The sequence below is a fragment of the Lutibacter oceani genome (assembly GCF_003384935.1).
GTDB classification, from domain to species: Bacteria; Bacteroidota; Bacteroidia; order Flavobacteriales; family Flavobacteriaceae; genus Lutibacter; species Lutibacter oceani.
In genome coordinates, this window is record NZ_QTTQ01000011.1 from 230,685 (window position 1) to 461,370 (window position 230,686).

The window sequence follows — 230,686 nt, forward strand, 5'->3', positions numbered from 1 at the left end:
CATGTGGTGAATAAAATACTACAGCAATATCAGCACTATCCAAAGCACCTTCATATTCCTTTAAAAAATCGGCATTTAAACTACTATAAGTATGTAATTCTAAACAAGCCAGTACATTTCTTTCCTTATACTGTTTTTTAACAGCAATTGTGGTAGCTTCTACTTTACTTGGTGAATGTGCAAAATCTTTAAAAACAACTGTTGAAATATTTTCTGCAATTTTTTCTAAACGTTTGCTTGCACCTTTAAAACTTGAAATAGCTTCATAAAATTCATCCTCATCAATTCCCATATGCTGACAAATCCATTTTGCTCCTGCTAAATTTTGAAGGTTGTGTTCACCAAATATTTCAAGAGGCATTTCACCTAAAGATGTTTCTAATAAAGTTGTGCCATTTTCAATTTTATAATTTGGTGTTTTATATGGATATTTTTTAATAGGATTTTCAGCTTGTTCAACAACATTTTTTAAAACTGCATCTTCTTCATTATACACCATAATTCCTCCATTGGTTAATGAATTGGTGAAAATTGAAAACTGTTGAATATAATTTTCAAAAGTTGGAAAAACATTTATATGATCCCAAGCAATACCACTTAAAAGTGCAATATTTGGTTTGTATAAATGAAATTTAGGGCGTAAATCTATTGGAGAACTTAAATATTCATCACCTTCTAACACCATAAATTCATTTTCATTGGTTAAATGTACCATTGTTTCAAACCCTTCTAATTGTGCCCCAACCATATAATCAACAGTTACATGGTGATAATTCATCACATGTAAAATCATTGATGTTATGGTAGTTTTACCGTGTGATCCGCCAATTACAACACGTGTTTTATCTTTACTTTGCTCATACAAAAATTCAGGATATGAATAAATTTTAAGCCCTAATTCTTTAGCTTTCAACAATTCAGGATTATCAGCTTTTGCGTGCATTCCTAAAATAACTGCATCAATTTTATTTGTTATTTTTTCTGGAAACCAACCAAATTCTTGTGGTAATAAACCACGTTTTTCTAAACGAGATTTTGAAGGCTCAAAAATAGTATCGTCACTTCCGGTAATTTGATATCCCTTTTGATGCAATGCGATAGCTAAATTGTGCATAGCACTTCCTCCAATAGCAATAAAATGTATATTCATTTAGCATAAACTTTATAATTCCAAATGTAAATAAAATCTTAAAAAGGATAATCATAAAATTTAAATACTTTATTTTTTTAAAAAGTCCTGTTTTACAAATAAACAACCTGTTTTAACTAATAAATGGTAATTAATTCTTATATTTAACTTACAAAAAATTGTAGTTAAAAGAAATTACCTAGGCAAACTCAAATTCAATGGAAAAACTAATATTTTCATTAATACACTATTTTAATAAATTTCTGTTTTTAATAATTGCATTAGTTTATTCTGAATCCGTTTTGTCACAATGCACAAATCCAGATCCAACTGGAAACTTGTCTCAAGTATTTTGTAAAAGTGACAATAGCACTATTGAAGATTTAATGGCTATAGGTGAAACAATTGTTTGGTTTGATGCCGAATCTGGAGGCAACCAATACAATTCCTCAGCACCTCTAATTAACAATACTACATATTATGCAGACGATATTAATAATGGAAATTGCAGTCCAAATAGACTTGCAGTACAAGTATCAATTTATGGTGAGCCCCCAACAAATGTTGATGTTTTTGTAGGAAAATGTGCTATTGACAACCCAACTATTGACGATTTATCTGCAATTGGTCTAAATATAGCCTGGTATGATGCTCAAAATGATGGGAATTTATTAAATCCATCAGAACCTTTGGTAAATGGAGTTACCTATTGGGTTCAACAAACAGAATACGGATGTATTAGTAAAAGGTTACCAACTACTATAACAATTATTAATCCCCAACCTCCGACAGTTCCAGAAAATCAAACATTTTGCTCTTCTTCAAATCCGAAAATTTCCGATTTAACAGCAAATGAAACAACTATTTTATGGTACGATTATGAAACCAGCTCAGAGCCATTAAATATAGATTTACCATTAATTGATGGTGAAGATTATTGGGCTACACAAGTCTCTTTTCCTTGTGAAAGTACAAAAAGAACTAAAACTACTATTACTATAGATATTGCTCCAAATGCAGGCACAGATGTATTTTATTTTGAATGTGAAAGCAATTTAAATACAATAAATCTATTTGAATTATTAGGTGGAATGCCTGATAATTCAGGTACTTGGTCTGGACCAAGTGAATTAACTAACGGGTATTTAGGCGTTTTTGAACCTGAAAATAATATCCAAGGAATCTATACATATACAGTTTCTAGCGATTCAGGCATTTGCGCTACTAATTCGTCTATAGTTCAGGTAGAAATTTTAAATGTTCCACCACCAACTACCTCTATAATAAATCAAACTTTTTGCGAAGTTGACAATCCAACAGTTGCGGATTTAACCGTTAGCGGAAGTGAAATTATTTGGTACGATACCGAAACATCTGAAACACCCTTAAATTCGACAGATATTTTAACAAACGGAGAAGAATATTGGGCAGCTCAAACAAATGCATCGGGTTGTGTTAGTGCTTCTAGACTGATGATTTCGACAACAATTAGTGCTCCTCCACCACCAACAACATCTGAAACAAATCAAACTTTTTGTGAAACTGACAATCCAACAATTGCGGATTTAACCGTTAGCGGAAGTGAAATTATTTGGTACGATACTGAAACTTCTGAAACACCCTTAAATTCGACAGATATTTTAACAAACGGAGAAGAATATTGGGCAACTCAAACAAATGACTCGGGTTGTGTTAGCTCATCAAGGTTAATGATTTCAACAACTGTTGGTGCTCCTCCACCACCGACAACTTCTGAAATAAATCAAACTTTTTGCGAAGCTGACAATCCAACAGTTGCGGATTTAACCGTTAGCGGAAGTGAAATTATTTGGTACGATACCGAAACTTCTGAAACACCTTTAAATTCAACAGATTTATTGATAGATGGTGAGGATTATTGGGCAACTCAAACAAATGCTTCGGGTTGTGTTAGTGCTTCCAGACTGATGATTTCGACAACTGTTGGTGCTCCTCCACCACCGACAACTTCTGAAATAAATCAAACTTTTTGCGAAGCTGACAATCCAACAGTTGCAGATTTAACCGTTAGCGGAAGTGAAATTATTTGGTACAATACCGAAACTTCTGAAACACCTTTAAGTTCAACTGATTCATTGATAGATGGTGAGGATTATTGGGCAGCTCAAACAAATGCGTCGGGTTGTGTTAGTTCATCTAGACTGATGATTTCGACAACTGTTGGTGCTCCTCCACCACCGACAACTTCTGAAATAAATCAAACTTTTTGCGAAGCTGACAATCCAACAGTTGCAGATTTAACCGTTAGCGGAAGTGAAATTATTTGGTACAATACCGAAACTTCTGAAACACCTTTAAATTCAACTGATTCATTGATAGATGGTGAGGATTATTGGGCAGCTCAAACAAATGCGTCGGGTTGTGTTAGTTCATCTAGACTGATGATTTCGACAACCATTAGTGCTCCTCCACCACCGACAACTTCTGAAATAAATCAAACTTTTTGCGAAGCTGACAATCCAACAATTGAAGATATAGTAGCTACTGGCTATGGAACTATTTGGTACGATACCGAAACTTCTGAAACACCTTTAAATTCAACAGATTTATTGATAGATGGTGAGGATTATTGGAACTTAAATTTTAATCAAAATAACGATTGTGAAAGTAATTCAAAAATAAAATTAATAGCTACAATAGTTGATATTCCGCAACCTGAAATAAACAATACTAATCAAGTTTTTTGCGCTTCTAATTTTCCAAAAATTTCTGATTTACAAGCAAATGGAACTATTATTTGGTATGCAACCGAAACAGAAACCATACCTTTAAGATCCGATAATTTATTAATTGATGGATTAAATTATTGGGCGGCTCAAACCGATTCCAATGGCTGTGAAAGCTCAAGTAGAATTGCAGTTAGTGTAAAATTAACTAATGTAGAAACTCCTTTTTTAAATACTTCTGGAAATGAATTTTGCGCTGAGTTCAATCCAACAATCGCTGATTTAAATCAAAATGTTTTACCTTCAAATGGAGGTACAATTTCTTGGTTTGATTTATACCCAAATGGCAACAAATTAAGTTCTTCAGAATTTTTAATTGACGGGAACACATATTTTGCAATAGAAAGTAATAATGATAGTTGCTTAAGTGTTAATCCACTTGAAGTTACCGTTAATTTAAATATGTGTGAGCAATACGATATTGTAATTTATGATGGATTTTCACCAACTGAAAACGGGATAAATGATTCCTTCAAAATAAAAAATTTGAGAGAGCTGTACCCTGATTTTAAAGTTGAATTCTATAACCGTTGGGGTAATTTAATTTATTCTTCAACAATTTCAAAACCTGATTGGAACGGAAGATTAAATGGCAATGATGAATTGGTGCCAGCTGGTGTTTACTATTTTATTATTTACTTTAATAAAAATGGCAGAAAACCTGTTCAACGAAGATTGTATTTAAGTCGATAAAGAATGAAAAAAATAATTTTAAATAGTATTGCACTTTTAACATCCATTCTTTTGTGGTCTCAACAAGACGCACAATACACGCAATATATGTATAATATGAGTGTAATAAATCCTGCGTACACAACAGATGCAGCTGGAATTATTAATATTGGAGGATTATACAGAACACAATGGATTGGAGTTATTGGTGCTCCAAAATCTTCAAATTTGTTCTTACACACTCCTATTAACGATAAAATTGAAATTGGTTTTTCTTTAATTAATGACAACATTGGCGACATTGTAAAAGAAAATAATGTTTCCTTCGATTTTGCATACAAATTAGATTTAGAGGAGCATGGAAATTTATCATTTGGTTTAAAAACTGGTGTTACTTTTTTTGATGTTAATTTTAATGATTTTGAACTGGAATCTGGTGATGTCTTTACAGATGCTGACTTTTCAAATAACATTAATCAATCATTTTTTAATATTGGTGCAGGATTATATTTTAATACCGATCATTATTATTTAGGAATTTCAATCCCGAATATTTTAAAGTCACAACATTTAAATAGAAATAACGGAAAGTATCAAGGAACCGAATTACCGCATATTTTCTTAACCAGTGGTTACGTTTTTGAAATTAATGATTTTATTAAATTAAAACCTGCATTTATGCTAAAAGGAGTTAATGGAGCTCCTTTAACCTTAGATTTAACAGCAAATATTTTATATGATAACCGATTAGAATTTGGAATTGGCTACCGATTTAATGATGCGTTTACAGGCTTATTTAATATAAGAGCCACACCTGAATTACGAATTGGCTACGCATATGATTATACAACCTCAAATCTTGGTCCGTTTAGTTCGGGATCCCATGAATTATTTATTTTATACGATTTTGATATTTATAAATTAAATAAAGGTTTTGATATTTCTCCAAGATTCTTTTAAAAACCGATTTAAAGAATGAAAAAAGCACTAATCATACTATTTATACTATCATTTTCTACACAATTTTTGACAGCTCAAAATTTGAAAATTGCAAATCATTTATTTGAGAAAAGAGCTTATTTAGATGCTGCAGAATTATTTTTAAAGGAAGAAAATAAATCTCAAGAAATTTATGAAAAATTAGGAGATTGCTACTACTTTAATACAAAAATGAAGGAGGCTTCAAATTGGTATAAAATTTTATTTGAAAAATTTAAAGGAACTATTGATCCAACCTATTTTTTTAGATATTCACAAGCATTAAAGGGAATTGAAAATTTTAATGAAGCTGATATTTGGCTTAGAAAATACAATGAAAAAAAACAAATTTTTACGGAATCTAATTTAGAAACTTTACCATTTATTGAATCTTTAAATAATCAAAATAAAAGACCTTACATTGTTCATAATCTTATAAATGGCAATACTCCAAATTCTGATTTTGGGGTTTCCTTTTTAGGTGATAAATTAGTTTTTGCATCCACAAGAAATAACGGAAATAAATATGATTGGAATAAGCAACCTTATCTAGATTTATACCTAGCTGAAACGACTGAATTAGGTGATTTTACAAATATTTCTCTCTTTTCAAATTCAATAAATACAAAAACTCACGAATCAAATGCAATATTTACCAAAGATGGTAAAACCATGTATTTTACAAGAAATAATTTTATTGATGGAAAAAAAATAAAAGATAAAAATAAAGTAACCCACTTAAAAACTTTTAAGGCAGAATTGATTGATAATAATTGGACACATATTACTGAACTTCCTTTTAACAGCAACAATTACTCAGTTGAACACCCAGCGTTAAGTCCAGACGAAAAAGAACTTTATTTCGCCTCAGATATGCCAGGTTCGATAGGCTCTTTTGACCTATTTGTGGTTGATATTAATGAAAATGGTACTTATGGAATTCCAAAAAATTTAGGTCCTAAAATAAATACTGAACACCGAGAACAATTCCCTTTTATTAGCAGTAAAAATATTTTGTATTTCGCTTCAGATGGCTTATTTGGATTGGGTGGATTGGATATTTTTAAAAGTGATTATTCAAATAATAGCTTTTCAAAACCAAAAAATTTAGGCACTCCAATAAATAGCAATTTAGATGATTTTGCGTTTATAATTGATGAGAAAAATGAGACCGGTTACTTTTCATCAAACAGAGAAGGTGGTATTGGTGATGATGATATTTATAGGTTTACCCAATTAAAAAAATATTTTGTTCAAGGATTGGTTCAAAATAAAAATAGCCTAGAAATACTTCCAGGCGCTTTGGTAACTTTGTTTGATAACAACAATCAAATGACTGACGAAATGATTGTAGGTGATGATGCTAGTTATTCTTTTGAAATAACAATTAACTCAACTTATAAAATTAGAGGAACTAAAAGCTTATTCAGTCCATCTGATGTGACATTTTCCACAGACAATGAAGGTAATATCAATAAAAATATTTTACTAAAACTTGAATCTTATGAAGATGCTGAATATAAAATTGTTGAAGAAAATGGGAAACTTCAAATAAAAATCAACCCAATTTATTTTGATTTCGATAAATGGAATATTCGCTCTGATGCAACCGTAGAACTAGAAAAAGTTGTGGGTATTCTAAAAAAATATCCAGATATGGTTATTGAAATTGGAGCTCATACAGATTGCCGAGGAACAGAACAATATAATTTAGATTTATCATACAAGCGTGCTAAATCTGTTCGAGAATATTTAGAAAATCAAGGGATTCCTACTAATAATGTTAAATCTGTTGGATATGGCGAAACTCAACCTCTAAATAATTGTATAAAAGATGGTATTTGTAAAGAAGAAGAATACAGCATTAACAGGCGGTGCGAGTTTGTTATACTTCATTAATAATTAATATTTAAACCGCTGAAATCAGCGGTTTTTTTATACACTTTCCCTATATCAAGGGTTGCGCTTACTAAATATAAATTGCACAAATTATTTACAATTTAAATTTAGGTATAACTTTTGCTAACTTTATAGTAATAAAAAATAAAGTATGAAAAACATTACATTCACAATATTGGCACTATTCCTATTTTCAACTACTACAAAAGCTCAAATAAATCATAATAATTATGATAAGATGTGGAAAGAAGTTGAACAATTTGAAGAAAAATCGTTGCCAAAATCTGCTTTTAATTCTGTTGAAATTATTTATCAAAAAGCAAAAAAAGCAAATAATTCAGCTCAACTAATTAAATCGCTATTTTACAAATCTAAATACATTCTGTTATTAGAAGAAGACGCACAATTAGAAGTTGTTAATCTTTTTAAAATTGAAATTGAGAAAGCTAAAACCCCAGCAAAAAATGTATTAGAAAGTATACTGGCAAATTTATATTGGCAATATTTTCAACAAAACAGGTATAAATTTTATAACCGAACAAAAACCTCAATAAAAGTAGATTCTTTAGATTTTAGAACTTGGGATTTAGAAACATTGTTTGCCGAAGTTCATATTCATTTTCAAAACTCGCTACAAAATGGGTTGATTACCCAACAAACTGACTTAAATAACTATAACGATATTTTAAATCTACGACCAGATTCAAAAAAATATAGACCTACTTTATTTGATTTTTTAACTAATAATGCATTAGATTTTTATAAAACATCTGAAACCTCAATTACCAATCCAAGTTATAAATTCGAAATAGATAATGAAAACCTTTTAAGTGATTATAATAACTTTTCACAATTAGAAATTATTTCAAAAGATAGTTTATCGTTACAGCTAAATGCATTAAAAATCTATAAAAACCTACTTTCATTTCACGCTTTAAATAAAAATACTGATGCTTTAATTTCAGTAGATATTGAACGCATAAAGTTCGTTTATCAGAAGGCAACTTTCCCTGAAAAAGAAACGCTTTATTTAACCCTTCTTCAAAATTTAAAAGAGGAATTTTCAGCTTCAGAATCGTCAACTTTAATAGATTTTGAAATTGCATCTATTTTTAACAAACAAGCCAATGAATATGATGCGGAAACGAATACAGATAATCATTTTAAAAACGTAACAGCTTTAACAATTTGTGAAAATGCTATCAATAAATTCCCTGAAAGTTTAGGTGCAAAAAACTGTAGTATCTTAAAGCAACAAATTTTAAGTGCATCTTTAAATCTTACCGCAGAAAAGAATATTTCTATTCAAAAATACAGCAAGGTTTTAGTGAATTATAAGAACATTGAAACTTTGTATTTCAATATTTTTGCAATTAATGAAACTCAAAAAAATAATTTTAGTAAAATTAATAATGATTCGGAAAAAATAGAATTTATTAGAAACCTTAATTTAGTTTCAAGTTTTAATCAAGCATTAAAAACTGAAAATGATTATCAACAACATGCAACAGAAATTGCCATTCCGCCTTTAAATAATGGGACCTATTTAATTTTTACTTCAACAGATGAAACTTTAAATGCAAACAGCGTTTATGCTACTTCATTAATTCAAGTTACAGATATCGCTTTGGTTGAATCTATTTTAAATAATATTTACACCTACCAAGTTGTAGATAGAAATTCCGGAAAGCCAATTGAAAATGCAACAATTAATTTAAAAAACTATAATACAGGGAAATACAACGATCCCATTAATAAGAATTATGTAACAGATAAGAAAGGGCAATTTAAATTTACTTCAAATAGCACCTATCGAAATGTAATAATTTCAATTATAAATAACAAAGAAAAAGCCAGTTTTGGTGATTATTATTTGTACAATTATAATCGCATAGATAACCAGTCCAATAACTTAACAATTACACCTTTTTTATTTACTGACAGAAGTATATACAGACCCGGACAAGTTGTATATTTTAAAGGGATTTTAATTAAAAAAGAAGGCTTCGTATCTAAAGTTGTAAGCAATGAATATGTTAATGTTACGCTTTATAATGTTAATGCAGAGGTTGTTAGCGAAATTGAATTAAAAACCAATGAATTTGGATCTTTTAGTTCCCAATTTATTATTCCAACTACTGGGTTGAATGGAATCTATACTTTAGAAGTTGATGAAGGCTCCCAAAAAAGTAATTTGTATAATATTATTGATGATTTTAATTATTCTGAAACTCAAATTTCAGTTGAAGAATACAAACGTCCAAAGTTTGAAACAACTTTTAAACCAATAACTGAAACTTATAAAATTAACGAAAGTGTTACTGTAAATGGAAGCGCTTTGGCTTTTGCAGGTAGCAATATTACAGATGCAAAAGTTACTTATAGAGTTCATAGAAAAGTACAATATCCAAGATGGTTTTATTGGTACAAACCAAATTTTATTGTTTCAGAAGCTCAAGAAATAATTCACGGAGAAACTATTACAGACGCTCAAGGAAACTTTACTATCACATTTAAAGCATTGGCAGATAAAAATGTAGAGAAAGATAATTTACCTGTTTTTAATTATGAAGTTACCGCAGACGTTACGGATATAAATGGAGAAACCAGAAGCGCAACATCCATTGTTAAAGTTGGATACCACAGCTTAATTGCAGAAATTAATATGGATGCTAAGATTGATAAAACTAAAAAAGAAAACTTTATAAATATTGAAACCAAAAACCTCAACAATCAATTTGCTCCAGCAGAAGGAACCATAAAAATATCAAAATTACAAGCTCCAACAACTGTTTTAAGAAAACGTCCTTGGAAAGCTCCAGACTATCAATTATATACTTTTTCAGAATTCAAAAATAGGTTTCCTCACGAACCTTATATTAATGAAGATGAAATCTTAAATTGGAAAAAAGGCAAACTAGTTTTTGAAAATGATTTTAATACTTCAATCAATTCTAAAATTAAGTTGAAAAATATTAAAAAATGGCAGTCTGGAAATTATCTTGTTGAAATAGAATGTTTTGATTCGTTTGGACAAAAAGTTACTGACAAACAGATTGTTACAATTTTTAATGATAAAGACACTAAAGTTTCAGACAATCAATTATTTTCAATTTCTCATCAGAAATCAAGTTATACACCAAATGAAATTGTATTACTAAAAATTGGTTCAAGTTCTAAAGATTTAACGGTAACGGTTGATATTGAAAAAGATGGAAAACTAATTGACACCAAAATTATTCACTTAAATAACGAATTTAAACAACTTGAAATTCCGGTAACTAAAAACGATTTTGGCGGATTTGCAATTAACTATAGTTATGTAAATTACAACACTTTTGAAAGCGGAACTTTACCTATTTCAGTTCCTTATCCTGTTAAAGAATTAGAAATTGAAACGCTCACTTTTAGAGATAAATTACAGCCTGGACAAAACGAAACCTGGAGTTTTAAACTAAAAGGAACCAAAGGTGAAAAAATTGCCGCAGAGTTATTGGCAAGTATGTATGACGCTTCATTGGATCAATTTAAACCGCATAATTGGCAGTTCAATCCAATTACAAATCCAACCTATTATTCTCGAACAAATAGAAGAGCGCAACATAGTTTTGGAACTGTTTATTTTAATGTAAATAACCTTCAAAGATCTTATTATGGTCAAATACAACAAAATTTTGATGAATTGAATTGGTTTGGACTTTATTTTGGTAATAATAGAAATATGATGATTAGAGGTAAAGTTCATGGTGTTGAAGTCCTTGAGGATAATTTAATTATGGAAGAAGAATCACTGGATGAAGTTGTAACCGTTGCTTATGGAATTAAAAAAGAAAAAATTCAAAAAGAAAATCCAGAAAAAATAGATTTATCAACTGTTAAAATTAGAACAAACTTTAATGAAACTGCTTTCTTTTACCCACATTTAAAAACGGATAAAGAAGGAAATGTAAGTTTTAATTTTACAGTTCCTGAGGCACTAACACAGTGGAAATTACAATTATTAGGACATACAAAAGAATTGGCTTCAGCTACCAAAACATTAACTTCTGTTACTCAAAAAGAGTTAATGGTTTTACCAAATCCACCACGATTTTTGCGTGAAGGTGATGAACTTATTTTTTCAGGTAAAATTTCAAACTTAACTGATAAAACCTTGGAAGGAACTGCTCAATTAGTTTTAACTGATGCTATTTCTGGAAAAGAAATCAATTATTTAATTGAGAATAGTTTAACAACTCAAAATTTTAAAGTTGCTGAAAAAGGAAATACTAGTGTCAATTGGAAACTGAATATTCCAGAAGGAATTCAAGCTATACAGTATAAAATAATCGCCAAAGCAGGAGATTATTCTGATGGAGAACAAAATGTTTTGCCAGTTTTATCTAACAGAATGTTAGTTACAGAAACGTTGCCAATGTGGGTTCGAAGCAATCAAACTAAAACATTTTCTTTAAATAAATTAAAAAACCAGACTTCAAAAACGTTAAAAAATCACAAACTAACATTAGAAATCACTTCTAATCCGGCTTGGTACGCAGTACAAAGTTTGCCGTATTTAATGGAATATCCGTACGAATGTTCCGAACAAACTTTTTCTCGATATTATGCAAACACACTTGCAAGTCATATTGCAAATTCAAACCCGAGAATTAAAGAAGTTTTTGATTTATGGAAAAATAGTGATGAATTAACTTCTAATTTAGAAAAAAACGAAGAATTAAAATCCATAATAATTAGTGAAACTCCTTGGTTGAGAGATGCACAAAGCGAAACAGAACAAAAAAAGAGAATTGGGTTATTATTCGATTTAAATAAAATGAAAAATGAACAGGAAATTACCTTAAATAAGCTGAAAGAGTTACAGTTTAGCAATGGCGGTTTTCCTTGGTTTAAAGGCAGTAACTACCCAAACAGATATATTACACAACATATTGCAGCAAGTTTTGGGCATTTAAAACAACTTAATGTCAGTATGAACAATCAAGAAGAATCTCAAAAAATGATTGCAAAAGCTGTTCAATTTTTGGATGATGAACTATTGGATGATTATGGTAAACTTCTAAATGAAGCTAAAAAAATAAGAGAAAGAGCTAAAACAACATCAAAAGGAATTAAAGCTGAAAAGGATTATTTAGAGAAAAATCATTTAGGAAATACACAATTGCATTATTTATACATGCGTAGTTTTTATAAAGACATAAAAATTGGAGCAGATACTCAAAAAGCAGTGAATTATTACACCAATCAATCAGCTACTTATTGGACCGATTTCAACTTATATTCAAAAGGGATGATTGCTTTAATTCAGCATAGAAATGGAAACAAAATTAGTTCTACTGAAATATTAAAATCGTTAGAAGAAAACAGTATTACAAGTGATGAATTAGGAATGTATTGGAAAGAAAATACCGCAAGTTGGTTTTGGTTCCAAGCTCCTATTGAAACACAAGCATTGCTAATTAAAGTCTTTTCTGAAATTGAAAATGATGCAGCAACAGTAGATGAATTAAAGATTTGGTTACTTAAAAACAAGCAAACCAATAGTTGGAAAACTACCAAAGCAACCACGGAAGCTGTTTATGCTTTACTATTACAAGGAAGTGATTGGTTATCTATAAATGAGACCGTTGACATTACTGTAGGAAGTCAAAAAATTGAACCTTCAAAATTGGAGAATATGAAAATTGAAGCGGGAACAGGCTACTATAAAACATCTTGGAATGGTAATGAAATTACTTCAGAAATGGGAGATGTAACTATTTCTAAAAAAGACAATGGTATTGCCTGGGGAAGCTTATATTGGCAATATTTTGAAGATTTAGATAAAATTACATCGGCAGAAACACCTTTAAAATTGAATAAAAAATTATTCTTAAAATCGAATACTGATTCTGGAAAAGTACTAACGGAAGTAACAGAAAACTCAACTCTAAAAGTTGGTAATTTAATAACCGTTAGAATAGAATTAAAAGTAGATAGACCAATGGAATTTGTTCATATGAAAGATATGAGAGCCAGCGGATTAGAGCCTTTAAATGTATTATCTAGCTATAAATGGCAAGATGGTTTGGGTTATTATGAAAGCACTAAAGATGCCTCAACAAACTTTTTTATGGAGTATTTACAAAAAGGTATTTATGTTTTTGAATACGATTTACGTGTAAATAATGCCGGTAATTTTAGCAATGGAATTACAACCATTCAAAGTATGTATGCACCCGAATTTAGCAGTCATAGTGAAGGAGTTAGAATTAATATTGAATAAAACACAAACTTTTCAAATTCTCTATCCAAAAAACTATCTTTGCATAAAAATACATAAAAATGAATTTAAATCTTATTCCTAAAATAAAACATACCGATAGTAATAACTTCTTTTTACTAGCTGGTCCTTGCGCTATTGAAGGTGAAGAAATGGCAATGAAAATTGCTGAACATATTTTAAAAGTGACAGACAAATTAGAAATTCCATTTATTTTTAAAGGAAGTTTTAAAAAAGCTAACCGAAGTAGAATTGACAGTTTTTCCGGAATTGGAGATGAAAAAGCTTTAAAAATATTAAGAAAAGTTTCCGAAACTTTTAATGTTCCAACTGTTACGGACATACATACCAACGAAGATGCTGCAAAAGCTGCTGAATATGTTGATGTGTTACAAATCCCTGCTTTTTTAGTTCGTCAAACCGATTTAGTAGTTGCAGCAGCAACAACTGGCAAGGTAGTAAATCTTAAAAAAGGACAATTTATGAGTCCTTCAGCAATGAAACATGCAGTACAAAAAGTAAAAGATAGCGGTAATGAGAAAGCATGGATTACCGACAGAGGCACAATGTTTGGTTACCAAGATATGATTGTTGATTTTAGAGGAATACCTGAAATGCAACAATTTGCACCTGTAATTTTAGATGTAACGCATTCTTTACAGCAACCAAATCAAACTAGTGGTGTAACCGGCGGAAGACCAGATATGATTGAAACTATTGCAAGAGCTGGTATTGCTGTTGGTGTTGATGGTTTATTTTTAGAAACTCATTTTGACCCAAAAAATGCAAAAAGCGATGGCGCCAATATGTTGGATTTAAAATATTTAGAAGGCTTATTAAGTAATTTAGTTGCTATTAGAAAGACTATAAATAAATTTTAATTACCAACATTTTGGTTGTTAATTTTATTTTGTCATTCTGAACGATAGTGAAGAATCTTTTTTCATATCAGATTCTTTATTTCGCTTCGCTATATTCAGAATGAAATAACATAAAAAAGTTTTAATTAAATATAAATTACTCAATTGAATTCATAAAAAAACACCAACAATATATAAAATTTTGTTGGTGCTTTAATGTTCAACATTAATTTAATATTATCCACATTTTGTATGTCCGCAATTTTTACATTTTAAACAACCTTCCTCATAAATAAGTCCATCTGGATCTCCACATTCCGGGCATTTTTTATCAACAGCTTGTGTACCGTCTTCAACAAATTGTTTTAATGTACGTGCAATACCGTTTTTCCAAGTATTAATATTTTCATCGTACATATTTAAATTGTTAATTAAATCAACAACATAAGGAATTGGCATTCCGTGACGTAATACACCTGAAATTAGTTTGGCATAGTTCCAATATTCTTTATCAAAAGTACGCGATAATCCTTCCATTGTAACTTTGTAACCTTGTTTATCTGCAAATTGAAAATCGTAACGAGAAATTCCGTTTTCATCTTTGTTTTTTATAACCCAACCTTCTTCTAACCAGGTTGGCAATAAAAATGCATCTTCTAATTTTCCTGTAAATATTTCATAAGGTCTATTATTAATTAAACCTACAACGGCTACCCATTTATCATAATCATTTTGAAAACGTACAACTTTCGCTTCAATTCTTTTTGGTCTTTTTGGGAAAATAGTTTCAGCATAACATTCACCATCTTTCTTTGCTTTATTTTCTTCATTTGCAACTAAAATTCCACTTCTAGATCCATCTCTATATACAGTAATTCCTTTCAATCCTTTTTTCCAAGATTCAATATAAATATTACCTACTAGATCTACAGGTACATCCTTTGCTAAATTTATTGTTGAACTTATGGAGTGCGTAGTATATTTTTGCACCAAAGCCTGCATTTCAACACGTTTAACCCAATCTATTTCTGGAGCAGTTGCCCCTTTGTATGGACTTTTACTAATGTCTGTTTCACCAGTAATTTCCATCCATGTTTTTAATTTATTATGGTACACTTCAAACTCTTCAAAAGCATCACCCATATCATCTACATAAGCAACTTTTGCGTTTTCATCACCTTCATTTACTTTTCTTCTTCTTTTATATGATAGTAAGAAAACGGGTTCAATACCAGAAGATGTTTGTGCCAACATACTTAAACTACCAGTAGGTGCAACTGTACTTATTGATATGTTTCGTCTTCCATATTTCATCATTCTTTTATAAATTTCAGGAAACTCAGCCTCCATCATTTGAACAAACTCTGAAAATTTTTCAATATCCGGGTTAAATACTTCAAATTTACCTCGTGTAATTGCCATATCAATACTACTATCAAACTCACCTTTTAGTTTGGTTTTCATAATTTCATCAACAACAGCAATTGCTTCATCTGTATCAAACTTTTTCCCTAAAGCTGCCATAGCATCAGCCAATGCAGTAAAACCTAAACCAGTTCTTCTTCCTTTTTTTCCTGTTTTATATAACAATTTCCAAGTATCAATTTCAACTTGTTTAATATTATTTGGCTCTTTATCGTGCATTATTTTGTTGAAAATCTTATCAACAGCTTCTAACTCTAAATCAACCAAATCATCCATTAACCGTTGAGATTCATAAACAACTTTGTAAAATTTATCAAAATCAAATGAAGCTTTATCCGTAAAAGGATTATCAACAAAACTATACAAGTTAATTGCTATTAATCTACAACTATCACCACCTTGCATTGCTATTTCTGAACAAGGATTTGTAGAGCTATTTTTAAAACCTGGATAAATTGAAGAAGTAGAATAATAATGCTGACGATCCCAAAATATTAATCCTGGTTCAGCGGTATTATGTGCACATTTAATAATGGTATTCCATAATTCTTGCGCTTTTATTGTTTTTGTATATGTTGGCGTTTTACTATCAATTGGCCAGCGTAATTTAAAATCTTCATCCTTAACTACAGCTAACATAAATTCATCTGATAACCTTAATGAAATATTTGCTCCAGTTATTTTAGTTAAATCTTGTTTAATTGTTACAAATTCTTCAATATCTGGATGTGCAATATCCATAGTAAGCATTAATGCTCCTCTTCTACCATTTTGAGCAACTTCACGGGTAGTATTTGAAAAACGATCCATAAATGAAACAGCTCCTGTAGTTGTACCTGCAGAATTTGAAACTTGAGCTCCTCTTGGCCTTAAATTTGATAAATCAACTCCTACACCACATCTTCGTTTAAATAATTGTGCTAATTGTTGATCTGTATGAAAAATACCTCCATAAGAATCATAAACAGGTGGAACTACAACACAATTTGAAAGTGATGCAATTACATTTTTATTTCCTAAAGAAGACATTACACTTCCTTGTGGAATAATGTATTTAAAATCTTTAAATAACTCATAAATTGCATTTTCAGATAAAAATTCACGGTTTTTCCCGTATTCTGAAAGCCCTTCTATTTTCTTTTCAGATTCTAAATATTTTTTTTCAATGCGTCCAAATTCAACTGCCATTCTTTTATGCATTTGACTTGGTGAAGATTCTAAATATTCGCCTTTCTTATTCTTTACGGCATACTTATTCATCCATGTTGTTGCGGCAAGCTCATCGCCATTAAAATAGGCTAAACAACTCTCTAACACCTCGTTATAGTCGTAAATCTTTGGGAATACTAGCTCTTCTGTCATTTTCAATTTTGTTTATAGTTGATTATATATTATAAGCATTAAAATTATTGAATAAATAAAACTAATTAGTCTTTTACCTAAATTAGTTAATAACATTTTATTGTTGAAAAGTTGTTTTCTTTGTTTTTTTTAACGTACTTTGTGTTTCAAAGTACTTTTATTATGAGCGAAAAAGATTATTTACAGGATCTTACAGAAATTAAATCTATAATGAATAAATCTACACGATTTTTATCATTAAGTGGTCTGTCAGGAATTTTAGCTGGTGTGTATGCATTAGTTGGTGCTTATGTTGGTAATTTCTTAATAAATTCATATAAGAACAGTAATTCAAGTATTTCTTTATTACCAATATCATTTTTTGAACTTCTTTTAGTTGGCATAGCCTCAATTATTTTAATACTTTCTGTAGCAACAGCTTTTGTACTAACTAGAAAAAAAGCTAAAAAAAATAAAGAAAACATATGGAACACTGCCTCTAAAAGATTGTTAAAAAACTTTATGATTCCTTTAATAGTTGGAGGCTTACTTTGCATAACCTTATACCAATACAATTTAATTGGATTAATAGCGCCTTTTACATTAATATTTTATGGCTTGGCGTGTATTAATGCAAGTAAATATACTTTAGGTAACATCTATTATTTAGGATTGGCAAATGTTATAATTGGTTTAATTTCTACCCAATTTATAGGATATGGATTATTCTTTTGGGCTTTAGGTTTTGGTGTTTTTCATATTATATATGGAGTATTAATGTATACAAAGTATGAGAAATAAAACCTATGAAAGATATTCTTAAAAATATTAATAAAGCTTTTGATAATAAAATAAGACTTGGTTTAATGGCGGCACTTATGGTTAATGAATATCTTGATTTCAATTCTTTAAAAGAAATTTTAGGAGTTACAGACGGAAATTTAGCAAGTCATATAAAAGCACTTGAAAAAGTTGAATATATAAAAATTGAAAAACAATTTATTGGTAAAAAACCTAATACTCGCTATAAAATAACAAAACTTGGACAACTCGAATTTAAAAAGCACATAAGTGCTCTTGAAAAATTAATTAATAATAACTAATTTTTTTAATCATTTACTTTGTTTTTCAAAGTACTTTTAAATATAAATTATGGAAACACAAAAAAACAAAATTGGAAACTGGCTTAAAACATCAATTACTGCAAGAATGTTGATGGTAGGAATTTTAATAATTATACTTATTATTCCGCTATCCTATATACAATCACTAATTAAAGAAAGATCTTTAAGGCAAGAATCGGTTGTAAATGAAATAAATCAAAAATGGGGAAATGAAGTTGTAATATATGGCCCCATTTTAAAGATTCCTTATAAAACCTATACAAAAAAATTATTAAGTTCCAATGAAACAAAAAAAGTAACCAAAGAAACTATTGAGCACATTAATTATGCTTACTTTTTTCCAGAAGAGTTATATATTAAAAGCGAAATAAACCCTGAAGTAAAACAACGGGGAATTTATAAAACATCCGTTTATAAAAGTTCCATAAAAATAAGTGGAAGTTACCATAAACCTGATTTTACTAGTATTGAAACATCTGATAAAGATGTGCTATGGGAAAAAGCAACCATTATTATTAAAACTACTAACTTAAAAGGAATAAATAACCAGGTTGAAATTAACCTAAACAACCACAACTATAATTTTGTTCCTAAATACGAACCGCAAGATATAAATGTATATCCTAAACAATTAGGGCTTCATAAATTAGAAACTAATTATTTAAAAACAGAAGACCTTTTTTCAGAAATAAAACAAAGCTTTTCAATAAATTTAAATATTAGTGGAAGTAAACAGTTTACCATAATTCCTATTGGAAAAGAGACCGATTTAAATGTTACATCTAACTGGAAAACAGCCAATTTTATTGGAGAATTTCTTCCATTAAATTCAGATAAAATTACAGAAAATGGTTTTAATGCTACATGGAAAGTACTACATATAAATAGACCTTTTTCACAAGAATATTTTAAAATTTTACCTAATTTAAATGAATATGCTTTTGGTGTAAATTTTATGATTCCTGTTGATGAATACCAAAAAAGTGAGCGCTCAGCAAAGTATGGTTTTTTAGTAATTGCACTTACCTTTTTAGTTTTCTTTTTAATACAAAGTATTAGTAAAATTCCTATTCATCCATTTCAATATTTAATGATTGGTTTGGCTCTTACCATGTTTTACACCTTACTTATTTCGATTTCAGAACACAGTAATTTTTTAAAAGCCTATTTAATTGCAGGTATTTCGGTAATAACGTTAATAGTTTTATACTCAAAATCCATTTTAAAAACGTTTAAATTTCCTTTGTTTATAGGAGTTTCACTTATTGCTTTATACACCTTTATTTATGTTATTATACAATTAGAAAATTATGCTTTAATAGTTGGCAGTATAGGTTTATTTGCAATACTGGCAATAATAATGTATGCTTCAAGAAAAATTGATTGGAATTTATAAAAAAGAAGAACCTAAAAATAGGTTCTTCTTTTTAAAATTTCATTTTTTATTATTGCGTAAATCCAATTTATATATTTTAGAATGTTCACATTTAATTATCGTAATTTTATATTTTTTAAAGTACTTTTAATTTTAGAACTATTAATTGCAATCTATTGTAAACATCCTTTAATACGTGGCTTATTTGGTGATTATTTAGTTGTAATAATGATTTATTATTTTTTTAGAAGTTTTTTACTTTTAAAACCATTTTATACTGCTTTTATGGTTTTAATAATTTCATTTTTTATTGAAATATTACAACTTATTAATATCACACGTATTTTAAATATTCAAAATAATATTATTAAAATAGTTATGGGTACCTCATTCAGTTGGTTAGATTTAGTTGCATATTGTTTGGGAATTTTAACAGTTTTAATTTTTGAAAAATTAACTAGTTCTTAATCTCCTAACTAAATCCTCTAAACCATTTAATTTAATTTCATAAACTAAACGAAGCATATCTCCTGTTTTACCTTTTGGAAAACCTTTATTGTTATACCAAACAATATAATGCTCGGGTAAATCAATTAAAAAAGTACCTTTATGTTTGCCATAAGGCATCTTTGTATTTGCAAGCTTTTCCAATGCATGTTGTTGGTTATTTTCCATCAACATAGTTTTGTAAATAGCTAAAACGCTCTGTTAATTTTCCATTTTGTGTCATCCTTGCCCTTAAAAGAACCCCATTTTCATCATTATTAAAAAATGCTGGAATCACATTTTTTGAAAAACTTTCTCCAAATCCTTCTGAAGCATCTTTTGGTAATTCGCAAGGCAAATTGTCTACAGCCATTACAGCAATTGCATTTTTATCTTTAAAGTCAACTTCTTGTTCCGTTAAAGGATTGTATCCATAAATTGGATCTGCAATTGTTGAAGATCTAATTGTTGAAGCAACAGGCCCATCAATATCGCAACTTATATCTGCAACAACTTTAATATGAAACTCTTTTGATTTTGCATCATCTCTTGTAAAAAGGTATGGTGCACCATCTCCATAAAAATGACCTGCAATAAATAAATCTGCCACTTTGGCAAATCTTAAAAAATTGCTTTTATATTCTGTTGGGTTTATAAAAAAATCATTCTGATCCTTTAGCTGTCCATCTTTTCTAGAATTATAATCTAAAACATCAATTTGCACGTAAACTGGTTCTTCAAAAGTTTTAGTTAAAAATTCATTTATTGTCACTTTTTTCATAACCATACCTTTAAGCATTTCTTTAGCTCCATTACCCACTCTACCTTTTCCTGTTAAAAGTACTTTTATAGCTGGTAGTTTAATTTTTTGAAGTTCGTGAATTAACATTAATTGATCGTGAAGCTCTTCAGCTTTAGGTAATTTAAATAGGTTAAATTTTAATCCGTAAGTTCTAAAACCGTTATATGCCCCAACAATTCCAGCATATCTTCCAAAAGCAACCAATCGTTGTCCTTTTTCATTTACAATAACTTCGTGGTCGTATAATTCAATATTTTTAGCTAAAATAGCTTGTAATAATTTTCGATTATAAGGTTGTTTTTTAATGGTATGCGAAAAGAAAAAATACTTTTTATTTGGAATTAAATATTCAATGGGCACTTCTTTTACACCTAATAAAACATCGCAATCAGAAACATTATCTACAACTTCAATCCCTTCTATTTTATAATCTTCATTTGTAAAAAAACGATTATCAGAACTTTCAACTTTAATAGAAAGATTTTCATATTTTTTTAACAATCGCTTACATTCTTTTGGAGATAAAACTACTCTTCTGTCTGGTGGATTTTTACGTTCTTTAATGATTCCTATTTTCATTATATAATTTGGTATAAAATTTGTGTCTAAGATATTATGAATTAAAGGAACAAACAAATAATTAATCTAATGGATTTTTTATACATTTGCCTTCTTTAAAAAGATTTAGTTCTTTGATTTATTGGGGACGACTGGTTTTGACTGCAAGGTCAATTAAACTGGAAGCATGTCGAGTTATGAAATAGCACTCGTAAATCTCAATTTCAACATTTTAAACGGCGAAGATAACTACGCTTTAGCTGCTTAATCCGAATTACAGTAGGATAAGCCTCGGCACACTAGGTGTGCAAGCTAAATGCCCCCTGAAAGCCTTGGTTAGCGGCGGTCAATTTAGGGGCATCGTAAAAGTTAACATAGAAATACCATTGTTTCGTTGGTATTTTGAAACTTAAGAAGCTAAGTTTTAAGTGGGCGGTTTTCGGTCAGCTTAAAATCTAAAACCAAACGAAAACTAAGCATGTAGAAACTACTTTGGTTGCTTGTTTGGACCCGGGTTCGATTCCCGGCGTCTCCACTATTTAAATTACTTTTTTAATAATCCCACTTAACAAATGCTTCCATAGCAGCATAATCAGCGAGTCCTAATTCTTTATATTTTAACGCGGTTTTATTATTTCTATCTTCAGCACGCATCCAAAACTCTCTTATATCGTTTCCTTGAAACATAACACCATCTTTTTGAGATTGATGAAAGAATATTGCCTTCCTCTTTTTTAATACCTGATCTGGACTCATAGGAACCGCCATATCAATTTCATCAATATCCCATTCTTGCCAAGCTCCTCTGTACAACCACAACCAGCAATCCTTCATAAAAAACTTTGGTTTTAAAATTTTTAAAGCTTCAAATAACACATCTAAACAAACTCTATGTGTACCATGTGGATCAGCTAAATCTCCAGCTGCATAAATTTGATGTGGTTTAATTTCTTCAATAATTTTACACATTATTTGAATATCATCTTCTCCCATTGGGTTTTTCTTAATACTTCCCGTTTCATAAAATGGTAAATTCAAAAAATGCACATTTTCATCTAAAACACCTAAATATCGAGTTGCCGCCAAAGATTCACACTGACGAATCATCGCTTTCAATTTTCTAACATCAACACTATCAATAGCATTATCCTTTTTACACACAATATCATCAATAATTTTCTTCATTAAACCATTATCATTATTGCAGCGCATCCCTTTTGTTACTTCCGCAAATTTAAGTGCTTCATGGTCAGAAACTGCAATGTTTCCAGAGGTTTGATAAGCAATATGTACCTCATGACCCTGCTCAACTAATCTATCAAAAGTACCTCCCATAGAAATCACATCATCATCAGGATGTGGACTAAAAATTAGCACTCTTTTTTTAGCTGGATTTGCTCTTTCAGGTCTTGAAGTATCATCAGCATTAGGCTTACCTCCTGGCCAACCTGTTATTGTATGTTGCACTTTATTAAACATTTTAATGTTTAAATTATAAGACGATCCTTCTTCTGCTAATAAGCTAGACATTCCATTGTCATTATAATCTTTATCAATTAATTTTAAAATTGATTTTCCAGTCTTTTGACTCAACCAAATTATAGCTTTACTACTTAACTTTTGATCCCAAACACATGGACCAACCAACCAGGGTGTTTTAATTCTTGTTAATTCGGATGCAGCTTCAATATCCAAAATAAAAGTAGTGCTATTATGCCTCTGCAAATAAGTGGCAGGAACTTTTGATGAAATTTCGCCTTCAATTGTACTTTTAATAATTGAAGACTTGTTTTGCCCCCAAGCTAACAGAATAATTCTTTTGGCTTTTCTAACCGTTTTAATTCCCATTGTTATTGCTTTTTTGGGAACATTTTCAATTCCTAAAAAAGATGGTGCTGCATCAAACCTAGTTATAGAATCTAAAATTATACTTCTAGTTTCTGAATTAAAATGTGAACCAGGCTCATTAAAACCAATATGCCCTGTTCTACCAATACCTAACAATTGTAAATCAATACCACCTTTTTGATCTATTGCATTTTCATAATCTATACAATATTGATGTAAATCATCAACAGACACTGTTCCATCTGGTATGTTAATATTTTCAGGTAATATATCTATATGATCAAACAAATGCTGATGCATAAAGTAGTAGTAACTTTGAATATTTTCTTTAGTCATTGGGTAATATTCATCTAAATTAAAAGTCACAACATTTTTAAAGCTTAATCCTTCTTCTTTATGCATTCTCACAAGCTCTTCATAAACTTTTACGGGAGAAGAACCAGTTGCTAAACCCAAAACACATAACTTTCCTTTTGTCTTTTTACTAATAATTAAATCTGCAATTTCTCTTGCTACTTTAATTGATCCCTCTTTAGAGTTCGAAAAAATAACATTGTGCTTTTTTTCAAATCTAGTTTCTTCAAATTTTCCAGATTCTTCATAAGAAATGCTTTTTGCGTTTTGGTATAAATTAGTTTTCATTTAAAAAGTTTAGAATTACGTATGCAAAAGTACAACAAAACACTTAAAACAGCATAATATTTTGCCGTTTTATGCATTTTTATGATTTTTATCTTTTTAAAAAGATAAAATACTTCAGAAATATCAGTTAAAACAGTTCTGAATTAACAACCCTAAAAAGAAAAGTCGCATATTTCTTTCATATATAACTCATAAAAACTTAAATTTGCGCAATAGTGTAAATTAAGTTACATATTTACAAATCGCATAATATTAAAAAAAGAAGAAAATGCTTAAAGAAGAAAGACAAAACCACATACTTGATAAAATCAAATTAAACAGAAAGGTTTTATCATCTGACCTAAGCATCGAACTAAATGTTTCTGAAGATACTATCAGAAGAGATCTTAATGATTTATCATCAAAAAAACTAATTAAAAAAGTTCATGGAGGCGCACTACCAATAGATACAAAAGCTCCATCCTATGAAGAAAGAAAATTCTATAGTTTAAAAGAAAAAAACAGCATTGCTAAAAAAGCCGTTAACCTAATTAAGGATGGACAAGTTATTATAATGAGTGGTAGCACTACTAATTTACAGTTAGCAAAAATTATTCCTTCAGATGTAAATGCAACCATTTACACGTATAGCCTTCCTATTGCACTTCAATTAACAGAACACCCATCAATTGAAATAATTTTTATTGGAGGCAAACTAAATAAACCTGCTCAAGTAACTGTTGGACTTGATGTTGTTTCTTCAATTTCTCAATTAAGAGCAGACTTATGCTTTATGGGAACAGGAGGAATTAATGTATTAAATGGAATGACAGAACCCAACTGGGAAGTTTCTCATATTAAAAAATGTATGATTGAAGCTAGTAATAAGGTTATTGTATTATGCACTAACAATAAAATTAATGAAATTAAAAGGTACTCTGTTACACCATTAAATCAAATTAATACCATTATTACAGACCTTGATCCTAACAATCAAATATTTATTCCCTACAAAGAAAAAGGAGTTGAAATTCTTTAAACAACTCAAATAAAAATATTTTTATGCATTTTTATGCGTTTTTAAATGTTAAATTTTGCATTTTTTTAACAATTTATTAACGAAGTATAAAAATAAATACTACTTTTGAGTTCTAAATTATTATTTTAAATCCATTTTTATGAACAAAACAAATGAAAACCTCTCTTTTTTTAAGAGATTTCGATTTATGAGTAGTGTATTTGCACTTATGATGTTGGGGTTTACCCTTCAAGCGCAAACAACCACGTATACATTAAAAGGTAATGTAACAGATAATATTGGTGAACCCGCTCCTGGTGTTAGTGTACAAATAAAAAACACCAATATGGGGGAAATTTCTGATTTCGACGGTAATTATTTATTAACTGCTAACCTAAACGCAGGTAGCTACACACTTGTTTTTAGATCACTAGGATTAGTAACTAAAGAAATACAAATTTCTTTGGGGTCTGAATCTGAAGTAGTTAATAATGTTGTTATGAATTTAGATATTCTAGGTTTAGATGAAGTAGTTATTACTGGTGCAGGAGCATTAACAGTAAAAAAACAATTAGGTAATACTATTTCTAGCATTAAAGGTTTAGCAATTACCGAATCAGCATCTGTAGATATTACTGGAGGTCTTTCTGGAAAGTTAGCAGGTATTCAAGTAACTCAGAATTCTGGAGATCCAGCAGGTGGTATTAGTGTTCGATTAAGAAGTGCTAGTACAGTAAATGGTAGCTCTGACCCGTTATATATTATTGATGGAGTAATTGTCAACAACAACTCTACTGATATTTTAGGAACAACAAGTGTTGTTCAAAATAGATTATCAGATATTAGCCCACAAGACATTGATAGAATTGAGGTAATTAAAGGTGCTGCAGCAGCAGCCATTTACGGATCTAGAGCAAGTAATGGTGTTGTTCAAATTTTTACTAAAAAAGGGCAATCTGGAGAACCTGTAATAACAGTTTCAAGTAGTGTAAATTTTAATTCTCTAAGAAAGAAACGCGATTTTAATCAGGTTCCTTTAGATTGGGGAGCAGATGGCACTACAGTACCTGCAACAAGATATGACTACCAAGATATGGTGTTTCAAAACTCAACAGGAACAGATAACTACGTTTCTATGTCAGGTGGAAAAGAAAAAACAAATTACTTTGCTTCATTTTCATATTTACAAAATGATGGAATTCTTAAAAGTACCGATTATCAAAGGCAAGGTGGTAGAATAAGAATTAACCAAACAATTAACGATTGGGCTTCTGCTTCTTTTGGTACATATTTCTCAACAAGCAAAAGTAATGACCAACCTAATGGAGGTTATGTTGCTGGTATTTTACCAACAATACTATTTACAAATAACACAATAGATCCTAGTGCTGATGCAGATGGTAATTATCCAAATATGACTTTTTATCCTAATATTTTGGAATACATTGAAACTTTTGATTTTACTCAAGAGAACAATAGAACTATTAGTGATTTTCAGCTTAGTTTAAAACCTACTGATGGACTTAAAGTAAATTATATTCTTGGTTATGATAATTCTGAATCTATTGGTAATTCATATATACCAATTGGAACTAATACTATTGCATTAGGTAGTGCAAAAACAAATACTATAAGCACAAAACAATTAAATAGTGATTTGAATGCTTCTTTTGATAAGGATCTAAATGATAACATAAAATCTACAACAACAACTGGATTTTCTTGGCAATCAGATAAAACATTATTACGTTCTATTTCAGCAACTGGATTGGCATTAGGAGTAAAAACTACAGATGGAGCTGCCTCAATTTCTACTGACGAAAGTAGAAGTGAAAGAACATTCTGGGGAGGTTTTCTACAACAAACATTTGGTTTTAATGATAAACTTTTTGTTACTGGAGCAATCAGACTGGATGGATCTTCAGTATTTGGTAAAGATGAAAGAAATCAATTTTACCCTAAAGCAAGTATGTCTTATTTAGTTTCCGAAGAAAATTTTTGGGAAAACAGCTTTGGAAGTTCAATTAATAGCTTTAAAATAAGAGCCGCTTGGGGTCAAGCCGGAAACTTAACAGCTATTGGACCTTTTGATAGATTATCAAATTATTCAGCTATAAGTATTGATGGAACTTCAGGTTTAATTGCACCTACAAGACTTGGAAATGCCGATTTAAAACCAGAAAGACAAACCGAGTTAGAATTTGGTATTGACTTGGGGTTATTTGATAACAAACTTGGTTTAGAACTTACTTATTACAAACAAGACATTGAAGACCTTTTATTAGCAAGAACATTATCTCCTTCAACAGGTTTTGGTTCAAGAGTGGAAAACATTGGAACAATGACTAACAAAGGTTTTGAAGCATTAATTACAGCTACCCCTATTCAAACAACTGATTTTAGCTGGTCAATTACTGGTACTTACTCTTCAAACAAAAATGAAGTAAATGACATTGAGGGTGAACAATTTGGAATTGGAAACTTTGGATTTTCAGTTGCAAAGAATGGACAACCCTTAGGAGTATTTTATCAAGGATATTATGCAAGAAATGCTGACGGAAGCTTACTTTTAACAGATGGAGGGCTACCTCAAAGAGAAAAAGGTTCTTATGATGCTAACGGAAATCCTGTTCCAGAAAGAGATGCATCGGGTCAACCTACTGGATCATCCCTAAGTAAAGTAATAGGAAATCCAAATCCTGATTTTATTGCTTCTTTAACAAATGAATTTAAATACAAGAACTTTTCTTTTAGAATGCAGTTTGACGCCGTGCAAGGTGTAGATGTTTTAAGTTGGGATACACGTATGTTCTATAGATTTGGAGGCGGACCAGCAACTGCAAGTGAATTAAGTGGAGAAAGTGTTAGAGGAACTGGAGCAGCTAAGTTTGGCATTGCAGAATCTTATATTGAAGATGGATCTTATATTAAACTTAGAGAGTTATCAACTTCCTATTTATTAAAAGATCCTTTGAAAGGAATTAATAGTGTTAAATTTTCTATAACTGGACGTAATTTATTTTCAATAGATAATTTCTCAGGCTATGACCCAGAAGTAAACATGGATGGGCAAAGTAATGGAGCTAGAGGAGGTATTATGGGGCTTGTTCCAATACCTAGCGTAATTAAATTTGGTGTAGTAGCTACTTTTTAAGTATTAAAATAAAAACATAATAAAATGAAAAACATAAAAATATATACAATTATAAGTGTTTTGCTTATTAGCAGTGGTTTATTTACTGCGTGCGAAACTGACTTTGAAAATCTAAACAACCCTACTGAAGATGTTGTATTAGGTACAAAGGAAGGACTGTTTGCATTAGCAACAGGAATTAGACAGTACTATTCAGTTATAGCATTAAGACAAGTAATTGAAGCACCAGGAATTACGACAAGAGAATTAGGGGTAACCAATACCTTTTTAAATATTAATGAATTAGCTAAAGGTGGAGCTGAATTACCTGGCGAAAGTGGAGGTATAACAAATCCTTGGGTAAATCTTATGAGAGCTAAAGGAATGGCTGAATCATTAATTGATGGAGCAAATTCAGTTGAACTTTCTGGAGGTACAAGAAGTGGCCTTTTAGCATATGGTAATTTATTTAAAGCAATGTGCTTGGGTTCTCTTATTCAAATGTTTGAACAAGCCCCAATCAATAATTCTGCAGATGGAGCAGCTCAATTTAGTGACAGAACAACCGTATTAGCTAGTTGTATTAGTTTGTTAGAAGAAGCGAATGATGTATTAACTTCAACACCTATGTCAGATGAATTTAAATCTACTGTTTTATGGTCAGAAATGAACTTACAAAAAACAGTAAATGCATTTCTTTCAAGATATTACTTATTAGCAGGTAATTATACTGAGTCAATTAATGCTGCTAATGCTGTATTAAATAATAGTGACACAACAAATTCAATGTGGGTTTATGATGCAAACAACCAAAACCCTATTTGGAATAGAACAGTAAATTCTGCCGACTTAAATCCTCAAACTAATTTTGGTTTACTAGGAGCATATGTTCCTGAAGCTGGTGATGGCCGTGTCGATTTCTATTTAGGAGCTGATGCAGGTTTTGCTAATTTAGATGCAGGTGGACAAGCCCTAAGTGAAATGCTTGGATTTTTTGGCACTAGCACATCTTCAATTCCAATTTACCTTCATGGTGAAATGCTACTAAACAAAGCAGAAGCATACGCTAGACAAACTCAATTGAGTAATGCGGTTATACAGTTAAATTTGGTAAGGCAAAAAAATGATGATCCACTTAGTGTTAATGCTAACCTTCCTGCATGGACTGGAGATGAAACTAATCAAAATGATATTTTAGAAGAAATTTATAAAAATAGATGTATCGAACTATTTTTAACTGGAATGAGATTTGAAGATAGTAAAAGATTTCATCCTAATTTTGCTGTTCCTTCTGCTGCAAATACTACTAATGAAAGAAATAGGAATTTTTATCCTTATCCAACAATAGAAAGGGAAAATAACCCAAATACTCCAGCAGACCCAAGTATTTAATTGAATTTTGTTTTAATATGATAATAAACGGGGTTTCAAAGAAATTTGTCAACCTCGTTTATTCATATTAGTTAATTTTTTAAACTTAAGTACCTATAAGGTATAAGTTTATTATTTTTAGTTTTTAAAATAAAAATAATAAACTTAAAATTCCTATCTAAAATAAATTTATGAGCCCAATACTAATTTTAATTATCATTACTTCCTACTTTGGACTATTAATGCTAATCTCTCATATTACTTCAAAAAACTCAAGTGACGCTTCTTTCTATACAGGTGACAGAAAATCTCCTTGGCAAGTTGTTGCTTTTGGAATGATTGGAGCTGTAATGTCTGGAGTTACATTTGTATCTATACCTGGAATGGTTGGTACCAATTATTTTTATTATTTACAATTTGTCTTTGGAAATGTAGTGGGTTATGTTTTTATAACATATGTGCTTTTGCCAATTTACTACGATTTAAAACTAATTTCTATCTATACCTATCTTGAAACTAGGTTTGGCACTAAAACATATAAAACCGGATCGTTGTTTTTTTTAATATCACAATCATTCGGAGCTGCACTTCGTTTACTGCTTGCTGCAAAAATTTTACAATTCGCAGTATTTGATGCATTCAACATTCCATTTTATGTTACTGTAATTATAATATTAATTCTTATTTGGTTTTACACGCATAAATCTGGAATTAAAACCATTGTGTGGACAGATACGCTACAAACATTTTTTTTACTTTTAGCAGCTATTGTTTCTATATATGTTGTAAAAAGTTCTTTAAATTTAGATTTTACTGAAACCATTACTGCTGTTACCAACCATAAATATTTTAAAGTTTTTGATTGGGATTTTAATTCTGGAAGCAATTTTTATAAACAATTTATTTCAGGATTTTTAATTGCTGTTGCTATGATCGGATTGGATCAAAATATGATGCAAAAAACCCTTACTTGTAAAAATAAAAAAGAAGCTAAAAATAACATTTTAACTTTCAGTTTAATTTTAGCTGTAACTCAATTTCTTTTTTTAGGATTAGGTGTGATGCTTTATTTATATGCTGAAAAATTTGGCATTCAACTAGAAACTTTAAATGGAAAGTTTATTAATACAGATGACTTATTTCCAATGCTATCTCTTAATCATTTTGGAATTATTGCAAGTGTTAGCTTTATTTTGGGAATAACTGCTGCCTCATTTTCAAGTGTAGACTCATCATTAACGGCCTTAACTACATCATTTACACATGACTTTTTAGACATTCAACATAAAAATTCAAAAGAAAAAAAACGATTAAAAAACTTGGTATTATTAGGTTTTTCAATGGTTATTTTTACAATTATTATGTTATTTTCTGAAAGTAAAGGAAATGTAATTTCAACCATTTTTAAAGTAGCAGGCTATACTTATGGTCCTCTATTAGGACTCTATTTATTTGGCATTTTTACAAAAATAAAAATAAAAGACACAGCTGTACCATTTATTTGTGTTCTTACACCATTACTTACTTACTATTTAAACCATCTATTCTTAACAAAATTCTCTTTTGATTTAGGTTTTATGAATATATTAGTAAATGCACTTTTAACCATTGTATGTTTAATTATTGTAACCAAAAAAAATGAAAAATAAACCAACAACAGAACAAGCTTCAAATTACAATAACTTAGAAAAAATGAGTACTACAGAATTACTCAAAAATATAAATAATGAAGATAAAACAGTTCCAAATGCCATAGAAAAAGTAATTCCTTCCATAGAAAAACTAGTAAATAGTATACACACTAAAATGAAAAATGGAGGAAGATTATTTTATATTGGAGCAGGAACAAGCGGAAGATTAGGTGTTTTAGACGCTTCTGAATGCCCTCCAACATACGGTGTTTCAGATAATTGGGTAATAGGATTAATTGCAGGTGGTGATTCTGCCCTTAGAAAGGCTGTAGAAAATGCTGAAGATGATACCACGTTAGCTTGGAAAGATTTACAAAACTATCATATTTCAGATAAAGATGTATTAGTTGGCATTGCTGCCTCGGGAACAACTCCATACGTTATTGGAGGTCTTAAAAAAGCTAAAGAGAATAATATTGTTACCGGGTGCATTGTTTGTAATAAAAATAGCCCTGTTGCAGAAGTAGCAGATTTTCCTATTGAAATTGTGGTTGGTCCTGAATTTGTTACTGGAAGTACTCGAATGAAAGCCGGTACCGCACAAAAGTTAGTCTTAAATATGATTTCTACCTCAGTAATGATTAAACTTGGTAGAGTGAAGGATAATAAAATGGTTCATATGCAATTATCAAATACAAAATTAGTGAATCGTGGTATTCTTATGTTAATGGATGAACTTCATATCAATCAAGAATTAGCTACCTCACTACTTGAAGAGCACAAAAATGTTAAAAATGTATTAGACATCTATCAAAAGTAAACTTATAAAATTATGAGAAATCTTACAAAACATTGCATTGGTGTTATGAGTGGCACTTCTTTAGACGGCATTGATATTGCTTACATAAAACTTAATTTTGATACTAATTATCAATTTGAGATACTTAAAGCCACTACAATTCCTTACCAAAAAGAATGGAAAATAGCTTTAAAAAATGGTTTTCATTTAACAGGAGAAGCTTTAACAAAGCTTGATGCTAATTATGGTATTTATCTTGGCAACACTCTAAAAGAATTTATTAAAAGTAACCAAATTGAACATTTAGATTTCATAGCCTCTCACGGTCACACTATTTATCATAATCCAAAAGAAAACTACACGCTACAAATTGGAAATGGTCCATATATTAATACAATTACTGGAATAAAAACCATTTGTAATTTTAGAGTACAAGATGTTGCTTTGGGCGGTCAAGGTGCTCCCCTAGTTCCAATTGGAGATATGCTTTTATTTTCTGAATATGATTATTGCTTAAACTTAGGTGGTTTTTCAAATATCTCAATGAATGATGAGAACAAACAACGTATTGCTTTTGATATTTGCCCTGCAAATATTGTTTTAAACCATTATGTAAATTTATTAAACCTTGAATATGATGATAATGGTGAAATTGCTTCAAAAGGGAATATTGAATCGGATTTACTAAACGAATTAAATTCTTTGCCTTTTTATAACGATTCTAAACCAAAATCATTGGGTTATGAATTTATAGTAGAAACCATATTTCCAATAATTGATAAGTATAAACTTGAAATTACAGATATATTAAGAACTTTTGTTGAACATATAGCCATCCAAATTGCAAAAAAAACGGACTCAAATCCCAGAAAAAAAATGCTTATTGCTGGTGGAGGTGCCTACAATGGTTTTCTTATTGAAAGATTACAGTCTCTTACAAAAACTCAATTAATAATACCTGATGATAGTATTATTAATTATAAAGAAGCTTTAGTTTTTGCTTTATTAGGTTATTTAAAAAATGAAGGAAAAAATAACTGCCTAAAAAGCGTTACAGGAGCAAGCATAGACCATAGTAGTGGAATTATATATACTTCTTAAAAACATATTTTATGTCTACCAAAACATTAGACCTAAACAAACTAAATAATTTATTGTCAGGAGAGCTTTTTTTTGACAATTTGCATAAAAGTATTTACGCAACTGATGCATCAGTATATAGAAAAATTCCATTAGGGGTTGCATATCCAAAAAACAATAATGATATCAAAACTCTTATCAATTTTGCAACAGAAAACAACATCACTTTAATCCCTCGAGCGGCTGGAACTTCATTAGCAGGCCAATGTGTTGGAGATGGTTTGGTTGTAGATACATCAAAACATTTCACAAATATTTTAGCTTTTGATGAGCATACTAAAAAAATAACTATTCAACCTGGAGTTATTAGAGATGAATTAAACGATTTCTTAAAACCCTATGGATTATTTTTTGGTCCAAATACCTCTACAAGTAATCGTTGTATGATTGGTGGAATGGTTGGTAACAATTCATCTGGAACAACTTCCATAAAATATGGTGTTACAAGAGATAAAGTACTTGAATTAAAAACAATTTTAAGCGATGGTTCTGAAGTCGTTTTTAATGAATTAACCACCCAACAATTTAATCAAAAAAAGATTGGAAATTCTTTAGAAAGTAAAATATATAAGACTGTTTTTAATGAATTATCCAATGAAGAAACACAACAAGAAATTGTAAGTCAATTTCCTAAAAAAAATATCCACCGAAGAAATAATGGTTATCCTATTGATGAGTTATTAAACTACGAAGGTTTTGGAGGTCAAAATGAATCCATAAATTTAGCAACTTTATTAACAGGAAGCGAAGGTACTTTAGCTTTTACTACAGAAATAACTTTAAAATTAGACTCACTTCCTCCTTCTAAAAACATTATGATTGCTGCTCATTTTAACAGCATTCAAGAAAGTATGGAGGCTGTTGTAGTTGCAATGAAACATAATTTATTTACGTGTGAATTAATGGATAAAACCATTTTAGATTGCACTAAAAATAACAGAGAGCAGTTAAAAAACAGGTTTTTTGTTGAAGGCAATCCTAAAGCTATATTAATGCTTGAAATTTGCACAAATTCTAATGACGAATCTAACAAATTAGCTGATGCTTTAATAAATGATTTACAATCAAAAAAATTGGGATATGCATTTCCAAAATTAGTAAATAACAATATTGACAAAGCTGTAAACTTACGAAAAGCTGGTTTAGGTTTGTTAGGTAATATTGTTGGAGACAATAAAGCCGTGGCTTGTATTGAAGATACGGCTGTAACAGTAAAAGACCTGCCAAATTACATTGCAGAATTCACTAAAATGATGGAAGATTTCGGACAAGAAGCTGTGTATTACGCACATGCTGGTGCTGGTGAATTACATTTACGTCCAATACTTAATTTAAAAAAGAAAGAAGATGTTGCTTTATTTAGAGAAATAACTTCTAAAACAGCTAAATTAGTTAAAAAATATGGTGGTTCTTTTAGCGGAGAGCACGGCGATGGAATTGTAAGAGCTGAATTTATTCCTCAAATGATTGGAGCAAAAAATTATGAACTTTTAAAACGCATAAAACAAACTTTTGACCCAAATTCAATTTTTAACAAAGGAAAAATTATAGATCCATTTCCTATGGATGAAAGTTTGCGTTATGAAATTGACCGAGAAGAGCCACAGATTGAAACCATACAAGATTTTTCAGATAGTTTAGGAATTCTAAGAGCTACCGAAAAGTGTAACGGTTCAGGCGATTGCAGAAAACTCCCTGAAGCTGGCGGAACTATGTGCCCAAGTTACAGAGCAACCAGAAATGAAAAAGATACAACACGTGCAAGAGCAAACGCCCTACGCGAATTTTTAACAAATTCAGAAAAGCAAAATAAATTCAATCACAAAGAATTATACGATGTTTTCGATTTATGCTTAAGTTGTAAAGCATGTGCCAGTGAATGCCCTAGTAATGTTGATGTTGCTGCCTTAAAAGCAGAATTTCTATATCAATATTACAAGGAAAATGGCATTCCGTTTAGAACTCAACTATTTGCCAATAATGTAAAATGGAATAAATTAGGAAGCCTTACTCCTACTTTTACAAATTTAGTATTAAACACAAAACTCACTAAAAAATTAATGGGAATTGCCACCAAAAGAAGCATTCCTAAATTAGCCAAAAAAACTGTTTATAGTTGGTATAAAAGAAATAAAAAAAGACTGCTTAATCAGCCTGTAAAACATGGCGAATTGTTTCTATTTGTTGATGAGTTTACAAACTATTATGATGCAAACATTGGTATTGATACTATTGAATTATTGACCCAATTAGGCTACAAAATAAACATTACACAACACGAAGAAAGTGGAAGAAGTTTTATTTCAAAAGGAATTTTAGACAAAGCCAAAGAAAAGGCCGATTTTAATGTAAACTTTTTTAAGACAAAAATAACCAATACAAAGCCTCTGGTTGGAATAGAACCCTCAGCAATTTTAACATTTAGAGATGAATATTTAAGATTGGCTGATGATAAAGAAGCTGCCAAAGAAATTTCAAAAAATACTTTTACTATTGAAGAGTTTATAAAACAGGAATTTGATAAAAACAATATCACTTCTGAATGCTTTACTACCAAATCAGCAATATTAAAAATTCATGGTCATTGTCAACAAAAATCATTGAGTAGCACGGAACCTACTTTTAAGATGTTATCAATTCCAAAAAATTATAGTGTAACTATTATTAATTCAGGTTGCTGTGGTATGGCAGGTTCTTTTGGTTATGAAAAAGAGCATTATCAAATTAGTATGCAAGTTGGTGAAGATACCTTATTTCCAAAAATTAGAAATACTGAAATTGACACTATTATTGCAGCTCCTGGCACTAGTTGTAGGCATCAAATAAAGGATGGAACTACCAGAGAATCTAAACATCCCGTATCAATTTTAAGAGACGCATTGCTGTAAAATGAAGCTAATTATACGAACCTATAAATTACAATTAAAGCATCCTTTTACAATTTCAAGAGGTACTAGAACTGAAATTCCTTCAATAATAGTGGAACTTCAAGAAAATGAATTTTCAGGATTTGGAGAAGCAACCGCAAACCCATATTACAACACCTTTGTTGAGCAATTTGAAGAAGAACTTCTTGAAAAACGAGTGATTATTGAAAACATTTCAGATAAAACACCAAAAGAATACTGGGATTATTTATATCCGTATTTTAAGAATAATATGTTTTTATTATGCGCTTTAGATGAAGCTTACACGGATTTATACACACGTAAAAAAGGAATTAAATTGTATCAATATTGGGATTTAAAACCTAAAAATATTCCTCAAACAAATTTTACAATTGGAATTGACACCATAGAAAATATGGTTTCAAAAATGACAGAAACATCATGGCCAATTTATAAAATTAAGTTGGGAACAAAAGATGATATTCAAATAGTTACTGAACTAAGAAAACATTCAAATTCCATTTTTAGAATTGATGCAAATTGTGGTTGGGATGTTACTGAAACAGTCAAAAACTCTGTTGAATTAAAAAAATTAGGCGTTGAATTTATTGAACAACCGCTACCAGCAGATAACTGGAGAGGAGCAAAAGTAGTGTTCGACAATACTTTCTTACCTATAATTGCTGATGAAAGCTGTATTATTGAAAGTGATATTGAAAAATGTTACAATCATTTTCACGGAGTAAACATCAAATTAATGAAATGTGGCGGTTTAACTCCTGCTAAAAGAATGATTACAAAAGCTAAATCTTTAGGTTTAAAAACCATGGTGGGCTGTATGACAGAATCTTCTGTTGGTATTTCAGCAATTGCACATTTAACGCCACTTTTAGATTATGTAGATATGGACGGTGCTTTATTGTTAAAAAATGATGTAGCAACAGGTGTAAAATTAGTAAATGGCAACATTTTATTTTCAGAATTAAACGGAACTGGAGCACAAATAAAAGAATAAAAAAATATTAAAAAATGAAAAAAATACTAATAGCAAGCATCTTCTTATTTCTTGGAACTAGTAGCTATGCGCAACAAATTGATCCATTACTAACTTCTGATGTTGAAGATCAAGAAAAATGGGTTGAAAATATTATGAATAAGCTAAGTTTAGATGAAAAAATAGGCCAGCTTTTTATGATTCAAGCCTATTCAAATAAAGACAAAAAACATACAGCCTATGTAAAAAAAATGATTAAGAAATATCATATTGGTGGGTTGATTTTTATGCAGGGAACTCCAGAAAAACAAGCTGAATTAACAAATACATATCAAGCAACTTCTAAAATTCCTTTATTAATTGGTTTTGATGGGGAATGGGGCTTAAATATGCGTTTAAAAAATTCGTTTCGTTATCCTTGGAATATGACTTTAGGTGCTGTTCAAAATAATAAACTAATTGAGCAATTTGGAGAACGATTAGGAGAACATTGTAAAAGAATTGGAATCCATGTTAATTTTGCTCCAGTAGTTGACATTAATACAAATCCTGAAAACCCAATTATTGGTAATCGTTCATTTGGCGAAAATAAATACAATGTTACCGAAAAAGCAATTGCTTTTACAAATGGAATGCAAAGTACTGGAGTGCTTGCAAATGCGAAACATTTTCCGGGACATGGAGATACTTCTACAGATTCTCATAAAACACTTCCTTTTCTTGATTTTACTTTAGAACGATTAGATTCTATTGAATTGTTTCCTTATAAAGAATTGTTTAAAATCAATTTGGCAAGTGTTATGGTGGCGCATTTAAATGTGCCTTCATTAGAACCTAAACCTGGAGTTCCAACTTCTATTTCTTATAAAGTTATTACAGAACTTTTAAAAGAAAAAATGGGATATAATGGACTCATTTTTACAGATGCATTAAATATGAAAGGTGCTGCCAATTATGCAAAGCCCGGAGATATTGATTTGGCAGCTTTTTTAGCTGGTAACGATATGTTATTAATTCCTGAGGATGTAAAAGCTGCTGTGAAAAAATTAAAGTCAGCTCTTAAAAAAAATCTTTTTACAGAAGAAAAACTTAACCAATCTGTAATAAAGATTTTAAAAGCTAAATACTGGGTAGGCTTGAATAATTTTACACCAATAAATGAAGAAAGCATACAAGAAGATATTATTACCATTAAAGACAAATTATTATACCGCTCTTTAATGAAAGAAGCTACAACGCTTGTTCAAAATAAGGAAGCTATAGTACCAATTAAAGAATTATCAAATACTAAAATAGCCTATGTTAAATTGGGAGATTCTGATAATTTTGCCTTTACAAATACCTTAAAAAAGTATACACAAGTTGATATTATTTCTGAAGAAAATTTAACTGTATTATTGCAAAAATTAGAACCTTATTCAACTGTTATTATTGGTTATCATAAATCTAATGAAACTCCTTGGAAAAGTTTTAAAATGACTGAAGAAGAGCTTATTTGGTTAGAAGAAATTTCTAAAAACAACAACGTAATTTTAGATGTTTTTGCCAGTCCGTATGCTTTATTAAACATCCCAGATTTCAAAAATATAAATGCAATTTTAGTTTCGTATCAAAACAGTAAAGTGTCTCAGGAAATTTCGGCACAGATGATTTTTGGAGCAATAGAGATAAAAGGAAAATTGCCAGTTTCAATAAATCAAGTTTTTCCTGAAGGAACAGGAATAACTACTTCAAATTTAATGAGATTATCCTATACGATTCCTGAAGAAGTAGATATGGACAGCAAATTACTCTCTAAAATTGATTCTTTAACAACTATGGTTGTAGATTCAACAATGGCACCCGGAGGGCAAGTATTGGTTGCTCGTTACGGAAAAGTAGTTTATCATAAAAGTTTTGGATACCAAACCTATGACAAAAAACAACAAGTAAAATTAACCGACATCTACGATTTGGCTTCAGTAACAAAAATTTTAGGAGGTCTTCCAATGATTATGAAAAGTGAAGAAATGGGTTTATTTAATTTAGAAACTACTCTTGGTGAATTGTTGCCATATTTAAAAGGCTCCAATAAAGATACGATTACTATGAAAGAAGCTTTATCTCATGTAGGTAAAATAAAACCTTGGATTCCTTATTATTTAGAAACAGTTGATAGTATTTCAAAAGTACCTTTTAGCAACTTATATAGTACAACTAAAAGTGATAATTTCTCCATTAAAGTTGCTGAAAATTTATTTTTAATTAATTCTTATACCGACTCTATTTACAAGAAAATAGCTGAAGCTCCTCAAAGAAAAACTGAAGGCTATAAATATAGCGGACTTATCTTTTACCTATTTAAAAAGTATATTAAAGATACTTTCCATAAAGAAATGGATGAGCTTAACAATGAAAATTTCTATTTGCCTTTAGGTTCAAAATCATTAGGTTACAATCCATTAAAAAAAATTAGTCCAACTGAAATAGCTCCAACTGAAATTGATGATTATTACCGACATCAAACATTAAGAGGTAACGTTCATGACATGGGAGCCGCAATGATGAATGGTGTTAGCGGAAACGCAGGGTTATTTTCTAACTCTAATGATGTTGCTAAAATGATGCAAATGTATTTACAAAAAGGGTTTTATGGTGGTAAAAGATATTTTGAAAGTAAAACAATTGATAAATTTAACCAGCGGTATTATGAAAATGACAGCATAAGAAGAGGCCTTGGTTTTGATAAACCTAGCCTAGATCCAGAAATTAAAGCAAGTAGTAAATATGCTTCTGCCAATAGCTTTGGACATAGTGGTTTTACAGGAACCTTTACATGGGCTGACCCAGATAATGGCATTTTATATGTATTCTTATCAAACAGGGTATATCCAACTATGAGTAATAATAAACTTGGAGAAAAAGATATGCGATCTGAAATTCATAACCTTATTTACAAAGCTATCCAAAAAACAAATGCTTACTTTAATTAAAGCACTCATAAATTTTACAAAATTTTAACAAAAAAATTCATTCTTAAATTATTTTATTTGTATATTTGCACTTGATGAGTTGAAAGACTTATCAATCTTTTTCATAGCAATTTTCCTCACTCATTTTTGAGTGAGGTTTCTTTTTTTATAAACCTTTCCTTTTTTCTTTTACCTTTGCCAGCTAAAATATAATAAATGCTTTTAAATATTTCATATACAGAATGGGTTGGCTATATGGCTTCCGCAGTACTTATGGTTTCATTTTTAATGAAAAACATATCAACTTTAAGAATCGTAAATTCAACAGGTGCCATATTATTTATACTTTACGGTATCATGCTTAAAACTTCTTGGCCAATTATTATATCTAACGGATTTATTTTAATGGTAAACATATATTACCTTTACTTTAAACAAAGTAAAAGTTAACTTATAAAAAACAGCTTTTTTGAAACGAGTAATAGTTTCTGTAACAAATGATTTGGTAACTGATCAACGGGTTTATAAAATTTGTAACACCCTGTTGAAAATGAATTATAACCTGCTGTTAATTGGAAGAAAACTACCCAATAGTAAAGAAATAAACAGACCTTATAAAGTACACCGTTTTAATTTATTATTTAATAAGGGATTTTTATTTTATGCAGAATATAATTTGCGATTATTTTTTAAACTATTTTTTTTAAAAAAAGATATTTTACTTAGTAATGATTTAGATACATTATTACCGAATTTTATAATTAGTAAAGTTTTTAGAAAAAAATTAGTTTATGATAGCCACGAATTATTTACTGAAGTCCCCGAATTAATTGATAAGCCTTTTGTTAGAAATTTTTGGTTGAAAATTGAAAAATTTATTGTTCCTGAAATTAAAAATTGCACAACAGTTAGTAACTCAATTGCAAATTATTACAATACAAAATATAATACTGATTTTAAACTAATCAGAAATTTCCCCTATAAAACTACAACTCAAAAAACTGATAATTTTCCTTTTGAAACAAGCAATAAAAAAATTATTTTATATCAAGGAGCAATTAATAAAGGAAGAGGTTTGGAGCTTATGATTGAGACCATGCAATTTATTAATAACACTATTTTTATAATAATTGGAAAAGGAGATCTTGAACTTAAATTAAAGGAAAAAATTACGAATCTAAATGTATCTGAAAAAGTAAAATTTATTAGTGAAATTACTCCAAAAAAACTTAAAAAATTAACACCTTTGGCTAGTTTAGGAATAAGCTTGGAAGAAGATTTAGGTTTAAATTACAGATTTGCATTACCAAATAAATTGTTTGATTACATTAATGCCAAAATTCCAGTATTAGTTTCAGATTTACCAGAAATGAAACAAATAATTTTAACATACAATGTTGGAGAAATTATAAATAGTAGAGAACCAAAACAATTGGTAAATCAAATTGAAAAATTACTTAAAAAAGAAACTTCATATTTTGAAAAAAAATTAGAAATTGCTAAAAATGAACTAATTTGGGAAAATGAAGAAAATAAATTAATTGAAATATTTGAAAATTTAAATTGATTTATATTTGGTATTTATAAAACACAAATAAGTTAATTTATAAATATCTAATAAAAATAATGATGGTGTTTTACCTAATAAATTGTTCTCAAAATATTTATGAAAAACGTTATATCCTTCAGCAAAAAACCAAGTTATTTTAAGTGTTTTTAAAATTTTAAATGTTCTTAATAATTTTAAATTTTCACCCTTTAAAATCTGACTTGAATTTAAACGTAATAAATTTTCAATTCCTTCTTTTGTTTTAGCTAAAAAAATTGAATTAGTTTCTAAGCCTAAATGATAAACAGGATTATTAATCTGTGTTATTTTAAAATTTTTAATTTTCAATTCCTCAACAAAAAGCACATCTTCATATCCATATTTATTAATTTTCTCATTAAATTTTATATGGTTAAAAATTGATTTATTAATCAAAAAATTAGCACCAGATACATATTGGTAAGGTTTATAATTCCTTTTTTCAACAGAAATCTCTTCTCTTTTTTTTCCATAAACCCATCGCAACATGTTATCCTTTTCTGGTTTATTTTTACTGTAAACAATACCTCCAACAAAAACCTTATCTTCACTCTTTTGAATACATTCAATATACTTTTTTATAAAAGTTGGTTCTTTTGGTAACACATCTGCATCTAAAAACAACAACCAATTATAAGCTGATTTTTCTACAAGTAAATTTCTTATTTTACTTCTTCCTATATTTTTATCTAAATTTATTAATTGAGTGTTTTTAAACTTTTTTAGTTCATTATTTTCAAAACTAAACTTAGTTGAAGCATCATTTATACAAATAATTTCGAATTGAATGTCAGTATTTTGTAATTGTTCTAAAATAAAAGCAATAAGAGTTACAGCATTGTAATTGTATATTGGAATTAAAACTGAAATCATTATTATACTGAACTTTTCTGCTGAACAACTTCAAACAGTTCTCCTCCTTCACACTTTAATGTTTTACAAGGAAATTTTAAAATAAGTGCATAATCATGAGTTGCCATTAAAATAGTTTTACCACTGTTGTGAATTTCTTTTAAAACTTTCATAACATCAACTGAGGTTGCAGGATCTAAATTTCCGGTTGGTTCATCGGCTAAAATTAAATCTGGGTCATTTAACAAAGCCCTGGCAATGGCTATTCTTTGCTGTTCTCCACCAGATAATTGAAAAGGCATTTTAAAATCTTTAGTTTCCATTCCTACTTTTGCTAAAACTTCCATTATTTTAGTTTTCATTTTAGCTGCATCTTTCCAACCTGTTGCTTTTAAAACAAATTTTAAATTTTCAAATACATTTCTATCGTTTAACAATTTAAAATCTTGAAAAACAATTCCAAGTTTTCTTCTTAAAAAAGGAATCTCTTTTTCTTTTAATGTATTTAAATTAAAACCTACAATACTTCCAGTTCCTTTTTCAAGGGTTAAATCGCCATACAACGTTTTCATTAAGCTACTTTTTCCACTTCCAGTTTTACCAATTAAATACACAAATTCACCTTTATTAATTGTAAGATTTACATGAGATAAAACTAAATTTTCACGCTGAAAAATTTGAGCATTTTGTAGAGAAAGTATCGATTCTGACATTTAAAACTGATTTTTAACAAATCTAAATATTTAATTATACAATTTCAACATCTACACAATTAATAATTTTAAAAAAATACAATAATCGTAATTCAAATTTATTTTTAGGTATAGTTCTTGTGATAACCTTTTGATAAAAATATTAACTATCAAATGCAATTTCAAAAAAATATTGCGTTATTAGATTATAGTTTTCAACTTTCAATTTTTATTAAAAATGAATTATAAAAAAATTGTATTGCCCTTTGTAGTGTTATTTATATCCTTCACTATTTCAGCACAAAAAACAGCAATTTACACCAACCCTTTAAAAGAATACAATCACGCTGTAGCATTGTATCAAAACAAAGCATATGTTGCTGCTCAGCAAAAATTTAACCTCCTAAAAAATGATTTTGATAACTCCTCTGAATTAAAAGCAAATTGTGAGTATTATGCTGCTAATTGTGCGGTTCGTTTAGGACAACGAAATGCAGACGATTTAATGCAGCAATTTGTAGATAAGTATCCAACAAGTACAAAAAGAAATAGTGCTTTTATTGATGTTGCCGATTATTATTATAAAGTTGGTAAATATTCTTATGCTGCAAAATGGTATAAAAAGGTAAATACTACCAATTTAACTATAAAACAAGAAGAGACTTTTAATTTTAAATATGCGTATTCCTTGTTTGCAACTAAAAATTATACTGAGGCCAAAAACTATTTTTTAAATTTATTAGATTCTCAGGAATATGGAGCACAAGCAAAATATTACTATGGTTTTATTGCTTATAACCAGGATGATTATGCAACCGCAGATAAATATTTAGGCGAAGTTGAAGATGATACATCTTTCAAAAAAGATGTTTCTTATTATTTGGCTGATATGAATTTTAAATTAGGGAAATTTGAAATTGCCATTGAAAAAGGTGAACCTCTCTTGGCAAAATCGAGAGGGCTTGAACATTCTGAAATTTCCAAAATAGTAGGAGAAAGTTATTTTAATCTTCAGAAATATAAAGAAGCAATACCTCATTTAAAAAATTACAAAGGTAAACGCGGCAAATGGAATAATACCGATTTTTATTTAATTGGATACTCTTATTATAAACAAAACGACTTTGAAAATGCCATTAATAATTTCAATAAAATAATTGGTGGAAATAATGCAGTATCACAAAATGCTTATTATCACTTAGCTGAATGTTACTTAAAATTAGAGAAAAAGCAGGAAGCATTAAATGCATTTAGAAATGCATCACAAATGAAGTTTGAGCCAGAAATTCAGAAAGATGCTTGGCTTAATTATGCTAAATTGAGTTACGAAATTGGAAATCCTTATAAAAGTGTTCCTGATGTTTTACAAGAATATATGGAACTGTATCCAAATTCAACCCATAAAGAAGAAATCAACAATTTAATAATTAGTGCTTACATAACTTCCAAAGATTATAAAGGCGCGCTTGAATTTTTAAAAAATAAAAAAAGTGCAAAAGAGCGTGCTTTATTTCAAAAAGTGGCTTTTTATAGAGGTTCTGAACTTTTTTCTGAAGGAAATTACGATTTAGCAAAAGAAAATTTTGAAAGCTCTTTAAGCATTCCTTTAGACCAGACATTTACTGCAAAAGCAACTTTTTGGAAAGGTGAATCTAATTACAGGTTAAACAATTTTATTGATGCTTTGGCCGATTTTGAAAATTTTGCCACAAATTATGAAGCTCCAAAAACTTCCGAGTTTGAACATATTAATTACAATATGGCCTATGCATTATTTAAACAAAAAGAATATACACAAGCCATTTCCGAATTTAATAAATACATTAGTAAAAATACTGATGATACCGTTAGAAGAAACGATAGTTATTTAAGAATTGCTGATGGATATTTTGTAAACAGTAATTATGCAAGCGCTATAAGTTATTACAACAAAGCCATTGAAACTAATGGTATTGATGGTGATTATGCCCAGTTTCAAAAAGCAATTTGCTATGGATTAACTGGTAACGAAAATCTTAAAATTAATGAACTAAATTCATTTTTAAACAAATATTTACGATCAACTTATAGAGATGATGCATTTTATGTGTTGGGAAATTCTTACATAAAAAAAGGAGAAAATCAATTAGCTATTGAGAATTTTGACAAGCTGATTTCTACTTATAAAAGAAGTCCTTTAGTTTCAAAAGCCTTACTTAAAAAAGGTTTAATATATTACAATACAGATAAAAATGAACAAGCTTTAAAAACTTACAAAAATGTTGTAAGCAGATTTCCTAATACAGCTGAATCCAGACAAGCGGTTAAAGATGCACGTCAAATTTATGTTGATTTAGGAAGAGTTGATGAATATGCAAATTGGGTAAAAGGTGTTGATTTTGTAAATATTTCTGATGCAGATTTAGATAATGATATGTACGAATCTGCTGAAAAACAATATTTGCAAAACAATCACAATAAATCCATTTCAAGTTTTAAAAAGTACTTGCAAAATTTCCCAAGAGGCTTACATGCATTACAAGCTAATTTTTATTTAGCACAATCGTTGTTTTCAGAAAAAAAACATCAGGAAACTATTCCATATTATAATTTTGTGATAGAACAGCAACAAAATGAATTTACTGAAAGTGCACTTTCAAGATTAGCGTTAGTTTATTTAGAAAACAATAACTGGCAAAGCGCTATTCCTGTTTTAGAACGTCTAGAAAATGAAGCCGATTTACCTCAAAATATAACTTTTGCACAATCAAATTTAATGAAAGGTTATTATGAAAATAAAAATTATAGCAAAGCAGTTAACTATGCAGAAATGGTGTTGAGAAATTCTAAATTAGAAAATCGTGTAAAATCTGATGCACATATAATTATTGCGCGTTCTGCAATTAAAACCAACGATGAAGATAAAGCAAGAAGCGCATATAAGGAAGTTGAAAAAATTGCTTCTGGAGAATTAAAAGCTGAAGCTTTGTATTACGATGCATATTTTGAAAACAAAGATGGCAGCAACAGAGTTTCTAATCAAATTGTTCAAAAAATTGCTTCAGACTATTCCGCTTATAAATATTGGGCAGCAAAAGGTTTAATTTTAATGGCAAATAACTATTACGAACTAGATGATGCATACCAAGCAACCTATATTTTAGAAAGTGTAATTAAAAACTTTGCTCAATTTGATGATGTGACTGCAGAAGCTACTACAGCATTAAATAAAATAAAAACCGAAGAAGCAAAAACAAACGAATCCATAAAAAATTAAAATGATGACAAGTTTATTAAATACAACTTTCAAACTTTGTAAACTTTCAACTTTTAAACTGAAACCTATGCGAAAGCTCCTTATAACTTCAATATTAATTTTAGCAGCCTGCGTTTCTTATTCACAAGAAACTAAAACAGATACTTTAAAAACAGAGGAAATTTTGGTTGTAAAACCATACACTCCAACAATTTCAGATGCTTTTAAAGTAAAGTCCAATCCACTTACAGATACTGTTACAACAATTCAAAAAGAAAAAGTTAATTATAGTATTTTTTCAATTCCAGTTGCTTCTACCTTTACTCCTTCAAAAGGAAAAGCCAAAGGCGTTGTAAAAGAACCAAAAGAACGTTTGTTCGAAAATTACATCTCAGCTGGTTTTGGAAATTTTACAAGTCCGTTGTTTGAAGCTTATTTACATACTGGAGATGCTAGATATAGTGATTTAGGCATTTTTATAAATCACCATTCTTCTGAAGGTGGAATTAAAGATTTATTGTTGAATGATAACTTTGCAGATACCAAAATTGATGGTTATTATAAGCAATTTGACAAATATTATAATTGGCAGATAAATGCTGGTGTTCAGCGTAAATTATACAATTATTACGGTTTACCATCTGATGTTCTTTTTGATGATGCTGTAATTAACTCAATGGATGAAAAACAAATTTATAAAAACATATATGTTGGCGGAAAAGTTAGTTTTGAAGATTCGTTTTTTCAAGGTGCTACTGCTGAATTAATTAATTTTTCAGACAATTATAACAGTAATGAATTTAGGCTTACAGTGAAGCCAAAATTAGAATTTCCTATTTCAACCGAATTAATAAATGGTGAGTTTTTAATTGATCTTATTAACGGAAAATTTAAACAAAATTACAATACAACTGATGATATTAAATATAGCTTCTTAAATTTAGGTTTCAACCCAAATTTTGAAGTATTACGTGAAAATTTAACTGTTAATTTAGGTGCTAAATTGTATTATTCAAGTGATCTTGAAAATAAAACCAATACATTTTATGCATATCCAAATGTAACAGCATCACTAAAATTAGTAGATGAAGTTTTTATATTAGTTGCTGGTGCTACAGGAGATTTAGTACAAAACAACTATAGAAATTTCTCAAATGAAAACCCTTATATTTCACCAACTTTAAATATGCTGCAAACAGATAAGCAATACAAAGCATTTGTAGGTGCTAAAGGAAAGTTAGCTTCAAATATTGGCTATAATTTTATGGTTAGCCATACCAATGAAAAAAATAAACCACTTTTTGTTCAAAATCAAACTAAAACAGATGGTACTATTAACGTTGCAAATGCGTATGAAGCAGGAAATTCATTTGGTGTAATTTACGATTCTATTAAAACACTCGGTTTTTTTGGAGAACTAACTATAAATGCTTCTAAGGAATTTAATTTTGGAGGAACAATAAATTATGCAAATTATACTACTGAAACTGAATTAGAAGCTTGGAATTTACCAGACATAACAGCTACCATTTCTGCTGACTACCAAAATAAAAGTTGGTTTGCAGGAGCAAAATTATTTTATAACGGGCAAACAAAAGACTTTGTAATTCCTTATGGACAACCTTCAACTGCCGGAATTATTATAGAAAATGATTCTTATATGGATTTAAACCTAAATGGTGGTTATATTTTTTCAGACAGGTTAACAGCTTTTGCTAAAGTGAACAACGCGTTGGGTAAAAAATACCAGTCTTTTGTAAATTATCAAGTGCAAACACTACAAATTTTAGCAGGTATCACTTATAAATTTGATTTATAAAACGAGTTTATTTTTATCAACTATTTTATGTAGTTTTAGCAATCTAAAATCTACATACTCATGAGAAACATTTTTCTTGCACTTAGTTTTCTAATTGTAATTTCATCTTGTAATAAAGTAAAACCTGCAAAACAACTAGCGCAAACGGTTAACAAGGCTGATTCAATAACGATAAAAAAAATATTTAATAGTGCCTTAACTAATGGGAAAAGTTACCAATGGTTAGACGCTTTATCAAATGATATTGGAGGAAGACTTTCAGGTTCACCAGAAGCTCAAAAAGCTGTAGAATGGGGTGAAAATTTAATGACTGAATTAAATTTTAACAAGGTATGGTTACAACCAGTTATGGTACCACATTGGGTGAGAGGAGAAAAAGAAGAAGCTTTTTTTACAAGTAGTAATGAAAAATTTAATGTTCCTATTTGTGCACTAGGTGGATCTGTTGCAACTCAAAAAGATGGTGTTTTAGGTGAAGTTATTGAAGTTCAAAGTTTGGAAGAAGCGGAACAGTTAGGTGAAAAATTGAGAGGAAAAATAGTTTTTTTTAACCGTCCATTTGATGATGCATTATTACTTACTTTTAAAGCTTATGGAGGTTGTGTTGACCAAAGAGGTGGCGGTGCAAAAGTAGTTGGTAAATTTGGTGCGCTTGGAGCAATTGTACGTTCTATGACACATAGTATTGATGATTTTCCACATACTGGAGCAATGAGTTATGGTGATTTAGAAGAAAATCAAAAAATCCCAACTGCTGCAATTAGCACTAAAGCAGCAAATTTATTAAGTGAAAAATTAAAAGAAAATCCTTCTTTAAAATTTTATTTTAAACAAAGTTGTAAAACACTTCCTGATGCTCCTTCATTTAATGTAATTGGAGAAATTACTGGGAGTGAATTTCCAGATAAATATATTACCGTTGGCGGACATCTAGATTCTTGGGACTTGGGTGATGGTGCACACGATGATGGTACAGGAATTGTACAATCTATTGAAGTTTTACGCCTTTTAAAATTAAACAATATTCAGCCAAAACATACCATTCGTGTGGTATTATTTATGAACGAAGAAAACGGGTTACGCGGTGGAAAAAAATATGCTGAAGAGGCTAAAAATAATAATGAAAATCATATTGCTGCCTTAGAGTCTGATTCTGGCGGTTTCACTCCAAGAGGTTTCTCATTTGATATAAACTCTGAAAACTACGATTTATTTATGAGTTGGAAACCTTTATTAGCACCTTACGGATTACACGATTTTGATAAAGGACATAGCGGTGCAGATATTGGCCCTTTAAAAAATGAAACCATTTCTCTATTTGGTTACAGACCAGATTCTCAACGTTATTTTGATTATCACCATGCTTCAACAGATACTTTTGATAAAGTTAACAAACGAGAACTTGAATTAGGTGCAGCTTCAATGACTTCACTAGTATATTTATTAGATAATTATTTAAATTAATTTTAAAACTAAAAAATGAAAAATTTATCCATTTTAATTTTAGCTGTAATTACATTTTCTTGTGATAAAAAAGAAGAAGTAGATAGTGTTATTATTAATGCTAACGTTTATACTGTAAATACTAATTTCGAAAAAGCTGAAGCTTTTGCTATTAAAAATGGTAAAATTATTGATGTTGGAACTACTTTAGAAATTCAAGAGAAATATGCCCCAACTTTTATAAATGATGCAAAGGGAAAAACAATTGTTCCAGGTTTTATAGATGCGCATTGCCATTTTCTTGGTTTAGGTTTGCAACAACAAAAAGTAGATTTAACAGGAACAAAGAGCTTTAAAGAAGTTATCTATAAAATTTCTCAATTTCAAAATAAAAATAAAGTACCCTACATAACTGGAGGTGGTTGGGATCAAAATGATTGGGAAGTGAAAGAATTTCCAACAAAAGAAGAATTAGACAAAGTATTTCCAAAAACTCCAGTTGTAATAACAAGAATTGATGGCCATGCTTTATTAGCCAATCAAACTGCTATAGATTTGGCAGGAGTTACTGTAAATACCATAGCTGAAGGTGGCTACATTTTAAAAAAGGATGGAAAATTAACTGGTATTTTTATTGATGGGCCCATGGGTTTAATTAATGCACAAATTCCAAAACCATCTATAAATGAAATAACACAAGCTTTAAAAAATGCTGAAAAAATGTGTTTCGAATTAGGCTTAACCACAGTTGATGATGCAGGACTTTCAAAAGAAGTAATTGAATTGATTGATACCTTACAAAAAACTGGAGCGCTTAAAATGAGAATTTATGCAATGGTTTCTGTAAGTGATAAAAACATTGATTATTACACACAAAAAGGAATTATTAAAACTGATCGTTTAAATGTACGTTCATTTAAAGTATATGCTGATGGTGCTTTAGGCTCAAGAGGTGCAGCGATGAAAGAATCATATAGCGATCAACACAACCATTTTGGAGCACTGGTAACACCATTGAAAGATTTAAAACGTTATGCTGAAAAAATTGCAGCTTCAGATTATCAAATGAATACACATGCTATTGGAGATTCAGCAAATTACGTAATGTTAAAAACTTATAAAGATGTTTTAAAAGATCAAAAAGACAGGCGTTGGAGAATTGAACACGCACAAGTTATTGATAAAGAAGATTTTAATTATTTTGATAATATTTTACCTTCTGTGCAACCTACACATGCAACATCTGATATGTATTGGGCTGAGGACAGAGTTGGAGCTGAGCGCATAAAAGGAGCCTATGCTTTTAAAGATTTATTAAATAAATACGGAAAAATAGCACTAGGAACCGATTTTCCTGTCGAAAAAGTGAGTCCTTTTTTAACTTTTTATGCTGCCGTGGTTCGTAAAGATTTAAATAATTATCCTGAAAATGGTTTTCAAATGGAAAATGCATTAACCCGAGAAGAAACCTTAAAAGGAATGACTATTTGGGCTGCATATTCAAACTTTGAAGAACATGAAAAAGGAAGTATTGAAGTAGGTAAAATGGCCGATTTTATAATACTTGACAAAAACATTATGGAAGTTGAAGCTTCTGAAATACCTTCAATAAAAGTTGAGGAAACTTATATAGGTGGTGAAAAAGTGAAATAAATTAAGTATTAGATTTATATTGCTTAACAACATTAATTAGTTTCTCAGATAAGTTAAATAACCATTTAACTTGTTCTGAAACTAATTGTGTTTCTTTTAGCTTATCACCCATTTCAATAGTTATTTCTATACCTTCTTCTATCTCTTTATCTCGTTGATTAGAAAGGTTTTCAAAATATGAATCATATAATTTTTGAGCTTTATCAACTTCTGAATGTTCTAACTCTTTTATACTTGCACTATCATTCAGAATTTCAATTGCTAATTTTAAATTAGATATAATATGAGCAACAATAATTTCAAATTGAAAAGGAACGGCCACAGTTTTATTATTTCTAATAAACATTCCCAAAGAAGTTAACGACGACAAAAAGGTATTGTTTATGGTTATAATTTCATAAATATGTGTAAAATCCTTTTGTTTAGATTTTGGATCCTGGTTCATTCTTTGAAACGCTGCATTTAAATTTCCAATAGCTAAAAAAGCTTCTTTTCTAGATAATTTATAAACTGTTGGCACTTCTCCTTTTTTATGATAGTAAGCATCAATTTGTTTCAAAAAATTACAATTAGATTGTATTACTTCTATAAAATATTCTTGAATATTTTGAAATTGCCACGCTGGCCATAAAAAATAATTTGCACCAAATGCCAATGTTGCACCAATTAATGTATCAATAACTCTAAATTTAATTACCGAAAGAATATTAGGTTCTACAATTGCATACACAAAAACAACATTTAAGGTAATAAATATTGCCGCATTTCTATAATTAGATTGAATTATTGAAAAAGCTATTGGTAAAGAAATTATTGCAATAATACCATATATTAAAGTGCTTTGGGTCATTAAAATTATTAATGTAGCAATTGATGCTCCAATTAAGGTTCCAACAACTCTTTGTATTGTACGATCTTTAGTTAAGCCATAACTTGGGCGCATTATTACTATAACTGTTAATAAAATCCAATATGGATTTTGCATAGAAAAAATGTTACCAATTAAAAACCCTATAACAACAATTAGAGCTAAACGAAGTGAATGCTTGAAAATTGGCGACTTAAAACTAAAATTTTCAATTAATTTTTTAAAATCATAATCCTGTGGAGTAATAAATCTGTTAGCATCTTTAATGTCTAAAATTTTATTATTTGAAATATAGTTTCCTAAAACCCGCTCTAATCCAACAATATTTTGAACCTGCTTTTCTTGATAATTATTTAAGTTTAAAAGCATTAAAGTACCCACTCTAGATTTTGGTAAACCTACTAAAATTCTATAATAATCTATATTTCTGGTTGTTTCCTTTAATAGCTCATCAATTTTAGGATTCGGTTTTAATATTGCTTCTTTTCGTATCACTTTTGAAATGTGATCCAGTTGGTTAGCGATTTCAAAAGTCAGATTTTTAAAAACCGCTATTTTTTCTTGATGTTTGTCAAAAACTTCATCAAATTTTTTATAATTCACAGGGTTTGCAACTGCCAATTCTAAAATTTCCATTAGTTCTGAAAACACGAGTTGTTGTCTTCTTGTTCTGTTTGATAAAACTGTATTTGCACTGTTATTTAAAATAATTTCCCTTAAATTTTCGTGTTTATCATTTATTTCAGCTTGTAATTCAAACATTTTATGATATAAAGCATCACGTTTTGTTTTACAAATCAACAATTCTCCTCGCACTCTTAAAAAATCGGCTGTTTTTTCTATTACTTCAACAAATAATTCATCCGTCTGAATTTTAGGAAATAATAATGAAGCAGACATCGATAAAATTAAATACCAAAAGCCTCCTAATGCAATTAATAAAGAATGTTCCCATAAACTTATTGAAGTACTGTTATAAGCAAAACTTAACACTATTGCTAACAGTCCTGAAAATGAAATAAGCGATGCTCTAAACCCGAAAACTGAAAGGTAAGAAACTAAAAAAACAATTATACCTAATAATAAAACAAGTACCCAACCAATTTCTGAAATAGCACCAAATAAAAAGGTTAAACTAAAAGATAAAATTATCGCTGCTAATAAGCCAAAAAATTTATGTTTTAAACTTCCGGGAACATCTGTTGGTGAACAAAACAATACACCTAAAGCCACACTAAACCCTACTGAAATATCATTCAGCAAAAAATTGCCAATTAAAATAGGAGTTATCATTGCAAAAGCTAAAACAAAAGCTTTTAAAAAATTAAAACTTATTATAAATCTGCTTATTTTTTCTAACATTTATATAAATTAATGTGCAAATTTAAGTAGTATTTATTTATTCATTAAATTTAAAAAATTATACTATTGTAAAACTAACATTAATGTTTATTCACAAACACCCTTACAATCCATTTATTCCAGAAAATGCAACTAAATTAATTGTTGGTACTTTACCTCCTCCCCGATTTTTTAAAGGGAAATTAAAAAAAGGCGATGTTGATTTTTGCTATGGAAGTATTGATGGTCAATTATGGAAAATTTTAGATGAAATATTTAATTTGAATTTAAATTTTGAAACTACTCAATTTGCCATTCAACAACGAAAAGAGTTTTTAACAACTAATAAAATTGGTATTTGTGATATTGTTGAATCTTGTTACAGAACAAAAATTGACGCATCTGATTTGGGCATGGAAAATATTGTACTTAGAGATATGATGCTTTATATAAAAAAGTTCAGAAAAGTTAACACCTTACTTTTAACAGGTGGAAATAGTAAAAATGGTCCCGAATATCATTTAAGAAGGCAATTAAAAGAACAAAATATTGAATTAATTCCGGTTTCTTTAGAAACTCCAAGAATTCACCAATTTAATTTCGAAAACAGAATTATAAAAGTCGTTTCATTAACCGCACCATCTGGTGCCGCAAACAGAGCCGTTGGCAGTAATTTACAGTATAAAATACTAAAACAGCAAAACCCAAATTTTAACACATTTGATTTCAGAGTTTTACAATATAAAAAATTCTTTATTTGATTTTTTATAAATATATTTAGTTTTTAAAACATGGTTTATATTTTTTTAGCTTCATAGATTTTCACTTATATTCGCAGCTTAAATTATTAAATAATAATATGAGATCATTTTTTTCCATACTACTGTTAACACTATTTATATCGTGTAATAAAGAAAATACAAGTATTCCAGTTCAAACTGAAGAAGATATTATTCAATATATTGAAGATAATAATTTAGATGCCACTAGAAGTGATTCCGGATTGTATTATGTAATTGAAAATCAAGGAACTGGAGATAAGCCAACTAGCACTTCTAATGTTACCGTTGCTTATAAAGGTTATTTTTTAGACGGGTCAGTTTTTGATCCGGGCAGTTCTGAAGGAATTACATTTAATTTACAACAAGTTATCGCTGGATGGACAGAAGGTATCACCTATTTCAATGAAGGTGGTGAAGGAATTCTTTTGGTTCCTTCAAATTTAGGATATGGAAGTCAAAATTATTATGGTATTCCTGGCGGGTCTGTATTGGTTTTTGATATTAAATTATTAAAGGTGAATTAATTCACCTTTAATAATTTAATAGTTATCTAATTTCAGTTATAAATTTACTGATTGAATTTACACCATTTTCAGTTAAATACTTTACAAATGCAGAACCAATAATTGCTCCTTTTGCTTTTGAGGTTGCCATTTGAAATGTTGCGGCATTAGAAATTCCAAATCCAATTACTTGTGGTACTTTTAAATTCATTTCAGCAATTCTGTTAAAATAGTCTTTTTGAGCATTCCCAAAACTATTTTTCGCCCCTGTAACACCTGCTGAACTTACCATATAAATAAAACCATTCGAAATACTATCAATAAATCGAATACGCTCCTCTGAAGTTTGTGGTGTTATTAAAAACACATTTATTAACCCATATTTTTCAAAAATAGCCTTATAATTTTCATTATAATCCAGTACAGGTAAATCTGGAATAATTAACCCATCAATTCCAATTTCAGCACATTTTTTACAGAAAGCTTCTACTCCATATTGCATTATTGGATTAAAATAACCCATAATAATTAGTGGAATTGTTACTGTTTTTCTAATATCTTTTAACTGGCTGAATAAAACCTCACTAGTCATCCCATTATCCAATGCAGTTGTAGAACTTGCTTGTATTGTTGGTCCATCAGCTAAAGGATCACTAAAAGGTAATCCAATTTCAATAAAATCTACACCACTATTTTCTAAGTTTTGAATTACAGAAACTGTATCATTCAATTGAGGATAACCTGCTGTAAAATAAATGGATAATAACTTTTTATCTTCTTGTAATTTTTGATTAATTCTGTTCATTTTGTTTTATATTAAGTCACCCTGAACTTGTTTTAGGGTCACATTATATTTGTAATATATTTAATATCAATTTAAGCCTTATATAAACAAATACTTTATCAATAGATGAGATGCTGAAACAAGTTCAGCATGACGAAAACTATAACTTAAAATATTTAATATAAGTATCTAAATCTTTATCTCCTCTTCCAGATAAATTTAACACAATCACATCCTCTTTTTTAAAGTTTTTAGTCTTGAAAATCGCCAATGCGTGCGAACTTTCAATTGCAGGAATAATTCCTTCTAATTCGGATAATTCTAATCCTGCTTGCATTGCTTCATCATCAGTAATTGAAACAAATTCAGCACGCTTGCTTTCACACAAGTGTGCATGTAAAGGTCCAACACCTGGATAATCCAAACCGGCAGAAATAGAATATGGTTCAGTAATTTGACCATCTTTGGTTTGCATTAACAAGGTTTTACTACCGTGAATAACACCTTCATTTCCTAAAACACTTGTTGCAGCACTTTCTCCAGAATCTACACCTAAACCGGCAGCTTCAACAGCTATTAAACCAACTTCTTTTTCATCTAAATAATGATAAAAAGCACCAGCAGCATTACTTCCTCCACCAACACAAGCAATTACATAATCAGGATTTTCTTTTCCTTCTTTTTCCATTAATTGCCATTTTATTTCTTCTGAAATTACAGACTGAAACCTTGCAACCATATCTGGATATGGATGTGGACCTACAACCGAACCAATAATATAATGTGTGTCAACCGGATTGTTAATCCAATCTCTAATTGCTTCATTGGTAGCATCTTTCAGGGTTCTACTTCCCGATAACGCTGGTACAACTGTTGCACCCAACATTTTCATACGGGCAACATTTGGGGCCTGACGAGCAATGTCAATTTCACCCATATAAACAATACACTCCATTCCCATTAAAGCACAAACCGTAGCGGTTGCCACACCATGTTGTCCTGCTCCTGTTTCGGCGATAATACGATTTTTACCTAGCTTTTTCGCCATTAAAATTTGCCCAATTGTATTGTTTACTTTATGTGCGCCAGTATGACATAAATCTTCACGTTTTAAGTAAATTTTTGTATTGTATTTTTCAGATAACCTTTTTGCAAAATACAAAGGTGTTGGTCTGCCAACATACTCTTTTAATAAGGAATCAAACTCTTTCTTAAAAGATTCCTCTTGCATTATTTTTAAATAATTTTGACGTAATTCTTCAACGTTTGGATATAGCATTTCTGGAATATAAGCACCTCCAAATTTTCCATAATATCCATTTTCATCTACAAAATAACTCATAGTAAGTTTTGTTTAAATTCTTTAATATTTGCTATATTTTTTAACCCTGGTTCAATTTCAAAACCGCTATTTATATCAACTCCTGCAAAAGCTTTATGCGAAACATTTTTAATTTCAGCAGCATCAACTTTTGATATTCCTCCACTTAATAAAAATGGTGTTTCTCCCTTATAATTATCTAAAATCTGCCAATTGAATTTAACTCCGTTTCCACCATAATCTTTCCCTTTTGTATCAAAAAGGAAATAATTACAAGCTTTTTCATAAACTTTAGTTTTTTCAAAATTGAAATTATCATCTACCGAAAATGCTTTAAAAATCTCAAAAGGGTGATTGAGCGGAGTCGAAATCACTTCACCACTATTGTCACTTCGACTCCGCTCAGTAACCGCACTTCGACTGGGCTTAGTAAGACAATTCCTTAAATCCTTACAATATTCAGGAGTTTCACTTCCATGTAACTGAATAGCATCCAACTTGTTTTTTTCTACAATTTCAATCACCTCATCAATGTTTTCATTTACAAAAACACCTACTTTTTTTATTTTAGAAGGAATTTCAATTTTTGGAAATTTAGCTACAAAACGCTTTGATTTACCATAAAATATAAAACCTATATAATCTGGTTTCAATTTTACTAATTCCGAAATATTTTCGGTATCACGCATTCCGCAAACTTTAATTTTCATATTCTTATCCAATTTGGCTAATAAATTCTTGACAAGCAAACCCTGGATTTTCAGTTTTCATAAAATTTTCTCCAATTAAAAAACCTTGAAAACCATATTCTTTTAATCCAGTTATTACTCTTGGATCACTTAATCCGCTTTCTGAAACTTTTATACAACTATCTGGAATTTGACTTGCAAGTTCAATTGAATGCTCCAAATCAACCTTAAAAGTTTTTAAGTTTCTATTGTTAATACCAATAATTTTATTGTCTAATTCAATCTTATCTAATTCCTCTTGATTATGAACTTCATACAAAACATCCAAACCTAAATCCTCCGCTAATTTTCCGTAATTCTTCAACTCTTCTTTAGTTAAACAAGCTGCAATTAACAAAATAACATCAGCTCCAATGGCTTTTGCTTCCACAATTTGAAATCCATCAACAATAAAATCTTTTCTTAAAATTGGGGTTGTATCTTGTATTGAACGCGCTTTTATAAGATCTAAAATATTTCCTCCAAAAAACTCGGTGTCAGTTAAAATAGATTGTGCAGCAACATTCGCATCTAAATATCCATTGGTAACTTCTTCAATAGTTACTTTATTATTTATAATTCCTTTTGAAGGAGATTGGCGCTTAAATTCAGCAATAATTCCAGTTGAACCAACCGTTAATAAACTCTTTTTTAAAGATAAAGGTGTTCTTTGAAAATTTGGGCTTTTAACCAATTTTTCTAATTGAACCTCTTTTTTTAACTGTGCAATTTCTTGCTTCTTGTGTGCTATTATTTTATCTAAAATATTCATTCTCTATGCTTATGTCATTCCTGCGTAGGCAGGAATCTAATTCATATTACTTTATTTTCTTCGAATTCCTGTCTTCACAGGAATGGCACTTTATTAGTTTTTATTGATTCTAAAATCTCAATCTATCTAACAACTACTATTATCTTGCGATGCTGAAACAAGTTCAGCATGACGATTTTGACGATTTATTCCTAACTCTCTATCAACCTCTTTAAACACGCTTTTGCTTTTAAACCAAATAATGAATCTTTTGCCTCTTCATAAGCGGTCTCAAAGGATTTTTTGGAATCCAATGTTTTTAATGCAAATGCTGCATTTGCTAAAACTGTATTATTTTGAGCTTCGGTTCCTTCGCCATTCATAATTGCAATAAAAATAATTGCTGACTCTTCAACAGTAGTTCCTCCAAATATTTCCGATTGCTCTAATCTTCTCAAACCTAAACTTTCAGGAGTTATAACTTGTTCATTATCTTTTGTAAACAACTTAAATCCACTTGTTAACGAAATTTCATCATAACCATCTAAACTATGAACAATTCCATAATTTTGTGTGGTTTCCTGCAATAAATAATTGTAAACTCTTGCAACCTCTAAATTGAAAACTCCAACCATTTGATTTTGTGGTTTACTTGGATTTACTAACGGACCTAACATATTAAAAAATGTTTTCATTCCTAACTCTCTACGAGTTGGCCCAACTGCTTTCATTGCTGGATGAAATAATGGTGCGTGTAAAAAACAAATATTTGCTTTCTCAATTTGGCTTTTTAAAATAGCTTCATTATTAGTAAATTTGTAGCCTAAATACTCCAACATATTTGATGATCCACTTATTGAAGATGAACTGTAATTACCGTGTTTAGCTACTTTATTTCCGGTACCTGCAACAATAAATGATGTTAAAGTTGAAATATTAAACGTATCTTTTCCATCGCCTCCAGTACCACATAAATCTATAGTATTAAAGTCTGACAAGTCAATTTTTACAGATAACTCCAGTAACGCTTCTCTAAATCCTGCTAACTCATCAACAGAAATTGGTCGCATTAAAAACACGGTTAAAAATGAAGCAATTTGAGAATTGTTAAATTTCTCAGCCGCAATTTCAATTAAAATAGATTTTGCCTCTTCCTTAGTTAAGCGCTGTTGCTCAAATAATTTATTTAGTATGTTTTTCATAATTCAATTTGAAAAATTAAAAGTCTTTCTTTTTTAACAGATTGCCACCTTGTTTCTCTCCTCGCAATGACATAAATCTTTCTTCTTTTTATCTTTTTTCTACTCTATTAATTATTTATTTGCATCTATAAAATTACGAACCATTTTTTCTCCGGTTGGAGTTAAAATAGATTCCGGATGAAATTGCACCGCACTAATATTATATTCTTTATGTTGAATACTCATAATATCACCAAACTCATCTTCTGCAGTTATTTCTAATTCAGCAGGAAACCCTTTTTTTGAAGCAATCCAAGAATGGTAACGTGCAGCTTCAAATTCAGCAGGAAATCCGTTATAAATTACAGCATCTTTTTTAGTAATATTCATTGTTGTTGCAACTCCATGAAATACCTCATCCATATTTTCTAAACTTCCACCAAAAACTTCAGTAATTGCTTGTAAACCCAAACAAACTCCAAAAATTGGTTTTTTACCTGCATAAGTTTTAATAGTATCTTTTAAAATTCCTGCTTCATCTGGAATTCCAGGCCCTGGTGAAAGAATTATTAAATCGTACTCATTTATTGCTGATATTTCAATTTCATCGTTTCTAAATACAGCTGGATATTCTCCGGTAATATCTTCAACCATATGTACCAAATTATAGGTAAATGAGTCGTAATTGTCTAGTATTATTATTTTCATTTTTTTATTTTCTATTCTCGTCACCCTGAATTTATTTCAGGGTCTCATCATCCATATCAAGAGATTCTAAAACAAGTTCAGAATGACGGGTTCTTATTTTATATTTTTTCTGCTAAGATTAATGCCTTTTTTAAAGCAGCTAATTTGTTATTTACTTCTTGTAACTCTCCTTCTTCAGAAGATTTCATTACAATTCCTGCACCAGCCTGATAATATAACGTGTTGCTTTTACTCACAAAAGAACGAATGGCAATTGCTAAATTTACACTGTTATCTAGCCCAATAAAACCAACTGCCCCACCATAAAAACCACGTGTTTGATTTTCATAGGTGTCAATTAATTCCATGGCTTTAAACTTTGGAGCACCACTTAAAGTTCCCGCAGGAAAAGTATCTCCTACAATTTCAATTGCTTTCCCTTTTGGTTTTCCTTGTACTGTTGAAACCAAATGAATTACGTGACTAAAATACTGCACTTCTTTAAACACTTCAACGTTTACATTACTCGCGTGTTTGCTTAAATCGTTTCGCGCTAAATCAACCAACATAACGTGTTCTGCAGTTTCTTTTTGATCTTTAGATAATTTTTCTCCCAACAAAATATCTTTTGCCATATCTCCAGTTCTTCTAAAAGTACCCGCAATAGGATTAATAATTGCTTTATCTGCATCAATTTTTATTTGGGCTTCTGGTGAAGACCCCATTAATTTAAAACTTCCATAGTCGAAATAAAATAAATATGGTGAAGGATTTATAGATCGTAATGCTCTGTAAACATTAAATTCATCTCCTGAAAAAGACTGTTGAAACTGACGGGATAATACTAATTGAAAAACATCTCCACGTTTACAATGTTGTTTGGCTTTTGCCACATTATTTTTAAAATATGCATCGGTACAATTTGATGCTTCTTCTCCTTTTATCTCAAACTTGTATAATCCATAAGTACGTGCATTTATTAAGGTTTGAATTTCTTCAATTCTTGATTCTTCGCCTTCTTCTATATTTTCAATTAAAGTTAATTCATCATTAAAATGATTGATTGCAATAATAAAACGGAAAAAACTAAATTGTAAATCAGGAATTTCTGATGTTGCTTTTTTAGCTTTCAACTTTATTGTTTCAAAATATTGAATTGAATTATAGGAAATATATCCGTAAAATCCGTTGTAAGCTTTTATACTTTCATCACAATCAACATTAACTGTACTTTTATATGCTTCAAAAATTGAATAGAAATCGCTGTTAATTTCTTTAACACCTAACTCTTTCCCTTTATAACTATATGTAAATATATTAGCATCAGCCCTTAAAGTAACTATTGGCTCGGCACATATAAATGTAAAACTTTCCTCTTTACTATGATAATCTGAACTTTCTAACAACAAACTATTAGCATATTTATCTCTAATTTTAGAGTACATACCTACTGGAGTTATAGTATCTGCTAATTGTTGTTTTGAAATTGTTTTAAATTTTAATTTCTTCATATTAGTTAAATAAAAAAGGACTTATCAACGAGATAAGTCCTTTTTGTTATATATTGTTTATTAAATATAATGGATGCTTCTCGCTTATTGTATAAGAGAGTTCCACCACCAATTCATATTTAAAGTATTGTTTTTCATTATTGGCACAAATTTAGCATACATTTTTAAATGAGCAAATTATTCATTAAAAAAATATTTTATTAAATTTGATAAAAACATATTTATGAAAAATTCATATAAAATTGCACTTTTATTTACATTATCTATAACAGTTATAACAAGCGCTCAAGAGAAATTAAAAGGAAATAAAAAAGTTACTACAGAAAATAGAGCAATTTCAGAATTTACAAAGCTTGAAATTATTGATGACATTGATGTTTTTTTGGTGTATAATGAAACACAATCTGTAAGTGTTGAAACAGACTCTAATTTGCAAAATGCCGTGGTTACAGTTGTTGAGAATGGGATACTTTCTATTAAAATTGGAACTAAAATTGCTAAAAAAAAGGAACTTGCTGTTCATTTAAAAGTTAACAAACATTTAAAAGAAATTAATAGCTACAACAATGCTAAAATTAAATCTAATAATTCCTTAATTATTGATTCGTTAACAATAAACACTTTTGATAATTCTGATATTGATTTGAAATTAAATTCTAAAATTGTTAGTATTAATAGTAAAAAAAATAGTGACTTAAAACTTCAAATTTTAAGTGATAACATTTTAATTATATCAGAAGAATCTTCTGCAATTAAAGGCACTTTTGATTCTAAAGAAGCTATTTTTACATTACTTGATAAATCTACAGTAAATATAAATGGATCAACAACACATTTTGAAATTGAAACATTAGGAAATACTAGCTTTAAAGGAAAAGAATTTAAAACTAACAATGCTATTTTAAATGCTACAAATTCTTCTGAAACCTATATAAATGCAACTGAAAATATAGAGATCCGCGCAAAAAATTCAGCTGAAGTATATTTATATTCTAACCCGAAAATTACTTTGACAGAATTTTTTGATAAAGCCTCACTTAATAAAAAAGAGCTTTAGTTATAATAAACTAAGTATTTGAACAACAATTATTAGCAACACCATTGCAATAGGATATACAGTTGCATATGCAACTGATGGTGCATCTGTTTCAGTCATATTATCAATTGCCGCAAGCCCTGGTGTACTTGTCATACTTCCTGTAAGAGTTCCAAGTAAGGTTAACAAATTAATATTAAAAAAAAGTTTGGAAATTATAGTTGTAATAATCATAGGGAAAAGGGTGATAACAAATCCATATACAAATAATTCAATACCATAATTTTCAAATGTCTCAACAAGGCTAATTCCGGCGCTAGTACCTACAGCTGCTAAAAAGAATAATAATCCGAACTGACGTAACAAGTTATTTGCTGCCCCAGTCATTGTCCACATTATAGGTCCTGTTTTACCTGTTCTTCCTAAAAACAGAGCCACCAATAAAATACCTCCTGTTAACCCAAGGCTAAATGAAAAATCCCCCATATTAATACTTAGTTTACCAACTAAAATACCAATTATAATTCCTAATGCAATTGGAAAAAAGTCTGTACTTGATAGTTTACTATCATCGTCACCAAAAACACGACTTACTTGTTTCATATTTTCTTTACTACACGTAACCATTAACTTATCACCAAACTGTAATTTTGATGAAGGACTTGGTGATAAATTTATACCTGAACGACGTATACGTGTAACAGTTGCATTATAAGCACTAAGAATATCAAGTTCTCCTAAAGTTTTTTTAACAACTTCTTTATTTGTTACCAATATTGCTCTTACATCATATTTATTACTTAAAGGAATTTCTTGTTTCGTTTCTGAACCAATTAATAACTCAACTCTTTCTAAGGCTTCTTCTGTACCTACAGCTCTTACTAAATCTCCTTTTTTCAAAATTAAAGAAGGCTCGGGTGTTATAACTACTCCGTCATGCATAATTCTTGATATAACTGCCTTAGTCATAAATCGAATATTTAAATCTTCCAGACTTTTATCTATAACATTTTCATTTTCAACTATAAAGTTTCTTCTTGAAATTTCTGGATAATCAATATTTATTTCATCTTTATAATTTATCTCTTCATCTTTTATTTTAACACGAAGAATACGCGGTAAAAAACTTACAAAAAGAATAACTCCAATTACCCCAAAAGGATACCCTATACCATATCCTATTGATGCCAATGGGGATCCAGTTGTATCAATTGCCGCGGCTAAACCCGGTGTACTTGTTAATGATCCTGTTAACAATCCGATGGATAAATTTTTATCAACTCCTAAAAAATGAAAAATTATGAATGTAATAATTGCGGAACTAACAACAAGTATTGTTGCCAAAATTGTTAATTCTCTACCATGTTGTTTAAATGATTCAAAAAAACTGGGCCCAGCCTGAATACCAATTGTAAAAATAAAAAGCACTAATCCTAAGTACTGAAAATCTTTTGGTACTATGTAACCATAATGCCCAAAAACTAGTGCTACAAAAATAACAGCTGAAACATCTAAAGAAATCCCTTTTATTTTAATTCGGCCAATAATAAAACCTATTAAAATAATTAAAAACAATACAAAATAACTATTAGATAATAAATTCATAATTTAAATTTTAAAGAACAAAATTAATTAGTATTCCAGACTCATTTAACATTTATTTTTAGTAATCACGAAAACGATTGCTAAAAAATAAAGTTTTTTTAGCAAAAAGCCCAAGTAAGTACTTGGGCTTTTTTTATTTTGCAAATAAAATATTTATTCTAAAGATCCCAAATAGCGCTCGGCATCTAAAGCTGCCATACAACCAGTTCCTGCAGCAGTAACCGCCTGTCTGTATTCTTTATCTTGTACATCACCTGCAGCAAAAACACCTGGTAGGTTTGTTTTAGTAGTTTTTCCTTTTGTTTTTAAATAACCTGTTTCATCCATTTCTAAAATACCTTTAAATATTTCAGTATTTGGTTTATGCCCAATTGCAATAAAAACACCCGTTACATCAATAACTTCTTTTTCTCCGCTTATATTATTAAAAACCCGAACACCTTCAACTACAGTATCACCTAACACTTCATCTATTTCAGTATTAAATTTAACCTCTAAATTAGCCGTTTTATTAACCCTATGTTGCATTGCTTTAGAAGCTCTCATATAATCTTTTCTAACCAACAAAGTAACTTTGTTACATATATTAGACAAATAAGTTGCTTCTTCTGCGGCTGTGTCTCCAGCACCAACTACTATTACATCTTGTTTTCTATAAAAGAAACCATCACATGTTGCACAAGCCGAAACCCCACCACCAATTAAACGTTGTTCACTTTCTAATCCTAAATATTTTGCAGTTGCTCCTGTTGAAATAATTACTGCTTCTGCTTCAATTTGAGTAGTCTCATCAACAACAACTTTATGAATACCACCAACTTTATTGCTAAAATCAACTTTAGTAACCAAACCAAATCTAACTTCAGTACCAAAACGTTCTGCTTGATTTTTTAAATCTTCCATCATTGCAGTACCATCAGTTCCATTAGGGTAACCTGGAAAATTATCTACCTCAGTTGTAGTTGTTAACTGACCTCCCATTTGCATTCCAGTATACAAAACCGGTTTTAAATCTGCACGAGCTGCATAAATAGCTGCTGTATAGCCAGCTGGACCAGAACCAATTATTAAACATTTTATTCTTTCAATTTTATCAGACATAATTAATTCACTTTAATTTTAGATGAACAAATTTATAGCAATTTATTAGAAATTAACACCAATGTTTATAATTTTTAATAATGCAATTATAAACAAACAAAATAGGTATTATGAATTACATAAATTATATTTGATTGTAGTAAATTTGGTATCTAATTATAGAAAATTAATGAATACACAAAAATTAATAAATTCTTCTGAAGAGCTAAATGAAATTTTAGCTACTCAACTTGCTGTATTATTATATTTCTCTACTGCATCTTGCAGTGTAGGAGAAGCATTTGAACCCAAAGTAAAAATGCTTATAAACTCCAAGTTTCCAAAAATTAAGTTTTACAATGTAGATCTTAATTTTTCACCTAAAATTGCTGCTGAACATAGTGCCTTTGTTGAGCCAACTATATTAGTATTTTTTGATGGAAAGGAAACAATACGAAAAAGCAGAAATATTAGTATTTACGAATTAGAGGAAGCCATTAAAAGACCTTATGAACTTATTTTTGAATAATTACTTGTAATATATATTTTTAGTTTTATATTTGCAGACCGAAATTATTCGGGGTGTAGCGTAGCCCGGTTATCGCGCCACGTTTGGGACGTGGAGGCCGCAGGTTCGAATCCTGCCACCCCGACAAAAAGAAAAAACCTGATATATTATCAGGTTTTTTCTTTTCTAAATCTAAATTATCCAGTTTTTACATATAATTTAATTGATTATTTTTAATAAAAGCTTTAACTTTATACTGAGCTCGTAAAATCTGACACAGATTAATTATACCTAATCAAGAACTCTATAGTTGGTATAATGTGTTGATTTTTAATTTTCACCTCCTTTTTTTATTGAATTTTAAATGTTTTGTTATGTTTCTATTTAAAGAAATAGCAAATGATAATTATTCTCTTAGTACCGGGTTAAACTATGGATGGAAACATATTTTTACCTTGTACATAATAGTTAGTATACTTCGAATTTTATTCGCTGTTTTAGGAGGAATTGATCTTGATCCTGAAGAAGCTCAATACTGGCTATGGTCTAAATATCCCGATTGGTCTTACTATTCAAAACCCCCTTTAATTGCCTATATTAATGGTTTCACCAGCTCTATATTTGGAAGCTTTACTTGGTCCGTTAGGTTAAATGCAATAATAGTAGGTAGTGTTATTGGCCTATCAACTTATTATATTATTGATAAAATATATAATTCAAAAAAATTGGCATTTTTTATTTCAGCGGGGCTTTTACTATTACCTGCTTACCATTATATATCTATGTTTTTTACTACAGATGTTTTAGTAGCATTTTTTTGGTTACTTACCTGTTATTTTTTCTGGAAAGCTATTAAATATAACCATTTAAAATATTGGATATTATCTGGCCTTGCTATTGGAATTGGTCTAATGGCAAAATACTCGTTACTCTTTTTTATTCCATTTTCCTTTATATTTTTACTATTTAAAAGAAAAGATCTACTAAAACAAAAAGGATATTATATTTCGCTAATAATAGCCATCGTTTTTTTTAGTCCTATTTTAATTTGGAATATAAACCATGATATGGTTGGTCTGTTTCATGTATCCAATTTAGCTGGCATTGGTCGAAAATTTACTAGTTTTAATAAATCAATAACATATCTATTCGAATTTTTTGCCGGACAATTATTATTAAACCTACCTTTCTTATTTCTATTCTTTTTCTGGAAAAAATACAAACTAGGCAGCTATTTAAAAGCTGATTTTGAACAATTTATAATTTTAAAAACAATTTTCATTATTAGTATATTCACCTGTATTGCTTTTATTAAAAGAGTTCAAATAAATTGGCTTATTTTCTGTTATATTCCATTATACATTATTTTACTGAAAGCTATTTTAAAATCGGGAATTCTAAAAAATAAAATTGTAAAAACTTATATAACATTCTCCTCAGTATTACTACTACTTCTGTTATTACAACCAGTTTTTGAAACTTTCACGCCCAGTTTTTCTAAAATAATTCCTGCCAAAATAGATCCCTTTGGTAAATTGGTAGACTGGAAAGGACTTGCCAATTTTGTGCAAAAAGAAATAAATGGTAAATGTGATGAAAAGAATTATATTATTGTATCGGACAAATATCAAATAGCTTCCCAGTTAACTTTCTATACCGCAGGCCAACCTAAAACATACTGTTTGCCTTTTTCAGGAAGAAGAATGAATCAATTTGACATTTGGGGAATTCCTTACTCTGAAATTGAACAAAAACAAGTTGTTTTAATTAAAAATTCACCTCTTGAATTAGATACTGAAATTAATTCATTAATTGATCAAAACAGTTTAATATACTCAACTACATATACTATTTTGTACAAGGAAAAACTAATAAAAACTTATTATATTTATTTATTAAGTAAAATGCCTGAATTATCATCATCAAAATTAATTTCAAAGTTTTAGTCTGTATATTATATTCATAAATAGTTGAACTAAATGTTAATTTCATTAAAAAAATTAACAAGTCTAAATCCAAGAAAAAAATTAATAAAAACAGCTTTCTATTTTCTTTAAAAAAAATGAAAATTTATTTGCAAATTAATTTTAAATAAATTTAATTTGCATCCGCTAACAAGCCGATGTAGCTCAGCTGGCTAGAGCAGCTGATTTGTAATCAGCAGGTCGTGGGTTCGAGTCCCTCCATCGGCTCTAAAGCCTCTTCAATTGAAGAGGCTTTTTTATTTTCATGTTTTTTTGATTCGTCAACAACTAACAGATAAAAAATAACACAAACTAGTTTTCACAATAATAGAATTCTTAAATTTGCATTACTAAATAAACTTATATGCTAATTATTGGAATTGCAGGAGGAACTGGAAGCGGCAAAACAACTGTTGTAAATCAAATCTTAAACGAATTACCTGCTGATGAAGTTTGTGTAATATCACAAGACTCATATTATAACGAAACCCATAACCTAACTTACCAAGAACGCACAAAAATTAATTTCGATCATCCAAAAGCTATCGACTTTGATTTACTCGTTTCCCATATAAATAAATTAAGAAAAGGGGAAATTATTGAGCAACCAATCTATTCATTTGTAACACACGACAGAACAAAAGATACCATAGTAACACATCCTAGAAAAGTTGTAATTGTTGAGGGTATTTTAATTTTTAACAGTAAAGAATTACGTGATTTATTTGATATAAAAATATTTGTTCATGCCGATACTGATGAACGCTTAATTAGAAGAGTTAGACGCGATATTGAAGAACGTGGAAGAGATATAAATGAAGTTTTAAACAGGTATCAAAACACTTTAAAGCCTATGCACCAGCAATTTATAGAGCCAACTAAAAACTATGCCGATATTATTATACCAAATGACAGGTACAATACAGTAGCTGTTGATATCGTTAGAACTGTTATAAGTAATAAATTATAGTTTTATGACATTTAAGCAGTTTAGAAACAAACCAATTGTAAAAATTATTTCAAATAAATATGTTTTAATTTTACTTACATTTATTGTTTGGATGGTATTTTTTGATGAAAATTCCTGGTTAAACCACAGAGAATTTAATAAAGAAATAGATAAACTTAATAGCGAAAAAGAGTATTATAATTCTCAAATAGAAAAAGACAAAGAACTAATTCAAAAATTAGACGACACCGAAGAATTAGAAAAGTTTGCCAGAGAAGAGTATAAAATGAAAAAGGAAAACGAAGAGATTTATATCATTGAATACGATACGCTAAAGAAAAAGTAGTTCACCATACTTAAATTATTAAGTTTTGTTTTAATTTTAATACCTATGAGTAATCTTTTAACTGATGATTTTGAACCTAGTTCAGCCGCAGCCTGGAAACAAAAAATTCAGTTTGAACTTCATGGAGAAGATTACAAAACACTGCTAACTTCAACAAATGAAGGCATTACAATAAAGCCTTTTTATCATTCAGATGATTTTGAAAAATTAGAAATTCCCGTTCCAAACGAAGATTTTATATTTTGCAAACATATACTTATTACTTCTGAAGAAGCAGCAAGTAAAACTGCACTTAACAGCATAAAACAAGGAATAAAATCTTTAAAATTTATTGTTAAAAAAGAGTTCGATTTTGAAACTGTTTTTTCAAAACTTTTAAATAAAGAGGTCGATTTTCAGTTTGAATTCAGTTTTTTTTCGCCAATTTTTATTTCTGAATTAGCTGAAAAACTTAAAAATGAGACTGTTTATTTTAATATAGATATTATTGGGAACCTTGCCAAAACAGGAAATTGGTATAAATCGTTCCATGATGATTTCAAAAATTTAGAATCAATCATACAAAAATATCCCACTAATTATTGCATCGCCGTTCATGTTGATTTATATCAAAATGCTGGTGCAAATACTGTTCAGCAAGTGGCATATGCCATTTCTCATGTAAACGAATATTTATTGAAGTTTGGAGGAGAAATTGCTAATAAAATTCAATTTGATTTTGCAATTGGAAGCAATTATTTCTTTGAAATTTCAAAATTAAGAGCCTTTAGATATTTGTTTAATCTTGTTTTAAATGAATACAATACAAAAGCCGAACCTAAAGTATTTGCACAACCTAGTTTACGAAATAAAACATTATTTGGCACTGATTTAAATAACTTATTACGTTCAAAAACCGAATGTTCGAGTGCGGTTTTTGGAGGCGCAAATACCATCTCAATCGAATCTAATAATTCATTCTTTACAAACCCTATTGAGTTAAAAGAAAACGATTTAAATTCATTCATACTTTTAAAAGAAGATAGCGCTCAAAATAGCGTAACCGATTCTTATTATATAGAAAGTATTACCAAACAAATTGCCGAAAAAGCATTGGAAATTTTTAAAGAAATTGAAAAAGGCGGAGGATTTCTAAGTCAATTAAAAGAAGGTACAATTCAAAGAAAAATTAAAGAAAACGCACAAAAAGAACAACAACAATTTGATTGTGGTGAACTGGTAATAGTTGGCGCAAATAAATACATAAATGAAACGGACACTCTAAAACCCAATTTAAGTAAAAATCCTTTTAAAGAAAAAAAATCGCATAAAACGTTAATAATACCTATAATTCCAAAACGATTGACTGAAAAATTGGAGCAAAAAAAATGGAGAAATGAAACGTAAAGATTTTTCGAAACTTAAAATAACGGTTCAAAAAGAGAAAGACAGCTACTTTGAACATGAAGATTTTATTGCAGGTGTTGCACCAAATCTTAGAGGAATAAATTCAACTATGTATTTACAAACACCATTAGAAACTAAAATTTCTTCTGATTCTTTTACTAAAGAGAATATAACTCCAGAAATTGAATTATCTATTTTTTTAAATGAATCTCTAAGAGCTATTGAAAAAGGGTTTGAAGCTAAATTTACTATTGACACCATTGTTTCAGAATTATCTTTTGAAACAAAAATTGGAGAGAATCATTTTGATGAAATCGCAAAAATGCGTGCAGCAAGAATGCTTTGGGCAAAACTAATTAAACAGTTCAACCCTAAAAACCAACGTTCATTTGCTTTAAAAATTAATGCTATAATAACAACTTCTTTTAATGCTTTACCAGCCATTTTAGGAGGTTGTCAACAAATAACTTCAAAAGACACAGAGCATTTAATTTTTATTGAAGAAACAGGAATTACAAAAACAATTGACCCCTGGGCAGGAGCTACCTATCTTGAAAAAAGGACGGAAGAAATTACAGATAAATCATGGTTGTTATTTAAAAAGAATAGTATCTAATTTAGAATTAATTACAAACTTTCTTTTAAAAAAACCTTTCTCCATATTTATATATAAGTGGTAATAAATATTATTATTTTTTATAATAGAAGATAATTTTATCCTAAAAATTCTTATTTTAGAAGCTGCTTTAATAATTCAACTTTTAAATTAAAAAACACATCAGAATGTCAGCAAATTATTTCAAAAATTACCCAAACAAAGAAGGCTTTTTTAACGAATATGGAGGTGCTTTTATTCCACCTCAACTTGAAGAAGAAATGAAAAAAATTAATGATGCTTATTTTTCAATAAGTAAATCTCATAAATTCATTTCGGAACTAAGAAATATTCGTAAACATTTTCAAGGCAGACCAACTCCAGTATACCATTGTCACCGATTATCTCAAAAATATGGCGGACAAATTTATTTGAAAAGAGAAGATTTAAACCATACTGGTGCACATAAGTTAAACCATTGTATGGGTGAAGCTTTACTTGCAAAATATATGGGTAAAAAGAAATTAATTGCCGAAACAGGTGCCGGGCAACATGGAGTTGCTTTAGCTACTGCTGCTGCTTATTTTGGATTGGAGTGCGAAATTCATATGGGTGAAGTTGATATAGCAAAAGAATTTCCAAATGTACAACGCATGAAAATTCTTGGAGCAACAGTTGTTCCTGCAACTCACGGATTAAAAACTTTAAAGGAAGCTGTTGATAGTGCTTTTGGCGCATATCTGGAAGATCCAATTACTTCAATTTATTGTATAGGATCCGTTGTTGGTCCGCACCCATTTCCTATGATGGTTCGTGATTTTCAACGTATAGTTGGCATTGAAGCTAAAGATCAATTTTTTGATATGACAGGTGAATTACCCGACAATGTAGTTGCTTGTGTTGGTGGCGGAAGTAATGCAATGGGAATTTTTTCAGCATTTTTAGATGATGAAGAGTGTAAATTATATGGCGTTGAACCTGCTGGAAAATCACTTGAAAAATTAGGTGACCATGCTGCTACAATGACTTTAGGAAGGCCTGGAATTATTCACGGCTTTAAATGCTATACTTTACAGGATGAAAAAGGCGAACCTGCCCCTGTACATTCTATTGCAAGTGGATTGGATTACCCTGGTGTTGGTCCAGAACACAGTATGTTAAAAGATTTGAACAAAGTAACTTATGAAAGTATTACAGATAAAGAATGTATTGATGCCTTTTTTGAATTAAGTAGACAAGAAGGTATTATTCCTGCTTTAGAAAGTGCACATGCTGTTGCTTATGCTTTTAAATTAGCAAAAGAAAATCCTCGACAATCAATATTGGTTAATTTAAGTGGTCGTGGAGATAAAGATTTGGATTACGTGGTTGATAATTTTGGACTGCCAGAATAAAATATTAATTATTACCTATTAGGTTGAGCTTGTCTAAATATTTTTGTTTACTGATAAGTAATATCAGTTTCGACAAGCTCAACTTGACATAATAAATTTAAAAGACTTTTTTGGGCAGCTTATTTTTTATGATAAGCTTGTAATGCATTTTTAAAATATACACCTTGACGAGATGGTGTAAAATCCCAATCATTAAATAACATTGGAGACCAGTTAGGATCAAACACCCAAACAGTATAAGAAATTCCACATTCATCAGCATATTTTGTAATTGCATCACCGTAAGATTCATCACTTATTACTGGTATATGTGCACCCTCATCATCAGGCCCACAAAAGCCCATTTCAGATAAAATTAAAGGGTACTTTTCAGCAGCAAACCCCCAATCATTTGTCCATTTTGACTCCCAAGGTTTGTCTCTTTTTTGTGGATAAGGATGACTTACATATCCTATCCCTTCAGCTACAATTGGATTATCTTTAAGCGGCGATAAATCATACCCCCAATTAAAACCAGCTACTAACGGTATTGTTTCACATCCATTTTCTCTAATCACAGCTATCAATTTTTCCATTAAAACTTTCCATTCATCCCAAGTACAAGTTCCTAATGTTCCGTTATAAGTTGTTGGCTCATTAAACAATTCAAAAAATGCTAAAGTTGTATTGTCTTTATACCTAACAGCCATTGTACGCCAAAAGTCTTCAGTTTCCTCTATTGTAGTTTCATACATTGGCATAAAATATTTATTTTCTCTTAAATTACCTATACTATGCCAATCCATAATTACATAAATACCAACTTCCGTTGCCCATTTTAAACCATCATCAATTAATTTTAAATATGCTTCTTTACCACGTTCTCTCCAAGCTTTTGGATGTACAGGAAACCGTGTAATTGTTGCACCCCAATTTTTCATTTCTTGAAAATATTCTAAATTCCAATGACCATCTTTTTCTAATTTATCAGGATCACTCGTATCTAAACCTCTAAAAACAATTGGAGTTCCTTCAGCTGTTATAAATGAATTTCCTTTTACACTAATTTTAGCTAAAACCGGTGTCTCAACCACTTGTTTTACCTCCATTATTTCTTTCTTTTCCTGCTTATTACCACATGATATAAGTACTAGAAATAAGGCTAAAGTTATTTGAGCTATTATTATTTTTTTCATAATTAATATATTTTATAATTATTTTAAAGTATAAAACCTTAACATTCAAAAATACCTCATAAATATTTTTTCATTCAACATAAAAATTACAAATTATGATACAAAAACATCAATTGATTAGCCAATGTTTTCATTAACACTTAACATTCTTCTTAATGTAACCATAAGAATTACAGCTAATAAACCCAAACCTCCCATTAAAAACCAGTTTGTAGCAAAACCAAACCTATCAATAACTTCCATTCCAGTTTTAGCACTAAAAATATGCGCAAATGAAAAAGCCATAGAATACAATGCCAAATAACGTCCTTCTTTACCTTTAGGTGCTCTATTCATTGCAAAATTATTAGTGAATGGAAATGCCAACATTTCTCCAACAGTAATAAATAACATTGAAATTATTAAGATTCCACTCCAAGTTGTTATATTCAAAACAACATAACTTGAAGCTAATAATACTAAACTCCAGGTTATAATTTTTAACCGGTTAAATAATTTTTTCTCTATATAATGAATTAAAGGCATTTCTAATACAAAAATCAGAAAACCATTAATTGATATTAAAAGTCCTATTTGAACTTCTGTTAAATTGTGAATTTCTTTATAAAATAAAGGCATTGTTGTAAATAACTGTAAAAACACAAAACCCATTAAAAAAACAACAATTAAAAACACCCAATAAGGCCTATCTTTATAAACGGAAAGTACCTTTTTATCATTTTCAATAATTGTTTTTAGCTCATCTTTATGATATTCTTTTTGTTTAAGGATTAATTTCATTAATAAAATTGCTACTATACAAGTTATACCATCAACCCAAAAAAGTCCTGAATAACTTAATGTTGCAATAATAATTCCTCCTAAAAAAGGACCAAAAGAAAACCCTAAGTTTATTGCTAAACGGATTAATGTTAATGACCTTGTTTGATTTTCTGGCTTACTATACGCTTTTAATGAAACAAACATTGCAGGCCTAAAAGAGTCTGCAACCGTCATTGTTAAAAATATACCTATTGCAAATCCATAAAATGTTGAAATATATTGTAGCCCAATAAAAAGGAATCCAGTAATTAATAAACTCCAGAACATTACCTTATAATAACCAACTGAATCTGTTAATTTACCACCCAACCAAGAACCCAGTAGTGAGCCAACACCAAAAGCACTCATTATCCAGCCTACTTGAGCTAAGGTTAAATTTAAATCTTCAGTTAAATAAAGAGATAAAAATGGTAACACCATTGTTCCTGCTCTATTTATAAATGTAATTAGTGCCAGCCACCATATTTCCTTTGAGAGGCCTCTAAATGAATCTTTATAAGAATTTATTACTCTTTTTACCATTATTTTAAACTAAAAAACCCAGCTTATAGCTGGGTTTAAAATGAATTGATATTATTTATTTCTGAATAATTATAACACATACATACCCCAGCAGTTTTTAATAAACCCCTTTATTTCGGTATAAAATTTTGTACACGTATTCATATTTTATTTTCTATTATTTTTCAAATCTACAAAAATAATTCAATTATAATCACTTTTAAATTCAACTAACCTATTTTTGTAATTTAATTACCAAATTGAATACTAATGAAAAAACCACTTTTTATACTTTTTTTTATAAGCCTTTTTTTAAGTTGTTCAGATAAAAAAACTTCATATGAAGATGAAATAAAACTTTTTCAATATGAGTTAAATACACAATACGCAAACGCTGAAGAATCTCCTTTAACTGAAGAAGATTTAAAAACATTTAAAGCTTTAGATTTTTTTGAAATAAATGAAAACTACAAAGTTACAGCTGAGTTTGAATTAACACCAAACACACCAATTTTTGAAATGCCAACCACTACAGAGCGTCTACCCTTATACAGAAAATATGGTATAGCGAAATTTAACTTAAATGGAAAAAATTTAGAATTAAGCTTATATCAAAATCAAAATTTAATGAACTCTTTAGAGTATAAAAATTATTTATTCTTACCATTTAATGATGCTTCAAACAGCAAAACCACTTATGGTGGAGGACGCTTTATTGATTTAGAAATTCCCAAAAAAGGAAGCAAAACAATTATTATAGATTTTAATAAAGCTTACAATCCATATTGCGCATACAATCACAAATTTTCTTGTCCAATTCCTCCTGCTGAAAACAATTTACCAATTGATATTCCTGTAGGAGTTAAAAATTATAACAAATAATATTAAAAAAAAGCGCATTTAAATTATATTAAATGCGCTTTTTAAACTTATTTATATATAGCTTTCTTTAGTAAACTAAACTAATAAACTATTAATGTTGATTTAAACGGAAATCTGGATAAGCATCCATACCGTGTTCATGGATATCTAAACCTTCTTGTTCTTCTTCTGAAGAAACACGAATACCAACGGTACTTTTTAAAGTTTTTATAATTACATAAGCTGAAATTAAGCAAGTTACTCCAATTGAAACTACTCCAATTGCTTGGTAACCTAATTGCGCCCATCCTGCTAAATCTCCAAATATACCAACCGCTAAAGTTCCCCAAACACCACAAATTAAATGTACAGCAATTGCACCTACAGGATCATCTAATTTTAATTTATCAATTAATGCAACACCTAATACAATTAAAGCTCCTGCTATAAATCCAATTACAATTGAGTCCGTTACATTCATTACATCAGCACCAGCAGTTATACCTACTAACCCTCCTAAAACACCATTTAAAAACATAGATAAATCGTATTGTTTGTATTTAAAAAGTGAAACTAAAAAAGCAGACATTCCTCCTGAAGCAGCAGCAATACAAGTAGTTACTAAAACTAAAGAAGTAGCACCTGGATCTGCGGAAAGTACTGATCCTCCATTAAATCCAAACCAACCTAACCATAAAATAAAAACACCTGCTGTTGCAAATGGCATATTATGACCAGGAATAGCTCCAATAGATCCATCTTTTTTAAATTTACCAATTCTTGCACCTAATAACCAAACTGCAACTAAAGCTGCCCAGCCACCAACTGAATGTACTAATGTAGAACCAGCAAAATCATAAAAACCTAATTCATCTAACCAACCTGTTCCCCATTTCCAAGAACCTACTATTGGGTAAACCAGACCAACATAAATTATTGTAAAAACCATAAATGCCCCTAGTTTAATTCTTTCAGCAACCGCTCCAGATACTATTGTAGCTGCTGTAGCTGCAAACATTCCTTGAAACAAAAAATCTGTCCAAAAGGTGTAACCGCCATCAGCATAATCAGCTGTTAAACCATTTTCAGGTGAACTTAATCCAAATAAATCAATAAAATAATCTGGAATAATACCCGCAATAAATGAACCTGGGTACATTAAATTAAAACCAATTAAGGCATATAAAATTAATCCAATACAAATAATAAATACGTTTTTAAACAGAATATTAATTGTATTTTTTTGTCTTGTTAATCCAATTTCTAAAAGTGAAAATCCTAAATGCATTAAAAATACCAAAGCGGTACAAATCATCATCCATACATTATTCACTGTAAATAGTGTTTCTTCCATAATAATAGTTTATTGTCTCTTTATTTTAATGATTCTGAACCTTTTTCTCTTGTTCTAATTCTATACGCTTCCTGTATATCAGAAACAAATATTTTTCCATCTCCAACTGCTCCCGTGTATGCCGATTTTAAAAGAACCTCAATTGTTTTCTCTAAAAAAGGATCAGAAACTACGATTGATAAAAATCTTCTTTGTAATTCTGAAGTACTATAACTAACACCACGATATACATGACCTTCTTTTTCATTTCCTACCCCAGTTACATCCCAGTAACTAAAAAAATTAACCTCAATTTCATGTAACGCTTCTTTAACTTCATCAAACTTTGATTTTCTAATTATTGCTTCAATTTTCTTCATAATTAAATAGTTTATATAATTGATTTGCTGCCAAAAATAAAAAAAATATTTATACCCCCTATTTTTAAAGGGGATAAAATGTATTTTTTACTATATATGTAATTTTACCCCTATATTTTTAATATATATAAATTATATTATTCAATTTACAAAAGTTATTAAAAAAGAAAATTGCCTAATGACAATAAGTCATTAGACAATTTTTAACTAAACCTCAATTATAATATTGTTGTAACTATACCAGTATAATTAACTATTAGAATTAATACTATTTATTTTTAAACTTTTAAAATGAATAAATTGCAGCTATCAAGAAAGATGATAATTTATCTGTTGCCAAACCATCAGCATCAATATAAGGCATATCATCACTCCAAGAATCCAATCTAAATTCTGGCTTTATTGTTAAGTTTTCAACAGTATAACTACCTGTTAAAGTTAGCCCTAAAACACTTTCTTCTGCAGGGTTATCATCTCCATATCTACCAAAATACTCACCTCTTAAACCAATTGAGAAAGAGTCTGAAGTTGCTAATTGAGGATACAAAGCAGCTCCATAGAAACCAGAACCATCATTATCATTATAAGCAGCATTAATTCCTAAGAAGAAAGAATCAGATACATCAAACCCACCTGTGTAATCAATTTCAAAACCTAAGCCTCCGTTTTTACCGCTGTCATAATACAAGTTAAGATATTGACCATAAAATCCTAATTGACCTCCTAGTGCATATTCACCAGTCATAGAAACATCATTAGTATCCCAAGGATTGGTAATGGCAAGCATTAAGCTAAAATCATCCGACAAAGTAAAATCAGCTTTTATACCCATATGAGAAAAAGGACCACTTGAAAATAAGTAAGAAGTACTGTAGTTAAAGTTTGCTGCTGGAGCAATAACTTCATACCCTAAGAAGGTGTTGAATCTACCCATTGTAAGCTTTGTACTCTCAGACACGTTGTAGTAAACATATGCTTGATTTATGATACCATCAACAATATCAGAATTAAAAGTAGCGCTAGCACCTCTTGGCCCAGTAACTAAATCAAGAACAGCACCTACTTTTTCATCTTCGTAAGCAAAAACAATGTTCCCCATACCTAAAGCAAATCCTGTTTTTCCTGCAAAAGCAGTTCCGAAAGATTGCTCTGCATTATCTGCCGCACTTAAATTTGATTGAAAATAAGCGTCCACAGAACCACTTATAGTTAATTTTTTCTTCTCTTCTTTATTTTCTTCCTGAGCATTTACTGTAGAAATTGTTAAAACCCCCACAAATACTAATATAATTTTTTTAATTGTTTTCATTTTTTTTAATTTAATTTATTAATGTTCTTTTTTAATAATTATTTTCCTAATTGTACACGTTAGATTTATGTTCGTGTATATCTAACCCATCCACTTCTTCTTCTTTAGAAACTCTTAAACCAATAGTTTTCTTTAAAATATAAAGCACGATAAAAGCAGTACCAGCAGCCCAAGCTCCAATTGCAAGTACCCCAATTGCTTGTACACCTAATAGAGAGAATCCTCCACCATACAATAAACCACCGTCTGTAGCAAAAACACCTACCAACAAAGTACCTATAGCTCCACATACTCCATGTACCGAAACAGCACCTACAGGATCATCAACTTTTAGAGTTTTATCAATAAAATCAATTGAAAGAACAACAACAGCCCCACCAATAATACCTATTATAAAGGCACCCATTGGACTAACAGCTGCACAACCAGCAGTTATCGCAACCAAACCAGCTAATGCTCCGTTTAATGTCATTGAAATATCAGGTTTTCCATATTTTACCCAAGAAACAACCATTGCAGTAAATGCACCTGCTGCTGCTGCTAAATTTGTTGTAATTACAATACCAGCTACAGCATTTGCACTATCACCAGAAATTGCCAATTCAGAACCTGCATTAAATCCAAACCATCCTAACCAAAGAATGAAGATACCTAAAGCACCTATTAATAAGTTATGCCCTGGAATTGCATTTGATTTTCCATTTGTATATTTTCCAAGTCTTGGACCTACCAAAATAGCACCAACTAAAGCAGCCCATCCACCAACAGAGTGCACTACCGTTGAACCTGCAAAATCCACAAATCCAAGTTCAGTTAACCAACCATCTCCTTGCCACACCCAGTGACCTGAGATTGGGTAAATCACAACCGTCATTATAAATGAAAATATGATATACGTAGAAAATTTAGTCCTTCCTGCTACCGCACCCGAAACAATTGTTGCAGCTGTAGCGGCAAATACTGTTTGAAAGAATAAATTGTGCATGTTTTCCACATCATCAAAAAACAATGTTGGACTTCCTATAAAAGATCCAATTGATTCTCCATACATAACAGTATAACCGATTGCCCAAAAACCTATGCTACCAATACAAAGGTCCATGATATTTTTCATAATTATATTCCCTGCGTTTTTTGATCTGGTAAATCCAGTTTCGACTAGCGTAAATCCAGCCTGCATAAAAAACACTAAAATTCCGCAGATTACAATCCACATTAAGTCTAATACAGCGTTAGCTTCCATAATTTTATATTTTTGTAATTAGTTAATTTTTTTTATTTATTAGTTTACAGCGTCAGTACCCTTTTCTTTAGTTCTTATTCTATAAACTTCGTCGATTGTAGATATAAATAATTTACCATCTCCAACAGTTCCTGTTGCTGCCGATTTCAATATTGCGTCAACCGTTCTATCCAAAAACGGATCCGAAACCACAATTGATAAAAATCTTCGCTGTATATCCGATGTACTATAACTTACACCCCTATAAACATGCCCCTGTTTTTCGTTGCCAACTCCAGTTACATCCCAGTAACTAAAAAAATTGACTTCAATTTGATGCAAAGCTTCTTTTACTTCATCAAATTTTGACTTTCTAATAATAACTTCAATTTTCTTCATAATAAAGTGATTTTTATAATTGATTTCGAGACAAAAATATAATTATATTTTTTTACCCCCTAATTTTTTAGGGGTATGACTATCATTTTTATATAATATTAATTTTTTACCCCCATTTTTTTGAGGGTATTCAAATATTTATGTTCTATTTTATCATATTAAGACATACAGAATTACCTATATCTTTAATACGGGTTAAAAAAGAACAAAAAAGAGGTAAATTAAAATACTTTTGAAAAGTAGAAACCAATAAAAACTGCTAGTAAGCCCAAAATAATTGAACCTATAGTATAAAGAAGAAAAGAAAAATAATCACCATTCCTTAAAAAAAGGTGATTTTCATAAGCAAAAGCAGAAAAAGTTGTAAAGCCACCGCAAAAGCCTGTAGCTAATAAAAAAACATAATCATTTGAAGTATCTGAAACTTTTATAAAGTAGCCAATAACAAGCCCTATTATTAAACTTCCAAGTACATTTACTAAAAGTGTTGCATAAGGAATTGTATTTTCTGTACTGTTAAACCACCTGCCAATAATATAACGCATCACACTCCCAAAACCTCCACCAAAAAACACTAATAGTAGCTGCTTCATTTATTAAAAGTTAATATTATCAACATCAACCCAACTGTATTTTCCAATTACAGTTCCCTTTTGAAGTATTACAATACCTGGATTTGAACGAATAACAGTTTTCAACATGGTTTCATCACCAAACAACATGTCAAAATTTAAATTATATTCATTTTTAATTTCAGTAAATTCTTCATTCATTGAAGAAGATAAAGCATAAACTGTATAGCCACTTTTTATCGCTTCGTCTGTTACCTCTTTAATATTATTAAAACCTTTTTTATCGCTAATACTTATATTATAGGAAATAACAAGCATTACTTTATCCTGCTCTAAAACTGTATTTGTTAAATCTTCTCCATCTTCAGTTTCCAAAAAGAAATCATGTATTGGAGGTTCTTCATCTCCACGATACTCCATACCTTCTGGAATATTTTTCCCAACAGCATAAGGTCTAAAATCTATTATAGGTAAATGTATTAATACATAATATATAATATATAGGAATAGAAAAAAAGAAAGAAAAGTTGTCCACTTTGCAAAAGCCATACTAAATAACGGTTTAATATGTTTGGATCCTTTAACTAAAATTAAAATAAACACAACTAAAACTATATTTTTATAAAACGTACCCCAACTAGACAGTTTAACTGCATCACCAAAACAACCACAATCTGTAACCTTATTGTAGTAAGCTGAATACCATGTTAAAAACAAGAAAACCAAAATTATACCTAACAAACTCCACACTGTTAACTTTGGCAAATAACCTACTAGCAACATAACACCTAATACAATTTCTGCTAGAATTAAAATAATTGAGAATGGCAATGCATATGGAATTAAAAATTCCATATTTAATACATCTGCACTAAAATATTCTTGAAACTTATACGCTGAACCTAAGGGATCTACTAATTTTACAAATCCTGAAAAAATAAATGTAACAGCAACAATAAAGCGAGAAAGGTATACAAGTAATTTCATTTGTTATTAATTATAATTTTTTTAAGATCTAATATATTCTGCTATAAATCGTTCTTTTATTTTTTCCAAGAAAAAGAACATTTTATAGTAATTAATCTTCATTAATATGAATTAAAGCAAAAACTGCGTAATTGATCATATCCTGATAATTTGCATCAATTCCTTCAGAAACAATTGTTTTTCCTTTATTGTCTTCAATTTGTTTTACACGCAATAATTTTTGAAGAATTAAATCTGTTAAAGAACTTACGCGCATATCTCGCCAAGCTTCACCATAATCATGATTTTTATCTTCCATTAATTGTTTTGTAATAGCAATGTGTTTATCGTACAATTCAATAGCTTCGTCATTTGATAAATCTGGTTGTTCAACAACTCCTTTTTCTAACTGAATTAAAGCCATTACCGAATAATTAATAATTCCTATAAACTCTGAAGCTTCACCTTCGTCAACTTTACGGGTAGTATTTTGCTGCAACTGTCTAATGCGCTGTGCTTTTATAAAAATTTGATCCGTAAGTGATGGCAACCTTAAAATTCGCCAAGCACTGCCATAATCTTTTAATTTATTTATATATAATGATCGGCATTTTTCAATAACCTCATTATATTGTTTTGAAGTTTCTTGCATGTAACTTTAATTATTTCCGTAAATTTCGAACAAATTTAATGAATTAAAAAATCTAATATTAAATAATGAAGAAAGTTGCTGTTTTTTGTGGTTCAAGCTTAGGGTTTAGTGAAATTTATAAAAATGAAGCCATAAAACTTGGCAATTATTTTGCTAAAAATAAAATTGGCCTAGTGTATGGCGGTGGAAAAATTGGAATGATGGGCGTTATAGCTGATACTATAATTGAAAAAAAAGGAGAAGTTATTGGAGTTATTCCCGGATTATTACGCCATGAAGAAGTTGCCCACACCAATATTACCGAAATGATTGTAACCAAAACAATGAGTAAAAGAAAGGTTAAGATAAGTAGATTGGTTGATGGTTACATTGCACTTCCCGGTGGATTTGGAACTTTAGATGAAATTTTTGAGGCATTAACTTTGGGGCAATTAGGTATAGAGCAAAAGCCGGTAGGCATTTTAAACACCAATGGTTTTTTTAATTATTTAATTAAACAATTAGATGTTATGGTTACTGAAGGCTACTTAAAACAAACTAATAAAGACATGTTAATTGTAACGGATTCTATTGATGATTTATTAACCCAAATGTTCAATTACAAAGCTCCGGTAATGACTAAAGTAATTAACAAGGTTGTACGCTAATGAAAAGTATTAACTGTAACGGAAAATTAATTGACTTATCATTACCAAAAGTAATGGGAATTTTAAATATTACTCCTGATTCTTTTTTTGATGGAGGCAAATATAAAAATGAATCCACTATTGTTACTCAAGTTAAAAAAATGCTGGATGAAGGAGCTACATTTATTGATGTTGGCGCATATTCTTCTCGACCTGGAGCTAAACATATTTCTGAAGAAGAAGAATTAGAACGCTTACTACCAGTAATAAAACTTCTAATAAATGAATTTCAAAATATTACAATATCAGTTGACACCTTTAGAAGTAAAGTTGCTGAAAGCTGTATAAATTATGGGGCTTGTATTGTAAATGACATTTCAGCAGGAGCTATGGATGCATCCATGTTTAAAACAATTGCGAGCCTTCAGGTGCCTTATATTATTATGCATATGCAAGGAACCCCTCAAAATATGCAACAAAATCCATTTTATGAAGATATTGTAAAAGAAGTTTTATATTACTTTTCAAAAAAAATTAACGAATTACGTTCACTTGGTATAAATGATATTATCGCCGATCCCGGATTTGGATTTGGAAAAACTACTGAACATAATTACAAACTATTAAAGCATTTGGATTTATTTAAAAATCTTGAAATTCCAACTTTAGTTGGTTTATCCAGAAAATCTATGCTTTACAAACCTTTAGAAATAACAGCTGAAAAATCTTTAAATGCCACAACAACTGCAAATACAATTGCCTTATTAAAAGGTGCTAACATATTAAGGGTGCACGATGTTAAAGAAGCTGTTGAAGCAATTAAAATAGTTGATTTATTAAAAAATTAATATGAAAAAACTTTATATATTATTCTTTTTGTTAGCACTTTTTAGCTGTACTAAAAAAGAGCTTAAAATACCAACATTGGCTGTGAAGGGAATTCAAGAAGTACATGACCACTCGCAAGTTTGGATGTTTTTTGAAATAGTGAGTAATGATACAATAGCAAAATTAAACAGAAAAAATACCATAAGTTCAACCCATTGGATTTATAATATTGACAAAAAATTACCTTTAAAAACCTTTATACCTTCAATTGTTAAATTACAAGACAAACACGCTAATGGCGTGCATTCTAAAAAAGGAATGCACAATTATTTTAGCTTTTCCGATACCATTTCAAAAAAACTTTCTTTTATTAAATTTGATGCCGTAATTTTTAAAACTGATAGTATTTTATCAAAACAATATATAAAGGATAACAGCAACGATTACCTAAACTATAACAACATTAACCTTACTTTCAACCCTTCAAACACTTGGATTAATGATGCCAAAATGGAAAATAGCGAACTGGAATCCACTTTACTTGAGTTTATAGAATTTTCTTCGGAAGGAAAGCAAACAATGCTTCATTTAAATTTCAATCAAAATTTAACGTATCAAGATTATTTATTCTATTTCACATTAGTGAAATCTATAAGTACTCCTAATATTTTAATAAATAATTTAGAATTTATATTTGACCCAAATAAAGTTCCAGATTGTGGATGTGAATAGTTATTAATAATGCAATCTTTTTCATATTTTTACAAAAAACAATCCTAATGCTAGATTTTTTAGATTTCACTTTTCTTGATGTATTAGATATAGTATTAGTTGCAGTTTTACTATATTACATCTATAAATTACTAAAAGGAACTGTTGCAATAAACATATTTATAGGAATAGCATTAGTGGTTTTAATTTGGAAAATTACTCAAGCTTTACAAATGGAAATGCTTAGTGGGTTACTAGGAACACTAATAAGCTTAGGTGCAATTGCAATTTTAATTGTATTTCAACCAGAGGTTAGAAAGTTTTTATTAATGTTGGGATCTACAAATTTTACAAACAAGCGCAACTTTTTAAATCAACTTAAATTTCTTAAAACAGAAATTCATACAAGTATGGATGTTGAAGTAATTGTAGCTGCTTGTGAAGCTATGGCTTCAACAAAAACTGGTGCGCTAATTGTTTTGGAACGTACACATAATTTAGATTTTGTAAAAAATACTGGAGACAGCATGAACGCTGAAATCAACCAAGCTATTTTAGAAAGTATATTTTATAAAAATAGTCCACTACATGATGGAGCTATGATTATTAAAGAAAATTTTATTATTGCTACAAGGGTTATATTACCGCTTTCTAAAAAACAATTGCCTTCTCGTTTTGGATTAAGACACAGAGCCGCAATTGGCATTACAGAAAAAACGGATGCTTTATGTTTAGCCATCTCTGAGGAAACAGGTAAAATATCTTATATAAAAGATGGTGAATTTGTGTTATATAAAAACACTAATGAACTAATTGAAACTATTAGATACGATCTTACCTAGTAGCTGGTTTTTAGTTTTTAAAACGAATACTTTACTTCTTTACCTTTCAACGTTTTCAAACTTTTAAACTCCTAAGCCACTTCATTAGCAAATTGCATATTATACAAGGTTTTGTAATAACCATCTTTCTCCAGTAATTCTAAATGTGAACCTTGCTCAACAATTTCACCTTTGTCCATAACAATAATTCTATCCGCATTTTTTATGGTAGTTAACCTGTGTGCAATAATAATTGAAGTTTGATGTTTTGTAATTTTATCAGTTGCTTCTTGAATCAATTTTTCTGAATAAGAATCTATTGAAGAAGTTGCCTCATCTAAAATTAACACACTTGGATCACTTATATAAGCTCTAAGAAATGCAATTAATTGACGTTGACCAGCAGAAAGCATTGCTCCTCTTTCCTTAACATTATAATTATAATTTCCTGGCAAAGTCATAATAAAATCATGAATACCTATTTCTTTTGCAGCATTTTTAACATCGTTTAAAGTAACTCCTTCTTTATTTAAAACAATATTATTAAATATTGTATCTGAAAATAAAAACACATCTTGTAACACAACAGCAATTTGATTTCTTAAAGATTGAAGTGTATATTGTTCAATATTATGATCATCAATGCATATTTCACCCGAATTTATTTCATAAAAACGATTTACTAAATTTATGATAGTTGATTTTCCAGCTCCTGTAGCACCAACAATTGCAACGGTTTCTCCTGCATTTACATTAAATGAAAGTCCTTTTAAAACTTCTTCACCTTGTATATAACTAAAATGAACATTTTTAAAAGCAATATCTCCTTTAAAGTGTGTTGCTTCCACTGTTCCAGTTTTTGTAATTTGGCTTTCAGTATCTAATACCTCAAAAACGCGATTACCTGCAACCATACCCATTTGAAGCGTGTTAAATTTATCTGCAATTTGCCTTAAAGGTCTAAACAACATTTGTGACATCATAATAAATGCTATAATTTCACCTGCATTTGTAATACCGGAGTCCACAATATCCAGTCCACCAAACCACACCATTAAACCTACTGCAATTGACGATAAAATTTCAGCAATTGGGAAAAATATTGAATAATACCAAACTGTTCTAATATGTGCTTTCTTATGCTTATCATTAATTTTTACAAAATTTTGGTACTCTAATTTTTCACGATTAAAAAGCTGAACTATATTCATTCCAGTAACTCTCTCCTGAACAAATCCATTTAAATTTGCAACTTGAGTTCTCACTTCCTGAAAAGCCGATTTTATTGCAATTTGAAATAATTTTGTAGCATATATTAAAATTGGAAGTATGGTAAAAGCTATTATTGCTAATTTCCAGTTCATAAATAACATTACAACTGCAACTACAAACATTTTTAAAATATCGCTTATTATCATAAATAAACCTTGTCCAAAAAACTGCGCTATGGTTTCAGTATCTGAAACCAATCTGGTAACCAATTTTCCTACTGAAGATTTATCGAAATATGCCATTTTAAATTGCAACATATGGTTTTGCAACTTAATTCTAATATCTTTTATAATGTGTTGTCCTAACCAATTAACTTTATAGATGAATAAAAATTGAAGAAGTACCTCAGCCAATAAAAATCCACACATTAATAATGAAAAATATAAAATTCCTTCCTTATCTTTTTCTTCAAAATAGGTGTTTACTATTTCTTGTAATAAAATTGGTTTTGCCACAGAAACCAAAGAAAGTAATATAGCTGCAAGTGTGCTAATAATAAACTCCCAACGATAAATTTTAGCAAAAGACATAAGCCTGCTAAAAATTTTTAAATCAAAGGCTTTCCCAGTAACTTTTTCACTCATTTATAAATACTTTTTTAGGATAGCTTACTTTAGTTAAAAATAATCCTTGTGCAGGTGCTGAAGGTCCAGCATTTCTTCTATCCTCGCTTTCTATAATCTTTTTAAATTCTTCTATTGTTGTTTTACCTGTTCCAACTTCAATTAATGTTCCAACTATTGCCCTAACCATATTTCTTAAAAAACGATCTGCAGTAATATGAAAAATCAAAAGCTGATTTGTATATAACCATTCAGCTTTAACAACATCACAATTATAAGTTCTTACATCAGTATTTGAACGGGAAAAACACTTAAAGTTGGTGTAAGTTAACAAAATTTTTGCGGCCTCATTCATTTTATCAACATTTAACTTTTTATTAATAAGTTGCCATGTTGTTTCTGTTAAAAAAGGATTTCTTCCACAAAAAATACGATATTCATACGTTCTGCTTAAAGCATCAAAACGGGTATGGGCTTCAGGAATTACTTTTAAAATATTTAAAATTACAATATCTTTTGGTAATAAAGAATTTACCTTATACTTAACTTCATCTATATTAAAATCTTCATCTAAATCTAAATGAGCAAATAATTGTTCGGCGTGTACACCCGCATCTGTTCTTCCTGCTCCAACCACATCAATATTTCTTTTAAAAATTAACGATAATGCTTTGTTAATTAATTCCTGAACTGCAACTGCATTAGGCTGGTATTGCCAACCGTGAAAATTTGTGCCTTTATATGCTATTTCTATAAAATATCTCAACTGAAATGCTAATTTTGTATGGCTGCAAATATAAGGCATATTTGTGAGTTTAATTTTTCAAAATAAAATGAAAAAAATTTTATTGCTTTCTGATACGCATAGTTATATTGATGATAAAATATTAAAATATATAAAACAGGCAGATGAGGTTTGGCATGCTGGTGATATTGGTTCTTTAGATGTAGTTGATACTATTTCTAATTTAAAACCACTGAGAGCTGTTTATGGAAATATTGATAATAAATTAATTAGAGCGGAGTTTCCTATAGATAACAAATTTGTAATTGAAGATGTTTCGGTTTGGATTACGCATATTGGAGGCTATCCAAACAGATACGATGTTAGAATTAAAAATGACATTTCAAATAATCCACCTAAAATTTTTATTAGCGGACATTCTCATATTTTAAAAGTGATTTATGACAAAAAACTAAACTTGCTTCATTTAAACCCGGGTGCTGCTGGAAAACACGGTTTTCATAATGTAAGAACAATGCTTCGTTTTGAAATTAATGACGGAAATATTACTAATTTAGAAATTATAGAATTAGAAAAACGCTAATATATAATTGGAACCGATATAAAAATTCGTGTTCCTTCATTTGTAGATTTTATATTTAGCAATCCGTTTAACATTTTTATTCTTGCTTTTATTTGACTTAACCCTATTCCGCTTTTAACTTCAATTTCATTTTCATTAAAACCAACTCCATTATCAAAAACAATAATTTGTAAATTTCCATTTAGTTGTTCTAACTTTATAGTTCCATTTTTAGCTTGGCTATGCTTTAAAATATTATTAACCAATTCATTTATTATATTAAATATTTTTATTTCAAAATTTTGATTGAAACGTTCTATATTTTTCGAATCACTTTTTAATAATATAGTTGAATTGGAAGATTTTTCACATAAATCCTGTATTGCTACACCTAAACCAAATTTTAATAAAACAGATGAAATTAATTTATGAGATAAATCTCTTATTTGCTCTGAAGCTTCTTCTAAAATATTTTGCGCCTTATCAATTTCAACTGGCAGCTTATCTTTCAATTTCTTTTTACTGGCATATAAATGCAAATTAGTTGCAGATAGCAATGCACTTACATTGTCATGCAGTACATTAGCTATTTTTTTACGTTCTTCTAACCCACCATCTAAAGTTGCTACTAAAATTTTAGCTTGTGAATCACTTTTTATTTTTTCAATCTTATTTTGATTTAGTAGCTGTTCTTGACTAATTTGAAGCGCGTGGTTTTTTTTGCTTAATTTATAAAGTTTATATAAAAAATAAATACCTGTTAAGAGTACTAAAATTGCAAAACCTAATCCATATGTTAAAACTTCGGCATCTCTTCTTTTTGCTTTTTCAATTTCAGTTTCATTTTCCTTGGTAGCCAAACTATATTTGGATTGAATTTCGGCAATTTCCTTGTATTTAAGTTCTTGCTGTAAAGAATCATTTAAAGAGAAAAATTTGTCTTGATACTCAAATGCTTTTTTATAGTTTTTAAGCCCACTATAAGCATAAGCCATATTTATAAAAGAGGTATTTCGGGTTTGTTTCTGCAAATCGCTTTGTCCATAACCAACTAAATTAAAAGCCTGTTCAAACATTTCTAAAGCATTTTTATAATTACCTTGCATATAATATACACCTCCAAGATTATTTAAAATTCCGGCTTCAATATCTTTATTCCCTAAAGTTTTCTGAAAATCTGCAGCAATTTTAAAATTTTCAATTGCACTTTCATAATCCCCATTTAAATAAAAAATTCCAGATAAATTAGCATAAATTTTGGCTTTTAAATCTTCCTTACCTTCAATATTTTTATTAAAAGAAATTGCCTTTTCATAATTAAATTTTGCAGAATCTATTTGGCTATCTAACTGAAAATTGCCTCCTTTTTTAAAATAAATATATTGAAGGTTTTCATAGTCGTTAGAAATTGAAGGTATAATGCTATTAAATATTTCCGTTGATTTTTTATAATCACCATTTTCGCGAAAAATATCTGCTAACAAAATATTGCCTTCAATAATTAATTTTGTTTCATTATTTTTTTTAACAACTTCAATAAATTCATATAATTTTTCTAAGGCTTCTTCTGTATTTCCTTGTTCAATAAGTTCTTTAATAAATTTTATTCTTTCATCATCTGAATAAAATAAGTCAGCATCAATTTTGCTAACAATAATTTCATTACTAAATTTTGCAAAAACATTATAATTTACTAACTGAAAAAAAATAAAAAATAATACTATTATTTTGAGTTTAAACATTTTTAAATATGACAAGGAAGTTAAATTTATTAAACAATGTTGTTTTTAATGGCATAAATGGCAAGACCAACAACATTTTTTACTTTTAATTTATGAATTAAATTTTTTCGATGAGTTTCTACAGTATTTATGCTTATATGGAGGGTTTTACTAATTTCATTTGAATTATACTGTTTACAAATTAGTTTAAGTACATCTGTTTCTCTTGGAGTTAATGGACTAAAAAATGTGCCGTCTTGAGATATTTTATCAATACTCAAATTATTTTTTGTGAAAGAGGATAGTAATTTATCCTTAACACTTTCACTAAAGTATTGTTTTCCACAGTAAACAGCATTTATTGCTTCAACAATATTTTCGCCAGCGCATTTTTTAGCTAAAAACCCATTTGCTCCAATTTTCAGCACTTCTTTAATTAGTTTTGCATCATCATAGCTTGAAAGCACAATAACTTTTTGCTGAAAACCACTTTTCACAAAACTCTGCAAAACAGCAATTCCATCAACTTTTGGCATATTAATATCTAAAATTAAAATATCAGCTTCATTTAAAGCAAACCAATTTAAAACATCTTCGCCGTTGAGTGAACTTCCAACAACTTCAATATTATTTTCAGAAGATAAAACTGCATTAATACCATCAATTAATAGTTGATGATCATCTGCAATATGAACTTTGATCTTTCTCATAATTTTCCCTTTTCAAATATATTACTTATTAAAACTTTAAACTATCACTAAAAGTAATGATATTTTTGCATCACCAAAAACCGTTAGAAACAAAAAACCATTTTAATAAAATTAAAATGGTTTTCCTTGCACTAAATATACTAAGATGTTAGGTTTATCGCAATCTATCCACAGATTTTACAAGTTCCTCATCCTTTTTAATTGCTTTATTAGCTAATACTACTAAAACAATTGTAAAAATTGGAATAAGCAACCCAATACCCTTCTCTGAAACGTTAATTTCTCCAGATAAATTTTGTGCAAAATATACGAGAATACCTAATAAAATAAAATTGATCAAAATTGTTAATCGCCCCAAAACAAATTGCAATTGTCTTTTCTTATACTGAAAAATAGCTACAATTGTTATTAGTGATGATATAAAAAATAGTACTGACATTATATTTAATAATGTGTTGTTTGTACTAAATGAATCAATTACAAAAAATTTAACTCCTTCATTATTAGTCCATAAATTCAAAAGAAAAATTAATCCTCCAGAAAATAAGGTTGCTAATAGTAAATAAATAGTTTGTACTCTTTGAATCATATTAAAAATATTCGGACACAAAAATACGTTTTATTTTTAAAGATTTAAACTTTAATATGTAAAATAATTTTATATATTTGCAATATCAATTGTATACAACAAAGCAATTTAACTACAACTAAAACAGCTAATCACCACTTAGTTTTAATCACAAAAAAAATTCTTATAAAGAATAACAAATTACGTATTTATATATTAACACAAATAACATAATGTTTGAAATTTCCCAACTAAAGGAGAAAACTCTTGTAGAATTACAAGAGATAGCAAAAACTATTGGAGCAAAAAAATACAGTCAGCTTAAAAAATTAGATTTAGTTTATTTAATATTAGACATTCAAGCTTCAACCCCACAGAAAGTAACGAAAAAAGAACCTTTAAATAGTGATAACAAGCCAAGACGAAAAAGAATCGTAAAAAAAGCTGTTGCACCAAAAGGACAAAAACCAGTAGCTGCTGAGCTACCAAAAAAGGAAGCAGCAACTGAAATAGCAGCTAATGTTGCTAAACCCGAAGTTAAAAAAACGGTTAATACAATGGCTGCTAAGCCAAAAACTGAACCCGTTATAGTTAAAGAATTAGATAATTCAGATAAAACTGAAAAACCTAATCCACCTAAAAGCAAACAACAAGCCAAACCAGCTCAAAATCAGCAAAATACAAATCAACCGAACAGACCAAAACAACACCAAAATAAACAACAGGTAAATCAGCCTAGAGATAATAAAGGTCAACGCAAAAATGGAAATCGCTACAGAGATCCAGATTATGAATTTGACGGTATTATTGAAAGTGAAGGCGTTTTAGAAATGATGCCTGATGGGTATGGTTTTTTACGTTCTTCAGATTATAATTATTTATCATCACCTGATGATATTTACTTATCGCAATCTCAAATAAAATTATTCGGATTAAAAACGGGTGATACTGTTAAAGGTGTAGTGAGACCTCCAAAAGAAGGAGAAAAATATTTTCCATTAATTAGAGTTTCAAAAATTAATGGGTTAAACCCAAATGTAGTTAGAGATCGAGTTTCTTTTGAACATTTAACACCATTATTTCCTCAAGAGAAATTTAATTTAGCAGGTAAATCGAACACATTATCAACAAGAATAATAGATTTATTTTGCCCAATAGGAAAAGGACAAAGAGGTATGATTGTTTCTCAACCTAAAACCGGGAAAACAATGTTACTTAAAGATATTGCAAATTCAATTGCATCTAATCATCCTGAAGTGTATCAAATAATTTTATTAATTGATGAACGTCCTGAAGAGGTTACAGATATGCAGCGCAGCGTAAGAGGTGAAGTTGTAGCTTCAACTTTTGATGAACCTGCTGAAAAGCATGTAAAAGTTGCAAATATTGTTTTAGAAAAAGCAAAAAGATTGGTTGAATGTGGACATGATGTAGTTATTTTATTAGACTCAATTACACGTTTAGCCAGAGCCTATAACACCGTAGCACCAGCATCTGGTAAAATTTTATCAGGAGGTATTGATGCTAACGCTTTGCACAAACCAAAACGCTTTTTTGGTGCTGCACGTAATATTGAAAATGGAGGTTCTTTATCTATTATTGCTACAGCTTTAACAGAAACTGGTTCAAAAATGGATGAAGTAATTTTTGAAGAATTTAAAGGAACAGGTAATATGGAACTTCAATTAGAAAGAAATATTGCTAACCGTAGAATTTATCCAGCTATTGATTTAGTGAAATCTAGTACCCGTAGAGATGATTTATTGTTAGATGAAAAAACAGTAAAACGTATGTGGGTATTAAGGAAGTATTTAGCAGATATGAATCCAGTTGAAGCTATGGAATTTATTAAAGATAAAATTCAATTTACAACTTCAAACGAAGAGTTTTTAATTTCTATGAACGGATAGATATTTTAAATATATCACTTAAAAAAGCCTTTAATTTCTAAAATTAAAGGCTTTTTTGTTATCTCTTTTTATTTTATAAATAATCTATCACCAAGTCCAAAATAAAATTTTAAAACATGTACTTTGAATTTCAAATAAAAACAACTTACTGTAGATATTTTTTATACTTATTATCTTTTTACATAAAAAAAGCGAGCTAATGCTCGCTTTTTTTTATTTATTATTTAAAATTCTTAAAAGAATTTACCTCTATTATCTTTAATATCTGCAGTTTCTTCTAATACTTGAAATATTTGATTACTTCTACCTTGTAGTTGACCAACTATCTTTTTACGGAAATTGTCATAATTTTCTAAATCAACTGGAGCATCACGTTTAGTTACTTTTACTACAAACACTCCTTTTTCTCCATTTATTAATTCAGAAACTTCATTTAATTTAATAGTTGACATTGCTCCAACAACAGCTGGCTCATTTCCAACACCCGAAATTAAAGGACTTGATAAACCTACAGATGATGCGCTACGAACATTAGTACCGCTATTTTTAGCAATTTCTTCTAAAGTAGCACCTGTCATTTTCTTTTTAATCAACTCAGCTTTTTTCTGATCAATTAATTCTGGACGAATTTTTGACAATAAGTCTGAACTTACTACTACACCACCATCTTCTTCTGTTTTCCCAGTAAGAGTTGCTACTGCATAACCTCTTTTACCATTCACATCAATATCAAATCTTTTTGAATCTCCAACTTGTGTTCCAAAAGCCCAAGTTACCATTTGACGTTGTGCACCTAAACCGGGAATAGCTTCTGCTAATACCTTTAAATTAAGTGCTGTTTGAACGTTATAACCTTTTTCTGTAGCCAGTTCATTTAAATCTTTTCCTTCAGCTATATTAGCATTTAATGTTTCTGCTTCTTCAAAAATATTGTTTTCAGTTTCTTCTGAAGCTTCAACTAAACGAGCAAAAGTTGCTAATCTAACTGCTTTTTCAGGTTTTGTTTGTTCATCAATTCTAATAATATGAAAACCAAAAGCAGTTTCAACAATTTGAATACTACCAACTTTATTTTTGTAAATAAAATCTGCAAAATCTCTATCAAAACTTGGAGAAAAAGCTTGATCTTTTCTAACCCATCCTATATCTCCACCTTTTCCTTTAGTACCATCTGTGTTAATTTCATTAGCTATTTCAGTAAATTTAGATTTACTATTTCTTACTAATGCGTATACACTATCTGCTGTTTTTTTAGCTTCTTCTTTAGTTTTTGTTGAAGTTGAACGTGTTGTTCCAGCATAAGGAATTATAATATGACTAGATTTAACAGAGTCAGGTAATTGAACAGTTTCAACAACTTTAGATATTTTGTAGTATCCATTTTGTTTATATGGACCAATAACATCTCCAATTGATGCGTTAAATACTTCATCTGAAACTTCAGCTAAAATTTGATTTTTAAACTTATACCCATTATCAATTGCCAAGTCTGATCTGTTATTACTTAAAAATTCTTCGTAATTTGTAGTGTTCTTTAAACCTGCAATTTTAACAGTAGTTTTAGCAGCATTACTATATTCCTCTTTATCATTTATAAAGCTCTCCACTAGGTTTTTTGCTTCTGCATCATCTTCTTCAGAAGGTACAATATCAAATTTCACATATTGCAAAGTACGCGTTGCTTCAGGCTTAAATCTTTTAGTATTATCATTTAAATACTTTTGAATTTCTTCTTTTGAAACATAACTTAAACTATCAGGAATTGAAGTATAAGGAACATATACAAATTGAGCATCCATTTTTGTATTATTAAACAAATAATCTCTTTCTCCTTCTTCTAAAGAAGCACCTAAACCAGCTTTAACTAAAGACGTATAAGATTGACGTTGTAAGTTTCTCTTAATGTTTTTTTCAGTAGATAACCAATTCATCCAAGCTTGTGTGTTTCCAGACTCGGCATCATCTTTCATATTGGCTATATATTCTTTCAATTTTTCTTCATCAAAAAGATTTGCTTCATTTTTGAAAAGTGGTGAATTTTGAATTTCAGGTAACGCTACCATAGCATCCCATATATCTTTTTCACCAATTACAATACCTGCTTTTTCAAGCTGATCTTCAAATATTTTTTCAGCTACCATTCCGCTCCAAACAGCATTAACAGCTTGCATTTGAGTAGCTCTACCTCCACTTTGAGTTCTATAAGCCTCAACTTGTTGTGCAAACTCTTCTCTATCTATGTCCTCTCCATTAACTTCACCTATTGAGTTAACTTTACTTGAACTGAAAAATTGTTGTATTGAGCTTGGATCTAGAACAAATGCAAAAAGTGCTAATCCTACGATAAGGATTAAGAACATTGAACGATCTCTAATTTTTGATAAAATTGCCATTATATTATTTGTTTTATTACAGTTTGCGAAAATACAATTAAGTATTTAATTATGAAAGTGAAATTGTTATAATTAAATTGGAAATACAGTTAATTTTAGATATAATTTATTTTTAATCTGCTTTATCTAAAAGTTTAAGGTAAACTTCCATAATTTTAGAGGAATCCACCTTTAACATTTTAAAATGTAAATTATCTATTTCTATTATTTCTCCTTCTTTAGGTATATCTTCATGAAAGTAAACAATAAATCCTCCTAGGGTTTCATAACCTTCATTTTCTATAAGGTTTAAATTATATGTTTCATTTAAATAATCTACTTCTAAACGTGCCGAAAACTCAAACTCACGGTCGTTTATTTTATTTTCCAATAATTCTACTGTATCATGTTCATCTATAATTTCACCAAAAAGCTCTTCAACAATATCCTCAACTGTTATAACTCCAGAAGTTCCTCCAAATTCATCTAAAACAACTGACATACTCCTCTTTTTCTTGGTTAAAATATTTAAAACATTATTTATCATCATACTTTCAGGAACCAATTCAACTGGCAATATAATAGACTTTATACTTTTTGGCTTTTTAAATAATTCAAACGCATGCACATATCCTAAAATATTGTCTAATGATTCTTTATAAACTATTATTTTAGAATAACCGGTTTCAATAAACAACTTTTTTAAATTAGTTATAGTATCATTAATATCAACAGCTACAACTTCAGTTCTAGGAATCATTATTTCCCTTGCTTTAACATTATCAAAATCTAAAGCATTTTGAAAAATTTGAATTTCAGAATCCACTTCTTCAAAATCTTTTGCATGCTCTAACTGTTTTGATATATAATTTCCAAGTTCAACTTTTGTGAATTCAATTTGTTTAGTGTCTGTTATTGAATTGAAAAAAAATCTCAAGAAAAAATCTGAAATAAAAGTTATAAAATCTGAAACAAAATGAAATATAACATAAAAAAAATAGGCGAATGGAGCAAAGAGCCACAATGTTTCATTTGCATAAATTCTAAACAAAGCTTTTGGTAAAAACTCTGCAGTTACTAAAATTATAATTGTAGAAATTATGGTTTGAATAAATAATATAGTGAATTCATTTAGTGATCCTTCGGGAATAAATCCTGTAATAAATTCACCCATAAAAAAACTATAAACTACTAATGCTATATTGTTCCCAACAAGCATTGTGGTAATAAATTTGGATGATTTTGATGTAAGCCTACTTAATATTTTTGATGTAAATCCTTCTTTCTTTTTTTCAAGTTCTACTTGAAACTTATTTGCAGAAACATATGCGATTTCCATACCAGAAAAAAAGGCTGAAAGCAATATTGAAATTAATATTACAATTATATCAATCTCCATTTATTTTTTATTTCTTTTTTCAACTTTAGACCTAAATCTTTTCTTGAAAAAATACATGAAAATTGCTAAAACTGAAAATATCAGAAGCATATATGCTCTTGGTCTATCAGTTTTCCAATTATTTACAGTTTCTACAATAAATACAACTGCAATTACTAAGTAACCGTATTCAAATAATTTTGAAATTTTATTCATTTTCTACTCTTTTAATTCAATAACACCACTTTGATTTTTAATCCACCAAATATTTAAATCTTCTGATGCTTCAAAACCCGTTCCATAAATAGTATCAGTTAATGTATAAAATACAAATCTTTTTTCAGTAAAAAAATAGTGTGTTTTCTGATCCCAAAATATTTCCGATGTTTCTAATTTATTTTTTTTAGCGTAATTAATAATTACAACATTATCTTTTATTTCAGATACTTCTGTTTTACTGTAACTTTTAGCATAATCTCCCTGAATTGTAGTTGAGTCTCCATTTTTTTCAATAGTTGTAATAAAAATACCTTTAGGAAATTCTGAATAAGGGTGATTTTCTCTATTTGCAAAATCCAACATTAATGGCGCCTTCATTTTTACATCTACTCTACCCGAATCTGTATGTTTTAAACTAATATCCAATGCTTCACCAATTGGTAAATTTTTATCTGCTAAAAAATCTCTTACTTCTTTTGCATCATTGGTACATGAAAAAAACATTGCTATTGAAATTACAATAGCAATGTTTCTTACTTTATGTACAATTGATTTTGTCATTTAACAAATATATCAATTATAATATTTTAATTCTAATTTAAGGTACTCTAACTGTTTCATTAATCCAACATCCAATTTTATGGATTGAGCCCGATTTAACACCTGCAACAAATAAATCTTTTGTAGTAGGAATATTATCAGCATAAGAATTTATAAATCTATTTGCAATTGAACTAATACTTGGATCTACTGATTTTGCTTTTCTTGCCTTATTTAAAGCAGCTACATACACCATTCTTTTAGAAACAACATCATCACCACATGAGTTTGCACTTGACGCATACATACTAGCTATTAACAAATAAGCTCTACCCATTGTTGGTTGTAAATCTAAAGCCTGATAACAGTAATTTCTTGCTTCTGATTTTCTTCCTTTTTTTCTTAAAATATCAGCAATTTTATATAAGTATCCTGCTTTTTTATAAGTGTCAGTTTCCTGATCTACGGCTCTTTTAAAGTACTCCATGGCTTTATTAGTTTCCCCGTTTTTCATAAGAATGCCGGCATAAAACACTGATGCATTTGGAGAAGGATCTGCGTGTACATAAGCCTCAACCAACTCATCATATAAAGGATCTTCAGTACATTCTTTATTATACATTCTTGATACAGCTCTTTTCAACCAAACTCCATTAGTTTTATTAGCATCAAAATTCTTTCTGTTAAATGGAATTAAACGCTCACAAGTTGAAATTGAAGCTAATTTTTGATCTAAGCCACCTTCAACTATAGACAAATTCGTCATTAATTGTTGGTATATTTTTCTGTTTTTAGTATCTTTTTTACTTAAACTAGTTGAATCTTTGGCATTAATAACATCAATTTTCTTTGTATAATATTCTCTTTTAAGTTCAATAGCTTCTCCAACCTCATCATAAGTATCAAAAACTCTTTGGGTATCAGAATCTTTATATTTATTTAAAATAATATCAAAAAACTTATAAATATTTTTTGGTGACAATTCAGTAGGATCTTCTTTAAAAGTTTTATCCAACCAACTATACACTTCTTCCTCAGGAGCGCCCTGTTCACCTTTAAATGTAGCAATAGCGTCATAAATACTACCTTTATCTTTAGGATAATGCTCTAATCTTTGGTTGTATACCCTCATTACCAAATCAGCAGCAGCAGCTTTATCAGCTTCGGCAGCATTTTCTAACTTATACTCAGCTATTTTAATACCATATTTATAAATATTAACTGATAATGTTGGACAATTATCCATGCACCACATCCAGTTTTCATAAGCTGCGTCATAATTTTTCGCATTGTAATCTCCCTTAAAAAGATTGTATTTAATAGTACAATCTGCATTAGCCTGCGCAAAAACTATTGGTGTTGTAACTAATAAAAATAATAAGGTAAATAAAAGTCTCATTTTTTTCATTTTTATAATTTTTATAATTTTTAATTAAAATATTTCTCGTTTTTTAAACCATTTATCATTTAGTGAAAAACTTAATCTAAAATTTATATAGTTTTCCTGAACCAAACCTTTGTCAATTTTTCCTCTTTTCCCAAATTCAAAACCAAGATTTAAGTTTGATAATTGATTACTTACTGGTAAACCTACTCCAAAAGATATGCCAAAATCATCTATTGCTGTAAAATCACTATTATTTCCAAGTCCATCAACCATTAACCCTGTCTTTTCTAACTTAACACCCGCTCTATAAGTAACTCTCTCCCAGTAACTTGTAATTGATGTATATTTAGGTGTATAAAAACCTCCTATTGAAATTTTACTATACTTATTATATTTAATTCTTGTATAATTATTAAATATACTTCCTTGAGGATCCAACGCATCTTGAAAACTGTAATCTAAACCTGCAAACCATTTATTATCTTTTCCAACACCTACTCCTAACGAAGTTTTAATTGGGGATTTTAACATTCCCTCACTTTTCGTATTTAAGATTGTATCACGTGGTATTTCTCCAGATGCCAAAGATACAGAATAAATATATTCTTCATCTTCAGTATTTAATTCATTTTCTAAATCAAAATTAGCTCCTAAATGCAAATTCACATTTTTATTTAATTTTGTTTTATATTGAAACCCTCCATTTAAAGTAAATCCTTTAATAGATGATAATGTTTCGTATTTAGATGCCAGAGAAACATCTTTTAGCTGATTTGTAATATTGTTTTCGATTTTACCAAAAATATAATTCCCTTGAAAACCAACACTAAACCCCTTAAAAACCTGTATACCAAATCCTAAAAACACTTTATTTGTTCCTCCTTCGCCATTATATGCTGAAATTTCAGTCAATTCATTATTCGCATCATAAATACTTGATATAAGCGAATAACCTACCGAAGAGTTCGGTAATAAACCAAAAGAAAGGCCTGCATTTTCACCTAACGGAACTCCCATTGCTAAATAGGACAAATATGTTGTACCTCCTTGTTGGGTATCTGTACCATCTTTTGCCCAAATATTTTTGTTTTCTATTGCTAATGAATATGTAGTGAATTTTAAACTAGACAATGAAGCTGGATTTGATAAATTTAATCGAAATTCATCACTTAAAGAAACACCAATACTACCCATACTTGTTTGTTCAACTGTGTTGGTATTATTTTTATCTCCAATCCCAAAAAACGAATATGCCGAAGCATTATTTTTTTGAGCGAAACTGATAATTGATACAAATAGCGTTAATACTACTATTATTTTTTTGATCATTTATTATAAATTATAGGTCAAAATTGTGTTTAATCCTTCTAATAAAAAATTAGGATTGGCAAATATGCCATTTTTTAATTTATTTGACAAGAAATTAACGTCTCCTCCTGTTAAAACTACTGTTAAATCTTCATTTTTTTGTTTATATTGATTAATTGCACCATTTATTTCATTAATTACACCATTTATAATACCTGAATGAATGCTTTTTTCTGTTGAATTTCCAATTAATTCATTAGGAAATTCCGGCACTAAATCAGGTAACTTTTCAGTAAATATATTAAGTGATTTATATCTCATTTTAATCCCTGGTGAAATTGCTCCTCCTAAATAACAGTTTTCTTTATTTACAAAATCATATGTAATGCAAGTTCCAGCATCAATTATTAAAACATTTTTATTTGGGAATTCTGAAACCGCTGCAGCTACCAAGGCAATTCTGTCAACTCCTAAGGTTTTTGGAGTAGAATAGTTGTTTAAAAATGGAATTTTAGTAGAAGAATTTAATAGTATTAGCTTAATTTTTGAATTAATTTTGGCTATTTCGTTTTTTTTTAGAAAACCTACTGAAGAAATAATTGCGTTCTCACAATTATATTTTTCTATTAATTTCAGAAGGCTTTTAACAAAGTTTTCTTTTATAATAACTTCATTATAAACCAATTCACTACAATTAAAAACTGCGGTTTTAATTCTTGTATTTCCAATGTCTACTATTAAGTTCATTCAGATTTTTTAACAAGTTTCAAAAATACAACAGATTTTTTAAAAATTGTTTTGATTAGTATAAAAAATACATTTATATTTGCATCCGCTAACGCAATGGTGCCTTAGCTCAGTTGGTAGAGCAAAGGACTGAAAATCCTTGTGTCCCTGGTTCGATTCCTGGAGGCACCACCATAAAAACCCGAACAATTTGTTCGGGTTTTTTAATTTTAGGATATAAAAAAAGCAGTAAGTTTTAAAACTTACTGCTTTTTTGTGCTTAATAATTATGTTGTTAGTCGTCATCTAAATCTGCATCAAGATCTGCGTCATCAACATTTATATCTAAATCGTCACTTATTACAACCTCATCATCTTCATCATCTTCATGATTTTCCATACTATCAATCAATTCATCACTAATTTTAACTAAATACATGGTATCATCAGTAGAAACTTCAACTGCCTCAACATATTTTCCTTTTGGATTGGTAAATTTTATAATATCTCGAATACCATAACCATCAGGAAATTTTTCCACTAGCAAATTAAGAATTTCAGGAGTTAATTTTTTGTAATCTACTATTATTCGCTTCATAATAAATAAATTATAATTCTAAATTAAAAGTTAAAACTATGCCCTTTTAAAATTTAAGGGTTTTTCAAATATATAAAAATAATTTTATGAAAAAATAAAATTTAACTCATTAATTGTATTTTTTTAATTTACTACATATCAGTATTTTAAATAAAAAAAAGCCAAGTTAATACTTGGCTTTTAATTTGGTGATTTACTATATATCTACAACATTTTTAAGTTGTTAACTTCCATTTCTGTTAAATGACGCCAATGTCCTCTTGGTAAATCTTTTTTTGTTAAGCCTGCAAAAATTACTCTATCTAATTTTACAACTTTATAATTGAAGTGTTCAAAAATTCGACGTACAATTCTGTTTCTACCTGAATGAATTTTAACCCCAACTTCACTCTTTGGTTGGTTTATTATATACGATATTTCATCAACTATAACTTTTCTTTCATCAAGTATAAAACCTTCAGCAATTTTATTTAAATCGGCATTTGAAAGTTTTTTATCCAATGATGCGTGATATATTTTCTGAATATTATGTTTTGGATGTGTTAATTTTTTAGCTAATTCACCATCATTTGTAAATAATAAAAGCCCTGTGGTATTTCTATCCAATCTACCAACTGGATAAATTCGTTCTTTAGAAGCATTACCTACTAATTCCATCACGGTTTTTCTTCCGCGGTCATCTTCCATAGTAGTAATAAAATTTTTAGGTTTATTTAATAACACATATCTTTTTTTCTCAGGACTAATTAAAGATCCATCAAATCTTACTTCATCAGTTAATTTAACCCTATAGCCCATTTCTGTAACTATTTTACCATTTACTGTAGCACTTCCAGCTGCAATAAAAACATCTGCTTCACGACGAGAACAAATCCCTGCATTTGCAATGTATTTATTTAAACGTATTCCATCTACTTCAGGATTACTTATAGTTTGTTTTTTTGGCTTTTGAGAAGAATTATCTCTTTTGTCGTTTGAAAATTTCTTTTTGTTGTCAAACTTTTTTGTAAAAGTATTTTGAGGTTTCTTTTTTCCTGGTTGTCGTCCTCTCGACGAGTTTTTATTTGAATTCATTATTTTAATTTTTTGCAAAAATAACTTTAATCCTTTAATAATCTAATAAATAGAGATATATAAATTAAAAAAGGCAACAAAATTAATACAAAAAATACTATTAAAAATAATAAATAAGGTAATCCAGATAAAAACCAGAAATAATTTTATAAAAGTTTATTAATTATAACAGAATAATCAATTAATGCCAAACTAAAAACACCTGCTAAAATAAGAAGTTTAAGCGCCACATGTAATAATGTATAGTGGCGTTTATTTTTACTAAACCATAAAAAACAAACAAATAAAATCAATACTACAATGCTTACATAAAAATAATACCTCATTCCTCCAATTTCGGGATATTTCAATAAAAAGTAAATTGGATTTAATGTTAACAATGCCAAGAATGTAATTAAAATTTTAGTAAAATATTCTCCATATTTTACAGCAATAGTTTGGTAATTTTTCACAAAATCACCTTTTATTTTTTCTAAATCTTTTATTAATTCTCGTATCAATAAAATAAAAAATAAAAAAGCTGCGTGTGTAAAAATGATTTCAGAAAAATTTTTATAATAAACAAACACTGCAAAAAATGGCAACAATGCCAATACAGCAGCTGAAAACAAACCTGTTAATGGGTATTTTTTTAATTTATGAGAATACAACCAAATTAAAAAAATATAAACTGAAAAAAACAAAGCGGCTCTCCAAGAAACCAAAAACCCAAAACAAACACCTAGAAAATTTAAGAAAAAGTAAATTCTTAATTTAATTTTTTGACTAACAAGTGCATCAATTTTAGATTTTATTGGTTTATTGATTTTATCGGTTTCAAAATCGTAAAAATTATTAATAATATAACCTGCAGCTATTACACAGGTTGTGGCTAATACAATAAAATATAAATCAATATCAAGTAGCACATATCTTAAAGATTTTTCAGGTGAAAAAATAAAAATTGATGCTAAATATTGAGCAATAACAATTAATAAAATATTATAGCCTCTAACCACAGAAAACAAGCTCAACATTTTAACATAAAAAGGTTGATTTTTTTTAGTGTTATTTTTAGCAATTTCTAATAAATCCATCTGTAATAATCATAAAGATTTAAAATCAACTAAGTAATGTAAACCTTATTGTGTAGTAATTAATATTATTTTAAAATCTATAAACCAGTTCCAGTTTATAATCTTTTAATATTTTTTTAGTTTTTTCAAAATTTTCAGTGAAACCTAAAATATAACCGCCTCCACCAGAACCACATAACTTTAAATAATAATCATTAGAGTCAATTCCTTTTTGCCATACTTTATGAAAAGCTGTCGGAATCATTGGTTTAAAATTATCTAAAACTACTTTTGACAGGTGTTTTACATTACCAAATAAAGATTTCATATTTCCATGTAAAAAATCGTCAATACAAGCATCGGTATATTTAGCAAAATCTTCATCAATCATTTTTCTAAAACCTTCGTTTTTCATTTTGTTCATAAAAATAGTTACCATTGGCTCTGTTTCACCAATAATTTCAGAATCTAATAAGAAAACAGCTCCTTTTCCTTCCTTTTGAGATGGAATACCAGTTGCTTCTAAATTATCTTTTGAATTTATTAATATTGGTAAGCTTAAATATGAATTTAAAGGGTCTAATCCTGAACTTTTCCCGTGAAAAAATGATTCCATTTTAGAGAAAATTTGTTTCAATTTTAACAATTTATCTCTTGTTAAATTTTCCAGAACCGTAATTTTATCATCAGCATATTTATCGTAAATAGAAGCAACTAAAGCTCCTGAACTACCAACACCATAACCTTGTGGAATACTTGAATCAAAGTACATACCTTCTTCAATATCTTTTTTAAATTCTACTAACCTAAAAGTTACCAAAGTTGTTTCTAATCCAACTAAATAATCAAAATATTTTTTCAAATTTTCATTTGATTTTTTTGAAACCTCTGATAAATTTTTTGACTTTTTTAAAGCTCCTTGATATGTATTATAAGGAATGGCTAAACCTTTGGAATCTTTAATAATTCCATATTCACCAAAAAGTAAAATTTTCGCGTAAAAAAGTGGTCCTTTCATAAAATTTAAATATTGGATAATTGCTTTGCACCAAACCCAATTCTATCGCAAATATAATGATTTTCTTGACAAAATTGAATTAACTCATTTATTATAAAATTGTTAACACTTTCTTTTTCATTTTCGGGAAACAATATATGTACATTGGCCCCTGCATCTAAAGTAAAACAAATATTTGAGTTGGTTTTTGCTCTAAACTCCCATATTTTATTAATTATTTTTAATGTATTTGGTTTCATTAAAATAAAATATGGATTACTTGTCATCATCATTGCATGTAAACTTAATGCTTCACTTTCTACAATAGCAATAAATTGTTTCAAATCTCCATTTTGAAGTGTCTCTGTAATTTTTGAAATATTATCATTTGCCTGTGAAAACCGTTGTTTTGCAAATGGATGATTGTGCATTAATTTATGCCCAACTGTACTCGACACTTTTTTTTCACCTTCATCAACCAATAAAATAGTATCGTGGTAATTTTTAAAATTTTTATGAATTTTATATGGAAATTTCACTCCAAATAAGTTTGAACTTCCTTCAATTATTGAGTGATTTCCCCAAACAATTAATTCACCTTCAATACTTCTACAAGCACTTCCTGAGCCTAAACGAGCTAAAAAAGAGGCTTTTTTATTGAAATATTCATCCTTCATTTCAGGATTTAATTGTTTTTCAATACTCACAATACACAAAGCCAACGCACTCATTCCACTTGCTGAAGAAGCAATTCCGCTACTATGAGGAAATGAATTTCTAGATTTTATAACAAAATCATATTCATTCAAAAATGGAACATATTGTGCTATTCTTTCAAAAAATTTATTGATTTTTGGTTTAAAATCATCTTTTTTTTCACCTTCAAAATAAATTTCAAAATTAAATCCAGTTTCGCCAGATTGACGGTTTTTCAATTTATAATCTAAAGTGGTTAATGTAAAACAAGCATCCAACGTAAAACTAATTGATGTGTTTTTAGGAGTTTGAGGATCTTGCTTGCCCCAATATTTTACCAAAGCAATATTACTTGGTGTTTTCCATGTTACACTTCCTTCAGTTAATTTTGAAGCATCAAATTCATATAAAATAAAATCGGTTTCTGTCAAAGCAAAAAAATTTCTCCAAATATACTGTTTAATATTTAATTAAAAAGGTAAAACAAAACTTAAATTCATTACTCTAAAAAGTTTTATACATTTTCTAATCTTAGCAATACATCCTTTTTATAACTTCTGCTTATAGGAAGTGCTTTCTTATGAATTTCAATAAACTCATTAGTAAATGATTCAATTTTTGAAATTGAGATAATAAAGGAACGGTGAATTCTTAAAAAATCTGCTTTCGGAAGTTTTGCTTCAATACTTGATATGGTTTCTCGTGTAATAATTACTTTATCCTTTAAATGAAACTTAATATAATCACTAAAACTTTCAATATAATTAATTTCAGAAAAATTAATTTTTACCATTTTCCTATCGGAACGCACAAAAATAAAGTCACTTTTTTCATTTATTATTTCTGAAGTAGATTCAGTAATATTTAATGTGTTTTCACCCAAATATTTATTAACTGCTTGTAACAAACGCTCAAAGGAAATTGGTTTTAGCAAATAATCAACAGCCTGTAAATTAAATCCATCAATAGCGTATTCCCGATAAGCTGTTGTAAAAATTACCTTAATATTTTTATTGATTGATTTAGCAAAGGACAACCCTGAAATTTCAGGCATATTTATATCTAAAAAAATTAAATCTACTTGATTTGAATTTATTTGATTAAAAGCTTCAATGGCATTTTTACAAGTTGCAACTACTGTAACAGCTTCAATTTTCTGCAAATGATTTTCTAAAATTTCACGCGCAATTGGTTCGTCATCTACAATAATACATTTAACTGTTTTACTCATTTTTTAAAATATTTATATTGAAAATTTTTAACGCTACAACAAACCTATTTTCTATAGTTGTTACATTTAATACGTAATTATTTTTATATAATAAATTTAATCTTTTTTTAATATTTTCAAGTCCAATTCCATTTTCATTTTCCTCAATTTCAGAACTTATAACTGTATTTTTTATTGAAAATTCTAATTGATTTTCATTTAAATTAACATCAATATCCACCGTTAAATAACCCTCAATTAAGCTTCCATGCTTAAAAGCATTTTCAACAAATGGAATTAATAACATTGGAGCTATTTGAATTTCTTCTGAAATATTTTTAGACGTAAAATTTACGTTCAAAGTATCTTGAAATCTAATTTTTTCTAATTCAATATATTCTTTAATGTGTAACACCTCTTCTTTTAAACTCACTTTTGGTTTATTTACCTGGTACAAAATATAGTCTAAAAGGTTAGACAACTTCAAAATAATTTCTGGAGTATCTTTGGACTGTTTCAAGGCAAAACCATAAATTGTATTCAACGTATTGAATAAAAAATGTGGATGAATTTGCTTTTTTAAATACTGTAATTCCTGATTTTTAATTTGTAATTGTGTTTCTAATATTTTGTTTTGTAGTTCTTTATTTTTTGAAATGGTTTTGAAATTATTATTTAACAGACTTACAAAACTTACCAAACCTACAATTAAGTAAACTAAAATGAGAATAAAAATATAGTTTCTACTCATAGGTGGCATATTAGTAACATTAAGGTTAGATAAAAAGAAGAAACATCCAACCATTGTAATTACTATTAAATACATTGAGAAAATCAACGTGTATATTCCATAAAGTATAAAAAGAACATATTTTTTAAGCAATAAATACCTAGGAATTAAATAGTAAACTACAAAATAAGTTGTAACCATTGTTACAGGCAATAAAAAACTTGAAAACCAAGTTACATATTTAGAGTTTGTAGAATTGTAACTAAAAAAATAAATAAAAAAGAACCAAACCCCTACCCAAAATAAAAAATGGAAAGCGACAAATTTTGTTTTATTTAATATTGTTAGAAACATCCTTGCAATTTAAAATTTAAAATTTTAAAAACATATTTTTATAGACCAATCACCAATTTTTAATGGGATTTACCAAAACAAACAAGAATCTATAAAAAAACGCTTAAATTTGTTATTAACCAATCTAAATTGGTAATCCATCTTAAATTAAATAATTAGCGTAAAATCAACTTTATATTCGAAGTAATTATAAACTTAAAACTTATTATTATGACACAATTTTTTGACAGGTTAAACGAAGGTGGTCCATTATTTATGTATACCATATTTTTTGTTCTAATTTTAATAATTGCATTAACCATTAAAGGAATTTTAAACAGAAAAAATGATAACTCAAAAACAATTTCATTAATTTCTCAATTCGGATTATTTATTATTGCCTGGGGATTTTTAGGTCAAACCATTGGTTTAATATCTGCTTTTGATGCTGTGCAAGCAGCAGGAGATATTTCACCGGCAATGGTAGCAGGAGGTTTAAAAGTTGCATTACTAACAACTGTATTCGGACTTTTTACTTTTGTTGTTAGCCGAATTGGAATCATAATTTTAACTATCTTAAAAAAGTAAATAATATTAAATTCGTTAGTCTTGATTTCTTTTAGACTAACGAATTTACATAGTAGCTCAGCTATCAATTCCTATTCTTATTTCTATAAAAAAGTAGTGTCTCAAAACAGATTGCTTCTACTTTTACGCTAAAAACTTATTTATTTAAAATGAAAACATTTTTACTTGTTATAATTACCATAATCACTTTTGGTATAAACACACCTATAATTAAGGCTCAAGAAAACTTAAACCCTCATTATTTATTAGAGATTGGTATAGTGGATAGTTTAAATTCTAAAATACTAAATGAACAAAGAAATTTTTGGGTGCAGTTACCTGAAAATTATAACCCAAATAATCCTGAGAAATATCCTGTTGCTTATATTATAGACGGAGGTATTCATTTAAATACCGTGCAAACTGTACAGAACTATTATAGTGGAGGGTATTTTCCAGAAATGATTCTCGTCGGCATTTCAAATAGCACAAACAGAACAAGAGACTTAACCACTTCTCAAGTAAACAAATTCAATTCTACAGAACTAGATGAAAATACCGGTGGTGCAGAAAAATTCACCCAATTTATTGCACATGAACTAATCCCTTATATAGACCGTAAGTACGCAACAACTTCTTATCGCACTTTAATTGGACATTCATACGGCGGTTTATTTACTATAAATACCTTAATAAATCACCCATATCTTTTTGAAAATTATTTAGCAATCGACCCTAGTTTAGATTGGGATCATCAAAAATTGTTAAATGAAGCCAAAATTAAACTTCAAAATGAAAACTATCGTGGAAAATCTCTTTTTATATCTTTAAACGGACAATTGCATATGCAAAATAGTGACATTACAATTAACAATGTAATGCAAGATACTTCAGACTTCACACTATTTGCTCGTTCCAATATTACATTCTCAAATATTGTTAAACAAAACGAAAAAAATGACTTATTTTTTGAATGGAAATTTTATCCAAAAGACATTCACGGTACCATAACTTTACCATCTGTTATAGATGGTTTAATAGCAGTTTTTGATTGGTTTCAAATGGAAAACACCTCTAAAATAAATTCATTTGACACACCAAAAGAAGAAATTTATAACATTATAAAATATCGAGCAAAAAAACTTAAAACTCATTTTGGCTATGCCGTACCGCCTTATCCTGCAGACCTCTTAAATATGTCTGGTTATATGAACCTAGATATGCAACAACCAGAAAAAGCAAAAATGTACTTTGAACAAGCTATAAAATATTATCCAAAAAATCCAAATGTTTACGACTCTATGGCTGATTATTATGAATCTCAAAACGATCAAAAAAACGCTATTAATTATGTTTCAATAGCTTATGTTATAAGTGGAAATGACATTTACAAGCAAAGACTAAAAAAGCTTCAACAAAAAAACTAATTTATATGGTCTTTTTCATTATTTTTGCTGTCTATGAAAACGAAAAAAGCATTTATTTTACTAAACGGCTCGGAACCTTCAAATTTTCCAGACCTAAGTAATTACGATATTGTATGTGCTATAGATGGTGCATACAATTATTTTGAAGCTAAAAATATTACACCAAATTTAGTTACTGGAGATTTTGACTCTATTAATACTATTCCAACAACAGTTGAAGTAATTAAAACTCCCAATCAAGAATTTACTGATTTTGAAAAAGCCTTACAAATTTTAAAACAACGCGGCTATTCTCATATAGATGTTTACGGTGGAAGCGGAAAAGAACATGACCACTTTTTAGGAAATATTAGTACTGCTTTACAATGGAAAATGGGTTTATTAATTTCCTTTTTTGATGATTTTGGTAAATATTTTTTTATTGAAGATAGTATTATTTTAACTAATGTAAAAGGGAAAAACATTTCATTAATTCCTTTTCCAACAGCAAATGGAATTGTTACAAAAGGTTTAAAGTACCCTTTAAATAATGAAACTTTATCTTTTGGAGAACGCATTGGCACCCGCAATAAAGCTAGTGATGATACTGTTCTTATTTCGTTTGAAAATGGAGACTTATTAATTTACATAAGTCATAATTAAAGCCTATTTTGAACAGAAAACTTAAACTTATTTGGGATTTTAGAGGGCCTGCTTCACAAAAAACTGCTGAACACCACTGTATTCATTTAAAAGAATTTTCAGAAATTGAGAAACTACATTATCATCAAATTGATTTTTCAATACTATCTGAAATGCACACCATAGCCTTTATAATTGTTGATGAAATTAATATGAAAATTTATAGAGATGCTTTAAAACCACATAGAGGTCAGTTAGCTTAGCACATACTTTTAGCAAATTTCACAGCCATTTCAACTACGTATTTATAACTATTTTGCATTGCATCGTCAAAATTTTTGGCCTTTGAAATAACGGTATCACAATAATTAATATGTATTGCTTTCAATTCATCTGTGCTTAAATTGGAACTTCCACAAAAAATTGCAGTTTTAATTCTATGCTTTAAAGCTGATTCTAAAACTCCTTGAATTGTTTTTCCTGAAAGTGTTTGTGAATCTAATTTTCCTTCACCGGTTATTATCCAATCTGTATTGTTTAAATGCTCCTCAAATTTTGCTAATTCTTTAATTAGTTTAATACCCGAAATTAATTTACCATTTAAAAAAACCATACAAGCTATTCCCATTCCTCCGGCAGCACCTGCTCCATTTATTTTTTGAGGATTTACATTAAACTTTTTTTTAATAATTTTCGAAAAATCTTTAAGGCCTTTATCTAACAATTTTATATCTTTTAATAAAGCTCCTTTTTGTTCAGCATATACATAAGCAGCTCCATTTTCTCCATATAATGGATTGGTTACATCACAAGCAATTTTAAATGAAACTTCTTTTAATTTAGGATGAATATTGTCTGCAACTATTTTATTTATTTTAGATAGATTTGTTCCTATGGGCTTAACTTTATTATTATTTTTATCTAAAAATTGATACCCTAATGCTGTTGCCATTCCAATACCACAATCATTAGTTGCACTTCCTCCAATTCCTAAAATAATATTTTTTGCACCTTTTTCAATTGCATTAATTATTAATTCTCCCGTACCAAAAGTGGTAGCATTTTTGCAATCTAATTCTGATTTTTTCAATAATTTAAGTCCAGAAGCCTCTGCCATTTCAATAAAAGCTGTTTTTGTATTTTCTGCATACAAATAAGTAGCTTCAACTAGCTTAAAAAATGGGTTATTTACAATTATATGTATTATTTCACCTTGTAAATAGTAATTTGCAACTTCAATAGTACCGTCACCTCCATCTGCTAATGGAAGCTTTATAATTTCAGTATTTGAAACTATTTTATGAATGCCTTTTTCAACTGCATCACAAAACTCTATGCCTGTTAATGAACCCTTAAACTTATCTGGAGCAACTACTATTTTCATTTATAAAACTTTAAGCCATTTATACTCGTAAGGTTTAAATTCCCATTGTTTATCTAAAAATATTTCATTTGTTAAAACATCCTGAACATTATTTTTTAAAGCCTTCATTTTTTGATTATTGTCACTAAAATTATGAACAACATAAAAACAACTACCTCCTTTTGTTCTTTTAATAATAAATAAGTGCTCCGAAGGCTGTATAAATACAGCTTCTGCATAAGGATTAAACGCTTCTTCATTTACGCGAAATGCCAGTACTTTTTTGTATAAATTATATAGTTTATTTCTTAATGTTCCTTTTGTGTTCAAGTTTTGAATAAGCGTATCGAAATCTAGTTTTTCTCTATTGATTCTTCTATTTATTCCCGATTCAATTCCTTGATAATAATTTTGAGATCCTACCAAAGAATGAAAATAAATACCTGGCACACCTGGCATTGCTAACATTACAGATTGAGATAGCATCATTTTTGCAATTCTTATTTCATCATTTTCATTAGGATTACTTAATAAATCCATATAATTACAATTCAGCTCATAGGGAGATTGGCTTCCGTCTTCGTTATTTTTATAAGATACCCTGCCTCCGTGGGCTTCGGCTCTTTTAGCCAATTCAAAAATTTCATCATCATTAATAATTCCTTGAAGAGGTCTAACTCCAACACCATCATGACTGGCTGTGAAATTGAAAAAACAAACTTTATTACTAGGCATTTTAAGCGATTGTGCCCAACGGGTTAAAACACTTACATTTTCTTTCATTATTGAATATGCTAACAAAGGAGGCAATGTAAAATTATATACCATTTGCGCTTCATTAAAACCATTTCCAAAATAAGAAATGTTTTCTTGGTGAGGTACATTTGTTTCAGTTATAATATATACATTTTGAGTTAAGGTTTCAATAATAGCTCTATATAACTGAATTATTAAATGTGCTTCGGGCAAATGTATACAACTGGCACCTATTTTTTTCCAAATAAATCCAATTGCATCTAACCTAATAAATTTTGCTCCTTTTGAAATATAAAAAAGTAATACTTCTAAAACTGCTATAAAAACTTTAGGCGAAGCATAATTTAAATCTATCTGATCTTCACTAAAAGTTGTCCAAACATTTTTTACAGAACCATTAGATTTTTTAAATGGAGACAACAATGGTAATGCCCTTGGACGCATAACTTTTGATACATCAGTTTTTGGATCTACATCTATAAAAAAATCATTGTAAAACGCATCATTTTCAAGGTACTTTTTAAACCAATTTGATGATTTTGAAATATGATTTACCACTGCATCAAACATTAATTTTGTTGTTTTTGAAAAATTTTCAACAGCTTCCCAATCACCTAGAGTTTCATCAACTTCAAAATAATCTTTTACAGAAAATCCATCGTCTGATGTAAAAGGATAAAATGGTAAAATATGTGTACCATTAATTTCGGGTGCACAATATTTATCTACAAACTGTTGAAGTGTTTTTATATGTGGTTGCCCTTTTTTTTGCACATTATCACCATAAGTTATTAGAATAACATCTTTTTGGCTTAATTCACCCTTTTTAAATTCAACTTTAGAAGCATATTTGTTTTGTAATGTTTCAATTTTATTAAAAACCCATGCTACTTCATAAGGTTTATAAAGCTGTTCTAATTGCGAAATTAATTTTTGCTTATCTAATTTATTAAATGAATTCACGTTGTTATATATTATAAAAATAGTGTTGGAATAAAATAACTAAATACTAAAATTGCAAAGAAAAATGCTGAAAGTATATACACTTCTTTAATCATAAAGTCAGATTTTTTAAGTTTTATATGCATTCCTTCAACATGCTTAACAGGAACATTTTTAGTGAAAGCCGAAACTATATGCGCAATAACAAATGCTAAAATTACACCCGTAAAGTTTAACCAAATCCAAAAAACATCAAAACCTAAATCTATATTAAAAATTTCCTGCATTGTTTTTGAAAACACTAAATTGATTAATACAGCACTTATTATTCCTGCATTCATACCAATATGATTTACTTTTTTAGAGAAAAAAGCCAATAAAAAAGTAACTAATACTGGTCCATAAAACACCGATCCAATTGCATTAATTATTTCAATAACGGCACTTTTACTTCCTCCAAATAAAAAGGATGCTGCAATACAAACAACTCCCCAAAATACAACCGCTCCTTTTGAAATAAACATATATTTTTTTGAAGAAAGCATTCCTTTATTTTTACCTCTATTAAAAAAATCTTCAACCGTTACTGCGGATAATGAATTAACTGTTGAGCTTAATGAAGACATTGCTGCTGATAAAATTCCAACCATTAAAATACCAATTAATCCATTTGGTAAATATTTAATAATAAAAACAGGAATCATTAAATCTGCTTTTATGCCATTTCTGGCAAATTCTTCAGGAAAATATTTTTGAGTTGTTAAACTTATATCAGATAAAAAATCTGGTGCAACAGTAATTAATCCTCCAATAATTAATCCCATTAAACAATAAATTAAAACAACCGGAAAACGAAATAGTCCATTGGCCAATAAAAGTGTTCTAATTGTTTTTTCATTTTTTGCAGACAATAATCTTTGTGCCTGAGTTTGGTCACAGCCATAATAGGACACATATAAAAAGAAACCGCCAATAATCATAGGCCAAAAACCATATTCATTACCTGCTCCAATTCCTAAATTAAAATCTATTACTTGCAATCTTTCAGGGTCAAAGCCATTTACCAAACCACCGTGTTCGTGTAATAAACTCCACCCAAAAAACAAGCAAATAATTAAACCTGCAAAAAGTATTATCATTTGAATAGCATCACCCCAAACTACAGCTTTCATACCTCCTTGCCAAGAATATATAATGGTAATTACACTAATTATTAATATTGTATATACATAATCAATGTCTAAAACCGCCTGTAAAATAATGGCTATAGTATATACCATTACACCAGTTCCCAGGGCTCTACTTATTTGAAAAACAATACTTAAAATTAACCTAGTTGATGCGCTAAAGCGTTTTTCAACATATTCATAAATACTAACAACTCCCGATCTAAATAATGGCGGAATTATAACAATCATTATAAAAAGCATCGCTAAAGGAACTGCAAATTCAAAAGTAAGCCATTTCATACCCCCACCTAATTTTAACCCTACAAAAGCTGGTGCCGAAATAAAACTAATTGCAGACAATTGAGTTGCCATAGTTGATAAACTTAAAGGAAACCACCCCAAACTTTTTCCTCCTAAAAAATAATCTTTAGAATCTTTATTTTCTTTAAAGAAATAACCCATTCCTAAGAAGAAAATAATGTATATCAAAATAATGCTATAATCGAGCCAATTCATATTATTTAGTTTTTTATTAATTGAATAAATGGTGAAACAAATGTAAATTTAGTATAACAACCTTTTAGATTTTACAAAAAAAAGTTCATTTTCAATGCAAACGTTTGCGGGAATATTTGAAATATATTTTTATTTTTGATTTATGAAAAAAAAGATTTGCACTTTAAAAGAGTTGGCGCTAAAACTTAATTTATCTATTTCAACAGTATCCAGAGCTTTAAATAATCATCCTGACATAAGCAATGAAACCAAGTTAAAAGTAGTAAATCTGGCTAATAAGCTAAATTATACTCCCAATTTATTTGCCCAAGGTTTTAGAAAAAATAAAACAAATATGATTGGTGTTATTTTACCAAATGTTACACATTACTTTAGTGCTACCATTTTAAAGGGAATTTTAAAACAAGCGGAAGTTAAAGGATATAGAGTGTTTATTACAGAATCTAACAACAATGTAAAAAAACAGAGTGAAATGTTACATACAATGATGCAATTTGGTGTAGATGGCATCCTTATGAGCATTTCAAAAAAGACTAAAAACATTAAAGATATTTTAGATTTATTAGATAAAATACCAATTGTTTTGTTTGATAAGGTTTCATATAAAATACCTTGTACTCAAATTGTGGTAAATGAAGAAGAAGCTTCTTTTAAAGCTATTGAACATTTAATTCATACTGGAAAAAAAAGAATTGCAATTATTAAAGAAGATGAATTTTCTTTTAGTTCTGAAAGAAGATTTGAAGGTTACTTAAGAGCTTTAAAAGAAAACGCTATTGATATAGATAAAAATTTAATAATTAGCTGTGAAGATTTATCGTTAGAACAAGGTAGAAGAATGACTAAATTATTATTAGGCCTTAAAAATAAACCTGATGCTATTTTTGCAATTACAGATACTGCAGCAATAGGTGTTATTAAAACCTTAAAAAAGTTCAACATTAAAATCCCTGAAGACATTGCAGTAATTGGTTTTAGTAATTCATTACATTCAACCATTATTGAACCAAAATTAACTACAGTTGATCAACCTGGAGAAAAAATTGGAAAAACTGCTATCGAATATTTAGTTAAAGAAATAGAAAGTTCTGAAGCCTATGTTTCAAGTAAAACAATTGAGATTAAAACAACTCTTATTGTAAGAGATTCTTCATTAAAAACAACAAGTTTTATATAGATTTAGCTACAATCCAAGCTCCTGTCCAAGCATTTTGAAAATTAAATCCGCCTGTAACAGCATCAATATTAAGAACTTCACCGGCAAAAAATAAATTTGAATGTAATTTACTTTCAAAACGTTTAAAATTAATTTCTTTTAAATCTATTCCACCGGCAGTTACAAATTCATCTTTAAAAGTACTTTTTCCATGTACTTTAAAAACACTTTGAGTTAATTGTTTTGAAATATCTTCTAACTGTTTATTACTTAATTGCGCCCATTGAGAATCTGATGAAATTTGAGAAGCAACTATCATTTTCTCCCAAAATCGTTTTGGGATTTCTTCATAAACTGATTGTAAAATTACTTGCTTTTTAGCACGTTTTTTCTTTTGAGATTTTAAAAATTCTAAAACTGATTCCTGTTTTTTAGACAACCAATTTACCTCAATTTCAAAATTATACCCCTTCTTACTTAATTCAAGTGCTCCCCAAGCTGAGAGTTTTAAAATCCCAGGCCCACTTAAACCCCAATGTGTTATTAACAAAGGTCCTTGTTCTGCTAATTTTGAATTTAAAACTTTTACATATGCCTTTGGAACTGAAATTCCTGGAATGTCTTTTAACCTTGCATCATTAATATTAAAAGTAAACAAGGAGGGAACTGGTTTTATAATTGTATGACCTAATTCTTCCATTATATTCCAAACTTTAGTATTACTTCCGCTTGCAATCAATAAATAATCGGCAATAAATTCTTCTGTATTTGTTTTAACAACAAACTGATCATCTTTCTTCTCTATGCAATCAACTCTAGCACTTGTTTTTAAAATAACGCCTGCTTTTTGTGCACTTTCCAAAAAACAATCAATAATAGTTTGTGAAGAATTTGATTCTGGAAATATTCTATTATCGTCTTCAATTTTTAATGAAACTCCTCTAGTTGAAAACCACTCCATAGTATCTCCAGTCATAAATTGATGAAACGGCCCTAACAATTCCTTTTTACCCCTTGGATAAAACTCCACCAACTCGTTTGGTGTAAAACACGCATGCGTTACATTACATCTTCCTCCACCACTAACTTTTACTTTTTGTAAAACTTTATTGCTTCCTTCTAAAATTAGTACTTCCAAATCAGGATTGAGTTCTGCTGCGTTTATTGCTGCAAAAAATCCTGCTGCACCTCCTCCAATTATTATAAATTTTTTCTTCATTCAGTTCATCTGTTACTTTTTGTAATTCTAAACTCTTTTTAGAATCAAATTTATGAGAACCTGAAACGAGTTCAGGTTTACGTTATTTTATAAAATTAAATCTTGATACGAAATTACAGTTTCAAACCCTTTTTGTTTAAAATACTTTGGGGTATCGGCATTTCCGGTTGCTAAAATAAAATCGCCACCCCAAGCACCTAAACTTTTTGTTTGTCCAAAATAATCCGAAAAGTATTTTTCTTGAACTGTTTTTAGTTTAATAGTTTTTGAAACAAGCTGCTCATGGTTAATTAGTAGCTTTTCAAATTCTTTCAAATTAGTGCAATTTACAAATGCATCAGTTAATTCTGAAACATGCTTTATTTCTGAAGTTAAATTTCCCTTTAACTCTTTAAAACGCTGAATTCCTTCTCTACTATTTTGTTTTTTATTTAAATATATAAAATACAATTGCTCTTTAAAAACTGGGTTGAAATTTACTTTTTCAATAAATGGATTTACACCATTTCGTGTATATAAAATTGGTGTATTATTTTGTGCACAAGCAATATCATAACCACTGCCTCCAAAAGTTTTTTCCAACAATTGATAAGGATTTATCTTTGCCCAATTAGCTAAATTATTTATTAATGTTGAAGAAGTTCCCAACCCCCAGTTTTTTGGAAAAGTAAGATTGGTTTTTACTATAAATCCATTTTTTGAATTTAAAAATGTAGGATTTAAAACTCTAACTTCTTGTAAAATTTTCATTAAATTTTCTGCTAGTGTATCATTTCCTCCATCTTCTGTTGCTTCAAAATCAGCTGAAATCAAGCGTAATTTTGGTAAATCAAAAATTGCTTCTAACCAACATTCACCTATATTGGTAAAACTTTGCCAAATTAATTGTGGTTCTTTTATTGATTTAATGGTTAAATCCTGTCCACAAGTTGTTGGCACAGCTAAAGATTTTGCACCTTCTAACACAAAATATTCACCTGTTAATAATAATTTACCGTTGCTGTAAAATTGTTTCATTAATCTATCTCCTTTTTTTCAGGTGGTTGAGCGAATTCGAAACCTTTTTATTGCTAAAATGAGTTTCATTTTTACATTCTGAAAGTTTAGGTAAATCCTTTAATTTATTATTTATTAAAGAAAGTTTCTTCTTCCTGCTCCAACCTTGAATTTGTTTTTCTCTATAAAAAGCTTCTGATATAGCAGTAAACTCTTCAAAATAAATTAAACTCACAGGTAATCTTTTAGCTGTATGTTTTGCTCCAACTCCATTTTTATGTTGGGTTAGTCTCAACTCTAAATTTATGGTGCTTCCTGTATAAAATATTCCATCAGCACATTCCAATATGTAAACAAATCCTTTTTTCATAATATATATGGCTTCGACTCCGCTCAGCCACCTCGTTTACTTATCGCCCACCAATTTATTATAGGCTTCAACCACAGCATTGTGCGTAATGGTTTTATTTTCAAAATAATCAATTAAATACTGTTTTTCTTCATCACTTGCACCTAATTGTTTAATAATATTAGTTAGGTGCATTTTCATATGTCCTTTTTGAATTCCAGTTGTTGTTAAAGCTCTTAAAGCAGCAAAGTTTTGAGCCAAACCAGCAACTGCTATAATTTCCATCAATTCTTTTGCAGATGGATTATCTAACATTTTTAGTGACAATTTTGATAATGGATGTAATTTTGTTAAGCCACCTACTGTTCCTAAAGCTAAAGGAATTTCAATCCAAAATTTAAAAATTCCTTTTTCTATAGTTGCATTTGTTAAACTTTTATAATGTCCACTTTTAGCCGCATATGCATGTGCTCCTGCTTCAATAGCTCTAAAATCGTTACCTGTAGCAATTACAACAGCATCAACACCATTCATAATTCCTTTATTATGAGTAACTGCTCTATGAGGTTCTGCATTAGCAATTTGGATAGCTTGTACAAATTTCTGTGCAAACAATGCTGAATTTTCTGCATACAATTCTTCAACTTTACAGCTTACTTCAGCGTGTACCAAACATTCCGGAACGTAGTTGGATAAAATACTCATTACAATTTGAATATTCTCTTTTTGGAACTCATTTGCAATAGCTTCTAAACAAGAATTTATAAAGTTTGCCCCCATACTATCCACTGTTTCAAAAGTAACATGTAGCTGGTAATAATTTTCTAATTCTGAAGTTTTATTACGTAATTCAATAGTTAAAATACCACCACCACGTTTTTTCATGTTTTGGGTAATAGCTTCTGTAACTTTAAAAAGATTTTCCTTTTTTGAATTAAAATAATTCTCAAGTTCAATAGCATCTCCTTCATACATAAAATGTACCTGACCCACTTTTTTGGTTGAAATAACTGAAGCTTTAAATCCACCTCGAGTACTCCAAAATTTTGCCACTAAAGAAGCTGCTGCAACAACAGAACTTTCTTCAATTACCATAGGAATAGTATAATCTTTTCCGTTTATTACAAAATTTGGTGCAATTCCGAACGGCAAATAAAAGTTTGAAATAGTGTTTTCAATAAAATCATCGTGCAAATCTTGTAATACAGGATTAGAGTTCCAATACTGCATTAATACTTGCTTTACTTTTGTATCATTATTAAAAAAATTTGACACCAACCAATCTATCTTTTCTAACTTGGTCAATTTTGAAAACCCATTAATGGTTTTAGACATTACAATAGCTATTTTATATTTTGACAAAGATAAATTATTAAATGTAAAAAAAGTTAAAATTACTAAATGTGGATTTTTATGATTTATTTCAGGTTCATTTTGCGAAATTTTTCTTAAACTTGAAAATTCTTTTAAGAAATCGTAATTAATGAGAAAAATACTTATCCTGTTTATAGCTATAACTTCTTTAGCTACAGCCCAAAAAAAAGATATTAAAATTGAAGAAATTTGGAATGGTTCATTCAGAACTGAACGTATGAATTCACTAAATTCTATGAATGGTGATTTTTATACACTTTTGAATTTCAACAACATATTTAAAAATTCAACAATTGACAAGTATAGTTATGCAACTTTAGAAAAAGTTGAAACCATAGTTGACAGTAAAAATTTAGAGGCTTTAAATTACTTTGAAAGTTATAGTTTTAACAATAATGAAACTAAATTAATTTTAGGAATAGACGCTGAACCAATTTACAGACACTCTAGTTTGGGTGTTTATTATGTGTATGATATTGTTTCAAAAAAATTACAATTAATTGACACCGATAAAATTCAAGAACCTACATTTTCTCCTGATAGTAAAAAAGTAGCATACGCAAAGGGCAACAATATTTTTGTTAAAAATTTAGAAACTAATAGTGTTACTCAAATAACTACAGACGGATTAAAAAATAACATAATTAATGGTATTTGTGATTGGGTTTACGAAGAAGAATTTTCTTTTGTTAGAGCTTTTGAATGGAGTGGAGATAGTAAAAATATTGCGTTTTTAAGATTTGATGAATCTGAAGTTCCAACTTTTTCTATGGATATTGTTGGTTCAGAATTATATCCAAAACAACAAGTGTTTAAATACCCAAAAGCAGGAGAAAAAAATGCTGTTGTAACATTGCATCTTTACAATATAGAAACTAAATACACTTCAAAAATAAATTTAGGAGATTATGAATATATTCCAAGAATAAAGTGGACAAATAATTCAAACATTTTATGTGCTACAACTTTAAATCGTCATCAAAATAATTTGAATTTGTATTTTGTAAATGCTTCGGATTTTTCTTCAAAAGTTGTTTTAAATGAAACTGATAAAGCTTATGTTGACATTAATGATAACTTAACATTTTTAGAAGATAATAGCTTTATATGGACTAGTGAAAAAGATGGATTTAATCATATTTATTATTATGATGAAAATGGGAATCTAATAAATCAAGTTACAAGTGGAAATTGGGAAGTAACCAATTTTTATGGTGTAAATGAAAAAACAAAAACTGTTTATTACCAATCGGTTGAAGATGGATCAATTAATAGAACTATTTATTCCATAAAATTAGATGGAACTGACAAAAAACGTTTAACCAATGATTCTGGAACAAATAAAGCAGCATTCAGCAAAAATTTAGACTATTTTATTAATACTTTTTCAGATGCAAATACACCTCCAATTTACACACTTCACAATGGGAACGGTGAACTTTTAAAGGAAGTTTTAAACAACAATAATCTATCAAAAAAATTAGCCTCCTATAAATTATCAGAAAAAGAATTCTTTACACTTCAAACAAAAAACGGCGAATTTAATGCCTGGATGATAAAACCTGTAAATTTTGATTCAAATAAAAAATACCCATTATTTATGACTCAGTATTCTGGACCAGGATCACAGTCTGTTAGTAATAGCTGGAATGGTGCAAATGATTATTGGTATCAACATTTAGCGCAACAAGGCTACATAATAGTTTGTGTTGATGGAAGAGGAACAGGATTTAAAGGTGCGGATTTTAAAAAAGTGACTTATAAAGAATTAGGTAAATATGAAGTTTTAGATCAAATTGAAGCCGCTAAAAAATTAGGTGAAAGATCTTATATCGACAAAAATGAAATTGGTATTTGGGGATGGAGTTATGGTGGCTTTATGTCTAGCAACTGTTTGTTAAAAGGAAACGATGTTTTTAAAATGGCTATAGCTGTTGCTCCAGTAACTAGTTGGCGCTTTTACGACAGTGTTTATACAGAACGTTATATGCAAACACCACAAGAAAACCCAAGTGGATATGATGAAAATTCCCCACTAAACTTTGCTCCTTTATTAAAAGGAAAGTTTTTGCTGGTACACGGTTCTAGTGATGATAATGTACATGTACAGAATACAATGCGTTTAACAAATGAATTAATAGCCGCAAATAAACCTTTTGATCAGGCGATTTATCCAGACAGAACTCACGGAATTTATAGAGGAATAAATACGAGATTACATTTATACAATAAAATGACTACATTTATCAAAGAAAATTTAAGTAGTAAAAAACAAACAGTAGAATTACTAAATCAATAAATAACTTTCTATAAACAAAAAAATATAATTTAAATAAAATAAAACATGACTGACAAAACTATAAAAAAAGGACATCCTAAGGCGTTATATACGCTATTTGCTACTGAAATGTGGGAACGATTTAGTTACTATGGAATGCGTGCGTTACTTACTTTATATCTTACTGCTGAATTAGCGAATGGAGGTTTTGGATTAAACAGAGAAGAATCCTTAGCCATTTATGCAATTTTCACCGGTTTAGTTTATCTGACTCCTATTCTTGGTGGTTGGGTTGCCGATAATTTTTTAGGCAAACGAAAAACGGTTTATATTGGTGGATTGGTTATGGCGGTAGGGCAGTTTTTACTTGCTTCTAGTGCATTTATGGCACATTCTTTAGATCCAGTAACTCGTTTATTTGTTTTTAATTTAGGTTTAGGTGTACTTATTATTGGAAATGGCTTTTTTAAACCTAATATTTCAACTATTGTAGGAGATTTTTATGATGATAACGATCCAAGAAAAGATTCAGCATTTAATATTTTCTACATGGGTATTAACCTTGGTGCTATTTTAGGTCCATTTATTGCTGGTGCATTAGGAGAAAACGTATCTTGGGGATGGGGTTATTTTGCTGCTGGAGTTGGTATGATAGTAGGTGTTCTTTGGATGAAATCTAGAGAAAGTTCATTAGAACAAAAAGGACTTCCACCAAATTCACCTGACAATAAATTTGTTTTAGACAGTAAAGATTGGCGTGATATTTTTGTATATGCAATTGGATTAATTGTTGCTACTTTTATAGTTGTATTTCTTTGGAGAATGCTACCAGATAATGTAACTAGTATAATTACTTATATTGGTTTTGCAGTTGGAATTATTGGCTTAGGTTATGTCATTTTTAAAGGAACTAATGGTTCTGCTGAATGGAGCCGTATGATTGTAATTTTGGTACTTGCATTTTTTAATATTGCTTTTTGGGCCGGCTTTGAACAAGCAGGAGGAACTATGAATTTATTTGCAAAAGAAAACACTGACAGGCTTCTTTTTGGCTGGGATGTACCTGCAACCTGGTTCCAAAATATAAATCCTATTGCTATTTTAATTTTCGCTCCAATATTTTCAGTAATGTGGTTAAAACTAGATGCAATGAAATTTAACCCAAGAACACCTATTAAATTTGCAATTGGTTTGTTTTTAGGTGCTTTTGCATTTTGGATTATGACACAGGCAAGTAATGCAGCTGATGGTGGAAACTTAGTTTCACCTTGGTGGTTAGTAGTTGTTTATGTTGTATTAACATTAGGAGAATTGATGCTTTCACCAATAGGTCTTTCAATGATAACAAAACTAGCTCCAAAAAAATTAGTTTCAGTTGTCATGGGATTATGGATGGCAAGTTTTGCAGCAGGTAACTATTTAGCAGGGATGTTAGAAAGTATTTTACACAAATATGATTTTGACCTTTATCCATTTATTACAATGTTAATGTTAGGTTCTGGTATTTGTTTAGTTGTTTTATCTCCTTTCTTAAATAAAGCAATGAAAGGAATTCACTAAAATATGAAAACAATCTATTAAAAATAATATTCAAAAAAAGCTCAAGTATTTTCGTACTTGAGCTTTTTTATTCTAAAAACTAAACTAATGAGTACAAAAAATAAATCTTTTTTTGAAGTAATGAAGTCTTATAACAAGAACTTCTGGGTTGCAAGTGCAATGGAATTATTTGAACGTTGGGCTTGGTATGGACTTTTTGCAGTATTAGCCTTATACCTAACTGGATCTACGGATGAAGGTGGTCTGGGTTTTACACATACAGAAAAAGGACAAATAATGGGTATTGTAACAGCAATTTTATACTTACTCCCAATGATTACAGGTGTAATTGCTGATAAAATTGGATACAAACTTTCATTAATAATAGCATACGTATTATTAATTACCGGCTATTATTTTATGGGAGAAGTTTCAAGCTATACATCTGTATTTTTAGTTTTTTTATGGGTTGCTGTTGGAGCCGCAATGTTTAAACCAGTTGCTTCTGCAATTATCACTAAAAACACTGACAAATCAAATTCAACTTTAGGTTTTGGTATTTTTTATATGATGGTAAATATAGGAGGTTTTATTGGTCCAGCATTTTCATCAACATTAAGAACACAATATGGCTGGAAAATTGTTTTTCTTCAAGCTGCAATTGTAATAGGAATTAACTTATTAATTTTAATATTCTTTTATAAAGAAGCCGATAGGGTTAAAAAAGAAGAATCTATTGCTGATGCCATATCAAGTTCCATAAGAAATATTTGGGAAGCTGTAAAAGACAGCCGCCTATCTGTTTTACTTGTAATTATGGTAGGTTTTTGGACTATGTTTAATCAATTATTTTATACACTTCCTACTTTTATTGAAGATTGGGTAAACACAAAAGCATTGCATGATTCAATAGCTCAAGTTTCTCCTTGGTTAGCAAGTTTTATGAGTGGTGGTGGGAATTCTATAAACCCAGAAATGCTTATAAATTTAGATGCTGGTTCAATTATATTATTCCAATTAATTGTTTCATATTTTGTATTAAAAATGCGTCATGTTAGTGCAATGATTACAGGATTTATTATTGCTTCAATTGGTATTGGTATTACATTTTATACAGGAAACGGCCTATATACTATTTTAGGAATTATGATTTTTGCAATTGGTGAAATGATGACAAATCCAACTTTCTCTTCATTTATAGCTTTAATTTCCCCTAAAGGAAAAGAAGCATTATATATGGGTACTTATTTTTTACCTATATTTTTAGGTAATTTTTTAACAACATTTGTTTCTGGTAATTTATACCAAGCTTGGTCAGACAAATTAAGTTTGCTTCAAACAGAAATGGGTAATCGGGGCTTGGAAATGCCTGAAGTAACAAAAGAATTTACTAAAAACGATTATTTTGCTTTAGCCTCTGAAAAATTGGAAATGACACAAACTCAAATGACCCAATTAATTTGGGATACATATAACCCAAATAAAATTTGGTATGTAATTGTTGCAATTGGTGTTGTTACAATTTTAGCTTTAACAATTTATGACAGGGTTGTAATTAGACCTAAGGAAGCTGCTGAAAAAGTGGCTTAATTCAAAATATTTTCATTTATGAACAAATCTTCAAACGAATTTTTCAAAACTCAAGTATTAGGGCATCCAACAGGTCTATTTGTACTATTTTTTACTGAAATGTGGGAACGTTTTTCATTTTATGGAATGCGTGCTTTATTGGTTTTATTTTTAGTAAGTGCATTAGGAATTGGTGGCTGGGATTGGCCTAGAGAAAACGCTTTAGCATTATACGGAACCTATTTGGCATTGCTGTATTTAACACCAATAATTGGAGGTACTTTGGCCGATAAATATTTAGGAAATAGAAATGCAATTATTATTGGAGCATTAATTATGACGCTTGGACACGCAAGTATGGCTGTGGAATCTAATCCGTTTTTCTTGTATTTAGGCTTAGGGTTATTAGTTATTGGAACTGGTTTTTTTAAACCAAATATGACTTCCTTTATTTCAATTCTTTATAAAGATTTTCCTGAGAAAAAAGATGGTGCATACACAATATTTTATATGGGTGTAAATGCTGGAGCTTTTTTAGGAATTATGCTTTGCGGTTACTTAGGTGAAATACTCGGTTGGAGTTGGGGATTCGGATTGGCTGGTATTTTTATGTTGTTGGGTTTATTGCAATTTTTATTTGCGCAAGGTATTTTTGGAGAAGTTGGTAAAAAGCCAAATAAGATAGATAAAACTATTGAAACTGATGATCATACAGAAATTGAAGATAAATTAAATCCGTTTACAATTATTGATAAAATATTAATAATAATTGTTGCAATTGCAGGTTTAACTTGGGTAATAAATGATCCCTTATCAAAAATTGGGGATTTTAACTTATTAAGTTTTGGTGGTTCAGATTTTTCAAATACTACTATCATAATTACGTTAATTCTATTTGTGTTTTTATTAGGTTCAAGGATAATTAGGTATAGTAGCATTACCAGAGATAAAATGATTGCTGTTGTTATATTTGCCTTTTTCATAATATTCTTTTGGGCTTCATTTGAACAAGCCGGTGGTTCTATGAGTATTTTTGCAAAAGACTATACAAATAGAGTGTTATCAGGTAATTCCGCATTAATTTTTAATATTGTTGATATTATTATTACAGTTGTTCCAATAGCAATTATAACTTATGTATTGTTTTTACTGTTTAAACAAACCTATAAAAAATACATTATTTCAAATTTAATTTTAGGATTTAGTTTTGTACTGATTTGGGTTATTGTTGTATGGAAGATATACAATAACTTCAATACTTACTCGTATGAAATCTCTTATAAAACTTATCAAATAACTGAAACTAATACTACTGGAGATAAAGTTGTAAAAGATTTTGCTATTACGGCCGAAACTGTTATTCCTGAAAACGCGCAATTAATAGATAATTTAACAGTGATAAGATCTTCAAATGATTTTGTAAAAAATGATAAAATTTCTATTATTGATTTGGATAAAAAAGGAACAAATTTTAAATATTTATCTGATGAACAAGCCGAATTAATCAGCACAAATATTTCGGCAACAATTATAAGAAAAAAAGAAAATGAAATTCAAATTCCGGCAACGTGGTTTTTAATTTTAAATTCATTATTTATAATTGCATTTGCGCCTTTATTTTCAAAATGGTGGGAAAGTAAATACAATCCAAAACCAGCAAACAAATACGCAATCGGATTGTTTTTCTTGGGTATTGGTTTTGCATTTTTAGCTTACGGAGCATCAGGAATTCCACAAGGGGCAAAAACGGCTTCAGTAAGCATTATTTGGCTAATTCTTGCTTATTTATTTCATACGTTGGGTGAATTATGTGTGTCGCCTGTTGGTTTATCATATGTTAGTAAATTAGTACCTCCACGTATGATTGCCTTTATGTTTGGTGTATGGTATTTAGCCTTGGCAATTGGAAACAAAACATCGGGTAAATTAGGATCAATGATTGATGATATCACTACAAAATATGATATCTCAACCTTCTTTTTAATATTTACATTTGTACCAATTATTATTGGTATTATTGCAATTCTATTAAACCCTGTTTTAAAAAAATTAATGCACGGAGTAAAATAAATTTAAATAAACTTTGTAATTTTGGCAACGTTTTTGCGTCAAAAAAAAAGTACAAACTAAAAATTATAGCATAAAAATGAAGAAATTATTAATAGTAACCATTACCTTATTTAGCATTTCATTATCTGCCCAAAAAATTAATTGGATGAGTTTTGAAGAGGCTGTTGAAGCTCAAAAAGTGACTCCAAAAAAGATATTTGTTGATGCATATACCGTTTGGTGTGGACCTTGTAAAATGCTGGATAAAAATACTTTTCAGAATAAAGATGTAGCAGCATATGTAAATGAAAATTATTATGCTGTAAAATTTAATGCAGAAGGAAACGAAACCATAAATTTTAAGGGTACTACATATACAAATCCAAATTTTGATCCTAATAAATCTGGTAGAAATAGCTCTCATCAATTATCAGGTTATTTTGGTATTAGAGCTTATCCAACTTTATTATTTTTAGATGAAGAAACAAATTTTATTACACCATTACCAGGTTATAAAACACCGAAACAATTAGAGCTCTATTTAAAATTATTTAAAACTGATGCTTATAAGACATTAACTGAGCAAGGTGATTGGGAAAATTATCAAGCTAATTTCACATACGAATTTAAAGAGTAACTAATTTATTCTTTTAATATAAAAGCTCCTTTTTGCACGCTATTGTAAAAAGGAGTTTTATTTTTTATACACGTATTTTCCCAGTTTTTAATATAACTATTGTAATTCGAGCCATCTGAAATTACAAGTTTTGGCTGTTGTAATTTTAACAACCGTTCTAAATTTATTTTTGGAGAATTTTGTAATACAATAATTGAAGGTTTACTGTTTTTAAAATTATAAATACCTAAACTATCAATTAACAAAATAGTTTCATTCTTAAACTTAAATAAATTTTTAGGCTTTTCAGATTTAATCACATTCCTTAAACCCGTTCCTAATAAATAAGCTTGAATACTATATAAATTTTTTATTGAATCCTTTTTTGAATAAACAGTTACATCACTTCCATATTTAGTAGCTAATACGGAAGATTTATTTTCATTAAAAACAATAAACTCATTAGTAGATTGTCTATTTCTCTTTTCAAAAATTATAATTGCTTGAATTGCAATAAAAGCTACCAAAACAAACACTAAACGTAAATAATTTTTCTTTTCAGTCCATTTAAATAAAAATAAAATCAATAAATAAAACCCTATCATTAAAGCAAATGACAACGAAACGTCCTTAATTATAAAATAATGCTGGCTAGCAATCCATTCAACAAAATTGTTCATTAACGTTATTAAATACTTAAATATATCAGCTAAAAACTGGGGTAAAACTCCAATAAGTGAAAATGCAATTACCACAATTCCAAAGATTAAAATAAATCCTAAAAAAGGAATTATTACCAAGTTAGAAATAAAAAATAAACCTGGAAATTGATGAAAATAAAAAATACTTAAAGGTAAAACTCCAATTTGTGCTGCAATTGATACTGTAAAAAGTTGCCATATTTTTCGAAGCAACCAAAAATTTGGAGTATATAAACTATTTATTTTTGGTTGAATCCATACAATTGAAAACACCGCTAAATAACTCAATTGAAAACCAACTTCAAACAAATAAAATGGATTAAATAATACTAAAAAAAACATTGAAATTACCAATGTATTGTAAATATTTGAAGGCTTATTTAAATGTATACCTATTGCAATTGCGGTAAACATAGTAACTGCTCTAACAACTGAAGCCGATAAACCTGCAATAATTGCATAAATCCATAACAAACAAATTATTATAATACTAGCAATAAATTTTCCGTTCTTAAAATTGTGTAAAGGCTTAAATAAAAAGGTAAGTATTAATAAAATAATTCCAACATGTAAACCTGAAACAGCTAAAATATGAATAGCTCCTGCATCTGAATAGTCTTCAATTAAATCAACAGAAATGGTTTGTCTTTGCCCTAATAATAATGCATTTATAACTGCTAATTCATTATTCTTAAATCCATAATTTATTAATGATTTATTTATTTTTTCTCTAAATTTTGCTGCAATACCTTTAATTGAAAATACAGACCGTGGCAGTTTTAATATTTGATTGCTTTTAACATATACCTGATGGTGAATTTGTTGATTTTGTAAATATTTTTTGTAGTTAAAAGTATATGGGTTCAAAGGTTCATTTATTTCAAAAAATGAAGTCTCAACAAGCAATAAATCATCAACTTTCAATGTCTTATTAAGGCTGTCTTTTTTAAAATTAACAAGTATTTTTCCAATACTTTTTTCACCTTCAACCTGAACAACGGAAGCTTCATATTTACTATAAAAAGCATTTGATTTCAAAACTTTTTGAACGGAAAAAGTAATCGTTAAACCTGTTTTAATTTGAAATATTGATGCATTTGAATAATGCTGTTCCTTATTAATTTCATTTTTATAAGTAATTGCAGCAATACCAATAAAAAAAGTGGTTAAAAAAGCTACTAAAACATAAAAAACAGTTGATTTAAATAGCTTATTTGAATAAAGATAAACAGCTATAAAAACAATTGTTAATACAACAGAAATTTGAGCCAAATGAATTGGATCAATAGCATAATAATTACCAACTAAAACACCAACAATTAAAAAGAAAGTAAGTTGAATAGGTACAAACTTTAAAAACTTTATCATAGCACTATAAAACTACAAAAAATAATTAAACCTGATTTTATCTAAATCATTTTTAAAAATTGCAACAATTGTTACATAGCATAATGATTAATGTCATAAACAACAGTAGTTATATAGTCTAATTTTGAAGAGATATTTTAAAATCAAAAAAATGAAAAAATTTATTCTTACCAGTTTAGCAATATTACTTATTACTGCATATTCTTTTGCTCAGGAAATTGCTCCTTATATAAAAGTTACAGAATCTTCTGAAGGCATTGATCAAATTTCTGAAAAAGTAATTGATGCATTAAAAAATGACAATTTTACAATTTTAGGAACTTATAATCCTTCAAACAAAAAAACATTAAAAGTAATTGCATTTACTAGAAACGATTTAAAAAATACGGTTATAAAAATTACAGACAGAGGTGCTTTAGCTGCAACTTTTAAAGTTGGCTTCATTGAAGAAAACGGAAAAACAACAGTTTCGTACACAAATCCAGATTATATTTTAAGAGCTTATTTAGGAGCTAATTACAATACTTTTGTAAGCACTTTCAAAAAATTTAGTACCGATTTAAAAACTAGTTTAACGTCAATTGGAAATGATTTTAAACCTTTTGGCGGAACAGTTGCTGCAAATAAATTAGGAAAATATCATTATAAAATAATGATGCCTTATTTTACAGATCCTATTACTTTAAAAGAATTTTCATCATTTGAAGAAGGTTTAAAAACAATTACGGCAAATTTAAATGCTAAAAAAGGAAAAACAACTCAAGTTTATAAACTGGTTTATGAAAATGAAAAAGTAGCAGTTTTTGGAGTTGGATTGCAAAGTAATGAAGATGGAGAAGCATATTTTTTACCTAAAATTGGAGAAACTCATGTTGCTGCTTTACCTTACGAAATTATTTTACAAGGAAACAAAGCAACTATGTTGCACGGAAAATATAGAATTGCATTGCATTGGCCTGAATTAACAATGGGTACATTTATGAAAATTATGAGTACACCAGGTGATATTGAAGATACACTTGAAGGGCTTTGCAACTAAACAATAACAATTAATTTCAATTATTTCTAAAAAAACTCTGAAGCATTTAATCGTTTCGGAGTTTTTTTAATATTAAATCTGCTGTTTTTTCAGAAGCACCTTTACCTCCTGACTTTTTTTCTAATTCAAAATAATTTAAATACATTTTTGAACGAATTTCATCATTCAGTATGTTTTTCAGTTCCTTTTCTAAAGTAATTTCGTTAAAATCGTTTTGAATTAGTTCTTTTACAACCTCTTTATCCATTATTAAATTCACCAATGAAATATACTTTAAATCAACCAACCTTTTACCTATTTGATAAGACAACCAGCTTGTTTTATAACATACTATTTCAGGTACTTTAAACAGTGCAGTTTCTAAAGTTGCCGTACCTGAAGTTACAATTGCAGCATAGGAAACAGAAAGTAAATCGTACGTTTTATTACTTATAAACTTTACATTATCCTTAACAATAAATTTCTTGTAAAATTCGTAATCCTGACTAGGAGCACCTGCAATTACAAATTGATAATCTTCAAATTTATCAGCCATTTTTAACATTACTGACAACATTTTTTTTATTTCTTGCTTTCTGCTTCCAGGTAATAATGCAATAATTGGTTTTGAAGATAATTGGTATTTTTTTCTGAATTCATTTTCATCAATTTGGCTTCTATTAGCAATTGCATCTAACAATGGATGCCCTACAAAATTAACCGGAAAATTATGTTTTTGTTCATAAAATTCTTTTTCGAAAGGCAAAATAACGTACATTTCATCAACGTCACGTTTAATTTTATGAATGCGATTTTCCTTCCAAGCCCAAATTTGAGGCGAAATATAATAATGAATTTTAATTCCTTCTTTTTTTGCAAATTCAGCAATTCGCATATTAAACCCAGGATAATCTATTAGAATTAAAACATCTGGTTTAAACTGTAAAATGTCATTTTTACAATATTTAATATTATTTAAAATAGTTCTAATATTCATTAAAACCTCTGCAAATCCCATAAAGGCTAAATCACGGTAATGTTTTACTAAAGCACCTCCTACTTTTGCCATTAAATCACCTCCCCAAAATCTAATTTCAGCATCTGCATCTTTCTTATACAATGCTTTCATTAAATTAGATCCGTGTAAATCACCAGATGCTTCTCCTGAAATAATATAATACTTCATTTTAAAATTACTTGGAAAATAAGGTTAATAATAACACTAAAAAGGCAATAAAAAAAGTTTCAAACAAAACACCTCTTGCTCTATAAATTTGTTTCTTTTTTAGAAATACAAAAAACACAAAAAAGTTTGCAATTGCACCTAAAACCAGCACTTTACCTTCTAAACCCCCTTCTTTAATTAAATCTAAACTTGTGTAAAAGTCATATTTAGAAAAAAATTCAATAAAAATAAAAGAACCAAAAGCAGTTGCTAATAAAGCTACTAAAAAACCAATTAATATTTCTTTTTTCATTTGAAAATTGAGCTATAAATTCCAGCTATTTAATTTTTGAATAAAATGATGTGCCGTTAAATCAAATTGAACTGGCACAACTGATATGTAATTATTTGCCAACGCCCATTCATCAGTATCTTCACCTTTATCCATATTAACAAACTTACCTGTTAACCAATAATAAACTCTTCCTTGTGGATTTATACGCTTGTCAAATTCTTCTACCCAATTTGCGCGCGCTTGCCTACACACTTTAATGCCTTTAAAGGTTTCATTTTTTGGAAAATTGACATTTAATACAACTCCATCGGGCAAGCCGTTTTCCAATACATTTTGCGCTACTTGTTTTATAAAAGGTTTTAATGGATTAAAATTAGCATTCCAAGAATAATCTAACAACGAAAATCCAATTGCTGGAATTCCTTCCACACCAGCTTCAACCGCGGCACTCATTGTACCAGAATATATTACATTTATGGATGAATTTGAACCGTGGTTAATTCCTGACACACATAAATCTGGTTTTCTATCTAAAATTTCACTTACTGCCAACTTAACGCAATCAGCTGGAGTTCCAGAAGATTTATATTCTTTTTGTGGCCCTTCATCCACATTTATTTCATTACAATACAATGTTTCATTAATAGTAACTGCGTGTCCCATACCACTTTGGGGGCCATCTGGTGCAACTACAACAACATCACCAATTTCATTCATAACAGCTATTAAGGTTCTAATTCCTGGAGCAGTTATACCATCATCATTGGTTACTAAAATTAAAGGTCTTTTTTTCATCTTTCTAAATTAAATAACAAAACTACTATATTTTATTTGGTTTAAATAACTTAAACTTTAACATTTTGTAAAGTCATTAAATTCGTGAAAATCATTATAATTGTGCATTACTTGTTTGATTTTTAAAACTAAAAATGGAATAACACATAAAAAAAAGTTAAATTAGTTGCCAAGCTATAACAATGGCATTGTTTTAGTAGTTATCATAAAGTAAAAATTTAATACTATTAGTTCACGAAAATGATAAGAAAACTCAGAATTTTATTACCTATACTTATAGCTGTAAGTATTTTTACCAGTTTTAAAAAAGTTGAAAAAACGGATCCAAAAGATAAAGTTTTAATCACTATTTTAAATTACGTTTTAACACAATGGCATTATCATCCGCATGAGATAAATGATTCCTTTTCAGAAAATGTTTACACTAAGTTTCTTGAAAGATTAGATCCTTCTAAAAGATATTTTATTCAAGCAGATATTGATGAGTTTTCAAAATATAAGTTTGACATTGACGACCAAATTAAAAAAGAAAATTTGAGCTTTTTTAATTTAGTATATGAACGTTTTAAACAACGTACCGAAGAATCTAAAACATACTATAAAGATATATTAGCAAATAAATTCGACTTTAATACCGATGAATATTTAGATGTTGATTACGATAAAAAAGCGTATTCCAAAAATCAAAATGAAATAATTGTTAATTGGAACAAGCAATTAAAATTCAGCACATTATCCAGACTATACGACAAAGAAAACGATGAAAATGATAAGTTTAAGGAAGATAATACCTACAAGAAAAAATCATTTAATGAATTAGAAATTGAAGCCAGAGAAACTACACTAACTAATATGGATGAATACTATATGAGGTTAGATGAATTAACTGAATCAGACTGGTTTTCTACATATATAAATTGTATTTCAGAAGAGTTTGATCCGCATACAACTTATTTTGATCCAGTTGCAAAAAAAGGATTTGACCAAGATATTTCAGGAAAACTAGAAGGTATTGGGGCAAGACTTCAAAAGAAAAACGATTACACAAAAGTAAGTGAATTAGTGTCGGGAGGGCCAGCTTGGAAACAAGGAGAGTTAGAAGCCGAAGATATTATTTTAAAAGTTGGACAAGGAGATGAAGAACCTTTGGATATTGTTGGAATGCGTTTAACAGATGCAATACAATATATTAAAGGTAAAAAAGGAACTGAAGTTAGGTTAACGGTTAAAAAAGTAGATGGTTCTATAAAAGTAATTTCTATTATTAGAGATATTGTTGAATTAGATGAAACTTTTGTAAAATCGAGCGTTGTAAAAAAAGATGGTAAAATATTTGGAGTAATTGATTTACCAAAATTTTATATAGACTTTGATGAAGAAAATTATCGCAACTCCACCAAAGATATGGCGCAAGAAATTGAACGCCTAAAAAAGGAAAATATTGAGGGTTTAATAATTGATTTAAGAAATAATGGAGGAGGTTCCTTAACAACTGCTGTAGATATATCTGGATTATTTATAAATAAAGGTCCAATAGTACAAGTAAAATATAGAGATAAAGCTGCTGATGTAAAAGCCGATAAAGATCCCAAAATTCAATGGGATGGTCCTTTAGTTATTTTAGTAAATGAGTTTTCAGCTTCGGCTTCAGAAATATTTGCAGCCGCAATGCAAGACTATAAAAGAGCTGTAATTATTGGAGGTAAACAAACTTATGGAAAAGGAACAGTACAAAGTGTATTGGATTTAAATAGGTACCATAATTTAAATGAAGATATTGGAGCACTAAAAATGACGATTCAGAAATTTTATAGAATAAATGGTGGTTCAACACAATTAGAAGGTGTACATTCTGATATTATGCTACCTAGCAGATATAGTTATATGGAAATTGGAGAGCGCGATTTAGAAAACCCATTAAAATATGATAAAGTACCTGCTGCAACTTACTCACTTTGGAATAATTACGAAAATTTTAATGAAGTAATTAACAACAGTAAAAAGCGAATTGCAACTAATAAATACTTTAAATTAATTGATGAAAATGCCAAATGGCTGAAAAAAGCCCAAGATGATTCTGTAATTTATTTAAATTATGAGGCTTATAAAAAAGATTTAGAATTTCATAAAAATGAATCTGCTAAATTTAACGACATTAAAAATTATACAACCAATTTAACATTTACTTCTCCAAATTATGAATTGTCTATACTTGAAGCTGATAAAGATTTAGAGGTAAAACGAGAAACTTGGCATACAAATTTGAAAAAAGATATTTATGTTGCTGAAGCTTTAAATGTATTGGAAAATTTAAAAATGAAACCTCAATACCATTTAGTTAAAAATTAATTTTTAAAAGTTGTAACTTTACAATTATAAAGCTATAACTATTGAAAACAACAAATAATTCCTTAACAACACTAGCACTCCAGAAGTTTAAAAAAAATACTACTGGAGTGCTTAGTTTTTGGTTTATAGTTTTATGCGGATTTATTGCTGTTTTTGCCTATTTATTAGCTCCAGACAATAGTAGTAACGCCAATCAAATGCATTTAGAAATTCATTCTAAAAAACCGGGATTTGAAGTTTTAATGCTAACAATTCCTACTATAAAAGAAGAAAATCAGTCTTTCATTAATAAGTTACTCTATGGAAAAAAGCAACAATTTACCGAAATTCCAATCTCTAAATACAACCTAGAATCTAATTCATTAACAGTAAATACTTTTACAGAAAATAATATAGAAAGTAGTACCAAAACCTATCCTATTTCAGTATTTCAAAATAAAGATATTTCCGAATTTATAAAAACCAAAAAATTCTATTTAGGAACTGATAAATATGGAAGAGATTTATTAAGCAGAATGCTTATTGGTACACGTATTTCATTTTTTATTGGTTTTATAGCTGTATTTATTTCATTGGTAATTGGAATTTCCATTGGTGCAATAGCCGGTTATTTTGGTGGTAAAGCTGATGCATTTATAATGTGGCTTATAAATATTACTTGGTCTATTCCTACACTATTATTGGTAATTGCAATTACATTAGCATTAGGAAAAGGTTTTTGGCAGGTGTTTATTGCTGTTGGTTTAACTATGTGGGTTGAAGTAGCTCGCGTAGTACGCGGACAAATTTTAAGTGCTAAAGAAATGCAATATGTTGAAGCTGCTAAGGCTTTAGGATTTTCAACTTTCAGAATAATTTTTAAACACATTTTACCAAATATTATGGCGCCAGTTATTGTTATTTCTGCAGCAAATTTTGCAGGTGCAATTTTAATTGAAAGCGGATTAAGTTTTTTAGGAATTGGCGCACAACCTCCTACTCCATCTTGGGGTGCTATGATAAAAGATCACTACAGTTATATTATTTTAGGAAAAGCATATTTAGCAATAATTCCAGGCTTAGCCATTATGAGTTTAGTTATGGCATTTATGTTAATTGGAAATGCACTTCGTGATGCGTTGGATGTTAAAAATTAATGCATTTTAAAAAAATGAGTTATGTAACAAATGTTGCATATTAAATTATTTTTTGTATTTTAATTTCATTCAAAAGAATCAAACAATATTTTTTATCCATTTAAAATCAACCAAATAAAATAAAAAACTTATACTTTTTCAATCCAAATAGGGTAACAATTCATTGATTTTTTTGATATACAAATAAGGGCATTATTTTTCTAATAATGCAATTATAAACAAAAATCAAATTAAATTATGAAAAAATTAAGCATCCTTATTTTTTTTGTGTTTACAACCGCTATGTACTCACAAAAGAGGGCAAATGAATTAGACAAAAGTAATTCTAGTCTGGTTGAAGTTTTGGTATCTACGGGTATTTCCTCAGCCACCTCAACATTTAGTGATAATTCTTATGCTGCTGATGGTAGTTTTTTTGAATTATCGTCAACCTATTATTTTTCTAAAATTGGACTAGGAGCTTCCCTTGGAAGTTTTTCAAACCCAACAGAAGGAAACCTATTGAAATTTGCTGAAAAAGTAGCATATCCTATTGAATTTAATTCAGAAAAATGGAAAACCACTTACTACGGTATTGGCCCAAGTTATAAAACAAATATCGGTAGTTTAGAAGCAATTATTTTTGCACAAGTTGGTAGTATGTCGGTAAAACCAATTGACTTAGAAGGAAGTTTTAATTCCGAAAATGCAGATGCTGCAACATCTATTCCAGTTTATAATTATAGCACCAACGAAACTTCTAAAACAGGATTTTATAATGCTGGTATTAGATTGGGTTATAAATTAAATCCAAATTTAGGATTGTACATAACTGCTAATTATTTATCAGCCTTTTCGGATAAAATTATTGCTCGGGATGGCAGCAAACAATTTGCTGACATTAACAAAGATGGCATAATAAACGAAATAGATATTATTAGACAAGATGGTGTGCTGGTAGATTTTCAATACACAGAAAAAAATATACAACCTCAAGTATTTAATTATGGCTTCGGAGTAAGTTATAGTTTTGGAAAAAGAACTATTAAAATTGGAGGAACTGAAAAACCTTATTCAAAAGGAAATTCAGATATTAATACTAAAAAACCAATGAATACAGGTTCTATTGTTTTTACAAATCCTTCAAAAGAAAATAAAAAAAGACAACAAAAATTAATAGGTATTTTACCAAAAAATAACAGCACTTTTAAAAACGCTCGTGAAATCAAAAATTTTACTTGGGAAATAATTGGTACTAAAATTCCGAATCCTCAATTTATTATTGAAGTAACAAAAATTACAAATAACCAACAATCACAACGCACTTTTATTGAAAAAACTTCAAGCACTTCATTAAGCGCAACAAGAATTTTTAAAGAAAATAAACTAAGTGATGGGCAATACAGGTGGAAAGTAACAGAAACAACTACTGGAAACTCATCAGCAAATATGTATTTTACTTTTAGTAACTGCGAAATAGATTTTACAATTTCAAATGAAGAAATTGAATGCTTAGGCTATGAACAGGAAAACAGAAAATATAAAATTTGTTTTGATTCAACATATTCAAGTACTTCAGGAGATTTAACCTTTGCCAATCCAGGTTCAGGCTTGTCAGTTTTCGATCAAACGTATGCACCAATATCTTATACATTGGTGAGTCCAAACCCAACAATTTTAACTCAAATTGGAGCTTCTACCACTACTGTAAGCTATTGTTTTGAAGTAACAGTTTCAGCCAGTGTAACCCAAATTGGTTTTGGTTTACAGGGAGATGATTTAGATCCAAGTCCGGTTTTATGCCAACCAGGGGTTAGTGCCAATTTTGATGAATTACCAGACTGTATTTGTAATGAATGTGAAGAAATAGAACTCTCTTTCAATAATTTTAATATTTCGTTAAACGGAACAAGTGGCAATCAATTTAATTTTGATGGAGATATTAATGTAAACGTTCCTATTTACGGAATTGAATTCCAAATTCAATCTTACAGTTATTCAGCTAGCCCTAATGCTTGTTCTGAAGGCGTTAGCAGTGTTGAAGAATCGGGTATGCTATTAATGCCAGGAACTACCATTAATGGTTCAACTTCTTTACAGTTATTTAATGAAACTGCTTCTGGCAGTCCAAGTTCAAATAACAATGCAACAAAAAGCATAAAATATACCAGTAATTCAGCTTTAACTGGAGCAATTCCAGTAAATCTCACAGTTGGCTTACCAGGACCAATTTCTGGTCTTGATCCAAGTTGCTGTACTATTAATTACAGCGTTTGTATTAAAGTAAAAGTATTTTATGAAGAAAGCAATTGTAAATCGTGTGTATTTACACACTGTTTCAACTTTAATAACCAATAAAAATTACTATCATGAAAAATATAATATATACATTCAGAACATATATGTTGCTAGTAGTTTTATTCGCAACAACAATAAGCTATTCACAAATAGTATTAAATACTTCACCAAACATAAATACATGTAATTTAAGTGGAGATAATGTAACAGTTTCTGTTCCAACAGAAATATTAACAGGAGATAATATTGCTTTAAATATTACCTTACCAGGTAGTTATGATGCCGGTTGTACAAAAACAGTTAGCATTACTAAATCATCAAATTTAGTTTTTCAAAGTTCAGGAGCTATTCCATTTACTGATATGGGAGGTGGAATTTATCAAAATGATGCTTCACCTACTTTAAACGGAAACGATGGACAAAATTTTAATGTCTTTTTTAAATTCCCTAATTATACAACTTGTAACGGGACAGTAGGTACTTTTGATGTTACAGTAACTTTAGATTGCGCAGGTGTTATAACAACTTGCACAACTTCAGTAAATGTAATTGCAAGAGCTGCAAATTATTGGTCTTTAACTAAAGAATTTGTAACTGGAGATTTAACTTGTGGAATTTCAAAATGGAGAATTAAATTAAATCATAACAATCCTAATGGGGCTGGACTTGGAAATTATAGAATTGTTGGAACCATTAGCGAAAGTGCATTAGTTACAGTGCCTATTGTTGGAACTGCTTCTTATTCTGTATCAAATAACGGTGCATCTAATGGAACTTGGTATTATAATGTTTATTTACAAAATTGTGCACCTGATGGAAGTTCAATAACAAATATTGCAGATTACAGTTTTGCTTTAGGCGATGGTACTTGTGGAACAATGGCAGGTTCAGTTACAGATACTTCGCCCCCATTGGCGAGTCCAAATGCATCTATTTCATTCACTAAATCGGTATCAAATCCAACTTATACAAATTTAACGCCTGGTTGTGATGCTCGTTATTATATTTCAGTATGTAATAATGGAAATGTACCTTGGACTGATTTACAAATTACAGATAATTTAAATATTCCCGGTATTAGCATTACAGGAATGAATCTTGGTGGCTGGACTTCATCACCTACTGTGCCACCTTATCCTGCAACAACTTACACTTTTACCCGACCTGGTTTTATTTTAAACCCAGGAGAATGCACAACAATTTATATTGATTTTATAATAGATGCTGGCGCAACAATTGGAAGCACAATTAGTAATACTGCATATTTAAGTTATACTGCCGCTGGAACAGGTGGAGCTCCTGGAGGACTTCCAGTTGACCCTTGCCCTGGAATTAGTTGCCCAACAATAGATACAACAATTCAAAATACTGAAGATGATGCGGAATTTATTGTAGAAGCACCTAAATCGATTCCTTCAATAAAAAAATGTATTGTTGATCCACCAAATGCACTTGTTCCTCCAATTTACCAAATTGGCGATGTAATTACATATAGCATTATGGCAGGAAATTCAGGTGCTGCAGATTTAAACACAGTAATAAATGACGCATTTGGAATTCCTCAAAATTTACAAATAGTACCCGGATCAAGTGTTTTCGAATATTATCCTAACCAAAATGCTGGTTATAAAAATAGTTGTAATCCACCATTTGGAGCACCAGTTCCTCCACCATTTCCTGTATCGGAAGATGCAACTGATTTACAAAATCCATTTTGGAATATCTCTAATATGCCTGGAATTTGTGAATGGAATAAATCTAATTTTTTAATTATCACTTTTGATGCTGTAATATTACCACAATTATCTGGCACAAAAACAAATACTGCAACTGTTCCTTTCGGACCAAGTAGTTTAAGTAGCTCGGTAAATTACAGTATAGATCAGGTTGGTATTTTAGGGATTTTTAAAGAAGCCGATGCAGAAATTGTTGAAAACGGACAATCATTCAACTATATTATTACAGTTTCTAATAATGGAAGTGTACCTTTAGATAACATTGTAATTACAGATCTTTTACCTGATTGTATTTCAATAAATGGACAAATTTCCATAGAAGATGAGTTTGCAACTCCAATTCCGTTTACAACATCAGGAGGTTTAATCATAAACATTAATTCTTCCACACAAATTATGCCTGGAAATGATTTTACAATCACTATTCCAGTTGTTAAATCTGGAGGAGGAAATTGTTGTAATGAAAGTGTTTCTGTAACTGCAGAAATGACAACTTCAGGAATTGAATTAAATGCAAATTATGGAAGCGAAGAAGCCCCAGCAGCTTGTGTAACGGGAACAGAATGTTGTGATATTGAAGATTTTGAAGCTTCAATTCAAGAACATAACGGTTCTTTTAATGTTACTATAAATGGAGGAAGTGTTCCTTTACAAGAAGTAGAAATATCCATGGTGGATTACCATATCGAATATTCTGAAGAAGCTTGTAAACCAACTGATTTAGGTGTTTTTGGTACTTTAACAACTTCAACTCCAAATCTTAGTAATTTAATTTTAAATGCTGGAGATAATGGGACAAGCAGTTTAGCGTGGTTGTTAGGAAATCCTTCCATTATAAATTCATCAGTTAATTTAGATATTTTATATCCTGATGTTTTAAATTTAGACTGTTGTGATGTAGCTTTCTATTTCTGTTTAAAAGTAAAGGTTAAAGATGTAAACTGTAATGTTTGCGAAAAAATTATTTGTTTTTCATCTGATGATCAGCAAAATAACCCAGAGCCCTGCGAAATTGACATCAAACCATTTGACCAAGGTCAAAAATATTGTATAGGAGATACTATTAATTTAAATTGGTCTGGTACTACACCAACTGGTCAAGTTAATATCTCATTATTTGACAATACAAACGGAGTAGTTTATTCAGTTTTAGCTACTGGAATTCCAAATACTGGTGCATTTACATATACCATTCCACCATCATTACCTTGTGACCCTCCAAGATCGTGGTCATTAATTGTTGAAGATGCTGAAAAATTATGCTTTGATAGAAGTGATCCATTTATTATTGAATGTTGCAATCAACATGGAGATTGTGATTGCGGAGAATGGTTAACAAATAGTGTTTTAATAAAATGGGATACTAAACAAACTCCATATAAACCAAACCAAAAAATAAACTATCAAAACTATCTTGAAAAGCAATTGGATTGTGGTAACGAAATTACTTTAAAACCATTACAAATTTATTCATTTACTGCTCCAAATTATGTGTGTAATCCTGAAAATTGTGATGTTGAATACAAATGGGAGGTTATAGATCCAAATGCAATTATTCAGTCTGGAAGTGGCAAAACTTTTAATTATAGTTTTAACACCTACGGAACTTATAAAATTATTTTCACACCAATTTGCGGTGGAATTCGTTGTGAACCATGTATTATTTATGTAAATATTGAAAAATCAATTCAACATGAACCTGATCCAATCAGTATTCCTTACGAGTTTCCTACTGGAATTATTAAAGACATATACAATCCGAAAACTGGTAAAACTTGGATGAATAAAAACTTAGGAGCAACTAGGGTTGCAACTAGTTCTACAGATGCCTTAGCTTTTGGTGATTTGTACCAATGGGGCCGTTTAACCGATGGACATGAAAAAAGGACCAGTGGAACTACATCCTCACTAAGTAGTACGGATAGTCCTGGAAACGGCAAATTTATTACAACTTCAACATCACAACAAGATTGGCGTAATCCAAAAAACAATATGCTTTGGCAAGGTGTAAATGGAGCTAATAACCCTTGTCCGTCTGGGTATAGGTTACCAACAGAAGCTGAACTTAATGCAGAGCGTATAACTTGGGTTTCTAATGATGTAGCTGGTGCATTTGCTTCACCTTTAAAATGGGTTGCTGCTGGAGCACGCAATAAAAATGGAAGTATTGATACTTCTAGCAAAGGTTACTATTGGACAAGTAATACAAGTGGCAACGATGCAAGATCGTTACGCATCTTTAGTGCTAATGCAAATATGTATGGAGGTATGATACCAAATAGAGGTGCTGGATTTTCAGTACGATGCATAAAAAATTAGCATAAAAACACAAATTATTCTTAAGTTTTTATAATTGTTTTATAAAAAAGAGTCGGGAAATTTCTCGACTCTTTTTATGTTTTACCTTAAATTTGCTTTTTCAAAAAATAATAGATGAATTTTCAGGTTACTTTCAATACAAAATGGTCAGATTTTGACCCAAACAGACACATGAGACATACTGCATATAATGATTATGCTGCAGAAGTAAGAGTACGTTACTTTCAAGAACATGGTTTATCAATTAATGAATTTGCCAAACTAAATATTGGTCCTATTTTATTTAAAGAAGAAACTTCCTTTTACAAAGAAATCCATATCGGCGAAAATATTACTGTAAAAATGGAATTAGAAGGTGTTTCAAAAGGCATAGAACGTTGGCGATTTAACCATCAAATATTCAATAAAGATGGTATCTTATCTGCTGAAATAAAGGTATATGGAGCTTGGATTGATTTAGTAAAAAGAAAACTAACAGTTCCACCAACTAAATTTATTAAAATTTTTGAAGAACTACCAAAAACCGAAAATTTTAATGAAATACCTTTAAAAAGTGAAAAATAGAAAAACTATTTATGTTTTTCTAAGCATTTTTTTTGCAGTCCTATTTTTTATTTGGGATAATTATTCTTTTGAAGAATTGGCAACAAAAAAGGAAAATATTAAATTATCAACAACTAACTTTTTACCAACTTCAACTACCGGTCAAATTGTGCATCACAATTACTATTCATTAAGTTATAATGAGCCCTTTGAACAAGCTGAATGGGTGGCATATAGCTTAACAAGTGATCAAATAGTTTCAACAGATTTTAAAAGACCTTATTTTGAAAAGGATTCAAAAGTAAAAACAAAAAGTGCACACTATAAAAATTATTCAAATTCTGGATATGACAAGGGACATTTATGCCCTGCCGCTGATAGGCAGTTTTCAAAATTAGCACATGATGAAACTTTTTTAACAAGTAATATCTCACCTCAAAATCATCAATTTAATTCAGGTATCTGGAATCGCTTAGAGCAAAAAACACGGTATTGGGCAACTAAATATAAAAGTTTGTATATAGTTACAGGGGGAATTTTATCAACTGATTTAAAAACAATTGGAAGTGAAAAAGTAGGTGTTCCGAACTATTTTTATAAAATTATTTTAGATTACCATGAGCCTGAAATTAAAGCAATTGCTTTTTTAATACCGCACGAAGATTCAAACAAAAATCTTTATAAATTTGTTACTAGTATAGACGAAATTGAAACATTAACAGGTATTGATTTTTTTTCACAATTACCTGATGATTTAGAAAATAAAATAGAAAAATCTAATAGCTACAATAATTGGAGTTTTAGATAAAAAAATAAATTTAATGTAAAACAATAATTTGAACAAACTGAAGGTATTCACATAAGAAAAAGACCTGGAAGAACTAAAACAAAAAATCTTTATTTAAGTTCAATAAGTAATAAGAACTCCAATCACAAATCAAATAAAAAGCCTTCAGATGAAGGCTTTTTATTTGATTTGTGATTGTAATAATTTAAAATTCTAATTCCAAAATGCGGCGTAAAGTGCAACAATAATAAGCATAACCGCAAATGCTCCAATATTAAATAATGGGCTTGTTTTAAATAATTCTTTAGTAATTGGAATTCCTTTTTCATCATCTGCACCTTTATGTTGCATGTAACTTACAAGTGCAATAATTCCGGCAGTTAATAAAACAGTATATCCCATTTGATCCATAAAAGGAACATTAACAAAGGCTGAACTAGTAGACCATCCGTTAGGAGCTACTTTAAAATATAATGCTATCGGAATTGAAGCTAAAGCACCAACAATTGCTGCTTTGTTAGTTGTTTTCTTCCAAAATAAACCTAACATAAATACTGCTAAAATACCAGGACTTACAATTCCTGTATATTCCTGTATAAATTGGAAAGCTTGGTCAATACCTCCTAATAACGGAGCCATAATACTAGCAATTATCAACGCAACTGCTGCAGATATTCTTCCTACATTCACTGTAGATTTATCACTTGCTGTAGGGTTGATATATTGTTTATAAATATCCATTGTAAAAATGGTAGAAGTTGAGTTTAACATAGAAGCTAATGATGAAACTATTGCTGCAGCTAATGCTGCAAATGCAACACCTTTCATTCCTGTTGGTAAAAATTGTAATAACCAAGGATATGCTTTATCTGCTTGTTCTAAAGTTGGTAAATTATTCAAACCTTCAGCGCCTAACCTAGCCATAATTGTAGGATCGTTTACCATAACATAAGCTGCTATTCCAGGAACTACAACAATTATAGGTATGATTAATTTTAAACCTGCTGCTAATAAAATCCCTTTTTGAGCTTCTTTTAAGGATTTTGCGGCCAAAGTTCTTTGAATAATATACTGGTTAAAACCCCAATAATATAAATTCGCAACCCACATACCACCTAATAAAACACCTATTCCAGGCAACATATCGTAATATTTATTGGATTCATCAAAAATCATTGCAAATCGCTCTGGTGTAGCTTCAAACACAGTTTTAACACCTGCTATAACACCTTCTCCATCTGAAACTGTATTTAAAGCTATATAGGTAGTTACTAAACCTCCTAAAACTAAAAATATGACTTGAATTACATCTGTCCAAGCCACTGCTGAAAGCCCTCCATATAATGAATAAGCTGCTGCAAACAATGCCAAACCAATTACACCATACATCATAGGAATACCCATAATAGTTTCTAAAGCTAAACTTCCTAAATACAGTACAGAAGCTAAATTTACAAACACATACAAACCAATCCAAAAGACAGCTAAAATTGTTTTTAAATTGGTTGAAAACCTTTTTTCAACAAACTCTGGAATTGTATATAATCCTTTCTCAATAAAAATTGGTAAAAAATATTTCCCAACAATTATTAAAGTAATGGCTGCCATCCACTCATAAGAAGCAATTGCTAAACCCAAAGCAAAACCAGAACCAGACATTCCAATAAATTGTTCTGCTGAAATATTAGCTGCAATTAAAGAAGCTCCAATTGCCCACCAAGGTAAAGATTTACTTGCTAAAAAATAATCCTCAGCATTTTTCTCATGCCCTTTTTTATCTCTGGACACCCATAAACCTACACCCAAAATTAATACGGCATAAGCTATAAAAATGAAATAATCCCAAAATCCGAAATTAGTTGTCATAATAATATATATATAGTTTAGTTAAATTTCTTAATAAATACACCTTTGTTTTTCTCTTGATCAAAAGTTACATTTAATCTAAAAATTTGCTTAAAGTTTTTCTAAAAGTATCTTGGCTAAAATTGAAAATAACCGTTATTTATACATTAAAAATTTAGCAGTTGCTAACTTACTAATTTTTTAATTATTAACTGTTGGTTTTTCTGTAAATAGTTATAACGAATACTCATTTTTATCAAAAAAAAATAAATTTAGTAGTTAGATGAAATAATTTTTTGTGATTTGTTTGTTTTCTTAAATTTTCTTTAAAATCAAAAAGTAATAAATAACATTTTAAATAGTCTGTTTTAAAAAATTATGGTAGAGCGTTAAAATAAAGTTAATACCTAATTTATTTAATTTAATAGCTTTAATTCTGATTACTTTTATTCTTTAAATTAATTTTACTTAAAATCAATTATGAAATCAATTATAAATTATATTCTATTAACATTTTTATTTACGTTTACTACGGTTTTATTTTCACAGCAAAGAGGAAATAAAGGAAGTTCATTACAGCAAAAAGGTCAAAATTCTCAAATGATGATTCAGGCGATCAACCCTGAGAATATGGCAAAAATAATAATGTATGATACTGATGAAATTATTAAAAAACTACGCATTAAAAACGATGACAAAAAAGCTGTTATTATAAGAGCCATTTCAAAACACAACAATAAAATAAATGAAATAAAAACATTTAATTATGAAACTTTTGATAAGGTAAAATCCTTTTTAAGCAAAAAGAGAAATGAAGCTGCATTAACTCATGATTTTAGTAATATGAAAGAATTTCAGTTACAAGCAAATGAAATGCTAACTCCAATTCGTTCCAAAATAATACTTCAAAAAAACACTTTAAATGCAACTTTTGAAAAAGAACTATCTGAAAAACAATATAAAACATGGCTAAAATACCAACAAACTGAGCTAAAAAAATTGAATCCAAAAGCTCCTGAAAACCAGCAAAGTAAAAATAGTCAAAAATCAAAAGGTAGTGGTCAAAAAAGAGGTATGGGCAGAAGCAGCTACTAAGTTCTTACTAACAATTTTATAATATTACAAAAAAGATTTTCAGTTTCAAAAATCTCTAATTAGGGCGGAGAAACTCCCTTCTAATTCCCTCCGGATAAACTTCTCCTACCTCCACCATAATAATTATAAAACTTATTTAAAATTTTCCATAAAAAAAGCTCTTCAGTTTCGAAGAGCTTTTGTGCGGGCGGAGAGACTCGAACTCTCACACCTTGCGGCACTAGATCCTAAGTCTAGCGTGTCTACCAATTCCACCACGCCCGCTTTATTATTGTGGGTGCAAATATACACAATAGTTTAAAATTGCAAAGCAGTTTTTTTAATAATTTTTAAGTTCATTTTATTCCAAATAAAATTGCTTAAATTTGAATGAACAAATTATAATTTAATGGAAAATATAAAATCATACGTACAACAAAATAAAGACCGATTTATTAATGAACTTATTGAATTACTTAAGATACCTTCTATAAGTGCTGATTCTGCCTATAGTCAAGATGTTTTAAACACTGCTGATGCTATTAAAGAATCGCTATTAAAAGCAGGTTGTGATAAAGTTGAAATATGCGAAACACCAGGATACCCAATTGTTTATGGCGAAAAAATAATTGATACTAATTTGCCAACTGTTTTAGTTTATGGACATTATGATGTACAACCAGCCGACCCAATTAACCTATGGGACTCACCTCCATTTGAACCAGTTATTAAAACTACTGAAAAACATCCTGATGGCGCCATTTTTGCTCGTGGTGCTTGTGACGATAAAGGTCAAATGTATATGCATGTAAAAGCGCTGGAATATATGACCGTCAACGACAAACTACCTTGCAACGTTAAATTTATGATTGAAGGTGAAGAGGAAATTGGCTCTTCAAGTTTAGCTTGGTTTGTAGAACGTAACCAAGAAAAATTAAGTAACGATGTTATTTTAATTTCTGATACTGGAATGATTTCTAACTCACAACCATCAATTACTACCGGATTACGTGGTTTAAGCTATGTTGAAGTTGAAGTAACCGGACCTAACAGAGATTTACATTCAGGTTTATATGGTGGAGCCGTAGCAAACCCAATAAATATTTTAGCAAAAATGATAGCTTCTTTGCACGATGAAAACAACCATATTACAATTCCTGGTTTTTATGACAACGTTGAAGAATTATCTTTAGAAGAACGATCTGAAATGGCAAAAGCACCTTTTTCATTGGAAGCTTATAAAAAAGCTTTAAATATTGAAGATGTTTATGGAGAAAAAGGATATACTACTAACGAAAGAAACTCAATTAGACCAACTTTAGATGTAAACGGTATTTGGGGAGGTTACACAGGTGAAGGCGCAAAAACAGTAATTGCAAGTAAAGCTTATGCTAAAATTTCTATGCGATTAGTTCCTAATCAAGATAATTTAAATATTACTGAACTTTTTACAAAACACTTCGAAAGTATTGCTCCAAAAGCAGTAAAAGTAAAGGTTACACCACATCATGGCGGACAAGGATATGTAACACCAATTGATAATATTGGATATCAGGCAGCAAACAAAGCATATACAGAAAGTTTTGGAGTACCTGCAATTCCACAACGTTCAGGTGGTAGTATTCCTATTGTGGCACTTTTTGAAAAAGAATTAAAAAGTAAAACTATTTTAATGGGATTTGGTTTAGATAGCGATGCTATTCATTCACCAAACGAACATTTCGGAATATTTAACTACCTAAAAGGAATTGAAACCATTCCTTTATTTTATAAATACTTTACCGAAATGAGTAAATAAAAAAAAGGCTCAAATTTTATTTCTAAAATTTGAGCCTTTTTTTTATTTTTTAGTCTATTCAAATCCTACATACAAATTCAAACATCCCACGAATAACGTCTCACTTTTCACCTTTCATTAATTACATTTTTTTCACATAATCCGTTATAATAACAATCTGCGTAGGACCAACTTTACCTTCAATGTATTTTTCGTTGTCACGATCTAACGAAATTCTTCTAACAGCAGTTCCTTGTTTAGCAACCATGCTTGATCCTTTCACTTTTAAATCTTTAATTAAAACCACAGAATCTCCAGCTTGTAAAATAACCCCATTCACATCTCTGTGTATAATTTCATTACTTTTATCTTCACCAATTCCAGTTGCTTTTGCCCATTCCAAAGTTTCTTCATCTAAGTACAACATATCTAACAAATCTTGCGGCCAACCTTCAGCTCGTAAACGTGTTAACATACGCCAAGCCATTACCTGAACTGCAGGAACTTGACTCCACATACTATCATTTAAACATCTCCAATGGTTTGCATCAACATTATCCTCATTTTCAATTTGATCAATACAAACTTCACAGGCTGCAATACTTTCTTTTAAAGGCGCTACTTCAAAACCACTCAATTTCTCTGTAGAACCACATAATTCACATTTAGATTCGCTACGTTTCTCTAATTCCCTTGATAAACTCATTTTATATTTTTTATTAAAGTGCAAAAATACACTTATTAAATTGTTAACACAACCTCTTTATTCTAATCAATTCCTTTTGGGCGTTCCCTACGGTCGGGCTGTACGTAACAAGTCCTCGCTTAAGCTGTGGGCTTTTCACTGCCATCCCTAACGCAATAAATAACTTCAAAACATGTTAATACTATAAGATCTCTTTTATTTAATACTTCTACAAGATAATAACTTTATAAATTTAACGTTATTTGCATAACAAACTACTATGTTATGCTTAAACAATTTTTTTGGATGTGCTCAGGTGCAGATACCGATATTTTACAAAACTGCTCAAAAGCTGAACAAACAAAATTCGCTGGAATTGGTGGAACAGTTTTTTTTACTGCTTTAATGGCTTTTATTGCTGCAAGTTATGCCCTATTTACCGTATTTGACAATTACTATACAGCTATATTTTTTGGATTGGTTTGGGGCTTACTTATATTTAATTTAGATCGCTTTATAGTTTCTACCATAAAAAAACAAGACAATAAATGGAAAGAGATTTTACAAGCAACACCAAGAATTCTATTAGCAATTATTATTGCAATTGTAATTTCCAAACCTTTGGAAATGAAGATTTTTGAAAAAGAAATCAACCAAGTTTTATTAACTCAAAAAAACGACTTAACATTAGCTAATAAAGAACAAATAGCCAATCAATTTACTCCAGAAATTACAACTATTCAAACAGAAATTGAACAGTTAAAACAGGAAATAGCCACAAAAGAACTTGAAACTAATACTTTATATAACACTTATATTTCAGAAGCAGAAGGAACTGCGGGAACAAAATTATTGGGCAAAGGACCTGTTTATAAAGAAAAAAGAGAAAAACACGATGCTGCTTTGGCAGAATTGCAACAACTGAAAACTGAAAACAAAGCAAAAATAAATGAAAAGGAAAATCAAATTTCAGCTTTAATAAATCAACAAAATGAGCAAATAACAACTACACAACCAATTATTGATGGTTTTGATGGGTTAATGGCAAGAATAAATGCACTTGACAAACTGCCTTGGTTACCTACATTTTTTATTTTCTTATTGTTTTTAGCCATAGAAACTTCACCCATTTTCTCAAAATTGATTGCCCCAAAAGGAGAATATGATTTTAAACTACAAGACATTGAGAACGCAGCTAAAACTTGGGTTACACAAAAAGAAAATCAACGTAATAATGTTTTAAATACTGATACTATTCTAAATGAATCCATTTATAATGAACTAGCTGATGAAGAGGAATTGTATAATTATAAAAAACAAAAAGCGCGTGAAATTTTACAATTTCAGGCTGATGCTTTTTATAAAAGTCAGAAAAAAATTGTAGGGTAATTTACTACTCTACCGTTAATTATAATACTTTGAACGTTTTAGATATTTAAACTTAATGTAACAAACGATTTATACTCGTATGTCACACAAACGAAAATACACTTTTAAAATACCTCTTTCTCCAATTAATACTTGCATTAAATTAACCTTATCCTTTTTTTATCCGAATAGAGATACCTTGGTAAGCTAATGGGATACCTAATGGCCAAGCAAAAAATATAAAACCCCACTTCAATAGAAACTGAAGTGAGGTTTATTTATTAATTATAACAATATAATTAATAAATTACTATTCAGTATAAAATGCTTTTATTTGTCTTAATTCAATATAATCTTCATCACCTAATGATCCATCATTTTTTACATAAAGCATGATATAACGAGTAAATACTCCTGAAAATTGAATTTTTAAGGGGTCAGATACAGTATTAGCTTGTCCTATCCCATCAACTTCAGTTCCTTCACCTACTTCAGTGTAAGGAAAAAGTTGACTCCAGTTAGAATCTTCACTAGATGGTGGTGCTGTGGCATTTGGATATGCATAAGCTTCTATGTGAGTTGCCTTACCATCTGAAAACATCTGAAAAACACTCATCGAGTTTATAAATTGTTCGCTACCCAAATCAATTACAAGAATTCCATAGGCATTAAAATCAAAATCATCAATTCCCCACGTTGCTCCTGAATCTTCATCTTGACGGTAACTAAAATCAGGATCGTTTATATATGGTGCTTGATCACACAATGAACCTCTAGGATACCAATTATCATTACAGTCAGGATCAGATGATAACTCTTCATAAATATAAGCATTATCACCCTCTACAGCAATTTCAATAACATCAGCAGAACCTCCAGAAAGATATCCGTTCATGAAATTAACACCTTGAATACCTATTTGAGAACCAGAACAACCGTCACCGTTAACTAATTCACCTAATGGAGTCTCAGAACATAAGTCTAGGTCATTAAGAACACCATCATTATCAATATCATCATCACAAACGTCTCCAATACCATCTAAATCAAAATCTAATTGAGCTGGATTCGAAGTTTCGGGGCAATTATCTACATCATCAGGAACACCATCATCATCGGTATCTCTTTGAGAAACAGAACATCCATTTGCATCTACTGATTCGTTAGATGGAGTATCAGGGCATATGTCAATATCATCTGTTATACCATCTTCATCGGAATCTTTTTTCTCAAATACAGCTGTAATATTTTTATCTGTTGTATCTAAGTTAACAAAAAGTGGATTTACTATTTCTAAAGTAACTGAATTTTTTTCCAAAGACCAACCTTTAAATACATAGTTCTCTGTGGGTATTGCAATTAATTGAACCATATCAACCTGTCTAATTGTAGCTACAGTTCCCGAGTTTTCGGGAAAAACAGTTGTAGTAACCGTTCCTACAATCTCTATTTCTTCAGGTGCACAGGAATACACAAACAACAATAAAAAGAGTGCTTTAAAATAAGTTTTCATAAATAGTTTGGATTTTGATTTTACAATTTTTTATAATAAATCTTAAAATTATTTTTTTACAAATATATTTAAGTGGTAAATATACAAATATAATATTAATGACATAAAAAAAAGAAATTCAACATTTTATGTATTCAATATGAGTTAAACACATAATACTAATTTAAAATATTTTGCAAGTTACAAACGTGCTAAACAATAAAAACAGGTTGCATCTTACAATTTTAAAGCAGACGCATTTCATAAAAGTCAAAAAAGTATTGTGGACTAAACTTATTTCAATTCAAGAACAAGCTCTTTTATTTTAACAGCTTTTTCAAAATGGTCTAATTTATTTGTTTTTATCCACCATTCGGCAACTTCCATCAACAACTCCGGGTTTTCATTTTTGTTTTCAAAAAAAGCATAAAATGACAACCCTACATTTTCTCCTTTTTTTGTAATTTTATCATTACAAACGGTAATTATTTTTTCAATTAAAATCGGATTCATTTTTTTTTAAGTCATTTTAATTTTCCAAGGGATAAATAGTTACACTATACCCCAACCAATTTTGTAATTTATCATAAATCCTTTGTTGATCTTCTTTAGAAAAATGATGAATTCTAGTGCTGTGAGAACCTCCTTTTAAAACCATTTTTAAAGCATCCACATGTGGTTTTGGAGTTGGGGCGCAAGCTCCCCAGGTATCATACTCACCATAAATATAAAGTATTTTTTTTCCTTGATTTTCTACAAAATCACGAACTCTATTTATATAATCTGCATTATACGTTAAATCAACATTTTTTGGCGCAAAACGTAAATTTGTTGGCTTTTTAACAACTTCAAGTAAATCTTTTACAGGCTCAGTATCAAAACCATAATAACCCAGCTCCGTCAAATGTTGATAATAGGAAGGCAACAAATCGAAATAGGTTTTATCATTGTAAAAGCTAATTCCAACTATTTTATTTATATAGTTGAAAAATTGAGATGCCGTTGCAGTTTCAGCTGGAATTTCATCACAATTTCCACCCCATTGCCAAAATGAAAAAGGAAATTCCAATACTGCGTATTCTAAAGCTTCTTCAGTAGATAATTCTGTAAAATTCATCCCTTTTTCTTTAGCATAGTTTGAAATTTCAACTAACACTGAATCTCTTTTTATTAAAACCTCTCGTTGAAATTTTGAAATTTTTTCTCTACACGTAACACTTCCAACCGTTTTAATATGAACTGCTGTTCTTGGGTCTTCCCGAGTATTTATTAAGGGAGCAACATAAGGTACAGCTACCTCAACATCCCAAGGATATTTACTTTTATAAATCAATACTGTTTCTCCTCCTTTGCTAATTCCTGTTGAAATCCATTTTCCTGAATAAATTCGTTTTAATTTTGTTACTATTTTATGGTAATCTTCAATTGCCTGGTCATTTTTTAAATATTGCCATTGAATAGAATCTGGGCGGGATTTCCCATAAAAACGATATTCAACTTGTACTTGATTTCCCTTAAAAATTTTACTTAATTCGTACGTTCTTGGAACTGCATTATAGCCTTCAGTAATAATAACTGTTGGTTTTGCTTCGTCTACATGAGATAAATACATATAATGCTTAAAAGTACCTGCCTCAGGATTTTTATGATCTAAAGGTTGATCTAAAATTATTTGAAACGCTTTTGTAAAATGATCCTTTACTTCCATTTCGGTAACTTCAGCATTTGGAAATAATTTTTCAATTTTTTGTTGAAACGTTAAAATTTCAACAGGTTCAAGTTTTATTCTACAACCAACAATTGAAAAACTTATAACAATAAATAATAGTAGGGATTTATAAAATTTCATATGTTTTTATTTATATTTCTCTTTCAACGGAAAAGGGCTCTAAAAATAAGGAAGTTTTTTTGCTTTAAAATCAATTTTAAAGAAATTTTATTTCTTTTAATGCAATTCTAAAAAAACAAGTGATGGGGTAATTTATTAAACCAGCTTCTTTTCTATGTACTCAGAATTCATAATTCGTAAAGCACCCATATATTTCATTTTAAAGCTTACCAAGTCACCCACTTTATATTTTTTTTTCGTTTTGCTTAAATCAACAACCAACATATCAGAACTAGCGCCAATAAAGGAAATATTTTTATCAACAGGAATAATGAATTCAGTTTTAGAAATATCTAAAAGCCCTATATCTAAAATTCCTCTGCTATGATTTCTTCCATAATCTTCCTGATTAATATCAATTGTTTCTCCCGATGGGTTTTCTTCTAAATTACCATAAGGGACAATAGATTTTTCGGTTATTTCAATAATTTCAGCAAAAAGCAAAAAAACATCATCCTTCATTTTTGGAACTGTTTTATTTGAAAATAAATCAACCCCGAAAAATAAGGTTTCTCCAATTCTAAAATGATTAACTCCTTTTGGAATTTGTTTTTTTAATAAAAGTGGGATCATAACGGAAGATCCACCAGAAACATAATCAATTTTTTTTCCAAATTTAGCTTCAATCAATTGCTCATATAAACTTAATTGAATTAATTTATCTTTGCTAGGCATTACCCCACTTAAACAATTTAGATTTGCTCCAATACCTGATACTTTAATGTTAGGCAACTCAAATACTTTTTTATAAAACGCCATTAAATGCTCACCCAAAATCCCTTCACGTAGATCACCCAATTCTATCATAATAATAATTCGGTGGATTTTTTCTTGTTTTACGGCTTCTTCAGACAGCCATTTTATGGTTGTATACTCTGTATTAAAACTAACGTCAGCATATTTTACCACCTTAGCTATGCTTCTTTTTGCAGGTGGTTTTATATATACCGTTTCTTTTTTAGGATTTATTGATTTTATCTTTTTTAAATTGGATAATCGAGCATCACAAACTTGTTCATCCCCTAAGGATAATACATATTCAAGATATGTTTTATTTCCACAAAGCATCTTTAATACAGGTGCCCATTCAATACCATTTTTTTTAAACAATTGTTGAAGATAACTGTAATTTATTGCTAATGATTTTCTGTTTAATGTTATATATGCCATAATTATTTTATAATAGTTCTTGGAATGTCTTTATCAATTCTTGAAAGAACTTCGTAGTTAAGCTGATCTGTTTGATTACAAAATGAAGATAGCGGAATATCCAGATCAGTACTTGATCCAATTAAAATAACTTCATCTTTTATAGTAATTGAATCGCTTGACGTTATATCTACCAGAAACATATTCATGTTAATTGTACCTATTACGCTATACCTGTTATTGTTAATGATAACTCTTCCTAAATTACTTAAACTCCTGCTATAACCATAACCATAGCCAATCGGAATAGAAGCTACTATAGTTTCGTTTTCTGCTAAATATGAACTGCCATATCCAATAAATTCACCTTTAGATACATATTTTATATCCATTATATAAGATTTCCAACTTAATACTGGTTTTAAAGGATTTGTATTCATGTTATGTTTAGATATATATTTAATAAAAGCTTCTCTGCTTGGCCATAAACCATATTGTAAAATTCCTACTCTAACCATATCATAATTTTTGGTAGGAAATGCTAAAACAGCAGCGCTGCATGAGCAGTGAATTTGTTGTGGAATAATTTCTTGAGATTTAAAATACTTAATTGCCTTATTAAATACTTTTTGTTGATGTTTTACCCTAACATAGTTATTTAAACTCTCCGCACCGGCAAAATGAGTACATAAACCTTTTACTTTTATAAAATCTTTATTCGCGTGTACTAACTGAATAATTTGAACCCAATCTTTTTGATTAAATCCAGTTCGGTTCATTCCTGTTTCAATTTCAATATGAATATTTAAAACCTGCTTTTTTTCTGTTGCTTTTGAAAGCATTTGTTTTAATCTTGCTAAATTGAAAACAAAAAATTCTATAGCATTATCAATAATCCAATCCTCATCATTACTATTAATGTCTCCCATAATTAGTACTGTAAAATCCTTTTTTGCTACTTTAAATACTTGTTTTGCTTCAAAAGAACTATATACAGAAAAGTGATTAACATTAAGTTCCTGCAGTAAAGGCACCATTTCTGTAATGCTATGCCCATAAGCATTTCCTTTTACTACAGATGATATGGTTACAGATTTATCAATTAATGATTTTATTAAATCTATATTATTTTTTAATGCTGATTTACTGATTTGAATTACTGAACTATGCATACATTAATTTGATTATTGTGTAAAACATCTGCACCCCATAAGGTGTTATTTCATCAGGAAAATCATAATCTGGGTTGTGCAAGGCTGGTGTTTGTACACCAGAACCTAACCCAAACATTGCACCTTTAAATTGTTGGGTAAATGTTCCAAAATCTTCACCCCATTTAAATGGCGTTGGCTTTTTTATAATGTTAAAAGAATTAGATTCAGCTGCTTTTAAAATATAATCTACTGCTTTGTCATTATTATTATTTGAATCAAATTCGTAAATCCAATCCAACGTATATTTAAGCTGATGTTTTTTACTAATATTTTTTATTAGGGTAGCAATAATTTCTTTTAAGTCATTTAATTGATTTGCTGTCCAACATCGTATTGTAAAATGTAATTCCGCGTAATCAGCTGAAATACCATAATCTTTAGATCCTAAAGTAGCATAAACGGTTGTAATTACTGAAAATGTTTCATTATCTATATTAGTATCAGCTAAAGCTTTAATAGCAACTATTAATTCTTGTAAAGCTAAATCGGGATTGATACCATTCTCTGGCTCTGCAGCATGAGAGTTTTTTCCTTTTAAGGTAATTTTTAAACTTGTAACTGAAGGTGTAAACGAATTGGTTTTAATAATAATCGCACCTTTATCATAGTCAGGTACATTATGTAAAGCAAAAACAAAATCAGGTTTAATTGATTTAAATTTTTCATCCTCCAAAACTGCTTTCGCACCATTTCCGTTTTCTTCTGCAGGTTGAAATAACAAAATAACTTCCCCTTTTAAAAGTGGATTTAATTTTAAAATTCTTGCCAAACCAATTAGTATAGTAGCATGTCCATCGTGACCACACTTATGAGAAATTCCTGGGTATTGAGATGCATGTTCAAAAGTATTTTCCTCTATAATAGGTAGTGCATCTAATTCTGCTCTAAAGAGAATGGTATCTCCTTTTAAAGAACCCTTAAAAATAGCTGCTACACCATGCCCTCCTAGTTTAGTTATAATAGTTGTTGGATTACATAGTTTTAACTCATCAACAACTGCTTGGGCTGTTTGCTTCTCGTTATCTGATAATTCAGGGAATTGATGCAATTTCTTTCGGAAATTTGTTAAATAATTTATTTCTTCAATAACTGATGTATTAATCATAATAATTTTCTTTAGTTTATTTTTTAACGACTAAATACGTTAATAAGGACAGTAAAATCCCTACTAAAATCGGATCAAAACCATATGGGATTTCAACTCCAATAAATGTTAAAATTAATGTAGAAGACCCTCCAATTATCATTGAAGATAAAGCAGCCACAGGTTTTCTTTTTTTTGATATTAACACCCCTATAACAGGTATTAAAAGCCCTGAAACCATAAAGGAATAGGATAATAGCATAAGCTCTAGAACACTTTGCATTGTAGTAGCAATAATTATTGCTATTCCCCCAACCAAAAAAGTAACAATTTGAGAAACTCTTATAGATTTTTTATTAAGTTTTTTAAACCCTAAAATATCTGTCACAAAATTACCAGATGCTGCCAACAAACAACTATCTGCCGTGGACATTATTGCTGAAAAATAAGCTGACAACATCAACCCCATTAGACCTACTGGCAATACATGCTTTAAAAGTAATGGCATTCCCATTTCAGGATCCATTCCTATTTCGCTTTCAAATCCGTCAGAAATAAAAACTCCTTTTGCAGCCGCTACTCGTGCAAATAAACCTAGAATTACCCCCATAAAAGCCATAATTGGGTATTCAAAAAGTCCAGCAATAAACCAAGCTTTCTTCGCAGTTTTTTCATCTTTACAGGCATAGATTCTTTGGTAAAGCGTCATTCCAACAAACCAAATAGGAACTATAATTACAAACCAATTTACTATTTGTACTAATGAAACATTTTGCAATGAGAAATATTTTTGAGGAAGTATTTTAACAATAGTTTCATAACCTCCTAAATAACTATATGCAAAAGGAATCCCTATGAATATTAACCCTACCATTAAAATTATCCACTGAAAAGTATCTGTGTAAATTACAGCTTTCATACCGCCAAAAACAGTATAAATAAGTGCTACACCTCCCATTATCAATAAAGCCTGATTCAAATCAAGCGAAGGAAATGTACCAACTGCTAACTTTGCACCTGCAAGAAACTGTGACGAAGTAAAACCTAAATATCCAATAAAGGAAATAATACCGGCAACCATAGCAACTGTAGTTCCATAACTGTGTTTTAAAAATTCAGGAAAAGTTAAAAAGCCGTGTAAATTACCTAATTTCACCACCTTTGGAATCAAAAAAACAGCGCTTAACCAAGCACCTATAAGTCCTGTAAAGAGCATCCATGAACCAGAAATTCCCATAACAAATCCCAGTCCACCTAACCCAATTGAAAATCCTCCTCCAACATCTGTTGCCACAACAGATAACCCAACGTGCAAACTACTCATTTCTCCCCCACCAATATAGTAATCTTTTACAGTTTCATTTTTTTTAAAAAAATAAAACCCAATTCCCAATACTGCAATCATATAAACCGCAAAAACAACAATATCTAAAAAAGCCATGGCATTTAGAGTTGTTTTTTAAGCCGCATTTCTAAGTATTTGTTTTCGAAGCCTAATTTTTCATATAAAATTTTAGCTGGATTGTTTGGTTCAACATGCAGTGCGATATCACCATCAGCCAATTCAATTGCTTTATTCATTAGTTTTTTACCAAAACCTTTACCTCTTGCATCTTCATGAACAGCTATATAAACAAGTATATTTTCTGGAATGTAACCTGACATCCCTGTCTTATTAACAATTGTAACACCTTTAATTTCGCCATTTTCAAGAAGAGCCAACACAAAACCTCCCAATTTTTCTTTGGAATCCTTTACTGCAAAATCAAAACATTTGCTAATATCTTCTGTTTTATCTCCATATTCTTGTAGGTGCTTAAATAAAAAAGCAACAATTTCTTTTTTTTCTTTTTCCGTTGGTTTAAATTCTTTGTTATAAATTTTAAAATTGTCCATTTATTGGTTTTCTTGATCTTGTAAATGTTGTTTGTAAGAAGCTTTTTCTATTTGCTTTCTTCTTTTTACAGATTTTTTTGTGTAATGTTTATTCTCTCTTAAATTATTTAACAGCTTGGTATTTCTAGTTTTTCTTTTATAACGTTTTAAAGCTCTATCAATATTTTCACCTTCTTTTACTGGTATTATTAACATATATGTATTTTAATTATTTTTGATTTCTGCTAAAATACGAAATTGTTTCTACAGAAACAATTAATATTAAACAAGCTTTTATGATTTAAATTTAATAAAAAGAACTAAATATCTAATATTTAATATGATTTATTAATTATTTTTACAAATAACATATAGTTTCTGTAGAACATATTTAAAATTAATAAAAAAATAAAAGCAGTAAAATATTAGAGATTATTTACTCAGAAGGATATTCTTCAGAAGTTATTATTGGTGAAGCATCAACCTCATCAACTTCCATAATATCAGTTAATATATCAATTCCGTCAATAATTGTTTGTAATTTTTCAGGAGGAAGCGCTTGTAGTTTTTCACTTAATTTTTGTTGAAAAGTTATTGGTGCAGATTGGATTAACTTCATTCCACTAGCTGTTAATGATATTAATGTAACCCTTTTATCTGAAGCTTTTGGAAGTTTCGCAACCAATCCTTTCTTTTCCAATCTTCCTAAAATTCCAGAAATAGTACTGGCATTTAAGTTTAAAAATTCCTTAAGCTTTGCTGCATTTGTTCTAAAATCTTCTTGTTCAGCTAAAAACTGCAAACATAATAGTTGAGGAATACTTACACCTTGCTCCTTTTCAACTCGTTTACTTTCTAGGTTAACAGAGCGTACAATTTTTCGCAATTTTATTAAAATATCAATAAAAGTCATCTGTCAAAAATACATAAAAATTGATTACCTGTTTTTAAATGCTGAAATATCAATAGATGTTTGCATATCAGAAACTAATTCACTCACAAGTTTTCCAGTTGCAGGAGCCAAACTTAAACCCATCATTGCATGACCTGTTGAAATAATTAAATTGGAAAACTTTTTCGATTTTTCAATAATTGGTAAACCCGATGGTGTGCAAGGTCTAAAACCAGACCAAATTGTTTCATTTTCAGGAGTTTGAATTTTTAATTCTGGGTAAAAATTATTAATTTTATCAATAATTCCACCTAATCGCTTCAAATTTATTCGGGTATCGTTCGTATTCGTTATTTCTAAAGTTCCTCCAAATCTAATTGTAGAATTTAAGGGTGTTACTGCCACTTTTCCTTCACATAAAATTGATGGAATTATTGGCGAATCAAGTTGTTTTGAAACATTAAAACTATACCCTTTTCCTGGCAATAATGATAATTTAACACCTAATTTACTTAAAACCTCTGGACTCCAGGAACCTGCTGCAACCACAAAAGAATCTGCTTTAATTATTCCTTTATTTGTTTCAATTTCCTGAATAGTATTTTCTACTGATTTAAAATTAACAATTGCTGTTTTTGGAAATAATTCAACATTCATTTTTAACAATTCTTCTTTTAAGAATTTTAAAAACAGATTAGGTGATAAATGTGCATCCGATTTATAATGAACAGCTCCTAAGGCATTTACATTTGTGTTTTTTTCTAAATTTTGAATTCCATTTTTATCTAAAAAATCAACTTCTATTCCAAAACGTTGTGCTATTTCAGCTGTTCTAATTTCTTCTTCACCAACTTTTTCGGTTTGGTACAACATCAATAAACCTTTCTCTTCATATAAAAATTGATCGGATATCTTTGCAAATTCCTGATACAATTCTTTACTTAAAAATGAAAGATTTTTTAAATGAGCTATAGAATTATCAACATGGTTTTGATTCGAATTTTTATAAAACTTATAGAGCCAAGTAATCAAATCTAAATTAACGCTTGGTTTAATGTAAAACGGACTTTTTGCATTGAACATCCATTTAATTCCCTGATGGATAACACCTGGCTGAGCCAATGGAATTATATGACTTGGAACAATCATACCTGCATTTCCATATGAAGCTCCATCTAACATCTCAGTTTTGTCAATAACAGTTACCTCATTCCCTTCTTTCGCTAAATAATATGCAGCACACAATCCAATAATTCCGCCACCAATAATTACAACTTTTTTACTCATCTTTTATAAAACTTGAAATCCGTGCGCATAAGGATCGTCTTCATCGTCAATAATAATGGTGTTATATCCATATATTTTTGCCCAACCTTGTATACTTGGCACAATTGCTTTTCTATCATCTAAGGTCGTTTCTTCTTCAATGCTACCAATAAATTTAGAACCAATATAACTTTCGTGAATGTATTCTTCTCCTTTCTTCAATTTCCCTTTTGCATATAATTGAGCCATTCTTGCTGAAGTTCCTGTTCCGCAAGGTGAACGATCTATCGCTTTATCGCCATAAAAAACGGCATTTCTTCCAGATGAAGTTTCATCAATGGGTTTTCCAGTCCACATAATATGACTCACATCTTTAATTGTTTCATCTTCAGGATGTACAAATAAATTCAGATAATTTTCATTGATTCTTTTTCTAACAATTTGAGAATACTGAATTAATTTACTTGCAGTAAAATCTTGTACTCCACTAAAGTTTTTTTGAGAATCTACAATTGCATAATAATTCCCCCCATAAGCTACATCAAAAGTAATTTCACCCAATTCAGGACAATCAATTGTTAAATTTTCTGCTGCTAAATAAGATTTTACATTGGTTAATTTTACCCAATCTACTTTTTTACCTGTTTGCTGATATTCAATTTCTACCAACCCAGCAGGTGCTTCCATTTTAAGTTTTCCTGGTTTTTTTGGAGTTACCAATCCCTCTTCAATAGCAATAGTTATTGTACCAATTGTACCGTGACCGCACATTGGCAAACAACCTGAAGTTTCAATAAATAAAATTGAAAAATCATTAGCTTCATTATGTGGAGGAAATAAAATACTTCCACTCATCATATCGTGCCCACGCGGCTCAAACATCAAGCCTGTTCGAATCCAGTCGAATTCTTTTAAAAAATGCTGACGCTTTTCGCTCATATTTGCACCTTTTAAATTTGGACCTCCACCCGCAATAACTCTTACAGGATTTCCGCAAGTATGTGCATCAACACAAAAAAAAGTTTTTTTACTCATTTTTAACTTTATTATACTTTACACCTCCCTAACCCTCCTCTAGGAGGGATTTACAAATCACTTCTAAATCCTCCCTTGAGGGAGGTAAGGTGGGTGTTTTTATTTCAAATCTATAATTTTTGTATTTAATGAATGTAACACATTAAAAATATCTTTTTTCACTTCTTCATCAGAAAATCGAATAAATTTCACTCCTTCTTTTTCTAACCTGCCCTGCCTTTTGGCATCATAAAAATATTTATAATCATGGCTACTTCCATCAATTTCTATTGCTAAACCAATTTCATGACAATAAAAATCCACAATATATTCTAACATTGGAACTTGTCTATGAAATTGTACTTTCAATGCTCTTTTTTTAATATTATTCCATAATAAAACTTCAGAAAGTGTTGAGTTTTTTCTTAAATATTTCGCATATTCTCTTAGTTTTGGATCATATGGGATAATTTTATTTCTCATTTTTAACTTTATTAATATAATCTCGTATCCTTTTTTCAAGAATGGAAAGTGTAACTGTTCCTTCTTCTAAAATTATTTCATGAAAAGCTCTAATATCAAATTTTGTTCTTAATTCTTTTTCAACCAAATCTCTCATTTCTCTAATTTTCAATTCTCCAATTTTATATGAAAGCGCCTGCCCTGGCCAAGAGATATAACGATCAATTTCTGTATTTACTTCATGCAACGATAAGGCTGTGTTGGATTTTAAATATTCAACAGCTTGTTCTCTTGTCCAGTTTTTTGAATGTATTCCCGTATCAACAACCAACCTGCAAGCTCGCCACATTTCATAAGTATATTTTCCAAATTTTTGATAAGGAGTTATATAAATCCCCATGTCATTTCCTAAAAATTCTGAATACAACCCCCATCCTTCACCATAAGCCGACAAGTATAAATTACGCCTAAATTGAGGAATTTCATCACCCAACTCATTATTTAAACTCATTTGTAAATGATGACCCGGAACGGCCTCATGTAATGTTAAAGAAGGTAAAATATATAATGGTCTACTTGGCAAATTATAGGTATTTACCCAATAATAGCCTGGCTGTGTATCACTATTTGAAGGACTGTATCTTCCTCCAGTATATTTTGGTGCAATTACCGATGGAACTGGAGTAACCCCATATGGTTTTCTTGGCAAAGTTTTAAAAAATCTAGGTAATTGTGCATCTATTTTTTTTGCTATATTTCTAGCTTCCTTCAATAAATTATCACCTGTTGTAACGTAAAATTGCTTGTCAGTTCTTAAAAAAGTTAAAAATTCAGAAAAAGAACCTTTAAATCCAACTTCATTAATAATTTGCTGCATTTCTGCTTTAATTCTTGCAACTTCTTTTAAACCTATTTGGTGTACTTCTTCTGCTGAAATAGTTGAAGTAGTATAATAATTAACCCTATTTTGATAATATGCCGCTCCATTTGGTTGATTTGAAACTCCACCTCTTTCTCTTGTTTTTACAAAATATTCATTCTCGAAAAAATCTTTAATTAATTTAAACTGAGGAATTACCTTTGTTTCAATTACAACTTTCGCAGCAGTTAGTAGGGAGTCTTTTTGTTCTTGGGAACTGTTAGAAGCTAAATTTTTAAAAGGAGAAAAATAAAAACTATTTGTATAATCATCAACTATTTGACTATTATAAGTTTCTTCAAAATTATTGAAAATTATTTTTGGTTGTGAAATGCCTTTTTCTAATCCTTTTCTCATTAAAGAAATATGCTGTTCAACAAATAATGGCAACGCATTTAATTTATTTAGGTAATCTACAAATTGTTGATGTGTTGAAAAGCTTCTAACTTGATAAGGCAAACTGGTATGAAAACCCGAATCTGATAATAAGGGATTTAAATAAGCATCAAATTGGTAAAAATCAATATTTTCTTGAAGTACAAACTTTAATAGCTCTAAAGATATTTTTTCTGATTCAGATAAATCTTCTGAGATAACTTTAGATAATTCGGCTAATTCTTTTTTAGCAAAATCAGCCTCTTTTTTATAATATTGCTCGGTATATAATCCTAATGGAAATTCTTTTTCATCATAGCCTTTATGATTTTCATAAGAATTGATACTCGCCTGTAACTCTGTTGATGCAGCATTATCAGTTTCATTTCCTGATGTGCAAGCAATGAAAGTAATTAATAAAATGATAAACCCAGATGTATATTTCATAATATTTATATGTTAGAATTGGTTCGTTTTCCATCAACAACTCTCAAAATTCCTAATGGATTTTCATTTTTTAATTCATTTGGCAACAACTCATTTGGCCAACTTTGAAAACTAAATGGTCTCACCCAACGCTTTATCGATTCTGTACCAACTGCTGTAAACCTGCTATCTGTTGAAGCAGGATACGGTCCGCCATGAACCATTGCCGGACAAACCTCAACACCTGTTGGCACTCCGTTAAAAATAATACGTCCAACTCTATTTTGAAGCGCATCAACTATGCTTCCGTAATTTTCCAATTCATTTTCAGCTAAAATTGTTCCTGTTAACTGTCCTTCTAATTTTGAAATAATTTCTTCTAATTGAGCTATATTTTCACACTGAACAATCATAGAGTAAGGTCCAAAAACTTCCTGATGTAAATTTGTATTTGCTAAAAAAGTAGCACCTTCAACAGTTGTAATAGCCTGACGACCGTAATTGGCAGATAACTCCTTATCTAGAGTTGCCTTAGTTTCTAGTCCTTTTTGCGCTAACATTTTAGCTTTATTATTTTCATAATTCCCAATAATATTAGGATGCAGCATACAAGATGGTTCTATCTTTACAATTTCTTCAGATAAAACCTTGATGAAGCTTGACAAGTCATCATTTTTAATTCCCAATATTAAACCTGGATTTGTACAAAATTGTCCTGATCCTAAAGTAATTGAACCTGCATAGGTTTTAGCCCAATCAGTCCCTTTAATTTTTGCCGCATTTGGCAAAATTACAACTGGATTTATACTTCCCATTTCTGCAAATACCGGAATTGGTTCCGAACGTTGCGCTGCCATATCATATAATGCTCTTCCTCCTCGAATACTTCCTGTAAACCCAACTGCTTTTACTGCCGGATGTTTTACTAAAGAAACTCCAACTTCAATTCCGCTACTATTTAAATTTGAAAAAACACCATTTGGCATTCCTGTTTTTTCAGCTGCTTTTATAATTGCCGAAGCAACCAATTCACCAGTGCCCGCATGCATTGGATGCGATTTTACAATTACCGGGCAACCTGCTGCAAAAGCTGCTGCCGTATCTCCACCTGCGGTTGAATATGCTAACGGAAAATTACTTGCACCAAAAACCACCACTGGTCCTAAAGGAATTAACATTTTTCTAATGTCTACTTTTGGAATTGGCTGTCGATTTGGATCTGCTGTATCAATTACTGCTTCTACCCAGGAGCCTTCTTTTACTAAATTTGCAAATGAACGTAACTGGAAAACGGTTCTGTCTCTTTCTCCCAAAGCTCTTCCTTCGGGTAAACCAGTTTCTGAACAATATGTTTTTATCAATTCATCTCCTAAATTTTCAATTTCGTTGGCAATTTCATTTAAAAATTCACATTTTTTAGCTCCTGTAACTTTTTGAAATTTTTGAAAAGCTTCTGTTGCTAGTTCTGTTGCCTGTTCAATTTCAACATTTGAAGCTTCCGAAAAAACAAACTCGTTTTCCAGGTTTGTTTGCGGATTGAATGTTTTAAAAGTTTTATTTCCTATTGATGAAAGTAAGTTTCCAATGTAGTTTTTTCCTGTAATCATTATGGCAGTTTTTATTTTTTTGGTTTCAAAATATTAGTTTCGACTCCGCTCAGCGACCAATATTCATGTTGTTTTTTTGTGTTAGCGATTGCGGCGGTATCCTTTTTACATGGTAAAAAGATGAAGCCAAAAGCGCGACCGCTTGCGGTAACACCCAAATTATTAAACTATAAATTTTTATAATCTGGCAATATAGGTCTAGACTTTAAACCCTCATTTATAATTGCTAAAACTCGATTTCGTTCTTCACCTGCCAAAGGCAAACGAGGTTCACGCACATTTTCCGTTCCAATACCTGTTGCAACTTCTGCTAACTTTATATTTTGTACTAATTTAGTGCTAATATCTAACTCTAACAAAGGTAAAAACCAACGATAAATTGTAATCGCTTCTTTAATTTTCCCCGCTTTTGCTAAATTACAAATTGCTACAGTTTCAGCCGGAAATGCACAAACCAACCCTGCAACCCAGCCATCAGCACCCATTAAAATACTTTCCAAAGCTAAGGTATCTACACCACACAAAATAGCGAAACGATCTCCAAAACGATTGCGCATTCTAGTAACATTTGAAATATCTCGAGTAGATTCTTTTACCGCCTGAATATTCTCACATTCGGCCAATTCAGCCAACATATCTAAGGTTACCTCAATGCCATAATCTACAGGATTGTTGTAAATCATAATTGGTAACGGAGTGCTATTTGCTACTTTTTTAAAATAAACAACAGTTTCACGACTATCGGCTTTATAACGCATTGGTGGTAACATCATGAGTCCTTGCGCTCCATATTCCTTTGCCAAACGAGCAGCTTCAATTGCATCTTTTGTAGATTGTTCCGCAATGTTTATAATTACAGGAATTTTTTTCTGAACAATTTCAACTGTTTTTTCAATTAGTATTTTCTTCTCATTTTGTGTTAGTGTGCTTGCTTCCCCTAAAGTTCCGCCAAGAATAATTCCGCTTACCCCAGCTTCAACCTGTGCTTTAATGTTTTTTTCAAAATTTACTAAATCTAATGTATCTTCATTTGTAAATTTAGTCGTTACAGCTGGCATAACGCCACTCCATTGTATACCCATGTTTATCGTTTTTTACAAATTTATACTATCAACGTAACCGAAGTAACCTTATTTTTATCATTTAATGATATTATTTTAACTAATTTTCCTATTTTTGAATAAAAATAGAATAATATTAGCTTACTCACTGAATTATAATGAAAGTTTTACCCTTTAAAATACCTAAACCTGAAAATGTTACTTTATATGTACAACATTATAAAGGTGAAAATTTTTATGAAAAGTTACATCAACACAAAGAAATTCAGATTAGTGTTGTTTTAAAAGGTGAAGGAACCTACATTATTGGTGACTGTGTAGGTGATTTTAAACAACATGATATTTTTGTTTTGGGCGAAAATTTACCACATGTTTTTAAACGTGATGCTTCCTTTGAACAAGAAACTGAAATGGTTTCATTATTTTTTTCTAAAAACTCTTTTGGTGAAGATTTTTTTGACTTGCCTGAATTTGAATATTTTAAAAAGTTTTTTGACAATGCTATTTTAGGCTACAAGGTGAAATCGAATAAAGAAGCTATTTCATTGTTATTATCTAAAATTTATTCCCTTTCAAAATACCAACAATTTATTTCATTTTTAGAAATATTACGCCTTATTTCTGAATCAGAAAAACGCAAATTATCGTCTTTAATAAACTTAAAAAAATACGCTGGAGATGAAGGTAAACGGATGAGCGATATTTTTCAATATACTATGAATAATTTCCAGAAAGAAGTTAGTTTACATGATGTTTCTGATATTGCAAATATGACTCCGAATGCATTTTGTAGGTATTTTAAACAACGTACTAATAAAACTTTTGTAAACTTTTTAATTGATATTAGAATTGGAAATGCTTGCAAATTACTTTCTAAAAAGAATGATTTAAGTATTACTGAAATTTCTTACAAATCGGGCTTTAACAATTTGGCCAATTTTAATAGAAAATTTAAAGCTACCAAAGGTATTACACCTTCTGAATATAGAAAAAAACATTAAATATAAGCTGTTGGATCTCACTTCGACTTCGCTCAGTGACCACTAAAATAATATTAAATTTCACAATAAACCCAATTCATTTTGCTTTTTTTTGGTCATTCCTTTCACCACCAAATCATATGAATGATCTACCAATTCTTTTATAAATTCATTTGAAATATTTCCTTCAATTGAAATTGTGTTCCAATGTTTTTTGCTCATATGAAAACCGGCTATAACGTCTTCAAATTCTTCTCTCAATTGAATAGATTTTTCTGGATCGCATTTTAAATTTACCGTTGATGGATGATTTTCTAAACCCGATAAGGCAAACATTTTATCAGCAACTTTAAAAACCAAGGTTTTTTCATCAAATGGAAAACATTCTGTCACGTACCTTTTTGATAAACAATACTCTCTAAATTCTTCAATATTCATAACTATTAGTCTAACTTTTTAGTTTCAATATTAGGTAAAATCAACTGTGAATAATTTAATTTCCATCCAGTAGTTTCTAATAATTGTTCAATCATTAAAATTGTATCCAAAGCTTCTTTTTTTGCCGAATCAATCAATCCACTTTCTGGTATTTTTTCAACAATAAATGATTTTGCCTCTTTGTTTAAACCTGTTAAATCTGCGGCATTAAATTTATTAAAATAGCCGTCTACTTTATCGTAATATTTTACCTCAGTTTCAACAGTTAAAATTTTTGGTTCAGGAAAATGGGTGAGAATTATTTCCTTTTTATTATTATTTGATTCCAGTTTTATTTGAGATAAATCGTACCCAATATGCGCTTTTGCATTAATTAATAAAATGGCTTTCTTTTTACTTGTTACTAAATTTAAAAAGTGATTTTTAGTGTTTTCATAATGATAAATTTCAGCAAAATCACCTTCCACTGAAATTAACTTACAAACACTTTTAATTTTTTCCATTAACACAACCGACTGTTTTTCGGTTTGTTGAGAATTCTTCTTTTTATTAAAAAATTGCATTCCCCAATAGGTAAGCATTACACCCAATAAAGTTCCTAAAAGTAATTCCATAGTTTTTGTAGTTACTCAAATATAAGCATTGTTTTTAGATTATAAATAAATCACTTGCAATTCCATCTGCTAAAAACTTTCCTTCTTTTGTAGTTGTTAAAATGCTGTTACCACGCTCATTTAATTGAATTTTTAATAATTTCTTTTCAATAAAAGGTTGTGCATTTTTTTCTAAATGAATTAAATAGCCTAACCCAAATTGTTGTTCAATGCTGTTAAAATCAACGCCCCAAATGGTGCGTAAACCTGTCATAATACACTCGTTAAATTGGTTATTTACTGATAATTTTTCTGTTTCTAAAGGAAGTTTATTTTCATTTAAAGTCTTTATATATTTCGCATTATTTGAAACATTCCAAGCTCTTTCAGATCCATTAAATGAGTGTGCCGAAGGTCCAATTCCTAAATAATTTTCACCCAACCAATAAGACATATTGTGTTTTGAAAAATAGCCTTGTTTGCCAAAATTTGAAATTTCATATTGAACAAATCCTTGCTTTTCAGTTTCCTCAACTAATATATTAAAATGTTGCAGTGCTAAATTTTCATCAACAGGTGGAATTTTTCCTTTTTTAATTAAATTATACAAGGCTGTTTTTTCTTCAACGGTTAATGCATAACTTGAAATATGTGGAACTCCAAATTCAAAAGCAATTTGTAAATTTTCCAACCACTTTCCATTACTCATATTTGGAACGCCGTAAATTAAATCGATGGTAATATTATTAAAATAGCGCGTTGCCAAAGACAGCGACTTTTTTGATTCTTCTGCTGTATGAGCACGATTCATAAACTTTAAATCATCTTCAAAAAAAGATTGAATTCCAATACTCAACCTATTAATAGGTGATTTTGCCAATTCTTTTATTTTACTTTCAGATAAATCATCCGGGTTAGCTTCTAAAGTGATTTCTGGTTTCTCAACTACATTGTAGTTACTGTAAATAACTTTAAAAATAGCATCTAAATCTCTAATTGACAACAAAGAAGGAGTTCCACCTCCAAAATAAATAGTTTCAATTTTTTGATTTTTCAACTCCCCTTTTCGTAACATCAATTCTTTTTTAATTGATATTAACATTTCTTCTTTTCTTTTTAGTGAAGTAGAAAAATGAAAATCGCAATAATAACACGCTTGCTTACAAAAAGGTATGTGCAAATAAATTCCGGCCAATTCAATATAATTTTAGATTTATCAAAAGTACAACTTAAAAAAAAACTGCAAAAGGTGATTTAAGTTACCTTTTTTGTGAAAGTACTGTTGTATTTTTGATAAAAAGCGTTTAATATGTATACATATATAGTTTCATTTAAGGTTAAAGACGGTGAAGGAATTTCGTTTGTTGAACTTCAAAAATTTGAAGAATTAACGGAGGCGAAACCTGCAGGTTTAGATCATTTTCATATTTTTAAAGATCGAAATGAAGAAAATAGATTCTTTTTAGTTGAATATTGGGATTCAAAAGAAGATAGAGTTAAAATGGAAAATTCTAAAGAATACCATCTTTTTAGAGAACATAGAAAATTGGTTGTTGACAAAAAATACGAAACTTATGAATGTGATGTAATAGTTTAGTTACTCTTTTACTCTATTTCCATTTTGTTTCACAAAAGCCGACCAACCTGTATAATTTTTACCCGAAGTTATTTTTCCGCTGTTATAAAAATGACAAACAGCAGCGGCTAAACCGTCTGTTGCATCTAAATTTTTTGGCAATTCTTCAATCTTTAACAAACTCTGTAACATTTTAGCAACTTGCTCCTTACTGGCATTTCCATTGCCTGTAATAGCCATTTTTATTTTTTTAGGAGAATATTCTGTAATTGGAACTTCCCGAGATAAACCCGCAGCCATAGCAACCCCTTGTGCTCTACCCAACTTTAACATAGATTGCACATTTTTACCAAAAAAGGGAGCTTCAATCGCAATTTCATCTGGGTGATACGTTTCAATTAAATGTATGGTACGCTCAAAAATTAATTTTAATTTTACATAATGGTCGTTATACTTTTTAAGCATTAATTCATCCAACTGCATTAACTCCATTTTTTTATTTACAATCTTAATCAACCCAAACCCCATAATGGTTGTTCCGGGATCAATTCCTAATATGATTTTTTCTGAACTCAATTATTTGTTTATTTGTAAAACCAAATGTACAATATCTTGCACAAATATAAACCCTACCTATTATTGCTGTTAAAATTGATAATTGTATTTGGTGCATTTTATTTTATTTACCAAAAATTAAATGACAATCAACTTTTATCTTTTCCTCAATTAAAAGAGCAACTATCTGTTCTTATTTCAAACAATACCTGGTTACTTTTAATATTGCTTTTACTTACTGATGTTAACTGGTTATTAGAAATTTTTAAATGGAAAACCTTAGTTTCTATTGAAGAAAAAATAAGTTTCTTAAGTGCTTACGAACAATGTTTGGCTTCCCTTACAGTATCAATAATAACTCCAAATAGAATAGGCGAATATGGAGCAAAAGCACTCTTTTTTAAAAAAGACAAAAGAAAAAAAATAATGCTTTTAAACTTAGTTGGAAATTTAAGTCAATTATTTGTAACTGTTTTTTTGGGAATAATTGGAATGTTTTTTTTTATAAGAAATTTCAACTTTTCAATTCCAAAATTAAATTTTCAAAATATTATAATTTTATTAATTATTATAATTGTTATTTTCATATTCAGAAAAAGTTTACAACTTCAAAAAATTAGTTTATACTTTAAAAATATACCTCTACTTATATTTATTAAAACACTTAGTTTTTCCTTTTTGCGTTATGTTGTTTTTTCGCATCAATTCTATTTTTTAACAGCTATGTTCGGCATTGAAACAGATTATTTTACAGTAATGAATTTATTATTCTGTATGTATTTTATGGCATCAATAATTCCTAGTTTATCAATTTTTGATTGGGTAATTAAGGGCTCTATAGCTGTTTGGTTATTTAGCTTTGTTGAAGTAAATGAATTAAAAATTGTAACAATTACTACCATAATGTGGCTTTTAAATTTTGCAATTCCAGCAATTTTAGGAAGTATATTTGTATTAAATTTTAAATTAATTAAAAAAGTATGATGCTGTTTTCTATACTCATATCAATCATATATTTTTTGTTAATTGGATCTTTTATAATTGGTTTTGATAAAGTTAAAACAATTAATCTTGAAAATGTATCTGCAAAAAATTCATTTTCAATTGTAATCCCTTTTAGAAATGAAGCAAAAAATTTACCTGAATTATTACATTCACTTTCATTATTAAATTACCCTAAAAATCTTTTCGAAATTTTATTGATAAATGATGCATCAACTGATGATTTTAATTCAATAATTCAAAATTTTATTAGAAATAATCCAAACTTAAACGTTTATTTATTAAATAACCAAAGAGAAACCAAATCACCTAAAAAAGATGCCATAAATACTGCTATTTCAAATTCCAGATTCAACTGGATTGTTACAACAGATGCCGATTGTCAAGTGCCTAAAAACTGGCTACAATTATTCAATCAAACTATCAAACAAGAACAACCATTTTTTATAAGTGCACCCGTAAAATTTAAGGCAGGAAAATCATTTTTGTTCCACTTTCAAAATTTAAATTTTTTGAGTTTAATTGGAAGTACAATTGGTGGTTTTGGAATTAATCGCCCGTTTATGTGCAACGGAGCAAATTTATGTTATCATAAAAATACTTTTATTGAAATAAATGGTTTCTTTGGAAACTCAAATATTTCAAGTGGTGATGACGTTTTCTTATTAGAGAAAATAAATAAAAAATATCCAGAAAAAGTAAAATTCTTAAAATCTATTGAAGCAACCGTTGAAACGAAACCTGAAAATAATTTTAATTCCTTTTTAAATCAACAACTTAGGTGGGCTTCAAAATCAACAGCTTATAATAACACTTTTTCAAAATTTATTGGAACTTTGGTTTTTACAATGAATTTAACTGTAATTATCTTAGGTTTTTTAACAATTATTTTTACTAATTATTTGAATTATTTTTTAAGTATCACAGTCCTAAAAATAAGTATTGACGCTGTCTTAATTTTTAAAACTTCCAACTTTTTAAATAATATTAAATCGTTAAAATATTATTTACCTATAAGTTTACTTTACCCAATTTTTATAATGGTAGCAGGTAGTTTATCCTTTTTTAAAAGCTATAATTGGAAAGGAAGAACCTTTAAAAAATAGTGTTATTTGGTGCTAAAAAAACCTGTAATTAAATCTTCTACGTTAAACCATAAAAAAATAATAATTAACAACAGTATAACTAAAATAATTGCTCGTTTATAATTTGGCTTTTTTCGTTTTTTGAACCTATTTTCCATAATCTATTATCTAATATTTTGTTGCTCTTAACATTTCTCTTTTTCCAGGAGGACCAGGCAATCTTTCAACAGTAAATCCAACGTGTTGCATAGCGCGTCTTACACTTCCTTTAGCGCTGTAAGTTACTAAAACTCCTCCATTTTTTAAAGCATTAAACATTATTTTAAATATTTCTTCAGTCCATAATTCAGGTTGAACTCTCGCTCCAAAAGCATCAAAATAAATTAAATCAAAAAAATCAACATCATTAATTTCATTAAAAAACTGCTTTCTTTTTGTTAACATAAATGTTGGAGAAATAGTGTTGCAATTTTCCCAATTTTGTTGGTGCATTTCTTCAAAAACACATTCAAAATTTTGGGCATTTAATGCTTTCACATAGTTTAATTTTTCTATTTCGTCTGAAGCAACAGGGTAAGCTTCCACTCCAATATAATCAATTTCCAAATTTAATTTTGGAACCTCTAAAAAAGTAATAAAACTATTTAACCCTGTTCCAAATCCAATTTCTAAAATATTGATTTTATTATTTGAAAAAAGTGATAACCCATTTTTTATAAAAACATGTTTTGCCTCTTGAATTGCACCGTGTTTTGAATGGTATTGTTCATTCCATTCTGGCAAATGTATAGTGGAAGATCCATCAGATGTAATAATTACTTTTCTTTCCAAAATTTATTTAATAAGTAATTTTTTTATTCTTGGAATTGGTCCTAAACAAGTAGTTTTATGACAAGCAACACAAGCGTTTACCATAATATTAAATTGTTCCTTAACTTCATTTTCCGAAGCTGTAAAAACTGCTTGTTGGTTCTCTATAAAAGCCTTTGAAAATATTTCAAAACTAGAGTTTCTATCTTTCGGATCTGTTAAAACAGCCGAATGAATGTTTAAAAATTTATCAGAAAACTCACCAATATCCTCTTTATTAATAATCTTTTTCTTTAAATTTTCGTTGGTTTTATACATTTCTTCCATAAGCAATGCCATTTCAGAAAACTCATACATTACCAACGCTTCGTCAACTTTTTTTACTTCATCTTTTTTAATAGTATTACAAGAAATAAAACAAACACACCATAAAAATACAATTGAATACCTCATTCTTATTTCACCATTAAAACTCCGTCAGCCTCAAACGATAAGGTATATTTTGGCTCAGTTATTTTAGCAATTTCTTCTTCTGTTTTACCTGCATCTTCAGCAAAATGACGTAATTCTTCAATTGAAGTTGTAGTAACAAATGCTTTTCCGTTTACAATCACCTCTCTTCCATCTGAATTAAGAGGCATAAAAAAACCATAATCCTTAAATTTTACAAATGATTCTTGTTCATCACCTAAATCCAAATTCATCCAACATCCCTTACTTTTACAAACTGAATTAATGTTTGATGCAAACTTAATATTTAACGTATCTCCAGCTTTTAAGGCTTTATATTTTAAAGCCATTTCCTCCTTAGCAATTACATTATCAGCTTCAATTTCATTCCCAAAAGACAAGTAACTAACTTCTTGTTTTTCAACTCCTTTTACATCCTTTTTTGCTTTTTCATTTTTACATGAAGCTAAAAAGAACAAGGCTAATACTACTAATACTGTATTTTTTATCATTTCAAATTGTTTAAATTCAACATTTTAGGCAAATATATTAAAAATAAGATACCATGATTTAAAAGAATTAAAATTATAAATTAAAAAAAATAAGTAATTTTGTTTAAATAAAATTATAATTAATTATGTTAACAAAGGCTTTACAAATAGAAAAAATTGCAAAATCAAAAATTTCGAATGTTGATTTTAGCGATTTAAAATTTGGTCAGGTATTTACTGATCACATGTTTGAATGCGATTTTGAAAATGGTGAATGGCAAACTCCTAAAATTAGACCTTATCAAGCACTAACACTTGATCCTTCTGCAAAAGTTTTTCATTACGGACAAGCTGTTTTTGAAGGAATGAAAGCCTATAAAGACGAAAATAATGATGTTTGGTTATTTAGACCAGACCAAAATCAGGAACGCATTAACAAATCTGCTGAACGTTTAGATATGCCTGCTTTTCCAAAAGAATATTTTTTTGAAGGCCTTACCGAATTATTAAAATTGGATAGTGAGTGGGTTCAAAAAGGTGAAGGAAATGCACTTTACATTCGTCCGTTTGTAATTGCAACAGAAAATTGTGTTTCTGCTTCATCATCAAACAAATATAAATTTATGATTATCTGCTCACCTGTTCAAGCGTATTATGCTGGTGAAGTAAGAGTTGAAATAGCAGATAAATATAGTAGATCTGCCAATGGAGGTGTAGGTTACGCAAAAGCAGCAGGTAATTATGCTGCATCTTTTTATCCAGCTAAATTAGCTGCTCAACAAGGCTACCAACAAGTTTTATGGACCGATGCATCAAGCCATGAGTTTTTGGAAGAAGCTGGAACTATGAACGTATTTTTTAGAGTGAATGACACTTTATTAACTGCTCCAACTAATGAACGAATTTTAGATGGTGTTACTCGTAAAAGTATTATTCAGTTTGCTGAAGATAAAGATATTAAAGTTGAAGTGAGACCTGTTAGAGTTTCTGAAATAGTAGAAGCAGCACGCAAAGGAGAACTTTTAGAAATGTTTGGGGCTGGAACAGCAGCAGTAATAAGTCCAATCTTAGGTTTTGCACACAAAGGCGAAAAATTTGAATTACCTAAAGTAGAAAATAGTTATGCATCTTTTATCAAAAAAAGCTTAACAGATATTCAAAGAAATCTTGCCGAAGATAAATTTGGCTGGAGATTTAAGGTACAATAATCAAATTAGGTATTACTTGCCTAAAATCATAACTTTTTATAAATTGCATTTGCTTAAACAATCGGATTATTATCCGATTGTTTGGCATATTTATTGGTTTGAACCAAGTAAAAAAACTTATGGCTACATTAAAAGAGGCAAAGAAAAACATACACAAAAAAGGATTTTTAGATATTAAAATACCTAAAAATATTGATTATGTTAAAGAAATAAATAAACTTAGAAAAGAAAAAAATGCAGTAATTCTTGCACATTATTACCAAGAAGATGCTATACAAGATATTGCTGATTTTGTTGGTGACAGTTTGGCATTGGCACAAAAAGCGGCAACGACTAATGCAGATATTATTGTATTTGCAGGTGTGCATTTTATGGCCGAAACTGCTAAAATTCTGAATCCTAAAAAGAAAGTTTTACTGCCCGATTTAAAGGCAGGCTGCTCATTGGCAGATTCTTGTCCACCAGCAGATTTTGCAGCATTTAAAAAAGAACATCCAAATCATATTGTAGTTTCTTATGTAAACACTTCGGCAGAAATAAAAGCTTTAACAGATATTGTTTGTACATCTTCCAATGCTGAAAAAATTATAAATTCAATACCAAAAGACCAACCAATAATATTTGCTCCTGACAGAAATTTAGGTGCTTGGCTAATTAAAAAAACTGGTAGAGATATGTTACTTTGGGATGGTGCTTGTATGGTACACGAAGCATTTTCAATAGATAAAATTTTAAATTTATATGCTGAAAATCCAGGTGCTGAAATTATTGCACATCCTGAATCTGAAGCTCATTTATTAAAGGTAGCCAAATATGTTGGCTCAACATCTGGATTATTAAACTATGTAAAAACAAGTAAAGCAAAAACATTTATTGTTGCTACGGAAGTTGGTATTTTACATAAAATGAGACAGGACTCACCTGATAAAATACTAATACCTGCTCCTGTTGAAGATGATAGTTGTAATTGTAGTGAATGTTTTTATATGAAAATGAATACTATGAGAAAATTGTATTTGTGCTTAAAATACGAGTTACCAAATGTTGAAGTTGATCCTGAATTAAGTAAAAAAGCATTGGTTTCAATTGAGCGTATGCTTGAACTTTCGAAATAATTATTTCTAAAATGAACGCTGAAAAAAAAATACACAAAACCGATTTTTTAGTAATTGGTTCAGGAATTGCTGGGCTGTCTTTTGCTTTAAAAACTGCACAACATTTTAAAGACTCCACAATTACAATTATTACCAAAAATGAAAAAAATGAGTGTAATACTAAATATGCTCAAGGTGGAATATCTACCGTTTGGGATAAAACAGTGGATTCATTTGAAAAACACATTGAAGACACCCTAATAGCCGGAGATGGAATTTGTGATGAAGAAATAGTTAAAATGGTTGTAGAAGATGCTCCAGACCGTTTGCAAGAGTTGATAGATTGGGGTACCAAATTCGACAAAACAAAAGATGGAAACTATTCTTTAGGAAGAGAAGGTGGACATTCTCAAGATAGAATTTTACATCATAAAGATATTACTGGTGCAGAAATTGAACGTGCACTTATTGAACAGGTTGAAAAAAAGGAAAATATCACTTTTTTAACATACCATTATGCAATTGATCTTATTACTGAGCATCAGGTTAAAAAACTTCCAATTAAAAGAAAAGAAAAAATAACTTGTTTTGGAGCTTATGTTTTAGATGAAAAGAAAAGTATTGTTAAAACTTTTTCAGCAAAAGTAACTATGTTAGCAACTGGAGGTAATGGGCAAGTTTATATAACTACAACAAATCCTGTTGTTGCAACTGGAGATGGAATTGCTATGGCCTATAGAGCTAAAGCTGAAATTTCTGATGTTGAATTTATTCAATTTCATCCTACAGCTTTATTCAATCCGGGAGAATATCCTGCATTTTTAATTTCAGAAGCTGTGCGTGGTGAAGGTGCTATTTTAAGAGATTATTATGGTGAACGTTTTATGAAAAAATATGATGACCGTGAAGAATTAGCTTCGCGTGATATTGTTGCCAGGGCAATTGATAATGAACTTAAAAAAAGTGGAACTCCCCATGTGTATTTAGATTGTACACATTTAGATTATGAAGCTTTCAAAAAACATTTTCCAAATATTACCGAAAAATGTATGAGTTTAGGAATTGATGTTCGTAAAGATTATATTCCTGTATCTCCTGCTCAACATTATATTTGTGGCGGAGTAAATATTAATAAAAAAGCTAAAACTTCCCTTAAAAATTTATATGCTTCTGGTGAAGTTACAAGATCTGGTTTACACGGAGCAAACAGATTAGCTTCAAATTCTTTACTAGAAGGACTTGTTTTTTCTCACAACGCGTGTGAAAATCTAAAAAAACGATTTCATAAAATTAAAGAACCACAAAATGTTCCTGTTTGGAATGATAGCGGTGTTGTGAAAAATATGGAGAAAATTTTAATTACACATGATAGAAATGAAGTAAAAACTATTATGAGTAATTATGTTGGTATTGTACGTTCTAATGAACGATTATTACGTGCAGAAAGAAGATTAAGAGTTTTGTATGAAGACAATAAACGGTTGTATGACCATTCTGAGCTTTCAACTGATTTGTGTGAACTAAGAAACTTAATAACTACAGCATATTTAATTACACAGTTTTCAAAAAACAGAAAAGAAAACAGAGGTGGTTTTTATAGTGCAGATTTAATAAAAAAGGAGCTTTAAAAGCTCCTTTTTTATTATTTTATATCTTACCAGATTTTAACTCTATCTTCTGGTTTTAAATACATTTTATCACCATCTACAATATTAAAAGCTGCATAAAAAGCATCTACATTTTGCAATGGCATATAGGCTCTGTACATTCCAGGTGAATGAGGATCTGTTTTAATTAAATTTTTCATAGCCTCATCTCTCATAATAGTTCTCCAAATAGTTCCCCAAGACATATAAAAACGTTGCTCAGCAGTAAACCCATCTATATCATCAGGCCTTCCATTTTTTTCATAAAAAATTTGCAAGCCATCATAAGCTGCATTTATGCCTCCTAAATCACCAATGTTTTCACCTAAGGTAAATTCACCATTTAATTTTACATCTTCTAATGCTTGCACAGCACTATATTGATCTGTTAATTTTTTTCCTAAAGCTGTAAATTGTTCTAAATCTTCATCCGTCCACCAGTTATTTAAATTCCCATCTGCATCAAATCTTGCACCTGAATCATCAAAACAATGTGAAATTTCATGTCCAATTACAGCACCAATTCCACCATAATTAACTGCCTCATCAGCTTGGTAATTATAAAATGGAGGTTGTAAAATTGCTGCTGGAAAAACAATTTCATTATTTACCGGATTAAAATAAGCATTTACAATTTGTGGCGCCATTCCCCATTCAGATCTGTCAACAGGTTTTCCTATTTTCTCCATGTTTTCTTCAAAATTCCATTTTGAAATGTTTACAGTATTTTGAAAATAAGAACCACCATCTTCAATAGATTTTACATCCAAAGCCGCATAATCTTTCCATTTATCTGGATATGCAATTTTAACTGTCATTTTATCTAATTTTTCAATAGCTTTTAGCTTGGTTTCAGCACTCATCCATTCTAAAGCGTTAATTCTTTTCTCAAAACCTAGCATCACATTTTTAATCATTTCCTCAGCTTTTGCTTTTGCTTCTGGCGGAAACTTTTTGTCAACGTATAACTTCCCTAATGCTTCACCAATTGAACCATTTAAATTAGCCAATGCTCTTTCATCTCTTGGTCTTTGTTGCTGTACACCACGTAATTCTTTACTATAAAATTCCCAATTAGCTACTTCTAACTCGTTATTTAATAATCCTGCAGCTCTATCTATTGCAGTCCAACGTAAGTATAATTTAATATCATCCATTGAACTGGTTGTAAGTATTTTCTCAACTGCTTCCATATATTTAGGCTGCATAACAATTACGCGTTCAAGATTATCAATTCCTAAACCTTTAAAATATGTTTCCCAATTAACTGAGGGAGTTAAAGCTGTAATCTCTTCAATAGTTTTTGGATTGTATAGTTTTCTGGTATCTCTAGATTCTTCTTTTGTGAATCTTGGCTCAGCTAAGTTATATTCATAATCAAATACCTTTTGAGCATTTACTTTTGATACTTCTTCTGAATCTCCAAAATACTGAAGCATTCTTGCAATATGAGCTATGTATTTTACACGTTTTTCTTTAGTATCTTCATCTTGATCAACATAATAATCACGTGACAAACCTAAACCTGCAGGAGTAACATAACCAGCATTCATTTTACTGTCTTTCAAGTCATTAAAAACTGCAAAACCAAAAAAGCCACCATATCCATAAGGTGCCATTTCAGTAAGTAAGTTTTGTAAATCATTTAAATTTCCAATAGCATCAATTTTATTTAAAAATGGCATAATTGGGTCTAAACCTTGTTGATCTCTTGCAACAGTATCCATAATTGATTCATAAAAATTTACTGCCTTTTTTTGATCAGATTCTAAGGTTAAGTTTCCTTGAGCATCTTTTAATTTAGGGAATTTATCTTCAGCTATTGCCTCACTTAAAATTGTAAGTACATCAGCATCTGTTTTTTTTCTTAATTCATTAAAACTTCCCCAAGAAGTTCTATCTGCTGGTATTTCAGTTTTATCTAACCAACTTCCATTTACATATCTAAAGAAATCATCATTTGGACGTACAGATGTGTCCATATTTTCGACAATAATTCCAGGTATTTTCTCTTCTTCAACTTGTTTTTCCTTTTTACAGGAAATAAATAAGGTTAATGCTACAATTGAAGTGTATAACATTAACTTTTTAATTAAAATTTTCATAATATTAGATTGAATTAATTGTTTGGATTTTTAAAACATATAAAATAACGCTATTTACTTTAAAAGTTGACTTAAAAATTTGTTAAGATTTTTCTTCTAAAATTTCTGAAATATTTGGTTTAAAATAATTAGGTCCTTTCATAACCTTTCCATCTTCACGGTAAATTGGTTTTCCGTTTGCTCCAAGTTTACTCATATTACTCCGTTGAATTTCATTAAAAATTGCTTCAATTTTATATTGCATTCCGTGCTCTAAAATAGTTCCACATAAAATATACAACATATCACCTAAAGCATCTGCCACTTCAACCAGATCATTTTCTTTTGCAGCTTCTAAATATTCTTCATTTTCTTCAGCCATTAAATCAAATCGTAATTTTAGTTTGCTCTCTGGTAATTTAGCTATTGGCTCATGATTTATTCCTAATCCAAAGGCTTCATGAAACTCTTGTACTGCTTTTATTTTTCCCTTCATTTATTTTATAATTTCTAATTTGTTAGTTTTAAGATATTTTATACAATAATTTTGTTGGTACAATTTTTAAAACAAAAGCTACCAACCTCCAACGTTTTGTTATGTAAGCTTTTTTCTTTTTATTTTTAATAGCTGAATAAATTTGCTTTGTAGCTTTTTTTAATGAAGCCATCCAAAATGTATCACCTAGAGCCATTGCTGTATCAACAAATCCAGGTTGAATATCAGTAACATAAATACTTGCTTTACTTCTTTTCCCTTTCATATAAAGCGATTCCAAATAACTTGCTTGAAATGCTTTTGAAGCAAAATATGCAGGTGTATGTCTATTTCCTCTAATTGAAGCGATTGATGAAATTCCAACTAAATGTCCATAACCTTGTTTTCTGAAAAAATTATAAGCCAAACCATAAATTTTAGTGGCAGCCAAAATATTCGTGTTTAAAGTTGGTATTTCTTTTTCCCATTCAAGTTTATAATTTGGCTCACCAACTCCAGAACTATAAACAATTAAATCTATAGTTTTTAATTCATTTTCAACTTCTTCAAACAGTTTTTCACAAGAATTTAAATTGGTGACATCATGAACCTTTATTAGGTACTTTTCAGGATTGGTTTCTTTAATTTCATTCAATAAATTTTCACGTCTACCGGTTATTAAAACCTTATAATTATCGTTAACTAAAAGCTTGGAAAGTTCTTTACCTATTCCTGAGGTTGCTCCAATAATTAATGCATTTTTCATATTGAAAATTTACGTACTTTTGATGTTAAATATACACAATTAATATGTTTAGCAAAGGACAGCTTATATTTGCAGCTTTTTTTATAATTGCATTTACTATTTTAATGATTTGGAGTTACAGAAAAGATATTAAAATTCATAAAAAATATTATAAGAACACTTTTATTATAGTTATTGCTCTTTTCTTAATAGTTGCAATATTCACTTTAATTACTTTTTCATTACATTAAAGTAAGTTAAATTTCTTAGATTTTATTTCGTAAATTAGTTATTTAAAAAATCTAAAAAATGAGATTCTTAAAATATATTCTTCTGTTACTTTTAATAGTAGTTATTGGATTTGCTATATATATTGCAACATTGGAATCTGAATATAACATTAAACAATCTCGAATAATTAAAGCTCCTGCGGAAGTTATTTTTGATAATATTAATGATTATAAAAATTGGCAATATTGGGGTCCTTGGCTAGAATTAGACAGTACAATTGTAGCGTCGTATCCTGAAGTAACTTCAGGAGTTGGAGCTTCATACACTTGGACAGGAAAAGATGGAATTGGCTCTATAAAAACAATTTCAATTATTCCAAACAAGGAAATTATTCAACAAATAGATTTTGGAACAGGAAGTACTCCCGAAGTTTACTGGGAAATTAAAAATACTGATACTGGGAATGAAGTTACTTGGGGAATGAGAGGAAACAGTTCTTTTGGAGAAAAAGTTTATTGGTTAACCCAAGGAGGCATAGAAAAAAATATGATTCCAATGTATAACCGAGGTCTTGAATTGTTAGAACAACATATTTTAAAAGAAATGGACAAACATTCTTTTAATATTATTGGCGAAGTAGATTATGGAGGGGGATATTATTTATATCAAACAACTTCTTGTAAAATTAATGTAATCAATAAAAAAATGGCAGAAATGTTTCCGGTTGTTATAAAATTTATGGAAGACAATTCTATTGAAGCTTCTGGCAAACCCTTTTTATTAACTCATAATTGGGACGAAACAAATAAAACAACTATGTTTTCAACTTGTATTCCTGTAAAAGAACGAATAATTACAACAGATGATGTTTTAACTGGTTTTTTAAAACCTCAAAAAACATTTAAAACTATTTTTAAAGGAAGCTACACTTACTTAAACAAAGCCTGGGAAGTAGCTTATAAATCGCTTACTGAAAAAGGACATACTGAGTTAGATGGTGGAGAACCTTTTGAAGTATATACTATTGGTCCAAACGACAATCCTAACCCAGCTAAATGGGTTACTGAAATTTACATTCCTATAAATTAAAGGTATTTATTTTAGGTGAAGTCAAAATAAAACTAAACTTGATGATACATCTTAAATAAGAATATTAACCCAACTTAGACAAGTTCAGTTTTACAAAAAATTACACTTCATTATATCTAAAACAATCAATAATATGGTCGTTTACCATACCTGTTGCTTGCATATGAGCATATATTACCGTTGAACCAACAAACTTAAAACCACGCTTTTTTAAATCTTTTGAAATAATATCTGAAAGTTCAGTTGTTGCAGGTACTTCTTTTAAAGTTTTAGGGTTGTTTTTTATAGGTTTTCCGTTTGTAAAATTCCAAATATAGTTAGAAAAAGAACCAAATTCCTTTTGTACTTCTATAAAAGCAACTGCATTTGAAATAGTAGCTTTTATTTTAAGTTTGTTTCTAATAATACCAGCATTTTGAATAAGTTCCTCAAACTTGGTTTCATTATATTTTGCAATTTTTTTATAATTAAAATTATCAAAAGCTACTCTAAAATTTTCTCGTTTTCTAAGAATTGTAATCCAACTTAAACCAGCCTGAAAAGTCTCTAAAATTAAAAATTCAAATAATTTTGCATCATCATATACAGGTACACCCCATTCAGAATCATGATATTCCATATAAAGTGGATCTGTTCCACACCAATTACAACGTGTTTTATTCATACTATTATTGTTTAATTCACAAGGTAAAATAAAAATTTCAGAAGTAAAAACTGGAATGATTTTTGCGCATTTTAAAGTACTTAAAATACCTGATTATGAGAAAATTAATTTATTATTTAGCAATTGGGTTGTTTCTTGTTGGATGCGGCTCAACAACAAAAACTACAACAGATGACACTCAACTTCCTGAAGGAGCAGTTAGAATAGCAAATGACGATTTAGAATATGAAATAATTATTATTGATCCCGGTTTTGAAACTTATTTATATACTATAGCAAAACCTGCAAATTATTATTCACAATCTTATTATGAAACTAAAAATAAGTTTTATGTTACAGAATGGAATATAAGAGCTACAAACCCATTAAGATATAATAGTAAAATTTATGAAAATGTTATTGATTACGATTTTAATGTTGATTATGGCTTAGATGTAAATTACAAACTTTACAACTATTTTAAATTTGTTGAACACAATTATGGGCAAAAATTTTAATACAGTTATTGTTTCTTAGTCGCTAACGAAAACCTTAATACTAAATACCCTAATAAACCTGCAACTAACGATCCAATAATAATTCCCATTTTAGAAGCTGCAATTAAACTTTCAGTTGTATATGCAAGATTTGCAATAAATAAGGACATTGTAAAACCAAGACCTCCCAATAAACTAACACCTAATAAATTCATAAAATTAGTTCCCTTAGGTAAATCTGCAAGTTTCAATTTCACTCCAATATAGCTTAACAATAAAATTCCAAAAGTATTCCCTAAAACCAAAGCTAAAGCAATGTTAAAAATTACATGACTTGAACCTCCTAACCCATTAAAACTAATAACAACACCTGCATTTGCCAAGGCAAAAATTGGCATAATTAAATACGAAACCCAACCGTGTAAAGTATGTTCTAAATGCTGTAAGGGAGCATGTACTTTTTCTGAACAATTCTCAATAGCGTCAACTGCCTGAATTTGTTCATTAGTCAATAATTGATTTGAAGTAGTTTTATTTTTCTGAAAAATTGACAATTGTTTTTTTATTGCATCCAAATATTCTGACATATCTACTTTTCTATGAATTGGGATTGTAAATGCCATTAAAATTCCAGCAATTGTTGGATGAATACCTGACTTTAAAAATAATAACCAAACAAAAAATCCAATTAAAAAATAAAAATATTTAGAATAGATTCTTCTATAACTTAAAAATGATACCCCACCAAATAACAGCATTGCATATGTTATTAAATCCCATTGAATATTAGCACTGTAAAATATAGCAATTACTAAAACTGCTCCTATATCATCTACAATTGCAAATGCAGTTAAAAATATTTTAAGTCCTAATGGCACACGCTTTCCTAATAACTTTAAAATTCCTAATGTGAATGCAATATCCGTTGCCATTGGAATTCCCCAACCTTCAACTCCTGCTTTTCCCTTATTTAACAATAAAAAAATAAGAACCGGAAACAACATTCCTCCTATTGCAGCAAAAATTGGCAGCGAAGCTTTTCGTAGTGTTGTTAATTCTCCAACCAAAATTTCTCGCTTTACTTCCAAACCTATTACAAAAAAGAAAATAGCCATAAACCCATCATTAATCCATAAAATTAATGACTTAGATAAATGAAAATTTGTATCTGCAAAACCAATGGTAAACTTATGATGCCATAAATCTTCATAGATGTAGCCATAGGATGAATTAGCCCAAACAATGGCAATAATTGATACTAAAAATAAAATAATACTCGATGAAGTTTCTAGCTTAATAAAATGCTTTAAAGAATTGCTAATAAATTTCATTTAACTTTTTAATTGATTAATAATACCTAAATATACGATTTATTAAAAATTTTTAATTAAAAAAGGCACTCTAAATGAGTGCCTTTTTAATAATCAAAATAAAATTATATTATTCTTTTTTAATAACTTCTTCAATTTTATTTACTTTAACTTCAACATCTTTTAATGTTTCTAATTTAGCTTTTACTTCATCTTCAGTTCCTTCAAAAACTTTTTCTTCAGTTACTATTTCTCCATTATCGGTGATAGTTGTAATAACAGTTGCAGTTACTGTACCATCTTCATTTTTCACCATTTCAACTTTTACTTCTTTAGTAACTTCTTTAGCAACCATTTCAGTAGCAGCTTTTTCTTTCACATATGCATTAACATCAACAGCATCTAAAGCAATACTTGGAGCAATTACCAATGCTACAACCGACATTAATTTTAATAAAATATTTAATGAAGGACCTGAAGTATCTTTAAATGGGTCTCCCACAGTATCACCTACAACTGCAGCTTTATGAGCAGCAGTTCCTTTTTTACCTTGTTCTTCAATCATTTTTTTAGCGTTATCCCAAGCTCCACCTGCATTAGATTGAAAAATTGCCATTAAAACTCCCGAAGTTGTAACTCCTGCTAAAAGACCTCCTAACATTTCTGCTCCTCCCACAAATCCAACTATTACTGGAACTGCTAGAGCCAATAAACCAGGCAACACCATTTCTCTAATAGAAGCCTCAGTAGAAATTTCTACACATTTTTCATATTCAGCATATCCATCGGCAGCATCAAATATTTTTCTGTCCTCTTCAGAAGCTTTAGACATATCAGAATCATATTTACGCATAATTTCTAAAGCATCTTTTAATTGTGGAATATCTTTAAACTGACGACGTACTTCTTCAATCATTGCCATTGCAGCGCGCCCAACAGCTTTCATAGATAAAGCAGAAAATACAAATGGTAACATACCTCCAATTAACAAGCCAGCCATAATATCAGGGCGAGAAACATCAATTGAAGTTACTTTAGCTGTTTTCATAAATGCTGCAAACAATGCCAAAGCAGTTAAAGCTGCAGAAGCAATTGCAAATCCTTTACCAATAGCTGCAGTAGTATTTCCAACAGCATCTAATTTATCTGTTCTTTCACGAACTTCTTTTGGCAATTCGGCCATTTCAGCAATACCACCAGCATTATCAGAAATTGGTCCGTAAGCATCAACCGCCAACTGAATACCAGTATTTGCCAACATACCCACGGCAGCAATTGCAATACCATATAAACCAGCAAAATAATGAGAAACCATAATTGCTGCAGCAATTAATAATATTGGAAACATTGTAGACATCATTCCAACTCCTAAGCCAGCAATAATATTTGTAGCTGAACCTGTTTCTGACTGTTCAACAATTGAAGTTACGGGTTTCGTACCAGTTCCTGTATAATACTCGGTAACTTTTCCAACACAAAAACCAGCAATTAATCCAGCTAAAGTTGCATAAAAAACACCCATTGCTGTATAATTAATTCCATCAGAGATCCAACTATCTGGTAACAAACCTGATTGGGCAATAATAAAATAAGAAGCTATTACCATTAAAAGTCCAGATCCAAATTCACCTAAATTTAGTGCTTTATGTGGGCTTCCACCATCTTTAACTTTCACAAATAATGTACCTATAATAGACATAACTATACCAACTGCTGCTAATACCAGCGGTAAATAAACAGCTCCTAATCCTCCAAAATTTGGGGTAATAATTAAAGCTCCTAAAACCATAGTACCAATAATTGAACCTACATACGATTCAAATAAATCGGCTCCCATTCCAGCCACATCACCAACATTATCACCAACATTATCTGCAATAGTTGCAGGATTTAAAGGATGGTCTTCAGGAATACCAGCTTCAACTTTTCCAACTAAATCAGCTCCCACATCGGCAGCTTTTGTATAAATACCTCCACCAACACGCGCAAAAAGTGCAATTGATGATGCCCCTAATGAAAATCCAGAAAGTACATTCAATACCATTGGAATATTTTCAGTTCCTGGCCACATAATTTGGTATACCATAAATAAAGTACTTAACCCCAGAACTCCAAGACCAACAACTCCTAATCCCATAACAGCACCACCTGCAAAAGCAACCTCCAATGCTTTCCCTAAAGATGTTCTTGCTGCTTGTGTTGTTCTAACATTTGCTTTTGTTGCTACCCTCATTCCAATAAAACCAGCTAGGGCTGAGCAAATAGCTCCTACAATGAATGATATTGCGACCATTCCATGTGAACCTACATCATAAGTTCCTTTGAGATACAATAAAATAGCAACAACTAATACAAAAATTGCTAAAATTTTATATTCAGCTTTTAAAAATGACATTGCACCATCTGCAATATGTTTTGCTATTTTAAGCATTTTTACACTCCCTCCGTCTTGTCTTGATACCCAAGAGTTTTTAATAAAAACAAATACAAGTGCTAAAACCCCAAATAAGGGTAAATAATTTACTATTAATTCCATTTGATAATTGTTAGGTTTAATTAATTTTTTTTAGTTGGTCTAAAAATAGTAAAATATGGGTGATAAAAAAAGCCAGCTTTAATATATTAAATCTGGCTTTTTTTATTAGTAAATTATTTTACAACTAAATAGTGAAAGTTCTTTTCTTTTTATGCTCACTATTCTCGTATCTCTCCACACATTCATGGTAAATTTGAATTGCTTCTTCCGCATTACCCCAACCTCCAACATCAACTTTCTTCTCTTCTAAATCTTTATAAACTTGAAAAAAATGTTCAATCTCTTTTAATCTATGTGGATTTAAATCATGAATATCATTTCTATTGTTCCAAATTGGATCAGAAACTGGTACACAAATAATTTTTTCATCAGGTCCTTTTTCATCAGTCATATGGAAAACACCAATTGGTCTCACTTCCATCACAACCATTGGAAATGAAGGCTCAGTACCTAAAACCAATACATCTAAAGGATCCTTATCTAATGCTAAAGTTTCTGGAACAAACCCATAATCACCAGGATACATCATTGATGAAAACAACATTCTATCAAACCTGATTTTATGCAAAGCAAAATCATATTCATATTTATTTCTACTTCCTTTTGGTATTTCTATTAACACATCAAATGTTACTTGTTTTTTTGATTTAGCAGTCATTCTTTATTTTTTAATTTAATGCAAAAGTACAAAATTCATACTGTTAGCGTGGTTAATTTAAGATGATTTTTAAAAATGAAATCCAAATGCTCCTTTTATTGCAAATTTATTTGCATCTGGCACATCCTTATAATTTCCTCTCCAACTAAAATCAATCCTAAAAACTTTAAATATATTTCCTATTCCAACACTATATTCATAATAAGGCTTATTGGGAGCTATATAATTTATATTCGAGGCATTTAATGCTAAATTTTTGTCTGAAATTTCTCCCCATACACCTTTAACTCCCACAATTTCTCTTAAATTAAGTTTTCTTAACAAGGGAATTCTAGATAAGAATCTTCCATTAAAATTATGTTCAATATGAAGTGAAGCATAAGTATCAGTTACAAATTCATAATAATCTAACAGTGAATACGTGTTTTCAATTGTAAAATAAGATTGATTTCCAGGGACAACATTTAACAAACCTAACGGAACTTCTCCAAAGGTTTTACCCACTTCAAAAGTGGTAAACATTCTTCCAAAACCACCAATTAATATTGGTTGTCTATAATAAAACTGAATTTTCTGGTAATCAAAATCACTATTAAAAACCCCTTTTATTCCTTGTGAATAATTTAAAAACCAAGTTGAATAAGTATCCGTAACTTCATTTCTTTCAACACCATAACCAATTGTTTTTCTATCTGGAGTATATTTAATTGAAAAGTCTATTTCAGATTGAATTACATCAGATTTTTTAATATCATTTTCCTTATCAACCCAATAATCTAAATTAAATGTACCAGGAGAAGCTGATTCTAAAGTTCTGTAAGATGCTCCAATTTTAAATTGCAAATTGTTTTTTGGTTCTATTGACATAAAGAAATTAGACAAATTTATTGAAGTTAATTTGCTATTATCTCCACTAGCAAAAAATGAGGAAGATGCAAAACTCCTACCTAAAACATCATTAGTGGTTGTTAAACTAACTCCAATTTGCTCAACATCACGTCTATTTCCTCCACCAATTATAAACCTACTTTTCGGATTCACCATCCACTTTCCTGACATTCCGTATTTAAACTTATCATCATCAAAACCATATGCTGTATAACCTTGTATACGCCAAGGTTCATTTCCTCCTAAATAAGTTCTTCCTCCAACTCTTAAGCGCAAACCTTCTACATCATTTTTACCTATTGTAGAATATATGGATCCAAAATCAAACTTATTAAACTCAATATATCCTGAACCCAGTATTGAAATGGCATTATAAATTTGTTTAAACTTTGGAACGGTTGTTAGTGTATCTAACATTTTATAGATGCCTAACTCATTTTCATTTAATTTTTCTTGCCTGCTTTCACTCCAATAATCATCGGCTTTGTTATAAATTTTTTCATCATATACATTTATTTCTTCATTATAGAAGCCTGCATCTTTTTGTTGATTAAACTTATAATCTTTATACATAGTAGTTCTTCTACCGTAAACACCTTTAGATTTGTCTTTTTTATTCAAACTAAAATCAGACAACATATAATCTCGTTTCAATAAAAATACAGAGTCATTTAATACATCAAACTCTTGCTCAATATAAATATCTTTTACCCAATTTATATTGGCGCTTCTGTTTGCTTGCATATTAATTTCTTTAATTGCAAACGTAGAATCGTTTACCCAAAAATCTCCTTTAAAAGTAAGTTCACTTTTTCGTCTTGGATAATATAAAATATTGTAACACCATTTATTATCTATATATGCGCTATCAGTTAACACATAATTATAGGTTGAAATTCCAGATGCTTTTGAAATGGGACTCACAAAACTCTTGTCGAAAATTTTAATATAGCTATCATATATATTATAATCTACATACAAATCTTTTATAAAAGCAATTACATTTTGATTGGAATTAAATCCTGAATTTTTATTAGCTACTAAATCTTCGCGCAGTTTTTGACCGCCTTTATTTTTACCAAAGGAATTGTAAACAGATTCATTTATAAAAATTGGTAAAAATGCTTTTCCAGTAATACGAGATGTATCAATACTATTAAAAACAAACTCCATTCCTTTAAACAGTTTCTTCTTCATAAAAACACTGTCTACATTATTCATATCAAACTCTAGTTTCTCATACTTTTCGTATTGATATTGATCAAATAAGTAGATTCCATTCTGACGCTCTTTAGCCCAAACTTTCTTTAAAATTTCAATTGCCGGATTTCCCTTTTTCTTAACTTTACCGCTATAAATAAACACCTCATCTAATTGAGAAGCTTCTTCCTTTAAAATAATTTTTAAATTAAAATCTCTACTTTTTATTGAAATTATTTTGGTTTCAAAACCCAAAAAAGAAACTTCAATTCGATTGAAATTTTCTTCTGTTTCTAGATAAAACTTACCATTTTCATCTGAAACTGTACCTGTTGTTGAACCTACAAAAAGAATATTTGCAAATGGAATAGTTTGGTTTTGTTCATCTAAAACAACACCACTAATTTTAACTTGGGAAAAACCAACAGAAAAAATGAATAAAAAGAGGATGTTTATAATTTTTAAAATTCTTCTCATAATAAAAAAATCCTTTCAAGTAGCACTTGAAAGGAATTATTAACGCAAATATTATGCCTTTATTTTATATACATTACATCTTTAACCGCTTTAACAACATCGTTAAAGTTTGGTAACCATTCTTCTAATAATACTGGAGAATATGGTGCTGGTGTATCTGCTGTTGTAATTCTTCTAATTGGCGCATCTAAATAATCAAATACATTTTCCTGAACTTGAAATGTAATTTCTGAAGATACACTTGCAAAAGGCCAAGCCTCTTCTAAAATAACCAACCTGTTAGTTTTTTTAACTGAAGTAAAAATTGCTTCAAAATCCATTGGTCTTACAGTACGCATATCTAAAATTTCACAAGAAATTCCTTCTTTTTCTAAAATTTCTGCAGCTTTATATGCCTCTTTAATTATTTTTCCAAAAGAAACTATTGTTACATCCGTACCTTCTCTTTTAATATCAGCTACACCAATTGGTAAAACATACTCTCCTTCTGGAACTTCTCCTTTATCTCCATACATTTGTTCAGATTCCATAAAAATTACTGGATCATCATCTCTAATTGCAGCTTTTAATAAGCCTTTTGCATCATAAGGATTTGAAGGAACTATTACCTTTAAACCAGGAGTATTTGCAAACCAATTTTCAAAGGCTTGTGAATGTGTTGCTCCTAATTGTCCCGCAGAACCTGTTGGTCCTCTAAAAACAATTGGACAATTTAACTGTCCACCAGACATTTGTCTAATTTTTGCAGCATTATTAATAATTTGATCTATACCAACTAATGAAAAGTTGAAAGTCATAAACTCTACAATTGGTCTATTTCCATTCATTGCAGATCCTACCGATATGCCGGCAAAACCTAATTCTGCAATTGGAGAATCAATAACTCTTTTAGCTCCAAATTCATCTAACATTCCCTTTGACGCTTTGTATGCACCATTATATTCTGCAACTTCCTCACCAATCAAAAAAATTGACTCATCTCTACGCATCTCCTCGCTCATTGCTTCACAAATAGCTTCTCTAAATTGTATTGTTTTCATTATATCTTTTTTAACGAATTGCAAAAGTAAGCAATTCTAAATTTACTATCAAAAAAATAATACTTTATAAAATTTTACTATGCGTGCATAGTATTTTTAAAAAAAAGTAGTATATTCGTAAAAATTAAATGAATAAGTCATTAAATTTATATAAAAAATCCAAATAATTAATAAAATGAAAATATTAGTTTGTATTAGTCACGTTCCAGATACTACTTCAAAAATAAATTTTACAGAAAATAACACAAAATTTGATAGTAATGGCGTGCAATTTGTTATAAATCCTTATGATGAGTTTGCTTTAACCCGAGCCATGTGGTTTAAAGAAAAACAAGGCGCAAGTATTACAGTTGTAAATGTTGGGAACGCTTCAACTGAACCAACTTTGCGTAAAGCTTTAGCTATTGGAGCTGATGATGCTATAAGAGTAAACACAGAAGCAATTGATGGGTTTGCTGTTGCAAAAGAATTGGCTGAAGTTGTTAAAAATGGTGCATATAACTTAGTGTTAGCTGGAAAAGAATCTATTGATTATAATGGAGGAATGGTTCCAGGAATGGTAGCTTCTTTATTAGATTATAATTTTGTAAATGCCTGTATTGGTCTAGAAATTGAAGGAGAAAAAGCTACTATTTCAAGAGAAATTGATGGTGGAAAAGAAGTTTTATCCTGTAATTTACCTTTAATAATTGCCGGACAAAAAGGTTTGGTTGAAGAAAAAGATTTACGTATTCCTAATATGCGAGGTATTATGATGGCTCGTAAAAAACCGCTTACTGTTGTTGACCCAATAAATAATGAAGCAGGAACAGCATCTGTTTCATTTGAAAAACCAGAAGCAAAATCATCTTGTAAAATGATTGACGCTGATAATGTGGGTGAATTGGTGAATTTACTTCATACCGAAGCAAAAGTTATTTAATAAATAGTTCAACGATTAAACAAAATATAAAAAATATGTCAGTTTTAGTTTTTGCCGAATCATCGGAAGGAAAATTTAAAAAATCTTCGTTTGAACTTACTTCATACGGAAAAAAAGTTGCTGAGCAATTAGGAACAAATTTAGTAGTATTAACTATTAATGCTACTGAAAACGAAACACTTTATAAATATGGTGCTGAAAAAGTATTACAAGTAACAAACAATGCATTAGTAATTTTTAATGCAAAAATATATGCAAATGTTGTTAAACAAGCTGCTGAAAAGGAAAATGCCCAAGTTGTAATTATTGATTCAAATGCGAATGGTTTATATTTAGCGCCACTTGTTTCAGTTAATTTAAATGCAGGTTATGCTAGTAACGTTATGGCTTTACCAAGTTCAACTTCACCTTTTATAGTTAAGCGAAAAGCTTTTTCAAGCAAAGCATTTAGTAATTGTGAAATTTCAACAGATATAAAAGTAATTGCATTGGCCAAAAACTCTTATGGAGTTTTTGAAAATGAAGTTTCCGGTGTTATGGAAGCATTTTCTCCAGAAATAGAAACTAGTAATTTAACTTCTGAAAAAATTGAACAAACTACAGGTAAAGTAACTATTGCCGATGCCGATATAGTTGTTTCAGGAGGAAGAGGACTAAAAGGCCCTGAAAATTGGGGAATGGTTGAAGAATTAGCTTCAATTTTAGGAGCAGCTACAGCTTGTTCAAAACCAGTTTCAGATTTAGGCTGGAGACCTCATAGTGAACACGTTGGACAAACAGGAAAACCTGTTGCATCAAACTTATACATAGCAATTGGAATTTCAGGCGCAATTCAGCATTTAGCAGGTATCAATTCATCAAAAGTAAAAGTTGTTATTAATACAGATGCAGAAGCCCCATTTTTTAAGGCTGCAGACTATGGAATTGTTGGAGATGCTTTTGAAGTAGTTCCAAAATTAATTGAAAAGTTAAAAGAATTTAAAGCAAATAACGCATAATTTTATTAAATTGTGCCTCATTATAAGGCTGTCTAATTTTTGGACTAAAAGTCCTTTGATTAGACAGCCTTTTTTGCTAATTTTAACATATGAGTTTAGTACGCCTAAATATTAAAGGAATATCTTACAGTCAAACACAAAGTGGAGCTTACGCATTGGTTTTAAGTGAAGTAAATGGAAACAGAACTTTACCAATAGTTATTGGTGCTTTTGAAGCACAATCAATAGCAATTGCTTTAGAAAAAGAAATAAAACCTCCAAGACCACTTACACATGACCTTTTTAAAACATTTGCCGATAGGTTTAACATTATTATAAAACAAGTTATTATTCATAAATTGGTTGATGGTGTTTTTTATTCAAGTTTAATTTGTGAACGTGATAAAATTGAAGAAATTATAGATACAAGGACTTCTGATGCCATTGCATTAGCAACAAGATTTAATGCACCTATTTTCACTTATGAAAACATTTTAGATAAAGCTGGTATTTATTTAAAAATGAAAGATGAATTAAGTGCAGGTGAAGAAGATGATTTAGGAATTGAGCAGCTAATTGAAGAGCCTGAACCTACAAAAAAATCAACTTTTTCAAAAGACACCTTGAAACAATTAAATGAAAAACTCGATAAAGCCGTACAAAATGAAGATTACGAATTGGCTGCAAAAATTCGTGATGAAATCAACAAACGTACTTCCTAATAACATTTACTAAATATGATAAAAAAAATTGGCGTGTTTGCCTTATTGCTTTTTAGTTTAACTTCCATAAATGCTCAAGAAACAATTTCAAATTCCATAATAGAAAATCAAGGATTTTCAATAACTTCTTTATGGAGAGGCGCTTTAGGAATGATTTCATTATTATTTATTGCTTATTTATTTAGCAGTAACCGTAAAGCTATTAATTGGAAAACTGTTGGAGCTGGTTTAACAGCACAATTACTAATTGGAATTGGAGTTTTAAAAATTGGTTTTGTTCAAGCTATTTTTGAATTTGTTGGAGGTATTTTTACAAATATTTTAGATTATACTGCTGCAGGAAGTGAATTTTTATTTGGCGGTTTAATGAATAGCGAATCCTATGGATTTATTTTTGTTTTTCAAATTTTGCCTACTATTATTTTCTTTTCAGCATTAACTTCATTATTATTTTACTTAGGAATAATTCAGCTTATTGTTAAAGGAATGGCTTGGTTACTCACCAAGCTACTACATATTTCAGGTGCAGAAAGTTTATCTGTTGCCGGAAATATATTTTTAGGACAAACTGAAGCTCCTTTAATGATAAAAGCATATTTAGAACGTATGAATCGTTCTGAAATATTATTAGTAATGATTGGAGGTATGGCAACTGTTGCAGGTGGTGTTTTAGCTGCCTATATTGGTTTTTTAGGTGGAAATGACCCTGTTTTACGTTTGCAGTTTGCTAAACATTTATTAGCGGCATCTGTTATGGCAGCCCCTGGAGCCATTGTAATTTCAAAAATATTATATCCTCAAACTGAATCTATAAATACCGATGTTAATGTGTCTCAAGATAAAATAGGTTCAAATATTTTAGATGCTATTGCAAATGGTACAACTGAAGGTTTAAAATTGGCTGCAAATGTTGCAGCAATGCTTCTGGTATTTGTAGCTTTAATAGCTATGATAAATGGTATTTTGGGTTGGGTTGGAAACGTTACAAATTTAAATGATTGGATGGCGGCAAATACTCCATATCAAACATTTACACTGGAATCAATTTTAGGAACAATTTTTGCTCCTTTAATGTGGTTAATTGGAGTTGCAAAAGAAGATATAATGCTTATGGGACAGCTGTTAGGCGTTAAATTAGCTGCTAGCGAATTTGTTGGATATATTCAGCTTGCTGAACTTAAAAACGTAGCTAACATAACACATTTTACCTATAATAAATCTGTGATAATGGCTACCTATATGCTTTGTGGTTTTGCAAATTTTGCTTCAATAGGAATTCAAATTGGAGGAATTGGATCTCTTGCACCTGGCCAACGTAAAACATTATCAGAATTTGGTATGAAAGCATTAATTGGTGGCTCAATAGCTTCGCTACTTTCAGCAACCATTGCAGGAATGATTATTGGGTAAAAGCCCCCTAACCCCCGAAGGGGAGAATTAGAATTGCTTTTAACTTTTAAACTTAAATTAATGAAACAATATTTAGATTTAATAAAACACGTTCAAGAAAATGGAACGGTAAAAGAAGATAGAACAGGAACTGGAACAAAGAGTGTTTTTGGATATCAAATGCGTTTTAATTTAAGCGAAGGTTTTCCAATGGTAACTACAAAAAAACTACATTTAAAATCCATAATTTATGAACTTTTGTGGTTTTTAAAAGGAGAAACAAATATTGAATATTTAAAACAAAATGGTGTAAAAATTTGGGATGCCTGGGCAAATGAAAATGGTGACTTAGGTCCCGTTTATGGTCACCAATGGCGTAATTGGAACAGCGAAGGTATAGACCAAATAACCGAAGTAATTAATACTATTAAAACAAATCCTGATAGCAGACGCATGTTAGTTACAGCATGGAACCCAAGTGTTTTACCAGATACTTCGGTTTCTTTTTCAGAAAATGTTGCAAACGGAAAAGCAGCTTTACCGCCATGTCATGCATTTTTTCAATTTTATGTAACTGATGGTAAATTATCCTGTCAGTTATATCAACGCAGTGCAGATATTTTTTTAGGTGTTCCGTTTAATATTGCTTCATATGCTTTATTAACTATGATGATGGCTCAGGTTTGCGATTTAGGTTACGGAGATTTTATTCACACCTTTGGAGATGCACATATCTATAGCAATCACAGTGAACAAATTGCACTCCAATTATCTAGAGAGCCAAAACCATTACCACAAATGGAAATAAACCCAAACATTAAAAATATCTTTGATTTTAATTTTAAAGATTTTACCTTAGTAAATTACAACCCGCATCCGCATATTAAAGGTGTAGTTTCAGTGTAATATTACCTAAAAGAAAGCGTTTATTAATAAAAAATAATATGGATTCTTTACAACTAAAAAATAAAATTATTCAAAGAATTATAGAAATTGACGATGTTGACTTGTTAAAATCTATTGAAGTTCTGTTTAATACATCTGACAAAAATATTTTAAATTTTTTGACATTTGCGAATGAAAAATTGATGCAAACTAATGAAACTGAAGATTTTACCGATTATATAAAAGAATGGGTTAAAAGTATGTAAAAACTTTTTTATGACTGATCAACACGAATTATATGAAAATGCTCGAAACCGCATCAAACAAAAGAGACGGTTGTATTTACATTTTATTGTTTTTTTAATTGGATCCGTTTTTTTAATCGTTATTAATAAAGTTTTAAAAGTAGAGGAGCAATATGATTGGTTTGTTTGGGCTATAATTTTATGGCTATTTATATGGGCACTTCATTTTATAAATGTTTTTGTAACAAAAAAATTTATGGGAAAAGATTGGGAACGCAAACAAACAGAAAAGTTAGTTCTTAAGCAAGAGTTAAAAATTGCAAAACTTGAAAAAGAAATAGCTCATGAAGCAAAATTAAAAGCTGAAAGCGAACAATATGCAACAGAGTTAAAAAAAAAGGAAAACCCGCCAAGCAATTAAAAAAACAAATGATTACAATTATAGCTGCAATAGCAGAAAACAATGCATTAGGAAAAGACAATCAGTTAATTTGGCATTTACCTGCAGACTTAAAAAGATTTAAACAAGTAACTCTTAATCACCATATAATTATGGGTAGAAAAACTTTTGAATCTTTAGGTAAACCTTTACCAAACAGAACAACTATTATTATTACACGAAATAAAAATTATAGTGCAAAAGGTTGTATTGTAGTAAACTCATTAAAAAAAGCAATTGAAGCATCTAAAAATGATGAAAATCCTTACATATTAGGAGGTGCTGAAATTTACAAACAGGCTATGGAAATTGCTGATAAATTAGATTTAACTTTTGTACATCACAAATTTGAGGCCGATGCATTTTTCCCAGTTATAGATACTAAAATTTGGAAAGAGACATCTAGAGAAGATTTTAAAGCTGATGAAAAAAATAAATATAATTTCAGTTTTGTAACTTTTGAGAGGAAATAAAAAAGAGGCCTTAAAAAGACCTCTTTTAACAAACTATGTTATAAACTCTAACTTATATTATATTTTAATTGTTTCATAAAATGCTTTTCCATTACTTCTTAAAATCATACTATAACTTCCAGATTTAAGGTTCATTAAATTAAGTTTACGTTCTAAAATTTCTTTATCTTGTAAAGTTTCACTGTACAGTAAATTATTATTCATATCGTAAAGTAAAACCTCAAGTTTTTCATTATTTAAGGCTAACATTGAAACATAAACAATATCCTCCGTTTTTCTTATAGTTGGCTTAAAGTGTATAATCTCATCATCATTTTTTAATGCGACAGATTTAGCAGATACTTTAAAAGGAATTACCTTTATTTTAGTTGAACTTTCTATTTCCATAAAATAATTACCATTTGGTAAGTTGGCTAAGTCATATTTTTTTGAGTTATTATCACTTTGCAAATTTTCTTTATGCAATAAAACCCCATAATTATCTCTTACAGAAATTTCAAAAACATCTGAATCTCCACTAAGAGTCAACTGGATTAGTTTGTTTTCAATTAAATTAACTTTAATACCTGGATCGTTATTATTAGCCATTGAAATTGAAACTGTAAAAAATGTGATAATCAATAAACTTCTTTTCATTAAATTTTTCATAATAAATAATTTTTAAAATTAGTATGGTACAAATATAGATTGGAAAGTTTGATGATACTGCCCCAAAATTTTCACATTTATATACTTTTTTAACCTTCATGTAAATGTTAATTTAATATTAAGTTAATATAGTATATTTTTATGTGAATTTTAAATAATTTTATATTTTATAAAAATAAAATTATACTCAAAAACTCTCATAACTATTTCTGATACAATGAAATAGTTTATTTTTCAATTTTACCATTGCAAAATCCAAAAAATACTAATTATTAAAATTTACTTTTTAATTATTAGCTTATTACATTAAATTATAAAAGCTGAAAATCTAAAACTGCTTTTTTATGCAATTTTTTAAAGAACTTTACACCTCTTATTTTATATGTTATATTCACACCTAAATTGTGTTAAATAAATGTTAAGGTAATATAGTATATATAATTGCGAATTGTATATAGTTAAACAAATAATTTATACTTAATTTTGTAGTAAGTAGTTACTTATGAAAAACATTAAACCTACATTTAAAAAATTAAACCCAGAATTTGGGAGTTCAATTCGTGTGATGCAACATAATAAAAAGGTTGTGGGCGATTTGCCTTTTTGGCATTTTCACCCAGAACTAGAGTTAATTTATGTGAATAAAGCTAATGGTAAAAGACATATTGGAAGTCATTTATCTTATTTTAATAACAGCCAGTTAATACTTATAGGGTCTAATTTACCACACAGTGGTTTTACTGATAGATTTACAACAAATGGTACCGAAACCATAGTACAATTTAAAGAAGATTTTTTAGGTGAAAATTTCGTGAATATACCTGAAATGCAACAAGTTAAATCTTTATTTACAAAAGCAAAAAAAGGTATTTTATTTAATGTTGAAGCAAAAAAAGATATTGGTCCTAAAATAGAGGCCTTGGTAAATTATAAAGGAATGGATAGAATTATTCATTTTTTAAACATCTTAAAAGAATTAGCTGTTACAAAAAATTACTCATTATTAAATGTTGATGGCTTTGCATTTGAAATAGAGCCTCAAGACAATAATAAAATAGATATTATTTTTAGTTTCGTAAACAATAATTTTAAAAGATCAATTCCTTTAGATGAAATTGCTGAAAAAGTAAGTATGACAGTTCCAGCATTTTGTAGGTATTTTAAAAAATCTACAAATAAAACATTTACACAATTTGTAAATGAATTTAGAATTGTTCACGCAACTAAACTACTAGCTGAAAACCAATCTAGCATTACAGAAATTTGTTTTGAAAGTGGCTTTAATAATTTTTCTCATTTTAATAAATTATTTAAAAAATTTACAGGAAGTAGCCCTTTAAAATATAGAAATGAGATGAAGCAACTGCTTGTTCAAAAATAAACAACTCCTTTTTTAATAAATTAAAAATTCTCTTAGTATATTATTTCTATTAAATAATAGGAATAATACTTTATAAAAAGAAAATGAGGTCTACACTCAAATAGACCTCATTTAACAAGTTAACCAAATATATAATAGTATTATTCGTATTCTTAAACCAAATACCTCAATTATTACACTACAAATATACTGTTGAATTATAGTTTATACTACATCATATTTTCCTACTTTATATATTATTTTAACACTGTAAGTTGAATTTAATTTCATAAGTTAATATAGTTTAATTTAAGGTTAAAATACTGTATTTAAAAAGTAGTTTATTTAATATTTAAAACGAAAGGAAGTCTGGCTTGAATTCCTTTTACTTTAGAAAGTTGTTTTAAAGATTGGTACATATTATAATACTCCTCTCCTAATTCTTCAATTAAAATCTTTTCTTTAGATTTCATAAATGGAAAACTATTAAACTTATCTTCAAAATCAAATTTATAATTAGGATAATTTCTCACTTTATAATCGGTTACTTCAGCTAATTCTGCAGCATATAAAACTGCATCATCTAAATTTCCAAGTTCATCAACCAAACCATTTTCTAAAGCTTCTATACCAGACCATACTCTGCCTTGAGCAACACTATCAACTTCCTTAACCAACATTCCTCTTCCTTTTGCTACGCGCTCTAAAAAAGTAGTATATACTTGCTCAACCCCTTCAGTAGTAACTGCTCTAAAGGCATCGGTCATAGGCTCAAAAACACTATAGTTTGCGCCAGTATTTGTACTAACTTGTTCAGCATTTATACCAATATTATCTGACAATTTATGTATGTTTGGAATCATTCCAAAAACACCAATAGACCCTGTAATTGTAGTTGGTTCCGCAAAAATTCTGTCTGCATTACAAGCAATATAATAACCACCTGAAGCAGCTACATTACCCATTGAAACAACAATTGGTAATTTATTATTAGCCAATTCCATTTCTCTCCATATTAACTCACTTGCTAAAGCACTACCTCCAGGTGAATTTACTCTTAATACAATTGCTTTTACATTTTTATCATCACTTGCTTTCCGCAATGCGTTAATAATTAAATCTTGTCCAATATAATTTTCATCTCCTTCACCGTATAAAATTTCTCCTTGTGCATAAATTACTGCAATTTTATTAGAAGCAGAAGAGCGTAAACGCCCTTTGCCAGTTGAAATATAATCTTGTAACGTAATTTTATTTAAATTATCATCTGTTGAAATGCCTATAGCTAATTTCAATTTATCGGTATATTCATCCAAATATATTTTTCCATCAACCATGGCATTTTCTATTGCTAAGCTTGAATTTCTAGCCAATAAATTATCTGCAACGTTATTTAACTCATCAATTGTTTTATTTCTACTTTTAGAAATATCAACAAGCATTTGGTTCCAAATAGATTTTAAAAATGAAGTAATTTGTTCACGATTATTATCGCTCATTTTATTATATAAAAATGGTTCAACAGCACTTTTATATTTTCCATGACGAATCACCTCCATTTTTACTCCAGTTTTATCTTCAATATCCTTAAAGTATAAAACTTCTGAAGAAAGTCCTTTAAAATCGACACCTCCAAAAGGATTTACAAAAACAGAATCAGCTACAGAGCTTAAATAATACGTTTTTTGATCGTAAAAATCTGCATAAGCATTTATAAATTTACCCGATTCTTTAAAATCTAAAAGTACATTTCTAATTGCCTGCGTTTGGGCAATACCACCATTAATTCCTAGCATATATAAACTAATACCTTTAATATTAGTATCAGATTTTGCATTTTCAATGGCATTTACAATTTCATTTAAACCCATTTTAGCATCACTCAAACCAAAAATATTTTCAAAAGGATCGTCACTTTTTGGTGCATAATCTTTAATTTTAGTATTTAATCTAATTTCTAATACTGAATTTTTTTTCACTGTTATTTTTTCACTTTCGGTAATTGCAGAAGCAATTAAAATAAATAGCATAAAAATAATTCCTAACGCTATTAATGTTCCAAAAATTGAAGCTAATAAATTTCTTAAAAATTTCATTTAAAATGGTTTTATATTTAAAAAAACTTAAATGTTTATAAGTTGAACAACAAAGATATATTTTTAAATAATACTTTTCTTTTCTTTGTAGTCAGTTTATGAAAATATTAAGAACAACATATTTATCATTAGGAAGCAACCAAGGTGATAAACTTCAAAAGTTACAAGAAGCTATTAATTTAATTGCTGAAAAAATTGGTGCAATTTCAAAAATTTCATCGGTTTACAAAACAGCTTCTTGGGGTTTTAAAAGCGACGATTTCTATAATATTTGCATTGAACTTTCAACAGGTTTAAATCCTGAAAGCTTATTAAAAAACATTAATAAAATTGAACAGATTTTAGGCAGAAAACCAAATTTAGATAAGCAATATAAGGCGCGAACAATTGATATTGACATTTTATTTTTTGACAATGAAATAATTTTTTCAAAAGATTTAATTGTACCTCACAAGGAAATGTTACTCAGAAAATTTGTTTTAGTTCCTTTGGCTGAAATTGCACCTAATTTAATACACCCTATTGAAAAAAAACGCATTAACGAATGTCTGAAAAATTGCACTGATTTAAGTGAAATCGAAAAAACCTCACTTCAACTTAAACGTCCAATATCCATTTCTGAAAAATATAATTACATTGCTATAGAAGGAAATATTGGAGCAGGTAAAACCACGCTTGCAAATATGATTGCAGAAGATTTTAACGCTAAAATAATTTTAGAACGCTTTGCAGACAACCCTTTTTTACCTAAATTTTATGAAGATAATGAGCGCTATGCTTTTCCTCTGGAAATGAGTTTTTTAGCAGACAGGTATCAACAACTTTCTGATGATTTAGCACAATTTGACCTATTTAAAAACTTTATAGTTTCTGATTATTATATTTTTAAATCACTTATTTTTGCACAAGTAACTTTACAAAAGGAAGAATATTTTTTATACAGAAAAATGTTTGATATTATGTACAAAGAAATCTCAAAACCTGATTTATATATTTATTTATATCAAAATACACCTCGTTTAATTGAAAACATTAAAAACCGAGGTAGAGATTACGAGCAAAAAATAGCACCCGAATATTTAGATAAAATACATAAAGGATACACTACTTTTATTAAAACAGAAGAAAAATTAAACACTTTAATTATTGATGTTTCAGATAAAGATTTTGTGAATAATCCTGAAGATTACAAAACAGTAATTAAAGAAATTTTAAAAGGAACTTAATTAAAAAAAACTCCTGCTTAGAAAACTTATTTTTTTAACTCCAATTTTTCCGCAAAATAATCACAAAAATCACGCATTGTAGCCGTCATTTTTTCATCATTAGTAGCACGCTCAAAAGTACCAGCCATTGAAACTAAAGTTTGATGAAAAAATTGTTTCATTTCATCAATTGGCATGTCTTTTGTCCATAAATCCATTCTTAAAGTATCTTTTGCTTTAGAATCCCAAACTGAAATCATTAAAGCTTTTGCTTCTTCATTAGTAATTCCTCCTTCTTCAGCAGTCCAATTTAATTTTTCAGGAACTTTATTTTCATCTAAACCTACTGTAAATTCTATTTTTGATTTATGAGTTACTGCCATTATTTTGTTGGTTTATATTTTGATTTTTTAAAAATTTCTTCAGCATTAGTTTGCAAAAGTTGTTGCAAAGTTACATTATTATTTTTCATATAAGACCGTACAATTTGCCATCCAAGCCAAACTCCTATTCTTCCGGGAGATTCTTTATCTATATCAATAAAAAACTTAGAAAATGGAGCTTTTTCAATAAATCGAGTACTCAATTTAGAATCTGAACTATATAATAATTCATTTTCAACAAAATATTTCCAAACCTGAGTTTCATTCATTTCAGCCCACTCAATTTCTTTTGGCAAATAACCCATTTTATTAGCATCAGAAATGTCAGGCAAATAACTATCTATTAAATACATTTTCTTTCCTTCATATATTATAATGTCTAAAAATTGTCTTTTTTTTGGTTCATAAAAATAATTGTCACTTATTTTTTTTGCAATATCAACTACCATTTGTGATTTTTCAAAATTTTGAGATATATATGCTGGAAAACTTTGATAAACTTCATCATTTTTACCTAAATACATATCTATTGAAACAAATAATAAACTGTCTGCATAAATAACACTACTTTCATAATCCAAATCGGTAATTAGAGTAATTATTTTAGGAGATTTAAAGTTTGGATGATAGTATTTTATATGTTGAAACAAGCTTTTAATTTCACTTTTTTCCGCTTCAAAATCTCCAAAAACTAGTTGCGATTTTTTAAAAAGCTCTCTTTCTTCAACATTATTAATTTTGTTCAACCAAATACTGTCGGAATTTTTAGCTGGAAATAAATATGGAAATTCTTTTTTAAGCATTTGAAGTGTTTCCAAATTTGAATTATAAAATTTTTGCTCAAACCGTTCAACATTAACGTTAATTTTAATATTTGAAACATCTATATTATTAATTTCAGTTTTACATGAAATACATAACAATAAAACAATTGACAACATTAAAATTTTATTCATTAATTTCTATATTTACACTTCTATTTTTTAAAACGCTAAAATTACTAAAAAAGTTTAATTATGAATACAGAAAAAGTTATTGAATACATTGTTACCTGGTTAAAAGATTATGCTACAAATGCAAAAGTAAATGGATTTGTTATTGGAATTTCAGGCGGAATAGATTCTGCAGTAACATCAACACTTTGTGCAAAAACCGGATTTCCTGTTTTGTGTGTGGAAATGCCCATTCATCAAAGTGAAAATCAAGTTTCAAGAGCAAAAGAGCATATTTCACAACTTAAAGAACGTTTTAAAAAAGTAAGTTCTATTGAAGTTAATTTAACACACACTTTTGAAAAGTTTAAATCCGCAGTTCCAAAAATTGAAGATACCACAACTTTAAACATGTCTTTAGCAAATACACGTGCTCGTTTACGTATGACAACTTTATATTATTTTGCAGGATTACATGGCTATTTGGTTGCTGGAACTGGTAATAAAGTTGAAGATTTTGGTGTAGGATTTTTCACAAAATATGGAGATGGTGGTGTAGATTTAAGCCCTATTGCAGATTTAATGAAATCGGAAGTTTATGAAATTGCAAAATTTTTAGAAGTTCCTAATACCATTCAAAAAGCCCAACCAACAGACGGTTTATTTGGTGACAGCAGAACTGATGAGGATCAAATTGGAGCAAGTTACGACGAATTAGAATGGGCTATGAACCAAGCAGACTTAGGTAAAACTATTAATGATTTTGAGAATAGAGAAAAAGAGGTATTTACTATTTATAAAAACAGAAACAAGGCCAATAAACACAAAATGGTAGCTATACCTGTTTGTGAAATCCCAAAAGAACTAAAATAAAAGCTGTTTTAAAGTTTAAATGTTACAACAGGTAATTTAGCATGATTTGCTAAATCCTCTCCAATACTACCGTTAAATAAATGAGCCAATCCTCTGCGCCCATGAGTATTTAATAAAATAATATCTGCATCAATTAATTTTGAGAAATTTAAAATTCCAGCTTCAATAGAAATATCATTATAAATATTTAAGGTAAAATCTCCTAAATCAAAATCGCTTATAAAACTTCTAATAGCATCGCTTGAATCTTTTGTAGTTTCAAAATTGTTTATGGTATTAATTTTAAGTAAATGCAATTTTGCATTAAACTTTGATGCAAAATCCAATATTTTTTGAAAAACTTTCCTATTTTCAAAATGAAAATTTGAAGCAAATACAATATTCTCAATTTTAAACTTTTCAATATCTTTTTTAATAACAAGTACAGGTATATCCGAGTTTCTCACAACTTTTTCTGTGTTAGAACCTACTAAAATTTCTTCAAGACCAGAAGCTCCTTGGGAACCCATTACTATTAAATCTACATTGTGCTTTTTACTTTCACTTATAATACCGTCATAAGCTTTATGAAAATGAACAGCATCCTCAACTTCCAATCCTTTTAAAAATGGAAGCTCTTTAAATTCTTCAAATTTTTCATGAGCTCTTTTTAAAAACAATAATGCCGTTGGTGTGTTATTAGAAGTTCCATAACTAGACGGGTCAATTACACCTGAGGGTAGTTCGAGCATATGTAATAAAAATATTTTTGCATTTGCTTTTTTAGCAATTGCAGCTGCAACTTTTGCAGCATATTGTGCTTGAATTGAAAAATCAACAGGGACTAATATACTTTTCATAATTTTCGCTTCTAATAGTGAGATGTGATAGGTAAAGTTAATAATTTTAAAATTAAATAAAGAATGATTTTTACCAATTAAAAAATTGTTACTATATTTGCAGCGAATTATTAGAGAATAGAGGATTTGGAGGGGACATAAAGTCCCCTCTTTTTATAGGAAGATGGATAAAATAAAAATTACAGATTTAGTAAATCAAGCAATAGAAGAAAACCCAGAGTTATTCTTAATTGAACTAAAATTTCTGCCTGAAAATAAAATCTATGTTGAAGTAGATGGAGATAATGGCATTCCCTTAAAAGAATGCATAAGAATAAGCAGAGGTGTTGAGCATAATTTAGATAGAGAAGAAGAAGATTTTTCTTTAGAAGTTACTTCTCCAGACATTGCAAACCCTTTAAAAGTAAAACGACAATATATAAAAAATATAAATCGTAAATTACAAGTTAAATTACATGATAATTCAACTATTGAAGGAGATTTAAAGAACGTTAATGAAAACGGAATAGAGTTAGAATGGAAAGCACGCGAACCAAAACCAATAGGTAAAGGTAAAATTACTGTTGCAAAAAAAGCAACAATACCATTTGTAGACATTTTAGAAGCAAAAGTGAAAATATTATTTTAATTTAAAGAATGCATGGAAAATATAGCATTAATTGAGTCATTTTCAGAATTTAAAGGAGATAAAAATATTGATAGAGTTACCTTAATGGCAATTCTTGAAGAAGTATTTAGAGCTGCATTAAAAAGAAAATTTGGGTCTGATGACAACTTTGATATTATTATTAATCCAGATAAAGGAGATTTAGAAATCTGGAGAAATAGAATTGTTGTTGCCGATGGAATGTCTGAAGATGATAATGAGGAAATTGAACTTTCAGAAGCGCGTAAAATTGAACCTGATTTTGAAATTGGCGAAGATGTTTCTGAAGAAGTTAAATTAATTGATTTAGGAAGAAGAGCAATTTTAGCATTGCGTCAAAACCTAATTTCTAAAATTCATGAACACGACAGCACAAATACCTTTAAACATTTTAAAGAATTAGAAGGAGATATTTACAGTGCAGAAGTGCATCATATTCGTCACAATGCAATTATTTTGTTAGACGATGATGGAAATGAAATTGTACTTCCTAAAAGTGAGCAAATTCGTTCAGATTATTTCAGAAAAGGAGAATCGGTGCGTGGAATTATAAAAACAGTTGAGTTACGTGGTAACAAACCGGTTATTATTCTTTCAAGAACATCGCCTCAATTTTTAGAAAAATTATTTGAACAAGAAATTCCTGAAGTATTTGATGGCTTAATTACTATTGAAGGAGTTGCCAGAATACCTGGAGAAAAAGCTAAAGTAGCAGTAGACTCATATGATGATAGAATTGATCCTGTTGGAGCTTGCGTTGGTATGAAAGGTTCACGAATTCATGGAATTGTACGCGAATTAGGAAATGAAAATATTGATGTTATAAATTACACAAAAAATACACAATTATTTATAGCCAGAGCTCTAAGTCCTGCCAAAGTGGTTTCAATGAAAATTCACGAAGAAGAAGGAAGAGAAGATGGTAAAAAAGGAAGAGTTGATGTATTTTTATTACCAGAAGAAGTTTCAAAAGCAATTGGTAAAAATGGAGTTAACATTCGTTTAGCATCCCAATTAACTGGTTTTGAATTAGACGTTCAACGTGAAGGTGTTGAAGCTGAAGACGATGTTGAATTAACTGAGTTCTCAGATGAAATAGAAGCTTGGGTTATTAAAGAATTTCAAAATATAGGTTTAGATACTGCGCGAAGCGTTCTTGAAAAAGATGTAACTGAACTTGTAAAAAGAACTGATTTAGAAGAGGAAACAATTCTAGATGTTCAAAAAATATTAAGAGAAGAATTTGAAGATTAATCATAAAATTAATTCTTCAAATTATCAACAACAAATAGGCTAAAAATAAATTATATGGCTGACAACAAGACATTGAGACTAAACAAAGTATTACGGGAATTAAATATCTCGTTAGATAGGGCTGTTGAGCATTTAACAAGTCATGGTTATGACATTGAAGCAAGACCAACTACTAAAATATCTAATGAAGAGTACCAAGTATTGTTGGATGGTTTTCAAACAGACAGAAATAAAAAAGCAGCTTCTAAAGAGGTAGGTGAAGAGAAAAGAAAAGAAAAAGAAGCCTTAAGAATTGCTCTTGAAGAAAAGCAAGAAAAACAACGTTTGGAAGAAGAAGCTAAAAAAGTAGTTGTTAAAGCCAAGGCTGAAAAACTTGAATTTAAAACCGTTGGTAAAATAGATATTGAACCTAAAAAGGAAGAAGTTGTTGCTCCTAAGGTTGAAGAAACTAAAAAAGAAGAGCCAAAAGTTGAAGAAAAGAAAGTTGAAGAAAAGAAAGTTGAAGAGAAAATAATTGAAGAAAAGAAAGAAGAAAAAAAGCCTATAGAAGTAAAAATTGAAGAAAAACCTATTAAAGAGGTTAAAGAAGAGCCAAAACCTACAGAAGTAAAAGCTGTTGAAAAACCTGTAAAAGAGGTTAAAAAAGAGGAAAAACCAAAAACTGAAAAACCAGCTGCTAAAAAAGAACCCCTTAAAAAGGAAGCAGAAATACCAGCAGAACCTTCAGCTCCTCAAACAATTGAAACTCAATACAAAAAATTATCAGGTCCAAAAATAACAGGTAAAACAATTGATTTAAAGCAGTTTGAAAAGCCTAAAAAGAAAAAACCTGAACCAGCTGCAAAGAAAGAAACTTCTTCAGATGCAAATAAAAAGAAACGCCGTAGAATTGTTAAAAAAGCACCTACTGCTCAAAGTGGAAATAAAAGACCTGCTGGTGGTGGACCACAAGGCAGAGGTGGAAATCAAAGAGGTCCTTTAAGAGGTGGCCCTAGAAAACCAATTATAAAAGAAGAACCATCTGAAGCAGAAGTTCAAAAACAAGTTAGAGAAACCTTAGAAAAACTTCAAGGTAAATCTAAAAAAGGTAAAGGAGCTAAATATAGAAGAGATAAAAGAGATCAACATCGTCAACAAACGGAAATAGATCAAGAGTTACAAGCAATTGAAAGTAAAGTATTAAAAGTTACTGAGTTTGTTACGGTAAGCGAAATAGCTACTATGATGGATATTCCTGTAACCAATATTATTTCTACATGTATGTCATTAGGAATGATGGTTACAATGAATCAACGTTTAGATGCCGAAACCTTAACAATAGTTGCTGAAGAATTTGGTTATACAGTTGATTTTATTGGTGCTGAAGTTGAAGAATCTATTGAAGAACATATTGATACAGAAGCTGAATTAGAAACTAGAGCTCCAATTATTACAGTAATGGGGCACGTTGACCACGGTAAAACATCACTTTTAGATTATATTCGTGAAGAAAATGTAATTGCAGGTGAATCTGGTGGAATAACACAGCATATTGGAGCTTATGGAGTACAACTAAAAAGTGGACAAAAAATTGCCTTTTTAGATACACCTGGACACGAAGCATTTACAGCAATGCGTGCGCGTGGAGCTCAAGTAACAGATTTAGTTATTATTGTAGTTGCTGCAGATGATGATGTTATGCCTCAAACAAAAGAAGCTATAAGTCACGCTCAAGCAGCAGGTGTACCAATTGTTTTTGCAATAAATAAAATTGATAAACCTAATGCCAATCCTGATAAAATAAAAGAACAACTTTCCACAATGAATTTATTGGTTGAAGATTGGGGAGGTAAAATTCAATCTCAAGACATATCTGCTAAAACAGGTCAGGGAGTTGATGAATTACTTGAAAAAGTTTTATTAGAAGCCGAAATGTTAGATTTAAAAGCGAACCCTAATAAAAATGCTGTTGGAACTGTAGTTGAAGCGCTTTTAGATAAAGGTCGTGGGTATGTTTCAACTATTTTAGTACAAGAGGGAACATTAAAAATAGGTGATTATATGTTAGCTGGTAAACATAGCGGTAAAGTAAAAGCTATGTTTGATGAAAGAGGAAATAATATGCAAGAAGCAGGCCCTTCTACACCAGTTTCTATACTTGGTTTAGATGGCGCACCTCAGGCAGGTGATAGATTCCATGTTTTTGAAGATGAGAAAGAAGCAAAACAAATTGCTACAAAACGTTCACAATTACAACGTGAACAATCTGTAAGAACACAACGTCATATTACACTTGATGAAATTGGAAGACGAATTGCTTTAGGCGACTTCAAAGAATTGAACATTATTTTAAAAGGTGATGTTGATGGTTCTGTAGAAGCATTAACAGATTCTTTCCAAAAATTATCAACTGCGGAAATTCAAGTAAATATTATTCATAAAGGAGTTGGTGCTATTACAGAATCTGATGTATTATTAGCTTCAGCATCCGATGCTATTATTGTTGGATTTAATGTAAGACCTTCTGGTAATGCAAGAACATTAGCTGACAACGAAGAAATTGACGTAAGAACATATTCTATTATTTACGATGCAATTAATGATTTACGTGATGCAATGGAAGGAATGTTATCTGCTGAAATTAAAGAAGAAGTAACTGGAAATGTAGAAATTAGAGAGGTTTATAAAATTTCAAAAATTGGAAACATTGCTGGTTGTATGGTAACAAGTGGTAAAATATTTAGAAATTCAAAAATTAGAATTATTAGAGATAGTGTAGTTATACATTCTGGTGAATTAACTTCTTTAAAACGATTTAAGGATGATGCTAAAGAAGTAGCCAAAGGTTATGATTGTGGTATACAAATAAAGAATTTCAACAATATTGAAGTTGGTGATATTATTGAAGCTTACCAAGAAGTTGAAGTTAAAAAGAAACTTAAACGATAGTTTAACTATTTAAAATAAAAAAAGCTAGATTTAAAAATCTAGCTTTTTTTATTTGCTAATTGTCCGCAAGCAGCATCAATATCTTTTCCTCTACTCCTTCTTACATTCACAATTATATCATTCATCTCTAAAATACTTATATAATCTTCAATAGCTTGTGATTTGGCTTGTTGAAATTCACCATCATCAATTGGGTTGTATTCAATTAAATTTACTTTACAAGGCACATATTTACAAAATTTTACCAATGCATTTATAGCTTCTCTGGTATCATTAATCCCATCCCAAACAACATATTCATAAGTTACCCTACTGTTTGTTTTCGCAAACCAATATTCAAGAGATTCCTTTAAATCTTTCAGCGGAAACGCCTTACTAAAAGGCATTATTTCAGCTCTTACCTCATCTATTGCAGAATGTAATGAAACTGCTAAATTAAATTTCACTTCATCATCTGCCAGTTTTTTTATCATTTTTGGAACCCCAGAAGTAGAAACAGTAATTCTTTTAGGTGACATTCCCAAACCTTCATCAGATGTTATCTTCTCAATTGACTTTAACACATTGTTATAATTCATTAAAGGCTCACCCATTCCCATAAAAACAATGTTAGACAATTTATGATTATAATACAACAAGCTTTCTTGATTAATTGCAGCAACCTGATCAAATATTTCATCAGGGTTTAAATTTCGCATTTTCTTTAAACGTGCTGTTGCACAAAATTTACAATCTAAACTACAACCAACCTGACTAGAAACACAGGCAGTTGTTCTAGATCCGGTTGGAATTAAAACAGATTCAACAACCAAACCATCATGCAACCGTACAGCATTTTTAACAGTCCCGTCTGAGCTGCGTTGCATATCATCAACCTTTATATGATTAATAACAAAATTATCCATCAACATTTGTCGTGTATCTTTTGAAATATTTGTCATATCCTCAAACGTATGAGCATTTTTACTCCACAACCATTCATAAACTTGATTTCCTCTAAATGCCTTGTCCCCATTTTCAACAAAAAAATCACGTAATTCTGTTTTTGTTAATGCTCTAATGTCTTTTTTTATACTCATTATAAATCAAGTTTATAAAAAAAATTGCCTAAAAAAATAAGTGTTCGTCAACCTGAACTTGTTTCAGGTTCCCATAATGATTGGAATTCATTGTGATGAGATTCTGAAACAAGTTCAGAAAGACGGATTTTTTTACTTTTTAGACAATTAAAACTAAAATATATAGTTTTTTAAATTATTAACATCGCATCTCCATACGAGTAAAATTTGTATCCTTCTTTAACGGCTTCATCATACGCTTCCATTAAAAAATCGTATCCTGCAAAAGCTGCAGCCATCATCATTAATGTAGATTTTGGAGTATGAAAATTAGTAATCATACAATTTGCAATACTAAAATCATACGGTGGAAAAATAAATTTATTTGTCCAACCATTAAAAGAATTTAAGTGATTATCTGAAGAAACTGAACTTTCTACAGCTCTCATTACAGTTGTACCAACTGCACAAACTCGCCTTTTAGAATCTATCGCTTTATTAACAATTTCAACTGTTTCATCTGGAATAATTGCCTGCTCAGAATCCATTTTATGCTTCGATAAATCTTCAACTTCAACTGCACTAAAAGTACCTAAACCAACATGTAAAGTAACTTCAGCAAAATCAACACCTTTAATTTCTAAACGTTTCATTAAATGTTTAGAGAAATGTAAGCCTGCAGTTGGTGCAGCTACTGCTCCTTCATGCTTTGCATAAATAGTTTGGTAACGTTCTTCATCATCTTCATTAACTTCTCTTTTTATATATTTTGGAAGTGGTGTTTCTCCTAATTCCTCTAATTTCTTTCTAAATTCTTCATAAGAACCGTCATATAAAAAACGTAGTGTTCTTCCTCTTGAAGTTGTATTGTCAATTACCTCTGCAACTAAACTCTCATCATCACCAAAAAATAATTTATTCCCAATTCTAATTTTTCTTGCTGGATCAACTAAAACATCCCACAATCTACTTTCTGCATTTAATTCTCTTAACAAGAAAACCTCTATTCTTGCTCCAGTTTTTTCCTTTTCACCATACATACGAGCAGGAAAAACTTTTGTATTGTTCAAAATCATTAAATCTCCTTCATCAAAATAATTGATTAAATCTTTAAATTGTTTATGCTCAATCGTTTTTTCTTTTCTATTCAATACCATTAAACGTGATTCATCTCTATGCTCGGCTGGATATTCTGCTAATAAATCTTCTGGTAATTCGAATTTAAAATGTGATAATTTCATATAATATTTTTATTTTTTTTAGCGTTACAAGAAAACAATTCTTAATTTATTTAATTAATATAAAAATTTAAGTTACGTGTTTCTTGCACTTCTTTTATTGAATGAGCGCAAATATACAACATCGGCATAGGCGTTGTCAAGTGATTTGCAATAAAACTTTGTATTTTAGATTTTTAAGTAGTTACTTTTTTAAAATCTTCCCAAAAAGTGGGGTACGATTTTGAAACCACATTAGCTTCCTCAATTATAATTGATGTCTTTAATGCCAAAGGTGCAAATGCCATTGCCATTCTATGATCATCATAAGTAGCTATACTAACATTTTCTTTTATTTTTTTTGAAGATTTTAAGTGCAGTGTTTCATTTGTTATGAATACTTCACCACCTAATTTTTCAATTTCATTTTTAAGTGCAACTAACCGATCCGTTTCTTTAATTTTTAACGTATGAAGTCCTGTTAGGTAACATTCCATTCCTAAGCCAAAACAAGTAACCACAATTGTTTGTGCAATATCCGGAGCACCAATTAAATTTAAATTCATCAATTTTGAAGCATTTAAATTTCCTGTATTCTTTAATAAAATTGAATGTTCTTTAAAACTAGTATCAACACCTAAATTTTTATAAATTGAAGCTAAAACAGCATCGCCCTGCAAGCTTGCTTTTTTATATGCTGAAAGTTTTATTTCAGAGTTAGGACTTAAAGCACATAAACTATAATAGTATGATGCCGAACTCCAGTCAGATTCTACAATTACAGTTTTGTCTTCAATTATTGGTTTTGGATGAATTGAAATACTATCACCATCCCAAGTTAAATCTACTCCTAATTCTGCCAATAATGTTAATGTCATTTTTATATATGGCACCGAAGTTATTTCACCCTTAAACTTTAATTGCAAACCATTTTTTAGGGTTGGAGCAATTAATAACAATGCTGAAATATATTGACTACTAATATTCCCATCAATTTCAACAAAATCTTTAGTTAATTTTTTTCCTTCAATACTTAATGGCGGATATCCATCTTTTTCTAAATAATCAATTTTTGCTCCTAAATCTCTTAAAGCATCTACCAAAATTTTTATGGGTCTATTTTTCATTCTATGGGAACCCGTTAATACAATTTTAGCGTTTTCTTTTACAGAAAAATATGCCGTTAAAAATCGCATTGCTGTTCCTGCATGACCAATATTAATTTCATTTCCAGTACTTTCCAACGCTTTTTGCATTAACCTAGAATCATCTGAATTTGAAACATTTTCTATTTTTAAATTTGGATAAAACTGTTGTAAAACCAATAACCTGTTCGATTCACTTTTTGAACCAGTAATTTTAATATCTCCTTTAACAGTTTTAATTATTTTATGTATTTTCAAAGATTCCATCCTATGTTTAATTAGTAGCTTAAAATAAAAATATTTTTAATAGATTTACTATTCATTTTTTTACAATCAATTTTCCAAACATCATGAAAAAATATTTATTAGTAGTTAGTTGTCTATTTTTTATTTCAGCCCACAAAGTTAATGCACAAAAAATAGTATCCAAATTTAGTGAAGAATATTACAAATCTATTGAATGGCGTAATATTGGGCCTTTTAGAGGTGGCAGAAGTGCTGCTGTTACTGGTATTCCAAATAAAGCAAATTTATATTATTTTGGTGCAACCGGTGGTGGTGTGTGGAAAACCACTGATGCCGGTAATACTTGGAGCAACATTTCTGATGGTTATTTTGGAGGTTCTGTAGGTGCAGTTGCAGTTAGTGAATATGATAATAATGTTATTTATGTTGGGAATGGTGAAGTAACTGTTAGAGGAAACGTTTCTTCTGGTGATGGTATGTGGAAATCTGTAAATGGAGGTAAAACTTGGCAACATATTGGATTAAAAAACTCACGCCACATTCCGAGGGTTAGAATTCATCCTAAAAATCCAGATATCGTTTTTGCAGCAGTTTTAGGTGATCTTTACAAATCTTCTGATGAAAGAGGTGTATATAAATCTACTGATGGTGGAAATTCTTGGAAAAAAGTTTTATTTACAAATGCTGACGCTGGTGCAGTAGACCTTATAATTGACCCAAATAATTCTCGTATTTTATATGCATCTACTTGGAATGTAAGAAGAACTCCTTACAGTTTATCTAGTGGTGGTGACGGTTCTGCTATTTGGAAAAGTACTGACGAAGGAGAAACTTGGACAAATATTTCTACAAATAGTGGGTTACCTAAAGGAATTTGGGGAATTAGCGGAATTACGGTTTCCCCTGTAAATTCAGATATTGTTTGGGCTTTAATTGAAAATAAAGATGGTGGAATTTACAAATCTACTGATGCTGGAGAAACCTGGAAATTAATTAACAGTGAACGAAAATTACGTCAACGTGCTTGGTATTATACGCGTATTTATGCTGACACACAAGATGAAAATACTATGTACGTAATGAATGTTCAATACCATCAGTCTAAAGATGGTGGAAAAACGTTTAAAACATTTAATGCTCCTCATGGAGATCATCATGATTTATGGATTGCACCTGAAGATAACCAACGTATGATTATTGCTGATGATGGTGGTGCTCAAATAAGTTTTGATGCTGGTGAAAATTGGAGCACTATGATGAATCAACCAACTGCACAATTTTATAGAGTAGTAACTGATAATCATTTTCCTTATAGGATTTATGGGGCACAGCAGGATAATTCAACTATAAGAATTTCACACAGAACAGATGGAAGATCTATAGGAGAAAGTGATTGGGAAGGAACCGCCGGTGGAGAAAGTGCACATATTGCTGTTGATCCATTAAACGATGATATTGTTTATGGTGGTAGCTATGGTGGGTTACTTACCCGAGTTAATCATAAAACAGGAGAACAAAGAGCTATAAATGTTTGGCCAGATGACCCAATGGGACACGGTGCTGAAGATTTTAAATATCGTTTCCAATGGAATTATCCAATCTTCTTTTCTCCACACAATAAAAAGAAATTGTATACAACCTCTAATCACGTTCATGTAACTTATAATGAAGGTCAATCTTTTGAAGTTATTAGTCCTGATTTAACAAGAAATGATCCAAAAACGTTAAAATCATCTGGAGGTCCAATTACAAAAGACAATACCGGTGTTGAATATTATGGAACTATTTTTGCAGCAACCGAATCTCCTTTTGAAAAAGGCGTGATTTGGACTGGTTCAGATGATGGCTTGGTTCATATTACAACTGACGGAGGGAAAAATTGGAAAAATGTTACGCCTAAAAAAATGCCAGAATGGATGATGATTAATTGTATTGAAGTTGATCCGTTTACTGCTGGAGGTGCTTATATTGTTGGAACACGCTATAAATTAGGTGATTATTCGCCTTATATTTATAAAACGGAAGACTACGGTAAAACTTGGAAATTATTAACTAATGGAATCGCTTCAGAACATTTTACACGTGCTTTACGTTCAGACCCTAAAAGAAAAGGGCTTTTATATGCTGGAACAGAAAAAGGTATGTATGTTAGTTTTGATGATGGAAATAACTGGAGTCCTTTTCAATTAAATTTACCAATTGTTCCAATAACTGATTTAACTATTAAAAATAATAATTTAATTGCTGCAACTCAAGGGCGTTCTTTTTGGATTATTGATGATTTAACACCTTTACATCAAATTAATGAATCTTTAGTTTCTAATGGCACATTCTTATACAAACCAATGGATAGCTACAGAATGGGTGGTAGTGGAAGAGCATCTAAAACTGCTGGTCAAAATCATCCTGGAGGAGTATTAATAAACTACTTTATTAAAAATGTTGAAGAAAATGACACTATTAGTCTTTCATTTTTTGAAAACACAGGTAAACACATTAAAACATTTTCTACAAAACCTGATACTGAACAAAAAGAAGAAAAATTAAAGGTTAAAAAAGGTGCCAATCAATTTAACTGGAACATGCAATATCCTGATGCTGAAAAAGTAAAAGGAATGATTTTATGGTGGGCATCTTTAAGAGGTCCAAAAGCATTGCCTGGAGATTATATTGTTAAATTAAGTAAAAATGGAAAAGCCACTTCAGAACAAACATTCACTTTAATAAAAGACCCTAGAAGTTCTGCTTCAAATGAAGATTTACAAGAACAGTTTAATTTTATTATTGAAATTCAGGAAAAATTGACTGAAACTCATAAAGCTCTTAAAAATATAACTAAAATAAAAGGGCAAATAAAACAGTTAAAATCATCTATAACTGATAATATGAAAAATAAGGAAATTATTGAACTGGCTGATAAAATTGTAAAGGATTTAACAAAACATGAAAATGAATTGTACCAAACAAAAAGCAAAAGTAACCAGGATCCATTAAATTTTCCAATAAAACTAAATAACAAATTAGCTCATTTAAATTCATTAAGTTCTATTGGAGATTTTAAACCTACAGATCAATCTATTGAATTTAAAAATGAAGTAGTTAAATTAATTGATAATGAATTAGAGAAAGTTTATTCAATTTTTGAAAATGATATAAAACAACTTAATAAAAAGGTAAAACAAAGTGATATTGAATTGATTAATTTGGATTAAAAAATAAAGAGGCTGTTTAAAAAGTTAAATTTCGTCATGCTGAATTCACATAAGGTTCTCATAATGTTGCCTTTAATTATAATGAGATACTGAAATAAATTCAGCATGACGCGTTTTTCAGACTCCTTAAACAGCTAATTTTATAGATTATTTTTTTATAAACTTATAATAACCCGCCATAAAAACTCCATAAATAACTGAAAGACCAACCAGTTTTTTAATAAAGAATTTCCACTTTCCATCAGAAAAAACATGTTCAATCATAATTGAAAAACTTAAATTTTTTAAGATTGAAAACCCTATTTCAAGCACAGAAACAATAACAATCATAATCAATCCAAATCTAAGTGCTAAACTAAAAAAGGACTGTTCCTTATATTGATTCATTTATTTCAATTTTTTGTTATTATGATGACGATCGTGATCACGTTCAGTTTTTATATCCATTTTTTTATCAAATGCAGCTTGTAAATCAATTCCTGTCTGATTGGCTAAACACAAAACAACAAAAACAACATCGGCTAATTCTTCCCCTAAATCTTTATTTTTATCACTTTCCTTTTCACTTTGCTCTCCATAACGTCTTGCAATAATTCGGGCAACTTCTCCAACTTCCTCAGTTAATTGTGCCATATTAGTTAATTCATTAAAATAACGGACACCGTGTTCTTTAATCCAGTTATCTACAATTAACTGTGCGCTTTTTAAATCCATTTCTTATTATTTTTATTGAATTATCAAAGATAATGAAGTTCTTAGAATATTAAACTTGTTCTTTTCAAAAGAAGGCTTCTTCAAATTATAAATAATACAACATACTAGTTTTAACGTTCTATTTGTAATCTTGAGGTGAAATTACTATGGTAAATAGCGATGATGTTAATTTTTATTTTATTTCAAATATTTTAAAAATTCATATCGAGGTATTTCATTTGCACCTAAACTTGCTAAATGATTGTTATAAACCTGACAGTCAATAAGATTATAGTTTTCTTTTTCCAATTTATGAACCAAATAAATAAAAGCAATTTTTGATGCATTACTAACCTTACTAAACATACTTTCACCACAAAAAACACTTCCTAAATCTATTCCATACAACCCACCAACTAGTTTATCTTTTTCCCAAACTTCAACAGATTTTGCTATTCCTTTTTTATGTAATTTAATATAAGCCTCTTGCATTTCATCAGTTATCCAAGTTCCAACTTCTCCATTTCTTTTAATATTTTTACAATTTGAAATAACTGCTTCAAAATTTTGATTAAAAGTGACTCTAAATTCTTTTTTACGAATTAACTGCCTCATACTTTTTGAAATTTTTAAATCTTTTGGAAATAAAACCATACGAGGATGCGGACTATACCAAATTATTGGTTCTCCTTGATTATACCAAGGAAATATTCCACTTTTATAAGCTAACAATAATCTTTCAGCAGATAAATCTCCCCCAATTGCTAACAAGCCATCTTCATTAGCTAAATGCACTGGCGGAAAAATTAAATCTTTTGAAAGTAGATACATTTAAGTATTATTTATTGCAAATATAATTAAACAAAAAAGAGAAAAACTTTCGTTTTTCTCTTTTTTAATATTGTTTAAATTTCCTTAAAAAGGTAAGTCATCTGGTTCGTTATCATCAGTTTCAGAAATAGTTTCTAAATTATCTAAAGGTGCCATTGGTGGAATTTCAGAAGAACCTTCAGCTTGTGCAGCTTCAATTCTCCATCCTTGAATTGCGTTAAAATATTTAGCAACTCCTTCAGGATTAATCCATTCTCTACCTCTTAAATTTATTGACACTTTTACATCTTGCCCTACTTGATAGCTATTTAATAAATCACATTTATCCTGCACAAATTCAACAAGTAGCATTTGCGGATATTGTTCATTTGTAGTTACTACTAATTCTCTTTTTCTAAAACCACTAGCTCCAAACGTCTGAGTTTCGTTTATCAGTTTAATTTTTCCTGTAATTTCCATATTTCAAATTATTTCATTAATTGTGCTTTTAAACACAAATTCTATCATTTATTCTATTATCTATTTCACAAATGTAATTTTTTTAACACAGCAAAACCAAAATATTACTTATGATATTTTGCAAACTTATTAACATCAGTTTTTATTTATTCATTTTAATATTTGCGCATTCATAATAAGGTAGCAAAATTTCTGTTATATACAACATATATTCTATATTTGAATAATGGCTTCATATAAAAATGCACAAATAATACGCTGGGCTGTAATAATAACTTCATTTATTATAGTTGCACTTATTTTGTGGAATACCTACGATTTTTTTCAGAAGTTTAAAAACGAAGAACGTGCTAAAATGGAAATTTTAGCTGGTGCTTTTGAACGCTTTAGTACTTACGATTTAAACGCTGATTTTTCTTTGGAAGACAAAATTATTGGGAAAAACAATAACATTCCAATGATTATTACTAACGAAAAAGACAGCATTACTTTATGGGCAAATTTAGATTCTCTTAAAACAATAAAAACCAATTATTTAAAACAACAACTGGCTATTATGAAAAGTCAGAATAATCCTTTAATAGTAAGCCATAAGAGAGGAAACACAAAACAATTTATTTATTATAGAGATTCCGATTTATTAACAAAACTAAAGTATTATCCTGTTGCCCTAATTCTTATATTAATACTTTTTGCAAGTGTAATTTATTTATTTTTTAAATCTAACAAAGTTGCAGACCAAAATAAACTTTGGACAGGAATGGCGCGTGAAACTGCTCATCAAATTGGAACACCTTTATCTTCCTTATTAGGTTGGATTGAAATTTTAAGATTAGAAAATACTGATGAAAATACCGTACAAGAAATTGAAAACGATGTAAATAGGTTAAATATAATTGCTGAACGGTTTTCAAAAATAGGCTCTATTCCTGTACTTAAAAAGCACAATATAGTTGAAGCTACAAGTAATTCATTCGACTACTTAAAATCAAGAAGTTCTAAACAGGTTATTTTTAATTTTAAAACTGTTAAACCTGAAATATTTATCCAAATAAATCTTCAACTTTTTAGTTGGGTTATTGAAAATTTAGTTAAAAATGCAATTGACTCTATGGAAGGAAAAGGTGAAATATACCTTTCTATAACAGAAGATGATAAAAATGTGTTAATTACAATTACTGATACAGGTAAAGGAATTCCAAAAAATTTACAACATAAAATATTTTCTCCAGGTTTTACAACAAAAAAACGCGGTTGGGGATTGGGCTTATCCTTAGCAAAACGTATTATTGAAAATTACCACAATGGCAAAATATCAGTACTAAAATCTGAAATAGGTAAAGGAACTACTTTTGCAATTCAACTGAAAAAATAATATTATAAATTCTCAGAAATTGCTTTTGCAACAACTTCAAACTCTTGGGAATCAAGTTTTACTTTTTTATTAAACTGAATATCTTCCATTTTTTGCAAAGGAATTAAATGTACGTGCACATGCGGCACTTCTAAACCAATTACAGCCATTCCTATGCGCTCACAAGAAACTACTTTTTCTAATGCTTTGGCAATTTTTCTAGAGTAACTAAACAACCCATTATAAAGAGCTTCATCTAAATCAAAAAGTTTATTTACTTCTTTTTTTGGAACCACCAAAGTATGTCCTTTTGCGTTCGGATTTATATCTAAAAAAGCATAAAAATCTTCATTTTCAGCAATTTTATATGATGGAATTTCTCCATTAATTATTTTAGTAAATATAGAGCTCATAATTTTGAATTTTAACCAAAAATAAAAAACCCTTTTCAGTTTAACAATTGAAAAGGGTTTTTATAAATTAATTTTTAATATTTACCCCCTGGAAATTTCTAAAATTTCAAATTTTATAATTCCATTTGGCACTTGAATTTCAGCAATATCACCAACTTTTTTACCTAACAAACCTTTTCCAATAGGTGAATTAACAGCTAATTTACCCTCTTTTATATTTGTTTCAGAATCTGCAACTAGGGTATATTTAAACTCCATATTGTTAGCTGTATTTTTCAACTTAACAATTGAATGAATTAATATTTTTGAAGTATCTAATTTAGATTCATCAATAATTCGGGCATTAGAAACTACCTCTTTAAGTTTTGCAATTTTTAACTCCAATAGTGATTGTTCTTCTTTGGCTGCATGATATTCGGCATTTTCACTTAAATCACCTTTATCTCTAGCTTCAGCAATATCGTTACTCACTCTTGGTCGTTCTACATGTTCTAAATGATCTAGTTCATCCTTTAGTTTTTTCATTCCTTCTACAGAATAATACGAAATTTTACTCATAACTTCTCATTTTATTAAAGACAAAAAATCTCAAAACTGGAACCCAGAATGAGATTTAATACAAATGTACAAAATATTTGTAAATTGCAATCGTTTAGCAATTAAACCTTATTTTATAACTATGCGGAAACTATTTTTATTGTTTGTACTTACCTCTTTTTTTTCATGTGAAAAAAATGAAACAAATGATATTTTGCCAGATATAAGTTTTAATGTTACAGTTAATTTAAATTTACCTCAATACATTGACCTGCAAGTACCAAGTGGTTGGACATATACTAATGGCGCAATTCAAGGAATTATAATTCAAAATACAGGTATAGGAAACCCTCCATACAAAGCATTTGAAAGAGCATGCCCTAATTACGATTGTTCAACTCCAATGATTTTTGATGGTAGCCTTAAACTTAAATGCTCATGTGATAATAGTGAATATAGTATTTATGACGGATCGCCACAAACTAGTGGAAATTCTCATTTTGCAAGAGAATACAGAGTAACAAAGAGCGGTTCTACATTAAATATTACCAATTTTTAACTTCTTATTTAAAAACAGATTACTATTTTTGTGCGAAAGCATTAAAAGTGAAAAATTATTTCTCATCAAATTTTAAGTTAGGCGTTTTAGGCGGTGGTCAATTAGGAAAAATGTTGCTGACTGAAACTCATAAATTCGATATTTATACAAGTATTTTAGATGGTGACAAAGACGCTCCTTGTGCGCAAATTTGTAACGAATTTCATCAAGGTAGTTTAATGGATTTTGAAACAGTTTATAATTTTGGCAAAAAAGTTGATTTATTAACTATTGAAATTGAACATGTTAATATAGATGCACTTTTAAAGTTAGAAGAAGAAGGATTAGAAATTTACCCACAACCCAGTGTTTTGCAAATAATTCAACATAAAGGTAGACAAAAAGATTTCTTTGTAAAAAATAACATTCCAACTTCATCCCACAAACGATTTTCTAATTTAAATGAATTAAAAACTGAGACTTTGAATTTTCCTTTTGTGTGGAAATCGGCTCAATTTGGTTATGATGGTACAGGTGTTAAAATTGTAAAAAATCAAGATGATTTAAATTTGTTAGCAAATACTGATTGCATTATTGAAGAATTAATTCCTTTTAAACACGAATTAGCTGTAATTGTAGCTCGTAATAAAAATGGTGAAATAAAAACATATCCAGTAGTTGAAATGGAATTTCATCCAGAAGCTAACCAAGTTGAATATGTTATTTGTCCGGCAAGAATTTCTAATGAAGTTTCCGACAAAGCTAGAAATATAGCTTTAAAAGTAGCAGAATCATTTAAACATATTGGTTTATTAGCTGTTGAAATGTTTCAAACTAAAAATGATGAAATTTTAGTAAATGAAGTTGCTCCAAGAACACATAATAGTGGGCATTATAGTATTGAAGCTTCTTATACAAGTCAGTTTGAACAACATGTAAGAAGCATTTTAAATTTACCTTTAGGAAATACGGCTAGCAAAGTTGCTGGAATAATGGTAAATTTGGTAGGTTCTGAAGGCTTTTCAGGTGATGTAGTTTATGAAAATATGGAAGAAATCCTAAAAATGGATGGTGTAACTCCACATATCTACGGAAAAAAACAAACACGACCATTTAGAAAAATGGGCCATGTTACTATTGTTAATAACAATTTAAACGAAGCACGCAAAATTGCTGAAAAAGTAAAAAACACTATTAAAGTTATTAGTAAATAGTTGCTGATTGTTAGTTAAGCATACTTTCAACAACTTTTAGTTTTAACTTTTAACTTTTAACTTAAATAAACATGAGTAAAGTAGGAATAATTATGGGAAGTGATTCTGATCTCCCAATAATGCAACAAGCAATAGATATTTTAAAAAGTTTTGACATAGAAACTGAAGTTGACATAGTTTCAGCACACAGAACTCCAGAAAAATTATTCGACTATGCCAAGAATGCTCATAAAAGAGGAATTTCGGTGATAATTGCTGGTGCTGGCGGAGCAGCTCACTTACCAGGAATGGTTGCATCTATGAGTCCACTACCAATTATTGGTGTACCCGTAAAATCAAGAAATTCTATTGATGGTTGGGATTCTGTTTTATCTATACTTCAAATGCCAGGAGGTGTTCCCGTTGCTACAGTTGCCCTTGATGGAGCACAAAACGCAGGTATTTTAGCTGCGCAAATTATTGGCAGTTCAAATAAAATTATTCTAGATAAAATTGTACTTTATAAAGAAAGTTTAAAAACTAAAGTTATAAAAGCTTCAGAAAACATTAAAAAATAATCTATAAAATAACACGTGTTTTAGGCACAATAATTTCTCCTTTATTATTTTTATAATTAAACCCGGGAATTATTGTGTTTATAACCAGCTTATTACTTTTAACATTCATTCTCACTCTTTTTTTAGTTTCTGTTCTTTTAGACTTTGTGAAAGTTTCATTTAAAATTATTGCTTTCATTTTTCTACAAATTTTTTATAATTATAAAACGTTCAAAGTGGAAAAAAATTATAGCTATTTTACATTTTTCAATAAAAAAATTCCTTTAATTTAAAAAGGATATTGTTTTCTGACTTTAATATTATTAAAAGTAATGATAAGTAATATCTTTGTAAAAAAATTAATATTCATAATACATTTATAACTATGAAAAATCCATTATTAATTAAATTTGATACTTTATATTCATCAGCTCCTTTTTCAAAAATTAAAAATGCACATTTCAAACCTGCTTTTATTGAAGGGATAAAAATTGCTAAAGAAGAAATTGACAGCATAACAAATAACAAAAATGTTCCAACATTTGAAAATACCATTGAAGCTTTAGAATTTAGTGGTCAAAAATTGGATACAATTTCAAGAATATTTTTTAATTTGAATTCAGCTGAAACTAATGATGAAATTCAAAAAATAGCGCAAGAAGTTTCACCTTTACTGTCTGAATTCTCTAATGATGTAACCTTAAACAAAGATCTTTTCAAAAGAATTCATTTAATTTATGATATTAAAGAGGACCTCAATTTAACATCAGAACAAGAGATGTTATTAACTAAAAAATATAAGAGTTTTGTTAGAAATGGTGCTAATTTAAGTGAAGAAAAAAAGATTGAATTAAGAAAAATTGACGCAGAATTATCAAAATTAAAATTAACATTTGGTGAAAACGTACTTGCAGAAACCAATGATTTTGAACTTCATTTAACAACTAAAAAACAACTAAAAGGATTGCCTGAAAGTGTTATTGAAGCCGCAGAATTAACCGCAAAACAAAAGAACAAAAAAGGTTGGATTTTTACATTAGACTACCCAAGTTACGTGCCTTTTATGACTTATGCGGAAGACAGAAAACTTAGAGAAAAAATGTCTTTTGCATTTGGAGCAAGGGCATTTAAAAAAAATAATTTTAATAATGAGCAAATAGTTTTAGACCTTGTAAATTATAGATATAAAAGAGCTGTTTTATTAGGCTATAAATCACACGCTCATTTTGTTTTAGAAGAGCGCATGGCAGAAACTCCTGAAACTGTGAAATTATTTTTAAATGACCTATTAAACAAAGCTAAGCCAGCAGCAAAAATTGAATTCAACCAACTTTCTGAAATCGCAAAACTAGATGGAATTCAACAAATTCAAAAATGGGATAGTGCTTATTATTCAGAAAAATTAAAAAAAGAACTTTTTGACTTAGAAGAAGAAAAACTAAAACCTTATTTTAAATTAGAAAATGTTATTAATGGTGTTTTTCAGATTTCAAATAAATTATACAATTTAAATTTTGAAGAAATATTTACAATAGACAAATATCACGAAGATGTAAAAACATTTAAAGTTACAGATACATCTGGAAATTATATAGCAATTTTATATGCAGATTTTTTTCCAAGAAAAGGAAAAAGAAATGGTGCTTGGATGACTTCTTTTAAAGGGCAATGGAAAAAGGATGGAGAAAACTCAAGACCGCATATTTCAATTGTATGTAACTTTACAAAACCTACAGAAACTAAACCTTCATTACTTACTTTTAATGAGGTAACTACCTTGTTTCACGAATTTGGTCATGCTTTGCACGGTATGCTAGCAAACACAACATATCCTAGTTTATCTGGAACAAATGTATATTGGGATTTTGTAGAACTTCCAAGCCAAATATTTGAAAATTGGTGTTATGAAAAAGAAGCTCTAAGTTTATTTGCAAAACATTTTGAAACAAATGAGCTAATTCCAATGGAATTAGTTCTTAAAATAAAAAAATCTTCAAACTTTTTAGAAGGAATTCAAACTTTACGTCAGTTAAGCTTTGGAATTTTAGATATGGAATGGCATGGAAATAACCCAACAGGTATAAAAAATGTAAAAGAATTTGAAACTCTTTCATTTAAAAACACACAATTATATCCTGATGTAATAGAAAACTGCATGAGCACATCTTTTTCACATATATTTCAAGGAGGGTACTCTTCTGGATATTATTCTTATAAATGGGCAGAAGTATTGGATGCAGATGCATTTGCATTATTTTTAGAAAAAGGGATTTTTGACAAAGAAACTGCAAGAAAATTTAAATCTTATATTTTAGAAAAAGGAGGCACAGAAAAACCAATGAAATTATACGAAAATTATAGAGGTAAAAAACCAGACAATACCGCCTTGTTAAAAAGAGCTGGATTAATAAAATAATCCCAATATTTTTTATAAATAGTATTTAAAAGGTGGATATTCAATTGAATATCCACCTTATTTTGTTTGATTTGAACAATTAACTTCTTTATTTTTTATTATAAAAGGTAATAATTTCCCCTAAAAAAGTAATGATTAACCATACAAAATGATGTTTTAACCTAATAAATGGTATGTTTTATTAAATAAACGGTATTTTTTCTTGTTTTGTTTTATATTTATATGTACATTTGATGTATAAATTATTCATAACCCCAACAATTATCATGAATTTATTTAATACAAATAGAATTATCAACCCCATTTAAAAAACCAACAAGTATTTTAATTTAAAATATCTGTTGGTTTTTTATTTTAACCCCCTGAAATAAATCAACCCAAACCCCAAAAACCCCAAAACAATGAAATCTCTTAGCACTTTCCTTTTGTCGTTTGTATTTCTTAGTTCTATTTTAATTTCTTGCTCAAAAGAAGATGATGGTATTTATTTTAATGAAACTAATGAGGCTTTAAATAATGAGGTTGTAAATAGCCAAGTATCCTATTCAGACATTGAAACCGAAATATTAAATTTAGTAAATGAGCATAGACAAAATTTAGGGCTAAAATCATTAACAACTTTAAATATTATTTCTGGTGTTGCAGATGGACATACTGGATATATGATAGAGAAAGGTGTTGTTAACCACGATAATTTCAATCAACGTTCAGAAACTCTTATTAATAATGCTGGGGCAAAATCAGTTGGCGAAAATGTAGCATTTGGCTTTAATTCTGCACAAGGCGTTTTAAATGGTTGGTTAAACAG

The 230,686-nt window shown here is 29.5% G+C and carries 197 protein-coding genes, 4 tRNA genes and 1 other RNA gene (2 of these 202 only partly in view); 95 read left to right on the forward strand and 107 right to left on the reverse strand.

The features are described 5' to 3' along the window. Positions 1–1,150: the 5' portion of a UDP-N-acetylmuramate--L-alanine ligase gene (locus tag BX611_RS10365; RefSeq protein ID WP_115880927.1), read on the reverse strand. Its footprint begins 203 nt before the window's first position; only the first 1,150 of its 1,353 coding nucleotides appear in the window; the start codon lies at positions 1,148–1,150; its stop codon lies beyond the left edge, outside the window. Positions 1,151–1,347: 197 nt separating this feature from the next. Between BX611_RS10365 and BX611_RS10370 the strand changes: the two genes are divergently transcribed. The 5 genes from BX611_RS10370 (at position 1,348) to kdsA (ending at position 14,586) form a co-directional block, all read left to right on the forward strand. Further along, positions 1,348–4,587, forward strand: coding sequence for an Ig-like domain-containing protein (locus BX611_RS10370; RefSeq protein WP_115880929.1), 3,240 nt, complete (start codon positions 1,348–1,350; stop codon positions 4,585–4,587). A gap of 3 nt (positions 4,588–4,590) precedes the next feature. Further along, positions 4,591–5,526: a PorP/SprF family type IX secretion system membrane protein gene (locus BX611_RS10375; RefSeq protein ID WP_115880931.1), complete on the forward strand. Its 936-nt coding sequence runs from the start codon at positions 4,591–4,593 to the stop codon at positions 5,524–5,526. Positions 5,527–5,541: 15 nt separating this feature from the next. Then, positions 5,542–7,443: an OmpA family protein gene (locus tag BX611_RS10380; RefSeq protein WP_115880933.1), complete on the forward strand. Its 1,902-nt coding sequence runs from the start codon at positions 5,542–5,544 to the stop codon at positions 7,441–7,443. Between the two features lie 151 nt (positions 7,444–7,594). Beyond that, positions 7,595–13,708, forward strand: a complete 6,114-nt coding sequence (locus BX611_RS10385; protein ID WP_115880935.1) for an alpha-2-macroglobulin family protein — start codon at positions 7,595–7,597, stop codon at positions 13,706–13,708. Between the two features lie 59 nt (positions 13,709–13,767). After that, on the forward strand, positions 13,768–14,586 hold the full coding sequence (gene kdsA, locus BX611_RS10390; RefSeq protein ID WP_115880937.1) for a 3-deoxy-8-phosphooctulonate synthase: 819 nt from the start codon (positions 13,768–13,770) through the stop codon (positions 14,584–14,586). A 216-nt stretch (positions 14,587–14,802) separates the two neighbouring features. Here kdsA and BX611_RS10395 read toward each other — a convergent pair whose 3' ends face one another. After that, positions 14,803–17,352, reverse strand: coding sequence for an adenosylcobalamin-dependent ribonucleoside-diphosphate reductase (locus tag BX611_RS10395; RefSeq protein WP_115880939.1), 2,550 nt, complete (start codon positions 17,350–17,352; stop codon positions 14,803–14,805). A 162-nt stretch (positions 17,353–17,514) separates the two neighbouring features. Between BX611_RS10395 and BX611_RS10400 the strand changes: the two genes are divergently transcribed. From BX611_RS10400 to BX611_RS10415, 4 genes are all read left to right on the forward strand, one after another. Further along, on the forward strand, positions 17,515–18,132 hold the full coding sequence (locus tag BX611_RS10400) for a hypothetical protein (protein WP_115880940.1): 618 nt from the start codon (positions 17,515–17,517) through the stop codon (positions 18,130–18,132). Between the two features lie 5 nt (positions 18,133–18,137). Then, complete coding sequence (locus tag BX611_RS10405; protein ID WP_115880942.1) at positions 18,138–18,434, forward strand: winged helix-turn-helix domain-containing protein; 297 nt, start codon at positions 18,138–18,140, stop codon at positions 18,432–18,434. A gap of 49 nt (positions 18,435–18,483) precedes the next feature. Then, positions 18,484–19,851: a cell envelope integrity protein CreD gene (creD, locus tag BX611_RS10410; RefSeq protein WP_115880944.1), complete on the forward strand. Its 1,368-nt coding sequence runs from the start codon at positions 18,484–18,486 to the stop codon at positions 19,849–19,851. A gap of 81 nt (positions 19,852–19,932) precedes the next feature. Next, positions 19,933–20,298 (forward strand): ribosomal maturation YjgA family protein, encoded by a 366-nt coding sequence (locus BX611_RS10415; RefSeq protein WP_115880947.1) that lies wholly within the window; start codon positions 19,933–19,935, stop codon positions 20,296–20,298. Here BX611_RS10415 and BX611_RS10420 read toward each other — a convergent pair. Together BX611_RS10420 and BX611_RS10425 are read right to left on the reverse strand one after the other, a co-directional pair. After that, a complete protein-coding gene (locus BX611_RS10420) occupies positions 20,284–20,505 on the reverse strand; it encodes a DUF3820 family protein (protein ID WP_115880949.1) in 222 nt (73 codons plus the stop codon). The genes BX611_RS10415 and BX611_RS10420 overlap by 15 nt on opposite strands. Further along, positions 20,495–21,697 (reverse strand): NAD(P)-dependent oxidoreductase, encoded by a 1,203-nt coding sequence (locus BX611_RS10425; protein ID WP_115880952.1) that lies wholly within the window; start codon positions 21,695–21,697, stop codon positions 20,495–20,497. The genes BX611_RS10420 and BX611_RS10425 overlap by 11 nt, the downstream gene beginning before the upstream one ends. A 123-nt stretch (positions 21,698–21,820) precedes the next feature. On the opposite strand from BX611_RS10425, the gene ssrA reads away from it, so the two are divergent. Further along, positions 21,821–22,214, forward strand: a transfer-messenger RNA (tmRNA) gene (gene ssrA / locus BX611_RS10430). A gap of 14 nt (positions 22,215–22,228) precedes the next feature. Here ssrA and nagB read toward each other — a convergent pair. Next, entirely contained in the window at positions 22,229–24,166 is a 1,938-nt protein-coding gene (nagB, locus tag BX611_RS10435; protein WP_115880954.1) for a glucosamine-6-phosphate deaminase, read from the reverse strand. A gap of 268 nt (positions 24,167–24,434) precedes the next feature. Here nagB and BX611_RS10440 point away from each other — a divergent pair, with 268 nt between their 5' ends. The 11 genes from BX611_RS10440 (at position 24,435) to BX611_RS10490 (ending at position 41,637) form a co-directional block, all read left to right on the forward strand. Further along, complete coding sequence (locus BX611_RS10440; protein WP_115880956.1) at positions 24,435–25,184, forward strand: DeoR/GlpR family DNA-binding transcription regulator; 750 nt, start codon at positions 24,435–24,437, stop codon at positions 25,182–25,184. A 139-nt stretch (positions 25,185–25,323) separates the two neighbouring features. After that, complete coding sequence (locus tag BX611_RS10445; RefSeq protein WP_115880958.1) at positions 25,324–28,317, forward strand: SusC/RagA family TonB-linked outer membrane protein; 2,994 nt, start codon at positions 25,324–25,326, stop codon at positions 28,315–28,317. 24 nt (positions 28,318–28,341) lie between these two features. Continuing rightward, a complete protein-coding gene (locus BX611_RS10450) occupies positions 28,342–29,688 on the forward strand; it encodes a RagB/SusD family nutrient uptake outer membrane protein (protein ID WP_115880960.1) in 1,347 nt (448 codons plus the stop codon). Positions 29,689–29,858: 170 nt separating this feature from the next. Beyond that, positions 29,859–31,316: a sodium:solute symporter gene (locus BX611_RS10455; RefSeq protein ID WP_115880962.1), complete on the forward strand. Its 1,458-nt coding sequence runs from the start codon at positions 29,859–29,861 to the stop codon at positions 31,314–31,316. Then, entirely contained in the window at positions 31,306–32,118 is an 813-nt protein-coding gene (gene murQ, locus BX611_RS10460; protein WP_115880964.1) for an N-acetylmuramic acid 6-phosphate etherase, read from the forward strand. The genes BX611_RS10455 and murQ overlap by 11 nt, the downstream gene beginning before the upstream one ends. A gap of 12 nt (positions 32,119–32,130) precedes the next feature. Next, a complete protein-coding gene (locus BX611_RS10465) occupies positions 32,131–33,198 on the forward strand; it encodes an anhydro-N-acetylmuramic acid kinase (protein ID WP_115880966.1) in 1,068 nt (355 codons plus the stop codon). An 11-nt stretch (positions 33,199–33,209) separates the two neighbouring features. Beyond that, complete coding sequence (locus BX611_RS10470; RefSeq protein ID WP_115880968.1) at positions 33,210–36,125, forward strand: FAD-binding and (Fe-S)-binding domain-containing protein; 2,916 nt, start codon at positions 33,210–33,212, stop codon at positions 36,123–36,125. A gap of 1 nt (position 36,126) precedes the next feature. After that, complete coding sequence (locus BX611_RS10475; RefSeq protein WP_115880970.1) at positions 36,127–37,140, forward strand: dipeptide epimerase; 1,014 nt, start codon at positions 36,127–36,129, stop codon at positions 37,138–37,140. A 14-nt stretch (positions 37,141–37,154) separates the two neighbouring features. Further along, positions 37,155–40,091: a glycoside hydrolase family 3 N-terminal domain-containing protein gene (locus BX611_RS10480; RefSeq protein ID WP_115880972.1), complete on the forward strand. Its 2,937-nt coding sequence runs from the start codon at positions 37,155–37,157 to the stop codon at positions 40,089–40,091. A 195-nt stretch (positions 40,092–40,286) separates the two neighbouring features. Next, positions 40,287–40,520, forward strand: coding sequence for a uroporphyrinogen decarboxylase (locus tag BX611_RS10485; protein ID WP_115880974.1), 234 nt, complete (start codon positions 40,287–40,289; stop codon positions 40,518–40,520). Between the two features lie 19 nt (positions 40,521–40,539). After that, positions 40,540–41,637 (forward strand): glycosyltransferase, encoded by a 1,098-nt coding sequence (locus BX611_RS10490; RefSeq protein ID WP_147296415.1) that lies wholly within the window; start codon positions 40,540–40,542, stop codon positions 41,635–41,637. Here the strand turns inward: BX611_RS10490 and BX611_RS10495 are convergent. Continuing rightward, on the reverse strand, positions 41,629–42,531 hold the full coding sequence (locus BX611_RS10495; RefSeq protein ID WP_115880978.1) for a glycosyltransferase family 2 protein: 903 nt from the start codon (positions 42,529–42,531) through the stop codon (positions 41,629–41,631). The two genes, BX611_RS10490 and BX611_RS10495, sit on opposite strands and share 9 nt — an antisense overlap. Positions 42,532–42,533: 2 nt before the next feature. Continuing rightward, a complete protein-coding gene (locus tag BX611_RS10500; RefSeq protein WP_115880980.1) occupies positions 42,534–43,223 on the reverse strand; it encodes a cell division ATP-binding protein FtsE in 690 nt (229 codons plus the stop codon). Positions 43,224–43,440: 217 nt separating this feature from the next. On the opposite strand from BX611_RS10500, the gene BX611_RS10505 reads away from it, so the two are divergent. The 4 genes from BX611_RS10505 (at position 43,441) to BX611_RS10520 (ending at position 51,352) form a co-directional block, all read left to right on the forward strand. Next, complete coding sequence (locus tag BX611_RS10505; RefSeq protein ID WP_115880982.1) at positions 43,441–46,458, forward strand: tetratricopeptide repeat protein; 3,018 nt, start codon at positions 43,441–43,443, stop codon at positions 46,456–46,458. A gap of 67 nt (positions 46,459–46,525) precedes the next feature. Further along, positions 46,526–48,256: a TonB-dependent receptor gene (locus tag BX611_RS10510; protein WP_115880984.1), complete on the forward strand. Its 1,731-nt coding sequence runs from the start codon at positions 46,526–46,528 to the stop codon at positions 48,254–48,256. Positions 48,257–48,316: 60 nt separating this feature from the next. Beyond that, positions 48,317–49,720 carry a M20/M25/M40 family metallo-hydrolase gene (locus BX611_RS10515; RefSeq protein ID WP_115880986.1) on the forward strand — a complete coding sequence of 468 codons (1,404 nt, stop codon included), beginning with the start codon at positions 48,317–48,319 and terminating at the stop codon, positions 49,718–49,720. A gap of 15 nt (positions 49,721–49,735) precedes the next feature. After that, complete coding sequence (locus BX611_RS10520; RefSeq protein WP_115880988.1) at positions 49,736–51,352, forward strand: amidohydrolase; 1,617 nt, start codon at positions 49,736–49,738, stop codon at positions 51,350–51,352. Between the two features lies 1 nt (position 51,353). Here BX611_RS10520 and BX611_RS10525 read toward each other — a convergent pair whose 3' ends face one another. Beyond that, positions 51,354–53,582, reverse strand: a complete 2,229-nt coding sequence (locus tag BX611_RS10525; RefSeq protein WP_115880990.1) for an FUSC family protein — start codon at positions 53,580–53,582, stop codon at positions 51,354–51,356. Positions 53,583–53,665: 83 nt separating this feature from the next. Between BX611_RS10525 and BX611_RS10530 the strand changes: the two genes are divergently transcribed. Beyond that, positions 53,666–54,322 (forward strand): uracil-DNA glycosylase family protein, encoded by a 657-nt coding sequence (locus BX611_RS10530; RefSeq protein WP_115880992.1) that lies wholly within the window; start codon positions 53,666–53,668, stop codon positions 54,320–54,322. 98 nt (positions 54,323–54,420) lie between these two features. Next, on the forward strand, positions 54,421–54,867 hold the full coding sequence (locus tag BX611_RS10535) for an FKBP-type peptidyl-prolyl cis-trans isomerase (RefSeq protein ID WP_115880994.1): 447 nt from the start codon (positions 54,421–54,423) through the stop codon (positions 54,865–54,867). A gap of 22 nt (positions 54,868–54,889) precedes the next feature. Here BX611_RS10535 and trpA read toward each other — a convergent pair whose 3' ends face one another. From trpA to BX611_RS10570, 7 genes are all read right to left on the reverse strand, one after another. Continuing rightward, complete coding sequence (gene trpA, locus BX611_RS10540; RefSeq protein ID WP_115880996.1) at positions 54,890–55,651, reverse strand: tryptophan synthase subunit alpha; 762 nt, start codon at positions 55,649–55,651, stop codon at positions 54,890–54,892. Between the two features lie 139 nt (positions 55,652–55,790). Further along, positions 55,791–56,972, reverse strand: coding sequence for a tryptophan synthase subunit beta (gene trpB / locus BX611_RS10545; RefSeq protein ID WP_115880998.1), 1,182 nt, complete (start codon positions 56,970–56,972; stop codon positions 55,791–55,793). Next, complete coding sequence (locus tag BX611_RS10550) at positions 56,969–57,661, reverse strand: phosphoribosylanthranilate isomerase (RefSeq protein WP_115881000.1); 693 nt, start codon at positions 57,659–57,661, stop codon at positions 56,969–56,971. Before BX611_RS10550 ends, trpB (BX611_RS10545) begins: the two co-directional genes overlap by 4 nt. 4 nt (positions 57,662–57,665) lie before the next feature. Then, the gene (trpC, locus tag BX611_RS10555; RefSeq protein WP_115881002.1) at positions 57,666–58,451 is read right to left on the reverse strand and encodes an indole-3-glycerol phosphate synthase TrpC; all 786 of its coding nucleotides are present in this window, start codon (positions 58,449–58,451) and stop codon (positions 57,666–57,668) included. Between the two features lie 191 nt (positions 58,452–58,642). After that, positions 58,643–59,632 carry an anthranilate phosphoribosyltransferase gene (gene trpD, locus BX611_RS10560; RefSeq protein ID WP_115881004.1) on the reverse strand — a complete coding sequence of 330 codons (990 nt, stop codon included), beginning with the start codon at positions 59,630–59,632 and terminating at the stop codon, positions 58,643–58,645. Between the two features lie 111 nt (positions 59,633–59,743). Then, entirely contained in the window at positions 59,744–60,319 is a 576-nt protein-coding gene (locus BX611_RS10565) for an anthranilate synthase component II (protein ID WP_115881006.1), read from the reverse strand. Positions 60,320–60,417: 98 nt separating this feature from the next. Continuing rightward, on the reverse strand, positions 60,418–61,809 hold the full coding sequence (locus BX611_RS10570) for an anthranilate synthase component I family protein (RefSeq protein ID WP_115881008.1): 1,392 nt from the start codon (positions 61,807–61,809) through the stop codon (positions 60,418–60,420). Positions 61,810–62,032: 223 nt separating this feature from the next. Between BX611_RS10570 and BX611_RS10575 the strand changes: the two genes are divergently transcribed. Further along, entirely contained in the window at positions 62,033–62,866 is an 834-nt protein-coding gene (locus BX611_RS10575) for a GIN domain-containing protein (RefSeq protein WP_115881010.1), read from the forward strand. Here BX611_RS10575 and BX611_RS10580 read toward each other — a convergent pair whose 3' ends face one another. Together BX611_RS10580 and trxB are read right to left on the reverse strand one after the other, a co-directional pair. Continuing rightward, positions 62,867–64,450, reverse strand: coding sequence for an aspartate:alanine exchanger family transporter (locus BX611_RS10580; RefSeq protein WP_115881012.1), 1,584 nt, complete (start codon positions 64,448–64,450; stop codon positions 62,867–62,869). A gap of 153 nt (positions 64,451–64,603) precedes the next feature. Next, positions 64,604–65,551 (reverse strand): thioredoxin-disulfide reductase, encoded by a 948-nt coding sequence (gene trxB / locus BX611_RS10585; RefSeq protein ID WP_115881014.1) that lies wholly within the window; start codon positions 65,549–65,551, stop codon positions 64,604–64,606. Positions 65,552–65,720: 169 nt separating this feature from the next. On the opposite strand from trxB, the gene BX611_RS10590 reads away from it, so the two are divergent. The 9 genes from BX611_RS10590 to trpB (BX611_RS10630) all read left to right on the forward strand — a co-directional run bounded on the left by BX611_RS10590 (position 65,721) and on the right by trpB (BX611_RS10630) (position 72,672). Continuing rightward, a complete protein-coding gene (locus BX611_RS10590) occupies positions 65,721–66,059 on the forward strand; it encodes a thioredoxin family protein (protein ID WP_162880016.1) in 339 nt (112 codons plus the stop codon). 49 nt (positions 66,060–66,108) lie between these two features. After that, positions 66,109–66,183 (forward strand) — tRNA-Pro (locus BX611_RS10595). 229 nt (positions 66,184–66,412) lie between these two features. Further along, positions 66,413–67,984, forward strand: coding sequence for an ArnT family glycosyltransferase (locus tag BX611_RS10600; protein WP_115881018.1), 1,572 nt, complete (start codon positions 66,413–66,415; stop codon positions 67,982–67,984). Positions 67,985–68,156: 172 nt separating this feature from the next. Next, positions 68,157–68,230: transfer RNA gene (locus BX611_RS10605), tRNA-Thr, on the forward strand. Positions 68,231–68,366: 136 nt separating this feature from the next. Then, complete coding sequence (gene udk / locus BX611_RS10610) at positions 68,367–68,972, forward strand: uridine kinase (protein WP_115881020.1); 606 nt, start codon at positions 68,367–68,369, stop codon at positions 68,970–68,972. A gap of 4 nt (positions 68,973–68,976) precedes the next feature. After that, on the forward strand, positions 68,977–69,297 hold the full coding sequence (locus tag BX611_RS10615) for an FtsB family cell division protein (RefSeq protein WP_115881022.1): 321 nt from the start codon (positions 68,977–68,979) through the stop codon (positions 69,295–69,297). Between the two features lie 45 nt (positions 69,298–69,342). Continuing rightward, positions 69,343–70,683: a methylmalonyl-CoA mutase family protein gene (locus BX611_RS10620; RefSeq protein ID WP_115881024.1), complete on the forward strand. Its 1,341-nt coding sequence runs from the start codon at positions 69,343–69,345 to the stop codon at positions 70,681–70,683. Then, the gene (locus BX611_RS10625) at positions 70,673–71,299 is read left to right on the forward strand and encodes a methylmalonyl-CoA mutase family protein (RefSeq protein ID WP_115881026.1); all 627 of its coding nucleotides are present in this window, start codon (positions 70,673–70,675) and stop codon (positions 71,297–71,299) included. Before BX611_RS10620 ends, BX611_RS10625 begins: the two co-directional genes overlap by 11 nt. Positions 71,300–71,466: 167 nt before the next feature. Next, a complete protein-coding gene (gene trpB, locus BX611_RS10630) occupies positions 71,467–72,672 on the forward strand; it encodes a tryptophan synthase subunit beta (protein ID WP_115881028.1) in 1,206 nt (401 codons plus the stop codon). Positions 72,673–72,791: 119 nt separating this feature from the next. Here the strand turns inward: trpB (BX611_RS10630) and BX611_RS10635 are convergent, their stop codons facing one another. Together BX611_RS10635 and BX611_RS10640 are read right to left on the reverse strand one after the other, a co-directional pair. Further along, positions 72,792–73,847: a glycoside hydrolase family 5 protein gene (locus BX611_RS10635; RefSeq protein WP_162880017.1), complete on the reverse strand. Its 1,056-nt coding sequence runs from the start codon at positions 73,845–73,847 to the stop codon at positions 72,792–72,794. Between the two features lie 117 nt (positions 73,848–73,964). Continuing rightward, positions 73,965–75,191, reverse strand: coding sequence for an MDR family MFS transporter (locus tag BX611_RS10640; protein ID WP_115881030.1), 1,227 nt, complete (start codon positions 75,189–75,191; stop codon positions 73,965–73,967). A 249-nt stretch (positions 75,192–75,440) separates the two neighbouring features. Here BX611_RS10640 and BX611_RS10645 point away from each other — a divergent pair, with 249 nt between their 5' ends. Further along, positions 75,441–76,052 carry a DUF1684 domain-containing protein gene (locus tag BX611_RS10645; protein ID WP_115881032.1) on the forward strand — a complete coding sequence of 204 codons (612 nt, stop codon included), beginning with the start codon at positions 75,441–75,443 and terminating at the stop codon, positions 76,050–76,052. A gap of 91 nt (positions 76,053–76,143) precedes the next feature. On the opposite strand, the gene BX611_RS10650 is transcribed toward BX611_RS10645, so the two are convergent. The 8 genes from BX611_RS10650 to BX611_RS10685 form a co-directional block, all read right to left on the reverse strand. Next, on the reverse strand, positions 76,144–77,385 hold the full coding sequence (locus BX611_RS10650; RefSeq protein ID WP_115881034.1) for an ammonium transporter: 1,242 nt from the start codon (positions 77,383–77,385) through the stop codon (positions 76,144–76,146). Positions 77,386–77,405: 20 nt separating this feature from the next. After that, on the reverse strand, positions 77,406–77,744 hold the full coding sequence (locus BX611_RS10655) for a P-II family nitrogen regulator (protein WP_115881036.1): 339 nt from the start codon (positions 77,742–77,744) through the stop codon (positions 77,406–77,408). Positions 77,745–78,030: 286 nt separating this feature from the next. Then, on the reverse strand, positions 78,031–79,053 hold the full coding sequence (locus BX611_RS10660) for an outer membrane beta-barrel protein (protein WP_115881038.1): 1,023 nt from the start codon (positions 79,051–79,053) through the stop codon (positions 78,031–78,033). 46 nt (positions 79,054–79,099) lie between these two features. Next, on the reverse strand, positions 79,100–80,296 hold the full coding sequence (locus BX611_RS10665) for an ammonium transporter (protein ID WP_115881040.1): 1,197 nt from the start codon (positions 80,294–80,296) through the stop codon (positions 79,100–79,102). 39 nt (positions 80,297–80,335) lie between these two features. Further along, positions 80,336–80,674 carry a P-II family nitrogen regulator gene (locus tag BX611_RS10670; RefSeq protein ID WP_115881042.1) on the reverse strand — a complete coding sequence of 113 codons (339 nt, stop codon included), beginning with the start codon at positions 80,672–80,674 and terminating at the stop codon, positions 80,336–80,338. A 221-nt stretch (positions 80,675–80,895) separates the two neighbouring features. Further along, a complete protein-coding gene (gene crcB, locus BX611_RS10675; protein ID WP_115881044.1) occupies positions 80,896–81,267 on the reverse strand; it encodes a fluoride efflux transporter CrcB in 372 nt (123 codons plus the stop codon). A gap of 3 nt (positions 81,268–81,270) precedes the next feature. Continuing rightward, on the reverse strand, positions 81,271–82,233 hold the full coding sequence (locus BX611_RS10680; protein WP_115881046.1) for a BT_3928 family protein: 963 nt from the start codon (positions 82,231–82,233) through the stop codon (positions 81,271–81,273). 91 nt (positions 82,234–82,324) lie between these two features. After that, on the reverse strand, positions 82,325–82,864 hold the full coding sequence (locus BX611_RS10685; protein ID WP_115881048.1) for a DUF1599 domain-containing protein: 540 nt from the start codon (positions 82,862–82,864) through the stop codon (positions 82,325–82,327). Between the two features lie 65 nt (positions 82,865–82,929). On the opposite strand from BX611_RS10685, the gene BX611_RS10690 reads away from it, so the two are divergent. The 4 genes from BX611_RS10690 to cdaA are packed head-to-tail and all read left to right on the forward strand — an operon-like array spanning position 82,930 to position 85,871. Next, positions 82,930–83,511, forward strand: coding sequence for an LOG family protein (locus tag BX611_RS10690; protein ID WP_115881050.1), 582 nt, complete (start codon positions 82,930–82,932; stop codon positions 83,509–83,511). Beyond that, positions 83,511–84,338 carry a dihydropteroate synthase gene (gene folP, locus BX611_RS10695; protein WP_240324964.1) on the forward strand — a complete coding sequence of 276 codons (828 nt, stop codon included), beginning with the start codon at positions 83,511–83,513 and terminating at the stop codon, positions 84,336–84,338. The genes BX611_RS10690 and folP overlap by 1 nt, the downstream gene beginning before the upstream one ends. 1 nt (position 84,339) lies before the next feature. Further along, positions 84,340–85,050 carry a hypothetical protein gene (locus tag BX611_RS10700; protein ID WP_115881052.1) on the forward strand — a complete coding sequence of 237 codons (711 nt, stop codon included), beginning with the start codon at positions 84,340–84,342 and terminating at the stop codon, positions 85,048–85,050. A 47-nt stretch (positions 85,051–85,097) separates the two neighbouring features. Further along, the gene (gene cdaA, locus BX611_RS10705; RefSeq protein ID WP_115881054.1) at positions 85,098–85,871 is read left to right on the forward strand and encodes a diadenylate cyclase CdaA; all 774 of its coding nucleotides are present in this window, start codon (positions 85,098–85,100) and stop codon (positions 85,869–85,871) included. Between the two features lie 71 nt (positions 85,872–85,942). Here cdaA and BX611_RS10710 read toward each other — a convergent pair whose 3' ends face one another. Then, the gene (locus tag BX611_RS10710) at positions 85,943–87,706 is read right to left on the reverse strand and encodes an ABC transporter ATP-binding protein (RefSeq protein ID WP_115881056.1); all 1,764 of its coding nucleotides are present in this window, start codon (positions 87,704–87,706) and stop codon (positions 85,943–85,945) included. After that, positions 87,699–88,490, reverse strand: coding sequence for a tRNA pseudouridine(38-40) synthase TruA (gene truA, locus BX611_RS10715; protein WP_240324965.1), 792 nt, complete (start codon positions 88,488–88,490; stop codon positions 87,699–87,701). The genes BX611_RS10710 and truA overlap by 8 nt, the downstream gene beginning before the upstream one ends. A 28-nt stretch (positions 88,491–88,518) precedes the next feature. Here truA and BX611_RS10720 point away from each other — a divergent pair, with 28 nt between their 5' ends. After that, complete coding sequence (locus BX611_RS10720) at positions 88,519–89,013, forward strand: metallophosphoesterase family protein (RefSeq protein ID WP_115881932.1); 495 nt, start codon at positions 88,519–88,521, stop codon at positions 89,011–89,013. Here the strand turns inward: BX611_RS10720 and BX611_RS10725 are convergent. The 3 genes from BX611_RS10725 to BX611_RS10735 form a co-directional block, all read right to left on the reverse strand. After that, positions 89,010–90,734, reverse strand: coding sequence for a tetratricopeptide repeat-containing sensor histidine kinase (locus tag BX611_RS10725; protein WP_115881058.1), 1,725 nt, complete (start codon positions 90,732–90,734; stop codon positions 89,010–89,012). The two genes, BX611_RS10720 and BX611_RS10725, sit on opposite strands and share 4 nt — an antisense overlap. 29 nt (positions 90,735–90,763) lie before the next feature. After that, positions 90,764–91,423, reverse strand: a complete 660-nt coding sequence (locus BX611_RS10730; protein ID WP_317047894.1) for a response regulator — start codon at positions 91,421–91,423, stop codon at positions 90,764–90,766. Between the two features lie 154 nt (positions 91,424–91,577). Then, a complete protein-coding gene (locus tag BX611_RS10735; protein ID WP_115881062.1) occupies positions 91,578–92,012 on the reverse strand; it encodes a DUF4293 domain-containing protein in 435 nt (144 codons plus the stop codon). A gap of 212 nt (positions 92,013–92,224) precedes the next feature. Between BX611_RS10735 and rho the strand changes: the two genes are divergently transcribed. Next, positions 92,225–93,901, forward strand: a complete 1,677-nt coding sequence (rho, locus tag BX611_RS10740) for a transcription termination factor Rho (RefSeq protein WP_115881064.1) — start codon at positions 92,225–92,227, stop codon at positions 93,899–93,901. 233 nt (positions 93,902–94,134) lie between these two features. On the opposite strand, the gene BX611_RS10745 is transcribed toward rho, so the two are convergent. The 7 genes from BX611_RS10745 to BX611_RS10775 all read right to left on the reverse strand — a co-directional run bounded on the left by BX611_RS10745 (position 94,135) and on the right by BX611_RS10775 (position 101,852). Beyond that, on the reverse strand, positions 94,135–96,294 hold the full coding sequence (locus BX611_RS10745) for a peptidylprolyl isomerase (RefSeq protein WP_115881066.1): 2,160 nt from the start codon (positions 96,292–96,294) through the stop codon (positions 94,135–94,137). A gap of 112 nt (positions 96,295–96,406) precedes the next feature. Next, positions 96,407–97,672 carry a hemolysin family protein gene (locus BX611_RS10750; protein ID WP_115881068.1) on the reverse strand — a complete coding sequence of 422 codons (1,266 nt, stop codon included), beginning with the start codon at positions 97,670–97,672 and terminating at the stop codon, positions 96,407–96,409. Next, positions 97,673–97,867 carry a hypothetical protein gene (locus BX611_RS10755; protein ID WP_115881070.1) on the reverse strand — a complete coding sequence of 65 codons (195 nt, stop codon included), beginning with the start codon at positions 97,865–97,867 and terminating at the stop codon, positions 97,673–97,675. A 3-nt stretch (positions 97,868–97,870) separates the two neighbouring features. Continuing rightward, a complete protein-coding gene (gene lptC, locus BX611_RS10760) occupies positions 97,871–98,431 on the reverse strand; it encodes an LPS export ABC transporter periplasmic protein LptC (RefSeq protein WP_115881072.1) in 561 nt (186 codons plus the stop codon). 37 nt (positions 98,432–98,468) lie between these two features. Next, the gene (locus tag BX611_RS10765) at positions 98,469–99,809 is read right to left on the reverse strand and encodes a tetratricopeptide repeat protein (RefSeq protein WP_162880018.1); all 1,341 of its coding nucleotides are present in this window, start codon (positions 99,807–99,809) and stop codon (positions 98,469–98,471) included. Positions 99,810–99,842: 33 nt separating this feature from the next. Then, positions 99,843–101,126: a hypothetical protein gene (locus BX611_RS10770; protein ID WP_115881076.1), complete on the reverse strand. Its 1,284-nt coding sequence runs from the start codon at positions 101,124–101,126 to the stop codon at positions 99,843–99,845. 3 nt (positions 101,127–101,129) lie between these two features. Then, positions 101,130–101,852, reverse strand: coding sequence for a type III pantothenate kinase (locus BX611_RS10775; RefSeq protein ID WP_115881078.1), 723 nt, complete (start codon positions 101,850–101,852; stop codon positions 101,130–101,132). Positions 101,853–101,950: 98 nt separating this feature from the next. Here BX611_RS10775 and BX611_RS10780 point away from each other — a divergent pair. Further along, positions 101,951–102,026: transfer RNA gene (locus BX611_RS10780), tRNA-Phe, on the forward strand. Between the two features lie 100 nt (positions 102,027–102,126). Here the strand turns inward: BX611_RS10780 and BX611_RS10785 are convergent. The 7 genes from BX611_RS10785 to BX611_RS10815 form a co-directional block, all read right to left on the reverse strand. Beyond that, positions 102,127–102,429, reverse strand: coding sequence for a hypothetical protein (locus BX611_RS10785; protein ID WP_115881080.1), 303 nt, complete (start codon positions 102,427–102,429; stop codon positions 102,127–102,129). A 204-nt stretch (positions 102,430–102,633) separates the two neighbouring features. Continuing rightward, positions 102,634–103,503: a pseudouridine synthase gene (locus tag BX611_RS10790; protein ID WP_115881082.1), complete on the reverse strand. Its 870-nt coding sequence runs from the start codon at positions 103,501–103,503 to the stop codon at positions 102,634–102,636. 146 nt (positions 103,504–103,649) lie between these two features. Then, on the reverse strand, positions 103,650–104,579 hold the full coding sequence (locus BX611_RS10795) for a geranylgeranylglycerol-phosphate geranylgeranyltransferase (protein WP_115881084.1): 930 nt from the start codon (positions 104,577–104,579) through the stop codon (positions 103,650–103,652). 70 nt (positions 104,580–104,649) lie between these two features. Further along, on the reverse strand, positions 104,650–105,576 hold the full coding sequence (locus tag BX611_RS10800) for a mevalonate kinase family protein (RefSeq protein ID WP_115881086.1): 927 nt from the start codon (positions 105,574–105,576) through the stop codon (positions 104,650–104,652). A 5-nt stretch (positions 105,577–105,581) separates the two neighbouring features. Continuing rightward, on the reverse strand, positions 105,582–106,682 hold the full coding sequence (locus tag BX611_RS10805) for a diphosphomevalonate/mevalonate 3,5-bisphosphate decarboxylase family protein (protein ID WP_115881088.1): 1,101 nt from the start codon (positions 106,680–106,682) through the stop codon (positions 105,582–105,584). Positions 106,683–106,765: 83 nt separating this feature from the next. Further along, complete coding sequence (locus tag BX611_RS10810; RefSeq protein WP_115881090.1) at positions 106,766–107,482, reverse strand: LytR/AlgR family response regulator transcription factor; 717 nt, start codon at positions 107,480–107,482, stop codon at positions 106,766–106,768. Then, entirely contained in the window at positions 107,475–108,287 is an 813-nt protein-coding gene (locus BX611_RS10815; protein WP_240324966.1) for a sensor histidine kinase, read from the reverse strand. Before BX611_RS10815 ends, BX611_RS10810 begins: the two co-directional genes overlap by 8 nt. Before the next feature lie 468 nt (positions 108,288–108,755). Here BX611_RS10815 and BX611_RS10820 point away from each other — a divergent pair, with 468 nt between their 5' ends. The 4 genes from BX611_RS10820 (at position 108,756) to BX611_RS10835 (ending at position 111,402) form a co-directional block, all read left to right on the forward strand. After that, positions 108,756–109,112 (forward strand): MotA/TolQ/ExbB proton channel family protein, encoded by a 357-nt coding sequence (locus BX611_RS10820; protein WP_115881094.1) that lies wholly within the window; start codon positions 108,756–108,758, stop codon positions 109,110–109,112. Positions 109,113–109,261: 149 nt separating this feature from the next. Continuing rightward, on the forward strand, positions 109,262–110,518 hold the full coding sequence (locus tag BX611_RS10825; RefSeq protein ID WP_115881096.1) for an alpha/beta hydrolase-fold protein: 1,257 nt from the start codon (positions 109,262–109,264) through the stop codon (positions 110,516–110,518). A gap of 33 nt (positions 110,519–110,551) precedes the next feature. Further along, on the forward strand, positions 110,552–111,160 hold the full coding sequence (locus tag BX611_RS10830; protein WP_115881098.1) for a thiamine diphosphokinase: 609 nt from the start codon (positions 110,552–110,554) through the stop codon (positions 111,158–111,160). Positions 111,161–111,168: 8 nt separating this feature from the next. Then, the gene (locus BX611_RS10835; RefSeq protein WP_115881100.1) at positions 111,169–111,402 is read left to right on the forward strand and encodes a hypothetical protein; all 234 of its coding nucleotides are present in this window, start codon (positions 111,169–111,171) and stop codon (positions 111,400–111,402) included. Here BX611_RS10835 and BX611_RS10840 read toward each other — a convergent pair. From BX611_RS10840 to BX611_RS10850, 3 genes are read right to left on the reverse strand one after another with little or no spacing between them, the layout of a single operon-like run. Beyond that, entirely contained in the window at positions 111,399–112,523 is a 1,125-nt protein-coding gene (locus BX611_RS10840; protein ID WP_115881102.1) for a glycerate kinase, read from the reverse strand. The two genes, BX611_RS10835 and BX611_RS10840, sit on opposite strands and share 4 nt — an antisense overlap. Further along, a complete protein-coding gene (locus tag BX611_RS10845) occupies positions 112,524–114,221 on the reverse strand; it encodes a sugar phosphorylase (RefSeq protein WP_162880019.1) in 1,698 nt (565 codons plus the stop codon). A gap of 11 nt (positions 114,222–114,232) precedes the next feature. After that, positions 114,233–115,885, reverse strand: coding sequence for a sodium:solute symporter family transporter (locus BX611_RS10850; protein ID WP_115881106.1), 1,653 nt, complete (start codon positions 115,883–115,885; stop codon positions 114,233–114,235). A 142-nt stretch (positions 115,886–116,027) separates the two neighbouring features. Between BX611_RS10850 and BX611_RS10855 the strand changes: the two genes are divergently transcribed. Further along, positions 116,028–117,062: a LacI family DNA-binding transcriptional regulator gene (locus BX611_RS10855; protein ID WP_115881108.1), complete on the forward strand. Its 1,035-nt coding sequence runs from the start codon at positions 116,028–116,030 to the stop codon at positions 117,060–117,062. Here the strand turns inward: BX611_RS10855 and BX611_RS10860 are convergent. The 4 genes from BX611_RS10860 to BX611_RS10875 form a co-directional block, all read right to left on the reverse strand. After that, positions 117,055–118,260, reverse strand: a complete 1,206-nt coding sequence (locus tag BX611_RS10860; RefSeq protein WP_115881110.1) for a BaiN/RdsA family NAD(P)/FAD-dependent oxidoreductase — start codon at positions 118,258–118,260, stop codon at positions 117,055–117,057. The genes BX611_RS10855 and BX611_RS10860 overlap by 8 nt on opposite strands. A gap of 87 nt (positions 118,261–118,347) precedes the next feature. Beyond that, positions 118,348–119,277, reverse strand: a complete 930-nt coding sequence (locus tag BX611_RS10865; RefSeq protein WP_115881112.1) for a GYDIA family GHMP kinase — start codon at positions 119,275–119,277, stop codon at positions 118,348–118,350. A gap of 4 nt (positions 119,278–119,281) precedes the next feature. Then, positions 119,282–119,626, reverse strand: a complete 345-nt coding sequence (locus tag BX611_RS10870; protein ID WP_115881114.1) for a GIY-YIG nuclease family protein — start codon at positions 119,624–119,626, stop codon at positions 119,282–119,284. A 36-nt stretch (positions 119,627–119,662) separates the two neighbouring features. Further along, positions 119,663–120,967: a hydroxymethylglutaryl-CoA reductase, degradative gene (locus BX611_RS10875; protein WP_262510560.1), complete on the reverse strand. Its 1,305-nt coding sequence runs from the start codon at positions 120,965–120,967 to the stop codon at positions 119,663–119,665. Between the two features lie 121 nt (positions 120,968–121,088). Here BX611_RS10875 and BX611_RS10880 point away from each other — a divergent pair, with 121 nt between their 5' ends. The 5 genes from BX611_RS10880 to BX611_RS10900 all read left to right on the forward strand — a co-directional run bounded on the left by BX611_RS10880 (position 121,089) and on the right by BX611_RS10900 (position 129,051). Further along, on the forward strand, positions 121,089–123,278 hold the full coding sequence (locus BX611_RS10880; protein WP_115881118.1) for a S9 family peptidase: 2,190 nt from the start codon (positions 121,089–121,091) through the stop codon (positions 123,276–123,278). Positions 123,279–123,323: 45 nt separating this feature from the next. Continuing rightward, complete coding sequence (locus tag BX611_RS10885; RefSeq protein WP_115881120.1) at positions 123,324–124,817, forward strand: peptide MFS transporter; 1,494 nt, start codon at positions 123,324–123,326, stop codon at positions 124,815–124,817. Positions 124,818–124,904: 87 nt separating this feature from the next. Further along, positions 124,905–126,386, forward strand: coding sequence for an MFS transporter (locus tag BX611_RS10890; RefSeq protein ID WP_115881122.1), 1,482 nt, complete (start codon positions 124,905–124,907; stop codon positions 126,384–126,386). Positions 126,387–126,404: 18 nt separating this feature from the next. Then, positions 126,405–128,435, forward strand: a complete 2,031-nt coding sequence (locus BX611_RS10895) for a peptide MFS transporter (protein WP_115881124.1) — start codon at positions 126,405–126,407, stop codon at positions 128,433–128,435. 76 nt (positions 128,436–128,511) lie between these two features. Next, a complete protein-coding gene (locus BX611_RS10900; protein ID WP_115881126.1) occupies positions 128,512–129,051 on the forward strand; it encodes a thioredoxin family protein in 540 nt (179 codons plus the stop codon). Positions 129,052–129,056: 5 nt separating this feature from the next. Here the strand turns inward: BX611_RS10900 and BX611_RS10905 are convergent, their stop codons facing one another. Further along, positions 129,057–131,099, reverse strand: a complete 2,043-nt coding sequence (locus BX611_RS10905) for a ComEC/Rec2 family competence protein (protein ID WP_115881128.1) — start codon at positions 131,097–131,099, stop codon at positions 129,057–129,059. A 151-nt stretch (positions 131,100–131,250) separates the two neighbouring features. Between BX611_RS10905 and BX611_RS10910 the strand changes: the two genes are divergently transcribed. After that, positions 131,251–132,138, forward strand: a complete 888-nt coding sequence (locus BX611_RS10910; RefSeq protein ID WP_115881130.1) for a hypothetical protein — start codon at positions 131,251–131,253, stop codon at positions 132,136–132,138. A 46-nt stretch (positions 132,139–132,184) separates the two neighbouring features. Here the strand turns inward: BX611_RS10910 and lpxB are convergent, their stop codons facing one another. Genes lpxB through surE form a run of 3 tightly spaced genes read right to left on the reverse strand, consistent with a single transcriptional unit; the run spans position 132,185 to position 134,372 of the window. After that, positions 132,185–133,303, reverse strand: coding sequence for a lipid-A-disaccharide synthase (lpxB, locus tag BX611_RS10915; RefSeq protein ID WP_115881132.1), 1,119 nt, complete (start codon positions 133,301–133,303; stop codon positions 132,185–132,187). Positions 133,304–133,310: 7 nt separating this feature from the next. After that, the gene (locus BX611_RS10920; RefSeq protein WP_115881134.1) at positions 133,311–133,595 is read right to left on the reverse strand and encodes a hypothetical protein; all 285 of its coding nucleotides are present in this window, start codon (positions 133,593–133,595) and stop codon (positions 133,311–133,313) included. Between the two features lie 12 nt (positions 133,596–133,607). Further along, entirely contained in the window at positions 133,608–134,372 is a 765-nt protein-coding gene (gene surE, locus BX611_RS10925) for a 5'/3'-nucleotidase SurE (protein WP_115881136.1), read from the reverse strand. A gap of 240 nt (positions 134,373–134,612) precedes the next feature. Here surE and BX611_RS10930 point away from each other — a divergent pair, with 240 nt between their 5' ends. From BX611_RS10930 to BX611_RS10955, 6 genes are all read left to right on the forward strand, one after another. After that, positions 134,613–136,721: a carboxy terminal-processing peptidase gene (locus BX611_RS10930; RefSeq protein WP_115881138.1), complete on the forward strand. Its 2,109-nt coding sequence runs from the start codon at positions 134,613–134,615 to the stop codon at positions 136,719–136,721. A 41-nt stretch (positions 136,722–136,762) separates the two neighbouring features. Next, the gene (locus BX611_RS10935) at positions 136,763–137,857 is read left to right on the forward strand and encodes an ABC transporter permease (RefSeq protein ID WP_115881140.1); all 1,095 of its coding nucleotides are present in this window, start codon (positions 136,763–136,765) and stop codon (positions 137,855–137,857) included. A gap of 237 nt (positions 137,858–138,094) precedes the next feature. After that, positions 138,095–140,194 (forward strand): hypothetical protein, encoded by a 2,100-nt coding sequence (locus tag BX611_RS10940; RefSeq protein WP_147296416.1) that lies wholly within the window; start codon positions 138,095–138,097, stop codon positions 140,192–140,194. 11 nt (positions 140,195–140,205) lie between these two features. Beyond that, on the forward strand, positions 140,206–144,189 hold the full coding sequence (locus tag BX611_RS10945; protein WP_115881145.1) for an FISUMP domain-containing protein: 3,984 nt from the start codon (positions 140,206–140,208) through the stop codon (positions 144,187–144,189). Positions 144,190–144,303: 114 nt separating this feature from the next. Further along, on the forward strand, positions 144,304–144,753 hold the full coding sequence (locus BX611_RS10950; protein ID WP_115881147.1) for an acyl-CoA thioesterase: 450 nt from the start codon (positions 144,304–144,306) through the stop codon (positions 144,751–144,753). After that, entirely contained in the window at positions 144,743–145,540 is a 798-nt protein-coding gene (locus tag BX611_RS10955; RefSeq protein ID WP_115881149.1) for a DNA/RNA non-specific endonuclease, read from the forward strand. Before BX611_RS10950 ends, BX611_RS10955 begins: the two co-directional genes overlap by 11 nt. A gap of 192 nt (positions 145,541–145,732) precedes the next feature. Here the strand turns inward: BX611_RS10955 and BX611_RS10960 are convergent, their stop codons facing one another. Continuing rightward, a complete protein-coding gene (locus BX611_RS10960) occupies positions 145,733–147,385 on the reverse strand; it encodes a sodium/sugar symporter (RefSeq protein WP_115881151.1) in 1,653 nt (550 codons plus the stop codon). Between the two features lie 459 nt (positions 147,386–147,844). On the opposite strand from BX611_RS10960, the gene BX611_RS10965 reads away from it, so the two are divergent. After that, positions 147,845–148,459, forward strand: a complete 615-nt coding sequence (locus BX611_RS10965) for a hypothetical protein (protein ID WP_115881153.1) — start codon at positions 147,845–147,847, stop codon at positions 148,457–148,459. Positions 148,460–148,641: 182 nt separating this feature from the next. Here BX611_RS10965 and BX611_RS10970 read toward each other — a convergent pair. Then, a tRNA-Leu gene (locus tag BX611_RS10970) sits at positions 148,642–148,723 on the reverse strand. 124 nt (positions 148,724–148,847) lie between these two features. Here BX611_RS10970 and BX611_RS10975 point away from each other — a divergent pair. Next, positions 148,848–150,236, forward strand: a complete 1,389-nt coding sequence (locus BX611_RS10975; RefSeq protein ID WP_115881155.1) for a dipeptidase — start codon at positions 148,848–148,850, stop codon at positions 150,234–150,236. 121 nt (positions 150,237–150,357) lie between these two features. On the opposite strand, the gene BX611_RS10980 is transcribed toward BX611_RS10975, so the two are convergent. After that, positions 150,358–150,921: a PhnA domain-containing protein gene (locus BX611_RS10980; RefSeq protein WP_115881157.1), complete on the reverse strand. Its 564-nt coding sequence runs from the start codon at positions 150,919–150,921 to the stop codon at positions 150,358–150,360. Positions 150,922–151,185: 264 nt separating this feature from the next. Between BX611_RS10980 and BX611_RS10985 the strand changes: the two genes are divergently transcribed. Beyond that, positions 151,186–152,289: a DUF4407 domain-containing protein gene (locus BX611_RS10985; protein WP_115881159.1), complete on the forward strand. Its 1,104-nt coding sequence runs from the start codon at positions 151,186–151,188 to the stop codon at positions 152,287–152,289. Positions 152,290–152,578: 289 nt separating this feature from the next. On the opposite strand, the gene BX611_RS10990 is transcribed toward BX611_RS10985, so the two are convergent. The 16 genes from BX611_RS10990 to BX611_RS11065 form a co-directional block, all read right to left on the reverse strand. Then, positions 152,579–153,781 (reverse strand): thrombospondin type 3 repeat-containing protein, encoded by a 1,203-nt coding sequence (locus BX611_RS10990; RefSeq protein ID WP_115881161.1) that lies wholly within the window; start codon positions 153,779–153,781, stop codon positions 152,579–152,581. 273 nt (positions 153,782–154,054) lie between these two features. Next, positions 154,055–154,273, reverse strand: a complete 219-nt coding sequence (locus BX611_RS10995) for a DUF6500 family protein (protein WP_115881163.1) — start codon at positions 154,271–154,273, stop codon at positions 154,055–154,057. A gap of 16 nt (positions 154,274–154,289) precedes the next feature. Further along, a complete protein-coding gene (locus BX611_RS11000; protein ID WP_115881165.1) occupies positions 154,290–155,609 on the reverse strand; it encodes a S28 family serine protease in 1,320 nt (439 codons plus the stop codon). 135 nt (positions 155,610–155,744) lie between these two features. Continuing rightward, positions 155,745–156,818 (reverse strand): alanine racemase, encoded by a 1,074-nt coding sequence (locus tag BX611_RS11005; RefSeq protein ID WP_115881167.1) that lies wholly within the window; start codon positions 156,816–156,818, stop codon positions 155,745–155,747. A 2-nt stretch (positions 156,819–156,820) separates the two neighbouring features. Further along, the gene (alr, locus tag BX611_RS11010) at positions 156,821–157,969 is read right to left on the reverse strand and encodes an alanine racemase (protein ID WP_115881169.1); all 1,149 of its coding nucleotides are present in this window, start codon (positions 157,967–157,969) and stop codon (positions 156,821–156,823) included. After that, positions 157,962–159,116 (reverse strand): amidohydrolase, encoded by a 1,155-nt coding sequence (locus tag BX611_RS11015; protein WP_115881171.1) that lies wholly within the window; start codon positions 159,114–159,116, stop codon positions 157,962–157,964. The genes alr and BX611_RS11015 overlap by 8 nt, the downstream gene beginning before the upstream one ends. 16 nt (positions 159,117–159,132) lie before the next feature. Then, positions 159,133–160,536 (reverse strand): sodium:solute symporter family protein, encoded by a 1,404-nt coding sequence (locus tag BX611_RS11020; RefSeq protein ID WP_115881173.1) that lies wholly within the window; start codon positions 160,534–160,536, stop codon positions 159,133–159,135. A gap of 5 nt (positions 160,537–160,541) precedes the next feature. After that, positions 160,542–160,991 (reverse strand): GNAT family N-acetyltransferase, encoded by a 450-nt coding sequence (locus BX611_RS11025; RefSeq protein ID WP_115881175.1) that lies wholly within the window; start codon positions 160,989–160,991, stop codon positions 160,542–160,544. Beyond that, complete coding sequence (gene rpsU, locus BX611_RS11030) at positions 160,992–161,186, reverse strand: 30S ribosomal protein S21 (protein ID WP_115881177.1); 195 nt, start codon at positions 161,184–161,186, stop codon at positions 160,992–160,994. Positions 161,187–161,406: 220 nt separating this feature from the next. Then, positions 161,407–161,856 (reverse strand): MarR family winged helix-turn-helix transcriptional regulator, encoded by a 450-nt coding sequence (locus BX611_RS11035; RefSeq protein ID WP_205417118.1) that lies wholly within the window; start codon positions 161,854–161,856, stop codon positions 161,407–161,409. 51 nt (positions 161,857–161,907) lie between these two features. Further along, positions 161,908–163,149: an NAD(P)/FAD-dependent oxidoreductase gene (locus tag BX611_RS11040; protein WP_115881181.1), complete on the reverse strand. Its 1,242-nt coding sequence runs from the start codon at positions 163,147–163,149 to the stop codon at positions 161,908–161,910. A 3-nt stretch (positions 163,150–163,152) separates the two neighbouring features. Next, positions 163,153–164,163, reverse strand: coding sequence for a 4-hydroxyproline epimerase (locus tag BX611_RS11045; RefSeq protein ID WP_115881183.1), 1,011 nt, complete (start codon positions 164,161–164,163; stop codon positions 163,153–163,155). 99 nt (positions 164,164–164,262) lie between these two features. Next, on the reverse strand, positions 164,263–164,625 hold the full coding sequence (locus BX611_RS11050) for an endonuclease domain-containing protein (RefSeq protein ID WP_115881934.1): 363 nt from the start codon (positions 164,623–164,625) through the stop codon (positions 164,263–164,265). Next, positions 164,615–166,345 carry a DUF885 domain-containing protein gene (locus tag BX611_RS11055; protein ID WP_115881185.1) on the reverse strand — a complete coding sequence of 577 codons (1,731 nt, stop codon included), beginning with the start codon at positions 166,343–166,345 and terminating at the stop codon, positions 164,615–164,617. Before BX611_RS11055 ends, BX611_RS11050 begins: the two co-directional genes overlap by 11 nt. A 5-nt stretch (positions 166,346–166,350) precedes the next feature. Next, on the reverse strand, positions 166,351–167,931 hold the full coding sequence (locus BX611_RS11060; RefSeq protein ID WP_115881187.1) for an aldehyde dehydrogenase (NADP(+)): 1,581 nt from the start codon (positions 167,929–167,931) through the stop codon (positions 166,351–166,353). Between the two features lie 167 nt (positions 167,932–168,098). Continuing rightward, positions 168,099–169,013, reverse strand: coding sequence for a dihydrodipicolinate synthase family protein (locus BX611_RS11065; protein ID WP_115881189.1), 915 nt, complete (start codon positions 169,011–169,013; stop codon positions 168,099–168,101). 137 nt (positions 169,014–169,150) lie between these two features. Between BX611_RS11065 and BX611_RS11070 the strand changes: the two genes are divergently transcribed. Continuing rightward, a complete protein-coding gene (locus tag BX611_RS11070) occupies positions 169,151–169,993 on the forward strand; it encodes an AraC family transcriptional regulator (RefSeq protein WP_115881191.1) in 843 nt (280 codons plus the stop codon). Between the two features lie 60 nt (positions 169,994–170,053). Here BX611_RS11070 and BX611_RS11075 read toward each other — a convergent pair whose 3' ends face one another. From BX611_RS11075 to hemW, 3 genes are read right to left on the reverse strand one after another with little or no spacing between them, the layout of a single operon-like run. Then, positions 170,054–170,410 carry an MmcQ/YjbR family DNA-binding protein gene (locus tag BX611_RS11075; RefSeq protein ID WP_115881193.1) on the reverse strand — a complete coding sequence of 119 codons (357 nt, stop codon included), beginning with the start codon at positions 170,408–170,410 and terminating at the stop codon, positions 170,054–170,056. A 5-nt stretch (positions 170,411–170,415) separates the two neighbouring features. Next, complete coding sequence (locus BX611_RS11080) at positions 170,416–171,024, reverse strand: DUF4230 domain-containing protein (RefSeq protein WP_115881195.1); 609 nt, start codon at positions 171,022–171,024, stop codon at positions 170,416–170,418. A gap of 34 nt (positions 171,025–171,058) precedes the next feature. Next, complete coding sequence (gene hemW / locus BX611_RS11085) at positions 171,059–172,198, reverse strand: radical SAM family heme chaperone HemW (RefSeq protein ID WP_115881197.1); 1,140 nt, start codon at positions 172,196–172,198, stop codon at positions 171,059–171,061. A 114-nt stretch (positions 172,199–172,312) separates the two neighbouring features. Between hemW and BX611_RS11090 the strand changes: the two genes are divergently transcribed. After that, entirely contained in the window at positions 172,313–172,600 is a 288-nt protein-coding gene (locus BX611_RS11090; protein ID WP_115881199.1) for a putative quinol monooxygenase, read from the forward strand. Here BX611_RS11090 and ruvC read toward each other — a convergent pair whose 3' ends face one another. Next, positions 172,601–173,155 carry a crossover junction endodeoxyribonuclease RuvC gene (gene ruvC / locus BX611_RS11095; RefSeq protein WP_115881201.1) on the reverse strand — a complete coding sequence of 185 codons (555 nt, stop codon included), beginning with the start codon at positions 173,153–173,155 and terminating at the stop codon, positions 172,601–172,603. A gap of 75 nt (positions 173,156–173,230) precedes the next feature. Between ruvC and BX611_RS11100 the strand changes: the two genes are divergently transcribed. Next, on the forward strand, positions 173,231–174,118 hold the full coding sequence (locus BX611_RS11100) for a lysylphosphatidylglycerol synthase domain-containing protein (RefSeq protein WP_162880020.1): 888 nt from the start codon (positions 173,231–173,233) through the stop codon (positions 174,116–174,118). Next, complete coding sequence (locus tag BX611_RS11105; protein WP_240324967.1) at positions 174,118–175,242, forward strand: glycosyltransferase family 2 protein; 1,125 nt, start codon at positions 174,118–174,120, stop codon at positions 175,240–175,242. The genes BX611_RS11100 and BX611_RS11105 overlap by 1 nt, the downstream gene beginning before the upstream one ends. A 147-nt stretch (positions 175,243–175,389) precedes the next feature. Here BX611_RS11105 and mnmD read toward each other — a convergent pair whose 3' ends face one another. From mnmD to BX611_RS11120, 3 genes are read right to left on the reverse strand one after another with little or no spacing between them, the layout of a single operon-like run. Further along, positions 175,390–176,052 carry a tRNA (5-methylaminomethyl-2-thiouridine)(34)-methyltransferase MnmD gene (gene mnmD, locus BX611_RS11110; RefSeq protein WP_115881208.1) on the reverse strand — a complete coding sequence of 221 codons (663 nt, stop codon included), beginning with the start codon at positions 176,050–176,052 and terminating at the stop codon, positions 175,390–175,392. A 3-nt stretch (positions 176,053–176,055) separates the two neighbouring features. Beyond that, positions 176,056–176,484 carry a hypothetical protein gene (locus BX611_RS11115; RefSeq protein ID WP_115881210.1) on the reverse strand — a complete coding sequence of 143 codons (429 nt, stop codon included), beginning with the start codon at positions 176,482–176,484 and terminating at the stop codon, positions 176,056–176,058. Positions 176,485–176,486: 2 nt separating this feature from the next. Continuing rightward, positions 176,487–176,993, reverse strand: coding sequence for a DUF4920 domain-containing protein (locus BX611_RS11120; protein WP_115881212.1), 507 nt, complete (start codon positions 176,991–176,993; stop codon positions 176,487–176,489). A 125-nt stretch (positions 176,994–177,118) separates the two neighbouring features. Between BX611_RS11120 and BX611_RS11125 the strand changes: the two genes are divergently transcribed. The 3 genes from BX611_RS11125 (at position 177,119) to nadB (ending at position 180,902) form a co-directional block, all read left to right on the forward strand. Further along, entirely contained in the window at positions 177,119–178,180 is a 1,062-nt protein-coding gene (locus BX611_RS11125; protein ID WP_115881214.1) for a branched-chain amino acid aminotransferase, read from the forward strand. A 119-nt stretch (positions 178,181–178,299) separates the two neighbouring features. Beyond that, positions 178,300–179,295, forward strand: a complete 996-nt coding sequence (nadA, locus tag BX611_RS11130; protein ID WP_115881216.1) for a quinolinate synthase NadA — start codon at positions 178,300–178,302, stop codon at positions 179,293–179,295. Between the two features lie 11 nt (positions 179,296–179,306). Then, entirely contained in the window at positions 179,307–180,902 is a 1,596-nt protein-coding gene (gene nadB / locus BX611_RS11135) for an L-aspartate oxidase (protein ID WP_240324968.1), read from the forward strand. A 26-nt stretch (positions 180,903–180,928) separates the two neighbouring features. Here nadB and BX611_RS11140 read toward each other — a convergent pair whose 3' ends face one another. The 3 genes from BX611_RS11140 to BX611_RS11150 form a co-directional block, all read right to left on the reverse strand. Next, positions 180,929–183,025 carry a M13 family metallopeptidase gene (locus BX611_RS11140; protein ID WP_115881218.1) on the reverse strand — a complete coding sequence of 699 codons (2,097 nt, stop codon included), beginning with the start codon at positions 183,023–183,025 and terminating at the stop codon, positions 180,929–180,931. An 82-nt stretch (positions 183,026–183,107) separates the two neighbouring features. Next, on the reverse strand, positions 183,108–183,500 hold the full coding sequence (locus BX611_RS11145) for a pyrophosphohydrolase domain-containing protein (RefSeq protein WP_115881220.1): 393 nt from the start codon (positions 183,498–183,500) through the stop codon (positions 183,108–183,110). A 28-nt stretch (positions 183,501–183,528) separates the two neighbouring features. Beyond that, complete coding sequence (locus BX611_RS11150) at positions 183,529–184,245, reverse strand: SDR family NAD(P)-dependent oxidoreductase (protein ID WP_115881222.1); 717 nt, start codon at positions 184,243–184,245, stop codon at positions 183,529–183,531. Positions 184,246–184,533: 288 nt separating this feature from the next. On the opposite strand from BX611_RS11150, the gene BX611_RS11160 reads away from it, so the two are divergent. Continuing rightward, positions 184,534–185,544, forward strand: a complete 1,011-nt coding sequence (locus tag BX611_RS11160; protein ID WP_115881226.1) for an SRPBCC family protein — start codon at positions 184,534–184,536, stop codon at positions 185,542–185,544. 100 nt (positions 185,545–185,644) lie between these two features. Here BX611_RS11160 and BX611_RS11165 read toward each other — a convergent pair whose 3' ends face one another. Further along, complete coding sequence (locus BX611_RS11165) at positions 185,645–186,208, reverse strand: DNA-3-methyladenine glycosylase I (RefSeq protein ID WP_115881228.1); 564 nt, start codon at positions 186,206–186,208, stop codon at positions 185,645–185,647. Positions 186,209–186,303: 95 nt separating this feature from the next. Between BX611_RS11165 and BX611_RS11170 the strand changes: the two genes are divergently transcribed. Further along, positions 186,304–186,705 carry a DUF6146 family protein gene (locus BX611_RS11170; protein ID WP_115881230.1) on the forward strand — a complete coding sequence of 134 codons (402 nt, stop codon included), beginning with the start codon at positions 186,304–186,306 and terminating at the stop codon, positions 186,703–186,705. A 5-nt stretch (positions 186,706–186,710) separates the two neighbouring features. On the opposite strand, the gene nhaA is transcribed toward BX611_RS11170, so the two are convergent. The 5 genes from nhaA to BX611_RS11195 form a co-directional block, all read right to left on the reverse strand. Further along, positions 186,711–188,015: a Na+/H+ antiporter NhaA gene (gene nhaA / locus BX611_RS11175; RefSeq protein ID WP_115881232.1), complete on the reverse strand. Its 1,305-nt coding sequence runs from the start codon at positions 188,013–188,015 to the stop codon at positions 186,711–186,713. 109 nt (positions 188,016–188,124) lie between these two features. Next, positions 188,125–190,530 (reverse strand): sodium-translocating pyrophosphatase, encoded by a 2,406-nt coding sequence (locus BX611_RS11180; RefSeq protein WP_115881234.1) that lies wholly within the window; start codon positions 190,528–190,530, stop codon positions 188,125–188,127. A 124-nt stretch (positions 190,531–190,654) separates the two neighbouring features. Then, a complete protein-coding gene (locus BX611_RS11185) occupies positions 190,655–191,188 on the reverse strand; it encodes an inorganic diphosphatase (RefSeq protein WP_115881236.1) in 534 nt (177 codons plus the stop codon). Between the two features lie 69 nt (positions 191,189–191,257). Beyond that, the gene (locus BX611_RS11190; protein ID WP_115881238.1) at positions 191,258–193,753 is read right to left on the reverse strand and encodes a DUF5686 family protein; all 2,496 of its coding nucleotides are present in this window, start codon (positions 193,751–193,753) and stop codon (positions 191,258–191,260) included. A 59-nt stretch (positions 193,754–193,812) separates the two neighbouring features. Continuing rightward, positions 193,813–194,793, reverse strand: coding sequence for a pyruvate dehydrogenase complex E1 component subunit beta (locus BX611_RS11195; RefSeq protein WP_115881240.1), 981 nt, complete (start codon positions 194,791–194,793; stop codon positions 193,813–193,815). Between the two features lie 175 nt (positions 194,794–194,968). On the opposite strand from BX611_RS11195, the gene BX611_RS11200 reads away from it, so the two are divergent. The 8 genes from BX611_RS11200 to BX611_RS11235 all read left to right on the forward strand — a co-directional run bounded on the left by BX611_RS11200 (position 194,969) and on the right by BX611_RS11235 (position 200,845). Continuing rightward, positions 194,969–195,715, forward strand: a complete 747-nt coding sequence (locus BX611_RS11200; RefSeq protein ID WP_115881242.1) for an electron transfer flavoprotein subunit beta/FixA family protein — start codon at positions 194,969–194,971, stop codon at positions 195,713–195,715. Between the two features lie 35 nt (positions 195,716–195,750). Continuing rightward, complete coding sequence (locus BX611_RS11205) at positions 195,751–196,713, forward strand: electron transfer flavoprotein subunit alpha/FixB family protein (RefSeq protein ID WP_115881244.1); 963 nt, start codon at positions 195,751–195,753, stop codon at positions 196,711–196,713. 89 nt (positions 196,714–196,802) lie between these two features. Continuing rightward, positions 196,803–197,414: a bifunctional nuclease family protein gene (locus BX611_RS11210; RefSeq protein ID WP_115881246.1), complete on the forward strand. Its 612-nt coding sequence runs from the start codon at positions 196,803–196,805 to the stop codon at positions 197,412–197,414. 15 nt (positions 197,415–197,429) lie between these two features. Beyond that, entirely contained in the window at positions 197,430–198,824 is a 1,395-nt protein-coding gene (locus BX611_RS11215) for a NupC/NupG family nucleoside CNT transporter (protein WP_115881248.1), read from the forward strand. Between the two features lie 60 nt (positions 198,825–198,884). Then, a complete protein-coding gene (locus tag BX611_RS11220; protein ID WP_115881250.1) occupies positions 198,885–199,709 on the forward strand; it encodes a thymidylate synthase in 825 nt (274 codons plus the stop codon). 38 nt (positions 199,710–199,747) lie between these two features. Beyond that, positions 199,748–199,954 carry a hypothetical protein gene (locus BX611_RS11225; RefSeq protein ID WP_115881252.1) on the forward strand — a complete coding sequence of 69 codons (207 nt, stop codon included), beginning with the start codon at positions 199,748–199,750 and terminating at the stop codon, positions 199,952–199,954. Positions 199,955–199,964: 10 nt separating this feature from the next. Beyond that, positions 199,965–200,354 (forward strand): 2TM domain-containing protein, encoded by a 390-nt coding sequence (locus tag BX611_RS11230; protein WP_115881254.1) that lies wholly within the window; start codon positions 199,965–199,967, stop codon positions 200,352–200,354. An 8-nt stretch (positions 200,355–200,362) separates the two neighbouring features. Further along, entirely contained in the window at positions 200,363–200,845 is a 483-nt protein-coding gene (locus BX611_RS11235; protein ID WP_115881256.1) for a dihydrofolate reductase, read from the forward strand. Positions 200,846–200,902: 57 nt separating this feature from the next. Here BX611_RS11235 and BX611_RS11240 read toward each other — a convergent pair whose 3' ends face one another. After that, positions 200,903–201,493: a hypothetical protein gene (locus BX611_RS11240; protein ID WP_115881258.1), complete on the reverse strand. Its 591-nt coding sequence runs from the start codon at positions 201,491–201,493 to the stop codon at positions 200,903–200,905. Positions 201,494–201,995: 502 nt separating this feature from the next. On the opposite strand from BX611_RS11240, the gene BX611_RS11245 reads away from it, so the two are divergent. Then, positions 201,996–202,874, forward strand: coding sequence for an AraC family transcriptional regulator (locus tag BX611_RS11245; RefSeq protein ID WP_115881260.1), 879 nt, complete (start codon positions 201,996–201,998; stop codon positions 202,872–202,874). 320 nt (positions 202,875–203,194) lie between these two features. Here the strand turns inward: BX611_RS11245 and sppA are convergent, their stop codons facing one another. Then, positions 203,195–204,949, reverse strand: a complete 1,755-nt coding sequence (gene sppA / locus BX611_RS11250) for a signal peptide peptidase SppA (protein ID WP_115881262.1) — start codon at positions 204,947–204,949, stop codon at positions 203,195–203,197. 98 nt (positions 204,950–205,047) lie between these two features. Here sppA and folK point away from each other — a divergent pair, with 98 nt between their 5' ends. Further along, complete coding sequence (gene folK / locus BX611_RS11255) at positions 205,048–206,175, forward strand: 2-amino-4-hydroxy-6-hydroxymethyldihydropteridine diphosphokinase (protein ID WP_115881264.1); 1,128 nt, start codon at positions 205,048–205,050, stop codon at positions 206,173–206,175. A 26-nt stretch (positions 206,176–206,201) separates the two neighbouring features. Here folK and gldC read toward each other — a convergent pair whose 3' ends face one another. Beyond that, entirely contained in the window at positions 206,202–206,537 is a 336-nt protein-coding gene (gldC, locus tag BX611_RS11260) for a gliding motility protein GldC (RefSeq protein ID WP_115881266.1), read from the reverse strand. Next, positions 206,537–207,493 carry a gliding motility lipoprotein GldB gene (gldB, locus tag BX611_RS11265; RefSeq protein WP_240324969.1) on the reverse strand — a complete coding sequence of 319 codons (957 nt, stop codon included), beginning with the start codon at positions 207,491–207,493 and terminating at the stop codon, positions 206,537–206,539. The genes gldC and gldB overlap by 1 nt, the downstream gene beginning before the upstream one ends. 60 nt (positions 207,494–207,553) lie before the next feature. Between gldB and nadE the strand changes: the two genes are divergently transcribed. Next, positions 207,554–208,342, forward strand: a complete 789-nt coding sequence (gene nadE, locus BX611_RS11270; protein WP_115881268.1) for an NAD(+) synthase — start codon at positions 207,554–207,556, stop codon at positions 208,340–208,342. Positions 208,343–208,350: 8 nt separating this feature from the next. On the opposite strand, the gene BX611_RS11275 is transcribed toward nadE, so the two are convergent. Then, positions 208,351–209,181: a universal stress protein gene (locus tag BX611_RS11275; protein WP_115881270.1), complete on the reverse strand. Its 831-nt coding sequence runs from the start codon at positions 209,179–209,181 to the stop codon at positions 208,351–208,353. 163 nt (positions 209,182–209,344) lie between these two features. Here BX611_RS11275 and rimP point away from each other — a divergent pair, with 163 nt between their 5' ends. Genes rimP through infB form a run of 3 tightly spaced genes read left to right on the forward strand, consistent with a single transcriptional unit; the run spans position 209,345 to position 214,009 of the window. Beyond that, positions 209,345–209,809 carry a ribosome assembly cofactor RimP gene (gene rimP, locus BX611_RS11280; protein ID WP_115881272.1) on the forward strand — a complete coding sequence of 155 codons (465 nt, stop codon included), beginning with the start codon at positions 209,345–209,347 and terminating at the stop codon, positions 209,807–209,809. A gap of 12 nt (positions 209,810–209,821) precedes the next feature. Continuing rightward, the gene (gene nusA, locus BX611_RS11285; protein WP_115881274.1) at positions 209,822–211,081 is read left to right on the forward strand and encodes a transcription termination factor NusA; all 1,260 of its coding nucleotides are present in this window, start codon (positions 209,822–209,824) and stop codon (positions 211,079–211,081) included. 54 nt (positions 211,082–211,135) lie between these two features. Continuing rightward, on the forward strand, positions 211,136–214,009 hold the full coding sequence (infB, locus tag BX611_RS11290; protein ID WP_115881276.1) for a translation initiation factor IF-2: 2,874 nt from the start codon (positions 211,136–211,138) through the stop codon (positions 214,007–214,009). A gap of 38 nt (positions 214,010–214,047) precedes the next feature. On the opposite strand, the gene rlmN is transcribed toward infB, so the two are convergent. The 3 genes from rlmN to BX611_RS11305 all read right to left on the reverse strand — a co-directional run bounded on the left by rlmN (position 214,048) and on the right by BX611_RS11305 (position 217,696). Then, positions 214,048–215,088, reverse strand: a complete 1,041-nt coding sequence (gene rlmN, locus BX611_RS11295) for a 23S rRNA (adenine(2503)-C(2))-methyltransferase RlmN (RefSeq protein WP_115881278.1) — start codon at positions 215,086–215,088, stop codon at positions 214,048–214,050. A 170-nt stretch (positions 215,089–215,258) separates the two neighbouring features. Beyond that, complete coding sequence (gene queA / locus BX611_RS11300; protein WP_115881280.1) at positions 215,259–216,308, reverse strand: tRNA preQ1(34) S-adenosylmethionine ribosyltransferase-isomerase QueA; 1,050 nt, start codon at positions 216,306–216,308, stop codon at positions 215,259–215,261. A 173-nt stretch (positions 216,309–216,481) separates the two neighbouring features. Beyond that, a complete protein-coding gene (locus BX611_RS11305; RefSeq protein ID WP_115881282.1) occupies positions 216,482–217,696 on the reverse strand; it encodes a 3-phosphoshikimate 1-carboxyvinyltransferase in 1,215 nt (404 codons plus the stop codon). 83 nt (positions 217,697–217,779) lie between these two features. Here BX611_RS11305 and BX611_RS11310 point away from each other — a divergent pair, with 83 nt between their 5' ends. Beyond that, a complete protein-coding gene (locus tag BX611_RS11310) occupies positions 217,780–220,887 on the forward strand; it encodes a VPS10 domain-containing protein (protein WP_115881284.1) in 3,108 nt (1,035 codons plus the stop codon). Between the two features lie 147 nt (positions 220,888–221,034). Here the strand turns inward: BX611_RS11310 and BX611_RS11315 are convergent, their stop codons facing one another. The 4 genes from BX611_RS11315 to BX611_RS11330 form a co-directional block, all read right to left on the reverse strand. Next, the gene (locus BX611_RS11315; protein WP_115881286.1) at positions 221,035–221,274 is read right to left on the reverse strand and encodes a hypothetical protein; all 240 of its coding nucleotides are present in this window, start codon (positions 221,272–221,274) and stop codon (positions 221,035–221,037) included. Further along, complete coding sequence (locus BX611_RS11320; RefSeq protein ID WP_115881288.1) at positions 221,275–221,601, reverse strand: nucleotide pyrophosphohydrolase; 327 nt, start codon at positions 221,599–221,601, stop codon at positions 221,275–221,277. It lies immediately after the preceding gene. A gap of 177 nt (positions 221,602–221,778) precedes the next feature. Then, complete coding sequence (gene aat / locus BX611_RS11325) at positions 221,779–222,411, reverse strand: leucyl/phenylalanyl-tRNA--protein transferase (RefSeq protein ID WP_115881290.1); 633 nt, start codon at positions 222,409–222,411, stop codon at positions 221,779–221,781. A gap of 84 nt (positions 222,412–222,495) precedes the next feature. Continuing rightward, positions 222,496–222,870, reverse strand: a complete 375-nt coding sequence (locus BX611_RS11330; protein ID WP_115881292.1) for a DUF3127 domain-containing protein — start codon at positions 222,868–222,870, stop codon at positions 222,496–222,498. Positions 222,871–223,096: 226 nt separating this feature from the next. Here BX611_RS11330 and BX611_RS11335 point away from each other — a divergent pair, with 226 nt between their 5' ends. Next, complete coding sequence (locus BX611_RS11335) at positions 223,097–224,245, forward strand: sensor histidine kinase (protein ID WP_115881294.1); 1,149 nt, start codon at positions 223,097–223,099, stop codon at positions 224,243–224,245. 2 nt (positions 224,246–224,247) lie between these two features. Here BX611_RS11335 and BX611_RS11340 read toward each other — a convergent pair whose 3' ends face one another. Both BX611_RS11340 and greA read right to left on the reverse strand, forming a co-directional pair. Then, a complete protein-coding gene (locus BX611_RS11340; protein ID WP_115881296.1) occupies positions 224,248–224,637 on the reverse strand; it encodes an HIT family protein in 390 nt (129 codons plus the stop codon). A gap of 81 nt (positions 224,638–224,718) precedes the next feature. After that, positions 224,719–225,195: a transcription elongation factor GreA gene (gene greA / locus BX611_RS11345; protein WP_115881298.1), complete on the reverse strand. Its 477-nt coding sequence runs from the start codon at positions 225,193–225,195 to the stop codon at positions 224,719–224,721. Positions 225,196–225,316: 121 nt separating this feature from the next. Between greA and BX611_RS11350 the strand changes: the two genes are divergently transcribed. The 3 genes from BX611_RS11350 to purE all read left to right on the forward strand — a co-directional run bounded on the left by BX611_RS11350 (position 225,317) and on the right by purE (position 227,483). Further along, positions 225,317–225,733 (forward strand): hypothetical protein, encoded by a 417-nt coding sequence (locus tag BX611_RS11350; RefSeq protein ID WP_115881300.1) that lies wholly within the window; start codon positions 225,317–225,319, stop codon positions 225,731–225,733. Between the two features lie 47 nt (positions 225,734–225,780). Then, the gene (locus BX611_RS11355; RefSeq protein ID WP_115881302.1) at positions 225,781–226,926 is read left to right on the forward strand and encodes a 5-(carboxyamino)imidazole ribonucleotide synthase; all 1,146 of its coding nucleotides are present in this window, start codon (positions 225,781–225,783) and stop codon (positions 226,924–226,926) included. A gap of 71 nt (positions 226,927–226,997) precedes the next feature. Continuing rightward, positions 226,998–227,483, forward strand: coding sequence for a 5-(carboxyamino)imidazole ribonucleotide mutase (gene purE / locus BX611_RS11360; protein WP_115881304.1), 486 nt, complete (start codon positions 226,998–227,000; stop codon positions 227,481–227,483). Position 227,484: 1 nt separating this feature from the next. On the opposite strand, the gene BX611_RS15060 is transcribed toward purE, so the two are convergent. Then, the gene (locus BX611_RS15060; protein WP_162880021.1) at positions 227,485–227,661 is read right to left on the reverse strand and encodes a hypothetical protein; all 177 of its coding nucleotides are present in this window, start codon (positions 227,659–227,661) and stop codon (positions 227,485–227,487) included. Positions 227,662–227,847: 186 nt separating this feature from the next. Here BX611_RS15060 and BX611_RS11365 point away from each other — a divergent pair, with 186 nt between their 5' ends. Together BX611_RS11365 and BX611_RS11370 are read left to right on the forward strand one after the other, a co-directional pair. Beyond that, a complete protein-coding gene (locus BX611_RS11365) occupies positions 227,848–229,878 on the forward strand; it encodes a M3 family metallopeptidase (RefSeq protein ID WP_115881306.1) in 2,031 nt (676 codons plus the stop codon). A 401-nt stretch (positions 229,879–230,279) separates the two neighbouring features. Further along, positions 230,280–230,686: the 5' portion of a CAP domain-containing protein gene (locus tag BX611_RS11370; RefSeq protein ID WP_115881308.1), read on the forward strand. 112 nt of this gene lie beyond the right edge of the window; the window shows 407 of its 519 coding nt (coding positions 1–407); the start codon lies at positions 230,280–230,282; the stop codon falls past the right edge of the window.

Excerpts from the sequence above, each read along its gene's own strand:
- BX611_RS10370 (WP_115880929.1), top strand. The coding sequence starts at position 1,348 with ATGGAAAAACTAATATTTTCATTAATACACTATTTTAATAAATTTCTG.
- BX611_RS10375 (WP_115880931.1), top strand. The coding sequence starts at position 4,591 with ATGAAAAAAATAATTTTAAATAGTATTGCACTTTTAACATCCATTCTT.
- BX611_RS10380 (WP_115880933.1), top strand. The coding sequence starts at position 5,542 with ATGAAAAAAGCACTAATCATACTATTTATACTATCATTTTCTACACAA.
- BX611_RS10385 (WP_115880935.1), top strand. The coding sequence starts at position 7,595 with ATGAAAAACATTACATTCACAATATTGGCACTATTCCTATTTTCAACT.
- kdsA (WP_115880937.1), top strand. The coding sequence starts at position 13,768 with ATGAATTTAAATCTTATTCCTAAAATAAAACATACCGATAGTAATAAC.
- BX611_RS10395 (WP_115880939.1), bottom strand. The coding sequence starts at position 17,352 with ATGACAGAAGAGCTAGTATTCCCAAAGATTTACGACTATAACGAGGTG.
- BX611_RS10400 (WP_115880940.1), top strand. The coding sequence starts at position 17,515 with ATGAGCGAAAAAGATTATTTACAGGATCTTACAGAAATTAAATCTATA.
- BX611_RS10405 (WP_115880942.1), top strand. The coding sequence starts at position 18,138 with ATGAAAGATATTCTTAAAAATATTAATAAAGCTTTTGATAATAAAATA.
- creD (WP_115880944.1), top strand. The coding sequence starts at position 18,484 with ATGGAAACACAAAAAAACAAAATTGGAAACTGGCTTAAAACATCAATT.
- BX611_RS10415 (WP_115880947.1), top strand. The coding sequence starts at position 19,933 with ATGTTCACATTTAATTATCGTAATTTTATATTTTTTAAAGTACTTTTA.
- BX611_RS10420 (WP_115880949.1), bottom strand. The coding sequence starts at position 20,505 with ATGGAAAATAACCAACAACATGCATTGGAAAAGCTTGCAAATACAAAG.
- BX611_RS10425 (WP_115880952.1), bottom strand. The coding sequence starts at position 21,697 with ATGAAAATAGGAATCATTAAAGAACGTAAAAATCCACCAGACAGAAGA.
- nagB (WP_115880954.1), bottom strand. The coding sequence starts at position 24,166 with ATGAAAACTAATTTATACCAAAACGCAAAAAGCATTTCTTATGAAGAA.
- BX611_RS10440 (WP_115880956.1), top strand. The coding sequence starts at position 24,435 with ATGCTTAAAGAAGAAAGACAAAACCACATACTTGATAAAATCAAATTA.
- BX611_RS10445 (WP_115880958.1), top strand. The coding sequence starts at position 25,324 with ATGAACAAAACAAATGAAAACCTCTCTTTTTTTAAGAGATTTCGATTT.
- BX611_RS10450 (WP_115880960.1), top strand. The coding sequence starts at position 28,342 with ATGAAAAACATAAAAATATATACAATTATAAGTGTTTTGCTTATTAGC.
- BX611_RS10455 (WP_115880962.1), top strand. The coding sequence starts at position 29,859 with ATGAGCCCAATACTAATTTTAATTATCATTACTTCCTACTTTGGACTA.
- murQ (WP_115880964.1), top strand. The coding sequence starts at position 31,306 with ATGAAAAATAAACCAACAACAGAACAAGCTTCAAATTACAATAACTTA.
- BX611_RS10465 (WP_115880966.1), top strand. The coding sequence starts at position 32,131 with ATGAGAAATCTTACAAAACATTGCATTGGTGTTATGAGTGGCACTTCT.
- BX611_RS10470 (WP_115880968.1), top strand. The coding sequence starts at position 33,210 with ATGTCTACCAAAACATTAGACCTAAACAAACTAAATAATTTATTGTCA.
- BX611_RS10475 (WP_115880970.1), top strand. The coding sequence starts at position 36,127 with ATGAAGCTAATTATACGAACCTATAAATTACAATTAAAGCATCCTTTT.
- BX611_RS10480 (WP_115880972.1), top strand. The coding sequence starts at position 37,155 with ATGAAAAAAATACTAATAGCAAGCATCTTCTTATTTCTTGGAACTAGT.
- BX611_RS10485 (WP_115880974.1), top strand. The coding sequence starts at position 40,287 with ATGCTTTTAAATATTTCATATACAGAATGGGTTGGCTATATGGCTTCC.
- BX611_RS10495 (WP_115880978.1), bottom strand. The coding sequence starts at position 42,531 with ATGATTTCAGTTTTAATTCCAATATACAATTACAATGCTGTAACTCTT.
- BX611_RS10500 (WP_115880980.1), bottom strand. The coding sequence starts at position 43,223 with ATGTCAGAATCGATACTTTCTCTACAAAATGCTCAAATTTTTCAGCGT.
- BX611_RS10505 (WP_115880982.1), top strand. The coding sequence starts at position 43,441 with ATGAATTATAAAAAAATTGTATTGCCCTTTGTAGTGTTATTTATATCC.
- BX611_RS10510 (WP_115880984.1), top strand. The coding sequence starts at position 46,526 with ATGCGAAAGCTCCTTATAACTTCAATATTAATTTTAGCAGCCTGCGTT.
- BX611_RS10515 (WP_115880986.1), top strand. The coding sequence starts at position 48,317 with ATGAGAAACATTTTTCTTGCACTTAGTTTTCTAATTGTAATTTCATCT.
- BX611_RS10520 (WP_115880988.1), top strand. The coding sequence starts at position 49,736 with ATGAAAAATTTATCCATTTTAATTTTAGCTGTAATTACATTTTCTTGT.
- BX611_RS10525 (WP_115880990.1), bottom strand. The coding sequence starts at position 53,582 with ATGTTAGAAAAAATAAGCAGATTTATAATAAGTTTTAATTTTTTAAAA.
- BX611_RS10530 (WP_115880992.1), top strand. The coding sequence starts at position 53,666 with ATGTTTATTCACAAACACCCTTACAATCCATTTATTCCAGAAAATGCA.
- BX611_RS10535 (WP_115880994.1), top strand. The coding sequence starts at position 54,421 with ATGAGATCATTTTTTTCCATACTACTGTTAACACTATTTATATCGTGT.
- trpA (WP_115880996.1), bottom strand. The coding sequence starts at position 55,651 with ATGAACAGAATTAATCAAAAATTACAAGAAGATAAAAAGTTATTATCC.
- trpB (WP_115880998.1), bottom strand. The coding sequence starts at position 56,972 with ATGAGTTATTTTGTAGATGAAAATGGATATTATGGAAAATTTGGAGGT.
- BX611_RS10550 (WP_115881000.1), bottom strand. The coding sequence starts at position 57,661 with ATGAAAATTAAAGTTTGCGGAATGCGTGATACCGAAAATATTTCGGAA.
- trpC (WP_115881002.1), bottom strand. The coding sequence starts at position 58,451 with ATGAATATTTTAGATAAAATAATAGCACACAAGAAGCAAGAAATTGCA.
- trpD (WP_115881004.1), bottom strand. The coding sequence starts at position 59,632 with ATGAAAAACATACTAAATAAATTATTTGAGCAACAGCGCTTAACTAAG.
- BX611_RS10565 (WP_115881006.1), bottom strand. The coding sequence starts at position 60,319 with ATGAAAATAATAATACTAGACAATTACGACTCATTTACCTATAATTTG.
- BX611_RS10570 (WP_115881008.1), bottom strand. The coding sequence starts at position 61,809 with ATGAAGAAATTAAAATTTAAAACAATTTCAAAACAACAATTAGCAGAT.
- BX611_RS10575 (WP_115881010.1), top strand. The coding sequence starts at position 62,033 with ATGAAAAATTCATATAAAATTGCACTTTTATTTACATTATCTATAACA.
- BX611_RS10580 (WP_115881012.1), bottom strand. The coding sequence starts at position 64,450 with ATGAATTTATTATCTAATAGTTATTTTGTATTGTTTTTAATTATTTTA.
- trxB (WP_115881014.1), bottom strand. The coding sequence starts at position 65,551 with ATGTCTGATAAAATTGAAAGAATAAAATGTTTAATAATTGGTTCTGGT.
- BX611_RS10590 (WP_162880016.1), top strand. The coding sequence starts at position 65,721 with ATGAATACACAAAAATTAATAAATTCTTCTGAAGAGCTAAATGAAATT.
- BX611_RS10600 (WP_115881018.1), top strand. The coding sequence starts at position 66,413 with ATGTTTCTATTTAAAGAAATAGCAAATGATAATTATTCTCTTAGTACC.
- udk (WP_115881020.1), top strand. The coding sequence starts at position 68,367 with ATGCTAATTATTGGAATTGCAGGAGGAACTGGAAGCGGCAAAACAACT.
- BX611_RS10615 (WP_115881022.1), top strand. The coding sequence starts at position 68,977 with ATGACATTTAAGCAGTTTAGAAACAAACCAATTGTAAAAATTATTTCA.
- BX611_RS10620 (WP_115881024.1), top strand. The coding sequence starts at position 69,343 with ATGAGTAATCTTTTAACTGATGATTTTGAACCTAGTTCAGCCGCAGCC.
- BX611_RS10625 (WP_115881026.1), top strand. The coding sequence starts at position 70,673 with ATGAAACGTAAAGATTTTTCGAAACTTAAAATAACGGTTCAAAAAGAG.
- trpB (WP_115881028.1), top strand. The coding sequence starts at position 71,467 with ATGTCAGCAAATTATTTCAAAAATTACCCAAACAAAGAAGGCTTTTTT.
- BX611_RS10635 (WP_162880017.1), bottom strand. The coding sequence starts at position 73,847 with ATGAAAAAAATAATAATAGCTCAAATAACTTTAGCCTTATTTCTAGTA.
- BX611_RS10640 (WP_115881030.1), bottom strand. The coding sequence starts at position 75,191 with ATGGTAAAAAGAGTAATAAATTCTTATAAAGATTCATTTAGAGGCCTC.
- BX611_RS10645 (WP_115881032.1), top strand. The coding sequence starts at position 75,441 with ATGAAAAAACCACTTTTTATACTTTTTTTTATAAGCCTTTTTTTAAGT.
- BX611_RS10650 (WP_115881034.1), bottom strand. The coding sequence starts at position 77,385 with ATGGAAGAAACACTATTTACAGTGAATAATGTATGGATGATGATTTGT.
- BX611_RS10655 (WP_115881036.1), bottom strand. The coding sequence starts at position 77,744 with ATGAAGAAAATTGAAGCAATAATTAGAAAATCAAAGTTTGATGAAGTT.
- BX611_RS10660 (WP_115881038.1), bottom strand. The coding sequence starts at position 79,053 with ATGAAAACAATTAAAAAAATTATATTAGTATTTGTGGGGGTTTTAACA.
- BX611_RS10665 (WP_115881040.1), bottom strand. The coding sequence starts at position 80,296 with ATGGAAGCTAACGCTGTATTAGACTTAATGTGGATTGTAATCTGCGGA.
- BX611_RS10670 (WP_115881042.1), bottom strand. The coding sequence starts at position 80,674 with ATGAAGAAAATTGAAGTTATTATTAGAAAGTCAAAATTTGATGAAGTA.
- crcB (WP_115881044.1), bottom strand. The coding sequence starts at position 81,267 with ATGAAGCAGCTACTATTAGTGTTTTTTGGTGGAGGTTTTGGGAGTGTG.
- BX611_RS10680 (WP_115881046.1), bottom strand. The coding sequence starts at position 82,233 with ATGAAATTACTTGTATACCTTTCTCGCTTTATTGTTGCTGTTACATTT.
- BX611_RS10685 (WP_115881048.1), bottom strand. The coding sequence starts at position 82,864 with ATGCAAGAAACTTCAAAACAATATAATGAGGTTATTGAAAAATGCCGA.
- BX611_RS10690 (WP_115881050.1), top strand. The coding sequence starts at position 82,930 with ATGAAGAAAGTTGCTGTTTTTTGTGGTTCAAGCTTAGGGTTTAGTGAA.
- folP (WP_240324964.1), top strand. The coding sequence starts at position 83,511 with ATGAAAAGTATTAACTGTAACGGAAAATTAATTGACTTATCATTACCA.
- BX611_RS10700 (WP_115881052.1), top strand. The coding sequence starts at position 84,340 with ATGAAAAAACTTTATATATTATTCTTTTTGTTAGCACTTTTTAGCTGT.
- cdaA (WP_115881054.1), top strand. The coding sequence starts at position 85,098 with ATGCTAGATTTTTTAGATTTCACTTTTCTTGATGTATTAGATATAGTA.
- BX611_RS10710 (WP_115881056.1), bottom strand. The coding sequence starts at position 87,706 with ATGAGTGAAAAAGTTACTGGGAAAGCCTTTGATTTAAAAATTTTTAGC.
- truA (WP_240324965.1), bottom strand. The coding sequence starts at position 88,490 with ATGCCTTATATTTGCAGCCATACAAAATTAGCATTTCAGTTGAGATAT.
- BX611_RS10720 (WP_115881932.1), top strand. The coding sequence starts at position 88,519 with ATGAAAAAAATTTTATTGCTTTCTGATACGCATAGTTATATTGATGAT.
- BX611_RS10725 (WP_115881058.1), bottom strand. The coding sequence starts at position 90,734 with ATGTTTAAACTCAAAATAATAGTATTATTTTTTATTTTTTTTCAGTTA.
- BX611_RS10730 (WP_317047894.1), bottom strand. The coding sequence starts at position 91,423 with ATGAGAAAGATCAAAGTTCATATTGCAGATGATCATCAACTATTAATT.
- BX611_RS10735 (WP_115881062.1), bottom strand. The coding sequence starts at position 92,012 with ATGATTCAAAGAGTACAAACTATTTATTTACTATTAGCAACCTTATTT.
- rho (WP_115881064.1), top strand. The coding sequence starts at position 92,225 with ATGTTTGAAATTTCCCAACTAAAGGAGAAAACTCTTGTAGAATTACAA.
- BX611_RS10745 (WP_115881066.1), bottom strand. The coding sequence starts at position 96,294 with ATGGCAATTTTATCAAAAATTAGAGATCGTTCAATGTTCTTAATCCTT.
- BX611_RS10750 (WP_115881068.1), bottom strand. The coding sequence starts at position 97,672 with ATGGAGATTGATATAATTGTAATATTAATTTCAATATTGCTTTCAGCC.
- BX611_RS10755 (WP_115881070.1), bottom strand. The coding sequence starts at position 97,867 with ATGAATAAAATTTCAAAATTATTTGAATACGGTTACTTAGTAATTGCA.
- lptC (WP_115881072.1), bottom strand. The coding sequence starts at position 98,431 with ATGACAAAATCAATTGTACATAAAGTAAGAAACATTGCTATTGTAATT.
- BX611_RS10765 (WP_162880018.1), bottom strand. The coding sequence starts at position 99,809 with ATGAGACTTTTATTTACCTTATTATTTTTATTAGTTACAACACCAATA.
- BX611_RS10770 (WP_115881076.1), bottom strand. The coding sequence starts at position 101,126 with ATGATCAAAAAAATAATAGTAGTATTAACGCTATTTGTATCAATTATC.
- BX611_RS10775 (WP_115881078.1), bottom strand. The coding sequence starts at position 101,852 with ATGAACTTAATAGTAGACATTGGAAATACAAGAATTAAAACCGCAGTT.
- BX611_RS10785 (WP_115881080.1), bottom strand. The coding sequence starts at position 102,429 with ATGAAGCGAATAATAGTAGATTACAAAAAATTAACTCCTGAAATTCTT.
- BX611_RS10790 (WP_115881082.1), bottom strand. The coding sequence starts at position 103,503 with ATGAATTCAAATAAAAACTCGTCGAGAGGACGACAACCAGGAAAAAAG.
- BX611_RS10795 (WP_115881084.1), bottom strand. The coding sequence starts at position 104,579 with ATGGATTTATTAGAAATTGCTAAAAATAACACTAAAAAAAATCAACCT.
- BX611_RS10800 (WP_115881086.1), bottom strand. The coding sequence starts at position 105,576 with ATGAAAGGACCACTTTTTTACGCGAAAATTTTACTTTTTGGTGAATAT.
- BX611_RS10810 (WP_115881090.1), bottom strand. The coding sequence starts at position 107,482 with ATGAGTAAAACAGTTAAATGTATTATTGTAGATGACGAACCAATTGCG.
- BX611_RS10815 (WP_240324966.1), bottom strand. The coding sequence starts at position 108,287 with ATGTATTTAATAGTAATTACAATGGTTGGATGTTTCTTCTTTTTATCT.
- BX611_RS10820 (WP_115881094.1), top strand. The coding sequence starts at position 108,756 with ATGACACAATTTTTTGACAGGTTAAACGAAGGTGGTCCATTATTTATG.
- BX611_RS10825 (WP_115881096.1), top strand. The coding sequence starts at position 109,262 with ATGAAAACATTTTTACTTGTTATAATTACCATAATCACTTTTGGTATA.
- BX611_RS10830 (WP_115881098.1), top strand. The coding sequence starts at position 110,552 with ATGAAAACGAAAAAAGCATTTATTTTACTAAACGGCTCGGAACCTTCA.
- BX611_RS10840 (WP_115881102.1), bottom strand. The coding sequence starts at position 112,523 with ATGAAAATAGTAGTTGCTCCAGATAAGTTTAAGGGTTCATTAACAGGC.
- BX611_RS10850 (WP_115881106.1), bottom strand. The coding sequence starts at position 115,885 with ATGAATTGGCTCGATTATAGCATTATTTTGATATACATTATTTTCTTC.
- BX611_RS10855 (WP_115881108.1), top strand. The coding sequence starts at position 116,028 with ATGAAAAAAAAGATTTGCACTTTAAAAGAGTTGGCGCTAAAACTTAAT.
- BX611_RS10860 (WP_115881110.1), bottom strand. The coding sequence starts at position 118,260 with ATGAAGAAAAAATTTATAATAATTGGAGGAGGTGCAGCAGGATTTTTT.
- BX611_RS10865 (WP_115881112.1), bottom strand. The coding sequence starts at position 119,277 with ATGAAACAATTTTACAGCAACGGTAAATTATTATTAACAGGTGAATAT.
- BX611_RS10870 (WP_115881114.1), bottom strand. The coding sequence starts at position 119,626 with ATGAAAAAAGGATTTGTTTACATATTGGAATGTGCTGATGGAATATTT.
- BX611_RS10880 (WP_115881118.1), top strand. The coding sequence starts at position 121,089 with ATGAGAAAAATACTTATCCTGTTTATAGCTATAACTTCTTTAGCTACA.
- BX611_RS10885 (WP_115881120.1), top strand. The coding sequence starts at position 123,324 with ATGACTGACAAAACTATAAAAAAAGGACATCCTAAGGCGTTATATACG.
- BX611_RS10890 (WP_115881122.1), top strand. The coding sequence starts at position 124,905 with ATGAGTACAAAAAATAAATCTTTTTTTGAAGTAATGAAGTCTTATAAC.
- BX611_RS10895 (WP_115881124.1), top strand. The coding sequence starts at position 126,405 with ATGAACAAATCTTCAAACGAATTTTTCAAAACTCAAGTATTAGGGCAT.
- BX611_RS10900 (WP_115881126.1), top strand. The coding sequence starts at position 128,512 with ATGAAGAAATTATTAATAGTAACCATTACCTTATTTAGCATTTCATTA.
- BX611_RS10905 (WP_115881128.1), bottom strand. The coding sequence starts at position 131,099 with ATGATAAAGTTTTTAAAGTTTGTACCTATTCAACTTACTTTCTTTTTA.
- BX611_RS10910 (WP_115881130.1), top strand. The coding sequence starts at position 131,251 with ATGAAAAAATTTATTCTTACCAGTTTAGCAATATTACTTATTACTGCA.
- lpxB (WP_115881132.1), bottom strand. The coding sequence starts at position 133,303 with ATGAAGTATTATATTATTTCAGGAGAAGCATCTGGTGATTTACACGGA.
- BX611_RS10920 (WP_115881134.1), bottom strand. The coding sequence starts at position 133,595 with ATGAAAAAAGAAATATTAATTGGTTTTTTAGTAGCTTTATTAGCAACT.
- surE (WP_115881136.1), bottom strand. The coding sequence starts at position 134,372 with ATGAAAAAAAGACCTTTAATTTTAGTAACCAATGATGATGGTATAACT.
- BX611_RS10930 (WP_115881138.1), top strand. The coding sequence starts at position 134,613 with ATGATAAGAAAACTCAGAATTTTATTACCTATACTTATAGCTGTAAGT.
- BX611_RS10940 (WP_147296416.1), top strand. The coding sequence starts at position 138,095 with ATGAAAAAATTAAGCATCCTTATTTTTTTTGTGTTTACAACCGCTATG.
- BX611_RS10945 (WP_115881145.1), top strand. The coding sequence starts at position 140,206 with ATGAAAAATATAATATATACATTCAGAACATATATGTTGCTAGTAGTT.
- BX611_RS10950 (WP_115881147.1), top strand. The coding sequence starts at position 144,304 with ATGAATTTTCAGGTTACTTTCAATACAAAATGGTCAGATTTTGACCCA.
- BX611_RS10960 (WP_115881151.1), bottom strand. The coding sequence starts at position 147,385 with ATGACAACTAATTTCGGATTTTGGGATTATTTCATTTTTATAGCTTAT.
- BX611_RS10965 (WP_115881153.1), top strand. The coding sequence starts at position 147,845 with ATGAAATCAATTATAAATTATATTCTATTAACATTTTTATTTACGTTT.
- BX611_RS10975 (WP_115881155.1), top strand. The coding sequence starts at position 148,848 with ATGGAAAATATAAAATCATACGTACAACAAAATAAAGACCGATTTATT.
- BX611_RS10980 (WP_115881157.1), bottom strand. The coding sequence starts at position 150,921 with ATGAGTTTATCAAGGGAATTAGAGAAACGTAGCGAATCTAAATGTGAA.
- BX611_RS10985 (WP_115881159.1), top strand. The coding sequence starts at position 151,186 with ATGCTTAAACAATTTTTTTGGATGTGCTCAGGTGCAGATACCGATATT.
- BX611_RS10990 (WP_115881161.1), bottom strand. The coding sequence starts at position 153,781 with ATGAAAACTTATTTTAAAGCACTCTTTTTATTGTTGTTTGTGTATTCC.
- BX611_RS10995 (WP_115881163.1), bottom strand. The coding sequence starts at position 154,273 with ATGAATCCGATTTTAATTGAAAAAATAATTACCGTTTGTAATGATAAA.
- BX611_RS11000 (WP_115881165.1), bottom strand. The coding sequence starts at position 155,609 with ATGAAATTTTATAAATCCCTACTATTATTTATTGTTATAAGTTTTTCA.
- BX611_RS11005 (WP_115881167.1), bottom strand. The coding sequence starts at position 156,818 with ATGGCATATATAACATTAAACAGAAAATCATTAGCAATAAATTACAGT.
- alr (WP_115881169.1), bottom strand. The coding sequence starts at position 157,969 with ATGCATAGTTCAGTAATTCAAATCAGTAAATCAGCATTAAAAAATAAT.
- BX611_RS11015 (WP_115881171.1), bottom strand. The coding sequence starts at position 159,116 with ATGATTAATACATCAGTTATTGAAGAAATAAATTATTTAACAAATTTC.
- BX611_RS11020 (WP_115881173.1), bottom strand. The coding sequence starts at position 160,536 with ATGGCTTTTTTAGATATTGTTGTTTTTGCGGTTTATATGATTGCAGTA.
- BX611_RS11025 (WP_115881175.1), bottom strand. The coding sequence starts at position 160,991 with ATGGACAATTTTAAAATTTATAACAAAGAATTTAAACCAACGGAAAAA.
- rpsU (WP_115881177.1), bottom strand. The coding sequence starts at position 161,186 with ATGTTAATAATACCAGTAAAAGAAGGTGAAAATATTGATAGAGCTTTA.
- BX611_RS11040 (WP_115881181.1), bottom strand. The coding sequence starts at position 163,149 with ATGAGTAAAAAAGTTGTAATTATTGGTGGCGGAATTATTGGATTGTGT.
- BX611_RS11045 (WP_115881183.1), bottom strand. The coding sequence starts at position 164,163 with ATGAGTAAAAAAACTTTTTTTTGTGTTGATGCACATACTTGCGGAAAT.
- BX611_RS11050 (WP_115881934.1), bottom strand. The coding sequence starts at position 164,625 with ATGAGAAATAAAATTATCCCATATGATCCAAAACTAAGAGAATATGCG.
- BX611_RS11055 (WP_115881185.1), bottom strand. The coding sequence starts at position 166,345 with ATGAAATATACATCTGGGTTTATCATTTTATTAATTACTTTCATTGCT.
- BX611_RS11060 (WP_115881187.1), bottom strand. The coding sequence starts at position 167,931 with ATGATTACAGGAAAAAACTACATTGGAAACTTACTTTCATCAATAGGA.
- BX611_RS11065 (WP_115881189.1), bottom strand. The coding sequence starts at position 169,013 with ATGGGTATACAATGGAGTGGCGTTATGCCAGCTGTAACGACTAAATTT.
- BX611_RS11070 (WP_115881191.1), top strand. The coding sequence starts at position 169,151 with ATGAAAGTTTTACCCTTTAAAATACCTAAACCTGAAAATGTTACTTTA.
- BX611_RS11075 (WP_115881193.1), bottom strand. The coding sequence starts at position 170,410 with ATGAATATTGAAGAATTTAGAGAGTATTGTTTATCAAAAAGGTACGTG.
- BX611_RS11080 (WP_115881195.1), bottom strand. The coding sequence starts at position 171,024 with ATGGAATTACTTTTAGGAACTTTATTGGGTGTAATGCTTACCTATTGG.
- BX611_RS11090 (WP_115881199.1), top strand. The coding sequence starts at position 172,313 with ATGTATACATATATAGTTTCATTTAAGGTTAAAGACGGTGAAGGAATT.
- BX611_RS11105 (WP_240324967.1), top strand. The coding sequence starts at position 174,118 with ATGCTGTTTTCTATACTCATATCAATCATATATTTTTTGTTAATTGGA.
- BX611_RS11115 (WP_115881210.1), bottom strand. The coding sequence starts at position 176,484 with ATGAGGTATTCAATTGTATTTTTATGGTGTGTTTGTTTTATTTCTTGT.
- BX611_RS11120 (WP_115881212.1), bottom strand. The coding sequence starts at position 176,993 with ATGATAAAAAATACAGTATTAGTAGTATTAGCCTTGTTCTTTTTAGCT.
- BX611_RS11125 (WP_115881214.1), top strand. The coding sequence starts at position 177,119 with ATGTTAACAAAGGCTTTACAAATAGAAAAAATTGCAAAATCAAAAATT.
- nadA (WP_115881216.1), top strand. The coding sequence starts at position 178,300 with ATGGCTACATTAAAAGAGGCAAAGAAAAACATACACAAAAAAGGATTT.
- nadB (WP_240324968.1), top strand. The coding sequence starts at position 179,307 with ATGAACGCTGAAAAAAAAATACACAAAACCGATTTTTTAGTAATTGGT.
- BX611_RS11140 (WP_115881218.1), bottom strand. The coding sequence starts at position 183,025 with ATGAAAATTTTAATTAAAAAGTTAATGTTATACACTTCAATTGTAGCA.
- BX611_RS11145 (WP_115881220.1), bottom strand. The coding sequence starts at position 183,500 with ATGAAGGGAAAAATAAAAGCAGTACAAGAGTTTCATGAAGCCTTTGGA.
- BX611_RS11150 (WP_115881222.1), bottom strand. The coding sequence starts at position 184,245 with ATGAAAAATGCATTAATTATTGGAGCAACCTCAGGAATAGGTAAAGAA.
- BX611_RS11160 (WP_115881226.1), top strand. The coding sequence starts at position 184,534 with ATGAGATTCTTAAAATATATTCTTCTGTTACTTTTAATAGTAGTTATT.
- BX611_RS11165 (WP_115881228.1), bottom strand. The coding sequence starts at position 186,208 with ATGAATAAAACACGTTGTAATTGGTGTGGAACAGATCCACTTTATATG.
- BX611_RS11170 (WP_115881230.1), top strand. The coding sequence starts at position 186,304 with ATGAGAAAATTAATTTATTATTTAGCAATTGGGTTGTTTCTTGTTGGA.
- nhaA (WP_115881232.1), bottom strand. The coding sequence starts at position 188,015 with ATGAAATTTATTAGCAATTCTTTAAAGCATTTTATTAAGCTAGAAACT.
- BX611_RS11180 (WP_115881234.1), bottom strand. The coding sequence starts at position 190,530 with ATGGAATTAATAGTAAATTATTTACCCTTATTTGGGGTTTTAGCACTT.
- BX611_RS11185 (WP_115881236.1), bottom strand. The coding sequence starts at position 191,188 with ATGACTGCTAAATCAAAAAAACAAGTAACATTTGATGTGTTAATAGAA.
- BX611_RS11190 (WP_115881238.1), bottom strand. The coding sequence starts at position 193,753 with ATGAGAAGAATTTTAAAAATTATAAACATCCTCTTTTTATTCATTTTT.
- BX611_RS11195 (WP_115881240.1), bottom strand. The coding sequence starts at position 194,793 with ATGAAAACAATACAATTTAGAGAAGCTATTTGTGAAGCAATGAGCGAG.
- BX611_RS11200 (WP_115881242.1), top strand. The coding sequence starts at position 194,969 with ATGAAAATATTAGTTTGTATTAGTCACGTTCCAGATACTACTTCAAAA.
- BX611_RS11205 (WP_115881244.1), top strand. The coding sequence starts at position 195,751 with ATGTCAGTTTTAGTTTTTGCCGAATCATCGGAAGGAAAATTTAAAAAA.
- BX611_RS11210 (WP_115881246.1), top strand. The coding sequence starts at position 196,803 with ATGAGTTTAGTACGCCTAAATATTAAAGGAATATCTTACAGTCAAACA.
- BX611_RS11215 (WP_115881248.1), top strand. The coding sequence starts at position 197,430 with ATGATAAAAAAAATTGGCGTGTTTGCCTTATTGCTTTTTAGTTTAACT.
- BX611_RS11220 (WP_115881250.1), top strand. The coding sequence starts at position 198,885 with ATGAAACAATATTTAGATTTAATAAAACACGTTCAAGAAAATGGAACG.
- BX611_RS11225 (WP_115881252.1), top strand. The coding sequence starts at position 199,748 with ATGGATTCTTTACAACTAAAAAATAAAATTATTCAAAGAATTATAGAA.
- BX611_RS11230 (WP_115881254.1), top strand. The coding sequence starts at position 199,965 with ATGACTGATCAACACGAATTATATGAAAATGCTCGAAACCGCATCAAA.
- BX611_RS11235 (WP_115881256.1), top strand. The coding sequence starts at position 200,363 with ATGATTACAATTATAGCTGCAATAGCAGAAAACAATGCATTAGGAAAA.
- BX611_RS11240 (WP_115881258.1), bottom strand. The coding sequence starts at position 201,493 with ATGAAAAATTTAATGAAAAGAAGTTTATTGATTATCACATTTTTTACA.
- BX611_RS11245 (WP_115881260.1), top strand. The coding sequence starts at position 201,996 with ATGAAAAACATTAAACCTACATTTAAAAAATTAAACCCAGAATTTGGG.
- sppA (WP_115881262.1), bottom strand. The coding sequence starts at position 204,949 with ATGAAATTTTTAAGAAATTTATTAGCTTCAATTTTTGGAACATTAATA.
- folK (WP_115881264.1), top strand. The coding sequence starts at position 205,048 with ATGAAAATATTAAGAACAACATATTTATCATTAGGAAGCAACCAAGGT.
- gldC (WP_115881266.1), bottom strand. The coding sequence starts at position 206,537 with ATGGCAGTAACTCATAAATCAAAAATAGAATTTACAGTAGGTTTAGAT.
- gldB (WP_240324969.1), bottom strand. The coding sequence starts at position 207,493 with ATGAATAAAATTTTAATGTTGTCAATTGTTTTATTGTTATGTATTTCA.
- nadE (WP_115881268.1), top strand. The coding sequence starts at position 207,554 with ATGAATACAGAAAAAGTTATTGAATACATTGTTACCTGGTTAAAAGAT.
- BX611_RS11275 (WP_115881270.1), bottom strand. The coding sequence starts at position 209,181 with ATGAAAAGTATATTAGTCCCTGTTGATTTTTCAATTCAAGCACAATAT.
- rimP (WP_115881272.1), top strand. The coding sequence starts at position 209,345 with ATGGATAAAATAAAAATTACAGATTTAGTAAATCAAGCAATAGAAGAA.
- nusA (WP_115881274.1), top strand. The coding sequence starts at position 209,822 with ATGGAAAATATAGCATTAATTGAGTCATTTTCAGAATTTAAAGGAGAT.
- infB (WP_115881276.1), top strand. The coding sequence starts at position 211,136 with ATGGCTGACAACAAGACATTGAGACTAAACAAAGTATTACGGGAATTA.
- rlmN (WP_115881278.1), bottom strand. The coding sequence starts at position 215,088 with ATGAGTATAAAAAAAGACATTAGAGCATTAACAAAAACAGAATTACGT.
- queA (WP_115881280.1), bottom strand. The coding sequence starts at position 216,308 with ATGAAATTATCACATTTTAAATTCGAATTACCAGAAGATTTATTAGCA.
- BX611_RS11305 (WP_115881282.1), bottom strand. The coding sequence starts at position 217,696 with ATGGAATCTTTGAAAATACATAAAATAATTAAAACTGTTAAAGGAGAT.
- BX611_RS11310 (WP_115881284.1), top strand. The coding sequence starts at position 217,780 with ATGAAAAAATATTTATTAGTAGTTAGTTGTCTATTTTTTATTTCAGCC.
- BX611_RS11315 (WP_115881286.1), bottom strand. The coding sequence starts at position 221,274 with ATGAATCAATATAAGGAACAGTCCTTTTTTAGTTTAGCACTTAGATTT.
- BX611_RS11320 (WP_115881288.1), bottom strand. The coding sequence starts at position 221,601 with ATGGATTTAAAAAGCGCACAGTTAATTGTAGATAACTGGATTAAAGAA.
- aat (WP_115881290.1), bottom strand. The coding sequence starts at position 222,411 with ATGTATCTACTTTCAAAAGATTTAATTTTTCCGCCAGTGCATTTAGCT.
- BX611_RS11330 (WP_115881292.1), bottom strand. The coding sequence starts at position 222,870 with ATGGAAATTACAGGAAAAATTAAACTGATAAACGAAACTCAGACGTTT.
- BX611_RS11335 (WP_115881294.1), top strand. The coding sequence starts at position 223,097 with ATGGCTTCATATAAAAATGCACAAATAATACGCTGGGCTGTAATAATA.
- BX611_RS11340 (WP_115881296.1), bottom strand. The coding sequence starts at position 224,637 with ATGAGCTCTATATTTACTAAAATAATTAATGGAGAAATTCCATCATAT.
- greA (WP_115881298.1), bottom strand. The coding sequence starts at position 225,195 with ATGAGTAAAATTTCGTATTATTCTGTAGAAGGAATGAAAAAACTAAAG.
- BX611_RS11350 (WP_115881300.1), top strand. The coding sequence starts at position 225,317 with ATGCGGAAACTATTTTTATTGTTTGTACTTACCTCTTTTTTTTCATGT.
- purE (WP_115881304.1), top strand. The coding sequence starts at position 226,998 with ATGAGTAAAGTAGGAATAATTATGGGAAGTGATTCTGATCTCCCAATA.
- BX611_RS15060 (WP_162880021.1), bottom strand. The coding sequence starts at position 227,661 with ATGAAAGCAATAATTTTAAATGAAACTTTCACAAAGTCTAAAAGAACA.
- BX611_RS11365 (WP_115881306.1), top strand. The coding sequence starts at position 227,848 with ATGAAAAATCCATTATTAATTAAATTTGATACTTTATATTCATCAGCT.